Source organism: Haloactinomyces albus, from assembly GCF_031458135.1.
Taxonomy (GTDB): Bacteria; Actinomycetota; Actinomycetes; order Mycobacteriales; family Pseudonocardiaceae; genus Haloactinomyces; species Haloactinomyces albus.
Genome location: NZ_JAVDXW010000001.1, coordinates 341,810 through 572,495 on the forward strand (window position 1 = coordinate 341,810; position 230,686 = coordinate 572,495).

205 protein-coding genes, 3 rRNA genes and 1 pseudogene (2 of these 209 cut by a window edge) are annotated in these 230,686 nt (G+C 66.5%); 65 read left to right on the plus strand and 144 right to left on the minus strand.

The genetic code is table 11. The features are described 5' to 3' along the window. The 4 genes from JOF55_RS01610 to JOF55_RS01625 form a co-directional block, all read left to right on the plus strand. Window positions 1–295, plus strand: the final stretch of a protein-coding gene (locus JOF55_RS01610) for a YqjF family protein (protein WP_310268435.1). It extends 413 nt beyond the left edge of the window; 295 of the gene's 708 nt are visible here — the last part of the coding sequence; its start codon lies beyond the left edge, outside the window; the stop codon is at window positions 293–295. A 257-nt stretch (window positions 296–552) separates the two neighbouring features. Further along, on the plus strand, window positions 553–2,133 hold the full coding sequence (locus tag JOF55_RS01615; RefSeq protein WP_374727348.1) for an aldehyde dehydrogenase family protein: 1,581 nt from the start codon (window positions 553–555) through the stop codon (window positions 2,131–2,133). A gap of 34 nt (window positions 2,134–2,167) precedes the next feature. After that, window positions 2,168–3,118, plus strand: a complete 951-nt coding sequence (locus tag JOF55_RS01620) for a LysR family transcriptional regulator (protein ID WP_310268440.1) — start codon at window positions 2,168–2,170, stop codon at window positions 3,116–3,118. Further along, window positions 3,115–5,337, plus strand: a complete 2,223-nt coding sequence (locus JOF55_RS01625) for a thiamine pyrophosphate-dependent enzyme (RefSeq protein WP_310268444.1) — start codon at window positions 3,115–3,117, stop codon at window positions 5,335–5,337. The genes JOF55_RS01620 and JOF55_RS01625 overlap by 4 nt, the downstream gene beginning before the upstream one ends. Before the next feature lie 58 nt (window positions 5,338–5,395). Here JOF55_RS01625 and JOF55_RS01630 read toward each other — a convergent pair whose 3' ends face one another. The 28 genes from JOF55_RS01630 to JOF55_RS01765 all read right to left on the minus strand — a co-directional run bounded on the left by JOF55_RS01630 (window position 5,396) and on the right by JOF55_RS01765 (window position 43,522). Then, window positions 5,396–6,748: an alkaline phosphatase PhoX gene (locus tag JOF55_RS01630; protein ID WP_310268447.1), complete on the minus strand. Its 1,353-nt coding sequence runs from the start codon at window positions 6,746–6,748 to the stop codon at window positions 5,396–5,398. Window positions 6,749–7,017: 269 nt separating this feature from the next. After that, window positions 7,018–7,911 (minus strand): mycobacterial-type methylenetetrahydrofolate reductase, encoded by an 894-nt coding sequence (locus tag JOF55_RS01635; protein ID WP_374727349.1) that lies wholly within the window; start codon window positions 7,909–7,911, stop codon window positions 7,018–7,020. 478 nt (window positions 7,912–8,389) lie between these two features. Continuing rightward, window positions 8,390–9,853 (minus strand): adenosylhomocysteinase, encoded by a 1,464-nt coding sequence (gene ahcY, locus JOF55_RS01640; RefSeq protein ID WP_310268454.1) that lies wholly within the window; start codon window positions 9,851–9,853, stop codon window positions 8,390–8,392. 114 nt (window positions 9,854–9,967) lie between these two features. Next, a complete protein-coding gene (metH, locus tag JOF55_RS01645) occupies window positions 9,968–13,570 on the minus strand; it encodes a methionine synthase (RefSeq protein WP_310268457.1) in 3,603 nt (1,200 codons plus the stop codon). Window positions 13,571–13,591: 21 nt separating this feature from the next. Beyond that, the gene (locus JOF55_RS01650; protein ID WP_310268460.1) at window positions 13,592–14,566 is read right to left on the minus strand and encodes a carbohydrate kinase family protein; all 975 of its coding nucleotides are present in this window, start codon (window positions 14,564–14,566) and stop codon (window positions 13,592–13,594) included. Between the two features lie 147 nt (window positions 14,567–14,713). Continuing rightward, window positions 14,714–15,907 (minus strand): methionine adenosyltransferase, encoded by a 1,194-nt coding sequence (gene metK / locus JOF55_RS01655; protein ID WP_310278242.1) that lies wholly within the window; start codon window positions 15,905–15,907, stop codon window positions 14,714–14,716. 64 nt (window positions 15,908–15,971) lie between these two features. After that, window positions 15,972–17,657, minus strand: coding sequence for a glycine/sarcosine N-methyltransferase (locus tag JOF55_RS01660; RefSeq protein ID WP_310268463.1), 1,686 nt, complete (start codon window positions 17,655–17,657; stop codon window positions 15,972–15,974). 1,311 nt (window positions 17,658–18,968) lie between these two features. After that, window positions 18,969–20,138: an alcohol dehydrogenase catalytic domain-containing protein gene (locus JOF55_RS01665; RefSeq protein ID WP_310268466.1), complete on the minus strand. Its 1,170-nt coding sequence runs from the start codon at window positions 20,136–20,138 to the stop codon at window positions 18,969–18,971. Between the two features lie 472 nt (window positions 20,139–20,610). Beyond that, on the minus strand, window positions 20,611–21,273 hold the full coding sequence (locus tag JOF55_RS01670; RefSeq protein ID WP_310268468.1) for a LuxR C-terminal-related transcriptional regulator: 663 nt from the start codon (window positions 21,271–21,273) through the stop codon (window positions 20,611–20,613). Window positions 21,274–21,298: 25 nt separating this feature from the next. After that, window positions 21,299–21,949 (minus strand): sensor histidine kinase, encoded by a 651-nt coding sequence (locus JOF55_RS01675; RefSeq protein ID WP_310268471.1) that lies wholly within the window; start codon window positions 21,947–21,949, stop codon window positions 21,299–21,301. A 59-nt stretch (window positions 21,950–22,008) separates the two neighbouring features. Next, window positions 22,009–23,181 (minus strand): glycosyltransferase, encoded by a 1,173-nt coding sequence (locus JOF55_RS01680; protein ID WP_310268472.1) that lies wholly within the window; start codon window positions 23,179–23,181, stop codon window positions 22,009–22,011. A 3-nt stretch (window positions 23,182–23,184) separates the two neighbouring features. Beyond that, window positions 23,185–23,946 carry a LuxR C-terminal-related transcriptional regulator gene (locus tag JOF55_RS01685; RefSeq protein ID WP_310268474.1) on the minus strand — a complete coding sequence of 254 codons (762 nt, stop codon included), beginning with the start codon at window positions 23,944–23,946 and terminating at the stop codon, window positions 23,185–23,187. 26 nt (window positions 23,947–23,972) lie between these two features. Next, window positions 23,973–25,367 (minus strand): glycosyltransferase family 2 protein, encoded by a 1,395-nt coding sequence (locus JOF55_RS01690; protein ID WP_310268477.1) that lies wholly within the window; start codon window positions 25,365–25,367, stop codon window positions 23,973–23,975. A gap of 83 nt (window positions 25,368–25,450) precedes the next feature. After that, window positions 25,451–26,575 carry a glycosyl hydrolase family 18 protein gene (locus JOF55_RS01695; RefSeq protein ID WP_310268481.1) on the minus strand — a complete coding sequence of 375 codons (1,125 nt, stop codon included), beginning with the start codon at window positions 26,573–26,575 and terminating at the stop codon, window positions 25,451–25,453. 118 nt (window positions 26,576–26,693) lie between these two features. Further along, window positions 26,694–27,683, minus strand: coding sequence for an NAD-dependent epimerase/dehydratase family protein (locus JOF55_RS01700; RefSeq protein ID WP_310268483.1), 990 nt, complete (start codon window positions 27,681–27,683; stop codon window positions 26,694–26,696). Further along, complete coding sequence (locus tag JOF55_RS01705; protein ID WP_310268485.1) at window positions 27,680–28,870, minus strand: glycosyltransferase; 1,191 nt, start codon at window positions 28,868–28,870, stop codon at window positions 27,680–27,682. The genes JOF55_RS01700 and JOF55_RS01705 overlap by 4 nt, the downstream gene beginning before the upstream one ends. After that, the gene (locus JOF55_RS01710; protein WP_310268487.1) at window positions 28,867–30,321 is read right to left on the minus strand and encodes a sugar transferase; all 1,455 of its coding nucleotides are present in this window, start codon (window positions 30,319–30,321) and stop codon (window positions 28,867–28,869) included. The genes JOF55_RS01705 and JOF55_RS01710 overlap by 4 nt, the downstream gene beginning before the upstream one ends. Beyond that, window positions 30,318–31,547: an NAD(P)-binding domain-containing protein gene (locus tag JOF55_RS01715; protein ID WP_310268490.1), complete on the minus strand. Its 1,230-nt coding sequence runs from the start codon at window positions 31,545–31,547 to the stop codon at window positions 30,318–30,320. The genes JOF55_RS01710 and JOF55_RS01715 overlap by 4 nt, the downstream gene beginning before the upstream one ends. Beyond that, window positions 31,544–32,905: a carboxylate--amine ligase gene (locus tag JOF55_RS01720; RefSeq protein ID WP_310268492.1), complete on the minus strand. Its 1,362-nt coding sequence runs from the start codon at window positions 32,903–32,905 to the stop codon at window positions 31,544–31,546. Before JOF55_RS01720 ends, JOF55_RS01715 begins: the two co-directional genes overlap by 4 nt. Before the next feature lie 10 nt (window positions 32,906–32,915). Further along, entirely contained in the window at window positions 32,916–34,277 is a 1,362-nt protein-coding gene (locus JOF55_RS01725; RefSeq protein ID WP_310268495.1) for a nucleotide sugar dehydrogenase, read from the minus strand. A gap of 162 nt (window positions 34,278–34,439) precedes the next feature. Next, on the minus strand, window positions 34,440–35,180 hold the full coding sequence (locus tag JOF55_RS01730; protein WP_310268498.1) for a polysaccharide deacetylase family protein: 741 nt from the start codon (window positions 35,178–35,180) through the stop codon (window positions 34,440–34,442). A gap of 90 nt (window positions 35,181–35,270) precedes the next feature. Beyond that, window positions 35,271–36,332 (minus strand): 2-oxoacid:ferredoxin oxidoreductase subunit beta, encoded by a 1,062-nt coding sequence (locus tag JOF55_RS01735; protein ID WP_310268501.1) that lies wholly within the window; start codon window positions 36,330–36,332, stop codon window positions 35,271–35,273. Next, the gene (locus JOF55_RS01740) at window positions 36,329–38,242 is read right to left on the minus strand and encodes a 2-oxoacid:acceptor oxidoreductase subunit alpha (RefSeq protein ID WP_374727200.1); all 1,914 of its coding nucleotides are present in this window, start codon (window positions 38,240–38,242) and stop codon (window positions 36,329–36,331) included. Before JOF55_RS01740 ends, JOF55_RS01735 begins: the two co-directional genes overlap by 4 nt. 416 nt (window positions 38,243–38,658) lie before the next feature. Continuing rightward, window positions 38,659–39,477: a LamB/YcsF family protein gene (locus JOF55_RS01745; RefSeq protein WP_374727350.1), complete on the minus strand. Its 819-nt coding sequence runs from the start codon at window positions 39,475–39,477 to the stop codon at window positions 38,659–38,661. Between the two features lie 41 nt (window positions 39,478–39,518). Continuing rightward, window positions 39,519–40,016, minus strand: a complete 498-nt coding sequence (locus JOF55_RS01750) for a class I SAM-dependent methyltransferase (protein WP_374727351.1) — start codon at window positions 40,014–40,016, stop codon at window positions 39,519–39,521. A 1,250-nt stretch (window positions 40,017–41,266) separates the two neighbouring features. Continuing rightward, window positions 41,267–42,580, minus strand: coding sequence for an aspartate aminotransferase family protein (locus tag JOF55_RS01755; protein WP_374727352.1), 1,314 nt, complete (start codon window positions 42,578–42,580; stop codon window positions 41,267–41,269). A 117-nt stretch (window positions 42,581–42,697) separates the two neighbouring features. Continuing rightward, entirely contained in the window at window positions 42,698–43,084 is a 387-nt protein-coding gene (locus JOF55_RS01760; RefSeq protein WP_310268517.1) for a DUF5313 family protein, read from the minus strand. A gap of 39 nt (window positions 43,085–43,123) precedes the next feature. Continuing rightward, window positions 43,124–43,522 (minus strand): hypothetical protein, encoded by a 399-nt coding sequence (locus JOF55_RS01765; protein WP_310268520.1) that lies wholly within the window; start codon window positions 43,520–43,522, stop codon window positions 43,124–43,126. Between the two features lie 187 nt (window positions 43,523–43,709). Between JOF55_RS01765 and hisS the strand changes: the two genes are divergently transcribed. Then, the gene (gene hisS / locus JOF55_RS01770) at window positions 43,710–45,011 is read left to right on the plus strand and encodes a histidine--tRNA ligase (protein WP_310268523.1); all 1,302 of its coding nucleotides are present in this window, start codon (window positions 43,710–43,712) and stop codon (window positions 45,009–45,011) included. 101 nt (window positions 45,012–45,112) lie between these two features. Here the strand turns inward: hisS and JOF55_RS01775 are convergent, their stop codons facing one another. Further along, a complete protein-coding gene (locus tag JOF55_RS01775; RefSeq protein WP_310268526.1) occupies window positions 45,113–46,468 on the minus strand; it encodes an MFS transporter in 1,356 nt (451 codons plus the stop codon). Between the two features lie 552 nt (window positions 46,469–47,020). On the opposite strand from JOF55_RS01775, the gene JOF55_RS01780 reads away from it, so the two are divergent. The 8 genes from JOF55_RS01780 to JOF55_RS01815 all read left to right on the plus strand — a co-directional run bounded on the left by JOF55_RS01780 (window position 47,021) and on the right by JOF55_RS01815 (window position 53,756). Beyond that, window positions 47,021–48,334 carry an MFS transporter gene (locus JOF55_RS01780; protein ID WP_310268529.1) on the plus strand — a complete coding sequence of 438 codons (1,314 nt, stop codon included), beginning with the start codon at window positions 47,021–47,023 and terminating at the stop codon, window positions 48,332–48,334. Between the two features lie 50 nt (window positions 48,335–48,384). Further along, window positions 48,385–49,605, plus strand: a complete 1,221-nt coding sequence (locus JOF55_RS01785) for an aminopeptidase P family protein (protein WP_310268533.1) — start codon at window positions 48,385–48,387, stop codon at window positions 49,603–49,605. Window positions 49,606–49,700: 95 nt separating this feature from the next. Then, window positions 49,701–50,507, plus strand: coding sequence for an IclR family transcriptional regulator (locus JOF55_RS01790; RefSeq protein ID WP_310268536.1), 807 nt, complete (start codon window positions 49,701–49,703; stop codon window positions 50,505–50,507). A gap of 45 nt (window positions 50,508–50,552) precedes the next feature. Continuing rightward, window positions 50,553–50,951: a DUF5313 family protein gene (locus JOF55_RS01795; protein WP_310268539.1), complete on the plus strand. Its 399-nt coding sequence runs from the start codon at window positions 50,553–50,555 to the stop codon at window positions 50,949–50,951. A 105-nt stretch (window positions 50,952–51,056) separates the two neighbouring features. Next, window positions 51,057–52,025, plus strand: a complete 969-nt coding sequence (locus JOF55_RS01800; protein ID WP_310268542.1) for a hypothetical protein — start codon at window positions 51,057–51,059, stop codon at window positions 52,023–52,025. Window positions 52,026–52,190: 165 nt separating this feature from the next. Beyond that, a complete protein-coding gene (locus JOF55_RS01805) occupies window positions 52,191–52,370 on the plus strand; it encodes a hypothetical protein (protein ID WP_310268544.1) in 180 nt (59 codons plus the stop codon). A gap of 240 nt (window positions 52,371–52,610) precedes the next feature. Continuing rightward, a complete protein-coding gene (locus JOF55_RS01810; protein WP_310268547.1) occupies window positions 52,611–52,880 on the plus strand; it encodes a GlsB/YeaQ/YmgE family stress response membrane protein in 270 nt (89 codons plus the stop codon). Window positions 52,881–53,117: 237 nt separating this feature from the next. Then, complete coding sequence (locus tag JOF55_RS01815) at window positions 53,118–53,756, plus strand: class I SAM-dependent methyltransferase (protein ID WP_374727353.1); 639 nt, start codon at window positions 53,118–53,120, stop codon at window positions 53,754–53,756. Here the strand turns inward: JOF55_RS01815 and JOF55_RS01820 are convergent. From JOF55_RS01820 to JOF55_RS01845, 6 genes are all read right to left on the minus strand, one after another. Continuing rightward, window positions 53,712–54,803 (minus strand): prenyltransferase/squalene oxidase repeat-containing protein, encoded by a 1,092-nt coding sequence (locus JOF55_RS01820; protein WP_310268552.1) that lies wholly within the window; start codon window positions 54,801–54,803, stop codon window positions 53,712–53,714. The two genes, JOF55_RS01815 and JOF55_RS01820, sit on opposite strands and share 45 nt — an antisense overlap. Further along, entirely contained in the window at window positions 54,796–55,521 is a 726-nt protein-coding gene (locus JOF55_RS01825; RefSeq protein ID WP_374727201.1) for a class I SAM-dependent methyltransferase, read from the minus strand. Before JOF55_RS01825 ends, JOF55_RS01820 begins: the two co-directional genes overlap by 8 nt. 4 nt (window positions 55,522–55,525) lie before the next feature. Continuing rightward, window positions 55,526–56,764 carry a glycosyltransferase family 4 protein gene (locus JOF55_RS01830; RefSeq protein WP_310268555.1) on the minus strand — a complete coding sequence of 413 codons (1,239 nt, stop codon included), beginning with the start codon at window positions 56,762–56,764 and terminating at the stop codon, window positions 55,526–55,528. A gap of 249 nt (window positions 56,765–57,013) precedes the next feature. Beyond that, window positions 57,014–58,060: an MBL fold metallo-hydrolase gene (locus tag JOF55_RS01835; RefSeq protein WP_310268558.1), complete on the minus strand. Its 1,047-nt coding sequence runs from the start codon at window positions 58,058–58,060 to the stop codon at window positions 57,014–57,016. Between the two features lie 111 nt (window positions 58,061–58,171). After that, complete coding sequence (locus tag JOF55_RS01840) at window positions 58,172–58,417, minus strand: hypothetical protein (protein ID WP_310268561.1); 246 nt, start codon at window positions 58,415–58,417, stop codon at window positions 58,172–58,174. Window positions 58,418–58,752: 335 nt separating this feature from the next. Then, window positions 58,753–60,135, minus strand: coding sequence for an MFS transporter (locus JOF55_RS01845; protein WP_374727354.1), 1,383 nt, complete (start codon window positions 60,133–60,135; stop codon window positions 58,753–58,755). 246 nt (window positions 60,136–60,381) lie between these two features. Here JOF55_RS01845 and JOF55_RS01850 point away from each other — a divergent pair, with 246 nt between their 5' ends. Continuing rightward, window positions 60,382–61,233 (plus strand): sugar phosphate isomerase/epimerase family protein, encoded by an 852-nt coding sequence (locus JOF55_RS01850; protein ID WP_310268567.1) that lies wholly within the window; start codon window positions 60,382–60,384, stop codon window positions 61,231–61,233. A gap of 130 nt (window positions 61,234–61,363) precedes the next feature. Here the strand turns inward: JOF55_RS01850 and JOF55_RS01855 are convergent, their stop codons facing one another. After that, the gene (locus JOF55_RS01855) at window positions 61,364–62,371 is read right to left on the minus strand and encodes a LacI family DNA-binding transcriptional regulator (protein ID WP_310268569.1); all 1,008 of its coding nucleotides are present in this window, start codon (window positions 62,369–62,371) and stop codon (window positions 61,364–61,366) included. A gap of 163 nt (window positions 62,372–62,534) precedes the next feature. Next, on the minus strand, window positions 62,535–63,071 hold the full coding sequence (locus JOF55_RS01860) for a DUF488 domain-containing protein (RefSeq protein ID WP_310268571.1): 537 nt from the start codon (window positions 63,069–63,071) through the stop codon (window positions 62,535–62,537). Between the two features lie 164 nt (window positions 63,072–63,235). On the opposite strand from JOF55_RS01860, the gene JOF55_RS01865 reads away from it, so the two are divergent. After that, the gene (locus JOF55_RS01865; RefSeq protein WP_310268574.1) at window positions 63,236–64,078 is read left to right on the plus strand and encodes an MBL fold metallo-hydrolase; all 843 of its coding nucleotides are present in this window, start codon (window positions 63,236–63,238) and stop codon (window positions 64,076–64,078) included. Between the two features lie 119 nt (window positions 64,079–64,197). Here the strand turns inward: JOF55_RS01865 and JOF55_RS01870 are convergent, their stop codons facing one another. Next, window positions 64,198–64,491 (minus strand): PH domain-containing protein, encoded by a 294-nt coding sequence (locus JOF55_RS01870; RefSeq protein WP_310268576.1) that lies wholly within the window; start codon window positions 64,489–64,491, stop codon window positions 64,198–64,200. 112 nt (window positions 64,492–64,603) lie between these two features. On the opposite strand from JOF55_RS01870, the gene JOF55_RS01875 reads away from it, so the two are divergent. Continuing rightward, a complete protein-coding gene (locus tag JOF55_RS01875; protein ID WP_310268577.1) occupies window positions 64,604–64,804 on the plus strand; it encodes a DUF2795 domain-containing protein in 201 nt (66 codons plus the stop codon). Between the two features lie 116 nt (window positions 64,805–64,920). Here JOF55_RS01875 and JOF55_RS01880 read toward each other — a convergent pair whose 3' ends face one another. Continuing rightward, window positions 64,921–65,487: a hemerythrin domain-containing protein gene (locus JOF55_RS01880; protein WP_310268580.1), complete on the minus strand. Its 567-nt coding sequence runs from the start codon at window positions 65,485–65,487 to the stop codon at window positions 64,921–64,923. A gap of 237 nt (window positions 65,488–65,724) precedes the next feature. On the opposite strand from JOF55_RS01880, the gene JOF55_RS01885 reads away from it, so the two are divergent. Together JOF55_RS01885 and JOF55_RS01890 are read left to right on the plus strand one after the other, a co-directional pair. Then, window positions 65,725–65,892, plus strand: coding sequence for a hypothetical protein (locus JOF55_RS01885; protein ID WP_310268582.1), 168 nt, complete (start codon window positions 65,725–65,727; stop codon window positions 65,890–65,892). A gap of 94 nt (window positions 65,893–65,986) precedes the next feature. Further along, window positions 65,987–66,970 (plus strand): TIGR03557 family F420-dependent LLM class oxidoreductase, encoded by a 984-nt coding sequence (locus tag JOF55_RS01890; RefSeq protein WP_310268585.1) that lies wholly within the window; start codon window positions 65,987–65,989, stop codon window positions 66,968–66,970. Between the two features lie 484 nt (window positions 66,971–67,454). Here JOF55_RS01890 and JOF55_RS01895 read toward each other — a convergent pair whose 3' ends face one another. Further along, window positions 67,455–67,724, minus strand: coding sequence for a DUF2188 domain-containing protein (locus JOF55_RS01895; protein WP_310268588.1), 270 nt, complete (start codon window positions 67,722–67,724; stop codon window positions 67,455–67,457). A 65-nt stretch (window positions 67,725–67,789) separates the two neighbouring features. Beyond that, entirely contained in the window at window positions 67,790–68,791 is a 1,002-nt protein-coding gene (gene ligD / locus JOF55_RS01900) for a non-homologous end-joining DNA ligase (RefSeq protein ID WP_310268591.1), read from the minus strand. Between the two features lie 183 nt (window positions 68,792–68,974). Between ligD and JOF55_RS01905 the strand changes: the two genes are divergently transcribed. Then, a complete protein-coding gene (locus JOF55_RS01905) occupies window positions 68,975–69,415 on the plus strand; it encodes a hypothetical protein (protein WP_310268595.1) in 441 nt (146 codons plus the stop codon). 120 nt (window positions 69,416–69,535) lie between these two features. Continuing rightward, complete coding sequence (locus JOF55_RS01910) at window positions 69,536–69,943, plus strand: DUF6292 family protein (protein WP_310268598.1); 408 nt, start codon at window positions 69,536–69,538, stop codon at window positions 69,941–69,943. Window positions 69,944–70,071: 128 nt separating this feature from the next. On the opposite strand, the gene JOF55_RS01915 is transcribed toward JOF55_RS01910, so the two are convergent. Beyond that, window positions 70,072–70,377 carry a DUF3040 domain-containing protein gene (locus JOF55_RS01915; protein WP_310268601.1) on the minus strand — a complete coding sequence of 102 codons (306 nt, stop codon included), beginning with the start codon at window positions 70,375–70,377 and terminating at the stop codon, window positions 70,072–70,074. 99 nt (window positions 70,378–70,476) lie between these two features. Continuing rightward, on the minus strand, window positions 70,477–71,280 hold the full coding sequence (locus tag JOF55_RS01920) for an SDR family oxidoreductase (RefSeq protein WP_374727355.1): 804 nt from the start codon (window positions 71,278–71,280) through the stop codon (window positions 70,477–70,479). 473 nt (window positions 71,281–71,753) lie between these two features. Between JOF55_RS01920 and JOF55_RS01925 the strand changes: the two genes are divergently transcribed. Next, the gene (locus JOF55_RS01925) at window positions 71,754–73,280 is read left to right on the plus strand and encodes an MFS transporter (protein WP_310268607.1); all 1,527 of its coding nucleotides are present in this window, start codon (window positions 71,754–71,756) and stop codon (window positions 73,278–73,280) included. 31 nt (window positions 73,281–73,311) lie between these two features. Here the strand turns inward: JOF55_RS01925 and JOF55_RS01930 are convergent, their stop codons facing one another. From JOF55_RS01930 to JOF55_RS01950, 5 genes are all read right to left on the minus strand, one after another. Then, window positions 73,312–74,223, minus strand: coding sequence for a glycosyltransferase family 2 protein (locus tag JOF55_RS01930; RefSeq protein ID WP_310268610.1), 912 nt, complete (start codon window positions 74,221–74,223; stop codon window positions 73,312–73,314). Beyond that, window positions 74,220–74,585 (minus strand): DUF3618 domain-containing protein, encoded by a 366-nt coding sequence (locus JOF55_RS01935; protein WP_310268613.1) that lies wholly within the window; start codon window positions 74,583–74,585, stop codon window positions 74,220–74,222. The genes JOF55_RS01930 and JOF55_RS01935 overlap by 4 nt, the downstream gene beginning before the upstream one ends. Continuing rightward, a complete protein-coding gene (locus JOF55_RS01940) occupies window positions 74,582–75,007 on the minus strand; it encodes a phage holin family protein (RefSeq protein ID WP_310268616.1) in 426 nt (141 codons plus the stop codon). Before JOF55_RS01940 ends, JOF55_RS01935 begins: the two co-directional genes overlap by 4 nt. 129 nt (window positions 75,008–75,136) lie before the next feature. After that, window positions 75,137–78,250: an FAD-binding and (Fe-S)-binding domain-containing protein gene (locus JOF55_RS01945; protein ID WP_310268619.1), complete on the minus strand. Its 3,114-nt coding sequence runs from the start codon at window positions 78,248–78,250 to the stop codon at window positions 75,137–75,139. Window positions 78,251–78,320: 70 nt separating this feature from the next. After that, window positions 78,321–80,117, minus strand: coding sequence for a thiamine pyrophosphate-requiring protein (locus JOF55_RS01950; RefSeq protein WP_310268622.1), 1,797 nt, complete (start codon window positions 80,115–80,117; stop codon window positions 78,321–78,323). Window positions 80,118–80,336: 219 nt separating this feature from the next. Here JOF55_RS01950 and JOF55_RS01955 point away from each other — a divergent pair, with 219 nt between their 5' ends. From JOF55_RS01955 to JOF55_RS01965, 3 genes are all read left to right on the plus strand, one after another. Continuing rightward, the gene (locus JOF55_RS01955) at window positions 80,337–81,410 is read left to right on the plus strand and encodes an NAD-dependent epimerase/dehydratase family protein (protein WP_310268624.1); all 1,074 of its coding nucleotides are present in this window, start codon (window positions 80,337–80,339) and stop codon (window positions 81,408–81,410) included. Continuing rightward, the gene (locus tag JOF55_RS01960) at window positions 81,391–82,623 is read left to right on the plus strand and encodes a carboxylate-amine ligase (RefSeq protein WP_310268627.1); all 1,233 of its coding nucleotides are present in this window, start codon (window positions 81,391–81,393) and stop codon (window positions 82,621–82,623) included. The genes JOF55_RS01955 and JOF55_RS01960 overlap by 20 nt, the downstream gene beginning before the upstream one ends. Before the next feature lie 67 nt (window positions 82,624–82,690). Further along, window positions 82,691–83,722 carry an iron-containing redox enzyme family protein gene (locus JOF55_RS01965; protein WP_310268630.1) on the plus strand — a complete coding sequence of 344 codons (1,032 nt, stop codon included), beginning with the start codon at window positions 82,691–82,693 and terminating at the stop codon, window positions 83,720–83,722. 67 nt (window positions 83,723–83,789) lie between these two features. On the opposite strand, the gene JOF55_RS01970 is transcribed toward JOF55_RS01965, so the two are convergent. The 4 genes from JOF55_RS01970 to JOF55_RS01985 all read right to left on the minus strand — a co-directional run bounded on the left by JOF55_RS01970 (window position 83,790) and on the right by JOF55_RS01985 (window position 85,341). Then, window positions 83,790–84,089 carry a ribbon-helix-helix protein, CopG family gene (locus JOF55_RS01970; protein WP_310268633.1) on the minus strand — a complete coding sequence of 100 codons (300 nt, stop codon included), beginning with the start codon at window positions 84,087–84,089 and terminating at the stop codon, window positions 83,790–83,792. Next, complete coding sequence (locus tag JOF55_RS01975; RefSeq protein WP_310268636.1) at window positions 84,086–84,334, minus strand: hypothetical protein; 249 nt, start codon at window positions 84,332–84,334, stop codon at window positions 84,086–84,088. Before JOF55_RS01975 ends, JOF55_RS01970 begins: the two co-directional genes overlap by 4 nt. Before the next feature lie 124 nt (window positions 84,335–84,458). Beyond that, on the minus strand, window positions 84,459–84,638 hold the full coding sequence (locus JOF55_RS01980) for a CDGSH iron-sulfur domain-containing protein (protein ID WP_310268638.1): 180 nt from the start codon (window positions 84,636–84,638) through the stop codon (window positions 84,459–84,461). Between the two features lie 10 nt (window positions 84,639–84,648). Then, complete coding sequence (locus tag JOF55_RS01985; protein WP_374727202.1) at window positions 84,649–85,341, minus strand: HemK2/MTQ2 family protein methyltransferase; 693 nt, start codon at window positions 85,339–85,341, stop codon at window positions 84,649–84,651. Window positions 85,342–85,541: 200 nt separating this feature from the next. Between JOF55_RS01985 and JOF55_RS01990 the strand changes: the two genes are divergently transcribed. Beyond that, window positions 85,542–85,802, plus strand: a complete 261-nt coding sequence (locus JOF55_RS01990; RefSeq protein WP_310268645.1) for a DUF6480 family protein — start codon at window positions 85,542–85,544, stop codon at window positions 85,800–85,802. Between the two features lie 91 nt (window positions 85,803–85,893). Here JOF55_RS01990 and JOF55_RS01995 read toward each other — a convergent pair whose 3' ends face one another. The 12 genes from JOF55_RS01995 to JOF55_RS02050 form a co-directional block, all read right to left on the minus strand. Next, window positions 85,894–87,207, minus strand: a complete 1,314-nt coding sequence (locus JOF55_RS01995) for a UDP-glucose dehydrogenase family protein (RefSeq protein ID WP_374727356.1) — start codon at window positions 87,205–87,207, stop codon at window positions 85,894–85,896. A 57-nt stretch (window positions 87,208–87,264) separates the two neighbouring features. Next, window positions 87,265–88,080 (minus strand): hypothetical protein, encoded by an 816-nt coding sequence (locus tag JOF55_RS02000; RefSeq protein ID WP_310268650.1) that lies wholly within the window; start codon window positions 88,078–88,080, stop codon window positions 87,265–87,267. Then, window positions 88,077–89,054, minus strand: coding sequence for a glycosyltransferase family 9 protein (locus JOF55_RS02005; RefSeq protein ID WP_310268653.1), 978 nt, complete (start codon window positions 89,052–89,054; stop codon window positions 88,077–88,079). Before JOF55_RS02005 ends, JOF55_RS02000 begins: the two co-directional genes overlap by 4 nt. Continuing rightward, a complete protein-coding gene (locus JOF55_RS02010; protein ID WP_310268655.1) occupies window positions 89,045–89,734 on the minus strand; it encodes an SDR family oxidoreductase in 690 nt (229 codons plus the stop codon). Before JOF55_RS02010 ends, JOF55_RS02005 begins: the two co-directional genes overlap by 10 nt. A gap of 27 nt (window positions 89,735–89,761) precedes the next feature. After that, the gene (locus JOF55_RS02015) at window positions 89,762–91,177 is read right to left on the minus strand and encodes a PfkB family carbohydrate kinase (protein ID WP_310268658.1); all 1,416 of its coding nucleotides are present in this window, start codon (window positions 91,175–91,177) and stop codon (window positions 89,762–89,764) included. Continuing rightward, window positions 91,174–91,779, minus strand: coding sequence for a D-sedoheptulose-7-phosphate isomerase (locus JOF55_RS02020; protein ID WP_310268661.1), 606 nt, complete (start codon window positions 91,777–91,779; stop codon window positions 91,174–91,176). Before JOF55_RS02020 ends, JOF55_RS02015 begins: the two co-directional genes overlap by 4 nt. A 22-nt stretch (window positions 91,780–91,801) precedes the next feature. Further along, window positions 91,802–93,016, minus strand: coding sequence for a glycosyltransferase (locus JOF55_RS02025; RefSeq protein ID WP_310268664.1), 1,215 nt, complete (start codon window positions 93,014–93,016; stop codon window positions 91,802–91,804). Then, window positions 93,013–93,978, minus strand: coding sequence for a glycosyltransferase (locus JOF55_RS02030; RefSeq protein WP_310268667.1), 966 nt, complete (start codon window positions 93,976–93,978; stop codon window positions 93,013–93,015). The genes JOF55_RS02025 and JOF55_RS02030 overlap by 4 nt, the downstream gene beginning before the upstream one ends. Next, complete coding sequence (locus tag JOF55_RS02035) at window positions 93,975–94,991, minus strand: glycosyltransferase family 9 protein (RefSeq protein ID WP_310268669.1); 1,017 nt, start codon at window positions 94,989–94,991, stop codon at window positions 93,975–93,977. The genes JOF55_RS02030 and JOF55_RS02035 overlap by 4 nt, the downstream gene beginning before the upstream one ends. Further along, entirely contained in the window at window positions 94,988–96,502 is a 1,515-nt protein-coding gene (locus JOF55_RS02040; RefSeq protein WP_310268672.1) for an HAD-IIIA family hydrolase, read from the minus strand. Before JOF55_RS02040 ends, JOF55_RS02035 begins: the two co-directional genes overlap by 4 nt. Beyond that, window positions 96,499–98,133, minus strand: a complete 1,635-nt coding sequence (locus tag JOF55_RS02045) for a carbamoyltransferase family protein (RefSeq protein WP_310268676.1) — start codon at window positions 98,131–98,133, stop codon at window positions 96,499–96,501. The genes JOF55_RS02040 and JOF55_RS02045 overlap by 4 nt, the downstream gene beginning before the upstream one ends. A gap of 153 nt (window positions 98,134–98,286) precedes the next feature. Beyond that, window positions 98,287–99,252 (minus strand): UDP-glucuronic acid decarboxylase family protein, encoded by a 966-nt coding sequence (locus JOF55_RS02050; protein WP_310268679.1) that lies wholly within the window; start codon window positions 99,250–99,252, stop codon window positions 98,287–98,289. A 154-nt stretch (window positions 99,253–99,406) separates the two neighbouring features. On the opposite strand from JOF55_RS02050, the gene JOF55_RS02055 reads away from it, so the two are divergent. The 5 genes from JOF55_RS02055 to JOF55_RS02075 all read left to right on the plus strand — a co-directional run bounded on the left by JOF55_RS02055 (window position 99,407) and on the right by JOF55_RS02075 (window position 103,445). Beyond that, window positions 99,407–100,327 (plus strand): polysaccharide pyruvyl transferase family protein, encoded by a 921-nt coding sequence (locus JOF55_RS02055; protein ID WP_310268682.1) that lies wholly within the window; start codon window positions 99,407–99,409, stop codon window positions 100,325–100,327. Window positions 100,328–100,392: 65 nt separating this feature from the next. Further along, window positions 100,393–100,980 carry a GAF domain-containing protein gene (locus JOF55_RS02060; protein ID WP_310268684.1) on the plus strand — a complete coding sequence of 196 codons (588 nt, stop codon included), beginning with the start codon at window positions 100,393–100,395 and terminating at the stop codon, window positions 100,978–100,980. Window positions 100,981–101,027: 47 nt separating this feature from the next. Further along, complete coding sequence (locus JOF55_RS02065) at window positions 101,028–101,909, plus strand: glycosyltransferase family 2 protein (RefSeq protein WP_374727357.1); 882 nt, start codon at window positions 101,028–101,030, stop codon at window positions 101,907–101,909. 173 nt (window positions 101,910–102,082) lie between these two features. After that, complete coding sequence (locus tag JOF55_RS02070; protein ID WP_310268689.1) at window positions 102,083–102,556, plus strand: hypothetical protein; 474 nt, start codon at window positions 102,083–102,085, stop codon at window positions 102,554–102,556. Between the two features lie 13 nt (window positions 102,557–102,569). Continuing rightward, a complete protein-coding gene (locus tag JOF55_RS02075; protein WP_310268691.1) occupies window positions 102,570–103,445 on the plus strand; it encodes a manganese catalase in 876 nt (291 codons plus the stop codon). On the opposite strand, the gene JOF55_RS02080 is transcribed toward JOF55_RS02075, so the two are convergent. Then, complete coding sequence (locus JOF55_RS02080) at window positions 103,438–104,184, minus strand: DUF1990 family protein (protein ID WP_310268695.1); 747 nt, start codon at window positions 104,182–104,184, stop codon at window positions 103,438–103,440. The two genes, JOF55_RS02075 and JOF55_RS02080, sit on opposite strands and share 8 nt — an antisense overlap. A gap of 6 nt (window positions 104,185–104,190) precedes the next feature. Then, on the minus strand, window positions 104,191–104,400 hold the full coding sequence (locus JOF55_RS02085; protein ID WP_310268698.1) for a hypothetical protein: 210 nt from the start codon (window positions 104,398–104,400) through the stop codon (window positions 104,191–104,193). A 65-nt stretch (window positions 104,401–104,465) separates the two neighbouring features. On the opposite strand from JOF55_RS02085, the gene JOF55_RS02090 reads away from it, so the two are divergent. Next, window positions 104,466–105,218 carry a DUF1990 family protein gene (locus JOF55_RS02090; protein ID WP_310268701.1) on the plus strand — a complete coding sequence of 251 codons (753 nt, stop codon included), beginning with the start codon at window positions 104,466–104,468 and terminating at the stop codon, window positions 105,216–105,218. A 41-nt stretch (window positions 105,219–105,259) separates the two neighbouring features. Here the strand turns inward: JOF55_RS02090 and JOF55_RS02095 are convergent, their stop codons facing one another. Beyond that, window positions 105,260–106,402, minus strand: coding sequence for a glutathione-independent formaldehyde dehydrogenase (locus JOF55_RS02095; protein ID WP_310268704.1), 1,143 nt, complete (start codon window positions 106,400–106,402; stop codon window positions 105,260–105,262). A gap of 180 nt (window positions 106,403–106,582) precedes the next feature. Between JOF55_RS02095 and JOF55_RS02100 the strand changes: the two genes are divergently transcribed. Beyond that, a complete protein-coding gene (locus tag JOF55_RS02100; protein WP_310268707.1) occupies window positions 106,583–107,437 on the plus strand; it encodes an IclR family transcriptional regulator in 855 nt (284 codons plus the stop codon). 37 nt (window positions 107,438–107,474) lie between these two features. Here the strand turns inward: JOF55_RS02100 and JOF55_RS02105 are convergent, their stop codons facing one another. The 3 genes from JOF55_RS02105 to JOF55_RS02115 all read right to left on the minus strand — a co-directional run bounded on the left by JOF55_RS02105 (window position 107,475) and on the right by JOF55_RS02115 (window position 111,323). Continuing rightward, on the minus strand, window positions 107,475–108,800 hold the full coding sequence (locus JOF55_RS02105) for a formimidoylglutamate deiminase (RefSeq protein ID WP_310268711.1): 1,326 nt from the start codon (window positions 108,798–108,800) through the stop codon (window positions 107,475–107,477). A gap of 121 nt (window positions 108,801–108,921) precedes the next feature. Further along, the gene (locus tag JOF55_RS02110) at window positions 108,922–109,731 is read right to left on the minus strand and encodes an enoyl-CoA hydratase/isomerase family protein (RefSeq protein ID WP_310268714.1); all 810 of its coding nucleotides are present in this window, start codon (window positions 109,729–109,731) and stop codon (window positions 108,922–108,924) included. A 44-nt stretch (window positions 109,732–109,775) separates the two neighbouring features. After that, window positions 109,776–111,323, minus strand: coding sequence for an acyl-CoA synthetase (locus JOF55_RS02115; protein ID WP_310268717.1), 1,548 nt, complete (start codon window positions 111,321–111,323; stop codon window positions 109,776–109,778). A 115-nt stretch (window positions 111,324–111,438) separates the two neighbouring features. On the opposite strand from JOF55_RS02115, the gene JOF55_RS02120 reads away from it, so the two are divergent. Together JOF55_RS02120 and JOF55_RS02125 are read left to right on the plus strand one after the other, a co-directional pair. Continuing rightward, window positions 111,439–112,068, plus strand: coding sequence for a TetR/AcrR family transcriptional regulator (locus JOF55_RS02120; RefSeq protein ID WP_310268719.1), 630 nt, complete (start codon window positions 111,439–111,441; stop codon window positions 112,066–112,068). A 139-nt stretch (window positions 112,069–112,207) separates the two neighbouring features. Beyond that, the gene (locus tag JOF55_RS02125; RefSeq protein WP_310268723.1) at window positions 112,208–113,809 is read left to right on the plus strand and encodes a long-chain-fatty-acid--CoA ligase; all 1,602 of its coding nucleotides are present in this window, start codon (window positions 112,208–112,210) and stop codon (window positions 113,807–113,809) included. A 13-nt stretch (window positions 113,810–113,822) separates the two neighbouring features. On the opposite strand, the gene JOF55_RS02130 is transcribed toward JOF55_RS02125, so the two are convergent. Next, window positions 113,823–114,500, minus strand: coding sequence for a PaaI family thioesterase (locus tag JOF55_RS02130; protein ID WP_310268725.1), 678 nt, complete (start codon window positions 114,498–114,500; stop codon window positions 113,823–113,825). Window positions 114,501–114,687: 187 nt separating this feature from the next. Beyond that, window positions 114,688–115,449 carry a 3-hydroxyacyl-CoA dehydrogenase gene (locus tag JOF55_RS02135; RefSeq protein ID WP_310268728.1) on the minus strand — a complete coding sequence of 254 codons (762 nt, stop codon included), beginning with the start codon at window positions 115,447–115,449 and terminating at the stop codon, window positions 114,688–114,690. A 292-nt stretch (window positions 115,450–115,741) separates the two neighbouring features. On the opposite strand from JOF55_RS02135, the gene JOF55_RS02140 reads away from it, so the two are divergent. Beyond that, on the plus strand, window positions 115,742–117,766 hold the full coding sequence (locus JOF55_RS02140; RefSeq protein ID WP_310268729.1) for a CocE/NonD family hydrolase: 2,025 nt from the start codon (window positions 115,742–115,744) through the stop codon (window positions 117,764–117,766). Window positions 117,767–117,800: 34 nt separating this feature from the next. Continuing rightward, window positions 117,801–119,081: an ATP-grasp domain-containing protein gene (locus JOF55_RS02145; RefSeq protein WP_310268732.1), complete on the plus strand. Its 1,281-nt coding sequence runs from the start codon at window positions 117,801–117,803 to the stop codon at window positions 119,079–119,081. A 54-nt stretch (window positions 119,082–119,135) separates the two neighbouring features. Here JOF55_RS02145 and JOF55_RS02150 read toward each other — a convergent pair whose 3' ends face one another. From JOF55_RS02150 to JOF55_RS02160, 3 genes are all read right to left on the minus strand, one after another. Then, window positions 119,136–119,861 (minus strand): DUF2267 domain-containing protein, encoded by a 726-nt coding sequence (locus JOF55_RS02150; protein WP_310268734.1) that lies wholly within the window; start codon window positions 119,859–119,861, stop codon window positions 119,136–119,138. Between the two features lie 101 nt (window positions 119,862–119,962). Then, entirely contained in the window at window positions 119,963–120,244 is a 282-nt protein-coding gene (locus tag JOF55_RS02155; protein ID WP_310268735.1) for a hypothetical protein, read from the minus strand. Window positions 120,245–120,310: 66 nt separating this feature from the next. Further along, the gene (locus tag JOF55_RS02160; protein WP_310268741.1) at window positions 120,311–120,478 is read right to left on the minus strand and encodes a hypothetical protein; all 168 of its coding nucleotides are present in this window, start codon (window positions 120,476–120,478) and stop codon (window positions 120,311–120,313) included. 438 nt (window positions 120,479–120,916) lie between these two features. On the opposite strand from JOF55_RS02160, the gene JOF55_RS02165 reads away from it, so the two are divergent. From JOF55_RS02165 to JOF55_RS02180, 4 genes are all read left to right on the plus strand, one after another. Continuing rightward, window positions 120,917–121,666, plus strand: coding sequence for an acetate uptake transporter family protein (locus JOF55_RS02165; RefSeq protein ID WP_310268744.1), 750 nt, complete (start codon window positions 120,917–120,919; stop codon window positions 121,664–121,666). A gap of 128 nt (window positions 121,667–121,794) precedes the next feature. Beyond that, a complete protein-coding gene (locus JOF55_RS02170) occupies window positions 121,795–122,358 on the plus strand; it encodes a hemerythrin domain-containing protein (protein ID WP_310268747.1) in 564 nt (187 codons plus the stop codon). 208 nt (window positions 122,359–122,566) lie between these two features. After that, the gene (locus tag JOF55_RS02175; protein WP_310268750.1) at window positions 122,567–123,088 is read left to right on the plus strand and encodes a hypothetical protein; all 522 of its coding nucleotides are present in this window, start codon (window positions 122,567–122,569) and stop codon (window positions 123,086–123,088) included. Between the two features lie 232 nt (window positions 123,089–123,320). After that, entirely contained in the window at window positions 123,321–123,485 is a 165-nt protein-coding gene (locus JOF55_RS02180; RefSeq protein WP_310268754.1) for a hypothetical protein, read from the plus strand. Between the two features lie 101 nt (window positions 123,486–123,586). Here the strand turns inward: JOF55_RS02180 and JOF55_RS02185 are convergent, their stop codons facing one another. Then, a complete protein-coding gene (locus tag JOF55_RS02185; RefSeq protein ID WP_310268757.1) occupies window positions 123,587–124,462 on the minus strand; it encodes a polysaccharide deacetylase family protein in 876 nt (291 codons plus the stop codon). A 55-nt stretch (window positions 124,463–124,517) separates the two neighbouring features. Then, window positions 124,518–126,032 (minus strand): purine-cytosine permease family protein, encoded by a 1,515-nt coding sequence (locus tag JOF55_RS02190; RefSeq protein WP_310268759.1) that lies wholly within the window; start codon window positions 126,030–126,032, stop codon window positions 124,518–124,520. A 109-nt stretch (window positions 126,033–126,141) separates the two neighbouring features. Here JOF55_RS02190 and JOF55_RS02195 point away from each other — a divergent pair, with 109 nt between their 5' ends. Next, a complete protein-coding gene (locus JOF55_RS02195) occupies window positions 126,142–127,644 on the plus strand; it encodes a PucR family transcriptional regulator (protein ID WP_310268762.1) in 1,503 nt (500 codons plus the stop codon). Between the two features lie 29 nt (window positions 127,645–127,673). Here JOF55_RS02195 and JOF55_RS02200 read toward each other — a convergent pair whose 3' ends face one another. The 5 genes from JOF55_RS02200 to JOF55_RS02220 form a co-directional block, all read right to left on the minus strand. Further along, window positions 127,674–128,363, minus strand: coding sequence for a GAF and ANTAR domain-containing protein (locus JOF55_RS02200; RefSeq protein WP_310268765.1), 690 nt, complete (start codon window positions 128,361–128,363; stop codon window positions 127,674–127,676). A 155-nt stretch (window positions 128,364–128,518) separates the two neighbouring features. Further along, complete coding sequence (gene nrfD / locus JOF55_RS02205; protein WP_310268768.1) at window positions 128,519–129,544, minus strand: NrfD/PsrC family molybdoenzyme membrane anchor subunit; 1,026 nt, start codon at window positions 129,542–129,544, stop codon at window positions 128,519–128,521. Then, entirely contained in the window at window positions 129,541–130,422 is an 882-nt protein-coding gene (locus JOF55_RS02210) for a 4Fe-4S dicluster domain-containing protein (protein ID WP_374727358.1), read from the minus strand. Before JOF55_RS02210 ends, nrfD begins: the two co-directional genes overlap by 4 nt. Window positions 130,423–130,501: 79 nt before the next feature. Next, window positions 130,502–133,753 (minus strand): formate dehydrogenase, encoded by a 3,252-nt coding sequence (gene fdh, locus JOF55_RS02215; protein ID WP_310268775.1) that lies wholly within the window; start codon window positions 133,751–133,753, stop codon window positions 130,502–130,504. A gap of 36 nt (window positions 133,754–133,789) precedes the next feature. Next, entirely contained in the window at window positions 133,790–134,584 is a 795-nt protein-coding gene (locus JOF55_RS02220) for a hemerythrin domain-containing protein (protein WP_310268777.1), read from the minus strand. A gap of 169 nt (window positions 134,585–134,753) precedes the next feature. Between JOF55_RS02220 and JOF55_RS02225 the strand changes: the two genes are divergently transcribed. From JOF55_RS02225 to JOF55_RS02235, 3 genes are all read left to right on the plus strand, one after another. Beyond that, window positions 134,754–135,101 carry a hypothetical protein gene (locus tag JOF55_RS02225; RefSeq protein ID WP_310268780.1) on the plus strand — a complete coding sequence of 116 codons (348 nt, stop codon included), beginning with the start codon at window positions 134,754–134,756 and terminating at the stop codon, window positions 135,099–135,101. Window positions 135,102–135,227: 126 nt separating this feature from the next. Next, on the plus strand, window positions 135,228–135,791 hold the full coding sequence (locus JOF55_RS02230; protein ID WP_374727359.1) for a hypothetical protein: 564 nt from the start codon (window positions 135,228–135,230) through the stop codon (window positions 135,789–135,791). 58 nt (window positions 135,792–135,849) lie between these two features. Then, entirely contained in the window at window positions 135,850–137,217 is a 1,368-nt protein-coding gene (locus JOF55_RS02235) for a hypothetical protein (protein WP_310268785.1), read from the plus strand. 35 nt (window positions 137,218–137,252) lie between these two features. Here the strand turns inward: JOF55_RS02235 and JOF55_RS02240 are convergent, their stop codons facing one another. The 6 genes from JOF55_RS02240 to JOF55_RS02265 form a co-directional block, all read right to left on the minus strand. Further along, window positions 137,253–137,546, minus strand: coding sequence for a 4a-hydroxytetrahydrobiopterin dehydratase (locus JOF55_RS02240; RefSeq protein ID WP_310268787.1), 294 nt, complete (start codon window positions 137,544–137,546; stop codon window positions 137,253–137,255). A gap of 62 nt (window positions 137,547–137,608) precedes the next feature. Then, the gene (locus JOF55_RS02245) at window positions 137,609–137,821 is read right to left on the minus strand and encodes a DUF2795 domain-containing protein (protein WP_310268789.1); all 213 of its coding nucleotides are present in this window, start codon (window positions 137,819–137,821) and stop codon (window positions 137,609–137,611) included. A gap of 225 nt (window positions 137,822–138,046) precedes the next feature. Continuing rightward, window positions 138,047–139,648, minus strand: coding sequence for a BCCT family transporter (locus JOF55_RS02250; protein WP_310268791.1), 1,602 nt, complete (start codon window positions 139,646–139,648; stop codon window positions 138,047–138,049). Between the two features lie 229 nt (window positions 139,649–139,877). After that, entirely contained in the window at window positions 139,878–140,783 is a 906-nt protein-coding gene (locus JOF55_RS02255) for a LysR family transcriptional regulator (RefSeq protein WP_310268793.1), read from the minus strand. Window positions 140,784–140,823: 40 nt separating this feature from the next. Continuing rightward, complete coding sequence (locus tag JOF55_RS02260) at window positions 140,824–141,777, minus strand: formylglycine-generating enzyme family protein (protein WP_310268795.1); 954 nt, start codon at window positions 141,775–141,777, stop codon at window positions 140,824–140,826. Beyond that, window positions 141,770–144,115 (minus strand): arylsulfatase, encoded by a 2,346-nt coding sequence (locus tag JOF55_RS02265; RefSeq protein ID WP_374727360.1) that lies wholly within the window; start codon window positions 144,113–144,115, stop codon window positions 141,770–141,772. Before JOF55_RS02265 ends, JOF55_RS02260 begins: the two co-directional genes overlap by 8 nt. A 447-nt stretch (window positions 144,116–144,562) precedes the next feature. Between JOF55_RS02265 and cutA the strand changes: the two genes are divergently transcribed. The 4 genes from cutA (at window position 144,563) to JOF55_RS02285 (ending at window position 147,583) form a co-directional block, all read left to right on the plus strand. After that, window positions 144,563–144,880 carry a divalent-cation tolerance protein CutA gene (gene cutA / locus JOF55_RS02270; RefSeq protein ID WP_310268801.1) on the plus strand — a complete coding sequence of 106 codons (318 nt, stop codon included), beginning with the start codon at window positions 144,563–144,565 and terminating at the stop codon, window positions 144,878–144,880. Window positions 144,881–145,104: 224 nt separating this feature from the next. Next, window positions 145,105–145,584: an Asp23/Gls24 family envelope stress response protein gene (locus JOF55_RS02275; RefSeq protein ID WP_310268804.1), complete on the plus strand. Its 480-nt coding sequence runs from the start codon at window positions 145,105–145,107 to the stop codon at window positions 145,582–145,584. Window positions 145,585–145,677: 93 nt separating this feature from the next. Continuing rightward, window positions 145,678–145,998 carry a hypothetical protein gene (locus JOF55_RS02280; RefSeq protein WP_310268806.1) on the plus strand — a complete coding sequence of 107 codons (321 nt, stop codon included), beginning with the start codon at window positions 145,678–145,680 and terminating at the stop codon, window positions 145,996–145,998. 214 nt (window positions 145,999–146,212) lie between these two features. Beyond that, the gene (locus tag JOF55_RS02285; RefSeq protein WP_310268808.1) at window positions 146,213–147,583 is read left to right on the plus strand and encodes a NupC/NupG family nucleoside CNT transporter; all 1,371 of its coding nucleotides are present in this window, start codon (window positions 146,213–146,215) and stop codon (window positions 147,581–147,583) included. A gap of 70 nt (window positions 147,584–147,653) precedes the next feature. Here JOF55_RS02285 and JOF55_RS02290 read toward each other — a convergent pair whose 3' ends face one another. Then, a complete protein-coding gene (locus JOF55_RS02290; RefSeq protein ID WP_310268811.1) occupies window positions 147,654–149,789 on the minus strand; it encodes a family 43 glycosylhydrolase in 2,136 nt (711 codons plus the stop codon). A gap of 182 nt (window positions 149,790–149,971) precedes the next feature. On the opposite strand from JOF55_RS02290, the gene JOF55_RS02295 reads away from it, so the two are divergent. After that, entirely contained in the window at window positions 149,972–152,083 is a 2,112-nt protein-coding gene (locus JOF55_RS02295) for a S9 family peptidase (protein WP_374727203.1), read from the plus strand. A gap of 153 nt (window positions 152,084–152,236) precedes the next feature. On the opposite strand, the gene JOF55_RS02300 is transcribed toward JOF55_RS02295, so the two are convergent. From JOF55_RS02300 to cmk, 4 genes are all read right to left on the minus strand, one after another. Then, on the minus strand, window positions 152,237–153,070 hold the full coding sequence (locus JOF55_RS02300) for an aldo/keto reductase (protein WP_310268817.1): 834 nt from the start codon (window positions 153,068–153,070) through the stop codon (window positions 152,237–152,239). An 83-nt stretch (window positions 153,071–153,153) separates the two neighbouring features. Further along, window positions 153,154–154,608: a ribosome biogenesis GTPase Der gene (der, locus tag JOF55_RS02305; RefSeq protein WP_310268821.1), complete on the minus strand. Its 1,455-nt coding sequence runs from the start codon at window positions 154,606–154,608 to the stop codon at window positions 153,154–153,156. Beyond that, window positions 154,605–155,351 carry a lysophospholipid acyltransferase family protein gene (locus tag JOF55_RS02310; protein ID WP_310268824.1) on the minus strand — a complete coding sequence of 249 codons (747 nt, stop codon included), beginning with the start codon at window positions 155,349–155,351 and terminating at the stop codon, window positions 154,605–154,607. The genes der and JOF55_RS02310 overlap by 4 nt, the downstream gene beginning before the upstream one ends. Next, a complete protein-coding gene (gene cmk / locus JOF55_RS02315; RefSeq protein WP_310268827.1) occupies window positions 155,348–156,073 on the minus strand; it encodes a (d)CMP kinase in 726 nt (241 codons plus the stop codon). Before cmk ends, JOF55_RS02310 begins: the two co-directional genes overlap by 4 nt. Window positions 156,074–156,258: 185 nt before the next feature. On the opposite strand from cmk, the gene JOF55_RS02320 reads away from it, so the two are divergent. Both JOF55_RS02320 and JOF55_RS02325 read left to right on the plus strand, forming a co-directional pair. Further along, complete coding sequence (locus JOF55_RS02320; protein ID WP_310268830.1) at window positions 156,259–156,741, plus strand: cation:proton antiporter regulatory subunit; 483 nt, start codon at window positions 156,259–156,261, stop codon at window positions 156,739–156,741. A gap of 6 nt (window positions 156,742–156,747) precedes the next feature. After that, the gene (locus JOF55_RS02325) at window positions 156,748–157,941 is read left to right on the plus strand and encodes a cation:proton antiporter (RefSeq protein WP_310268832.1); all 1,194 of its coding nucleotides are present in this window, start codon (window positions 156,748–156,750) and stop codon (window positions 157,939–157,941) included. Window positions 157,942–158,002: 61 nt separating this feature from the next. On the opposite strand, the gene JOF55_RS02330 is transcribed toward JOF55_RS02325, so the two are convergent. The 15 genes from JOF55_RS02330 to JOF55_RS02400 all read right to left on the minus strand — a co-directional run bounded on the left by JOF55_RS02330 (window position 158,003) and on the right by JOF55_RS02400 (window position 173,369). Continuing rightward, window positions 158,003–158,767, minus strand: coding sequence for a pseudouridine synthase (locus tag JOF55_RS02330; protein WP_310268835.1), 765 nt, complete (start codon window positions 158,765–158,767; stop codon window positions 158,003–158,005). Next, window positions 158,760–159,359, minus strand: coding sequence for an SMC-Scp complex subunit ScpB (scpB, locus tag JOF55_RS02335; protein WP_374727362.1), 600 nt, complete (start codon window positions 159,357–159,359; stop codon window positions 158,760–158,762). The genes JOF55_RS02330 and scpB overlap by 8 nt, the downstream gene beginning before the upstream one ends. A gap of 74 nt (window positions 159,360–159,433) precedes the next feature. Further along, the gene (locus JOF55_RS02340) at window positions 159,434–160,243 is read right to left on the minus strand and encodes a segregation and condensation protein A (protein WP_374727363.1); all 810 of its coding nucleotides are present in this window, start codon (window positions 160,241–160,243) and stop codon (window positions 159,434–159,436) included. 115 nt (window positions 160,244–160,358) lie between these two features. Beyond that, on the minus strand, window positions 160,359–161,309 hold the full coding sequence (locus JOF55_RS02345) for a ParA family protein (RefSeq protein WP_310268841.1): 951 nt from the start codon (window positions 161,307–161,309) through the stop codon (window positions 160,359–160,361). A gap of 195 nt (window positions 161,310–161,504) precedes the next feature. Continuing rightward, window positions 161,505–162,446, minus strand: a complete 942-nt coding sequence (gene xerD, locus JOF55_RS02350) for a site-specific tyrosine recombinase XerD (protein ID WP_310268845.1) — start codon at window positions 162,444–162,446, stop codon at window positions 161,505–161,507. Between the two features lie 114 nt (window positions 162,447–162,560). Continuing rightward, a complete protein-coding gene (locus JOF55_RS02355) occupies window positions 162,561–163,232 on the minus strand; it encodes an NUDIX domain-containing protein (protein ID WP_310268850.1) in 672 nt (223 codons plus the stop codon). Between the two features lie 12 nt (window positions 163,233–163,244). Continuing rightward, on the minus strand, window positions 163,245–164,951 hold the full coding sequence (pyrG, locus tag JOF55_RS02360; protein WP_374727204.1) for a CTP synthase: 1,707 nt from the start codon (window positions 164,949–164,951) through the stop codon (window positions 163,245–163,247). 302 nt (window positions 164,952–165,253) lie between these two features. Further along, window positions 165,254–166,192 carry a copper transporter gene (locus JOF55_RS02365; RefSeq protein WP_310268856.1) on the minus strand — a complete coding sequence of 313 codons (939 nt, stop codon included), beginning with the start codon at window positions 166,190–166,192 and terminating at the stop codon, window positions 165,254–165,256. Continuing rightward, window positions 166,189–167,373: a putative cytokinetic ring protein SteA gene (gene steA, locus JOF55_RS02370; protein ID WP_310268859.1), complete on the minus strand. Its 1,185-nt coding sequence runs from the start codon at window positions 167,371–167,373 to the stop codon at window positions 166,189–166,191. The genes JOF55_RS02365 and steA overlap by 4 nt, the downstream gene beginning before the upstream one ends. Before the next feature lie 92 nt (window positions 167,374–167,465). Continuing rightward, on the minus strand, window positions 167,466–169,301 hold the full coding sequence (gene recN, locus JOF55_RS02375) for a DNA repair protein RecN (RefSeq protein ID WP_310268863.1): 1,836 nt from the start codon (window positions 169,299–169,301) through the stop codon (window positions 167,466–167,468). A 61-nt stretch (window positions 169,302–169,362) separates the two neighbouring features. Next, window positions 169,363–170,256, minus strand: a complete 894-nt coding sequence (locus JOF55_RS02380; RefSeq protein WP_310268866.1) for an NAD kinase — start codon at window positions 170,254–170,256, stop codon at window positions 169,363–169,365. Next, window positions 170,253–171,131: a TlyA family RNA methyltransferase gene (locus JOF55_RS02385; protein ID WP_310268868.1), complete on the minus strand. Its 879-nt coding sequence runs from the start codon at window positions 171,129–171,131 to the stop codon at window positions 170,253–170,255. Before JOF55_RS02385 ends, JOF55_RS02380 begins: the two co-directional genes overlap by 4 nt. 4 nt (window positions 171,132–171,135) lie before the next feature. Beyond that, a complete protein-coding gene (locus tag JOF55_RS02390; protein WP_310268871.1) occupies window positions 171,136–171,396 on the minus strand; it encodes a hypothetical protein in 261 nt (86 codons plus the stop codon). A gap of 150 nt (window positions 171,397–171,546) precedes the next feature. After that, window positions 171,547–172,554 carry an HAD-IIA family hydrolase gene (locus JOF55_RS02395; RefSeq protein ID WP_310268875.1) on the minus strand — a complete coding sequence of 336 codons (1,008 nt, stop codon included), beginning with the start codon at window positions 172,552–172,554 and terminating at the stop codon, window positions 171,547–171,549. Then, window positions 172,551–173,369, minus strand: a complete 819-nt coding sequence (locus JOF55_RS02400) for a hypothetical protein (RefSeq protein WP_310268878.1) — start codon at window positions 173,367–173,369, stop codon at window positions 172,551–172,553. The genes JOF55_RS02395 and JOF55_RS02400 overlap by 4 nt, the downstream gene beginning before the upstream one ends. A 108-nt stretch (window positions 173,370–173,477) precedes the next feature. On the opposite strand from JOF55_RS02400, the gene JOF55_RS02405 reads away from it, so the two are divergent. Further along, entirely contained in the window at window positions 173,478–173,900 is a 423-nt protein-coding gene (locus JOF55_RS02405) for a hypothetical protein (protein WP_310268881.1), read from the plus strand. A gap of 378 nt (window positions 173,901–174,278) precedes the next feature. On the opposite strand, the gene rrf is transcribed toward JOF55_RS02405, so the two are convergent. The 21 genes from rrf to infC form a co-directional block, all read right to left on the minus strand. Next, window positions 174,279–174,395 (minus strand): 5S ribosomal RNA (gene rrf, locus JOF55_RS02410). Between the two features lie 93 nt (window positions 174,396–174,488). Continuing rightward, a 23S ribosomal RNA gene (locus JOF55_RS02415) occupies window positions 174,489–177,578 on the minus strand. A 309-nt stretch (window positions 177,579–177,887) separates the two neighbouring features. Then, window positions 177,888–179,410 (minus strand): 16S ribosomal RNA (locus JOF55_RS02420). The 16S, 23S and 5S rRNA genes sit together here, the layout of an rRNA operon. A 553-nt stretch (window positions 179,411–179,963) precedes the next feature. After that, window positions 179,964–181,238 carry a tyrosine--tRNA ligase gene (gene tyrS / locus JOF55_RS02425; protein ID WP_310268884.1) on the minus strand — a complete coding sequence of 425 codons (1,275 nt, stop codon included), beginning with the start codon at window positions 181,236–181,238 and terminating at the stop codon, window positions 179,964–179,966. Window positions 181,239–181,270: 32 nt separating this feature from the next. Continuing rightward, window positions 181,271–181,936: a DNA-3-methyladenine glycosylase gene (locus JOF55_RS02430; protein WP_374727205.1), complete on the minus strand. Its 666-nt coding sequence runs from the start codon at window positions 181,934–181,936 to the stop codon at window positions 181,271–181,273. After that, window positions 181,936–183,396, minus strand: coding sequence for an argininosuccinate lyase (gene argH, locus JOF55_RS02435; protein WP_310268890.1), 1,461 nt, complete (start codon window positions 183,394–183,396; stop codon window positions 181,936–181,938). Before argH ends, JOF55_RS02430 begins: the two co-directional genes overlap by 1 nt. 89 nt (window positions 183,397–183,485) lie before the next feature. Beyond that, window positions 183,486–184,682: an argininosuccinate synthase gene (locus tag JOF55_RS02440; protein WP_310268892.1), complete on the minus strand. Its 1,197-nt coding sequence runs from the start codon at window positions 184,680–184,682 to the stop codon at window positions 183,486–183,488. Then, a complete protein-coding gene (locus JOF55_RS02445; RefSeq protein ID WP_310268895.1) occupies window positions 184,675–185,238 on the minus strand; it encodes an arginine repressor in 564 nt (187 codons plus the stop codon). Before JOF55_RS02445 ends, JOF55_RS02440 begins: the two co-directional genes overlap by 8 nt. Next, entirely contained in the window at window positions 185,235–186,158 is a 924-nt protein-coding gene (argF, locus tag JOF55_RS02450) for an ornithine carbamoyltransferase (protein WP_310268897.1), read from the minus strand. The genes JOF55_RS02445 and argF overlap by 4 nt, the downstream gene beginning before the upstream one ends. Further along, window positions 186,158–187,360, minus strand: coding sequence for an acetylornithine transaminase (locus JOF55_RS02455; RefSeq protein WP_310268901.1), 1,203 nt, complete (start codon window positions 187,358–187,360; stop codon window positions 186,158–186,160). The genes argF and JOF55_RS02455 overlap by 1 nt, the downstream gene beginning before the upstream one ends. Then, window positions 187,357–188,322, minus strand: a complete 966-nt coding sequence (gene argB / locus JOF55_RS02460) for an acetylglutamate kinase (RefSeq protein ID WP_310268905.1) — start codon at window positions 188,320–188,322, stop codon at window positions 187,357–187,359. The genes JOF55_RS02455 and argB overlap by 4 nt, the downstream gene beginning before the upstream one ends. Beyond that, the gene (argJ, locus tag JOF55_RS02465; RefSeq protein ID WP_310268907.1) at window positions 188,319–189,476 is read right to left on the minus strand and encodes a bifunctional glutamate N-acetyltransferase/amino-acid acetyltransferase ArgJ; all 1,158 of its coding nucleotides are present in this window, start codon (window positions 189,474–189,476) and stop codon (window positions 188,319–188,321) included. The genes argB and argJ overlap by 4 nt, the downstream gene beginning before the upstream one ends. Before the next feature lie 52 nt (window positions 189,477–189,528). Then, window positions 189,529–190,554: an N-acetyl-gamma-glutamyl-phosphate reductase gene (gene argC / locus JOF55_RS02470; protein WP_310268910.1), complete on the minus strand. Its 1,026-nt coding sequence runs from the start codon at window positions 190,552–190,554 to the stop codon at window positions 189,529–189,531. Window positions 190,555–190,609: 55 nt separating this feature from the next. Then, window positions 190,610–191,863 (minus strand): NAD(P)/FAD-dependent oxidoreductase, encoded by a 1,254-nt coding sequence (locus JOF55_RS02475; protein WP_310268913.1) that lies wholly within the window; start codon window positions 191,861–191,863, stop codon window positions 190,610–190,612. A gap of 117 nt (window positions 191,864–191,980) precedes the next feature. Next, entirely contained in the window at window positions 191,981–193,513 is a 1,533-nt protein-coding gene (locus JOF55_RS02480; protein ID WP_310268916.1) for a PucR family transcriptional regulator, read from the minus strand. 98 nt (window positions 193,514–193,611) lie between these two features. After that, window positions 193,612–196,101 carry a phenylalanine--tRNA ligase subunit beta gene (gene pheT, locus JOF55_RS02485; protein ID WP_310268919.1) on the minus strand — a complete coding sequence of 830 codons (2,490 nt, stop codon included), beginning with the start codon at window positions 196,099–196,101 and terminating at the stop codon, window positions 193,612–193,614. 61 nt (window positions 196,102–196,162) lie between these two features. Beyond that, window positions 196,163–197,230 carry a phenylalanine--tRNA ligase subunit alpha gene (pheS, locus tag JOF55_RS02490; RefSeq protein WP_310268921.1) on the minus strand — a complete coding sequence of 356 codons (1,068 nt, stop codon included), beginning with the start codon at window positions 197,228–197,230 and terminating at the stop codon, window positions 196,163–196,165. A gap of 178 nt (window positions 197,231–197,408) precedes the next feature. Then, window positions 197,409–198,299: a TrmH family RNA methyltransferase gene (locus JOF55_RS02495; protein WP_310278248.1), complete on the minus strand. Its 891-nt coding sequence runs from the start codon at window positions 198,297–198,299 to the stop codon at window positions 197,409–197,411. Then, window positions 198,296–198,664, minus strand: a complete 369-nt coding sequence (gene rplT, locus JOF55_RS02500) for a 50S ribosomal protein L20 (protein ID WP_310268924.1) — start codon at window positions 198,662–198,664, stop codon at window positions 198,296–198,298. The genes JOF55_RS02495 and rplT overlap by 4 nt, the downstream gene beginning before the upstream one ends. Before the next feature lie 133 nt (window positions 198,665–198,797). Further along, window positions 198,798–198,992, minus strand: a complete 195-nt coding sequence (rpmI, locus tag JOF55_RS02505) for a 50S ribosomal protein L35 (RefSeq protein WP_310268927.1) — start codon at window positions 198,990–198,992, stop codon at window positions 198,798–198,800. A gap of 128 nt (window positions 198,993–199,120) precedes the next feature. Then, on the minus strand, window positions 199,121–199,666 hold the full coding sequence (gene infC / locus JOF55_RS02510; RefSeq protein ID WP_310278251.1) for a translation initiation factor IF-3: 546 nt from the start codon (window positions 199,664–199,666) through the stop codon (window positions 199,121–199,123). 360 nt (window positions 199,667–200,026) lie between these two features. Between infC and JOF55_RS02515 the strand changes: the two genes are divergently transcribed. Next, window positions 200,027–200,356: a DUF1844 domain-containing protein gene (locus JOF55_RS02515; protein WP_374727364.1), complete on the plus strand. Its 330-nt coding sequence runs from the start codon at window positions 200,027–200,029 to the stop codon at window positions 200,354–200,356. Between the two features lie 110 nt (window positions 200,357–200,466). On the opposite strand, the gene JOF55_RS02520 is transcribed toward JOF55_RS02515, so the two are convergent. Further along, entirely contained in the window at window positions 200,467–201,627 is a 1,161-nt protein-coding gene (locus JOF55_RS02520; protein WP_310268933.1) for a J domain-containing protein, read from the minus strand. Between the two features lie 154 nt (window positions 201,628–201,781). Then, window positions 201,782–204,643, minus strand: coding sequence for an excinuclease ABC subunit UvrA (gene uvrA / locus JOF55_RS02525; protein WP_310268936.1), 2,862 nt, complete (start codon window positions 204,641–204,643; stop codon window positions 201,782–201,784). A 488-nt stretch (window positions 204,644–205,131) separates the two neighbouring features. Between uvrA and JOF55_RS02530 the strand changes: the two genes are divergently transcribed. The 4 genes and pseudogenes from JOF55_RS02530 to JOF55_RS02540 all read left to right on the plus strand — a co-directional run bounded on the left by JOF55_RS02530 (window position 205,132) and on the right by JOF55_RS02540 (window position 207,806). Beyond that, window positions 205,132–205,917, plus strand: a complete 786-nt coding sequence (locus JOF55_RS02530; protein ID WP_310268939.1) for a maleylpyruvate isomerase family mycothiol-dependent enzyme — start codon at window positions 205,132–205,134, stop codon at window positions 205,915–205,917. Window positions 205,918–205,947: 30 nt separating this feature from the next. Continuing rightward, window positions 205,948–206,625, plus strand: coding sequence for an MBL fold metallo-hydrolase (locus tag JOF55_RS02535; RefSeq protein ID WP_310268943.1), 678 nt, complete (start codon window positions 205,948–205,950; stop codon window positions 206,623–206,625). Window positions 206,626–206,709: 84 nt separating this feature from the next. Next, window positions 206,710–206,826: pseudogene (locus tag JOF55_RS24330) on the plus strand (helix-turn-helix domain-containing protein); the annotation flags it as partial. 221 nt (window positions 206,827–207,047) lie between these two features. Further along, window positions 207,048–207,806, plus strand: coding sequence for an ImmA/IrrE family metallo-endopeptidase (locus JOF55_RS02540; protein ID WP_310268946.1), 759 nt, complete (start codon window positions 207,048–207,050; stop codon window positions 207,804–207,806). A gap of 386 nt (window positions 207,807–208,192) precedes the next feature. Here the strand turns inward: JOF55_RS02540 and JOF55_RS02545 are convergent, their stop codons facing one another. The 6 genes from JOF55_RS02545 to JOF55_RS02570 all read right to left on the minus strand — a co-directional run bounded on the left by JOF55_RS02545 (window position 208,193) and on the right by JOF55_RS02570 (window position 214,505). Then, window positions 208,193–209,392 (minus strand): FAD-dependent monooxygenase, encoded by a 1,200-nt coding sequence (locus tag JOF55_RS02545; protein ID WP_310268949.1) that lies wholly within the window; start codon window positions 209,390–209,392, stop codon window positions 208,193–208,195. Beyond that, entirely contained in the window at window positions 209,389–210,000 is a 612-nt protein-coding gene (locus JOF55_RS02550; RefSeq protein WP_310268953.1) for a TetR/AcrR family transcriptional regulator, read from the minus strand. Before JOF55_RS02550 ends, JOF55_RS02545 begins: the two co-directional genes overlap by 4 nt. A 115-nt stretch (window positions 210,001–210,115) precedes the next feature. Further along, the gene (gene pip, locus JOF55_RS02555; protein WP_374727365.1) at window positions 210,116–211,078 is read right to left on the minus strand and encodes a prolyl aminopeptidase; all 963 of its coding nucleotides are present in this window, start codon (window positions 211,076–211,078) and stop codon (window positions 210,116–210,118) included. Between the two features lie 25 nt (window positions 211,079–211,103). Next, the gene (locus JOF55_RS02560) at window positions 211,104–211,955 is read right to left on the minus strand and encodes an alpha/beta fold hydrolase (protein WP_310268958.1); all 852 of its coding nucleotides are present in this window, start codon (window positions 211,953–211,955) and stop codon (window positions 211,104–211,106) included. A gap of 191 nt (window positions 211,956–212,146) precedes the next feature. Then, window positions 212,147–213,388: a S8 family peptidase gene (locus JOF55_RS02565; protein ID WP_310268960.1), complete on the minus strand. Its 1,242-nt coding sequence runs from the start codon at window positions 213,386–213,388 to the stop codon at window positions 212,147–212,149. Between the two features lie 301 nt (window positions 213,389–213,689). After that, window positions 213,690–214,505 (minus strand): pyridoxamine 5'-phosphate oxidase family protein, encoded by an 816-nt coding sequence (locus JOF55_RS02570; protein WP_310268962.1) that lies wholly within the window; start codon window positions 214,503–214,505, stop codon window positions 213,690–213,692. Between the two features lie 124 nt (window positions 214,506–214,629). Here JOF55_RS02570 and JOF55_RS02575 point away from each other — a divergent pair, with 124 nt between their 5' ends. The 3 genes from JOF55_RS02575 (at window position 214,630) to JOF55_RS02585 (ending at window position 217,667) form a co-directional block, all read left to right on the plus strand. Then, window positions 214,630–216,348, plus strand: coding sequence for a carbon starvation CstA family protein (locus JOF55_RS02575; protein WP_310268963.1), 1,719 nt, complete (start codon window positions 214,630–214,632; stop codon window positions 216,346–216,348). A gap of 90 nt (window positions 216,349–216,438) precedes the next feature. Then, a complete protein-coding gene (locus JOF55_RS02580) occupies window positions 216,439–216,723 on the plus strand; it encodes a cory-CC-star protein (RefSeq protein ID WP_310268965.1) in 285 nt (94 codons plus the stop codon). Beyond that, entirely contained in the window at window positions 216,714–217,667 is a 954-nt protein-coding gene (locus JOF55_RS02585) for an ArsA family ATPase (protein WP_374727206.1), read from the plus strand. The genes JOF55_RS02580 and JOF55_RS02585 overlap by 10 nt, the downstream gene beginning before the upstream one ends. A 36-nt stretch (window positions 217,668–217,703) precedes the next feature. On the opposite strand, the gene JOF55_RS02590 is transcribed toward JOF55_RS02585, so the two are convergent. Next, the gene (locus JOF55_RS02590) at window positions 217,704–218,117 is read right to left on the minus strand and encodes a cupin domain-containing protein (protein ID WP_310268970.1); all 414 of its coding nucleotides are present in this window, start codon (window positions 218,115–218,117) and stop codon (window positions 217,704–217,706) included. 190 nt (window positions 218,118–218,307) lie between these two features. On the opposite strand from JOF55_RS02590, the gene JOF55_RS02595 reads away from it, so the two are divergent. Next, window positions 218,308–218,982, plus strand: coding sequence for an alpha/beta hydrolase (locus JOF55_RS02595; RefSeq protein ID WP_310268973.1), 675 nt, complete (start codon window positions 218,308–218,310; stop codon window positions 218,980–218,982). Between the two features lie 98 nt (window positions 218,983–219,080). Continuing rightward, complete coding sequence (locus JOF55_RS02600; protein ID WP_310268976.1) at window positions 219,081–219,467, plus strand: TraR/DksA family transcriptional regulator; 387 nt, start codon at window positions 219,081–219,083, stop codon at window positions 219,465–219,467. Between the two features lie 138 nt (window positions 219,468–219,605). Here JOF55_RS02600 and JOF55_RS02605 read toward each other — a convergent pair whose 3' ends face one another. Beyond that, complete coding sequence (locus JOF55_RS02605) at window positions 219,606–220,400, minus strand: PIG-L family deacetylase (RefSeq protein WP_310268979.1); 795 nt, start codon at window positions 220,398–220,400, stop codon at window positions 219,606–219,608. A gap of 129 nt (window positions 220,401–220,529) precedes the next feature. After that, window positions 220,530–221,927 carry a GH25 family lysozyme gene (locus JOF55_RS02610; protein ID WP_310268982.1) on the minus strand — a complete coding sequence of 466 codons (1,398 nt, stop codon included), beginning with the start codon at window positions 221,925–221,927 and terminating at the stop codon, window positions 220,530–220,532. Between the two features lie 432 nt (window positions 221,928–222,359). Here JOF55_RS02610 and JOF55_RS02615 point away from each other — a divergent pair, with 432 nt between their 5' ends. Beyond that, on the plus strand, window positions 222,360–222,752 hold the full coding sequence (locus tag JOF55_RS02615; protein ID WP_310268985.1) for a DUF2237 family protein: 393 nt from the start codon (window positions 222,360–222,362) through the stop codon (window positions 222,750–222,752). A 114-nt stretch (window positions 222,753–222,866) separates the two neighbouring features. On the opposite strand, the gene JOF55_RS02620 is transcribed toward JOF55_RS02615, so the two are convergent. The 3 genes from JOF55_RS02620 to JOF55_RS02630 form a co-directional block, all read right to left on the minus strand. Further along, on the minus strand, window positions 222,867–223,730 hold the full coding sequence (locus tag JOF55_RS02620) for an LLM class F420-dependent oxidoreductase (RefSeq protein ID WP_310268988.1): 864 nt from the start codon (window positions 223,728–223,730) through the stop codon (window positions 222,867–222,869). Between the two features lie 207 nt (window positions 223,731–223,937). Beyond that, window positions 223,938–224,933: a coiled-coil domain-containing protein gene (locus tag JOF55_RS02625; RefSeq protein WP_310268992.1), complete on the minus strand. Its 996-nt coding sequence runs from the start codon at window positions 224,931–224,933 to the stop codon at window positions 223,938–223,940. A 273-nt stretch (window positions 224,934–225,206) separates the two neighbouring features. Next, window positions 225,207–225,809 (minus strand): TetR/AcrR family transcriptional regulator, encoded by a 603-nt coding sequence (locus tag JOF55_RS02630; protein WP_310268995.1) that lies wholly within the window; start codon window positions 225,807–225,809, stop codon window positions 225,207–225,209. Window positions 225,810–226,126: 317 nt separating this feature from the next. Here JOF55_RS02630 and JOF55_RS02635 point away from each other — a divergent pair, with 317 nt between their 5' ends. After that, the gene (locus JOF55_RS02635; protein ID WP_374727366.1) at window positions 226,127–227,644 is read left to right on the plus strand and encodes an aldehyde dehydrogenase family protein; all 1,518 of its coding nucleotides are present in this window, start codon (window positions 226,127–226,129) and stop codon (window positions 227,642–227,644) included. Window positions 227,645–227,723: 79 nt separating this feature from the next. Then, window positions 227,724–229,289 (plus strand): GMC family oxidoreductase, encoded by a 1,566-nt coding sequence (locus tag JOF55_RS02640; RefSeq protein ID WP_310269001.1) that lies wholly within the window; start codon window positions 227,724–227,726, stop codon window positions 229,287–229,289. Window positions 229,290–229,373: 84 nt separating this feature from the next. On the opposite strand, the gene JOF55_RS02645 is transcribed toward JOF55_RS02640, so the two are convergent. After that, window positions 229,374–230,686: the 3' portion of a wax ester/triacylglycerol synthase family O-acyltransferase gene (locus JOF55_RS02645; RefSeq protein ID WP_310269004.1), read on the minus strand. Its footprint extends 70 nt past the window's final position; 1,313 of the gene's 1,383 nt are visible here — the last part of the coding sequence; its start codon lies off the right edge, out of view; its stop codon occupies window positions 229,374–229,376.

Here is a 230,686-nt window from a genome sequence, read left to right on the forward strand (position 1 = left end):
ACCGGCACCACCCGGCCTCGGAACACGGATCCGAATCCGTGTCGGGCAACCCATCGACGGCAATCCCCTCGAGCACTTCCTCACCGCCCGCTGGCGGCTGCACCTGAGCGTGCTCGGCCGCACCATCACCGCCCCGCTGGTCCACGACCGCTGGCCGCTGCACACCGCCGAGCTGATCGACCTCGATGACGGACTCATCGCCGCGACCGGCCTGCCCGCCCCCACCACCGCACCGGCCAGCGTGCTCCACGCCCCGGCTGTCCACGGCCGATTCGGGCTACCGCAGCCGCTGTAGGAGTCCGAGCCCCCGTCCCCGAAATCGGCGCTGCTCACCGGCCGAACACAGGTTTCCACCGAGTGGTCGGCCCAAGCGATGCTGTGGCTCAGCACGAGCAGAAATCATGACTCCGGTTCTGCGCAAACCGGCCCTCGAACGTCTACGGTGATTCGAGAGCGCGTGTCATGCGGCACAGCGTCCGTGGTTCGTCGGCAAGCACAGCCACGAACCGGACCCGAGCGAGCAGAAAGAGGTGTGCGCCGGTGGAGTCGACGATGTGGAACTCCGTGATCGGCCGAGCGGATGCGGGGATCCCGACCGGATCCCCGGACGAGGCGGGCGAATATGTCTCGCGGAACCCCTCCCGACTCGACGACGTGGTCGCACGAATCCGCTTGGCCGGTCCGGACACCCTGGTCGCGGCGGCCGAGAACGCGAAACGCGCACAACAGGAGTGGGCCCGGGTACCCGCCCCGGTGCGCGGCCGGGTGATCGCCGGGTTCGGACGCCTGGTCGAGTCGAACAAGGAGTCGCTGGCCTCGCTGGTCACCCGTGAGATCGGCAAGCCCTACACCGAGGCTCTCGGCGAGGTGCAGGAGATCATCGACACCTGCGACTTCTTCGTCGGTGAGGGCCGCAGGCTCTACGGCCAAACAGTCCCCTCCGAGATGCCGGACAAGCAGCTGTTCACCTTCCGCACCCCTGTGGGAGTGGCGACCATCATCACGGCCGGGAACTTCCCGGTCGCAGTACCGTCCTGGTATCTGGTCCCGGCACTGCTGTGCGGCAACGCCGTGGTGTGGAAGCCCGCCGAGTACGCCGCCGGAGCGGCACGTGCGGTGGCCGAGCTGGCCTGGCGTGCCGGAGTTCCCGGAGGAGCGCTCAATCTCGTCTACGCCGACGGCGAAGCGACATTCCAAGGGTTGGAGACCGCACTGGACAAGGACCTGGTCGACAAGGTCGGCTTCACCGGTTCGAGTGCGGTCGGCATCCGGGTGGGCGAGCTGTGCGGTCGTTACCTGCAGAGTCCCTGCCTGGAACTCGGCGGCAAGAACCCGATGATCGTGGCCCCGGACGCCGACCTCGATCTCGCGGTGGAAGGTGCCCTGTTCTCCGGCTGGGGAACCGCAGGGCAGCGCTGCACCTCGCTGGGCAATCTCATCGTGCATCGCGACATCCACGACGAGTTCCTCGCGAGGCTGGACAGCGCCGTGCGCGGCGCCACCATCGGCGAACCGAACGGGGACGTCCTCTACGGGCCGATGCTCGACCAGAAGTTCGCCGACAACTTCGAGCGCATCCTCAAAGACATTCAGCCGCACCACACGGTGCTCGGTTCGGACGCGGTCGGCCGAATCACCGACGACGCCCCACGTGCCGGATTCCGGGGCGACCCTTCGGCAGGCCTGTACTACCACCCCGTGTTGCTGGACGGCCTGCACACCGACGATGCGATCTTCCGGCAGGAAACCTTCGGTCCGATCGTCGGCGTGACCACCTACGAGACACTCGAGGAGGCCATCGAACTCGGCAACGCGCCCGGCTACGGTCTGTCGGCGGCGATCTACACCACGGACCCGGCGACAGCGTTCCGGTTCCGGGAAGGCATCGGCGCGGGCATGGTCAGCGCGAACAACTCCACCTCCGGCGCGGAAGCGCACCTGCCGTTCGGCGGTAACGGCAGGTCCGGCAATGGCGGTCGCCTCTCCGGCATGTGGGTCATCGACCAGTTCACTCGCTGGCAGTCGTTGAACTGGGATTTCTCCGGCAAGCTGCAGAAGGCGCAGATGGACGTCGGCGCCGTCGAACCGGAACTGGATTACCGGCTGCCTCCGGAGTTGAGCGGCCAATCCTGAGCGAGCAGGCGATGGTGATTTTTCGGGGACACCCGTGTTGAATCCGGTTCATCTGCGCACGCTGCAGGAATGCGTCCGGACCGGCTCCTTCGCCGAAGCGGGTCGGGTACTGGGATACACGGCCTCCGCGGTTTCTCAGCAGATGCTGCTGCTGGAGCGAACCATCGGCGCCCCGCTGTTCGAACGGTACGCCCGCAGGACGAGGAGTACGGGGCTGGCACGGCGCCTGGCCGATCGCAGCAGGGAAGCGCTCGGAGCACTGGACTCCCTGGAGCGGGAGGTTCGCGCGATAGTTGCAGGCGACGAGGGAATCCTCCGGTTGGCGAGTTTCGCCACCGCCAATGCGCGTGTCCTGCCGGAGGTACTGGCTGCTGTGGTGGCCGAACGTCCGAACGCCGAGGTGCAGCTCGACGAGGGCGAACCGGACGAGGTGATCGGCGGTGTGCTCGACGGGGCGGTCGATGCCGCCGTGGTCTTCGAGTACGACCTCGATCCCCGGCAGTGGCCACCCGAGCTGTGCGTCGAGGAACTCCTTGCCGAGCCACTGCTGCTGGCCCTGCCGGGAAACCACCGACTCGCCGGTGCCACCGAGGTCGACCTGCGCGAACTCGCCGACGACGCATGGATCTGCACCCGGCAGGACACCGCAGGCGCCCGGTCGCTGGTGCGGTTGGCCGCCGCGGCCGATTTCATCCCCGGCATCGTGTTCCGCAGTAATGACTACGCGGTCATTCGCGATCTCGTCGCACGGGGACTCGGAACGGCAATCCTTCCGGGACTGGCCACCGCCGACGAGCGCGTACGGATCGTCCCCCTCACGGGCAGGCAACCGCATCGGCGGGTCAAGGTCCTCTACCGCGCGCAGAACGCCAACCCGTTGCTGCCGTTCACGCTGGATTGCCTGGCCAAGTCGTGCTCGGCACTGGCCGAGGGGTGGTACAGCGAGGATGGAACAGGCAACCGAACGAGGAATCGATGGCGATGACCAGAGCAAGTGAGCCCGATGCGGCGATCGACGACCACTTCCTGCATACGATCTCCGAGCTGGCCGCACCGTCCTCCGCGGTGCCTCCTCGACAGCCGGTCCGGCCCGGTTCCCCGGTCACGGGAACGCGCCTGCTGGAGTTGTTCGATGCGCAGGCAGGGAGCAGGCACCTCGACTTCGCCGCACGGCGACTCGGTGCGCAGGGGCTCGGTTACTACAGCATCGGTTCCGCAGGCCACGAGTCGAACGCGGCCGTGGCCGCGGCGCTCACGCCTGCGGACCCGGCCCTGCTGCACTACCGTTCCGGGGCGTTCTACCTCGAGCGCGGTCGCCAGGTGCCGGGGCAGAAACCGCTGTCCGACGTCCTGCTGGGCGTGGTCGCTTCGGCGCACGAGCCCATCTCGGCAGGTCGGCACAAGGTCTTCGGCAATGCCGCGCTGGGAGTCATCCCACAAACCTCGACCATCGCCGCACACCTGCCCCGCTCGGTCGGGTTGGCCTTCTCTCTCGGTCGCGCCGCCAAGCTGGGGCTGGAGCACCAGTGGTCACCGGAGTCGGTGGTCGTGTGCAGTTTCGGCGATGCCTCGGCCAACCATTCCACGGCCACCGGCGCCATCAACTCGGCACTGCACTGCACGCATCAGGGTCTGGCGATGCCGCTGCTGCTGGTGTGCGAGGACAACGGGATCGGTATCAGCGTCCGCACACCTCCGGGGTGGATCGAGGCAACCTATGGACAGCGGGCGGGACTGGCTTACTTCACCGCGGACGGCGACGACCCGGTGCGCTGCCTCGAGGTGGCCCGGCACGCTGCCGACTGGGTCCGCGAACACCGCGCTCCTGCCTTTCTGCATCTGCGCACCGTGCGCCTGATGGGCCACGCAGGCTCCGATGTGGAAACCGGTTACCGCAGCCGTTCCGAGATCATCTCCGACTACGAGCGCGATCCGCTGCCCGCCACCGCGAAGGCACTGGTGCATGCCGGCATTGCCGGGCCGGACGAGCTCGTCCAGCGCTACGAGGACACGCGCCGGGAGGTGGCGCGGCTCGCCGAGGATGCGGTGAGCCGCCCGAAGCTGTCCACCGCTGCCGAGGTCATGGCCTCGATCTCGGCGGACCGGCCGGATGCGGTGGCCCGGCGTGCCACCGGTTTTCCGGACCCACGGCGACGCAAGGAGGTCTTCGGCGAGCAACCACCCGAGGCCGAAGGACCGCTCACGGTGGCGCAAGCCATCAACCGCGCACTGACCGACGAGCTCGCGCGCGACGAGAGAGTGCTGGTTTTCGGCCAGGACATCGCCCGCAAGGGCGGCGTCTACGGAGTAACGCGCGGGCTGCGCAAGAAGTTCGGCGGCCTGCGGGTCTTCGACACGCTGCTCGACGAGCAGAGCATCCTCGGCACGGCGCTCGGTGCCGGCCTGGCGGGCCTGCTGCCCATTCCGGAAATCCAGTACCTGGCTTACCTGCACAACGCCGCCGATCAGGTCCGCGGTGAGGCGAGCACGCTGAGTTTCTTCTCCGACGGTCGCTACCGCAACCCGATGGTCGTGCGTATCGCGGGATATGCCTACCAGAAGGGCTTCGGCGGGCATTTTCACAATGACAACAGCGTCGCGGCACTGCGGGACGTGCCCGGCGTCGTGGTCGCTTCGCCCTCTCGGCCCGACGATGCGGCCGCGATGCTGCGTACCTGTGTGGCAGCCGCACACGAGGACGGCAGGGTGTGCGTGCTCCTCGAGCCCATCGCGCTGTATCACACGCGTGACCTGCACGATTCCGGAGACGGCAATTGGCTGGCCGACTATCCCTCCCCTTCGGCCGCTCCCGTTGAGATCGGTCGCGCACGGAACCACGGTGACGGACGGGACCTGACCCTGGTGACCTACGGCAACGGCCTGCCGATGAGCCTGCGCGTGGCGCACCGTTTGCGGGAGCGCGGCATCGGAGTCCGTGTGCTCGACCTGCGCTGGCTGGCACCACTGCCGGTGCACGATCTGCTGGAGGCGGCACGCGCCACCGGGCGGGTTCTCGTCGCCGACGAGACACGCCGCTCCGGTGGCGTGTCCGAGTCCGTGGTCACCGCCTTGATCGACGGCGGCTTCGCCGGTGCGATCCGGCGGGTGACCAGCCAGGACAGTTTCATACCTCTCGGCAGCGCCGCCCATCACGTGCTGCTGGACGAAGCCACCATCGAGAAGGCAGCGGTGGAGATGCTCTGAGTGAGCGGAACCTTCACCCCATGGACGAGAGGAAAGTTCCGCCCACGCACGTTGCCTGCTACAGGGCGCCCCTGCTCCAGGGGCCCGTGACGGCGTAGGTGATACCGGGTGTCTGCACGTTGAAGAACAGCACCTGCCCGTCGGGGCTGAACGTCGCACCGGCCAGTTCACTGGTGTTGCTGTTGTTCAGCGCAGCCAGGTCGAAGATCTCTCCCTTGGTGGTGACGCCGCGCAGCATGTCGCTTCCGCCGCCGTCCTCGCACAGCACCAGTCCACCGCTGTTCGGCGACACGCAGATGTTGTCGGGGCTTTCCAGCAGATCGGGATCGGTCGACTCGTAGACGAGGACGAGCTGCCCACCCGAGTTGCCGGTCGGTCGGTACTGCCACACCTGTCCCAGTCCGGCATCGCCGCCGCTGGTGGAGTTGATGTAGATCGAGCCGTCGCCGTACCAGGCGCCTTCGAGGCGGGCGAAGACCGCCCCACCCTGCTCCCGGCCCTGGTAGAACACCGCCAGCGAATCGTTGCTGTCCGGGTCGGGATCGGCGATGTCGACCCATTCGACCGGCAGGGGTTGACCGGCCCGCTGCCCGAGGCGGGTGTCGTAGCGGGGCTGTTCCTTGATGGCCAGCATCTGCAGCCGACCCCCGGCACCCAGGTTCTGCGGGTCGTCGGGGACGAATCGGTAGAAGCCGGCACTGCCCCGGTCCTCGGTCTCGTAGACGATGCCGGTGTCCGGGTCCACCGCCACCGCCTCGTGGGTGAACCGGCCCATCGCCTTGTAAGGGGTCGGCTCGACGGGCCCGTCGGCATCCGCGGGTACCTCGAACACATAGCCGTGCGGCGTCGGGGCGTCGAGCCCCGTGAAGCTCTCCTCGCAGGTAAGCCAGGAGCCGTGCGGGGTCGGGCCGCCCGCGCAGTTGCGAATCGTCCCCGAGAGCGTGGGGAAGGAGTCCACCAGAGCCATCCGCTCCGGATCGAACACGAGCGTTGTGGTGCCACCAGCAGCGGCAGAGTCGTAACTCGGCGAGGTGAAGGCAGCGCCCTCACTCTGCTCGTGGTTGCGCACCAGCCGGATCATCCCGTCGTCACCGGCGAAAGCGGCCATCCCGTCGTGCCTGCCGGGTGTCGGGATACCGTCCCGCATCGGGGTGCCGGTCTGCCCGAAGGCAACATAGGAAAAGCCCGCGGGAAGCAGCAACTCGCCGTTCGGCCGTGCCGGCCGCAGCGGTCCGTAACCGCCATTGTCGGCAGCCTGGATTCCGCGGTTGTTGCCGCGCCCGGGACCCGCCGCGTAAGCGGTGTTACCCATCAGCGCCTGCAGCGCACCGGCGGCACCGATCGCGCCGGTTCCCGCGAGGAAAGATCTGCGGCCGAAGCTGGAGCCGCTCGAACGAGACTCCTGAGTCATACGTTCCTCCTGTGGTCTGGTTCGGAACAAAACAACCAAATCGCATGAAGGTGACGGGCATATGACCCTCTCGCCTACGGTGCCTGACAATGGGATTTCGTCTCCGTGGATGTATGTCCGGCGGATGTATGTCCTGCCGATCGAAGCGGACGAATATCCCGCCGTGTCTCGGACGCACGAAAAACCACGGGGCCGACACGCGCATGGCGTGTCGGCCCCGTGGTGGTGTCCCAGCCGTCCTCGAACGGCAGTGGTCGGGCCTCTTCCGCTCAGGAGACGGACGGCTTCGGCTCCCAGTAGTCGAGCATCTCGGCGAAGGTCTCGAAGGCCGGCTTCGTATTGCCGTAGGGTGCCTCCAGGTGGATGCTGAGCGGGAAGCCCAGCTCGCCCACGCCATCGACAACTCGCTTGTAGAGGTCGACGAGCTGCTGCTTGCGCTGCTCATAGGTCATTTCCGCGACCTTGGCCACGAACTTCTGCTCCTGCTCGACGGCCTGATTGCCCGGGTCCTGGATGAGCCAGTCGATGAGCTTCTTCTCGGTCTCGACACCGGGAATGAAACCGAAGGACAGCAGGATCTCCGGGCGATGCGGGGTCTGCTTGGCGAACTCGGTGAGGAAGTCGACGATGGCGTCGGAGTACAGCAACTGGGTCATGCCGTAGGTGACGCCGCGCTCGCATTTGAAGTTGAACCGCCCCTGCTCACCCTCCCGGGTCGGGATCAGAATGGAGCCGCGGTTGGCGATGACGTCCTGGAACTGCGTCAGGGCATCGGTGGGGGCGAGACCGGGGCCTTCACCGTCGGCCATGGTGCGAGGCACTCCGACGAAGGCGACGCCGTCCATGCCGGCGTCCCGGAGGTTCTGCAGACGCTCGGCCAGCTCCTGTTTCTCGTGGAAGGCGGTGACCTGGGTGCACAGACCCTGCACATCGCCCACCTCCGGCCGGACCGTGTGCCAGAAATCGAGCACGTCCATCTTCGGCTTGATCTCGACGGGACGGTCGTCGTCCTCGGCGATGATGCCCGGCATCATCAGGTGTTGGATGCGGTCCGTCAGTCCGGTGGCCCGCGCATTCTCGGCCACCTTGCGACCTTCCGCGACCGCCTTCTCCACACCGCCGTCGAGGTCGGGCGGTACCAGTTCCAGTGCGATGGTGTTCATGGTGTTCATGTCGGCCTCAGGTTTTCCTTCTGTCGACGTCGATCACCGCAGAGCTCACCAACAGCTCCGGCGAGCCTGCCTTGTGAGCAGGGACGTACTGTCAAGAAATGATATAGGGAATTCGTTCTCGCGAGCAGGAATGAATGGGCTGAAATCACATTTCGAATGCCCCTTGGAATGGACCGGTGTCGTCGCGGCGCGGCTCCGTCTGCGTTCACCGCAGCGAACATCACTATCGGCGCCCGAATGGCCGTGCCGTTCCCTCCGTGCATCCGCGCACGGCTTCCATCGCGGCCAACGGCTCGGTGCTGTCGTTGAAGTTGGTATCGGCAGGACGCCAGGGGCGCGACCAGCGAACTCCGGTCCAGCTTGAGGATTCCTGACTTGCTCCGGACTGCGGTGGGGCCACCGCCCGGGCATCGATGCCCGGGCGGTGGCCGTAGCCACCGATCACACACGCGCTGTGCGCGAACCGCGATCAGTAGCGGTAGTGCTCCGGCTTGTACGGGCCCTCGACGTCCACGCCGATGTACTCGGCCTGCGCCTTGGTCATCTTGGTGAGATTGACACCCAGCGCGTCCAGGTGCAGCCGCGCCACCTTCTCGTCGAGGTGCTTGGGCAGCATGTAGACGTCCCGAGCGTACTCGTCGGTCTTGGTGAACAGCTCGATCTGGGCGATCGTCTGGTTGGTGAAGGAGTTCGACATCACGAAGCTCGGGTGGCCGGTGGCGTTACCGAGGTTGAGCAGACGCCCCTCCGAGAGCACCAGGATCGAGTGCCCGTCGGTGAAGGTGAACTCGTGAACCTGCGGCTTGATCTCCTTCTTCTTGATGCCGGGGGTCTTCTCCAGGCCGGCCATGTCGATCTCGTTGTCGAAGTGGCCGATGTTGCCCACGATCGCCTGGTGCTTCATCCGGCTCATGTGGTCGGCCGTGATGACATCGAAGTTACCGGTGGTGGTGATGAAGATGTCGGCCGTCTCGACGACCTCGTCCATCGTCCGGACCTCGTAGCCCTCCATCGCCGCCTGCAGCGCGCAGATCGGGTCGATCTCGGTGACGATGACCCGGGCGCCCTGGCCACGCAGCGACTCGGCCGAACCCTTGCCGACGTCACCGAAGCCGGCGATGACCGCGACCTTACCGCCGATGAGCACGTCGGTGGCACGGTTGATGCCGTCCACCAGCGAGTGGCGGCAGCCGTACTTGTTGTCGAACTTCGACTTGGTCACCGAGTCGTTGACGTTGATCGCCGGGAACAGCAGGTCACCGGACTTGACCAGCTCGTAGAGCTTGTGCACGCCGGTCGTGGTCTCCTCGGTGACGCCCTTGATCTCCTTGGCGGCCTTGGTGAACCGCTGCTTGTCCTGCGCCAGGCTCTCACGCAGCACCGAGAGCACGACCTTGAACTCGTCCGGGTCGTCCTCGGTCGGCTGCGGGACGGCACCGGCGGTCTCGAACTCGACGCCCTTCTGGACCAGCATGGTGGCGTCGCCGCCGTCGTCCAGGATCATGTTCGGGCCCTTGCCATCGCTGAAGCCCTGGAACAGCTGGTTGGTGCACCACCAGTACTCCTCCAGCGTCTCGCCCTTCCAGGCGAACACCGCAATGCCCTCCGGCTTGTCCGGAGTGCCGTTCGGGCCGACGAGGACCGCGGCAGCGGCCTCGTCCTGCGTGGAGAAGATGTTGCAGGACACCCAGCGGACCTCGGCGCCGAGCTCCACCAGCGTCTCGATGAGCACCGCGGTCTGCACGGTCATGTGCAGCGAGCCCGCGATCCGTGCGCCCTTGAGTGGCTTGCTCTCCGAGTACTCACGGCGAGTGGCCATCAGACCCGGCATCTCGTGCTCGGCCAGGCGGATCTGGTCACGGCCGGCCTCGGCCAGTTTCGGGTCCGCGACGGCGAACTCGATGCCGTTGGCCTTCTCCAGTTTCGGGCTCATGATTTCCTTTCCTCGTTTCCCCTTCTGAGGGCGGTTTGGCGCTCTTTTTCGCCGATGTGGCCGGACCGGGCAGGTGATCCGTCAGCCAGGGCCCGCCCGGTCCGAAACGGTTTCCTACACGTTGAAGTACTTGGCTTCCGGGTGGTGACTGACGATCGCGTCGGTCGACTGCTCCGGGTGCAGCTGGTAGCCCTCGGACAGCTCGACGCCGATGCGCTCGCTTTCGAGCAGTTCCACCAGCTTCTCCCGATCCTCGATCGTCGGGCACGCACCGTAGCCGAAGGAGTACCGGGCACCGCGGTAGCCGAGCTTGAAGAACTGCTCGACGTCGTCGGGGTCCTCCTCCGAGACCGACCCACCGGCCGGCCAGAGCAGGTCCTGGCGGACGCGGCGGTGCCAGTACTCCGCCAGTGCCTCGGTCAACTGCACACCGAGGCCGTGGATCTCCAGGTAGTCACGGTAGGAGTTCTTCGCGAACAGCTCGTTGGCGTAGTCGGCGATCGGCGTGCCCATCGTGACCAGCTGGATCGGCAGGACGTCGACCTGGCCGAGCTCCTCGGCCTTCTCCCGGGAGCGGTAGAAGTCGGACAGGCACAGGCGCCTTTCCTTCTGCTGCCGCGGGAATTGGAAGCGGTGCCGCTCCTGGGCGTCCGGCTCGTCCTTGTCGAGCACGATGAGGTCGTTGCCCTCGGACACGCACGGGAAGTAGCCGTAGACCACGGCCGCGTGCTGCAGGATGCCCTTGGTCTGCAGCTCGTCCATCCAGGCCCGCAGCCGCGGACGCCCCTCGGACTCCACCAGTTCCTCGTACGAGGGCCCCTGGCCCTTCTTCGAGCCGCGCAGGCCCCACTGGCCGAAGAACGTGGCCCGCTCGTCCAGCAGCGACAGGTAGTCGGCCACCGGGATGCCCTTGACCACCTTCGAGCCCCAGAACGGCGGCGTCGGCACGCCCGGGTTCGGGTCGACGTCCGACTTGGTGGTGTCGTCGAGACTGGGCAGCTCGCCCTGCTCGGCCTTGCGCTTCTCCGCGATGCGCTGGGACCGCTCGTGACGGGCCTTGCGCTCGGCCTTCTTGGCCTTCTCCTTCTCGTCCTCCTCGGGGTTGTCCCCCCGCTTGGCGGACATGATGCGGTCCATCAGCGTCAGACCCTCGAAGGCGTCCTTGGCGTAGCGGACGTCGCCCTCGAACGTCTCCTCGAGCTGGTTTTCCACGTAGGTCCGGGTCAGCGCCGCGCCACCGAGCATCACCGGGTACTTCTCGGCCAGCTTCCTGGAGTTCATCTCCTCCAGGTTGTCCTTCATGATCACCGTGGACTTGACCAGGAGGCCGGACATGCCGATGGCGTCGACCTGGTGGTTCTCGGCCTCTTCCAGGATGGTGTTGATCGGCTGCTTGATGCCGATGTTGACGACGTCGTAGCCGTTGTTGGACACGATGATGTCGACCAGGTTCTTGCCGATGTCGTGCACATCGCCCTTGACCGTGGCCAGCAGCAGCTTGCCCTTGCCACCGGAGTCGTCCTTTTCCATGTGCGGCTCGAGGTGGGCCACGGCGGTCTTCATGACCTCGGCGGACTGCAGCACGAACGGCAGCTGCATCTGCCCGGAGCCGAACAGGTCACCGACGACCTTCATCCCGCCCAGCAGATCCTCGTTGACGATCTGGAGCGGCTTCTTCTCCTGCATCGCCTCGTCGAGGTCGGCGTTGAGCCCGTTGAGCTCGCCGTCGATGATGCGCTGCTGCAGCCGCTCGAACAGCGGCATCGCCGCGAGCTCCTCGGCCTTGGAGGCACCGGTCGATTCGGCCGACTTGCCCTCGAACAGCGCCATGAGCTTCTGCAGCGGGTCGTAAGCGCTCTCGGTGTCGGTGGCCGCACGTCGCCGGTCGTAGACGAGGTCGAGCGCGGTCTCACGAGCCTCGTCGTCGATCTTGTTCATCGGCAGGATCTTGGAGGCGTGCACGATCGCACTGTCCAGCCCCGCCTCGCGGCACTCGTTGAGGAACACCGAGTTGAGCACCTGGCGTGCCGCCGCGTTGAGACCGAACGACACGTTCGACAGACCGAGCGTGGTCTGCACGCGGGGGTGGCGCTTCTTGAGCTCGCGGATGGCACTGATCGTCTCGATGCCGTCCTTGCGGACCTCTTCCTGACCGGTGGTGATCGGGAAAACGAGCGTGTCGATGATGATCGCGGACTCGTCCAGACCCCAGTTCTGCGTGAGGTCCTCGATCAGCCGCTCGGCCACGCGCAGTTTCCACTCCGCGGTCCGGGCCTGGCCCTCCTCGTCGATGCAGGTGCACACCACAGCCGCGCCGTGCTCGACGGCCATCTTCATGACCTGGTCGTAGCGGCCGCCCTCTTCGGTGCCGTCCTCGTAGTTGATCGAGTTGATCGCACACCGGCCGCCGAGGTGCTCCAGGCCGACCTCGATGACCTCGGCCTCGGTGGAGTCGACCATGATCGGCAGCGTGGAGGAGGTGGCCAGTCGCGAGGCCAGCTCCCGCATGTCGTACTTGCCGTCGCGGCCGACGTAGTCCACACACAGGTCGAGCATGTGGGCGCCCTCGCGGGTCTGCCCCTTGGCGATCTCGATGCAGTCGTCGTAGCGCTCCTCGAGCATCGCCTCCCGGAACGCCTTGGAACCGTTGGCGTTGGTGCGCTCACCGACGTTGAGGATCGAGGCGTCCTGCTTGAACGGGATCGCCTGGTACATCGAGGAGATCGACGGCACGATCTCGGGAGTACGCGGCGCCGGGTTGAGGCCGCTGACGGCCTCGGCGACCTGGCGCACGTGCTCGCCGGTCACACCACAGCAACCGCCGACCAGGCGGGCGCCGAAGTTGTTGGCGAAGCCGACCAGGGCCTCGGCCAGTTCGTGCGGCTGCAGCGGGTAGACCGCGCCGTTGTCGCCCAGCTCGGGCAGGCCGGCGTTGGGCATGACCGAGATCGGCACGGTCGCGTGCTCGGCCAGCACCCGCAGGTGCTCGCTCATCTCGGCGGGGCCGGTCGCGCAGTTCATGCCGATCATGTCGATGCCCAGCGGCTCCAGAGCCGTGAGGGCCGCACCGATCTCGGAGCCGACCAGCATCGTACCGGTCTGCTCGACGGTGACGTGGGCGATGATCGGCACCCACTTCTGCTTGGCGACCATGGCCCGCTTGGCTGCGACGACGGCCGCCTTGGTCTGCAGCAGATCCTGCGAGGTCTCCACCAGGACCACGTCGACGCCGCCGTCGAGCATGCCCAGCACCTGCTCGTAGTAGGCATCCCGCAGGTCGGCGTAGGGGGCGTGGCCCAGCGTGGGCAGCCTGGTTCCGGGGCCCATCGAGCCGAGCACGAAGCGCGGCTTGTCCGGCGTGGAGTACTCGTCGCAGCACTCCCTGGCCAGGGCCACGCCCTTCTCCGCCAGGTCCCGGATCCGGTCCTCGATGCCGTACTCGCCCAGGTTGGGCAGGTTACAGCCGAAGGTGTTCGACTCGATGGCATCCGAGCCGTTCTTCAGAAAGCCCGTGTAAACCGAGCGCACCACGTCGGGGCGCGTCTCGTTGAGGATCTCGTTGCAACCCTCGAGGTTGTTGAAGTCCTCGAGCGAGAGATCGTGCTCTTGCAACGCCGTGCCCATGCCGCCGTCCCCGACGAGCACGCGATCGGCGATGGCCGACAGGAAGCCGCTCGGGTCGTTGTCCTGTCGGCCCGATTTTGCTTGTTCAGTCATGACGCTGCCTTCCTGACGCTTTCAGCGAAGCACCGATTCGGCGTCGGCCGCAGCCTTATCGCCGTATGCCTCAGCGAATCGAGCCACGAAGGAGCCCTTCTCGATGCTGTACTCCTGCGGGCCGTCTGTCTCCAGCGACGTGGTCGCCAGGGTGCAACCGAGCTGGATCGAACGCTCCAGCTCGAGTCCACCGGCCAGTCCGGCCAGCAAGCCCGCACGCAAAGCGTCGCCCGCACCCGTCGGGTCACCGATCTGCTTCGGTTTCACCGGAGCGATCTCGAACGTCGGAGCCGACTTGGACTCGACACGCACGCCCTGCTCACCCAGCGAGGTGATCCACAGATCGACCTGCTCCAGCACCTCGGCATGGGACCAGCCGGTCTTCTGCAGCAGCAGGCTGTGCTCGTACTCGTTGGTGAGCAGGTACTTCGCACCCTCCACCAGCTTACGGATCTGCTCGCCGTCCATGAGGGCCAACTGCTGCCCCGGGTCGGCCAGGAACGAGTAGCCCCGGTCACGGCACTCCTGAGAGTGACGCAGCATGGCCTCGGGATCATTGGCCGAGACCACCACGAGATCCAGACCGCCCACCCGGTCGGCGATCGGCTTGAGCTCGATCTCGCGAGCCTCGGACATGGCCCCGGGATAGAACGAGGCGACCTGGTTGTTGTCCTGGTCGGTGGTGCACGTGAACCGTGCGGTGTGCGCGGTCGCCGAGGTGTGCACCGAGGCGGTATCCACACCGTGACGCTCCAGCCACGCACGGTATTCGGCGAAGTCCTCGCCGACGGCACCCACGAGCAGCGAGGTGACGCCGAGCTGGCCGAGGCCGAACGTGATGTTGCCTGCGACACCACCCCGACGGACCTCGAGCCCCTCCACGAGGAAGGACAGGGACACCTGATCGAGCTGGTCGGCGATCAGCTGCTCGGCGATCCTGCCGGAATAGGACATGAGATGGTCGGTGGCGATCGAACCGGTCACCGCGATCTGCACTGTAAAACTCCTTCACCAGGGCCGATGTCGGTGATGATCCGCCACCGGCCGGCAATTAGCTGGGATAGTCGTCTCCGAACACACCCGCCAGGCTGCGGGGCGCGGTCGCGCCCCGCAGCCTGCGCGAGAGCAAACAGGTATCGACTATCAGAGGCCTGCGGCGTTCTTGAGGTCCTGGACGCGGTTGGTGCGCTCCCAGGGCAGGTCCACGTCGGTGCGACCGAAGTGACCGTAGGCCGCCGTCGGCGCGTAGATCGGGTGCAGCAGGTCCAGGTCCCGGATGATCGCCGCCGGACGCAGGTCGAAGACCTCGTTGATCGCAGCCTGGATCTTGTCCGGATCCACGTTCTCGGTGCCGAAGGTCTCCACGAACAGACCCACCGGAGCGGCCTTGCCGATCGCGAAGGCGGTCTGGACCTCCACCCGGCTGGCCAGCCCCGCCGCGACCACGTTCTTGGCCACCCAGCGCGTGGCATACGCCGCCGAGCGGTCCACCTTCGACGGGTCCTTCCCGGAGAAGGCACCGCCACCGTGGCGGGCCATGCCGCCGTAGGTGTCGACGATGATCTTCCGGCCGGTCAGACCGCAGTCACCCATCGGACCACCGGTGACGAACCGGCCGGTCGGGTTCACCAACAGACGCAGATCGGCGGTGTCCAGGTTGACCCGCTCGATCTCGGGGTTGATGACCTTCTCGCGGATGTCGTTGGTCAGCGTCTTGTCGAGGTCGACGTCCTCGGCGTGCTGGGTGGACAGCACCGCGGTGTCCAGCCGCACCGGCTGGTCACCGGCGTACTCGACGGTGACCTGCGTCTTGCCGTCGGCGCGCAGGTACGGCACCGTGCCGTCGTTGCGCACCCGGGTCAGCCGCCGCGACATGCGGTGGGCCAGCGCGATCGGCAGCGGCATGAGCTCGTCGGTCTCGTTGGTGGCGTAGCCGAACATCAGGCCCTGGTCACCGGCGCCCTGGCTGGCAATCTCGTCGATGGCGCCCTCGACACGGGACTCGTGGGCGGTGTCCACACCCTGGCCGATGTCGGGGGACTGCTGGTCGATGGAGATGTTGATGCCGCAGGTGTTGCCGTCGAAGCCCTTGGCCGAGTTGTCGTAGCCGATCTCCAGAACCTTGTCCCGCACGATGGTCGGGAGGTCCACGTCGGCCTCGGTGGTGACCTCACCGGCAAGGTGCACCTGACCAGTGGTGATCATGGTCTCCATGGCCACGCGGCTGCGCGGGTCCTGCGCCAGCATCGCGTCCAGGATGGCATCACTGATCGAGTCGGCCATCTTGTCCGGGTGACCCTCGGTCACCGACTCACTGGTGAACAGCCGGCGGTTCATCTCAGTCACGGGTATTACTCACCTTTCCGCTGTTGGAGATTGGCGTCGTTGTCGTGGGCAGTTCTCATGCTCGGGCGTGGATGATGCCCCACGCGAGGTTTCCGGCATTGCCGCCGCTGACCCAGTTCTGCAGGCCAGTCTTCATGTTCTTGCGGTATTCCTCGCCGATCTTGTCGGCGAGCTCGTGCTCCCGGCTTTCGAGAACCTGGAGAACCCTGCCGTAGTGCATGGGCAGGTAGGAGGTCAGATCCTCGAAGTCGAACGTCTGCAGCCCCAGCCGGGCGAGCTCACGCCGGTAGAAGCCGGGCGAGCCCATGGTGTCCAGGTGGATGCGCTCCAGGATGGGCCCGAGCTGCTTCTGATCGGCAGTGTCTGCAGCCATCGGGTCGGTGAAGACGAACGAACCGCCACTCGTGAGCACGCGGGTGGTCTCTTCCAGGACCCGCTCACGGTCACCGCTGTGCAGGATCGCATCCTGCGACCACACCACGTCGAAGGCGTTGTCCTGGTACGGGATGTCCTCGAAAGAACCGTCCCTGACCTCGATCAGGTGATCGAGCCCCTCGGCCCGGTTGAACTCGATGTTGCGCCGGTTCTCCACCTCACTGAGGTTCAGGCAGGCCACCTTGCAACCATAAGTCCTGGCCAGGTAACGCGCGGCGCCACCATAGCCCGCACCGATGTCGAGGATCCGGGTCTCCGGGGTGATCTCGACCTTGCTCGCCATCCGCTCCACGGTGCGGCGCGAGGCGGCGTCGATGTCCTCGTCCGGCGTCTGGTAGAGGCCGACGTGGATGTCGTTACCGCCCCAGACGTGGTAGTAGAAGTTGTCCGCGTCTTCGGAGTTGTAGTAGTCCCGAGCGGTGTGCACCGCCGTGGAGTACAAGTCCGCGAGGTCGTCCTCTTCCCGGTAGCTCTTCTCCGCGATGTGGATGAAGAAGTCCGGCTCGGTGTCACCGTAGGTTTCCTGGAAGTCACCGTAGGTGTCGATCCGCTGGAAACCGACCTCACGCAGCAGCCGCCGCGTGTAGTTCTTCCGCAGCGGGTACATGTTCAGGTAGTACTCGGACTTGTCCGGGAAGGTGTACTTGAACCGCGCGAGACCCTCGTCGATGTGGTCCGGCTCCGCGGAGACGTCCTCACCCGCGTAGTAGTAGGTGTGCTTGCTCGAGAAGCCGTCGTCGAGAATCGAGTCGTAGTTGCGCTGGTCGATGATCAGCACGCCGTCATGCTTGAGCATCGCGTAGAACTCGGCCAGCGCCTTGCGCCGGTCGCGTTCGGAGAACAAGTGGGTAAACGAGTTCCCCAAGCAGATGATCGCGTCGTACTCACCGTGGACGTCACGATTCAGCCAACGCCAGTCGGCGTTGACCACGCGGAGGATGTGCCCACCGTAGGCGAGTCCGTTGCTGAAGGCCTGGGCCAGCATCTGCGGGCTACCGTCGGCGCTCACGGTCTCGAAGCCCTCTTCGAGCAGGCGAACCGAGTGGAAGCCGGTGCCGGTCGCGGCATCGAGGACCGACTTGACGCCCCGGGCCTTGAGTTGATCGACGAAGAACTGGCCTTCGCTCTCGTAGCGCTTCTTCCAGTCGATCAGATCATCCCACTTGTCGACGAAACCGCCGACGTACTCATGCGTGTAGTGATCAGTGTCGCGTACTTCCAACGGGTTGTCGCCGAAGGTCTGCGTCTCCCGGTGAACCGGTTCAGTCTCGTTCCCTTCGGCAAGATCGTCCACGCTCTTGGCCATACTTCACTCCCACCACTCGCGTTGGTCATGCGCCACTGCACTCGGCCGGCGGGTATGGACCCGCGCCGAGCTTTCACGGACGCGCCGGGCCGCCTCTTCTTACGGCAAAGCCGGACCGGCGTGGGCGGCCGAAACTCCGGGCCGCACGCTCTCACCGGTCATCACACTCGGTCGGCACCTTTGCCGTCCGGCTCCCAGCGCAAAATCCGTGCGCCGAGGACCCAATCTAGGGGAATAAACGCAGAAATCAACCGTACAAACCTGTGACCCTGATCATAGCAATGCGATGATCGCGTGATTCGGACGGTCACCCTGGGTGAATAAATACGCTCTTACCTGCACTAATTGGAGCAATTCGGAGCCGAGGTCACGATCAGGTAAACCAACTGCAGCGTATTTATACGTACACTGCGCGTGCGCAGCACTTACCACAACCTCGACAAACAGGGCAACCGTGTTCACCGAAGAGAATTTTCACCGGGGCATTCACCAGGGCATTCGCCGGGAACGCCGTAGTGGATTTTTATTCTCTTGTGTCCATTCCATCGGATCGGAGGGCGCGCATGTTACACTGCTGTCCCAATGGAAATCGCCGCACCGCATCATCGCACCGCAGCGCTCCACGGCAGGGTCACCAGCGCAACCTGAGGCCAGGCAGGCGCGCCCTGCGCAACCCGGCGCACACCATCCCGGCGCGCCGCCCGGCGACGCCGTTGACACGGGCCTCCTTCGAGCGTCGAGCCCTGGGCCACGAGAGGTCGACGGATCTCCGACCCGCTTGCCGCGGTGTCGGCATGCGACCCAGCGCAAAAGCGATGAACGAACTCCGAATCCAGCGCTCCATTCGTGTGCACACAGCCGACGAAATCTCGTTCATCATCGATCAAGCCACGGTAATTCCACGCATACCGTTCCGGACCACGGGCATGGTATGCGCAAAAGTCCACACTGCTGTGGCCGCGGTCACCGGTGGTACTCGTCATGCCCCCGAGGCGCACTCCTGAGATGCCGCACGACCGCAGGCGGCCGATGCGGCGATGCAACATCTTCCCTCTCAAGAATTCCTCATCGCGGAATCCCGTGGACGTTGCGGTATCCGAAACTCGATCGAGTTCGTCCTCTCTGCTGTGCAACTCGACACGCTGATCCTGCCGGAGATCGCTTTGCCGGAATTCGAGAAATTTCGGATTGTGGAGTCGTTTCGAGTGAAACGCGATACTCGCACGCGGACTTCGGGCGGACAGCACGGCGACTCGCCCCGGCACTGCCCGCCCGACTTCACGAAGGGTGTTCGTTCGTGCACCCGCGGTTTCAGGTCAGGCCTTCGAGCGCCACCTTGATCCAGCCGGGTTCACGCTGGTCGAACGCCTGGTAGGCCTGCACCGCATCGGTCACCGGCTCCTGCCGTTCCAGGATCACCGACGGGTCGAGGACACCACTGGCAACCAGATCGACCAGTCTCGGCATCAAGGGGCGGTGGTTGCAGTTGCCCATGTGCACCGTGAGGTTCTTGTTCATGGCGCTACCGATCGGCCAGGACTCGAAGGTCGGCGGATACACCCCGATGACGCCGAGGGTCCCTGCCTTCGCGACGGCCTGTACGGCCCATCGAGCGGCCTGGGAGGGCAAAGTTCCGTGGCCCCAGGCCAGTGTTCCCCCGCCGGAAGCTTGCGACTGCTCGGTTCGACTGCCTTCGTCCTGCGGGTAGGCATCCACCCCCACGGCATCGATCACCCGATCCGGTCCGATACCGCCGGTGAGCTCCCGTAGCATCGCCACCGGATCCTCACTGGTGAAGTTCACCGGTTCCGCATGCTGGCGCCGGGCGGTCTCCAACCTGCCGGCCACCGAATCCACTGCCAGGACTCGCCCGGCTCCTTGGTACCACGCCGAGGCGATCGCGAGTTGCCCGACCGGCCCACAGCCGAACACCGCCACCGTGTCCCCCGTGCCGACCTCTGCCAGGCGAGCTCCGAACCAGCCGGTCGGCAGCACGTCGGAGATCACGATCGCCTGCTCGTCGATGATGCTGTCCGGCAGCGCCACGAGGTTGGCGTTGGCGAACGGTACTCGCACGTATCCGGCCTGCATACCGGCGAAGCCTCCGGTCGGTTCCGGACCACCGAAGATCGCCGTGCCTGCCAGTGGGCCGTTCGGGTTCGCCGTGTCGCACTGCGCCGTGTAACCGGCGCGGCAGTACGAACAGGTCCCACACGCGATGGTCGAAGGCACCACAACCCGATCTCCCCGCTGGAAGGCTCGCACACCGCTGCCCACCTCCTCGACCACCCCGACACCCTCGTGACCGAGCACGGTGCCCTCCGCCATGCCGGGGAAGGTGCCACGAATCATGTGCAGGTCGGTACCGCAGATGGCACTCATCGTGAGCCGCACGATCGCATCCGTCGACTGCTGCACCCGGGGATCGGGCACCTCCTGCAGGTTCACCGTGCCCGGCGCCTGCCACACGACCGCCTTCATGTCCTCGCCTCCTTCAACGACGTTTCGTGCCGGAGAGGTACCCGGCGGATCCGGTCGGCAATCGGGCGAGCACGGTCGGCCCGGCACCGGTGGTGAGGTCTGCACGGAACGATCGCCTGCCCGGATCGGCCCGTCATCGATCTGCAGGTCGACGGGAGTGCTTTCTGCACGCTGCAAGGTCTGTGGACACAGGCAAGCGAGGAACTCGCGTGACCACTGTGGTGTGTGGCCGACCGGCGATACCGGATCCTGGGTGCCGAGCTGCAGCGAGCGGGCGTGCAGCAGCCGGGAGCGGCCGCCTCGGGAATGACCGATCTCGGTGGCCTCGGAATGGACCTCGCAGGCAGCCGGATTCGGCGTGCCGGGTGCGCGCGACCATCGGAGAGGAACTTGTCGACGCACTGCATCGCGCTCATTCCGAGCCATGCCCGCACATCATCGAAGCACTGCCGCAAAAAAACCGAAAGGGCCCTCAAGCTCGCGCGAGACTTCGTGGGATCTCGGTATCGGTGAGCAGACAATGCCGGACGGCGAAAGAAGCCGCCTCCACTCGGGAATGCACCCCCAGTTTCGTCAACAACGCCTGCACGTGGGTACGCACGGTTGCCGCGGAAACGCCGAGCTGCTTTGCCATCATACTCGTACTCGCGCCTGCGACGAGCAGTCCGAGGCACTCCCGCTCCCGCCCGGTGAGAGGCGTGGTGAGCGGTCGCGCATGGTCGGATCGCGACGGACGCCGTGCCGATGCGGTCGCGAGGTCGGCCACCACTTCCCCACTCACCACACGTCGAATGGCGGTGACGAGCGAGTCCAAACCGCACATTTTGTTCACATACCCGACAGCACCGGAGTTCAAGGCACGCCGCATTCCCGCGACATCCTGGTCGGCCGTGAGAATCATGACCTTCGTGTTGGTTTCTCCCGCCGCGATCACATCACCGATGAAATCGAGACCGTCACCGTCCGCGAAATACCGATCGAGCAAGCAGATTTCCGGCCGGTGCTGCCGAATACTCGCCACCGTGCCCCGCACGCTGTCCGCGGTGTTCAGCACGGTGATTCCTTTCTGCGGCAATACCGTGACGAGTGCATCGACAAAAACCGCGTGATCATCACCCAGGACCAAATCAACCATTGTGCCCCTTTCACGCACTCGCTGATCAGGCCTCCGGTGGCCGACCGGCATCGGGAAACACCAACCGGGCACACGTGCCTCCGTGCTCGGCCGGACATACCTGCAAGTGAGCCCCACATCGGCGCGCCAGGTCGAGAACGATGCCGAGCCCTTGCGAGGCCACACCGCCGGGTCCGTCACCGAACCCCGGTCCGTCATCGATCACCTCGACGACCACACCACATTCGTCACCGACCGCGATCTCCACCGTGCCGTCCGGCCCCGCCGCTCGAACAGCATTGTCGACGAGATTGACCACCATGCGCCACAGCAACGTCCTGTCCGTACACAGTGCCACGTCGGCACCGGGCCGCAGCACCACCGTTGCTCGGCTCGACAGGGCCGTCAACGACACCAGCTGCCCCAGCAGTTCACGCACGTCGACCGTGTCGAGTATCGGCTCGCCGACCGGTAGCGCAGCAAGATCGACCAGCCTGGACAGCTCCTGTGCCATGAGCTTCAGTCGGTACCGGGTTTCCGCGGACAGTGCGGGATCATCGTGGATCCCATCCGTGAGCAGGGACAGCGTCCCCAGACCCTGGCCGAGATCATGCAACAGTCCACGCAACTGCCCGGTGGTTTCGAGCGAGTGGGGCTCTCGCCGCGCCGTGGTCGTCAGGGTCGATACTCCGTGCACAATCGCTCCTTTCCGCACCACGAGGAGAACACGGATCCAGCGTGGAGTTCGGGTGAGAATCAATCGCCACACCGCAGGGGGACAACGCCGGTTCGCCGGCCACCGGAGTCGTAAGCCGCCGCCAGTGCCGCTGCGAGTGCCGCTTCGCTGTAGCGCTCGTCCACCCGCGCACGCGCCGCCGAGGCCATCCGTGCGGCTTCTGCGGGTGAGTCGAGCATATGTCCCACAGCCGCAGCCAGCAGGTCCGGACGCTGCGGTGGCACGAGCAGGCCCGTCTCACCGGGGACCACGACATCGGTCACCGCATTGACCGCCGTGGCCACCACGGGGATGCCACGCACCATCGCTTCCAGGACGGCCAACGGCAGACCTTCGTAACGGCTGGGAAGCACGAACACATCGAATGCCGCGAGTAGCTCCTCGACGTCGGTGCGCTCCCCGGCCAGCACCACCCTCGCCCGCGGTCGCGCTCGAGCAGCGAGCCGTTGGACCCGCTCGGCCAGTTCGCCGCCGCCCACCCACACACCCTGCACATCACGTTGCCCCAGTGCGAGCATGGCGGCCACGAAATCTTCCGGTGCCTTCTGGTACGTCAGGCGTGCCACCGTTCCCACGACGACATCATCGGTGTCCAGTCCCAGCGCACGGCGGGCACGGAGACGTACCTGCGGAGTGTGCACGGGCACGTCGCGGTCCACGACTCCTCCGATGGTCCGAACGCGTTCCGGAGGAACCAACCCACGCCGCACCGCCTCGGCTGCCACACCCGAGCCCACGCAGAGTGCGACATCGGTACTGCCGCCGAGCAGGCGTTCGATGCCGATATAGGCCTGCCTGCGCACCGCCGGCTGGAAGGCGTGGAACGGGAAACCGTGAAAAGTGTGCACGATTCGAGGCGTACCTGCCCATCGTGCGGCCATCCGCCCCACCGCACCCGCCTTCGCACAATGCGTGTGCACAACGTCGAAACGCCGCCGGGTGAACAGGCCGGCCAGCCGATGCAGGGCGAGCAGGTCGTGGTGCGGCACGATCGGAGCGCGTAGCGCGGGCTCGAGCACGGTCTCCAGTCCCGCAGAGGCGGCTTCGTCGAGCAGCCGTCCCCCGCTGCCCGTGATGAGAGTGACCCGGTATCTGTCCGGATCGAGAGCGCGGGCACCACGCAGGGCCATGACACCCGCACCGCCGTCCATGCGGGTGATCACCGTGGCGATCCGCATTCGTCCGTCGCTCATCGGTCACCGCCGAGGGGTTCGTTGCACGGGCACGATCCCGGATGTGTGCTCGGCGGCCCGGAGACCGGCGGCGCGGGCCACGCTGACCGCCTCGAGCCGGCTGTGCACTCGTAACTTGGTGAGGATGCTGCGAGTGTGGGTGCGTACGGTCTGCGCCGAGATCAGCAGTTCCGCTGCAATCTGATCGCCACGCTTGCCCTCGGTCATACCGAGCAGTACGTCGCGCTCACGGTTGCTGAGCACATCCAGCGGACCGCTCCGGTCCCTGGCTCTCCGAACATCCTCGCGGAGTTCCCGCAGAACCGTGCCGAGCACCTCGGGCGGGAACCAGGAATGCCCGCTGCACACTCCGCGCAGGATGCCGGTGAGCTCCTCGGCACCACGTTCCTTCGGGACCCATGCCGCTGCTCCGGCTCGCGCGGCATCCACCACACGTTCCCCGTGGTTCCCTGCGGTGAGCACCACGATGTTCGCCGACGACCACGCTGCCGTGAGCCGTTCCAGCAGCTCCCGGGTGGCAGTGCCTGCCGGTTCGACATCGATCACGATGACGTCGGGCCGGAGACGTGCCACGGTCTCGGTCAAGTCGGGATCATGCGTCGTCGACTGTCCGACCACCCACAGATCCGGCGTGGCGGACAGCCGGTTCGTCAGCGCCTCGGTCAACATCCGGTGATCGTCCACCATGAGCAACCGCACCATGTCCACCGGACAACTGTGCCCCGGATCCATCGGCTTGTCCTCGTGGAACGGTGGAGCTGTCACACCGCGGGAGGATGGGAACCGGCTGCTCACCCTTCCCGGGCATCGGTCGAGTCCCGGTGGGTCGTGGTGAGCTCCGGTGGATCGGTGCCCGGCACCGGTGTGGTCCCGAGCCTCCGCCTGCTCGGGCTGCGCCACCGGCCTGTCGACCTCGACAACCACGCCAGCGGCAAGGCATACAACGCGATCGCGGAATCGAGTATCCGGAGCACCAGGAAGAAGACCCCGAAAAGCAGGAAGCGAATTTTGCGGTGGCACAGCGCCACGGTGCATGTCAGAACGATGTCGGGGAGCACGACACCGAACAGCAACGCGGTGAAACCGACATGGGCGGCCACGAAACCGTGGATTTCGGCCAGTCCCGGAATGGTGAGCACGATTCCCGTCAGTTCCGGAACGACGAGCAGCAACAGGACGAACGGCAGGAGCACGATCAGGACACCGCTGGTCACCTGTTCCAGTAGCAACAGCGTGAGCATGCCGGTGAACAGATTCGCACGTGGTCGGTGGCGCCGTACGGTTTGCCACCATCCCAACGCCCACCGTTTGGTCTGGCGTACGTAGTCCCCGAGGGACCCCGGGTCCTGAGTAACGGCCACGGCAGCCGGGGTGAATCCGACCTTGCCGAGTCCTTTCTGGTACACCTCGAAGGTCATGTTGAAGTCCTCGATCACGAGGCCGGGTGGGTTCACCTCGATGTGCGGCAGGACTTCCGTGCGGTACAGGCTCGCGAAGCCGGGAATGATGTGGGTCGCGTTGGCGCGCCGCCAGGTTTGGCCGAACTTGAGCAGGAACTGGGTCAACGCATAGATCCGCTGGCGGTGGCACACCAGCAACTTCCCGAGTGGCGACAGGCTGCGGCGGCGCCAGTCACTGCGCACGTAGCCCGCCACCGCCACGACGCGTGGATCGTCGAACAACGGCAGCGCCGCTTGGAAATATCCGGAGTCGACCCGGGTGTCGGCGTCCAACAGCATCACCACCTCGAACCGTTCGACGAGCCGGAAACGTTCGATGGCTTCCTGCAGGGCACCGGCTTTACCGACATTGCTGCGTGTCCGGATCACCCGCGCCCCGGTAGCGCGTGCCAGTTCGAACGTGTCATCGGTGGAACCGTCCGAAACGACGTGCACATTCGCTTTCGGGACCACGTCCAGGACCGCACGCAGGCTGTCCGCGATGACCAAGCCCTCATTGTGCGCGGGGATCAGAACGGCGACATCCCGCACGGTCAGCGAACCCGCCCGAATCGACGACACCTCTCGCTTCGGGGGTTTTCGGAGCGCATGTGCCCCGCGGGACGCGAACCGGATGCCTCCTCGGCGCGTCGTGGGGCCGTCGAGCAGCCGCAGCAGCCCGATCGTTCCCCAGAGCGTGAAGTTGGCACCGAAGACGAAGACGGCGAGCATCCACCAAGGAATCACCGAGCCCCCCTTGCAGGAAATTGATCGACTTATGAGGCTCCGGCAGTGGGAACTGTCGGGCTCGCGGCGCCCAGGCGGCGCCTCTATGTGCCTGCCAGCAGCGTTTCGCGCACTTCGGACCACGTATCCGTGTCCGCGGGGCCGTACATCCACAGGTACACACCACTGATGCCTGCTTGCCGTGCCGCCAGGAACTTGGCCCGTGAGCTCGCGGCGTTTTCGAACCACACCTCGTGCTCGCGCCCCTGCGCATCGGTGTAGCGAAACCAGGGGGACCGACTCGCCTCGTCGAAACGCACCCGCGCTTGGTGCCTCGCCGCCAGCCGGGATGCTTCCAGCCAGCTCACGGGTGTGCCGTATCCGTCCACCCAGTCGTATCCGTACAGCGGGACCCCCAGAACCACCTTGTGCGCGGGTATTCGTGTCGTGGCATAGCCCAGCACGTCGTCGATCCAACCGATCGGCGCCACCGGCCCCGGCTCGGATGTCGGCCAGTGATAGTCATAGCCCATCAGCCGGACCTGATCGGCAACACGGCCGATTGCCGCGTAGTCCTGCGCGACGTTGCGCTGGTCGTAGCCCGCTTCGCTGGTCTTGGCGAACAGTGCCACCGACAGGAGCTTGTCGTGTTCGTGCAAGGCATCGGCGAGTTCGGTGATGAAGCCGGTGAACTCGTCGCGGTCGCTTGCCCGCAAATCCTCGTAGTCGATGTCGATGCCGGTGTAGTTCTCCCGCAGCACCAGCTCGACGATGTCGGTGATGTGCTGCTGTCTGCGTTGCGGGTCGTGCAGGAAACGCGCGACCGGTTCGTAGGCCCACCGACCGTTGGTCGTATTCGCCAGCGTCGGAATCAAGGGCAGTCCCGACGCGCGCAATGTCTGCAGATACCGGCTCACGTCGTCCGCCTGCTCCACGGGGAACTGCGGAACGATCCGGCCGTCGGCGCTGAGCCCGTACATCCACGGCGACACCTGGTTGACGGCCTGCCGGTGGTTCATCAGCGCCGATGTGCCCCTGTCCAGATGCCAGAACGGTACCGAGGCCACGACGAGATTCCAGTGCCCCGTGGACAGGGGCGTGGGTGTCGTCCGCGAGACCGACACCACGGCCAGCAGGACAACGCACAGCAGCAGGATCACCAGATACACCAACCCCTCGATGTGCCAGGACCGGTTCGTGTGTCGGGAAGGGCGAGTGCCCGAGAACATCGACGAAGGCGCCGGGGCGGGGATTCGCCGATTCCGACCGCCTCGACGGCGGCGCGCGAACGCGAGAAGGATCGGTACCGTTTCCGCCGTGTCGTGTTCCATCACGCCGCCCTCGTCGTCATGGCACGGAGGCCACGGGAACCCGGCGATTTCGGGTGTGCTCGTCGAGCACCGAACGGATGATGTCGTCCAGCGTCCGGGTGGGCCGGAACCCGATCAGTTCCCGTGCTCGTGAGCAGTCCGGCACTCGGCGCCACATGTCCTCGTATCCGCTGCCGTACACCGATTCGTACGACTGGTACACGGGTGCACTGGAGGACCCGGTCATCTCGATGACCCGGTTCGCCAGACGTCCGATCGAGACCTGTTCACTGCTACCGAGGTTGACCGCCGTACCGAATGCCTGCTCGGTACCGATGAGCCGCACCAGCGCGGGGACGACGTCCTGGACGTGGCAGAAGCAGCGCACCTGCTCTCCGGTACCGAAGACGGTCAGTGGCGAGCCCTGCAGCGCCTGGGCCACCAGCCGTGGGATGACCATGCCGTAACGGCCGCTCTGGCGCGGGCCGACCGTGTTGAACAGGCGGGCGATCACCGCACGCAGACCGCACTCCCGCGCATACGCCTCGGTGAGGCTCTCGTCGAGTGCCTTGGCCTCGGAATAGGACCACCGCGACTTCAACGGCGATCCGACCAGGCGATCGTCGTCCTCGCGGAGACCGACCTTGCCGTTCTTGCCGTACACCTCGCTAGACGAGGCGAGCAGCAACCGGGCCTCGTACCGGTGGGCGGCCCACACGACGTTTTCCGTACCGTGGATGTTGGTCAGCAGGCTTTCCAGTGTCCGGTCCCGGATGACGAACGCACCGACGGCGGCGGCCAGGTGAAAGACCACGTCCACCTCCGCGGTCAGCTCGTCGACCGCGGTGCGATCCAGGATCGTGCCCTGCACGAGCCGGAAGTCGGGGTGTTCGGCGACCGCGGACAGGTTCTCCCGCCGTCCGGTGCTCACATCGTCGAGGCCGACGACGTGATGACCTTCCGCCAACAGGTGCTCGACCAGGTGCGAACCGATGAAGCCCGCAGCGCCGGTGACCAGTGCCCTCATCGGTCACCTCCCGCCGGTTCGGCGGAGGCCACGGCATCGGCCACGAGAGGTTCCGAACGTGGTGACCGCTGCGCGCGCCGGTCCAGCAGACCATCGTAGAGATCGTCGATTCTGCCGGTCACGGCGTCGATCCCGTATCTCTCGCGGATCGCCGGGACCGTCTCGCGTGGCAGTCCCGTGGACATTCCCGGTTGGGGTGAGCCCATCCGGGCAAGCTCGGAAGCGATCTCACGGCGCATTCCCGCCACATCGCCGGGTACCGCGCGGGCGCGGTCGGTCTCGATCCCCGCCATCGCCGGGCATGTCGTGTACAGCGCGCGAATGCCGTTGGACAACGCCTCCAGCACCGACAGACCGAAGGTCTCCTGGGCCGAGGAAGCCACGAACAGATCCAGCGCGGACAACATCGCCGCGACATCGTGCCGCTCACCGGTGAAGAGCACCCGGTCGGCCACGCCGTGTTCGCGTGCCACGCCCTCGAGCCGTTCGCGATCCGGTCCCTCTCCGACGATCAACAATCCGGTCGTGGCGTCCAGCATCGGAGCCATCGCCGCGATCACCAGGTCGAAGCGCTTGTTCGGATCCAACCGGCCCAGCACGCCGACGACGCGGACCTCACGAGCGATCCCGAACTCGGCCCGGATCCGGGCACGATCGGCCTCGTCGAAGGCGACCCTGTCGAAGTCGACACCATTCGGAATCACCGTGATCTTGTCCCGCCGCACCCCCCAGCCGACCAGCCTGTCCGCGACCGTGTCCGAGACCGCGATCGTGGCGTCCGAGCACAGGTCCGTGCCCAGGTACAGCGCCTGCACGCCACGGGTCATCCTCCTGCGCTCCAGATGTGTCCGGCCGATCGAATGCTCGGTGGTCACCACGGCCGGAGTCCCTGCCAGCCGCGCGGCGACGCGACCGTAGACACAGGCCCGGTACAGATGGGTGTGGACCACGTCGTAGCGGCCCTGGCGGATCAGTTTCCACAGACGCAACACGGCTGCGATCTCGGTGTTGCCGGTCATGCCCAGATCGCGGACGCGCACTCCGTCACGCGAGAGCATCTCGGCCACCTCGCCCGGGTTGTAGAGCGTGACGACCTCTGCGTCGTGGCGAGTGTGCTGAAGCACCGAACGCAGCTGCAGCTCGGCTCCGCCGACGCCCAGCCCCGTGATCACATGCAGAACTCTCACCGAGAACCTCCCGGAGACGAGGAGCGGAATCGTCCGCTCCCGACGAGCACGGTCGCCAATGTCCGGGCCACGATCACCGCGTCCATCCACAGCGACCAGTACTCGATGTACTGGTTGTCGAATCTCGCCCGCTGCCGGATCGAGGTATCACCGTGCAATCCGTGCACCTGGGCCCAGCCGGTCATGCCGCCCGGCATACGATGTCGGTCCGCGTAGCGCGGGATCTCCCCGGCGAAGCGCCGCGCGAAGTGCGGCCGCTCCGGACGAGGTCCTACCAGGGACATGTCTCCGCGCACGACGTTGAGCAACTGCGGCAGTTCGTCGAAGTGTGTCGCGCGCAGCCAGCGACCGAGCCGGGTGCACTGCTGCTCCGAAACCGACCAGTTCTGCTGTGCCCCCGGGGCGACGGTGCGCAGCTTCACCACCGATGCCGACCTGCCCGAGCGAGTGACACGTTCCTGGTGGAAGAAGACCCGGCGGCCGCTGCTCACCCGAACCGCTGCCGTGAGCAGGATCAGCAGCGGGGCGGCCACCACACACAGCAGTGCGCCGAGAACCAGGTCCAGTGCTCGCTTGACCTTCGCCCCCGCCCCCGTGTGGGCGTGGTGCCGCAGCGGAACGAGCGGAATCCCCCACACCTCGTCGAGGCAGCCCCGGGGCACGGCCATGCCCAGCTCGTGCAGCCGGGGAACCACGCACACGTCGGCGGACAGCGGTCGGCACGCCCGCAGCAGCGAGGTCAGCTCCGCCTCGGAAATGGCCGGAGAACACACGAGGACCCGGCTGATGCCGTGTCGACGCACCACCTCACCGAGCTCTTCGAGCGGCCCCGGCATCGGTGCGCCACTCCGTCCGGAGGAGCCGCGATCAAGAAATCCTCGCGGACGCAGTCCGAGTTCGGGGTGCTCATCGAGCAGTTGGGCGATGTCGAACGCAGGCGACCCCGTTCCCACGATCAGGGTCGGTTCGTGCCACCAACCGCGCCGGTGCACCGCGCGAAGCACCAGACAGCCACCCCCGCGGAAGGAGATCAGCGTGCAGGTGGCCAGAAGCGCCGACAGTGCGGCGCCGTCGACAGGCTTCCACGGTAGAAGCAGGATCAGCGGTAGCGCCGCGGCAGCGGCGATCCGCGGTACCTGGTCGGAGACTCGCAGGCAAAAACGTGTCCGATGCTGCCCCTCGGCAGCCAGAATCGCCAGAACGGTCGGGGCATACACCGCACCGAACCACCCCATCCCGGTCACGAGAATCAGTGTCACCAGCGCGAGACCGTCGATCACGGGCATCAGGAAGAAGGGGACGAACCGGCTCGACCGAGATGTGTCCGCAGTGGAATCCACCGATACGTGCGCGCCCGGTTTCCGTGCGAGTACAGCCGGTGCCCGTGCTGCGGTCTCGACCGGTGGTTCCCGGCGCTCTCGCCGGTCGGAGGCCAGTTCGGTCACGCTCATCGGCCGGCCCTCTCGACGGTGCGCGGCGTCCGGGCGCTACCTGCCAGCCTGTTCGTCACGAGACGCACCGCGTAGTCGGAGCCGTAGACGAAGCGCATGACGGGGCCGAATGTCGGCGCGACCGCAGCTCCCATGAAAAACAGTCCCGGTACCGAGGACTGGAAGTCCGCACCCACGTGCGGGGTGTGGTCGATGGTGCGCAGCTGCGCCCGCAACTGCGGGCTCAGAAACGGCAGCCGCCGGATGTCGGGGCGGTAGCCGGTGGCGGCGATGACATGCTCGGCCGTGAGCACCGAGGACTCTCCCCCGGAACTCCGCAGACCCAGTCGTACGTGCCCGTTGTCGGGTTCGGCCCACTGCACGGATTGGTCGAGCTGCAGGGGAACCCGGTCTTCCACGCGGTCGCGCAACCACCACGCCCCGGCCGGTCCCATCGCGGTACGCGCCAGCCGCACCCGGGTGAGCGCCGGAAGGTGGCGGAACCACCGAGGTTGCCGGGAATAGAACCATGTGGACCATCCCGAGCCCAGCCCCGCCTCGGGTTCCCGCATGCGGCGCAGCAGCGGCCGGTCCAACGCGAGCGGCAGACCATTCCAGGAAATACCGGAAGTACGGGCGACGAGGCGCACTGCCGCACCGGATTCGTGGAGCAAAGCGGCGGATTCCAGAGCCGACTGCCCCGCACCGATGACCACGACCTCGCGTCCGCGGAAGGCTCCGAGATCCACATGGGCGGAACTGTGCGAACACAGCTCGGAGGGCAAGCCGGACAGGGCTCCGGGGATCCGAGCGAAGTGCTCGATGCCGGTGGCCACCACCACGGTGCGCGCCCGGGCACGGTCACCATTGGACAGCACGAGCTCGTAATTACCCTGCCTGCCGGTGATCTCGGTGACCAGCACCTCCTCGACATCCGGGGCCTGATGCTGCTGGAACCATTCCCCGTAAGCACGGAAGGTTTCCAGGGACACCGGCACGCCGCAGTCGGCATAGTCGCGTCCGGTCTCCCGGCAGAACGCCGCCAGCGTGTACCGACCGGACGGATCGGACAGGCTGGAGGCGAACCCCTGCGACTTCAGGTACATGCCCTGCGGCATCGCGGTGTGCCAGAGATTCAGCGGCAGGCCGAACTGGCGGTACCGGATACCGGCTCCACGCAGGTGCGCGGCCAGCGACAGACCGTACGGTCCGGCACCCACAATGGCCACATCGACGGTTTCCTTCATACAACTTCCTTCCCGACTACCGGATACGACGACTGCCGCCTGGGTGCGTGGGCACTCCTCGCCCGCCCCGCCGGAGCCGCGGCACGGCCGGCAGCTCCCGCGCGGCCCGGTCGGTACACGGGCCGACCGGCTCGGTGAGTCCCCGTCCCGGGGCGAGTGAACGGACGTGTCACAGCACGCCAGCCCATGCGCAGGCACATCAGTCCGAAAGGCGCCGGATCGTCCCGTGCGAACCACGCCGACTCGTCCACCCCGCGCAGCGAGGCGGCCCACGCCCTGAGATCGATCCGGTTACTGCGCCAGTAACCGAATGCCGCGATGGGGTCGTAGTTCTCCACCACGAATCGGCGGCCGACAATCGGTTCTCCCTCCGGAACCGGCTGACCGGTCAGATCGAGATAGGCCGCCACGGCCACGTCGATACCGGCCCGGTCCCGGAACAGGCGGAACTGTGCTCCGATCCGGGGGTTGAAGTCCAGCAGTTTGTACTGGCCGTCCCGCTCGTCCCAGCGCCAGTCCAGATCCACGATGCCCCGGAAGGACAGCCGGGACAGCAGTTCCGTGGCCTGCTGTCGTAGTGCCACGTTGTCGGCGCACCGCCCGAGGCTGGTCAGGCCCGCAGGCGCGGGATAGGAACGCTCCTTGACCCCGGTGAACGCAGGGCGGCAGGTCGAGGCCGCATCACAGTAGCCGTGAAAGAACCAATCGCTGCCGTGCCCGCCCGGCAGGTATTCCTGCAGCATCACCCCTGCGGTCTCGTCCCTGTCACAGGCCCGGTGGACCGCGGACAGCTCGCCACGGGTGCGCACGATCGTGGTGCTGCGCAACCCGACCGCACCGGAGGCGCGCCACGGCGTCGCGAGTTTGGCGACCAGGGGAAACCCCACCTGCCCGGCGAAGTGCGCCATCTCGCTCCACGACCCGGCCGACACGGTCAGCGGGTGGGGCAGACCCCACTGCCTGCACAGCCGGTGCAGCGAGTGTTTTCCGGTGAGAGCACGCGGCAGGTACCGGTCCGGCTCGGGCAGGCGAAACCACGGCCGCAGGGTGTCGGCATGCTCGGCCAGCAGAATCGCGCCCGCGTCGTCCGTGGGCAGCAGTACCGGCCGAGATCCGATGCGGTCGGCCAGTCGGAGGAGGCCGTCCAGCACGCGTTCGGTGTCGGCCGCCTCGGGGCGCCACAACCAGCGACCGTGCAGGTAACGCGAGTGGGCTGCCGGCGCCAGCGCATCCTCGTGGACCCCGTACACGGGGACTCCGAGACGTCCGAGGCTGCGAATCACGCCCAACCCACCGTGGTGGAACACGTTCGGGTCGAGTTTGAGGACGACCGCCGGGGCGGTGGTGTCGATGTGCACCTTGGCCTCCTCACACGACCTGGCGGTGCGGTGCGATGTCGAACCGGTAGGTCGCGTCCAGCACCTGCGCGCAGTCACGTACCCAGGAGTAGTCGATTTCCGGGTGCACCGTGTGGATCACGACCAGGTCGCATTGTTCGGCCTCGGGCGTCTGCTCGCTGCTCAACGAAGTGCCGTCCGGCAATCGGATCTGCGGCATCAGCGGATCGTGGTAGGCGACACGCACACCTCGCCGGGCGAGTCCGGACAGGATCGGCAGGGCAGGAGATTCCCGAAGATCCCGCACACCCGCCTTGTAGCTGACGCCGACGAGCAGCACCCGCGCTCCCGAAGGCTCCACCCCCGCCTCGCCCAGCATCTGCACCGCCCGGTCCACGACGCGCTCGGGACGCAGTTCGATCGACCGCATGGTCTGCTCGATCAACGGAGCGGTGTGGTCGTGCTGACGCAACTGCCACAGCAAGTAGTGCGGATCGCACGGAATGCAGTGCCCACCCACACCGGGCCCGGGAAACCCGCCGAGGAAGCCGTACGGCTTCGTTCCCGCCGCGACGGTCACTTCGATCGGATCCAGGTCGAAGTGGGCGCAGATGTCGGAGAACTCGTTGGCCAGAGCCAGTGTGACCGCCCGGAAGATGTTCTCGTACAGCTTGGTCAGCTCCGCTGCTTCCGGGGAGCCGACCAGGTACACCGAGTCGGTCATGTTCTCGATCACCGATGCCGCGCGTACGGCACAGGCCCTGGTCACTCCCCCCACGATCCGCGGCGTCCGGCTGTGCTGGTGGTCCGGGTTGCCGGGATCGATCCGTTCCGGGCTGAATGCAATGTGCACGTCGGTGCCGATGGTCAGTCCCTGCTGTTCGAGCGGTTCGATGAGCAATCGGCGGGTGGTGCCCACGAAACTCGTCGAGGTGAGGATGATCGTCTGGCCGGGACGGACGTGTGCGACCACGGTCGCGCACGCCCGGCTCAGTGCCGTCAGGTCCGGAGCGTGCTCCTCATCCACCGGAGTGGGAACACAGAGGACGACCGCATCGGACTCATCGAGGACGGAAGCGTCCTCGGTCAGCAGGAGGTTGCCGTCGGCGATCGCGGCAGCCAGTCCGGCCTGCTCGTCCTCCGGCAGGTCCACATCGCCCCGCTTGATGGCAGCCAAGCGATCCTCGCTGACGTCGAGGCCGGTGACTCGCACGTCCCCGTGGCACAGGGCGGATGCGGTGGGCAGGCCCACATAGCCCAGCCCCACGACGGCCACCGTCTCCACTTCGGACGAGTACTGGCCGGACGTGGCCGTCGACGAGTACGCCACCAGCTTGTCGTGGAACTGGTGCTCGCGGCCATTGATCGCGAGCGCGAGTGCATGCTCCGCCACTGTCTCCCCTTGCTTTCGGCACCGACATCCGCCTTGCGCAGGAGCGCAGGGAAACAGTGGCATTCGGAGTCCGCTCGGGTCCTCCGTCAGCGGGGGGAGTGTGCCTACCCAGTACGCAGGAGATGTGGGGGACGAGGTTTTCCCTGAAACGTCACCCGGTACTCAACGACGCACGCGGGAGGTCCATTCGTGCCGGAGCCGCTTGGCGTGCAGGCGCAGTGCTCGGTCCCGATCGCCCACATAGGTACGCGGCAGCGCGTACCTGCCGGACAGCGCGGAGTTCCAGATCGCGCAGCCATAGTCGTAGCCGGTGGATCGTACGGTCTCGATCACTCGTTCGCTCACGTCGCCGTACGGATAGCAGAAACCACGCACATCCTGACCGGTGATCCGCTCCAGTACCGTGCGGCTACGCCGCACCTCGTCGAGCAGGGCCGCCTCGGAGACCGAGCCCAACGGCTGGTGCAGCATCCCGTGGGAGCCGACCTCCATACCGTCGGCAGCGACCCGACGTACTTCCTCCGCGGTCATCAGCGCTTTACGCGGACCTTCGGGATCCCACGCATTGTGCCCGCCCAATCGCTCGGCGAGCACGAACACCGTCGCTGTGAAACCGTACCGACGTAGGGCGGGCAGTACCGTCTCCCCGAAATCCGCGTACCCGTCGTCGAAGGTCAGGCCGATCAGCCCACGGGAATGTCCGGTGCTTTCGGCATCCAGCAACTCACGCATCGAGGTGCCCCGCAACCCGTGCCTGCGCAGCCACCGCAACTGCTGCTCGAAACGGTCGGGGCCCACTGTCACCCGGTACGGGTCCTGTGAGCACGAGGAAACGGAATGGTACATCAGCACGAGAGGGAACGTGCCGGTGCTGCGGGTCCGGGTCGGCTGTGGCTGTGCCATGGCATGCCGTTCTCGTCGGCTACACGTCATGCCGGACGATACGCCGCCCCCGCAGGCGACAACTCCCGTTACCGGAGTACTCCCCTTACCTCAGATGGTCCAGGTGTCCTTGCCGGTGAGCAGGTTTTGCAGGTCGGGCGGGTTGCTCTCGGCGGCTTGGCGAGTCTGGGCGCGGGCCTGGTCGTCGTAGGTGGGCCGAGGCGTCGCCCGGAAGATGCCGGTGACGGTGGGGTCGAGGTCCTGACCACCGAGCCTGGACAGCGCGAAGGCGTGCGAGGTGTCGTCGGCCTCGGCGTCGTGGACGACGAGATCGGACTCGTCGACCTCACACAGCTTGGCCACCTGCAGCTGACCCTGGCTGTCGCGGACAACGCCGTAGCGCTCGTCCTCGGGACCGAAGGTGATCGGCTGACCGTGCTGCAGGGGGATGATCCGGCGCTGCTTGTCGTCGCTGTCCTTGAGCACGTCGAAAGCACCGTCGTTGAAGATGGGGCAGTTCTGGTAGATCTCCACCACGGCACTACCACGGTGCTGCGCGGCAGCCCGCAGCGTCTCGGTCAGATGCGCCCGGTCGGAGTCCAGGGTGCGGGCCACGAACGAGGCTTCGGCACCCAGCGCCAGCGAGACCGGGTTGAACGGCGTGTCCAGTGAACCCACCGGGGTGGACTTGGTGACCATGCCCTGATCACTGGTCGGCGAGTACTGGCCCTTGGTCAACCCGTAGATGCGGTTGTTGAACAGCAGGATCTTGAGGTTGACGTTGCGCCGCAGCGCGTGGATCAAGTGGTTGCCGCCGATGGACAGCGCGTCCCCGTCCCCGGTGACCACCCACACGCTCAAATCGGGTCGGCTGGTGGCCAACCCGGTGGCGATCGTCGGGGCACGGCCGTGAATGGAGTGCATCCCGTAGGTGTTCATGTAGTACGGGAACCGGCTGGAGCAGCCGATGCCCGAGACGAACACGATGTTCTCCCGCTTCAGCCCCAGCTCGGGCAGGAAACCGCGCACCGCGGCCAGCACCGCGTAGTCACCGCAGCCGGGGCACCAGCGCACTTCCTGATCACTGGTGAAGTCCTTGGCCTTCTGCTGCTCGTCGGTGGTCGGAACACTGTCCAACCCACCCAGCGCGGGCAGACCCAGATCGGTAGTCACGCGGAAACCCCCTGCACGACATCGGTGAGCACGGTTTGCAGCTCCTCTGCTTGGAAAGGCAGGCCCGCCACCTTGGTGTAGGACTGCGCATCGACCAGGTACCGGGATCGCAGCAGCATCGCCAGCTGTCCCAGGTTCATCTCCGGCACCACGACCTTGTCGTAGGCACGCAGGACCTCGCCGAGGTTGGCAGGCATCGGATTCAGGTACCGCAGGTGGGCCTGGGCCACCGCGTGGCCATCACTGCGCACCCGGCGACAGGCGGCCCCGATCGGCCCGTAGGAAGAGCCCCAGCCGATCACCAGCACCCGCGCCTGCCCAGAGGGGTCGTCGACCTCCAGGTCGCCCACGGTGACCCCGTCGACCTTGCTCTGGCGCAACCGCACCATCCGGTCGTGGTTGTCCGGGTCATAGGAGATGCTGCCCTTGCCGTCGGCCTTCTCCAGCCCGCCGACCCGGTGCTCCACACCCGGGGTTCCGGGAATCGCCCACTCGCGGGCCAACGTCTCCGGGTCCCGCAGATACGGCCAGAACTCACCGGAGCCGTCCGGAGCGTTGGGCTCGGAGGCGAACGACACCCGCAGATCCGGCAGCCGGCTCACCTCCGGGACCATCCACGGCTCGGAACCGTTGGCCACCGCCCCGTCCGACAGCAGCACCACCGGAGTGCGATAGGTCAACGCGATCCGGGCTGCCTCCAGAGCCACCTCGAAGCAGTCCGCAGGTGAGGCGGGCGCGACCACCGGCACCGGTGATTCGCCGTTGCGGCCGTACAAAGCTTGCAGCAGATCGGCCTGCTCGGTCTTGGTCGGCATCCCCGTCGACGGGCCGCCACGCTGGATATCGCAGATCAGCAGCGGTAGCTCCAGGGCCACGGCCAGCCCGATGGTCTCCGACTTCAGCGCCAGCCCCGGCCCCGAGGTGGTGGTCACTCCCAGGCTCCCGCCGAAGGCCGCACCCAGTGCCGCACCGATCCCGGCGATCTCGTCCTCGGCCTGGAAGGTGGTCACCCCGAAGTTCTTGTGCTTGGCCATCTCGTGCAGCACGTCCGAGGCCGGCGTGATCGGGTAGCTACCCAGAAACACCGGCAACTCGCTGCGCTGCCCAGCACTGACCAGGCCGTAGGCCAACGCCTGGTTACCGGTGATCTGTCGGTACGTGCCCTGCGGCAACGTCGCCGGAGCCACCTCGTAGGACACCGCGAACGACTCGGTGGTCTCCCCGTAGTTCCAGCCCGCCCGGAAGGCCAGCACGTTGGCCTCGGCCAACTGCGGTTTCTTGGCGAACTTCTCCCGCAGGAACTTCTCGGTGCCCTCCGTGGGGCGGGAGTACATCCACGACAGCAGCCCGAGGGCGAACATGTTCTTGGCCCGCTCGGCCTCCTTGCGCGACAGGCCCGTCTCGGCCAGCGCACCCTTGGTCAACTCGGCCATGGCCACCTCGTGGACCACATAGGGCTCGAGCTCATAGGTCTCCAGCGGGTTGACCTCGTAGCCGACCTTCTTCAGGTTGCGCTTGGTGAACTCGTCGGTGTTGACCACCAGAGTCCCGCCGCGTGGGAGATCGCCGATATTGGCCTTCAGCGCCGCCGGATTCATCGCCACCAGCACATCCGGGCGGTCTCCCGGCGTGAGGATGTCGTAATCGGCGAAGTGCAGCTGGAAGCTGGACACCCCGGGCAACGTCCCCGCAGGAGCCCGGATCTCCGCCGGGTAGTTCGGCAGCGTGGCCAGGTCATTGCCGAACGCCGCGGCCTCCGAGGTGAACCGGTCCCCCGTCAACTGCATGCCGTCACCGGAGTCGCCCGCGAACCGGATCACCACGCGGTTCACCTTGCGGGTGTCCTGCGCAGTACCGGCCGTGCCGGATCCCGCCTGCTCCGCGGGTTGGTGTCCGTTCGTCGTCACCACTTGACCAGTTCCCTTTCGCCATGCAGGAGGTCATCGCCCGCATCCTGTGGATCCGGGCAACCCTGCGGCTGTTCGTGCCCCGGGTGCACTCGCCGATCAGGCCACACCCACCACAAAGCCTACTACCGGTAGCAGCACGTCTTCGACCATGCGCCCATTTCCTGGGATATCGCCGGATAGCGGCCGTGCATGGCCGCACACCATTTCGGAATCAGCAATCCCGGACAATGACACATATCACATCGATTGCCCGAGACTGCTTTGTGCAGCACTTATGCATCCACCCCTGGAGGTAGGCGCCACGAACGCGAAAGCATCCCATCCGTCCCGCGTGCAGCTCCCCGAGCAAGGAATCGATCCGGCTCGCACGCACGACATGCACCCCACGGAAACAATATTTGTGACATCCGTCATAATCAATACGTGTCAGTGTGCTCCGGGTCCGACCAGGGGCGACCGGGTGACCGATTTTCGGTCACCGGAGCCGGCGCGAACGAGACAAGCTCGATTCCCTCGGTTTCGAGCCGTCCCCGGACCGCGTGGGCGATCGCGACCGCATCGGGAGTGTCCCCGTGCACACAGATCGACTCGGCGCGTACCCGGATCATCGACCCGTCGACGGCCTCGATCTCCTCGCCCCGCGCCAAGCGCGAGCACCGTTGAGCGATCCGCTCCGGATCGTGCAGCAACGCACCCGGGGCCCGGCGGGAGACCAACGTGCCGTCCGGGTTGTAAGCACGGTCGGCGAAAGCTTCCCGGTATACCGGCAGACCCGCCTGGCCTGCCAACTCCAGCCATCGCGAGCCGGGCGAACCGAGCACGGCCAACCGGGAGTCGTAGCAGCGGATCGCCTCCACCACAGCCGCCGCCTGGTCGCTGTGGCCACCGACCGCGTGATACAGGGCACCATGCGGCTTGACGTACGTGATCTCGGTTCCCGCCACACGCGCGAACCCCGCCAGGGCGCCGATCTGGTAGATCACGTCGTTGGTCAGATCCTCCGGGGCGATGTCGATGAATCGCCTACCGAAGCCCGCCAGGTCCCGATAGGCCACCTGCGCTCCCAGCGCCACACCGCCTCGAGCAGCACGCGTACACGCATCACGCAACGTATTCGGATCTCCCGCGTGGAAGCCACACGCGACGTTGGCACTGGTGACCACATCCAGCAGAGCGGCATCATCGCCGAGTTCCCAGCGACCGAACCCCTCGGCCAGGTCGGCGTTCACATCGATGCGCAAGTCGTCTCACCACGAAGCGGTCGGGCAGGCGTCCTCTATCGACGCGACGGCCGACGACAGACGTACGTGCGCGCCGGGGGGACATTGCGCCAGACGGTGCGCGTCGTGACGACCTCGTCGAACGCCCGGCCGAGGCGGCGACGGAACAACCGCGCACCGGACAGCCCCAGCGCGTGGGCGTAGGCGATGGTGGTGAACGCGGCGCCCGGCGCGAGAACCCCACCGACCTCATCGAGAATGCGGGTCTGCGACTCGCCGGAAAAAAGCGACCACGGCAGGCCACTGACCACCGCATCGACGGAGTCCACACCCGCTTCGCGCAGGAGTTTCCCCAGTTGCATCGCATCACCCTGGATGACTTCCAACCACGGCATACTGCTACGCAGATGCTCGACCATGCCCGTGTCGAGCTCAACGGCGATATGCCTGCCCGCGGCGGGCAATCGCTCGGCCACGGCCCCGCTCAGCGCACCGGTGCCCGGCCCGAGTTCGACCACGACGGGTTGCCCGGAAGTCGGTACCACCCTCGCCATTTCTCGTGCCAGCACCGGTGAGCTGGGGATGACGGCACCGATCGTGGCCGGCTCGCGCAGCGCTCGCACGACGAAGGTGCGGTACTCGTCGACCACGGAACCGGAGTTGTCACCTCGCACCGGGACTCCGGTGCCCCCAGCCGAATCACCGGGGTGGGAAGGATGCGTTTCGGTCCGCTGCTCGCCGGGCTGCTGAGGTGCGCTCACGATTGCCTTCTCGATCGGGGACTCGGTCGCCTCACCCGCGTCGAATCCACGTCGCCGTACTGCCGCTTTCGGCAGCGACCGCATCGACCCGGGCAGGAACCGTCCTGGCAGTCTCAGCCTACCGCTTGCCCGAACATGCGGGCACACCTCCACGGGCCATGGGTGACCGTCGAGCCGACGAGATGGGCCCACCCGGATCTCGGCGCTGACCCACCCTCTCGGATCACGACCGGGCCAACCGGTCGGCACGGAATCTCCGATCCGTCCGCACGCATCCGCCGAAGCGCGAAAGGACCGCGGGACCATGTCGGGTTCCCGCGTCACCGAGCACGGCAAATGAAATCGAAGCCACCGAAAAGGAAAATAATTCGCCGACAAAGAGTTCAGCAATGTCGCCGTTTCCGAAAAATGAAAAATGATGTAAATAATCCCGGTGCACCGGCATACTCCGATGCACCGGACTCACAGCTTTTCGGCACCGGGAGAGCAAACCCGTCCGCGCTTCTTCAGCCGGCCTGGTCCCCAGCCGGGGAAACCGATTGCCCCAACTCCTGCTCCTGCTCAGGGATGTCCTCCGAAGGACGTCGCACCCACGTGACCGCAGCACTCGCTACCGCCAACAGCACGACTGCCTCGCTCGTCAGAGTCATCCATACCGTTGCCACTGCCTTTTTCCTCCCTTCTGCTTACCTTACCCACCTCCGGTTCTCACGCGCGTACGCGCACGCGCGTGAGAGCAGTCGGAACACGTCCAAGGGGACGACCTTTGACAGGGCCGGAAGAGGTTGGGGCGAAACCCACTTACGGCAACGATGATAGGGGCTCGCCGCATTCCCGATGAAGGGGGCTCCGGGTGTTTTCGATCGCACCCGAGTGGCCTATCGACCTGCCGTGCTTCGCCCGGTCGGAGCCACAGCCGTACGAGAGGGCGCTGCGGACCACCGGAGGCCGGGGAATACTCTGCGGCTTCGATCGCCTTGCCAAAGGAGGCAGTCGAGTGTGGAGAGTCTCCCAGGCGGGATACTCCCACACTCGCTGCAAGGTCAGGCGTGGCGAGAGGAGGACACCTTGTTCAGGGCGTCCAGCAGCACGCGCGCGCCCTCACGTACCTCGGACTCGGTCACACTCAGCGGCGGAGCGATACGCAGCACGTTGCCGTTGAGTCCTCCCTTGCCGATCAGAACGCCCTGGCGCTTGGTCTCCTCGAGAACCTCGGCGGCCAATTCGGGCGCGGGCAGCCCGTCCGGGTCCACGAGCTCGACACCGATCATCAGTCCCTTGCCGCGCACGTCGGCCACGGCCGAAGCGCTGCCGAGAGCCCCGTCGAGCTCCGCGCGCAGGATCGCACCGGTATGTGCGGCATTGCGCTGCAGATCGTGTTCCAGCAGATAGTCGAGATTGGCCAGCGCACCGGCCGCCGTGACCGGGCTGCCACCGAAGGTGGAGATGGAGTTCGCGGCGACACTGTTCATCACCTCGGCGCGGGCGACGACCCCACCGATCGAGAGTCCGTTACCCAAGCCTTTGGCGAAGGTGACGATGTCGGGCTTGCCGCTGCCGTCGTGCGCCTGCCAGCCCCAGAAGTGCTCACCGGTGCGGCCCCATCCGGTCTGCACCTCGTCGCTGACCCACAGGATGCCGTGGCGGTCGAGCACTTCCTTGAATCGCGCGTAGAGACCGTCGGGCGGCGTGGCGAATCCGCCGACGCCCTGGATCGGCTCGGCGATCAGGCACGCGACATTGCCGTGCAGCTGATCGAGCACATCCTCCAGATCCGCCACGCACGCCTCGGTCAGCTCCGCATCGGACAGACCGGCCATCGGCGTCCCGCGGCGGCGGCTGCCGTGGACGTAGAACGTCTGCACCGGCGACAGACTCGTCGGCGACCAACTCCGGTTGCCGGTCACCGCCATCGAGGAGAACGAGCGCCCGTGGTAGCTGTTGCGCAGCGCAAGCACCTGATTCGACGCCCGGTATCCGGTGGCCAGCAGCAACGCCGTGTCGTTGGCCTCGGTGCCGCTGGTCGTGAAGAACACCCGGGGATCATCGATACCGGATACCTCGGCCACCCGCTCGGCGAGTTCGATCATCGGCCGGTTCAGGTACAGCGTGGAGGAGTGCAGGATCTTGCCCGCCTGCTCACTGACGGCGGCGGTGACCTCGGGCAGCGCGTGTCCGGTCATGGTGGTCAGGATCCCGCCGAAGAAGTCGAGATAGCGGTTCCCCTCGGCGTCCCGGACGTGCCGTCCCTCGCCGCGCTCGATGTCGATGGGCTCGGCGTACATGGTGGTCAGCCAGTCCGGCAGCACCGCCTTACGGCGCTTGGCCAGTTCGGCGTGGATGCCGGTGGTGCCCATCTCGTCGCCGGTGTCGGTCGAACCCATGTCTTCCCTTCGTGCTCGTGCTGGAGCCGGTTCGGTATCCACCGACCCCTGTTTTGTGCAACTTATGACTCGGGGCCTACTGGTGCAGGTTCACGTCCACCACCGGTGACGGCGGGCAGCGTGCTTCGTCGCCCGCCGCGCGTCCCGGTACAGGGCACGGGTCTCCCTGCCGATCCCCGGCGGATGGCCATGCTTGATGACCCGGTGTTCGGTCGTCTCGACCATCGCGCTCAGCGAGTAGAAAACGCCCACCAGCAGCCCCAGCAGCACCGACATCAGCCGGATCCACAGGGGCCCCGGCAACAGCAGTATCACGACGCACAGCGGTGCCAACTGCGTCAATGCGCGCGCCAACTGCCGCAGCACCCACGTACGGCAGGTCACATCGTGCAGCACCCACTCGGCATAGCGATCCGGCAGCTTTCCGCCATAGGCGTACCAGACCCACTGGAGCGGGTTCGGACGAGGCGTGCCCATTCCTGGCAGAGTAGCCCCGGTATCCCGGAGAATTCCTGCTCACCGGCGGTCCAACCTGTCCCGCAATCGAGTGCAGCCCCGGATCACGGCATCCATTGCGCGGACCGACACCCGAGACGCCCTCCCTGTGGTGTGCTGCCCGGGCAACGGCGCAGGCTGAGCGGGCTCGTTCCACAGCTCGCGCACCACCGCGTCGCGGCGCGCGGCTCCGACCTCGGCCGCGTGGGCGAGTTCGGCGAGCCCGCTGGTCAGTGCCTGCACGACCACGGGGACCTGAGCGACGGGCAGTCGAAAGGTAGCCATGCACTGGTTGCCGTTCCAGAGGCTGAGCACGACGATCCGATGCTCGGCATGCCAACTCATCCGCAGGACGCGTTCCGGGCCGCGATCATCGAGGAACACCTCACTGGAGCCGGCCGCCAAGCGCACAGTTCGCATACGTGCATACTGCCTGCCGCCGAGCGCGCGGGAAAGTCCTGCAGTCCGCCGGGTCGGACGGTGCCCGTTCCCGGTGCGTCGGATCTCGGAGACGGGCACCGCCGTGCTCGATGTCCGACAGCGTCACCAAGAGGCAGAGGTTACCCTACGTGCTGTTTCTTATCTCATGCGTGCGCGAAGGAGCATCGTGGCCGAATACCTGCCAACCGAGCCCTACCGAGGAACCCGAGACTTCCTCCCCGACGAGATGTCGGTGCGCACGCAGGTGTTCCATCGGCTCTACGATGTTCTCGAACGCTACGGATATCAGCGCTACGACGGCCCCCAACTCGAACCGGTCGAGATTTACGAGGCCAAGTCCTCCCAGGAAATCGTCTCCCAGCAGCTCTACACACTCACCGATCAGGGCGGGCGACGGCTGGCGCTGCGCCCGGAGATGACGCCCTCTGTGGCACGCATGATCGCGGGCAACGCGGGCAAGCTGACCTTTCCGGTGCGCTGGTACAGCCACCCGAACTGTCACCGCTACGAGCGTCCGCAGCGTGGCCGGGTTCGCGAGCACTGGCAGATCAACGTCGACCTGTTCGGCTCGGCAGGCACAGCTGTCGAGGTGGAGTTCTTCGAGCTGATTCACGACATGATGGGTGGTCTGGGAGCCACCTCCGACATGTGGCTCTTGCGGGTCAGTGACCGCGTCCTGCTGAATGCGCTGCTGACGCGGATTGTGGAAGTCCCGGAGGATCAGGTTCGCGTCACCGCCAACCTGTTGGACCGGTGGGAGAAAGTCACCGACGACGCCCTGGCTGCCGATGCCGCCGGGATCGGATTGTCGGACAAGCAGTTCGCCCGCCTGGGCGAGATCGTCCGGGACGGCACGGCAGCCGTGGCGGAGCTACCGCAGGAGCTCCGGGAGCAGTCGCGGCTGATGCAGGTGCTGAACAGTAGCGCCGCCGACCTGGTGACGTTCGACCCGTTGATCGTACGCGGGTTCGACTACTACACCTCCACGGTGTTCGAGGTCTTCGACACCAACCCCGAGAACCGGCGGTCCCTGTTCGGTGGGGGACGTTACGACAATCTGGTGGGTTTGTACTCCGCCAAGGAGATACCCGGCTTCGGGTTCGGCATGGGCGATGTGACGCTCATCGACTTCCTGAACACCCACGGGCTACTGCCCGAGCCACGCACCAACGTGGATGTCGTGGTGATTCCCACTCGGGAGACCCTGTTCGAGCCCGCCCGCCGTGCGGCTCGCTTGCTGCGTACGGCCGGTATGCGCACGACCACTCCGCTGGAGGTGCGCAAACTCGGCAAGGAGTTGTCCCGCGCCGACAAGGCCGGGGCTCGGGCCGTGGTCATCGTCGGCGACGAGGACTGGGCCACTGAACAGGTGACCGTGCGTAGCCTGATCAGTGGCGGCCAGCGGAAAGTGTCGCTGAAGGACGTGACCTCGGTGGCTCGAGCGATCCTGGATGATCATCACGTGTAATGCTCGTTGGGAGGCACGCAGAACACGTTTGGAGCTGGACCGCTCCGGTATTCCCGACTGGCGTTTGCGTTGCCGGGAGTGTTGATGAGCGAAGGTTTGTACTACTGGCCCTCACCGACACGCAGTTCCTCGTCGGCCTTCGCCCGGGGAACGGCCGAGGCCGTTTCGGGGAGCAGGAAGGCCGACAGGAACGTGGCCAGCCCCATGATCAGCAGGAAGGCCGACACCGAGGCCGAGGTTCCCGTCGCGGCCAGCAGCGCGGTCATGATGAACGGCGTACCGCCACTGATCAGGATGGCGGCCAGTTGGTAGGCCAGGGAGACTCCCGAGTAGCGCACCCTCGGCTCGAACAGCTCTCCCAGATAGGCCGCCAGGGGACCATAGGCCAGGCTCGAGCCGATACCGCCCACCGTCACGGCAGCAGCGATGAGTACCAGCGACCCCGTGTCGACGAGCCAGAAGAAGGGAAACGCCCAGACCATGATCAGCGCGGCACCGGCGAGGATGAGCGGCCTGCGGCCCACCCGGTCGGAGAGCGCACCGGCCGCGAGGATCACTCCGATGCCGAACGCCGAGGAAGCCAGGCTGATGAGCAGCAGGACATCCCGGGAAAGGCCCAGCTCCCGAGTGGCGTAGTCGAGCACGCCCGCGATGCTGACGTAGAAGATGGCGTTGGAGGCGAACAACAGCCCCGCCCCGAGCAGTATTTGTCGGCGGTGCGTCCGCATCACCTCCAGCAGCGGCGCCCGCACGACCTGGGCAGCTTCGTCCTGCTTGCGCTGCTGGATCTCCTTGAACACCGGTGTGTCCTCCACGCGGAGCTGGATGAACAGCACGACCGGGAACAGCGCAGCACTGGCCAGGAAGGGGATGCGCCATCCCCAGGCGAGGAACGCCTCCGGGGCAACGAGGGCACTGACCAGGAGAAACGCGGTGTTCCCCAGAATGACCCCGATGGGCACCCCCATCTGACCGAAGGTTCCCGCCAGACCCTTGCGGCGGGTGCCTGCGCTCTCGGTCAGCAGCAGCACGACGCCGCCCCACTGGCCGCCAACCGCGATGCCCTGCAGGAAACGCAGTGCCACGAGCGCGATCGGAGCGGCCACCCCGATCGACGAGCTGGTCGGCAGCACGCCGACGAGGAAGGTGGACAGGCCCATGAGTACCAGGCACGTCACCAGGGCCGGTTTACGACCGAGCTTGTCACCGAAGTGACCGAAAATCAGACCACCGATGGGCCGGGCGATGAAACCCGCCCAGAAGGTGCTGAAGGACAGCAGGGTGCCCATCAGCGGTGACGTTCCGGGGAAGAACAACGGCCCGAACACGAGCGCGGCCGCCGTGGCGTAGATGAAGAAGTCGTACCACTCGATGGAACTTCCGACGAGTCCCGCGATCATGAGCTTGGCGGGCGGTCGCCTGCCGGGCAAGGCGCCTTCGGTCTGCGCTGCGGTCATGAACCGATTTCCTCCTTCGACAGAGGTAGCATTCCGCTAGTACCGACCAGTCGGTCTGTGACCCGTTTAACAGTGACTGCGCAACCGAGCGAAGTCAATCCCCGCTCGGCCAGGGACTGTGCACGCAGCCGGGGCGGCACACAGAAAGCACAGAGAGCCAGCTCACGTCTCATTTTGAGCAACAAAGTTGCAAAATAATCCCACTGATGGCCACGCCAGGCCGTATTGCTCAAATCCGCAGCTCAGAACGTCTCCATTGAGAGAATACGAGCGGAGCAGCATCCGGCCATAACACAAGGAAAGTCCTGTTAAAAGGTGGCATACCGAGGAAGCACCAACTCCGGCATGAACTCTTGACTCGAAGTAACCCGCCATCTAAGTTCCGTTCAACGCAACCAAGTTGCATTTGGCTCAGTGTCGGTACAGCGCGGTGCGGCGCTGCACATGCCGTGCGACGAAGCACGGCAGCCAGATGCCTGTCCACCGCTGACGGTGGCCGGGACGTCCCGGCCTGTCGGCACAACTCCCCAATCCCCGAGGGGTGAACTTGCGATGAGCGAAACAACCCTCACGGGCCGCGAGAGCGAAGAATCGAGACCGGCGACGATGCGCCGGGTCGTCGCGGCGAGCTTCATCGGGAACTTCGTCGAGTGGTTCGACTACGCCGTGTACGGCTATCTTGCGGCTACCATTGCCCTGGTCTTTTTCCCCGAATCCTCGCCGACGGCGGGATTGCTGGCCACGTTCGGCGTGTTCGCGATCTCCTTCATCATCCGGCCGGTCGGCGGCGTGTTCTGGGGCCACTTCGGTGACAAGGTCGGGCGCCGCACCGCTCTGTCGCTGTCGATCCTGATCATGTCGGCCTCGACCTTCGTGATCGCACTGCTGCCGGGGTACGAGCAGATCGGTCTCGCTGCACCGGCTCTGCTGCTGGTGGTACGGCTCGTGCAGGGGTTCTCGGCGGCCGGGGAGTACGCCGGGGCAGCCTCGTTCCTGTTCGAGTACGCGCCGAAGAACCGCCGCGGTATCCACACCAGTGTGGTTCCCGCCAGCACCGCCACCGGTCTGCTGCTCGGCTCGGTCATGGTCACCGCCCTCACGGCGATGCTCTCCGACGCACAGATGACCTCCTGGGGCTGGCGACTGCCGTTCCTGCTGGCGGCTCCCCTGGGACTGATCGGCCGCTACATCCGTGCCAAGTTGGAGGACACGCCGGAATTTCGGGCTCTGGAGCAGGAGGAAACCGAGGCGCGGACTCCGCTGAAGGAGACCTTCCTGCACAACAAGCGTGCGGTCATCGTGGGACTGGGTGTGGCCTGCCTGAACGCGGTCGGTTTCTACACGCTGCTCACCTACATGCCGACCTACTTGTCCAGCGAACTGCACCTGGATGAGACCGCATCGTTCCTGTCGACCACGGTGGCCCTGTGCGGCTACATCGGCTCCGTGTTCCTCATGGGCCGACTGTCGGATCGTTTCGGGCGCCCGGCCATGCTCGCGGCTGCCGGAATCGTATTCGCGCTGCTGTCCGTACCGCTGTTCCTGCTTCTGGGCACCGCCGGCCTCGTCGGCATCACGCTGCTCCAATTCGGGCTGGGCGTCATGCTCACGATGAACGACGGCACCCTGCCGTCCTACTTGGCCGAACTGTTCCCCACTCGCGTCCGTTACAGCGGATTCGCATTCAGTTTCAACCTGGCCAACGCCCTGTTCGGTGGAACGGCGCCGTTCGTGGCGACCTTCCTCATCCACAGCAGCGGCAGCACGATCGCACCGGCCTGGTACCTGGCCGCGGCAGGTCTCGTGGCGGCGCTGTCCATCGGCCTCGCGCGCGGTGGAGCACGCCAGTCCCGTCCGGATCGGTGAGCCGTCGAAGACGGCGACCCGGTCAGCATCCACCACACAAGGAGATTCGAATGAACCTGGAGCGACTCAAGACCATCCACAACGGTGAGCGGGTTGTGCCGACGTTTTCGGACGCGGAGATGTCCCGGCGGGTTTCCGGGCTGCGGGCTGTGATGGCCGAGGCCGGTGTGGACGCGGTGGTGTTCACCAGCTACCACAACATCAACTACTACAGCGATTTCCTCTACACCGCCTTCGGCCGCCACTACGCACTGGTGGTCACCCACAACAGCCACGTCACCGTCTCGGCCAACATCGACGCAGGCCAACCCTGGCGCCGCAGCTTCGGCGACAACCTCGTCTACACCGACTGGCACCGCGACAACTACCAACACGCCATCGCCACCGTGCTCGCCGAAGCCGGCCTCACCCGCGGCCGCCTCGGCGTCGAAGACGACCACATCCCCCCCATGCTGCGCGCCCAACTCGCCGAGACCCTCCCGGGCTTCGAACTCACCGACATCTCGGCAGCCACCACGGCCCAGCGCATGATCAAATCCGACGAGGAGATCGCCCTCATCAAAGAAGGCGCCCGCATCGCCGACATCGGCGGCGCCGCCGTGACCGCCGCGATCGGCGAAGGCGTACCGGAATACGAAATCGCCCTGGCAGGCACCCAAGCCATGACCCGCGAGATCGCAGCCACCTTCCCCCACGCCGAACTCCGCGACACCTGGGTGTGGTTCCAATCCGGCCTCAACACCGACGGCGCCCACAACTGGCCCACCACCCGACACATCCAGCGCGGCGACCTGCTGAGCCTGAACTGCTTTCCCATGATCGCCGGCTACTACACCGCCCTGGAACGCACCCTCATCCACGGCCAACCCACCCCAGCCCAGCTACGGTACTGGACGATCAACACCGCCGTACACGAACACGGCCAGGAACTGATCAAACCCGGCGCAGTCTGCAAGGACATCGCCGCCGAACTCAACGAACACTTCAACGCCGAAGGACTCCTGGACAAACGCACCTTCGGCTACGGACACTCCTTCGGCGTCCTGTCCCACTACTACGGCCGCGAAGCCGGCCTCGAACTCCGCGAAGACATCGACACCACCCTGCAACCCGGCATGGTCGTCTCCATGGAACCCATGATCACCATCCCCGAAGGCCAACCCGGAGCAGGCGGCTACCGCGAACATGACATTCTCGTCGTCACCGACAACGGCGCCGAGAACATCACCGGCTACCCCTACGGCCCCGACCACAACATCATCACACCCTAAAACCACCCCAACCCCCGGTGCGCACAGCCCCACCACCGTGCGCACCGGGCACCACACAACCTGGGCTCATCAGCTCAGCACGGAGTAACGCCAGCATGACCGACAACGGCGATCACGAGCAGCAGGACACCAAGAACACACCCTCGGTATTGCACAACGGCATCCGGGTGCTGCGGGCTTTCTCCGTCGACGAACCCGCCTTGGGGGTCACCGAGATCGCCCGCAGGGTCGAGCTCCACAAGAGCACCGCTTCCCGGATCCTCGGCCAGCTCGAACAGATGGATCTCGTCGTTCGCGACCCGGAAAGCGGCCGGTTCCGCCTCGGTCTGGGGCTGATCGGCCTGGCAGGCCCCCTGCTGGCCAATCTCGACGTCCGGCGCATCAGCTACCCCGCGCTGGAGCGGCTCACCGAGCGCACCGGCGAAACGAGCGCTCTGGTCGTGTGGAGCGGTCACGAATCCGTCTCGGTCGAACAGGTGCCCAGTCCCAAACAGGTCAAGCACACCACGCCGATCGGTACCCGCTACTCGACATCGGCGAGTGCCTCGGTACAGGTTTTCCTGTCCGAGCTCCCCGAAGGCCGGACTCGGGAGTTGCTCGAGCACGGACTGCTGCGCCACTCCCACCACGACGAACCCACCATACGTGCCTACCTCGACCGGCTCGCGGATGTACGTACCGACGGAGTGGCCATCAATGCCGGTGAGACCAACGTGGAAGAGGTCGGCATCAGCTCCCCGGTCCGCGACCACCGCGGGCAGGTGGTCGCGGCCCTGCTCCTGTCCGCACCCAGTTTTCGGGTCTCGTACGAACTGCGCACTCAACTGGCCGAGACCGTGCGCGTGACCGCGACAGAGGTCTCCGAACGACTCGGCGCGGGTAAATCCGACATCGGAGGATAATTTGTCGAGATGTCGTCATCGCTGTCGGATTGGACATTCTCGATCATGAGCAGGAAACGCCCGAATCCACTGCAGTGGCTCTGGTACGTCTACGGTGGCAGGCTCCCCGAGCGCCACCGGGAGTGGGTGCTGCACGACATCACCTGCCGTACCTGGGCAGTACGGCACATGATCAGAGCACTCGTCCAGGTCTCACCGGGACTGCTGTTGCTGCTGCTTCCGGGGCCCCTGTGGATCAGTGCCATGTCGCTGCTCGGCGGCGTGCTCATGGCGGTGTGGTACTCCGTGTCCGCCATGGAGGAGACGTGTGAGCATCGCCTGGCCAAGCACGGCTACCCGATCGGGACCGGACGCACGAAACGTGCGGAGGCCACCGCCTCGCTGCGCGCCGAGCAAGCCGCACGCTACGCCGCCCTGTACCGCAACCAGCCGGATCACGAGTAAGGGGCCCTTGTGCCGGTGTTTCCGGTTGAGCGGGCACTTCACCAGGGCCCCGATGAGTAGTTTCGCTCTGCCTGGTTCGGTTCGGATTCTGGTGGAGTGGCGGGGATGAGCGATCACGATGGTGCCGACGATGCTTCGGAAAGACCTCGGTTCGTCTCGGGGAGGGCAGTGGGGACCGCAGCACTGCTGGGGTTCAATCTCGTGCTGGTCGCCTGGTCGCTGCGCAGGCTTCCACTGCACGTCTTGTCCGTGGTACCGAGTTCGTCGCCGCAGCACGGTGTGGGAGACACGATCTTCCTGGTCTTCCTCTACGGCACTATCGCCGCTGTAGCAGTGGGTCACCTGTGGTTCATGGCTCGCATGATGCGGTTGTGCGGGACTTTGCGACCGGTGTCGACACTCCTGGTGGGAATTGCCGTGTCGGTGGCGCTGGTCCTTTTCACGGGTGTGCTGCTGTGGCCGTTGCTGGAGCCGGACCCACGCCGGGTGGCCTACGTCTTCGCATTTCCGCTGATGGGTGCGGTGGGGTGTGCGTCGGTGGTGCGGTTCGCACCTCGCACCACCGACGTTCCGAAGATACCCCGGACCACCTCCGCGGGGGCAGCCGCAGGCGCCGGAATGCTGGGTGTCAATTTCGTGCTGGTCACCTGGTCGTCGCTGATGTTCTGGGCGCTTTCCATGCTCGGAATGGGCATGTCGCCCAGGCAGGAGCCGCTGGGCCTCGTGGTTTCCGTTTATTGCGTCATCGCCGTTGTCGTGGTGTTGCAGGTGTGGTTCCTGATCCGCATGATGCGGTTGACCGGTGTCGCCAGGCCTGTGCCGATGCTGCTGTTGGCAGTCGGTGTCTCGATCGCGTTGGCTTTCGTGGCGGGGACGGTGCTGTGGGGCCTGTGGTTGCAGTGGCAGTGGGCATTCGGTTACGCGTTGGTCGTTCCCCTACTTTCGATACTGGCTGCCGTGAGTTTCGGCCTGACGGTGCGGCTCGCACACCGCACCAGGATTCTGCTGGTACTCGCGGTCGTGGCAACGATGGTCATCTTCGGTGGAGTACTCGTCCTGGTGGTGTTCCGGTAGTGGCCTCCGATCTCTCGGAAGTGTCCTGAGGCGGACATTCCGGTAGCACACGCGGATTGTTCCACGGTCGGCGCGCTCCCCCGGTCGAGTGAAATCCACGCACTGTGCGCTCGATCAGCCCCCAATCGAGTCGCCGACCGGCCGCACTGCCCGCATCATCGGGTAATGGCGTATCCCTCTCGACACGATGACGCGGGCAGCCTGCCCACGCTGCTGGCCGAGTACGGTTACCTCGCCACCCAGCTCACTGCAGCCTCCGCCACGTATGCCGAAAGAATCCGTACACGGCTGACCGAACTCGACGCCGACATCGAACGCCACATCGCAGCGATGCCCGACGAATAGTCGGCCACTCTTCGACGGTACTCCGGAAGCGGCGGCAATGCCCTCCGATGACGAACACGGGCCGGTCGGCACACTGCGGTGGATGACGGTCACTTCCGCTGCATGAAGCGATGCTTACCGGCTCCCCGCCGCCGATGCGCGCTCGGCGTGCCGCGGAGCAACGTAGAGTTGATGACGCACTGACCCGTTCGGTTGTCCCGGGGAAGCCCCGGGAACCGTTCCGCAGCAGGAGGACCAGTCATGATCGGATTCATCGTCGCCGGCCTGGTCATCGGTGCCTTGGCTCGCCTGGTCAAGCCCGGCAAGCAGAATCTCGGCATCCTCGCCACGTTGCTGCTGGGCCTTGTTGGTTCGGTGATCGGCGGAGTGATCGCGAACCTGCTCGGAACCGGGGGCATCTTCGAGCTCAACGTCATCGGTTTCATCGTCGCCGTCATCGCGTCGGTGGCCCTGATCGGGAGCGCCGAAAGCCTCACCAGTTCACGTCACAAGCAGCGAAACGTTCGCTGAGGCTCACGGCGGCCATCGCAGAGAGTCCGGATGTGCTGCTCGGCTATGCCGGTGGTTCCGCAGGTGGTCGAACCTCTCGAACCGGCAGGACGGTTCGACTCAGTAGGCTTGCCGTGGCGGTGGCAAGCGATCATCGCCACCCACCGGAAGGAGGAACCCGTGCAACAGGGAGCAGCGGCTCCCGGGCAGCCGGATCCCACGCAGGCGGCTGATGGTGCCCAGGCCCCGGCGACAGCGATGCCCACGGAACTACTGCAGCGGGCCGAGCAGGCAGTCGGATTCATGCCCGTCGACGAGGGGTTGGCGCTGCACCGGGCAACCGTGGATTACCTCGGGCAGGGACTCGCCCTCGAGGTCGGCACCTACTGCGGCAAGTCGGCGATCTACCTCGGCGCCGCCGCACGGGCCACCGGCGGCCTGGTGGTCACGGTGGATCACCACCGAGGCTCCGAAGAGCACCAGCCCGGCTGGGAGTACCACGACCCGGAGCTGGTCGATGCCCACACCGGACGGCTGGACACCCTGGGGGAGTTCCGCCGCACGATCGCCCGGGCCGGTCTGGAGGAGCAGGTCGTCGCGCTGGTGGGGCGTTCGCCGGTCACCGCCGCCTTCTGGCGCAGCCCACTGGCTCTGCTGTTCATCGACGGCGGCCACACCGACGCTGCCGCCGTCGCCGATTACGAAGGCTGGGCACCGTGGGTGGTTCCGGGAGGAGCACTCGTGATCCACGATGTCTTCCCCGATCCGAACGACGGCGGGCAGGCCCCCTACCGGATCTACCGGCGCGCGGTGGACAGCGCAGCGTTCCGTGAAATACGGACAGCAGGCTCCCTACGGGTGCTCGAGCGTATCGGAGGAGAGGTCGGGCGACTCTAGACAGGCACAACTCTCGACCGCCAACCCGGCAGGGAGATCATCGGCACGAAAGATCCCGCTGCCCGGGGTGGTTCGCGACAGAGCATCGGCGGCCAGTACAACGGCCGCACCGGTCCAGGTGGTGCGCTCCTCGGGCCAACGTTTGCCGTCGGCGTAGACCAGGCCGGTCCAGTAGGAACCGTTGGGATCACGCAGGTGCTGTATCGCGGTGAAAAGCTCCACGGCCGGAAGCCGCTCGCCCACCGCGTCCAGACTCAGCACCAGCTCGCAGGTCTCCGCGCCGGTGACCCACGGATGGTCGTCCACACAGCGCACCCCCAAGCCGTCGACCACGAAGTCCTCCCAACGGTCGAACAGCCGCCGCTTGCCGTCCTCGCCGCGCAACGCGCCGCCGAGGATCGGGTAGTACCAATCCATCGAGTAGCGGTGCTTCGGCGTGAACACTTCCGGGTGGTGGCGCAACGCATGTCCGAGCCTGCCGAGCGCGACCTCCCAGTCCGGTTGTGGCCTGCCGACGTGTTCGGCCAGTGCCAGCGCGCAACGCAAGCTGTGGTGGATGCTGGAGCATCCCGACAGCAGCGCCTCTCCCCCCGTCCTGCCGTTCCGGTCGAGCACCCAGTCGACCTCGCCGCGCTCACTTTGCACGCCCAGCACGAAATCCACTGCCCGACGGACCACGGGCCACATCCGTTCGGCAAAACCGTCGTCGCCGGTGACAGACAGATGGTGCCAGATCCCCACGGCCGGATAGGCGCAGAAGTTCGTGTCGGCAGCGGCGTCCTCCACCCGGCCCCCGCGGATCTGTAGTGGCCAGGAACCGTCCTGCCGCTGCGTCCGGCGTAACCAGTCGTAGGCGTGCTCGGCCTTGTCGAGGAAACCGGCCGCCGACAGCGCCATCGCGGACTCGACATGATCCCACGGGTCGACGTGCCCACCGGCAAACCACGGAATGGCGCCCGAACACTCCTGCACCGCTGCGATCGATCTCGCGGTTTCGACGACCCGGGCAGCCGGCAGCACTCCCTGCACCTCGGGAACGTCAGGCAACCCCCGCCTCCGGCTTGTGCAGATAAACCACGAGGCTTTTGCCGATCACCGGATCGAGCAACTGCTCGGCCGTCCGAGTCAACCACGGTCGCCGCATGAGATCCCACACCAGCAACCGGTGATACAGCTTCGTCAGCGGATGATCCTCGCGTTCCACACCCACCGCACACTTCAGCCACCAGTACGGGGAGTGCAGCGCGTGTGCATGATGCCGGTGCACCGGGCGCAGGCCCGCCTTGCGCAACCGGGCGAGCAGTTCGGCGACCGTGTAGATCCGCACGTGACCGCCCTCGACCTGGTGGTAGACATCCGACAATGCCCAGCACACCCGCTCGGGCAGCCAACTCGGAACGGTCACGGCGACGCGGCCTCCCGGCTTGACCACACGCACGAGCTCGTGCATGGCTTTCTCGTCCTCCGGGAGGTGCTCCAGGATCTCGGAGGCGATGACGTGGTCGAAGGACTCGTCCGGAAAGGGCAGCTCCAGTGCGTCACCGGCCATCGTGGTCGCACTGGCACCGGACGGCACCTGGTTCTCGGCTTCCATGGCGGTGAACATCGTCGCCACGTTCTCCAACTCGGCGACGTCCTGGTCGAAGGCCACGACCCGCGCACCCCGCCGGTACATCTCGAATGCGTGCCGCCCGGCACCGCAGCCCAGGTCCAGTACGTGCTGCCCCGCTCGGACACCGAGCGTGGTGAAGTCCACTGTCAGCAATGCTTCACTGCCTTTCCCGCATCTCCTCGATCGCCTCCGTGTAGCAGTCCACCGTGGCCGCGGCCACGGACTCCCAGCTGTACCGGTGCAGTACCCGCCGCCGTCCGGACTCGCCCAGTCGACGCCGCCGCTGCGGGTCCTCGAACAGCTCCCCCAGTGCCCGCGCGAGGTCTTCGGCGTCACCGGGCTCGACGAGGTCCGCACTCCGCCCGTCCGGACCGACGACCTCGGGGATCGCACCCGCCCGGCTGGCCACCAGCGGGGTCGCACAGGCCATGGCCTCGACGGTGGGCAGTGAGAACCCCTCGTAGAGCGAGGGCACACAGGCGATCTCCGCGGAACCCAGCAGACCGGCGAGTTCGTCATCATCGAGGCCACCGACCGTGTGCACGGCGTCACCGATAGCGAGCTCCTCGATCAACCGTTCGGTCGGTCCTCCCGGAATCGGCTTGGCGACCAGGACGAGCTCCACCTCCCGTTCGGTGCGCAGCTTGGCGACCGCCTCCAGGAGGGTGCCGATCCCCTTCAACGGAGTGTCCGCACTGGCCATGGCGACGATGCGCCCGGGAACTCTCGGAGTGGCAGGAGGACGGAACACCGTGGGGTCCACACCGAGCGGGACCGTGGTGATCCGCTCCGGCGAAACACCGAAGTCGGTGCTGATATCCATCGCCGACGAGCGGGACACCGTCAGCAGCTTCGGGAGTTTCCTGGCCACCCGAGCCTGCATGCGCAGGAAGCCGTACCAGCGGCGCACGGTGAGCTTGCGCCACCACGTGGCCGCGGCCAGGTCGACCCGGCGATCGTGCGTGATGGGGTGGTGCACTGTCGAGACCAGCGGAATCCCGGCACGATGCAGCGAGAGCAGGCCATTGCCCAGCGACTGGTTGTCGTGGACGACGTCGAACTCGTCGGCACGAGCGTGCAGCATCTTCGCCACGCGGAGACTGAAGGTCCACGGCTCGGGGAAACCGGCTGTCCACATCGTTGCGAGTTCGGCGACATCGATCGGATCCCGGAACTCGCGCCAGTGCGGGGTCCGGAACGGATCGGACTCGCGGTACAGGTCCAGACTGGGGACCGGGGTGAGCCGCACACCGGGGTCGAGATCGGGATACGGCTGTCCGGAAAACACCTCCACGTCATGCCCGAGCGCCGTCAACCCGCGGCTGAGACGCTGCACGTAGACGCCTTGACCGCCGCAGTGCGGCTTACTCCGGTACGACAGGAGTGCTATTCGCACGGTTCACCTCACGCAGCCGCCACAGCATGGACCGAATACACGAAAACATGCTCCCAGCGGAACACGTTCGTTCAGCTTATCCCGTCGGGATGACGGCTCGATCGGCCTCCCGCGAACACCGAACGGGCGGCTCCGCGGAGACCACACCGCGACAGCGCACGGTGGCCGGCCGAGCCGAGGTGGCGCTACGCCGCCACGACCGCTCCGAGACGATCGTGGCAGCAGGGCAGGTCCTTGCCGGGAAATCCCTCACTCCGGTGCGGATGTCGATGCCGTCCGGTATTCCACGATCCCGTCCACCATCGAGGATCGCAGGGAGTCACGGGTGACGAGCACATCCAAGTGCGCAGCCGTTTCACCGACGGCGAGTATCCGGTTGAATACGTCGAGTTCGTCCAGACGCCGGTTGTGCCGCGTCCAACCGAGCTTGAGCGCTGCCTCGTAAGCTGTGCCCGCACCATCCTCGATCGCCTGCGCGGTCAGCGCCAGGCGGTCGTCGTGGTGGGCGATCAGCTCGTCGATGCGGCTGTGCACGCTGCCGGTGACCGGCCCGTGCGCAGGAAGCAGGCGCATGTCCGGGTAACCTCGCATCAGCCGCAGCGAATCGAGATAGTCCCCGAGCGGTAACTGCGCACGCGCCGGTTCCAGCCCGATGGACGGAGTGATGTGCGGCAGCACGTGGTCTCCGGAGAACAGCAGCGAGGACTCCGCATCGAGAAAGACCACGTGACCTCGGGTGTGCCCCGGTGTGGGAACGGCACGCAGCGTGCGAGTCGCCAGTTCGATCTCCGTGGTGCCCTCGATCCAGTCGTCCGGCAACTCGTAGTGATCCCGCGATTGCCCGTCCCCCTGCCTGTTGGCTTCGACCAGCTCGGTGAGTTCGGCTGCACCCCACCGCCGCAACTGGGACAGCTGACCGTCCGCACGCCCGGCGATGATGGCCTCCAGGGAGGGCTGCTCGCCGATGCCCAGACTCACGCTCGTGCCGAACGTCCTGCGCAGCGTCACGCCGAGCGTGTAGTGGTCCCGGTGCACATGCGTCACCAGGAACCTCCGCACATCCTCGAAGCCGTAGCCGATCTTGCCGAGCGCCGTTTCGAGCTGCTCGCGTGCTTCCTCCAGTGCCCATCCCGAATCGATGAGCACCAGGTCGCCACCATCCTCGATGGCGTACACATTGACCGCGCGCAGCCCGTCACTGGGCAGGGGAAGCGGAATTCGGTGTATCCCCGGAGCGACCTCGAACGCGCCCGGCTCGATCCAGGCATGCCGTTCCCGCGTGCCACCGTTCGACAAGTCAACCTCCCGGATTCGCCGTTGCCGCCCCAGACTACTTCCGGCGAGGAACGTGCCGGACCGGGTCGGGTCCGTCGACCGCAGCGAGAACGTGCACCGGATCGGAGGTGGTCACGCGAACACCTTGCGGAACCTCGTCGCGGAACCCTCCCGGACAGAACCGTGCCGGGCATCCTCGGTGTGGTCCCCGACGAAGAACGCCGAGACCAACGAACCGATACACGCCAGGGCAAGGAAACCCGCCACCAGGCCCCAACCTCCGTTGTCCGCCGTAACCAGCGCACCGATACCAGCGCCCAACGCCGCTCTTCGCGCGTGCCTTCTGTTGGCGAGGGTCGGGTTCTCGTGGGAATTCACCTGTCTCTCCGTTTACTTCAACTCGGGCCGAGCGGGCCGACTGCCCTCGGCGTGCTCGTCGCCGCCCGTGGTGGTACTGCGATGGCGGACGCGAACACACCAATTTGTTCTTCATGCGAACTTTTGTTACGAAAGCGCACCAAAAAAGGTAGGCTGGGATATCGAACGTGTCAACGAGCACACCTCGGCCCGGATTCCGGGCTCGCTCACCCCTGCCGGATGTCCGGCCTCTCCGGCGGCAGCGGGTCAGTCGAACACGGTGACGGCTCCACCGTCCCTGTCGGAGACCGACCTTGCCGCCGCCCACACCGGACTTCGCTCCTTGCCACACGCGGTCAGGTCGGCACACTCCGGACCACCTCGTCCTGGGTGCCCCGCTGAGTGTCCTGTGCGTCACCCCCGGTCTTCTTGATCCCCAAGTCCTCCAACGGGGTCTGGTAGGTCTCCCGAGCCGTGGCCGCGGCGATGGCGGAGACAACGCAGATGATGGCGGTCATCCAAGCAACCGGCGCCCAGTCGTCCGCACGGCCACCGACGAGCGCGGTGGCCACTGCCGGGGTGAACCCGGCAGTGATGAGGCCGATCTGCAGTCCGATGGCCATCCCCGTATAGCGGACACGCACGGTGAACATTTCGGTGAAAAAGGCCGGATAGATACCGTTCGGCATGCTGTACAGCACTCCGGTGAGCAGCAGTCCGACCGTGAAGATCAGGAAGAAGTTGCCGGCTGTGATCGCAGCGAAGTAGGCGAAGATGAGCACGGCGCACCCGAGGCAACCGATGACGAACACCGGCTTACGACCGAGGCGGTCGGCGACGTAGCCCGATAGCGGCTGGAAGATCAGCGCCACCACGTTGGAGAGCACGGCCACCTGGAGCATGAGAGAACGGTCCAGCCCCACCGTACCGGTGGCATATTGCAGGGCGAACACGGTGACCATCGTGTTCACCATGGTGAACAGCGAGCACAGAGCAAGACGAAGCACGTCCGACCAGTGATTCCTGATCATCTCGGCGAACGGCAGCTTGGCAGCGTGGTTGTCCTTGGCTTCTTCCTCGAAAATTTCCGGCTCATCGAGAGTGCGGCGAACGAAGTAGGCAACCACGAGCACGACGATGCTCGACCAGAACGGGATGCGCCATCCCCAGCTGTACAACTGCTCATCGGGCATGCCGGCAACCGGAATGAAAACCAAACTGGCCAGGACGATACCGGAGGAAATTCCGTTCATCGTCCAGCTGCCGTAGAAAGAGCGCTTGTCGGAAGGTGCGTGCTCGATGATCAGGGAACTGGCTCCCGCCGTTTCGCCACCAGCGGAGACGCCCTGCAGCAAACGAAGCGCCACCAGCAGCACGGGCGCCCAGATGCCGATGGCATCGTAGCTGGGCAGACAGCCGATGAGAAAGGTCCCCGACCCCATCAGCAGCAGCGTCAGGAGCAGCACTTTCTTTCGTCCGAGTTTGTCACCGAAGTGACCGAGGATGACTGCGCCGAAAGGGCGTGCCACGTAAGCCACACCGAATGTTGCCAGCGACATCAGGGTGCCCACAGCGCCCGAGCCGGGAAAGAATATGGTGTCGAACACCAACGCGGCGGCCGAGGCGTAAATAAAGAAGTCGAAATATTCGAGCATACCGCCCAGGTAGCTGGCCAAGGCAGCGCGTTTCGCCTGGTTCCGCGGTGGGGGATTCTTCGAGTTGACCGTGTTGCTCAGCACTGACACGACGAACCTTTCTGGTGTAGGTGCTCCCGGAGCAGTCCCGTGCAGCTTTGCGAGGAGAGGGGGCCTTGCCTGTGGATGACTACGTAGTCAATAATGTTGCGAAGACAGTAGAGACGCACATCACGAGCTGTCAAGAGCCGATCCGACGGCGGTAGGCCCTGTCGCCTCGCCCGCCCGCTCATCGACCACGACCGCTGCCTGCGTCCGCACACCCGAAACTCAACCAGCGAGAGAGACGACGTGAGCACCACCCCGATCGGCATCGCCCACCTGACACTGCTGCACTGCTCGCCACCGCGCCTGGTGGAGATTGCAGCCGAGACCGGCTTCGACTTCGTCGGCCTACGGATCTCACCAGCCACTCCGGGCGAGTCCCCCTACCCCATGGCGGGGCCGGACTCGATGCTCGCCGAAACCTGTACACGTCTTCGGGAGACCGGTGTGCACGTTCGCGACGTCGAGGTGTTCACCCTGGACGGGACCACCACGAAGCAGCAGTGGGAACCCGTGCTGGAGGTCGGAGCCCGACTCGGCGCCACCCATCTCAACGTCATCGCTGCCGATGAGGACCTCCCGCGCCTCACCGCGACCCTGGCGGAATTGACCGAGGAAGCGGCCGCCTACAACATCCGGCCCGCTCTGGAGCCGATCACCTACCGCACGGTGCACAGTGTTCCGGTCGCCGCCGACATCGCCACCCGCACGGGCAGCGCCATCTGCCTCGACGCACTGCACTTCCACCGTTTCGGCGGCACCGTGGAGCAGCTTCGGGCTCTCGATCCGGACCTGCTTCCCTACGTCCAACTGTGTGACGCTCCCCTGCGAGAGCCATCGAATCTGCCCCGGCCGCAGCACATGCCCCTCGGCCAGAGCACGGACGGCAGCGACTTGCAACTCGAGTCCCGCGCGGTTCGTGGACTTCCCGGCGCAGGCGAACTGCCGCTGCACGAGCTCGTGGCAGCACTTCCCGCGAACACACCGATCAGCGTCGAGGCACCGGCCGTGGACCTCGCCACCGAACTGGGAGACGAGGAGTTCGCTCGGCGGGCACGGAAAGCAGTGTCCCCATACATCGGCAATCGCCTCGCCTGACCCGGCATTGTGGACCCGGCACACCGCTGTCGGCAAGGACGGCCTCCGCCTTCGGTGGTAGCCACCGAGGGCGGAGGCTCCAGCCGGGAGTGGGGCCTGGCCGGGAGTGGGGCCTGGTCGGGAGTGGGTCCTAGTCGGGAGTGGGGCCTGCGGTACGACGTTCGACCAGTTCGACATCGAAGATCTTGCGCTGACATACATGGTCGGCGCCGTGTTCGATCCGGTCGAGCAGGGTTCGCACGGCAGCGCGCGCCATCTCGTCGAGTGGCTGGTGCACAGTGGTCAGTCCGATCATGGACCAGCCGGACATGGTGAGATCGTCGAAGCCCAGCACGGAGAGATCGTCGGGAACTCGCACCCCACGCCGATTCGCCGCGTCGAGGACGCCATAGGCGACGATGTCACTGGTACACAGCACGGCGGTGGGAGCCGGATCCCGGTCAAGCAGTTCCTCGGCTGCCGTGTACCCACGGGCATGGGACAGGTGACCACTACGAACCAGTTCCGGATCCAGCGGACAGCCGAGCCGATCCAGGGCTTGCCCGAAGAACTCGGTACGGTCCCGGCCCGCCGAGGTGTCGGGCCTTCCGGAGATCAGCGCGATCCGACGGTGACCGAGGTCGACGAGATACTGCGCCACCCTGTCGCAGGCGGCGCGGTCGTCGGCAAGCACCCTGTCCACATCCACGTGGTCGACATCGCGGTTGAGCAGGACCAGCGGCATTCCGTTGCCGAGGAACTCGGCCACTGCCGGTGAGTCCACGGTCGCGGCGGCGAACACGATCCCGTCGACGGTGTTTCCGCGCAGTGCTTCGAGATCCTGCGGTCCACTGTCGCCCAGCCCCTGACTGAACAGCATCATGCGGTAGCCCGCGGCGCTGAGTTCGGCGTGGATCGTCGCGGTCTCCTCCGGATACAACGGATGGGAGATGTCGGGAACGACCACTGCGACCGTGTTGGTGCGATTGGTGATCAGTGTGCGCGCCGCGGTGTTGGGGGTATAACCGAGGCGACGAGCCACGTCGAGAACATGCTCCCTGGTGGCGGATGCCACCAACGGATCCCCGCGCAATGTGCGGGACACCGTGGTCTGGGAAACCCCGGCCTCGCGGGCCACGTCCCACCCGTTGGGCACCATACACTCCCTACTATACCGGTTCGCCCGTTCCAGGATATCGCCCGGAGCGACGAGCCCGGCCGGGCGCTTCGAGCACTTCTTCGTTCGTGCTCGGCACACCACAACGGTCTCCCCTGCGAATGTGGCAGTCCGGACAAAGCAGGAAGCCTGCTGTCGTCCTGCTTCATTCGAGCTGCTGACCTGCGTCGTAGACCAGCAGCCCGTCCTCGCGGAGACGAGCACCCTCGAGGGGAGGATGCTCGGTCAGGCGACCGTCATGCATCAGGTGTTCGACCGTGATCCCGTGTACCAGTCGGGCGTAATCGGCGATCATGCGGCGATGACACCGCCACCACACGCTCTCGCTGCACATCACCGCACCGGGATGCCCTTCTCCTGTTCCGGCGAGCAGATCCTCGATGCCCGCACGGAACTCCGCGGTGCGCATGTGCCCCGCGTAGGCACGAAAGGCGCGATGTCGCCATACCCGATCCGGCGAGTCCTCGGCGAGTTTCCGGAAACCGCCGAGCCGCTTGTCCCACCGGTATTCGATCCCCCGTGCAGGCAGGGATCGTTCGAGCTCACTACGGGCGAACTGCGGATTCCGCCTGCTGCCCGGCGCGCTGCGCACATCGACGACAAGCGCCACACCGGCCTGCCCGAGAAGCTCGGCGAACTCCTCCAGGGAGGCGGTGCCGTGCCCCACCGTCAACAACCGCACGATGGTTCACCTCCGGTACGGGGTTACCAGATGCCAGCCGTGGCACACCGTCCTCGACCGGCACCCCACCGATGGGCAGCACGGCGCCGAACTGTGTCTCCGTGGGAGCATTGCTGGGTATTCCGGGCGGGAACGCACTGCACAGCCAGTACGAAGGAGCCGCCATGACCACGGCGATCGAGCTTACCGGGCAAAAAACCGAGGACTTCGGCGAAGGCGAAGTGTACTTCATCGGGAATGCCACGACTCTCATCCGCTACGCGGGCTTCACCATCCTGACCGATCCGACGTTTCTGCACCAAGGCGAGCACGTACACCTCGGACACGGCACGTACGCGCGTCGTGAGGTCGAACCGGCATGCCAGATCGCCGATCTCCCTCCGCTCGACCTCATCGTCCTGTCCCATCATCACGGCGACCATTTCGACGACGTGTCCGCTCGGGAACTCGACAAGAGCCTTCCGATCATCACCAATGACCACGCCGTGCGGCAGCTCACCGAGCAGGGATTCACCGGCGGACATGCCTTGGATACCTGGCAGTCCCAGGACATCGTCAAAGGCGATGCGAGCCTGCGGATCACCTCGATGCCCGGCAAGCACGCACCGGACCACGTGGCGGGCTTACTACCGCCGGTGATGGGGTCCGTGCTCGACTTCCACCACGGTGACGATCACCGCTTCCGGCTCTACATCACCGGCGACACCCTGCTGCATGACCGCCTCCACGACATTCCCCGGTGGTACCCCGGCATCGACCTGGCACTGGTGCACGCGGGAGGAACGACGCTGCTGGGCACCGTGGTGACCATGACCGGAGAGCAGGCCGTGCAGGCCGTGGAAATCGTCCAGCCCCGCGAAGCGGTTCCCATCCACTACAACGACTACTCCGTCTTCCAGTCCGGTCTCGACGATCTCCGGAGAGCAGCCGAAGTCTCCGCCGTGAGCACGGAGTTTCACTACCTCCACCACGGAGAGTCGCATCTCTTCCGGCCGTCCGTGCGCTGATAAGGCCTCCGGAGTCGAGAGCTCCCGGGCCGCTCGGAACTCGAAGGATGCCCACCCATCTCGCCGCCACCGGGTACACGAGGTGGGTGGGTCCTCCGATGCGCGATGGTGCTGCGTGTTCAACCGGGTTCACCGCGACGTTTGCGGTGCAGCACCCAGAAGAAGTCGACCAGGGCCACCGCACCGAGCACGAGAAGAATCCAGCCGAACCAGGCCAGCGGCGGAAGGTAATACAGCACCAAGATCGCGAAGACGGTGCAGAACACGAATCCGAAACCGGCCAGCCACAACCGCAGTGTCAGCGCGCTCAGTCCGGAGGGCGCACCGGTGACCCGGGCGAACAGGTCATGGTGACCGGGAAGGCCACGTTCGTATTCGGTGCGGTCCCGCTTGCCGTCGCGTTTTCCTCGCATCACGCCTCGCTACTACCCAACTTCCGGCGGCGGCCACACGCACACCCGAGGATTAGCTCACGCTGTCACGGGTAACAGCAGGGCAGGACATCGACCCGGGAGGTGGTTCAGGATGACGCAGCAACCCGACCCGCTACACGTACAGGAGTTCCTGGCAGGCATCGTCGACTACCCGGTGAGCAAAGAACAGTTGGTTCGCAATGCCGAACAGGCCGGAGCCGACGACGAGGTGCTCCGTGCCCTGCGCACTCTCCCCGACCGCACCTACGACGGGGCCGATGCCGTCAGCGCCGAGGTCGCACAAGGCACCTGATCCCGCACGCTGCCCTCGCCTCGGCGAGGGCAGCGCCGCGTTCGGGATGGGGTTGAAGTTTTTGGGAAAACCGGCAGTCCCACCAGGACAAACCGGACACGCACCAGCGCCGGGCGCTAGTGCGAACGGCCGGTGAGCGCGTCACGGGCCCTGTCGACAAGCCCGGTCCCCGGATCGAGGAGCTTGTTCATGGGCGGCTGGGTGGGCGAGGAGGGGTGCGGCCGGGTCGGCGCGGTGTCCTTGGCCTGCTGAATCTTGCCACCGAGTTCTTCGAGTCGTTCGTTGCTGCAGGACTGCCGGAGTTTCGGGAACAGGTCGTTTTCCTCGTCCTGCACGTGGTGACGAATCGACGAGATCAACTCGCCGGCGGTGGTGGTGAATTGCTCGTCGTTCGGATCGAGACCTTCGAGCTGTTTCATCGTCTGTTCGGCCTCGGCATGTTCCGCGATCTCGTGATCGGCGATCTCGTTGCCGTCGGGCAGGCTCTCCCGCGCCACCGGGTACAGGTACTGCTCCTCGGCGACGGAGTGCCGGACGAGTTCGGTGATGATGTGGTCGATGAGATTGCGCCGCTGTTCGGGCGCACCGTCACCGCTCTCGAATTCCTGGAACGCCTCTTCCACACTGCGGTGGTCGGCAATGAGCATGCCGATCATGTCGCGCTGCCGGGTTGCCTCGGACATCGGTTTTCCTCCCTGGGTCGTCGGTCCGTCTCCGCTACGAGATACCTACCCAGAGACGAGGACGTCCATACATCGCCATGGCAACCGGCACACACACGGGATTACGGAGCGCTTCTCCGGGGTAGCCGTGAGATATCTGCGAGGACACCGATATCCACAGCAGTGCAATCGCTGCCGTGGTGCGGCTCGCGTCGATCGCGCCCTCGCTCTCGCACGATGAGGAAACAGGCGATTCCGATGCACCATCCTGATCCGAAAGTCATCGCGGACACGGAGGCGGACGACGCGATTGCGGAGTCCATCGCTCCCGGTCAGCGTGGTTATCCGAGCCGTTTTCCGACCCAGGCGGAAATCGAGCCGAACGGGGACGAGCAGGACAGTTCGATCTGCCGCGGTTACGACTGAGCAGTCCGATCCTCGATTATCGGCCTCGCCCGGGGAACGGCGAACACACGCTCGTCAGCGCGCCCGTGCGCCGGGATTCTGCCAAGCTGAGGGCATGGTTCGGTTCGGATACACGCTGATGACCGAGCAGTCCGGCCCGCAGGCGCTGGTGCGGCATGCACCGCTGGCGGAACGGGCCGGTTTCGACTTCGAGGTCATGAGCGATCACCATTCGCCCTGGCTGGAATCGCAAGCCCACTCCCCGTACGCCTGGAGCGTGCTCGGGGCGGTCACGCAGGCGACCGAGCGGATCGAACTGATGACCTACGTGACCTCTCCGATCATTCGTTATCATCCTGCCGTGGTCGCGCAGAAGGCCGCCACCATCGCACTGCTCTCGGATGGTCGGTTCACGCTGGGTCTGGGCGCGGGGGAAAATCTCAATGAGCACGTGGTCGGCCGTGATTGGCCTCCGGTGAAGGTGCGTCACGAGATGCTGTCCGAAGCCCTGGACATCATCGACGCACTGTTCGGCGGCGACTACGTCGACTACATCGGCAGGCACTACCGCGTCGATTCGGCCAAGTTGTGGGACCTTCCGAACAAGCGCCCACCGGTGGCGATCGCGGTGTCCGGCTCCCGGTCGATCCGATCCTTCGCACCTCGAGCCGATGCGATGATCAGCACGGAACCGAATGCGCAACTGTGCCGGTCCTGGGATGCCGCGGGCGGTTCCGCGCGCAAGATCGGTCAGCTTCCGGTGTGCTGGGACACCGATCGGGAGGCCGCCGTCCAGCGCGCGCACGAGCAGTTTCGCTGGTTCGCCGGAGGATGGAAGGTCAACGCCGAACTCCCCGCACCATCGAGCTTCACCGCTGCCACGCAGTTCGTCCGACGCGAGGATGTGGCAGCCAACATTCCCTGCGGGGCCGAGATCGAACCCATCGTTGCGTCCGTCTCGGCTTTCCGGAAGGCCGGATACACCGATATCGCGCTCGTCCAGATCGGTGGTGACCAGTACCAAGACGGCTTCTTCGACGTCGCCGAACGCGAACTGCTGCCCGCCCTGCGCGAAGCGGCCGAGAAGGACACCCCGTAGGCGCTTACCGCACACTCCTCAACGGCGAGTCGCACAAGTACCGGAGCTGATCGTTCACCCGCGGGTTCACGGGCGCGGTGCCCGTCGCTGCCACCGTGGATGTCGCGACCGTGACCGCCTCGTCGCGGCAAGGCAGCGAGGACACAAGCGAACGTCGGTCGGCCGGTCCTCCGCGGACTCCACTGTCCATATCGCGTCGGTCCACGGCACATGCGGGAACCGTCCGAGTCGTGATCGGCTCAGCGCCAGACCACACTGGGTCTGGTTCCTACCTGCGCGCCAAGCATGCAGGTCACCCCAGGGCTCGCGGATGCCGTCGGCATCGGTGCGCCTGCTCGAGGCGGCCACCGCGAGCTTTCCCGCCGAAACCATCACTGCTCACCGCTGCAATGCGACCAGCCGTATTTCCGTGCCCTGTACCCGGTCCTGCGGTTGCGCAGGCGAACTCGCGTCCTCGTCTCCGGTGCCCTCGTCTCCCGCGGGGTCACTCCTGTTCGGTCGTCACCGAGATCGTTTCGACGATCGCGTCCTGACTGTCGTGGATCCACAGCTCACCGCCGCCTTCACCGCGCATCGCGTCCTTCGCATGAGCCACCCCCTCGGCGCGGGTTCCGAAGTAGTGGTCAACATGGGCCACACCGGGAACAGCGAGTTTCCATCCCCCTTCGTCACGGGGTTTGAGAATTCGATCACTCATCGTTTCCTCGATGTGTTCGATCCGGTCTTTTCCGCACACCTGCTGTGTTCCCGTCATTCCCGGCACCAATCCCTGCCCGGCAATCGGTGCCGCCGACCACACGTCTTCCGCGCCCTCGAACGTCAGAGCTCCCGGACCACGTCCCGTGCCGGTTTGTCCTGACGCAGCCCGATGAAACGAGGATGGCGCAGCTTGCCGTCGCGAGTCCACTCGGTGAAGGCGACCTGGGCCACCAGTTCCGGCGAGACCCAGTGTGCCCCTCGCTCCCCGACCCGTTCACCGAAAGAACGGGTATCTCGTTCCAGCTCGTCCAGCCGGTTCCTCAGGTCGCGAAGCGTGCTCTGGTCATATCCCGTGCCGACCTTGCCCGCGTACCGCAATCGACGATTCTCGTAATACCCCACCAGCAGAGCGCCGAACCCCGTTCGCGTTCCCTGCGGTTCGGTGAATCCGCCGATCACGAACTCCTGATCACTGACACACTTGAACTTCAACCACTCGCGGGAACGGCGGGACTCATAGCCACTGTCGGCACGCTTGGCCAGGATACCTTCCCAGCCCCGCTCACACGCTTGCCGATAAAATTTCTCACCTTCGGTGTTTCGATGGCCGCCGTAGTGCAATGGTCCGTGGAAGGAAAAAACCGCCTCGACGAGGCGCTTGCGAGTCCGCAATGGTACCGCCCGCAGATCCACTCCTCCCAGTGCCAGCATGTCGAACAGGTAGAGGTGAACGGCCACTCCCGTGGCCCGAGCTTCCTCGGCGGAAGCGACGTGGATCCGGCTTTGCAGCTTGGCGAAACTGGTTCGCTTTCCTTCGAAGGCCACCACTTCGCCATCGACGAGAAACCGGTCGGCGTTCTGCTCGGCCATGGCCGCCACGATCTCCGGGTAGGAGTCGTCGACACGCTTGTGATTACGGGACCACAACATCGGCACACCACCGTCGTCACGTCCCACGAGTACTCGGACACCGTCGAGCTTGGGTTCGAACAACCACCCCGGATCGGAAAACGGCGTATCGGTCGGTGTCGCCCGCATCGGCTCCACCCACTCGCCGTCATTCCATCGGCGCAAACGCGAGCGTTCCTCGGCACTCAGTACGTTCTGGGGATCACGTTCCATCGGCCATCCTGTACGGCAGCGCACCCGGAGGGTCGCCGGGGACTCCTCGATCACGTCCAATCTAGAAGTGCCTTCGGTGCCGGGCAACCCGAATTCGGCGGCATGATCGGCTCGGGAGCCGGGTTGAAACCCGCGGCAGCGGGTATTCCCGAACCGGAAAGCTCTTGCCGGAGGTGACCGGTGATGGGAAAGGGCATCCCGGACAATTCCGTACTTTCGCACGGCGATTGGGAAGATCTCGTCATCGCTGCCGAAAGCGCAGGCCGACAGAGTGCTCGCGAACTGGCACAGCGCTGTACACCATGGGAGCTGGGCCGGACCGGACAGGTCTGGGTGCGCGTGCAACCAGGCGACTCCCCCGTGGCTGCATGGCTGCACTGTACCGAACGCAGCACCTCCGCCGAACGGGGAGAGCTGGTGGCCATTACTCCCACCGCACGAGACCTTTCCCCGGTGAACTCCGCCCAATCCAAGGCCCGGTCGCTTCTGGTGCGGCGCGCCTACGCCGAATCCTACTGCACCGTGCTGGTCCAGGAGGCCGGCGTGATCGCCGAAGTGTTGACCTTGCCCGACCAATATCCCCCGCGCGAGCCGAGCAACGACACGACCGAGTTCCCGCTGTAGTACTCACCGAGTCGAGTCGTGCGATCGCAGTGATACGAGCACGTGCCCGTATCACTGCGACAGCATCGTCGAAACGACCTATGGAAATCACCAGCGGCACGATCTTCAAAGGGGAGAGCGATGAACACGGATCCGACGAACCGCGTCGCGAGCGGACTCGGCCACTATGTGGAAACAGTCGCTCGGTACCTCGGCGACGAGGTACTCACCATCGATTACGAGGCCAACGAGGATCTCGCCCTGGCGATCATCATGGTCGCCTCGCGGTTGCCGACCATAGCCGAGCGTCCGCTGCTGCTGAGCTGGGACGAGGTCAACGGTTGGGCACTGCGTCTCCAACTCGACGACAATGGCGAGACGATCGCCCTGGCTTATCTCGGTCAGGAAGTATTGCCGGGACCGGATGACGTACAGCGATTCCTCGAAAGCGCCACTCTGGGCAGCCACCCGGGAACCATTTCTCCGCCCGGTTTCCGGCACCCGAATGATCGGGACAGTCTCGAACTCCGCCTCGCACGGTTCGTCTGAGACCGTCAGCACTTCCGGTAACGTGCGAGCAGGCACACACGTGCCCCGGTGGCACCCCCACCCGGCAGCAGCCCCACCCGGCAATGGCCCCCGCCCGGCAGCGTCTTCCACCGGGCAGCGGCCAACGGTCAAGGATGTGGTCGGTTGCCACCTGTTTTCCTCTTGAGATACAGCAACCCGCTACCGATCGAAGCGGCAAGCAGCCCCGCGGCCACACCACCGAGTACGAGGCCTCCGAGGATGCACACCAGAGCCAGCCCGCCGAAAAACAGCATCATGACGAGCAGCAGCCGCCGCCCACGCCGACGGCCGAACCGGCCGATCCGTGTGTCGTCCTGGTCAAACCTGTGGAATTGCTCGGCCAACTGTGGCGCGTCCTCGGCCAAGCCGAGTTCGATGGCCGCCAGCGTTTCTCGCTCTCGCTTGCTGAGCATGTGAGCTCCTCCGGTCAACGCCTTCCGGCGTACCTTCCCGGCCCTCGGATTCCCGAACTCGCCGACGAATACGCACCCTGCGGTCCCTTGGACCCGGCCTTATCCCGGATGGGTCTCGCCACCGACCGGAGCCAGCACTTCACCGGTGTAGTAGCTGGACAGCCGTTCGGCGGCGAGGAATACGTAGGAGGGCGCGATCTCGTCCGGATGCCCCATCCGCCCCATCGGGGCCTGGCCACCGAATCCCTCGACCTTGCTTTCCGGAAGGGTCGACGGAATCAACGGGGTCCACACCGGGCCGGGCGCCACGCAATTGACCCGCACACCGGTCTGGGCAAGAGACTGGGCCAGCGACTTCGTCAGGGTGTGCACCGCACCCTTGCTGGCCGCGTAATCCATCATCGACTTGTTGCCGCGAAGGCCGTTGACCGACCCGGTGTTGATGATCGAGTTTCCTTCGTTCAGGTACGGCAGGGCGGCGCGGATCAGCCAGAACATGCTGTAGACGTTGACCTTGAAGGTACGGTCGAACTGCTCGCTGGAAAGCTGGGTGAAGTCGGATTCGACGTGTTGTGTTCCGGCGTGGTTGACGAGCACGTCAAGGCCACCCAACCCGTTCACCACGTCGTCGACGACCTGCCTGCAGTACTCCTCCGAGGCAAGATCGCCTTTGTACAGCAGGCACCGTCTGCCTTGTTCCCGAACCAGGCTTGCAGTGTGCTCGGCATCGGCGTCTTCCAGCGAGTCGAAGTACACCACTGCGAGGTCGGCACCCTCTTTTGCGAAGGCCACCGCCACCGCGCGGCCGATCCCCGAGTCGCCGCCTGTGACCAGCGCACGTGCACCGTCGAGCAAGCCACGGCCTGCATAGGAGCGCATCTCGTCGTCCGGATGGGGCTCCATCGCGCCCGTGCTTCCGGGCGGACGCTGCTGCTGCCCCGGTGCCTGCTCCCGTTCCGTCACGATCGCCCCTTCCGCACGCAGGCTTTCGACCAGCAAGGGAATTCCCGGCGGAGGGTGAACCGAAACACACTCCCTCGGCCACCGACGGTATTGGGTTTTCGGAACCGAACTCGAGTATATTAACCGAAAGTAATCAGTCCTGAACGAGAAAGCACACGACTAACTCTTTAGGGTGGGTACTTCTTGAGAGGGCAAACACATTCAGTGTCAGAATCGATATAGCACTGCCAGGGTGGTCAGTGCCGATGTGCGTACCGACACGACCACCTCGGCCCTGGCCCGACTCGGCGCCGAAAACGGCAGACGCCCGTAGTGCAAGACATGGCCGAGATCCCGCGGGCCTGTTTCCGCATGTCGATGTGCTCAGGAGGCTCGAGATCGCCCGCCCGTCTCCGGCGACCATGTTCCGTGCGTTGAAGCATCCCAACTACCGGCGCTGGGCCACCGCCGACTTCGTGTCCGTGACCGGTGCGTGGATGCAGAACCTCGCGCTGAACTGGCTCGTGCTCATGATGACCGGATCGGCGAGCCTGCTCGGCCTGTCGTTCCTGTTCCAAGCCGCCCCCAGGGTGCTGTTGGGCTCGTGGGCAGGTGCCGTCGCCGACCGCTGGCCGGTACGCCGGATCCTGTTCGTGACGCAGACGCTGCACGCGGTGCTGGCAGTGGCCCTGGCTGCTGTGGCCTGGACGGGTGCCCCACTCCCCGCCCTCTACGGCATCGCCGTGATTTCGGGGACGATCACCGTCTTCGACGGTCCGGCACTGGGTCGATTCGGTTCCCAGCTGGTCTCCCGGGAGGACCTGAGCAACGCCCTCAGCCTCGGTTCGATCATCAGCTCGGCGGGCAGGATCCTCGGGATGAGCCTGGCCGGGGCGCTGGTCGGTGTCACCGGCGAGGGATGGCTGTTCCTGCTCAACGGGCTGAGCTTCCTCGGGGTCCTGGTCGCGATCCAACGCGTCCGGCCGGAGTCGATGCACCAGCTTGCCACCAGCACGCCCGAACGAGCCGGTGCCAAGGCAGGTCTGCGCTACGTTCTCGGGCATCGACCGATGATCGCGCTGTTCGCGCTGAGTTTCGTGCTCTCCAGCCTGGGGCGCAACTACCAGTTGACGATGGCGGCGATGAGCAACGGGCCGCTGGGGACCGGTGCCGCCGGCTACAGCCTGCTGTCGGTGGTGTTCGCCGTCGGTACCGTGCTCGGCGGTCTCCTGGCCGCTTCCCGCAGCGAGCTCACCCTGCGCATCCTGCTGGGCATGGCGATGGGTACGAGCGTCCTGCAGATGCTGAGCGGGACGTCGTCGGCATTGCTGATCTTCGCCGCTGTGATCTTTCCGATCGCGGCCGGTGCGGTGGTCATCGACACGACCCTGACCACGCGAATTCAGCTCGACTCGGACGAGGAGATGCGCGGGCGCGTGCTGGCTGCCAAGGGCATCGTCACGGCCGCCGCTGGTGCCGTGGGCGGACCTGTACTCGGGTGGCTGGCCGAGCAGGCCGGCCCGGGATACGCGCTGCAGCTCGCCGGGCTGATCACCACCTTGGCGACCGCCGCGGCATGGATCCACCTCGCGCGGATGCCGGAACGGCGCGACATGCCCGCCCATCGCAAGTGGGCTCAACTGACCGTGGCGCACTCCGGCGCCCCGTCCGCCGAGCAGCCGCAGTCGGCACAGCAGGTGGAAACCGAGCAGCCACCGGAGAACCAACCCACCGATGCGGCGCCCGCTCCGGCGCGGAACCCGCGGTGGCTGATGCGGATCGACAAGCCCGCCGAGGTGAAGCCGGACACCACACATGCCGGTACGGCATCCGAGGCGAGCCGACCGCAGCGGGTGGAGAAACCGCAGCGGGAGGAGAAGGAGCCCACGCCGAAGATCTCAGTACCGAAGGCCCCAGTGCCGAAGGATGGCGTGCCGACCGTGAACTCGTCGTCGGGCTGAGGTCCGGTCCGGGGAACGCTCTCAGCCGATCTCATCCGACGTAGCGGCGGGCACGAGAATAGCGCTGCGGTTCTTCCAGCAGACGCAGGGCCTGCTCGACCCGGGCGGGCACGACCCGTCTTTCCCGGAGCACCCACGGCAGCCCGCGCGCCGCCGCGGCGACCGCCCGGAAGGTGGAGACATCCTTGGGCGCAGTGGACAACACGGAGACACTGCGCCGTAGTGCACTGCGCCACGGACGTCGCAGCCAGGTCGTCCAGAGCGTGTTGCGAATACCGATCCGGCGACGACCATGGGAATCTCTCGTCCGAGACGGGCTGTGATGCACGACGACGTCCTCGGCGAAGCACATCCACCACTCGCGGGCGGCGAGGTCGATCGAGAGCAGTTCCTCCTCCCCGCCGAACCACAGCCGCGTCGAGAAGCCACCGACCTCACGGAACGGCGCGGCACGGAACATCGTGGTTCCGGCCAGACCGCCGAGTACGGCGGGCCCCGGCAACCAGGACGGTGCCGGGATCGGCGACTCGCGCAGCTCCGGTGTCAGCGGGTCCTCGGCGAGTTCCGGCTCCACCAGGCAGCGCCCCGTCACCGCGGCGAGCTCCGGACAGCGATCGAGCAACGTGGCCGCCCGGCTCAACGCACCCGGCTGCCAGCGAACGTCGTCGTCACAGAAGGCGACGTACGGCGTGTCGACGTGTTCGACGGCCCGGTTGCGCGCCACGGCACCGAGGTTCGTCCGACTCCGCAGCAGGCACACCTCGGGGTAGTGCGTGGCGATGGCCTCGGCCGTGCCGTCCGTCGAGCCGTTGTCGACCACGATGACCCGTGCCCCGTCCGCCAGCGTGGTCATGTGCTCGAGAGTGCGCAGCACCTCGGCACGCCGGTTGTGCGTCATGATCACCACGGTCGACTTCGCATCGACCTCTCGTTCCCCCGTCATCGCCGGACGTACCCGCGGTGACCCGGCCTGCGAGCACGAGACCGTGACTTCGCAAGCACCAGCGCGGAGCCCAGCGCGACCACGGCGGCGAGCGCGGCGGGGGGCAACCAGGCCATTTCGGATGCACGGCTGTGGCGCACCGCGCGTGCCAGGGTGGTGGCGCCGTCCTGGGCCTTGACGATGTAGCCGTGTGCCGCTTGCCGGGACCGGGACGGCAAGTCCGCCTTGCGGGCCAGCGCATCGATGGTCTCGCCGAGTTCTTGCCGGGCCACGTCGCGATCCGCGTGCAGGGCGTCTTCCTCGGTGCTGGGGATGCCCTGAGCAGGATGCTCGTGTCCCCCGCCCGATTGCGCGTTCGTCATTTCTTCGTCGCCTCTTTCAGCATCCGGGCATCCCACTGGGCTCCGCTGACGGCGTCTTCCGGCATGAGAGGTGTCGACTTCTTCAACTGGGAGCGCCCCACGGCAGCGATGGCACCGGCGATCAGCAGGAGCAGGGCACCTGCGATGAGTGTCGACAGCCACGCGGGCAACACGATGGTGAGAAGCAGGATGACAGCGGCGAGGATGGTGACCGCGCCGAGTCCGCCCACCACACCGGCGGCACCGAACAGCGCGGCACCCATGCCCGCTTCCTTGCCCTTGCGCAGCAGTTCTCGTTGAGCCAGCCGCAGTTCCGTGCGGATGAGCTCGGTGAGTTGGTCACCGAGGTCGCGGACCAGTTCGGCTGTGGAGCGCTGCGATGCCGGAGTCCTGTGCGTGTCCTGGGTCTCGTCCACGGTCATTACCTTTCTCCTCACTGGCCGATCACGTGTCCTGCCTGCCGGCCGTCGCGACCGGCACACCCCTTCTCCGCCGCCCCGGCGCGCCGTTCGCTACCCGGGTGCGTACCCACTGCGGATCGGGCGCATACATCAGTCCGGCAATCGTGCGGCAGTGGAGAGCTTTCTGCGGAGCAGTCCGCCCAGTCCCACCACGGCCGATCCGGCCGCCACTGTGGTGACCGCGGTGGCGGCCTGCTCCGCGGTTCGATTCGCAGCGGGGCGATCCGCACCGCGCTCGGGATACGGCCCGCCGGTGTCACCGACAAGCCCCAGGTGCAGTGCCTCGGCCAGATGCATCGCGGTCCGCCCGGTGCCTGCCTGTTCGATCTGGGTGCGGCAGCTGAAGCCGTCGGCGATGATCAACGTCTCGGGTGTCGTCTTCCGCATGGCGGGCAGCAGCGCTTCCTCCGCGCACTGCATCGAGATGTCGTAGTGCCCCTTTTCGAAACCGAAGTTGCCCGCCACACCGCAGCAGCCGCCGCTGACGGGATGCACGTCGAGTCCGGCGCGCCGCATGATCTCGGTGTCGGGATCGAAGCCGACGGTCGCATGCTGGTGACAGTGGGTCTGTACCACGGCCTCACGGGACAGCTGTGGCGGCTGCCAGTCTTGCGGAGTCCGGTTGACCAGTAGTTCGGCGAGTGTGTGCGCCTGGTCCGCAAGCCGTGCCACGTCCTGGTCAGCGGGCATCATCTCCGGCGCGTCGGAACGGAACACCGCCGTGCAGGACGGTTCGAGCGTGACGATGGGAGTTCCTGCCTCGAGCCAGGGGCGCAGCGCCTCCGACGTTCGGCGCAGTACTCGCCGTGCGGTGGCAAGCTGACCGGTGGAGATCCACGTCAGGCCGCAACACATCGTCGCCTGCGGGACCACCACGTCGAATCCGGCCGCTTCGAGCACGTGGACCGCCGCACGCCCGATATGGGGGTGGAAGTGGTTGGTGAAGGTGTCCGGCCACACCACGACGGTGCGCGGCCCGGCCGGATCGGGTTCTTCGTCGGTCCGGCGCCGCCACCATTGCTGGACGGTTTCGTCCGTGAACAGCGGGGCCTCGCGTTCCGGGGTGATACCGGCAACACGCTTGCCGAGCCGAGCCAACCCCGGAGCGTGCAGCACCGCGTTGACGAGCTTGGGGGCCTGTTCGGAGAGCCGGGCCCACAGTGGCAACCACCCCATCGAGTAGTGGGCCGCGGGCCGCACACGTCCCCGGTAGTGGTGGGCGAGGAACTCGGCCTTGTAAGTGGCCATGTCCACGTTGACCGGGCAGTCGCTCTTACAGCCCTTGCAGGCCAGGCACAGGTCCAGCGCATCGCGGACCCGCTTGGAACGCCACCCGTCGGTGACCGGCCCGTCGCCGTGCCCGTTGAGCATCTCGTAGAGCAGCCGCGCCCGGCCACGGGTGGAGTGCTCCTCCTCGCCGGTGGCCTTGTAGGACGGGCACATCACCTGCCCCTGCTCGCTGCTGCGGCAGTTGCCGATACCGACGCACCGCATGGCGGCGCGCCCGAAGCTGCCCTCGTCGTGCGGGTAGCCGAAATACGTGTCCTGCTGCTCGGGGTGCCAGTCCGTCCCGAGCCGCAGATTCTCGTCGACGCGGTAAGACGCCACGACCTTGCCGGGATTCATCCGGTTGTCCGGGTCGAACAATGTCTTGACCCGCTCGAAAAGGCGCACGACCTCGCTACCGAACATCCGCTCGAGCAACGGTCCGCGGGCCTGGCCATCGCCGTGCTCACCGGACAGGGACCCTCCGTAATCGGCCACGAGGTCCGCGGCGGCTTGCACGAAACGGGTGAAATTCTCGAGCCCGTCGGCAGTGACCAGGTCGAAGGGGATGCGGACATGGACACAGCCCTGGCCGAAGTGCCCGTACAGGGAAGGTCTGCCGAGGTTGTACTCCCGGAAAAGCTCCCGCAGATCGCTCAGGTAGTCGCCGAGCCGTTCCGGGGCGACAGCGGAGTCCTCCCAGCCCGGCCAGGTGTCGGACATGTCCGGCGGACGGGCGGTGGCACCGAGCCCGGCCTCCCTGGCTGCCCAAATTTCCTGCTCCGTGGCCGTGTCGTCGGAGAAGTTCACTCGTGGGTGGTGGCGGCTCCTGCCCAACGCATCCAGCAAATGCTCGGCTTGCTCGTTCGCCGCCTCGCGAGTGGGCGCACCGAACTGCACCAGAAGCCAACCGGCCCCCTCGGGCAACATCTGTCGAGCTTCCTCGGAGAGCCGCTTCACCTTTTCGAAGTAGATGAGCCGGTCGTCGACACCCTCGAGAACGGTGGGTTCGCTGTTGTGCAGGATGTCCGGCACGGCGTGGGCCGCACCGACGATGTCGTCGTAGCCGAGCACCAGCATCGTCGTGTACTCCAGCACCGGCATCAGCGCCAATTCGGCATGCAGCACCGTTGCGAGGGTGCCCTCGCTGCCGACCACGAGACCGGCGAGATCGAACTCCTGCTCGGGAAGCAGTGCGTCGAGGTTGTAGCCCGAAACTCGCCGGGGAATCGTCGGAAAACGCTCCCGCACGAGGTCGCCGGCCTGCTCGGCAAGCTCCGCCAGCCCTCGGTAGAGCTCCGCCCGGCGGCCTCCCTCGGCGAGGACGCGCTCGTAGTCGTCCCGACCGGTACGCCCCACCCAGCAGCGCAGGCCGTCGTAGGTGAGCATCTCCAGACCGACAACGTTCTCGTCGGTCTTGCCCGACCATTGGGCGGTGGCTCCGCAGGAGTTGTTGCCGATCATGCCGCCGAGTGCGCAGTGACTGTGCGTGGAGGGTCGCGGCCCGAACTCCAGCCCGTACGGGGCGAGCTGGGCGTTGAGATCGTCGAGCACGATGCCGGGCTCGACCACACAGGTGCGGTTGTCCGGATCGACCGAGAGCAGGCGATGGCAGTACTTGGTCCAGTCGAGCACGATCGCCGCGTTGGTGGCCTGTCCACCCAGGCTGGTGCCACCGCCGCGGGACAGCAGGGGTGCTCCGTGTTCTCGGCACACGGCGACCGCCTCGACTCCGGCATCGACGGAGTGGGGCACCACGACGCCGATGGGGACCTGCCGGTAGTTCGACGCATCGGTCGCATACGCTCCACGACTGCCTGCATCGAAACGCACCTCGCCGTCCACGCGGGACTCCAGATCCCGCCGGAGCGCTTCGAGCTCCACCGTGTCCTCGGAACGCCGCCGAGGTGGCTGCAACTCGACGTCGACGCTGGCCATGCTCACAACCTTTCTTCCACCGCCGAGCCGACCTCGACAGTGCCGAACCGGGTCCCGTGGTGCGCGAATCTCAACTGCGGCTGGGAAGCTTCGCGTAGAATTCGGCCATCTTCTGTCGGAATCCGGTCTTGGTGATGCCTGCGGCTTCCGGATCTCCGGAGGCGATGGCCTTGGCCGTCTTCTTGGCCTGTTCCGGCTTGATGTGGGGCGGGATCGGCGGGATCTCCGGATCCACCTTGAACTCCAGGACCACGGGACGATCCGCGGCCAGAGCCTGCTGCCACGCCTCGGTGACCCCGTCCTGCCGATCGCAGTGGATCCCTTCCAATCCCAGCATCCTGGCGAACTCGGCATAGGGCACGTCGGGAATGTCCTGCGAGGCCTCGAACTTGGGGTCCCCGGCCATCGCGCGTTGCTCCCAGGTCACTTGGTTGAGGTCCTGATTGTTGAACACGCAGAAGATCAACGGAGCTCCGCGCATGCGGCTCAGGTAGCGCCGCACCGTGATCAGTTCGAGCATGCCGTTCATCTGGAAGGCGCCGTCACCGACGAAGGCGATGACCGGGCGGTCGGGATAGGCGAACCTGGCCGCGATCGCGTAGGGAGTACCGGGCCCCATACTGGCCAGCGTCCCGGCCAAGGAAGCATCCATCCCGTCGCGCAATGTCAGATGCCGTGCCCACCAGTTGGTGATGGACCCCGTGTCGCAGGTGAGAATGCACCTGTCCGGGAGCAAGGGGGACAGCTCCCGGGCCGCCAGTTCGGGATTGACCGCCTGGACTTCCTGATGCGCGCGCCGTTCGAGGACGTCCTCCCATTCGCGCACGTTGCTTTCGATCGTCTCCCGCCACGAACGGTCCTGCTTGCGCTCGAGCAGCGGCAACAGTTCCCGCAAGGTCTCCTTGGCGTCCCCGACGACATGGGCGTCCATCGGATACCGTGCGCCGACCATCGTGCCGTCGTTGTCGATCTGGACCCCGCGTGCCGACCCCTCCTCCGGCAGCCATTCGGCGTAGGGAAAGCTCGACCCGACGACGAACAGCGTGTCGCAGTTCATCACCATCTCGTCGCTGGGCGCGGAACCGAGCAGACCGATCGGGCCGGTCACATGGGGCAGGTCGTCGGGAACGACGGCGCGGCCGACGAGCCCCTTGGTGATGCCCGCCCCCAGCGTGTCGGCGACGTCGAGCACCTCCTGGGTGGCCCCCTGGACTCCCTGCCCGACCAGCATGGCGACCTTGCTGCTGCTGTTGAGGACCTCGGCCGCCTTCTCCAGCTCCGTGGGGTCCGGCAGCATCCGCGGACGGCTCCAGCCGATGCTGGTGTACGTCGAGCCGTGCATCCGCGGCGGCGAGGTGACGGCCTCTTCCTCCTGCACGTCACCGGGGAAGATCAGCGTGGCCACACCACGACGGGTCAGCGCGGTCTTGATCGCCCGATCGACCAGCATCCGCGCCTGCGCCGGTTCCATACACACCTGGACGAACTCCGAGACGTCCCTGAACAAGGTGGTCAGGTCGACCTCCTGCTGATAGTTCGACCCCAGCGAAACCCGCTTCTGCTGGCCCACCAGCGCCAGCACGGGTTTGCGGTCGAGCTTGGCGTCGTAGAGGCCATTGAGCAGGTGCACCGCGCCGCCCCCGGACGTGCCGGTACAGCATCCGATGTTTCCGGTGAACTTCGCATGGCCGGTGGCCATGAACGCCGCCATCTCCTCGTGCCGGGCCTGCAGGAACTCCGGATCGCCCTGCGCGCGGTTGAGCGCACCGAGGAGACCGTTGATGCCGTCGCCGGGATAGCCGTAAACGCTGTGAATGCCCCATTCCCGGATACGCTGCACCACGAAGTCCGCGACCTGCTGTGCCATGACCCTTGCTCCATCTCTCGGCTGTTGCCTCGTCACGAGCCGACTACCCGGTCCGTGCTCCGATCACACGCACGGAGATCGATTCATTCGGCAGGACTCCTCGGCAGGACTCCTCGGCAGGGCTCTCTCGGGCTCCGGTCCCGGGTGCCGAGGTTTGCCGTGGCGGTGACGGGGCATCCACGAAGCAGCCTTCGCCGACACGTTCCCGACGGAGCACTGATGACCGAGCACACACAGTCCACCGGCGCACACGTCGTTGTCGCAGGCGCTACCGGCAATGTCGGCACCAGTGTCGTCGATGCCCTGAGCCGGGATCCGCACATCGCGCAGGTCACGGCTCTCTCCCGCAGGCAGGCCACGTGGTCCGCACCAAAGGTGCGCTGGGAGCACACCGATGTCCGCACCGACGATCTGGTTTCGCGCTTTCGCGGAGCCGACGCGGTCATCCACCTGGAGTGGGTGTTCCAGCCCACGCACGACCCGGTCTCGACCTGGCACAACAACGTGCACGGAAGCATGCGCGTCTTCGACGCAGCCGCCGAAGCGGGCGTGCGAAGCCTCATCTACGCCTCCTCGGTCGGGGCCTATTCGCCGGGACCGAAGACACGTGCGGTCGACGAGCAGTGGCCGACGCACGGATGGCCCGGTGCGGCCTACACCCGGGAGAAGGCCTACCTCGAGCGGTATCTCGACGCGTTCGAGCAGCGACACGCCGACCTGCGTGTCGTCCGTATCAGGCCGGGCTTCCTGTTCAAGCAGCAGGCGGCATCCCAGCAGCGGCGCCTGTTCGCGGGTCCGTTCCTGCCGCAACGCCTGGCCCACCCGGAACTGCTGCCCATCATCCCCGACCTGCCGGGACTGCGATTTCAGACCCTGCACACGGCGGATGCCGCGGAAGCCTACCGGCTGGCCGTACACACGCCGGTACACGGCGCGTTCAACATCGCGGCCGATCCGGTCGTCGACGCGGCACAACTCGCCGAGCTCTTCGGCGCCCGCACCGTACGCATGCCCAGCGGGCCGGTGCGCACCGCCCTGAGCATGGCGTGGACGTCGCATCTCGTACCGGCGTCACCGCACCTGTTCGACGCGGTGCTGCGCCTTCCGATCATGGACACGACCCGAGCACGCACGGAGCTGGGCTGGGCGCCGCACCACAGTTCCCTCGACGCTCTTTCCGCGTTCGTCGAGGGGCTACGCCACCACGAAGGTGCCGACACACCGCCGCTGGCACCGGAAATACCCGGAGGTCGAGCACAGGAAATCAGAACCGGTGTCGGCCAGCATCAGTAAGGGCCTCCTTTCGTTGGAGACCGCCACCGCCACGGGTCTGACGTGCGGCGTGGAAGAGGAGTTCCTCCTGGTCGATGCCACCTCCGGCCGGACCGTTCCCTACGCCTCGGCGGTGTTGGCGCGGGCGGCCCGCCACCCTGCGCGCCCCTCCGGTGCGGCGCTGTACCCGGAACTGATGGGCACCCAGGTCGAAACCGCCACCGGAATCTGCACCACACTCGGCGAGCTGCGTGGGCAACTGCACGAGACACGGCGTCTGCTCGGTGCCGCGGCCGAGTCCGAGCGGGCACGGTTGATCTCCTCGGGGACCCCCCTGGTCGCCGGTGATCCGCCCCCGGTCTCGGCCGGCCACCATTTCGATCGCCTCGCACGGACGTACGGGGGATTGCTCACCGACTACCAGGCCTGCGGCTGCCATGTCCATATCGGCGTTCCGGACCGAGACACCGCCGTGGCCGTGATCAACCATCTACGCCCCTGGATACCGACCTTGCTGGCGCTGTCCGGTAACTCCCCGTTCCACGCCGGGAGCGATACCGGCTATACGAGCTGGCGCATGGTGCAGCAATCCCGGTTCCCCGGATCCGGACTGCCACCGCGATTCACCTCGGCGGCCGATTACGACGCTCGGGTGTCGACGATGATCGACTGTGGAGTGCTGATGGACACCGACACGTCCTTCTGGCTGGCTCGTCCGTCACCACGACTGCCGACCGTGGAGCTGCGGGTGGCCGATACGGCGATCACCGTCGAGGAGGCGGTGCTGCAAGCCGCGTTGAGCCGCGCTCTGGTCCGCACCGCGCTCGGCGAGCTCGCCGCGGGTGTCGCGGCTCCCGCGGTGGATCCCCAGGTCGCGGCGGCTGCCGTCTGGTCGGCAGCGCGGTACGGGCTGCGCGGCCACGGCGTGCACCCGGTGAGCGAGCATCGGGTGCCCGCCGTCGAACTCGTACGGGAACTCCTCGAACACGTCTCACCCGCGCTCGAGGAGCTCGGGGATGTCGATGCCGTGCACGGCGCGCTGACCACCCTCCTCCGGCGAGGAACCGGCGCCGAACGGCAGCGCGACGCTGCGCGGGGCGGGCCCGAGGCGGTGATCCGCATGCTCGCCGAGCAGACCCTGCCCGATTCCGCAGCCGAATTCTCGGGCTCCTCCTTCCCGGAATCCTCGAACAGGAGTCGCCGAACAAGCGCCACCCGCGCGGACCGCGGATGAGAAAACCTTTCGCCGGGTACTCCATCGCCAGCACCACCAGGAACTCCCCAGCGCTCTCGGAGGTTCCATGAGCACCACCGTCGGTACCACCCGAGCCGGGGCACCCGCCGGTACACCCGCACTGCCCGAACCGCGCGGGCCGCTGTCCGAGGCCGTCGTGACCGTGCTCGCACACGGCCGGGACCCCGCTTCGGTACCGCAGGCGGAAGCGGAACGGGCCGACCCCTACGGCGACGATCTGGCCCTGGCCATGCACATCTGCTATGAGCTGCACTATCACGGTTTCCGATCCGTCTCGCCGGAATGGGAGTGGGATCCCGACCTGTTGCGTGTGCGGGCCGCACTCGAACGGACCTTCCTGCACGCACTGCGCTGCGACGTCGATGGCGGTACCGATGTCGAAGCCGTCCTCGACGCGTTGCTCACCGAACCGGTACCGGGCACCGGCATCGCACACCACCTCCGCGATACCGCGCCGTGGTGGCAGATGCGGGAGTACTTCGCACATCGGTCGATCTACCACCTCAAGGAGGCCGATCCGCATGCCTGGGTGATTCCCCGCCTGCAAGGCCAGGCGAAAGCCTCCCTCGTCGCGGTCGAATTCGACGAGTTCGGAGGCGGGCGGGGCGAGCACATCCATGCCCGGCTCTTCGCCGACCTGATGGAGGCGGCAGGACTGGATTCCGCCTACCTGCATTATCTCGACGACGTACCCGCGCCGGCGATCGGCATCGTCAACCTCATGTCGATGCTGGGATTGCACCGGGGATTGCGCGGCGCCCTCGTCGGTCACTTCACCGCCGCGGAGATCAGTACCGCACCCAGCGCGCAGCGCATCACCCGTGGTCTGGAACGGCTCGGTGCAGGCCCGGAGTGCACGCTGTTTTTCACCGAACACATCGAAGCCGATGCCGTACACGAGCAGATCATGCGCCGCGACGTCATCGGTGACCTGCTCGACAGGGAGCCGGAGCTGCTCACCGATGTCGTCTTCGGCATCCAGGCGACCGAACTGCTGGAGGGCAAACTGGCCCAGTACCTGTTCGGCGCCTGGCACGAGGAAAGAACATCACTGCGACGGCCGCTGCCCATGGAGTGAGCGTCAACTTTCGTCCCGCCTTTGTGAACGAAAGTTGACGCTCACTCCAACGGCCGACGGGAAAAGCTCAGTGGCGGGCGAGATATTCCTCCAGTGCTTCTCGCCCCACGTCGGAGAGAGGGCGACCTTCGCGATGAGCGAGCTCGCGCACCCGCCGAGCCAATTCCGGGGGCAACCGGAACCGGAGCTGCGGCGAATGCTCACCAGGTGCGGCATCGGCGGACAGCGACGGGCGTCCCGGCCGGACCCGGGTCGGATCGTAGTCAGCGGCTTCTTCGGCATACTGCTCGGTGATGCGGCGACCGTGTGAGTCGTAGACCTCTTCGGAATCGAGATCGATGTCGCCGCCATCGGTGTAGCGAGTCATGATTGTGGCCTCCTCCTGTAGGCGTAGGGCATCACGTGAATGACCAGCAGCATGTCGTCACACTCGATGCCAATCACCTCCAGCTCCACTCCCCGGTCATCGGGGCCGATCCACAACAGCCGCTCGTCGTGCTCGGTGTCGGCAGGGATGATCTGCGGAGTTCCCGCGTTGCCCATTGCCTCGAGAGCATGTGCCTTGCCGATCCGGTGCTTGCGTGCGGAGCGGCTGAATCGAACAGGGAGCACACCTATTTTGTACCACACAACTGTGGTCGGTAGTGAGCACCGAGATTGCGCGGCACTCGCGTCGGCCGGAGCAAGCGGGGTGAACGTCAACTTTCGTCCCGCCTTTGTGAACGAAAGTTGGCGCTCACTCCAACGGAGTGCGCACGCGCTTCCGATGGCTGGTGTCGCAGAACGGATAGCGGCGGCTGCGGCGGCAGGCACACACCGCCACCACGAAGCGGTCCGATTCGACCGCCGTGCCGTCGGCGAGCACCAGTTCCACCGGCCCTTCGATCAGGATCGGCCCGTCCGGTGTCACGGTCACGCGGCGCCTGTCACGTCCCGTCGCCGCAGGCTTCGGGTCCCTCCAGTGGCTCGGGTCGGTCACCGCGGATCACCACCAACTGTTCGTGTCGCTGCCCGGGCTCGATGATGCCGCGGGCTTCCAGCAAGCCGGCCCGGGCACGCAGCACCGGCCCGAACCTTTCCGCCCGCCGAGCCACGACCGAAGCTTTCAGACCCGACCGACGCAGCCGCGTCAGAGTTCGCTCCACCCCGCACAGCGCGGAGTGCACGATCAGCAGTGTTCCCCGCGGCGCGAGCAGTCGAGCACTCCTGACGCACAGCGGATCCAGCACCGCACGGCCGTCACTGCCCGCATCCCAGGATCGAGCGCCACCGCGTTCCGGCGGACGAGGTTGCTCCGAAGGCACGTACGGCGGGTTCGACAGGATCACGTCGAATTGCCGGGTTTCCGAGGGATCCTGCACATCGCCGCGTTCGACCCGGACGGGCAGTCGACGCATCCGGGTGTTCAGGTAGGCGGTCAGCACGGCGCGTCGGGACACGTCGACGGCGGTCACTTCCGCGGCGCCCGACCGCGCCGCTGCGACCGCGAGGACGCCGGTCCCCGTCCCCACGTCGAGCACGTGTGCTCCCCTGGGCAGAGCGGCCTCCCGAATGGCCTCGACGAGAAGTCGGGTGTCCGCCCGAGGCCGGTATACCCCCGGTGCTCTGAGCAACCACACACCATGGGGATATACCTTCCCGACCAGGGGCCAAACATTCGGCTTGAGCATCGAGGCCGGACACACCGAGGGTCGGCACGGAGAACCGGCGGATCCACGGCGATTCCGATCCGGAAACCGAGCCGAGTCGGCAACCGGGCCGAACCGGCAGGCGGGTACGGCCAGGTTTCGGGGCCCGGCGAGTGGGTTAGTCCGCGAGCATGTCAGCCCGCGACCCGCACGACCCGGACAATTCGGAACCGGAAGACCCGCAGCCGGAACGCACTCCCGGCCTGGAACCCGGTGGGTCGGTGCCGCCGGGCGAGACTCCCCCGGCATCGCCCTCGGGAACCGACAGCGTCTCCCATCCGCAACGCGCCGAAGCCCGCCCGATGAAATGGCTGTGGCTGACGGGCATCGTCCTGATCACGCTGCTGGTGGCGCTCTTCTTCGTCATGCTGGCGATCGGCATCATCGCCTGACTCGTTATTGCCCACCCCATCGGCTGAGCAGCCGTCCATCCCCTCGCTCGGCCGAAAGGACGGAAACACCGACCCGAACGACCGCACGCGCTCAGGCCCGGATCGGCGGGTGGCCCACGCCGTGCCAGGAGACTCCGGCCCGGCGCACTACCTCGGGATCGAGCTGGTTGCGCGTGTCGACGACCACCGGCCCGTCCAGGACGGCCGCCAGCCTCGGCCAGTCGAGCGTGCGAAATTCCTGCCAGTCGGTCAGCAGCACCAACCCGGCCGCGCTCTTCGCCGCCTGGTACGCATCGTCCACCAGCGTCACGATCCCCTCCAAGTGGGGATCATCGGCCCGCAGTCCGGGGTCGTAGGCGACCAGTTCCGCGCCGCGCTCGACGAGCAGGCGCGCCACCGCCAGAGCCGGCGAGTCGCGCAGGTCATCGGTCCCCGCCTTGAACGTCAGGCCGAGCACGCCGATCCGGACCCCCGCCAGCGAGTTCGCCCGGCCGTTTCCGCACGCCTCGGCGATCTTGTCCACCATCCGCTCACGTTGGCGGACATTCGACGAGATCGCGGCTCGCAACAGCGCGAAGTCGAACCCGACCGCCTCCGAGATCCGCATCAGTGCGTGGGTGTCCTTCGGCAGACACGAGCCGCCCCACCCCGGGCCGGGCCGCAGGAACGACCGCCCGACCCGCCGGTCATGGCCCATACCCGCGGTGACGTCGGCGATGTTCGCACCCGAGCGCTCGCACAGTTCCGCCAGTGCGTTGACATACGACAACTTCGTCGCCAGGAAACAGTTCGCCGCATACTTGACCATCTCCGCGCTCGCGGCATCGACGAGCACCGTCGGCGCACCCAGCCGCGCGTACAGCGCCGCGACCCGCTCCGCCGCGTCCTGGCCGGCGGAGCCGACCACGATGCGGTCCGGCCGCAGAAAGTCCCGCACCGCCGAGCCCTCGCGCAGGAACTCCGGATTGCTGACCACCGCCACATCCGAGCGCCGTACCAGCTCCGCGATTCGTGCCGACGTACCGACCGGCACCGTCGACTTCATCACCAGCACGCACCCGTGCGGCAGCTGATCGCGGATCTCGCGGGTCACCGACTCCACGGCGGCCAGGTCGGCACCTCCGTCCGCACCCATCGGCGTGGGTACGCACAAAAACACCATCTCCGCCTCGGCGACCACGCTTGCCGAGGCGACCACGAACGTCAGACGCCCGGAATCCAACCCGTCCCGGACCAGCTCCTCCAAACCGGGTTCGAGGATGTCCACGCTCGCCCGGGACAGACGCCGTATCTTTGCGGCATCGACATCGCTGCACACCACGCGATGTCCCAGGGATGCCAGACATGCCCCCGTGGTCAGTCCCACGTATCCGGTCCCCACGACCACGATCCGCCGGGTGAACACGCGCATCACCCCTCTCCTCGGGTCAGCCGCCCTGTCCGGTCGAGCGCGCTGCTGTCCTCACCCGTGCGTGGCCGGACCGCCCGGGTAGCGGCCGAGAGCAGCCGCACTGTGCAGCAACTCCTGTTCCGGTCCGGTCCCTTGCGACAGCAGCTCCAAGCTGTGCCGGAGTTCCGCCGACAACGGCGCGGGCGTCAGGGCGTAACCACCGATGCGAGCGTCATAGGCCAGTGCTTCGGCCACGCTGGCGATGTCGGCCCCGACTGCCGTGCAGAGCTCCGCGAGTGCATTGATGTAGCACTGTTTGACGGCGAAGTAGCCGTTGACCGCGTGTCGGACGAGATCGGCGCTGTGCACGTCGGTACGCACGATCTCGGCTCGGAGCGACCGGTACAGCGAGGCCACGTGCTCGGTCGCCGCGCAGGCATCGGCGCCGATGACGATGCGGTCGGGTTCGAGGAAGTCCTGCACCATGCTGCCCGCACGCAGAAACAGGGGGTTGCTGACCAGGGACACATCGGGCCGTGTCCACCTGCGGAGACCCTCGGTGGAGTCCCCCGACGAGACCGAGGCGTTGATGAGGACACCGCCCTGCGGCATCGCACGAGCCGGCTGCTCGGATGCCCGGCAGACGGAGCACACGACCATCGTGCCCGATTCCGCCACCGCATCGGTGACCTCACGGACGAAGCGGAGTCTGCCGGTCGACACGCTGTGCCGCACCAGCTCGGACAGCCGGGGTTCTTGCGCGTGCCGATCGGACATCGCCGCCGAGCACAGCACGACCCGGTGTCCGAGCGAGGCAAGCCCTGCTCCCACGGTCAGAGCGGTCGGCCCGTTCCCCACGACGGTGATGGTGCGCTCATGCGTTGTCATCGAGCGCCTCCACTGCCCAAAGTGTCCGGTTCCCCCGCATGTGCGAGTACTCGCTCCGCCGCCTCGAGCACGTCCTCGGCCGAGATCCGGAGCAAGCCCGGATCCGGCCGGTCGGCGAACGTGTCCCCCACCGTGCCCGCCCACAGCGCGGCATGGTGCGGATCCTCGGGAGGACCCCAGTGCCGGGGCGAGACCGGTCCGAACAGGACCACGGAAGGCGTGGTGAGGGCGGTGGCCAGATGGGCGAGTCCGGTATCGGCACAAACCGCCAGGCTCGCTTCCGCAACCAGCGCGGCGAGTCGGCACAAGTCGGTGTGCCCCGCCAGCACCGCCGCTGGGGGCAGTTGCGCGCGGGCGGCGATGCGCTCGGCGAGTGGCCGCTCCTGCCCGGTACCCGTGATCACCACGTCGTGTCCGCGGTCGGCGAGCCCGCGTGCGACGCGGGCGAAACGTTCCTCCGGCCACTGCCGGGCGCGGTGGCTCGCGCCCGGGTGCACGATGGCCGCGCCGGGTCGGTCACTCGCCTGCTCCGGGCGATCCAGCTCCAGGTGACGCCTGTCGGCCTCGATACCGAAGTGATCCAGCAGGCGGCACCACCGCTGCACCTCGTGCTGGTCCTGAATCCACTGCGGACCATCGAGGTCCGGAAATGCCGGATGTGCATGCGTCATGATGCGCCGCGCACCGCAGGATCGCAGGTCCTCGATGCTCTCCGGCCCGCTGCCATGCAGGTTCACCGCGACTTCCGGAACGGGGTCCGGCAGGCGAACTCCCCCCAGCCCCGCCGTCGGCCACAGCGAGTCCACGGCTCGTGTCAACGGCACCAGATCGGCGAGCGGGCCGGGTGCGGCGAGCACGATCCGGCTGTCCGGAAAGGCACGTCGCAGGCCCCGCAAAGCCGGCACGGCGGTCAGCAGGTCACCGAGGCCCAGTGCTCGCAGGACCAGTACGGTGTGCCGCTTCGTCACGGCCACGATGACTCCTCGGAGGAGCACACGACCATCTCGCGCACCTCACAGCCCGGTGGTTGCCGCAGGGCGAACAGGACGGTTTCGGCGACATCCTCCGGGCGGTTGAGTTTCGCATCAGCCGGTGGCTTGTACTGCTCGTCGCGCCCGTCGAAAAACGCCGTGTGCATCCCGCCGGGCACGAGAGTGCTCACCCCGATGCGTCCGGCGGTTTCGGCCGCGAGGGAACGGGAGAATCCCAGCACGCCCGCTTTCGATGCGCAGTAGGCCGTGGCATCCGGGACCGCCTTGAGGCCCAGGGTCGACGAGCACGTGACCACGGTGCCCTCGCTGCTGGTGAGATACGGCAGCGCGGCACGGACCACCGCCACGGTGCCCAGCAGATTCACCTGGATCACGCGTTCCCACTCCTGCGCGGCGACCGTCTCCAGGGCGCCGCAGGAGTCGATTCCCGCGGCGGTGAACACCCCGTCGATGCGGTCCCCGGCCGAGCGGGCCAGTTCCTGCACCGCACTCTCGGTCGCCGCACGATCGGCAAGGTCTGCTTCGACGTGCTCGACCTTGGCCGTGGGCGGGTTGCGATCGATCACCAAGGGGGTACCCCCCTGGTCCAGGACGGCCTGCACGGTCGCGGCTCCGAGCCCCGAGGCGCCACCGGTGATGAGAATGTTTCCCAGGGATTTCATCTGCCTCCTTCCAGAGGTCGTATCGCTTCAGCCCACCGCTCGCAGCGAGGTGAGCAATCTGCTCGTCGAGTACCCGTCTTCGAGCGGGACGATCTCCGTGCACCCGCCGTAGCGGCGGACGACGTCGCTTTCCGGCAAAGCCACGCCGCCGTAGTCACCGCCCTTGACCCACACGTCGGGGCGCAGCTCGTCGAGCAGTGCCGTCGGCGAGCTCTCGTCGAACACGGCCACGGCATCGACCGGTTCGAGAGCCAGCAGCAGGCGCATCCGGTCCTGCTCACACACCACCGGACGCCCCGAGCCCTTGAGGCGCCGTACGGAGTCATCGGAGTTCAGACAGACGACGAGAGCATCTCCCAGGGCGCGAGCACGTTCGAGCAGACGGATGTGCCCGGGATGCAACAGGTCGAAACATCCGCCCGTGGCCACCAGCCTCCCCCGTTCGTGCCGGACGCGTGCGGTGACGTCGAAAGCGGTGGCCCGCCCGAAGCGCGACACGGGCTGTTCCCGTTCCGAGTCCGCCGTCGAAAGCCGGACCGAGAGCTGGTTCGCCCCTCCCCGCGAGACGAACCGGCCTGCCGCCTCCACCGCTGCGGTCACCGCTTCCGCACAACTCGCTCCGCGTGACATCGCCAGTACCGCGGTGGTGGCGAAACTGTCGCCCGCTCCGCAGGTATCCACCTCCACCGACTCCGGACTCACCGGTGGTGCGGTGATGTCCTCCGTTCCGTCGCCGGAGACCAGGACAGCACCGTCGGCGCCCAGTGTCACCGCGACCGCCCCGCACTCCCAGTGCTTCAGCAGCGCCCTCGCCGCGACCGACGGCGTGCCCGATTGCGCCGAGCACACATCGAATCCGGCCGCTTCCGACCTGTTCGGCACCACCAGGTCCGTACGGGACACCGGCTCGGCGCCCTTGGGGTGTGGATCCCACACCAGCGGAGTTCCCCGAGGGAGCTCACCGAGAGCGCGCCGCAGCGAGGCATTGTGCGTGGTCCCCCGGCCATAGTCGGCCACCAGCACGGCACCGGCGTTTCTCAGGGCGGCGAGAGCGTCTTCGTCGAGCGGCTCATCGGGCACGGCTCCCGCACCGGAGTCCAGACGCACCAGGGATTGGCCCGCCGCACGCACCCGCGTCTTGCACACCGTCGTTCCCCGGAAGGGAAGGGGCACCAGGTCCATCCGGTCCTCGATCATTCCGATCAGTGACCGGCCCTGCTCGTCGGTGCCGATCCCGGCAAGCAGGGTGACCTGCGCTCCCTCCTGCGCGGCCAGCAACGCCGCCAACCCCGCACCGCCCGGTCGGCTCCTGCGCCCGAGTACGTCGACCACCGGAACCGGAGCGTCCGGGCACAGCCGTTCGGCCCGGCCATCGACATCGACGTCGAGTAACACGTCCCCGACGACCACCAGTGGCCCGTGCCGACTCGCCGTGCTCCTCACCGAACAGCCTCCTCCTGTGCGGTCCTGTCCGCTGCGGATATTCCGGTGGCTCCGGTCACATCGTCGAATGCGGCGCACAGGGCATGGATCAGTGCCAAGTGGACTTCCTGGACCGTCGCGGTGTTGGGGGCGTCCACGGCGACGGCGTCGACGCACACCGCGGCCAGGGTGTTCGGCGCCGGACCGGTGAAAGCCCACGTCGTCATTCCGATCTCGTGGGCGGTCTTGGCCGCGGCGATGACGTTCTGACTCCGCCCGCTGGTCGACAAGGCGACGAGCACGTCACCCGCACGACCGTGCGCGCGCACACCGCGCGCGAAGACGTCCTGTTCGCCGTAGTCGTTGAGGATCGCGGTGAACGCGGAGGTGTCGGCGTGCAGCGGGATCGCCGCATAGGGTTTGCGGTCCTGCAGGAAGCGGCCGGTGAACTCACCGGTGAGGTGCTGTGCCTCGGCGGCGCTGCCACCATTGCCGCACACGAGCAACCGGCCACCGTTCTCCAGCACCGCAGCCAGGTGCACAGCCCACGCATGCAGTACCGGCGCCGCCATCCGGGCTCTGCCTGCTGCCCGTTCCAACGCTGTGAAGTGTTCTTCGATCACGGCCTGCCTCCCGTCGATGCGGTCACCGGCTGCCTGCCACCGGCAAGGGCTCACTGTGGTCGAGGGCTCGCCGGTAGACCGATTCCGTCTCGCGGACGAGTCGATCCCACCCGTATCGCGCCCGGACGTGCTCGGCTCCGGTACTGCCCAGTTCACAGCGCCAGCGGGGCCGGGCCAGCAGCGCCCGGAGCCTGCTTGCGAGAGCGTGGCTGTCCCGGGGCGGGACCAACAGCCCCGTCTCACCGTCGATCACGGTGTCGAGGTGACCACCCACAGCGGTCACCACCGGGACCACTCCGCATGCCATGGCTTCCAACGGAACCGTGCCGAACGGCTCATACCAGGGAGCGCTAACCACCACGTCGGCCGATCGATACAGCGCAGGCGCATCGGCATGGGTGACCTGGCCGCGGAAATCGACCCGGTCCGCCACCCCGGCACGCTCGGCAACGGAGCGCAGCCGGGCGATCTCCGGGTCGGAGTCCCAGGTCGACCGTTCGGGGCCGCCCGCGATGACCAGTTCCGCGTCGGGCACGCCCGCGAGCGCGGTGATGACGGTATCGACACCCTTGCGCTCGACGAGACGTCCGATGCTGAGAATGCGGGGTCGATCGGTCCGGGCAGTGCTGGGACCTGCGGGAACGAACTTGGTGAGGTCGATTCCACACGGCACCACGGCGGTGCGTTCTTCCGGCACTCCCAGTTCGGTGAGCTCGGAGACCTCGTCCGAGCACGTGGCCACGACGAGGTCGGCGGTGCGGGCCAATTCGGCCTCGATACGTTCGCGCTGAGGCGGGCTCGGGTCCTTGGCCCCCTGGTGTCTGCGTTTGACCCGGCCCAGCGCGTGGAAGGTCTGCAGCACCGGCACGTCGATCCCGGTGAGACCGCGCCGTGCGGCCACACCACTCATCCAGAAGTGTGCGTGCACCACATCCGGCTGCTGCAGTCCCCATCGCACGGACAGGTGATCGCCGAACTCCGCCATGTACGGCAGGAGCTCGTCTTTGGGGATCGGGCGCGGTGGCCCCGCGGGCACGTGCTCGACCGTGACCCCCGGCGCGGCCTGCACGGTAGCCGGGAGCTCCGTGGAGTCCCGCCGGGTATGCACGACCACCTGGTGGCCTCTGCGAGCGAGCCCGTTGGCCAGTTCGGCGACGTGGACGTTCTGCCCACCCGCGTCAACTCCCCCGAGCGCCGCGAGCGGACTCGCGTGTTCGGAGACCATGTCGATTCTCATCGGGACACCTCCTGCAACAGTCCGTCCCACGCGGCGAGGAATCGCTCCAGCGAGTACTTCCTGCGTGCCGCAGCACGAGCGGCCCGTCCCGCCTGCTCGGCACGTTCGGCATCACCCAGGAACTCCCGGATGGCCCGGGTCAGCACATCCAGCCGGGTGGAGACGACGCCTGCCTCGGACGGCACCGCCTCGACCGCTTCGGTCGCGGCGAGGGCGACCACCGGCATGCCGAGATGCATCGCCTCCACCAGGGACAGGCCCAATGACGTCCACCGGAACGGGTGCAGGTAGACCCGCCGGGCGGCCAGTGCGGCATGCATCCGTGGCTGTGGCAGGTCCTCGTGAACCGCGATCCGGTCCCGGCCGATGCCGAACCGTGCGGGCACGCCCTCCACGCGCATTCCGTAGAGGTCCATCGGGGCGGTCGATGCGAATGAGGGCAGCAGGTCGGCGCCCGTGATACGGGCACGGCGCACCGGCTCGTTGATCACCACGCCGACGCGCTCGAGTTCTCCGGTGTAGCGATGCCCCGGATCGACGATGCCGTGCTCGATCACCGTGGTCGGTGCCCGCCCGCAGTCCCAGAACATCTCGTTGAAGTGCGTGACGTGGACGAGGGGGATGTCGCTGCGCTCGGCCAGCGGATGTCGCGTACCCGCCACCTCACCGCGCGGGGTGTCGTGTTCGACGAACACCGCGGGCACGTCGATGCCGGGACGGCGACCGAGCCACTTCTCGGTCAGTTCCACTTCGTGCGGCCGTTGCAGCACGACGACGTCGACGTCCTCGTCGCGCAGCTGATCCGGGGTGACCTCGACGGCATTGCTCGGCCAGGTATACGTCAACGCGCGACCGCGCCCGTCGGCGTCCCGATTCGGTGTCACCGGCACCAGGTACGTGTGGTCACCTCGCACGAAGGCGGTACTCCACGCACCGTGCACGTGCCAGGCCAGAATCCTCATGCCACCGCCTCCATCATCGCCTCGACCGCCTCGACGACGTCGCAGGCACCGACCTCGGACAGGCAGGGATGGCCGGGTACGGGACACACCCTGGCCCGGGTGTCGCGGCACGGCGCGTCCTGATCACCGAGCAGCGTCGTCGCCACGCCGTAGGGCGCCCAGCGCGCAGCCCGCACCACGGGAGCGAACAGCGACACGACCGGGGTCCCCACCGCCGCGGCGAGATGGGCCGGGCCCGTATTCGGTGCCACGACCACACGGGCCCGGTCGAGCACCGCCGCCAGCTCGGCCATTCCGGTACGCCCTCCGAGATCGGTCGCCACGTCACCGGCCACCCGCGCCGTCAGTGCACACTCGCCCGGAGTTCCGGTGACCACGACGCGGTGCCCCTGCGACACCAGCGAGCGCACCGCGGTGGCACACCGATCGGGTGGCCACTCCCGAGCGGGCACGGAAGCGCCGGGGTGCACCACGACATAACCGGGACCCCCGACCTTGTCCGTGACGTCCGGCAGGGGGCGACGGATCGCCAGCCGCCCCGAATCTCCGGGCGGAAGCGCGAAACCCGCCGCCCGAGCCAGTGACAGCGCGCGTTCGGGCTCCGGCGGGTCACCGTCGACCCTGTGTCGCAGATCCAGCAGCGATCCCGGATAGTCCTCGCTGATCGCCCCGATCCAGTCGATGCCTGCCATGCGCAGTAGCAACGCCAGCGGCAACGCGGACTGGTGAAACGACGTGAGCACCAGGGCACGGCTCGGACCCACCGCGCGGATGCGGTCGACGAACTCGAGCATCTCGGCCCGCTCCACGGGAGCGGGTTCCGGATCGATCCACGGCGCGGACCACTCGATGACACTGTCCACACCGGGCAGCAGCTCGGCCGCCGCACGTCCACGGGGGCCTGCCAGCATCACCACCGAATCGGCCTCGGCAGCCACCGCACGCACCGCCGGACCCGCCAGCAACACGTCGCCGACATTGTCCAGTCGGGCCACCAGAACCGTGTCGTTCATCGCGCACCCCCCTCCAGGAGCCGCCCGACCGCGTGCGCGACCGTCCGTGCGACCTCGGCCACCTGCCACGCATCGCGGACCTCCTCGGCCAACGTGCGTGCGGTCGGTACGAGAATCGCTCGAGCGCCCGCCGCGGCAGCGGCCTGCACATCCGCTCCGGTGTCGCCGATGACCGCACAGGAAGCGACGGGCACACCGAGAGCACGGGCAGCCCGCTCGATCAGGTCGGGAGCGGGTTTGCGGCAGGCGCACCCGTCGTCCTCACCGTGCACGCACACCTGCCAGGTGCCGAACGGCCCCAGGTGACGCTCGACCTCGTCGTTGACGGTGCGTACCTGGTCCTCGTCGAGCAGCCCACGGGCCACTCCGGACTGATTGCTGACCACACCGACCGCGATCCCACGCCTGCGCAGGTTGTCCAGTGCTTCGCGCACTCCCGCGATGGGGTGGACACGCTGCGGATCACCGTTGTAGGGCACGTCGTGGATCAGGGTGTCGTCCCGATCGAACAGCACCGCTGCCGGAATCTCGCGCCGTGCACGCCTTCTCCCCAGGCGACTGCGCAGCTCACCACGGGTCCGGTGCCAACACGCCACAGGTGGAATGAGGACACTGGTGACGAGCATCCTGGCGACCTCCGCCGGTGTACGCGGGCCCGGTGCGATACGCCGCCACGCGAATTCGGCGGTCAACGCGCACCACACTGCCGCACCCGCCATCGCCACCGGTCGCCTTGTTGCTCGCCCCGCGCCGAGCGCGGTCACGAGCGCAGCGGTCGTCGCGGCCAGGTGCCTGCCGATTCGACCGGGTCCCTCCCCCACGCGTCGGCGCCAGTTCCTGCCGTACTTGCGCCGCAGCACGGCGTTGTCGGCGTTGCCCGCCTGTGCACGCACGCTGGCAAAGAACCCGTCTGCCCGTACCGGGTGGGCGGTTCGCCGCGACCCGGCCACCAACCGGTAGCCCATCAGGCACACGCGGAGCGCGAGATCGGCATCCTCCCGGTAGGCACGGGGGAATTCCTCGTCGAAGCCGCCCACTCGGGCCAGAACTTCCCGCCGGTAGGCCATGTCCGCGGTGATCCACCAGGCACCGGCCAGTCCCGCGGTGCCGCGTTCGAGATCGGTCGGCGCGCGATCCCGGGGAAGGGGAACGACGATCCTTCCCTGGCATCCGGCGACGTCTTCATCGGCCGTCCCGAGGTCATGCTGCAATGCCCGGGCCCATCCCGGTTCGGGGACGACATCGTCATCGAGAAAGACCACCCACGGCGTCTCGGCCGACTGCCTGCCGACATTGCGTGCACCCGCCGGTCCCCGCCCCCCGGAACGCACGACTCGGGTCGCGACCGTGCCGGTCGGCAGCAGCAAGGCACCGTCCGCCTCGGGGCGATCGTCGACCACGATGATCTCCTCCGGTGCCGGTGCTGCCTCCAGCGCCGCCAGGAGTGCACCGAGACTGGCGCGGCCCGTGGTGGGCACCACGACCGTGTACTGCACCGCGTCCGCGCTCATGCCGTACTCCTCGGCCTGCGAACGACGAAGGGCCCGAGCACGAGAACGTCGATGGGAGAGGCCCCGAAGCATTCGAGCGCATCGACCGGATCGTCGACCATGGGTCTGCCCGCGGTGTTGAAGCTCGTGTTGATCACGGCCGGGATTCCCGTTCTGGCGGCGAATGCGTCGAGCAACCGTGCCGTCAGGGGTTCCTCCGCCCGCTCCACGGTCTGGATCCGAGCGGTGCCGTCCACATGCACGACCGCGGGGATGCGCTCCTGCCACTGCGGGTCCACATCGTGCACGAACAGCATGTACGGGCTGGGCAGTGGTCCTCGGCTGAAGATCTCCGAAGCCCGTTCGGACAACACCATCGGAGCCACGGGCCGAAACTGTTCGCGCCCCTTGACGTCATTGAGGCGTTCGACATTGTCGGCATGTCCGGGATGCGCCAGCAGCGAACGGTGTCCGAGGGCGCGGGGGCCGAACTCGCTGCGTCCCTGAAACCAGCCCACCGTCTCATTGCGCGCGACCGCTTCCGCGGCCTCCTGCGCCACGTCAGCCGGTCTCTCGTAGGGGATGCGCGCGGCGTCGAGCCGCGCGGCGATCTCGGCGTCGTCGAAACCACGTCCGAGATCCGCCCCCGGCATGGGCCGAACCCTCTCCCCGGATTCGGCGGCCAGATGCAGTGCACCGCCCAGGGCCGTGCCCGCATCGCCTGCCGCGGGCTGGACCCATACCTCGTCGAACGGTCCCTCCTCGGCAAGGCGGGTGTTGGCCACGCAGTTCAACGCGATTCCCCCCGCCAGCGTCAGCCGCCGGCGACCGGTCTGGCGATGCAACCATCCCGCCAGTTCGAGCAGCACTTCCTCCAGTCTTGCCTGGACACTGGAGGCCAGTTCGGCGTGCTCGTCGCCGAGCTCCTCTCCGGGAGCTCGGCGCGGCGCCCATCGGGACCAGTCGATCGGCGCGATGTCGAAACCACCCACGTCACTGCGCACCAGCTCGGCGAAATCCGGCAGGAAACGCGGCTTCGCGTAGGAGGCCAGCGCCATCACCTTGTACTCGTCGCTGGAGCGGCGGAAACCGAGATGCTCGGTCAGCTCCTCGTACATCAGTCCGAGGGAGTGCGGCAGCCGCTGGCTTGCCAGCACGTGCAGGCGGCCGTCGCGGTACTCCCCCGCCAGCGCCGACGTGCACTCGCCGCGCCCGTCCGCGGTGAGCACGGCCGAATCGCCGAACGGAGCGGCGAGGCCCGCCGAAGCGGCATGGGCGACGTGATGCGGGACGAACCGCACGTTGTCCGTGGCCAGCCCCGGCAGTGCGGTCGCCAGGAATTGCGGGGCTCGGGTGGCGTATGTGGTGCGCAGTTCCTCCCACCCGGGGTCGAGTCCCGCCAGCTCGTGCTCGACGAGCTGCGGATCGTAGGAGTAGGCGACCGCGTCCAGGTCCGCAGGTCGTATCCCGGCCCGACGCAGACACCAGTGGGCGGCTTGCTCGGGCAGTTCCCATGCCGAGAAGGGCACCGGGCTCTTGCCGTGCTTGCGCCGGGTGAACCGTTCCTCTTCGGCCGCGGCGACCACCTCGCCGTCGACGACGAGAGCGGCGGCCGGATCGTGGAAGATCGCGTTGATACCGAGGATATGCACGAGACGCCTCCCGAGTGGGGCCGATGCTGCCCTTCGACGAAGCAATGGCAGATCACGGGCCGCTCACTTCGTCACGGAACTGCTTCCATACCGCTACCCTGCGAAGCGACTCTCTCAAACACACGGGCCGAACGTGGGTGGAAACCGGGGTTTTCAGGACCCGGCCGTGGGCAGTCGAACACGGTCCGAAGCGGTGTCGGCACCCAGCTGCCCGGCGAACCAGTGGATGGTGCGCAGCAGGCCCTCGCGCAGCCCGATCTCCGGTTGCCAGCCGAGCTGTTCGCCGGCCACGGTGATGTCCGGGCAGCGCCGCTGGGGATCGTCGACGGCTCCGACCGTGGAGTCGATCGGAGAGTCACTGCCCACCAGCTCCCGGATCATCTCCGCGAGTTGCCGTACCGAATGCTCGTGCGGGTTGCCGATGTTGACCGGTCCCTCGGACTCGGAATCGGCGAGTGCCAGCAGTCCGCGCACCGTGTCGGAGACGTAGCACACCGACCGGGTCTGCTCGCCCGAACCGGCCACCGTCAGCGGCTCCGCGCGGAGAGCTTCGCAGACGAACGTGGGCACCATACGGCCGTCATCCGGATGCATCCGGGGGCCGTAGGAGTTGAAGATGCGGGCGATGCCGGTGCGCGTTCCCCGTTCGCGGCGATAGGCGCAGGTCAGCGCTTCGGCATAGCGTTTCGCCTCGTCGTAGACCGCGCGGGGACCGACCGGATTGACATTGCCCCAGTAGCTCTCCCGCTGCGGATGTTCCAGCGGGTCACCGTAGACCTCACTGGTGGAGGCGAGGACGAAGCGGGCGCCCTTGTCGGCGGCCAGCTCCAGCGCATGCAGGCACCCCTGGCCGCCGACCAGCATCGTCTCGATCGGGAGTCGCTGGTAGTCCTTCGGGGAGGCCGGTGAAGCCAGATGCAGCACGAGATCCACCTCGCCCGCTACCGACAACGGTCGAGTGACATCGCATTCCACCAGCCGAAACAGGGGATTCCTGGCACACTCTTCGACATTGCGGCGGCTGCCGGTGATGAGGTTGTCCAAGCAGACGACCTCGGTTCCCCGGGACAGGAGCTGCTCGCAGAGATGCGAACCCAGAAAGCCGGCCCCTCCTGTCACGACGGCACGCTGAAAACCGGTGTGCACTCTCGGATTCCTCTCGCCGATGAGAATTACCGCGCCCGGTTACCCATGCGGGTCGAACGCCAACCACAGGCGTCGAAGAATCAGGAACCGGGTACCCCGAAACGGACCCCAGGACAGGAGGTGAGCGGTGCGGGTGCTGATCACCGGCTGGCCGAGTTTCCTCCACGGCGAGGCGACGGCGGGCGATGTCGCTGCGATGGAACGGGTCACCGCCGAGGTGGCCGCAGCGGGCATACCGTGCGAGAGCGCATGGAGTCCGGGTTTCGCGCCGGACGCGCTGAGTCTGGACGAGGCGTCCTGTACGGACTACACCGATGTGGTCTTCGTCTGCGGTCCCGCGCACGGTCGGCAAGTACGAGAACTCCATCGGTGCTACGCACGGTGTCGGCGCCTGGCGATCGGTGTTTCGATCGTGGATCACCACGATCCCGCCGTCACCGGCTTTCACGCCGTGCTCGCACGGGACGGCCCGGGCACGGAACCCACTCGGGATATCGCCCTCGGCAGGGGAGCACCCCGTGCGCCGGTGGCCGGGGTGGTGCTGGCTCCCGGACAGCCGGAGTATTCGGGGAGACGCCTGCACGACAGCGTGCACGAGTGCCTCGGTAGCTGGCTCGCACGGCTGGACTGCGCCCCACTTCCGCTGGATACCCGGCTGGACAGCCGGGACTGGCGGCTGTGCTCCACTCCCGAGCAGTTCACCTCCCTGATCGCACGGGCCGATGTGGTGGTGACCTCCCGGCTGCACGGGCTGGTTTTCGCTCTGCAGCAGGGGGTTCCCGCCCTCGCGGTCGACCCGGTCTCCGAAGGGGGCAAGGTCACCGCTCAGGCGGCGGCATGGGACTGGCCCGCAGTCGTTTCGGCCGAGAACCTGGTCAACGGCGAGGAAAGCACCTCGGCCCTGCTGGATCGATGGTGGTCCTGGTGTCTTTCCCCCGAAGCCCGTGCCCTCGCAGGCAGGAGAGCCGAAACCGGGGCGGATCCCAGTGCGACCTCGTTGTCGAAACTGGTGGAGCTACTGCGTCGCGCGCCGATTACCTCCCCCTGAAGCGGGTATCTCCGAAGAGAGCCGAGGCTGTGGGCAGACACGAGCGAACCATGCCGAGGAGCAGGATGCGGAAGCCATGCCCGGAACGAAAAACGCGATTCCGGAGACGGAACGCACCGGCCGACGACGACATCGCGAGCCTGCTGCACACCCTGGCGGACGCCCTGCTCACCGACGACGGATCCGAAAGGACCGTGCACGAGGCGCTCGTGTTCCTCGTCTCCTCCTTGGCGGACGCCGACATGGCCAGTGTGACCACGGTGGAGACCGATGGGCGTGCGGAACCGACCGCCTACACCGACGAACGAGCGCACGCGATCGACCTCGCGCAATACCGGACCCAGGGCGGCCCCTGGGTGGAGGTGCTCCGCGCGGGCACCGTGGCGCAGGCCGTGCTCACCGAAGTACGCACCCACTGGCCGGAGTTCGTCCGCTGTGCCCGCGAAGCGCAGGTTCGCAGTTTCCTCTCGGCACCGCTGGTCCACCGAGAACGTGTTCGGGCAACGCTCAACCTGTACTCGTACTCGCGGATGCTGGGGGATTTCGACGCCGAGCGTATCCGGCCGTTCATCGCGGTACCGCGGGCTCGGGGACACCCCTGTGGAGGAGCACCGCGCGGCCAACGCCGAAGAACCGATCAGGAGGAACGATGAGCCACGGGGCGCAGCAGCAACAGCAGCACGCCCCCGCCCAATCCGCGATGCGGGAATCGGCGGCACGCACCACCGTCGTGATCGCCACCCGCAACCGGGTGGCGCAGCTGGTGACCACACTGCGACAGCACCGGAAGTGCACGCCGGATTCGCCGATCATCGTGGTGGACAATGCCTCCACCGACGGCACCGCCCACACCGTCCGGCACGAGTTTCCCCACGTGCGGCTGCTTCGTACGCCACGCAACATGGGCGCTGCGGCGAGAAACCTCGGCGTGTTGTGCGCACGGACTCCGTATATCGCGTTCAGCGACGACGATTCATGGTGGGAAGCGGACTCACTGCAGCGCACCGAGCAAGCACTGGATGCCCACCCCCGACTCGGTTTGATCGCCGCGCGCACCCTGGTCGGTCCCGACAACAGGCCGGACCCGATCACGGAGGCAATGGCCCACAGTCCGTTGCACAGTGACCGTGCCCTCCCCGGGCCACCGATATTGGGTTTTCTGGCGTGTGCGGCCGCCGTCAGACGTGCTGCGTTCCTCGAGGTCGGCGGCTTCAGCTCGCTGCTGTTTTTCGTCGCGGAGGAAAGACTGCTGTCCTATGACCTGGCTGCCGCCGGCTGGTCCCTGGCCTATCTGGACACCGTGGTCACCCACCATCACCCCGCCGCGGATCGCCCCGACAACCAACAACGCCACAGCACCGAACGGCGCAACCGCGCCCTGATCGCTTGGATGCGGCGACCGCGGCGCGAGGCCATCGCCGCGACGCGAGCACTGCTTCGCGAATCCCCGAACAGCACCACGGCACTCACGGCACTCGGGGGACTCCTGCGGCGCCTGCCCCGAGCGCTCGCACAGCGCCACACATTGCCTGCCGAGGTCGAGCAGCAGATCGCTGCACTGCGCACAGCTCGCCCGGAGTGATCCACGAACGAATCCGGCCCCACCACCCACTGTGTACATTCGAGCTCCGCGAGTTTGGCCGGAGCATCGCGGGGGAAGGCAGGAATCAGGAACATCCTGGCACGACCCCGTACACGTCACTGTCACCGGTGCTCGGGCAGCACTTCCCGAGCTTTCAAAGGGGATGACCACAGATGAGACATCCTTTGCTGCACGGCATGGCAGCCGGAGCCGCCGGAACGACCGCGCTCAACACCGCGACCTACCTCGACATGGCGCTGCGTGGCCGTCCGGCAAGCACAACACCGGAACAGACGGTCCGGCGAGTGGAGGATCTCGTCGGCGCATCCCTGGCCGCTTCCGGAGCGGACACGGAACCAGCGGGCAATCGGCGGTCCGGGCTGGGAGCACTCCTCGGCGTCACCACCGGTATCGGGGCGGGCATGTTCTACGGGTCCGTGCGTGCGCGGTGCCCGAAAGCACCGCTGACACTGATGTCCTTGCTGGCCGGTGCCGCCGCGAACGTCGGCAGCGTCGCCCCGATGAGCGCACTCGGGGTGAGCGATCCTCGGCAATGGCCGGCGAGTTCCTGGGTGATGGATCTTCTGCCGCACCTCGCCTACGGATTGGCCACGGCTGCCGTCTACGACCGACTCGCCCCTCGATAACAAGGGAGTACACGTGTTCTACCACACCAAGCGCCTGCAGTTCGAGGCCAAGCCCGAGCAACCGGATCCCGTTTACGCGCACAAGCTGCAGGAGCTCATCGGCGGCGCGTGGGGTGAGATGACGGTGACCATGCGGTACCTGTTCCAAGGCTGGAACTGCCGCATGGAAGGCAAGTACAAAGACATGCTCATGGACATCGCCACCGAGGAGATGGGCCATGTCGAAATGCTCGCGACCATGGTCGCACGGCTACTCGAAGGTGCTCCCTCGGACAAGACCACCGCAGCGGCGGAGAACGACCCGGTCATGGGCGCGATCATCGGCGGGATGGATCCGCAGCAGGCGATCGTCGGTGGAGGTGGAGCCACACCCAGCGACTCCAACGGTTACCCGTGGAACGGCCGGTACGTCATCGCCAGCGGCAATCTGCTCGCGGATTTCCGCTCCAATGTCACCGCCGAATCGCAGGGACGGCTGCAAACCGCGCGTCTGTACCACATGACCGATGACCCGGGTGTGAAGAACATGCTCAAGTTCAACCTCGCCCGCGACACCATGCACCAGAACCAGTGGCTGGCCGCCATCGAAGAGCTCAAGGCCGACGGAGTCGAGGATACCGTGGTGCCCAACGAGCTGTTCGACGAGGAATACCGCGAGCACGCAAGCACCCTGTGGCATCTCTCCGACGGGGACTCCTCGCAGGAAGGGCGCTGGGCAAGCGGCACCGCGCCCGACGGTGACCACGAATTCAGCTTCGTGTCCAACCCCGAGCCGCTGGGCGGCCCCGCCAGTGCTCCGAAGCCACCCGAACATCTCTACGGGACGACCTGGAGCGAGGAGACCATGCTCCGCAAGGCCAAGAACACCGTCAAGGACAAGCTCACCTGAACGGTGGCGGATGATGCCGCGGCCGGCCGGGTTCGTGCCGCCGCACGGTGAGGCGTTCGAGCACACTCGGCCGGGCGTCCGACGGGGCCAGGACCAGATCTCCGCGCCGCACGTTTTCCGCTCCTCGGGCGGGGAAGGACGCGGCACGCAGCAGCCGGTGCAGCCGCCTGCCGCAGCGAGCGTAGAAGCGCAGCTGCGTTCGACGGCCGAACAGCAACCAGCCGACCCGCATGATCGGACCCAGTGTCGGTGACGCTTGTGAACAGCCGTTGATCACGAACTCCACGACTCCGGTTTCGGGATGCTTGACGACCTCGTAGGTCATCTTTCCGCGTTCGAGATGTCCTTCCAGCGTTTCGTAGGACCAACCCCACACCCGGTCGCCGTTCGGCCGTGTCTCATCGATGACCTCGGTCACGCGCACACCCATGAAAAACCGCAGGCCGTAGAACCGGCCCTCGAGCAGCATGTCCCGCCCGAGCAACGCGGCACGCCTGCGGTAGACGGCACGGATGCGCTGCGGAACCGAGAACTCGTAGTCCCGGACCAGCGCGCAGGCGGTTTCCCACGCTCCTCCGGACTCGGGCGGTCCCGTCGCCTCCCGGGCCACCGCACGCCGGTGGGTGTCGAAGCTCCACTCCGGCGCACGGACCTCTCCGTGATCATAGTTGACGCCGCGCTCGGCGAGTGCGCGGAGTGCTGCGGCATGGTCGAGAGTGTCGAGCAGTCGGCTTCGCATGCGTGCTTACTCGAGTTCGCTCAGCGAGTCCCCGATCACCCACAAGGTCGGCGGCCACAATCCGACGAACAGCGCACGGCGTTCCGCGTTGCCCCGCTCCTCCTGATCCACGGTTTTGGCTCGGATCCACAGCCCCACACACAGTGCGACGGCCCCGAGCGACATCAGGTGCACGTGAGTACTGCGCACACCCAGGCTGTGCAGTATTTCGCGCATGCTCGTCACCTTCCATGCGTGTCGTGCCATGCGTGTCGTGGCAGCGGGCGGGGAATACCTCCAGCATGCCCTCATTGGTCCGAACTCGCCCGGGGAATGCCGCAGTTCCGCATCGGCTCGCCAATACCAGCCGCGCGGCCATCGTGCTGTACTGGCCGCTGGGAATGGCCCTCGTGTCCTGGAGATACCTGTGGCAGACCACGCCACTGCACCGGACCGAGGAATCCGGTGACTCCGGCGATCTGCCACCTGAGCCGCCCGCGGAACTGGTCGACGAGCGCAGCCAGCTTGCCGAGTCCGGCAGCGGCCCGCTGTTCCACCGCCGGTTCATCGTGGACATCCACGGCGGCCACGTCGACCCACCTCGGTTGCTGAACACGCTGACGGCCGACCTGAACCAGGCGGTTCCTTCGGAGGTCACCGCGGTGCACGACCTGGGCCGCACCCGGCCCGGGCTGCAGCCCGGTGACGAGTTCGTCGTGCGCATGCCGGGACCGTGGGACGGCCCGGTCCGGGTGATCCACCGCGATGACACCGCACTGCGGTTGATGACCCTGGCCGGGCATCTCGAAGCCGGCCAGATCGAGTTCCGGGCCGAACGAACCGGCGCCTGTCTGCGGTTCGTGATCGAAGCGTGGGCACGCCCGAGCAACTCGCTGGTCCGGCTGCTGTACGCACGACTACGCCTGGCCAAGGAAATACAGTGCAACATGTGGGTGCGCTTCTGCCGCAGCACCGCTTCCCTCGCAGGCGGTCGCGCTCGCGGCGGCATCACCATCCACACCAGGAAGGTGCCACACACTCCCGAGGGCGTCTGACGCCTCTGCGGCAGTTTTGCCGGAAACTGCCGCAGCGCCGCTCAGGCTGCCCTGCCGGGCTGCAGCAGAACCTTGGAGTACCCCGGCTCCCGGTTGTCGAACTTGGCATAGGCATCGGGCGCGTCGCTGAGCGGCAACTGCTTGGAAACCACGAAACTCGGGGCAGCGCGACCGGCGATGATCAAGTCCCGAAGTCGGTGGGCGTAGGCCTTCGCGTCGGCCTGCCCGGTACCCATGCGCAGGCCTCGCTCGAAGAACTTCCCGATGTCGACCAGCAACATCCCTTGAGCGGCGTTCTCGTTCGGGGCTCCCGGATCGGACGGAAGGTACAGGCCGACGGTGCCGATGGAGCCGGTGGGCCGGACGGTGTGAACCAGCTGGTTGAGCACGATGGCAGGCTGCTCCGCACCTTCGGCGGCGGTGGCCTGGTAACCGACAGCATCCACGCCGCGGTCCACGCCGTCCTCGGACAGCGCGTCCTTGATCTGTTCCACCGGGTCACCCGCGGTGAAGTCGATGGGCTCGGCCCCGATCCGCTCGGCCAGTCGCAGGCGGTCGCCGACCTTGTCGACCACGAACACCCGGGAAGCCCCCTTGAGCAACGCGGAATAGGCGGCCATCAGTCCGACCGGGCCCCCGCCGTACACGGCAACCGTTTCTCCGGGCCGCACACCGGCAAGCTCGGTGGCGTGGTAACCGGTCGGGAAGATATCGGCCAGCAGCGCGAAGTCCTCCTCGTGCTCGGTCCCGCCCGGCAACTGCACACAGTTGAAGTCGGCGAACGGTACCCGCAGGTATTCAGCCTGGCCACCGCGGTAGGGCCCCATCGACACGTAGCCGTATGCGCCACCGGCGAAACCGGGGTTCACCGTCAGGCAGAAGGCCGTCTTCCCGGCCCGGCAGTTCCTGCAGTAGCCACAGGCGACGTTGAACGGCAGCACGACCCGGTCACCGCGCCGGGTACTCGTCACGCCGGAACCGATCTCCTCGACGATGCCCATGTTCTCGTGGCCGAACACGAGACCGGACTCGGCATCCGTGCGACCCTCGTACATGTGCAGGTCGGAGCCGCAGATCGCGGTGGTGGTGATCCGCACCAGGGCATCGGTGGGGGCCTCGATGCGAGGATCGTCCACCTCCTCCACCGCAACGTCGTAGGGCCCGCGATAGACGAGAGCACGCATGTCGAAGCCTCCTGGGACCGATCGCTGGTTTCTTGCCGTCCGTACCGATACCCATTTCCCCGTCGCGCAAACCGACCTCACTCGAACAGGAGAAGCGGCCGGACGCGCCCCGCGACATCGGGGACGGCTCAACAGCGCTACCGTCTGCGGACAGCAGACACAAGGAGACGGTCGGCAGCCATGACAGCGGAGGCCCAGCGGGGGGATGCCCATCGGGGCGAGTCTCGCGGCACGAGCAGCAAGATGCCCGCAGTGCGCCATGCGGTCGGCGTACTGCGTCGCCTCGCGGCCAGTCCCGACCCGCTTCCGGCCGCGGCACTGGCCCGCTCCCTGGAGGTGCCGCGCAGCACCATGTACCACCTGCTGTCCGTGCTGGTGGACGAAGGACTGGTGGTACACCTTCCCGAACAACATCGCTACGGACTGGGCCTGGGCGTGTTCGAACTGGGATCGGCCTACTTGCGCCACGACCCTCTGGAACATCTGGCCCGCCCCCTGTTGGCACGCCTCGTCCAGGACGTGGGCGACACCGCCCACCTGGCCATCCTGCACGGCGCGGAGCTGCTCTACCTGCTGAAGGTCCAGCCCGAACATCCCACCACACTGGTCACCGATGTCGGAGTGCGCATGCCCGCCCACCTGACCGCATCCGGGCGGGCACTGCTGGCACACCTGCCCGCCGAACAGGTGCGTGCCCTGTTCCCCTCGCAGGAGTCCTTTCTGGACCGTACCGGCTCCGGCCCCCGTAATCTGCCCGAACTGCGCTCGATGCTGGCCACCGAGCGGCGGCGGGGCTGGTCGGAGGAAGACGGCCTCATCACCCCCGAGGTGGCCAGCGTGGCGGCACCCTCGTTCGACCACAACGGTCACCCGGTGGCCTCCGTGGCGGTACCGTTCCGTCGCCAGGCACGAGCTCCGGAGTCCTGGCCGCAACTGGCACGGCACGTGCTGCGAGCCGCCGATGCGCTGACTCACCGACTGGGCGGAACACCGCCGCAGCGCACGGCATCATCCACTGTCGACACCGAATCCTGAAGCTCCTCCGGAGAAATCGTGCTCGCGTGCGGGCTGCTCAGCCGTCGTGGTCACGCAGCGCGGCAATCGCTTCCGCGAGCAGCGGCCCGATCTCGCCCAGTCGCTCGTGCACCCCGTCGCGTGCCACCACATGACCGCTCACCACCGCGGTGGACACATCGGCTGCGGTCGCCACCAGCGGCACCTGCTTCGGTAGGCATCCCGCGGTGTTGGGTGTATCGGTGCGCACCGCCACCAGGTCGGCCGGGGCACCGACTTCGATCCGCCCGGCCCGTGGCCAGCCGAGGGAGGCATGGCCGCGCTCACCGAGCGAAGCCACGAGCTCGGCGGGGGAGAACCGTCCGCGCTGCCCGGTGCGTAGTCGCTCACCGGCCTCCAAACCACGCGCTTCCAGCAACGGATCGACGACCGCGTGCTGATCGCTGCCCAAGCAGATCGACGAGCCGGCATCGGCCAACTCGCGAGCGGGGCCGATGCCATCGGCCAGATCCGCCTCGGTGGTTGGGCAGAAGCAGGTCGCCGCACGCGAGGAGCCGAGCAGCGTGATGTCCTCCGGGGTCAGATGGGTGGCATGCACGGCGGTGGTCCGCGGCGTCAACGCCCCGACCTCGTGCAGGATCTCGGCCGGAGTCCGCCCATACGCCTGCACACACGCCTCGTTCTCGGCGGGCTGCTCGGACAGGTGTACGTGCAGCGGGCGCTCCGGACCGGCCCCGGCTACCACGGCGGGCAGCTGCGCGCGGGGAACCGCCCGCACCGAGTGCACCGCAGCGCCGATCCGAGTATCGTCGTCGTCTTTCAAGCCGTCCAGACGCTGCGCCCATCCTTCGGCGCTGCCGTCGCCGAAGCGTAACTGCGGTCGGTTCAGCGGTTGCCCGATTCCGCCGGTCAGATAGCACGTGTCCAGCACGGTGAGCCGGACACCGGCCTGCCGGGCGGCCTCCCGCAAGGCCTCCCCCATGATGTTGGGATCGGCATAGTGGCCGCCTCCCGGGGCATGGTGCACGTAGTGGAACTCGCCCACGCAGGACACTCCGGTCACTGCCATCTCGGCGTAGACCGCGCGGGCCAACGCCAGGTAGTTGTCCGGGTCCAGCCGCTCGGCCAGGGCATACATCTCGGTACGCCAGGTCCAGAAGGTGCCGCCCCCGTCATGGGTGCGACCGCGCAGAGCACGATGAAAGGCATGCGAGTGCACATTGGCGATGCCGGGCAACACCACGCCCGGCAGCCGCTCGACACCCGCCGGAGCCAGCACTCCCGTGCGCAACTCGGTGATGTTGCCGTCGGTATCCACACCGACGAGTACGGATTCGGTCATTCCGGTGGGTAACCAGGCCCGCTCGCACCAGAACCGCTCCATCGTCACCCGCCTTCGGAGTTCGGCACGTCCATCACCTGCCCATCCCAACCCATCCGGCGGTACCGGCGCTGCCTCGATACGCATGAAGCGTCTGAAATGACAGATACGGAGCAGTGGGTGTTCACCGCACCGCCCACCGGCCGGTGAATTCCGGATCGGTCTTGGCCCGAAACGCTTCGAGCGCTGTGGCCGTGTCCTCGGTCGCGAAGTTGACCGCCTGCGCGCGGGCCTCGCCTGCCAACGCCTGCCGAAACGTCTGGTCCATTCCTTCATGGAGCAACGCCTTCGACTGAGCCAACGCCACCGGCGGTCCCTCCGCCAGCCGCTGCGCCAGCTCGGCCACGAAACCGTCGATCTCCTCGAGATTTTTCACCCAGGTCACCAGCCCCAGCGAGCGAGCTTCCTCGGCCCCGATGAAGTCACCCAGCAAGGCCAGCCGCTTGGCCTGCTGCAGCCCGACGATGCGCGGCAGTAGCCACGAACCACCGAAATCCGGCGAAAGTCCTCTGCGCGCGAAAATCTGGGAAAACCGAGCCTCCGGAGAAGCCACCACCACGTCGCAGCCCAGCGCGAGATTCCACCCGGCACCGACCGCCACTCCCGAGACCTTCGCAATGACCGGCTTACGCAACTCGTGCAGAGCCATGGCAATGTCGTTGATCCGGTGCATCCGGTTCAGCGGATGCTGTTCGTCGCGCTCTCCACCGAGATCGGCACCCGCGGAGAAATCCCCACCCGCCCCCGTGATCACCACGGTTCGCACGTCGTCGTTGTCCCGAGCAACGCACAATGCCTCGTGCAAGGAGATCCACATCCGTGAATCGATCGCATTCTTACGATGCGGCCGGTTCAGCGTCACCGTCAGAATCGAGCCACCACGATCCAGCAGTACCGACTCTTCCACCGGGCCGTGGTCCGGCTGCAGTGTCATGGTTCCATTCCCTCCATCCGGCACCGGCCGGCCGCCGATGTCACTCAGGACTTGCTCGCGGTTGCCGTGTAGCGCGCCTTGAGCTTGCCCTTGACCAGTTTCCCCGTCGGAGTACGCGGCAACTCCTCGACGAAGTCGACACTGCGCGGCGCCTTGTAGTGCGCGATCCGCTCCCGCACGGATTCGAGCAGCCTTCGTTCCAATTCCGGGCCGGGCTGCTCACCGGGCGCGGGCTGCACGACGGCCTTGACCGACTCTCCCATCTCCGCATCCGGAACACCGATCACGGCGACATCCACAATGGAGGGATGCAGGGCGAGTGCGTCCTCGACCTCCTGGGGGTAGATGTTCACTCCGCCGGAAATGATCATGAAGGCCTTGCGGTCGGTGAGGAAGAGGTCACCGTCGTCATCGAGGTAACCGACGTCGCCCACGGTGGCACAGTGCGGGCGCTGGGGATGCATCGCGGTTTTCGTCTTCTCCGGGGCACCCAGGTACTCGAATTCCAAATCCGCACGTTCGAAGTAGACCGTGCCGACCTGTCCGGCAGGCAACTCGCGGCCTTCGTCGTCGCAGATCCGCAGTGTCCCCAAGGCGGCCCGTCCCACCGAACCCGGCTTGTCCAGCCACTGCCGGGAATCGATGAACGTCATGCCGAGGTTCTCGGTCGAGGCGTAGTACTCGTACAGAATCGGACCCCACCAGTCGATCATCGCGCGCTTGACGTCCACGGGACACGGGGCAGCGGCATGCACGGCGACACGGTGACCGGACAGGTCGTAGCGAGCACGCACCTGCTCCGGCAGCTTGAGCATCCGGACGAACATCGTGGGCACCCACTGGCTGTGCGTGACCCGGTAGCGCTCGATGGCTCGCAGCGCGCCTTCGGGGTCGAAGCGCTCCATCATCACGACCGTGCCACCCAGCGCGTGGGTCGACGCACCGTACCGTAACGGTGCGGCATGATAGACCGGTGCAGGAGACAGATACACGGTCTCCGGCCCGAAACCGTACATCGCCTCGAGTACCTGAACGAGCCGATCACCGGGTTCGTCGACCTGGCGATCCGGAAGCGCGGGCTTGATCCCCTTGGGACGTCCCGTGGTGCCCGAGGAGTACAGCAAATCGCTGCCCCGCGGTTGGTCCACGGATGACTCGGCCGAGGCATCCGCCAAGGCCGACTCGTAGACCTCGTAGCCCTCGACCGGCCCGCCATACGCCAGCCGCGTGCGCACTCCGGGGATCTCGGTACGCAACTCCTGCGCCATACCGGACAGAGCCGCCGAGACCACCAGAACCGCGGCGCCGGAATCGTTGACGATGTAGGCGATCTCGGCAGGAGTGAGGTGATTGTTCACCGCAGTGAGGTACATGCCCGAGCGCACTGCCGCCCAGTACACCTCGTAGGCGTGAATCGAGTTGTCGGTCAGCAGCGCGACCACGTCACCGCTGCCCAGACCGGCCTCGCGCAGCACGTTGGCCAGTCGGACGGAGCGGTCCTCGAGTTCACCATAGGTCAGGCGCGCTCCGGACTCCGCCATGATCACAGCGTCGCGGTGGGGGTCGATCGCAGCGTGGGCACCTGGATACATGCGGGCCTCCTCGAACCTGCTCGACGGTTTCGTAGCCTCGCACCACGCACACAAAACGGTCAACGCCGACTGCTCACCTCGCCGCGAAAAAACACCACGCGGGTACGCTGGTCGGGTGGTCCGGTCCGAAACGATTTCGCCGCGCAGCCGCCGGGAGCGCACTGCCGACAGCCGTGCTCTGATCCTCGACGCGGCTGTGGACTGCCTGATCGAACACGGCTACGCGGGTACCTCCACTGTGGTCATTCAGGCCAAGGCGGGGATTTCGCGCGGGCGCTTGCTGCACCACTTCCCGTCCCGGGACGAACTCCTGGTCGCCGCAGCACAGCACCTGGCGGGCACCCGGCTCGCGCAACTCGAGGAACGGGTGACACGGCTGCTGGCCAACGAGCCCGAAGGACGCCGGCGCGTCGACCGGTGCATCGAACTGCTCTGGGCGACGTTCCAGGAACCCCATTTCTGGGCGGCCATGGAACTGTGGAATGCCGCCCGGACGAATCCCGCGCTGAGTGCCGTGCTGCGCCCGGAAGAGCGGGAACTGCGTACCGCGATCCGTTCGGTGACCGACCGAATCTGGGGTCCGGTGGTGACGGCACATCCGCGCTACCACGAGCTGCGCGAACTCCTGTTCACCAGCATGCGCGGAGCCGCCATGCCGTACGCCTTCGAGGACCGGCCCGCCGCCACCGACCCGCACCTGGAGCTCTGGAAAACCACGGCCCATCGACTGCTCTTCGACGAGTGACATTCGACTGCCTCGACGAATGACGTCCGAGCGAAATCAGCACAGCCGATCTTGACCGGACGCGCCATCGCCCTCAGTATGAGGTGAGTCACATTCACCCTTTGATGCGTTCGCGCCACCTCACCCGTCGAGGAAGCCCATGCACTCCACCGAGCACGCCATGACCGGGTCCGGGATGACCACGAGCGACCAACTCGGCCGACACGCGCGCAAGATTCCCGAAGAGGTGGCGCTGCGCTTCGAAGGCAGCAGTCGCACCTACCGGGAACTCGACGAACGGGTCACGCGGCTGGCCAACGCGCTGCGGCAGCGCGGTGTCGAACCCGGGCTGCGCGTTGCCGTCATGGGCCTCAACAGCATGGAAGTCGTGGAAGCCTACCTCGCCTCCGCACGACTCGGAGCGATCTGCGTCCCGGTCAATTTCCGGTTCGTCGCCGACGAGGTCGCCTACGTGCTTTCCGACAGCGGCGCGACAGCCGCCGTGGTCGGCGCTCCGATGGTCGGGACCATGGCCAAAGCCCGCAGCCAGGCCCCCTCCGTGAGCACCTGCCTCGTCGTCGACGACGACCCGCACGATGCGGGGCAGGAAGCGGAGAGGTACGAGGACGTGCTGCGCAACGCTTCGGCCGAGCGCATCGAGCGCGCTGTCGACGAGCGTGCGCCCGCGTTCATCATGTACACCTCCGGCACCACCGGAAGACCCAAGGGTGCCGTGCTGACCCATCACAACCTGCTGATGCATGCCTTCAGCTCGATGGCACACCTCGGTGCACCCGGTGACGACCGAGTATGGCTCGCGGCGGCGCCGCTGTTCCACATCGCCGGCCTGTCGGGGTTGCTTCCCACGCTGCTGGTCGGCGGCCGCACGGTGATCATGCCCTCCGGCCGGTTCGACCCGACCGAAACCGTCGACCTCCTCGAACGCGAACGCGTCTCCTCGGTCTTCCTCGTTCCTGCGCAGTGGCAGGCGATCTGCAACGTCGCCGACATCGCCGAGCGCGACCTCTCGGCGCTGCGTCGGATCTCCTGGGGCGCCGCCCCGGCGCCGACAGCGCTGCTGCGCACCATGATCGACACCTTTCCGCGGGCAGAGGTGATCACCTCGTTCGGGCAGACCGAGTGCAGCCCGGTGACGACCACATTGCGCGGCGAGGACGCGCTCCGCAAGATCGGGTCCATCGGCACTCCCATGCTCAACGTCGAGGTGCGGGTGGTCGATGACGACATGAACGACGTACCCCGGGGCGAGGTCGGCGAAATCGTCTACCGCGGCCCCACGGTGATGCGGGAGTACTGGAACAAACCTCGGGAGACCGCCGAGGTCTTCCGGGGCGGCTGGTTCCACTCCGGCGACCTGGTACGCGAGGACGCCGACGGCTACCTCTACGTCGTCGACCGCAAGAAGGACATGATCATCTCGGGCGGGGAGAACATCTACTGCGCCGAGGTGGAGGATGTGCTCGCCGGACATCCCAAGGTCGGCGAGGTGGCTCTGATCGGCGTGCCGAACCACAGATGGGGAGAGACCCCGCTGGCGGTCATCGCCCCGCGGGAGTCCTCCGACCCTCCCACCGCAGCCGACATCGATGTCTGGTGCAGGCAGCACCTGGCCGGCTACAAGCGCCCGCGCGAGGTGGCGATCGTCTCCGAACTACCGCGCAATCCCAGCGGGAAGGTCCTCAAGACCGAGCTTCGCTCCCAACAGTCGGCCGGAAAGCTGGTGGCCGAGCAGACGAGCTGAGAGAAAGGCCGCGTCAGTCGCGCGCCATGCCCCGTGCTTCGGTCCACTGCGACGACTCTCCGAACAGGCGCCGGAGCTGTTCGTCACTGGGCACCAAGAACGTTCCTTCGGCTTCGACCAGCACGGTCTTCGGGTCCTCGGCGGTGGCGATGGTGGCCACCGGGCTGGACCGCCGGGCACTGGTCTCGGTCTGCTGGTGCCATCCGGCGATGCGCAACGGTGTCCGCAACGGCACCGGTCGCCGGTACCGCACCGACAGGTCCACCGTCATGCCCGGGCGGCCGCGAGTGCTGTGCGCATAGCCCAGGATCTGGTCGAGCAGCAGCGCACTGACGCCTCCGTGGGCATAACTGTGCGGGCCTTCGTGGATCAGCCCGAGTGTGCAGGTCCCGATCGCGACACCGTCGACGAGCTCGACACTCATCGGCGCGGCGAACGGGTTACCGGGCCCCATGGCCGGGTTGTACATCCGCCGACCCTCGCGCAAGCTGTCGATCGACGGGACCTGCTGTCGCGATCGGCTTGCCTTCTCCAGCGGTGGGATCAGTTCGCGGGCCTGCCGAGCAACCTCCAGCAGGGTCTCCGCGTCGACTTCGGTGGATACCGCGGCCTCATTCAGCTCGCGCAACACCGACCCCAGCTCGCGGGCGGCTTGCCGCCGTTCGTGGACGTCGGCCACGCTGTCACTCACGCGATGTTCTCCTCCACAGCTCGCCCGGCGGCCCGGATCCGCGACGCCTCAGTCTCACCTGCGTGCCCATAACAGTCAAGATGGACTGTCATATCGCAGTCGGTGTGCCGGGGCTTCCGGGACGGCCACATCTCCGCCGCTGCCTGCCTCGGACCACCGGCCCCGGGGCAGGCAGCGGCGAACCCCCTTACCGGGGGGCCATGCGGATGGCGCCATCGAGGCGGATGGTTTCGCCGTTGAGCATGGGGTTTTCGATGATGTGGGCGGCGAGATTGCCGTATTCGCCGGGATCGCCCAGGCGCTGTGGGTGGGGGACCTGCTCGCCCAGGGACCGGGTGGCCTCGTCGCCGAGGCCGGCGAACAGCGGGGTGTGGAACAGTCCCGGGGCGATGGTGTTGACCCGGATGTGGCGCTCGGCCAGATCCCGGGCGATGGGCAGGGTCATGCCCACGATGCCGCCCTTGGACGCCGAGTAGGCGGCCTGGCCGATCTGCCCCTCGTAGGCGGCCACCGAGGCGGTGTTGATGATCACGCCGCGTTCCTCGCCGATCGGGTCCGTGGCGCTGATGCGCTCGGCGGCCAGCCGGATCACGTTGAACGTGCCGACCAGGTTGATCTGCACGACCTTGGTGAACTCCGCCAGCGGGAAAGCACCCTTCTTGCCGACGGTTTTGATGGCGTTGCCGATGCCGGCACAGTTGACCGCCACCCGCGGCGTGCCCAACTGCTCGGCGGCATCCAGCGCGGCAGCCACCTGGTCCTCATCGGTGACATCGGCACCGACGAACACCGCCTGCTCGCCCAGGCTCTCGGCCACGGACTTGCCCTCCGAGGACGGCAGATCCACCAGCACCACCCGGCCACCATCGGCCAGCAACCGCTTCGCCGTGGCCAACCCCAGCCCCGAGGCACCTCCGGTCACCACCGCAACACTGCCCTCAACCTGCATGCGTCATCCTTCCCACGTATCGGTCGGAGTCGTTGTCCGACACGGGCATGGGTCCATGCCCGTTCCCGTACATGTCTACAGTTCTCGGCTCGTCGACTCCACACCGCACGATCGTGAAGATTCCTCGCCCCACCCGAGCAGCTTCCCCGATCGGTGCCTTGCGCAGGCGTTCGAAGCGGAATCGCGCCGGGGAGGTGTACCGCAGCTCGCAGGCGGGTATCTCGCGTCATGTGCGCCGGCGAGACATCGGCGCGATGGCCCTGCAGCCGGAGCCGACCAGAGGAGCAGGCGAATGCGGACCGTCACGTCCTTTCCGCACCCGGTCAAGGAGGAGGAGCACCGCTGGATACCGCTGCCGGACGGAACTCGCCTGGCCGCACGCATCTGGCGACCGGTGTCCTCGGACGACGATCCGGTACCGGCCATTCTGGAATTCATCCCCTACCGCAAACGTGATCTCACCGCACGCCGCGATTCCATCCACCACCCCTACATGGCCGGATACGGCTACGCATGCCTCCGCGTGGACCTGCGCGGCACCGGTGATTCGGAAGGCGTGCTCACCGACGAATATCGGGAGCAGGAATTCGTCGACGCCGAAAACGTCCTGGCCTGGATCGCCGATCAGCCCTGGTGCAGCGGGCGCACGGGCATGATGGGCATCTCCTGGGGTGGCTTCAACGCACTGCAGGTTGCCGCACGACGCCCTCCCGGACTCGGAGCGATTGTCACGGCATCCTCCAGCGACGATCGCTACGCCGACGACGTCCACTACATGGGCGGTTGCCTGCTCAGCGACAACCTGTCCTGGGCCTCCACGATGTTCGCGTACAACTCCTCCCCACCGGATCCCGCACTGGTCGGCGAGCGGTGGCGGGAGATGTGGCACCAGCGTCTGGAACAAAGCGGCCTGTGGATCGAGGAGTGGTTGCGGCACCAGCGGCGGGATGCCTACTGGGAACACGGCTCGGTCTGCGAGAACTTCTCCGACATCGAATGCGCCGTCATGGCGGTCAGCGGCTGGGCGGACGGATACTCGAACTCGGTGTTCCGCCTCATGGCGAATCTCCATTCCCCCCGCAAGGGCCTCATCGGCCCCTGGTCGCACAAGTACCCGCACCTCGGCCAGCCCGGCCCGGCCATCGGTTTCCTGCAGGAGCTCGTGCGCTGGTGGGACCACTGGCTCAAGGACATCGACAACGACGTCATGGAAGGGCCGATGCTCTACACCTGGATGCAGGAGAGCATGCCGCCCTCCACCGCCTACCACGAGCGGCCCGGCCGGTGGGTCGGAGAGCCGGAATGGCCCTCACCGCACGTTCAACGCATCGACTACCCGCTGGCACCCAACCGCATTCAGCGCCCCGGCGAGGAGCTGGAGAGCCGGGAACTGCGTCTCGAGTCCCCGCTGTCGGTCGGCCAGTTCGCGGGCAAGTGGTGCTCGTACAACGCACCGCCGGACCTGCCCTACGACCAGCGCGAGGAGGACGGAGGGTCGCTGGTCTTCGACAGCGACATCCTCACCGAACGGTGCGAGATCCTCGGTGGCCCCGTGCTGAACCTGGAATTCGCGGCGAGCCGGCCGGTGGCGATGGTCGCGGTACGCCTGTCCGACGTCGACCCCGATGGCCGGGCCACACGCGTCACCTACGGCCTGCTGAACCTGACCCACCTCCACGGCCACGACACCCCCGAAGAACTCATCCCCGACAAGCGCTACCACGTGCACGTGCAGCTCAACGGAGCGGCGCAGGCATTCCCGCCCGGCCATCGCATCCGGGTGTCACTGTCCACATCATACTGGCCGTTGGCGTGGCCGCCGCCGGAGCCGACACAGCTGACCGTGTTCACCGGGGCGAGCTCGCTGCAGCTACCGATCCGCCCGGTCGGGGAAGCCGACGAGCTGCCCACTCCGGCCTTCGGCGAAGCCGAGGGAGCGGAGCCACTGCACACCAGCCAGATACGTCCGGGGGAGCAGCGCTGGACCGTCTCGCGGGATCTCGTCGAATACGAGTCGGCGCTGGAGGTCGTCAAGGACCTCGGGGTGGTGCACTTCCCCGACATCGATCTCGAGGTCACCCGGCGCGCCTACGAGCGGTATCGCTGGGTCGGCGACGACTTCCAGTCCGTGCGCGGCGAGATCGAGTGGGAGATGGGGTTCGCCCGCGACGGCTGGCGGACCCAGACGATCACACGCACGGTGCTGGACTCGACCACGACCGAATTCCGTCTGCACGCCCAACTCGACGCCTACGAGAACGGGCAACGAGTCTCCTCGCAGAACTGGCTTCGGGAGATCCCACGCGACCACGTCTGACCGGCATGTCCGACAAGGTGGAGGAACAACCACGATGCCCAAGAACATCTTCGTCCTGGGGCTCGATGACGAGAATCGACGCACGTTCGAAGACCTGCCCGACGCCGAGCAGCTCCGCTTCCACCCGCTGCTCAGCGTCGACGAGTTGCTCCGCGGCGAGATCCGGCTCGCCGAGCTGCTCGACCAGGCCGAAGAGCAGCTGGACTCCTTCGACGGCACCGTGGATGCCATCGTCGGCTACTGGGACTTTCCGGTCAGCTCGATGGTGCCCATTCTGTGCCGTCACCGAGGGCTCCCGAGCGCGAGTCTGGAGGCCGTACTGAAATGCGAGCACAAATACTGGAGCCGGCTGGAGCAACGGAAATCGATCGAGGAGCATCCGAGGTTCGCGCTGGTGCATCTCGACGACGAGGCGGCACCGGATAATCTCCGCTACCCGATGTGGATCAAGCCGGTCAAGGCGTTCTCCTCGGAACTGGCATTTCTGGTCGAGGACGAACAGCAGTTCCGGAACGCGCTCGGGGAGATCCGCGCGGGGATCGGTCGTGTGGGCTCGCCGTTCGACTTCGCACTCTCGCACATCGAGCTGCCACCGGAGATCGCCGAGGTCGGCGGCCAGGCGTGTTTGGCCGAGGAATCCGTGTCCGGGCACCAGGTGACCGTCGAAGGGTACCACGACGGCGAGACCATCCACGTCTACGGAGTGATCGACTCCTACAACTACGAAGAAAGCCCCTCCTTCCAGCGCTACCAATACCCGTCGAAACTGCCGGAATCCGTCATCGAGCGTCTCATCGGCGTGTCGAAACGCATCATCGGCCACATCGGGCTGCACTCGGTGTTCAACATCGAGTACTTCTGGAATGACGATGACGACACCATCCACCTCCTCGAGATCAATCCACGGCATTCCCAGTCACATGCGATGCTGTTCGAGCAGGTCGACGGCGTACCGAATCACCACTGCATGGTGGAGCTCGCGCTGGGACACACACCGCACATGCCCCATCGACAAGGGCCTTACGCGGTCGGCGCCAAATGGTTCCACCGGCGCTTCTCCCGGGACGCGACAGTGCGCCGCAGCCCCACTTCCGAGGAAGTGGCGGCCATCGAACGCGATATCCCCGGCGTGCACGTGGAGATCGCGGTGAACCGCGGGGATCGGCTGTCCGATCTGTCCGGGCAGGACAGCTACAGCTACAATCTCGCGGTCATCCACGTCGGCGCGCACACCGAGGAGGAGCTGACGGACAAGTACGAACGCTGCGTCCAAGCACTGGCATTCGAGTTCGACGACCACGGGGTCGACGAGTAAAGGTGCTTGCGGACTGCTGCGCGACTGCTTCCCGGTCGACGACCCGGCCGCACATCAGCCCCCGGAACCCACTTCACTGACGGCGGCGTCGATCCGCTGCGCCAGCTGCAGGTCGAGCTCCGTGACGGCGCCCAAGGAGCGAGTGCGCAGCGAGAACACCACGACTCCGTCGGAGCGCTCCTCGACCGAGGCGTGATGGCTGAGCTCCTGTTGCGCAGCGTTCACCCGGCGATGCACCGGATCCCACCGTTCCGGTGGAAGGACCACCTCGCGGCTGATGCGCTCGGTGTCACCGGCCCAGCCCACGAGCTGCTCCAGAGCTCGCTCCAGCTCCCCTGCATCCAACGGCCGCGGCCGATCATCGGCGCTGGCCGCTCTCCAGTCGGGCGGTGGTCCCCCTCCGGGAGCTGCGAACAGCGCGGAGAACTCATCCGGCAGGCGATGTTCCAGTGTGTCGGCCAGGGCTCGGTCCTGGGCGGTCAACTCGGACAGCACGCCCTGCGCCAGATAACGAGCCCGTTCCGGAGTGCGCTCGGTCCGCTGGGCGACATCCTGCAGGAACTCCTCGAGACTGTGCGCGGAGGCATTCTCGAGTCCCCAGCGCACCGAGCTACGAATCGTCTCCGGCAAGGCCGTTGCCAGCTGCTGCTGATCCACACCGTCCAAGTGCCGAGCCACGGCCTCGACGACGTGCACCGCAGCCTGCCGTGCCTCATCGGTTTCCGACAGCCCGGCGTGGTTCTTCACGCCGTCGATGAACTCCTGATATTGAGCGACCATGGCTGCTCCTGGTGACACGGGTTTTGACTCGCAGTTTGAGCGTTGCCCGCGGGGACCGCTGCCAAACCGCGATCACGTAGCGAATCATGCATGTCCTGGCTTCACCCGGTCATCCGCGCTCGCATTTCCGGCAGGAACTCCAGATCCTCACTCTGGATCCCTTCCAGGTCGATATCGTGCGGAAGCGCCGTGATCGGAGTCCGCTGCAGCAAGTACTTCACGGATTCGGCGACGAAGCGCTGCTCATCCGGTTCGGGCATGTCCAGCGCGTCGAGCAGGTCCTGCGTGAGCAACACCCGATGCTCCGTGGTCTGGTTGCTCTCGTGGACTTCCGCAGCGTACTCCCGCTCTCCCAGCTGAAGAACCTTCACACTCTCGGCCATCGCGTACTCCTTTCGCGTTCTTCGGTGCACCCTCGGCGCGTGCCCGGCAGGCACGGGCACGGTGGATCACCGTGACTCGGTACCCTCCTCCGATTCGGGAGGAACCGTCGGTTCGTCACCGTCCACGTCGATCGTTTCCAGTTCCGGGCTCTGTCCCAGTCCGTCATCAGGCAGTTGCCGTGGGTCCTCGGGGGCATCCGCGGTGTGCTCGTCCGGTTCGGGTCGTTCACTCATCGTCATTCCCGCCATTCCCCGCTGTCTTCACGAGTGCGAGCGGATCGCCACCGCTTACGTCGTCGGCCCACAAGAAGGGTTGTCACGAATGCCTGGTCCTTAATCCTCCCGACAACGCCGATCCGTTCGGCGACAACAGCGCGAACACGGGACACGTGAGGGACCGTGCTCGCCGTACCGGCCGAAGCCGGACCTGCTTTCGGACACGAGAGTCACCTCTCGGCGATGCGTGCCGGTGAGAGTTTGACTGCGTCACAGCCGGGTAAGCCGTGCATGAATCCGAGTCACCGGAAAGGCACCGGAAGCGGTGGTGAAACCACCAACTGTGGCAGGAAGGATGATCGCTCTCCACATTTCCGCATGGTCGGCAGCCGACACTCCATACAACCGACCGGTCCGAACCGGTCGTTCCATTCACAGCGAAAGAGGAGCTTCGTCATGACCAATGCCGCCGACGCGCGATCCCAGAGTGGTGACTCCTCGGACTTCACCTTCTGGAAGGACCATTCGCAGATCTCCCTGTCGCCGGTGGCCGCACCGTCGATCCTGGGGCTGTACGGCTTCGCCGCTGCGACCTTCATGGTCTCCGCGAACCTGGCCGGATGGTATGGCAACCCGGTGACTACACCGCTGATCCTGTTCCCCTTCGCGATGGCCATCGGGGGAATAGCCCAGTTCCTCGCAGGCATGTGGTCCTACCGTGCCCGCGATGCGGTCGCGACCGCAGCCCACGGCGCCTGGGGTTCCTTCTGGATCGCGTACGGGATTTACCACATCTTCATCGCAGTGGGGATACTGCCCGGCCCCGCCACCAGCACGGTAGCGGCCGTGGCGTTCGGGTACTGGTTCATCACGCTGGCTGCCATCACCTGGGCGGCAGCCTTCGCCGCGATGGCGGAGAACTTCACCATCGCCGCTGTGCTACTCACCCTGGCGGCGGGCGCGACGATTCTCGCGATCGGACTGCTCACCCAGGTCTCGGCCATCGAGACCGCAGGCGCCATCGTCCTGGTCGCGTCGGCCTGCATAGCCTGGTACGCCGCCACCTCCATGATGCTGCAGGCCACCTACGGCCGGGTGATCCTGCCGATGGGCAAGCCCAGCAAGGAAACCAACGTTCCGGGCCAGATCCCACAGCAACGTATCCAGTACGAATCCGGCGAGCCGGGTGTGAAGGTCGGCCAGTAACGAACGACCCACTCGCCGTACCGGCGGTCCGGGAGCACCTGTCCCGGGCCGCCGGTCCATGCTCGCGGCAGTGACCCCGCGGCAGTGACCCCGCGGCAGTGACCCCGCGGCAGTGACAAGGAGTAACGATGACCACCACGCCGGGGCAGAACCTGGTCGATGTCATCATCGCCGACCATCGAGCCGTGGAGGAGGTATTCGGCCAGTTGGAGGCGGGTACCGGCTCCACCGAGCACCGCAGGCAACTCGTGGAGCACATGATCACCGAATTGGTGCGGCATGCCGTGGCCGAAGAACAGTACCTATACCCCGCCGCACGGGAGAAGCTTCCCGGCGGTGACCGGATCGCCGACCACGACCTCCAGGAACACACCGAGGCCGAACAGCTCATGAAGCAGCTCGAAACCCTCGAGACCGCCGACCCCGAGTTCGATCCTGTGCTCAGGAGATTGATCGCCGTCATCCGGCACCACGTCGAGGACGAGGAGAACGACCTGCTGCCACGGCTGTCCGAGGCGTGCACGGCCGAAGAACTCGACGACCTGGGGAAGAAAGTCGTCATGGCCAAGGGATCGGCACCGACGCGGCCACACCCCTCCGCGCCGAACAAGCCGCCCGCGAACATGATTCTCGATTCCGGCGCCGGTATGATCGACCGACTCCGCGACACGCTTTCCGGTCGCAACCGGTGACTCCGGCTGTTCGCCCCTACCGGTAAAGGACCGGCCGCGGATCCGATGCCACCGCGGAGTGGCCGGATACCTCCTCCTTCGTGCCATGCACCAGAGCCGTGCCGTCGGGTCCACACCCCGACGGAGGCTTCACTCACCCACTTGGCAAGATACAACTTTCGGGTGATACTCGCTGCTCGCACCGGCCGTGCACGGAGGAAGGATCCAGGTGACCACCGAGACCGCACAGTTCGACGAACTTCAACTCGTCGCACTGCCCAGCGCCCTGAACTGCTCCGAGCTCTTCGCACGCTTCACCCTCACCGAATGGTTCCTGCGCTCGCTGGCCGAGGAAGCCGCGCACGCGGCCAGACAATTGGTCGCGGCTGTGGTCGACAACGCCGATCCGCGGTCGCCGGGCATCCTGTCGGTGCGGCTGCGGCTGCATGGCGGCTACCTGGTGATCGAGGTCGAAAACGATCAACCGGAACATGCATCAGCCGTACCTCCCACGTTGGCGAGCGGTAAGACCGGCGTCAGCCCCCTGGAAAACCAGGGCACGCTCGTGTGGTGTGAACTGCCACTTCCGGCCGGTACCACGGCCTCGGAGGTGCCGCTGCCCCGGCGTGAGCCGAGGAGCTCGGAGGCCGCCGCCCGGATGAGCGACGACACCACCGAAGTGGATCCCCAGGTCATCCAACGGCTCCTGACCGGGCTGAGCCAGCCGCCTCCCGGCGGACCGACGGAGTGACGTCGTGCATTCGCACGGCCGACGAAGGGCCGTTGCCGCCATTCCGGGGTGAACAACTCTGTCACCCCGGAGCCGCCGCTATGAGCTCCGTCACTTACCCACGTTGCTCGGCGTGCATCAATCATCACGCATCGTACTCTGAATCTCGTACCGGGCGGAAAATTCGATCTCCCCGGTAGGAACGCGGTCCGCCACTTGCGTACAGCGACAACACGAGCGAGGAGTGCACGCCATGCACGAGGATGAACGCCGAAACGTGGCACTCAGCAACTACGAGCGGTTGGCCGCCACCTTGGAGCAGACCACCGATCCGGCTCAAGTGATCGTACTCGAGTCCTGCCTGGACGAACTCAGGACGGAAATCGGCGAGGCAGCGGAAGTGACCGGAACTTTCTAGCCCGGTGTGTACGGAGTCTTCGGACTCCGTACACACCGGGCCACCGCACGGCAACGGTCGGGAATTCAGTCACCACTGCGTTTCAGGGCGAATACGTCCCGTCACACGGATACGCTCGAGAGCCGCTCATGCACATGCGCGGGGCCACACACGCTCTCGGCATGTGCGGTGATCTCCCGGAGTGGCACCACCCACATGCCCTCCAGCGCCTTGACCTGCTCGATCAATCGCTCCAGAGCATGGGCCTTGGCAGGCCGACCGGACAGGAACGGATGATTGGTCAGTACGAAGCAGCCGCCCTCGGCATGCCGGGCACGAGCTTCGAGGAGCCACATCTGCAGGGCCTTTTCCGGATCCTCGATGATGCCGCTGCCGGTCCATCCGGGATAGAAGGCGTACTGCTCCCAGTCGTCCAGCGCCCAGTCCACCGGGATCTCGATGAGCGAGGCCGAGTCCGGCCCCGAAGTCGCGAGGCGATAGGGCACGTCGTCGTCGAGCAAACTGGTGTCGTAGCGGAATCCGCGTTCGGCCAACAGGCGTGGCGTATGCCAGTTCATCTCCCACCAGGGCGCCCGATAACCGATGGGGTGTACACCCACCCGCGCCAACGCTTCGAGGCCACGATCCAGGTAGTCGGCCTCCGTGCTCTCGTCGACCCCCTGCATCGGCTCGTGCAGGTAACCGTGATGAGCGATTTCGTGCCCACCGTCGGCGATGGCGCGGACGGTGTCCGGGTAGCACTCGGCCGTGTAGCCCGGAACGAAGAAGGTAGCGCGGATGTCCTGGCGCTCCAGCAGCCGCAGCAGCCGCGGAGTACCGACGCGGGGCCCATAGGCCTGATGCCCCATGAGCGACATGCGGCCCGTCGCGCCGGGGTCGTGAGCCAGCACGCAGGATTCGGCGTCCACGTCGAAGGTGAACGAGGCGGCCGCGCGGAAGTTCTGCGGCCAGGGGAAGGAACCGTCGGGAAACGTCACGGTCACGCTCCAAACCGGATTGCACGGGGATGGTCGGCCGGGGAAGCAGGCATCGTCAGGGTCCTTCGGTCATCGCGGTGGCCGATGCCGCGTGACCATCCGTGAGCGCCCCGCTCGCCGGGGAGCTCACGGCCTGTTGTGCTTGGTAGCGCCGGTGAATGCCGGGACCCAGGAGGGCATAGACCGTCGCCGACACGAGACCCCCGGCCAGCCAGGAAAGGTCGATCCCGCCCATGGCCGTGGCGATGGGCCCCTGAAAGACATCCAGAGCGCCGTACATGAACAGCCACGTGGAGACCACGCCTGCGACGAAGGCGGACATGGCAGCCCAGTTGATGTTCGGCAGCCGATCGGTGCCGACAGGCTCGAACAGCCGGTGGATCCGGTGCGAATCGCGCTCGATCCAGTAGAAGTGGACCAGCATGACGCCGCCCCACGAGGCGATCCATGCCACCAGCGAGACGAGCCAGGAGTCCAGCACGGCGGCGAACTCACCCCGGAAGATGAAAAACACCACGCACAGCATCGCGAAGAGGCCCACGAACACGCTCAAGGTCCGGCGGGACACCTTCAGGTCCAGCGCCTGTGCGGCCACGCCGAAGGTGTAGATGTTGAGGATGTTCGTCGCGATCGGCCCGTGGACGACGAGGAACAGTACCGGCACGGCCAGGGAGCCGTAATTGTCGACGATCAACTGCCCGGGGTCGACCTGGCCGTTCTTGGTGGCCAGCGAGGCACCCAGCACACCCAGCCACACAACGGGCAGGAACTGCCCCAGTGTGCTGGCGAGGTAGAGCCTTCGGCGTGGCACCGTGGTGCTGACGAAGCGCGAATAGTCCGCTGCATAGGTGAACCACGTGATCCCCCAGCCGATGCCGATGGCGGTCATGACGGCGGTCATCGCGGCGATGCGCTCCGAGCCCGCGAGCACCTCTCCGGACGGGCCGGCGTAGCTCCAGTCGATGTCCAGTTGCGTCCACGCGACGACCGACATCAACACCAGCACCACGATCGTCGGGGGCACCGTCCATCTCTCGAAGCCGGCAATGGCCCGGTACCCGATCCAGGAGATCACCACCTGGATGGCCATGATCACCGCGGCGACCGCGATCTTGGCGGCATGGTTCGGCGCCTCGGGGTCCACCAGGCCGAGCTCGCCGAACAGGGCCATGACCAGATCCAGGATGATCCAGGTGTTGACGGCGCACCAACCGATCGCCAGCACCCCTTGGATGAGCGCGGGTACATAGGCACCCCGCCGGCCGAAAGCCGCACGCGAGAGCACCATTCCCGTGGCCCCGGTCCGCTGGCCGAGCAGCACGAACAAGCCGAACAGGGCCATTCCGACGAGGTTCCCCGCGATCAGCACGATCAGCGTGTCGGCCAGCCCCAGCCCCAGGTGGATACCCAACGCACCGAGTACCCAGTTGATCGGCGCGATGTTGGCCCCGGCCCAGATCCAGAACTGCCCCGACACCCGGGATGTACGAGCCTGTTCGGGAATCGGCTGCAGGACCTCTTCCAGGGCCTCCTGCTCGCTGTCGTCACCACGTACAGCGTTGGTTGTCATGTATTGCCTCCGCACGGCTTTCGTTGACTCCGCCATGCTTCTGGTCCGGACGGCTGTGAACAAGGTACGTTTCGTCACTCAGAATTCATGCTCGAATGGACGAAATGTCATGTCGATATCTCTGCGTGCAGCGCTGGAACATCCCAGCCTGTCGCTCGCCGAACCGGTGCTGCTGACCGGGCAGGAGCACACGGCACGCCCGGTGCGCTGGGTGCACTCCAGCGAGGTACTGGATATCGCCCCTCTTCTGCGAGGTGGAGAACTGCTGCTCACCGGTGGGCTCGTGCTGTCCGAGGCACCCCCCGAACGCCAACGCCGCTACATTCGCGAACTGGCCTCCCGGGGAGTCACCGGCGTAGCGGTGGAAACGACCGAGGACAACACGGAGCTTCCCGATGCCCTGGTCGACGAGGCGTACCAGCAGGAGTTCGCGTTGATCCGACTCGGTCGGACCGTGCCGTTCGTGGAGGTCACCGAGAGCATCAACGCCTTGCTGATCAACGATTCGGTGCACCGGCTGCGGATCGCCGACTCGTTGTCCGACGAACTCTCGGCCCAGCTGACTTCCGGAAGTGACCTGCAAGGGCTGGTCGAGACTCTCGCGACAAGCACCGATGCGGAGATCACGGTATGCGACGAGTCCGGCGAACCACTCGCCGCCGCCCCCGCTTCCCCACGCACTCCGGAGGAACGCGCCAAAGCTTTCGAGGCACCGATCACCGTCCACGGGATGGTCGCGGCAATGCTCACGCTGCACCCGGGGCCCGATGCCGACCCCACCGTGGTCGAGGCGGCTCTCGACCGTGCTCCGCAATCGCTCGGACTCGCCTTGCTGCGCACGCGACCACCCGCGCCGAGCAACCGGGCCACCCGTGCCCTCTTCCGCGCACTCCGGCAGCCCGACCAGGTCACAACCGAGTTCCTCCCACTGGTCGAAGCCTCGGAACTGACCTCGGTCGGCACCTTCGTCGCCGCCGTCTCCGCGGACTCGGACAGAGGACATCCGGGGGCGGCAGAACAGGCCATGCGGCGACGCGGCAGGCAAGTCCTCAGTCATCTTGACGAGGGCGAGCTCCTGGCCATCGTCGCCCTGCCGTCCGAGAATCCCGACCATGCCCGACGGGCACTCATCGACGACATACGCCAGACCTACGACCCCGGTTCCCGGTTCCCCGTCATCGCCGTGGGCCCCCTTGCCCGCAGTGCCGAACGTCTCCCCCACACCGTCACCGAAGCACGCCGCTGCCTGGAACCGAACCTGCTGGACGCAGCGGCGCACGGAGTGATAGATGCGGGAAGCTGCTCCATCCGGAGACTCACGCACCGACTGGGCGCCAACACGATCCTGCAGGACTTCATCGAGGAACAACTCGGCGGGATCCTGGAACAACCACCACAGAGCAGGGACAGGCTGCTGCACACTCTCGAGGTGTTCTTCGACTGCGCGGCCAACAAGACGGAAGCGGCACATCGTCTTCACCTGCGGCGGCAGACGCTGTACCAGCGGATCGCCAAACTCTCCCACTGCATCGGGCGGGATATCACCGAGTCCGAGTCGTTGGCGGGGTTGCAAGTCGCGGTACGACTGTGGCGCGGCCTCGGCCGGGGGTGATCGCCTGCGGAATCCCCGGACGAACAGTGTCAGTCCCTTCTGGGAAGTTCACCTGTTCTGGTGACGATCCGCGCCGCCTCGCGCACCGTGATGGCGTAGTCCTGCGCGCTTTTCTGCAGCAGCCCGAAAGCGTCCTCGTGGGTGGTCCGGTACTGCTCCGTCACGATGCCCATTGCTTCGCCGATGTCCCGCCGTGTTTCGACGGTCGTCTCCAGTTGCTCGCCCATGCGAGCAGTGGACAACGCCATGGCAGCGTGTGAAGCGAAGATCCAGCCCACCTGCCGGGAACGTTCGGTGAACGCGTTCGCGCGGTTGCTGTACAGGTTCAACGCACCGAGAGTGTCCTCGCTGGTGAACAGCTGAAAGCCCATCATGCTGGCGATACCGAGCTCGCGGGCCCGCGGTGCATACCGTGGCCAACGATCCTCCGCGGCCATGTCGTCGACGCGATAGGTGGTGCCTTCGCGTGCGGCATCGAAACAAGGTCCCTCACCGAGCTCCGCTTGTGCCTGGTCGGACTTTCGCACGCGGTCACTGGTCTGCGCCGGGCTCTCCACGCCCCCGGCGCGCATCAGGAGAAGGCCGCAGTCGTCGCACCCGTCGATCAGTTCGACCGTGTGCTCCACGATCTTGTTCAGAGTCGCCTGTGCCGACGATTGAGCCAACAAGTCCCGGGATACGTGGGCGAGCGAGCTGGCGAGTGTGTCGACATCGTCCATATACACCGCTATCCCCTCCCGCCGGGCTCTCCCCATTCGTTCCCGCATTCCCGCACGCCCACACGTTTTCTCCCCATCGACCCCACGAAGACGGACTCTGCCGCGGCATCGTGGAGCACGACCACGGACCGGTGGGTTCCTCTGCGACCTCGGTCTCACACGTGGTCGGCACCCTCGGAACGAACCGGCTCGCCGCGGCGCAACCGTGCCCGCTGGGGAACAACGGTGTACTTGGGATCGTCGGCCGAAGCCGTGCCCGCGTGGAAAACGCCCCACCGGGTGGCAGCGGAAGCGGCGAGCAAGGTGGCACCGGACAGGGCATTGGCGATTCGGCTACCCCGACCCAGCAACGCACCGGCAAAGCCGACCACGGACAGCACCTTGCCTGCCCGCATGTACCGCCCCGAGCGTCCGGACGAATACGGCTCGGCCACCATGCCGAGACGCCGCTCCATCCACTGCGCGGACACCAACTCGACCGCCACGCCGAACGCTGCCATGTTGCGGGCAGGCGCGGCCTGTGCTGCCGGGGCGGCCAGCAGGCCGAGACCACCGGCGGCGGTGGCACCGGAGCCGACGAACATGAACGGCATCTCCCGGTAGCCATCGTGCCAGGCCGGTACCGCGGTATCGCTGACCAGTGCGGCGGTGTAGGCGGCAACGGCGGGGCCGAGCGCGGCCGCGCCCGCGGTGGCGGCTGCTCCGCAGCGGGGTACCCGACCGGTCCATGCCGATGCCGTGGCGATCCCCGCCAAGGGGGTGAATCCGGCGAGCAGCCAGGAGCCGACACTCATCGGCGAAGTCACCTTGAACACGCGCAGCATGTTCAGAAACCGACCGGGTTTGCCGAGGTCGTGCACCAGTGCGGCGAGCGAGAGTGCGGCTCCTCCGAACGCACCGGCCTTGGCCACCCGCGCCAACGCGGGCCGACCAGTGAGATCCGCACCGGGCGCCAGCAGGGACGCGGCGCCTGCCAGGCCTCCGAGGAACAGGTAGCCGGGAATGTCGGGGGACTCCCAGACCGGGCCGTTGATGACGGGGCGACCGTAGTACGAGGTGAACTCGGTGTCGCCTTCCGGAGGTTGCTCACCCTGCTTCCGCCCTGCGGCGACGCCGATCAGCGCTTCCCGGTCGGGCCGGGCTCCTCGTCGCCCCTGCTTGGTAACCTCCGATTCGCTCATGACCGCCTTCCGAATAGCGCATCGGCGAACGAGGCCGCCGCTGCGGCAGCGAGGGTGAGTGCGGCGGCGCCGACGCAGCGCCACATTGCGGGCAGGTCCCGGGTGGTGACCACCGGATCCGGCGGTAGGCCGTAGACCTCCGGTTCGTCCATCAACAGGAAGAACGCGCCGTCGCCGCCGACCCCGTCGTGGGGATCCTCGCCGTAGAGCCGGGCCCCGGTCTCGCCCGCGGAAACCAGCTGCTCGACCCGTCCCCGGGCACGCTCGCGCAGTTCGTCCAGCGGCCCGAACTGGATGGAGTCGGTGGGGCACGCCTTGGCGCAGGCCGGCTCCATCCCGTCGCTGAGCCGGTCGTAGCACAGGGTGCATTTCCAGGCCCGACCGTCGCCCTTGCGCTGGTCGATGACCCCGTACGGGCAGGCGGGGATGCAGTAGCCACACCCGTTGCAGATGTCCTCCTGCACGACGACGGTGCCGAACTCGGTACGAAACAGCGATCCGGTGGGGCACACGTCCAGGCAAGCCGCGTGGGTGCAGTGCTTGCAGACGTCCGAGGACATCAGCCAGCGCATCTGTCCGGGTTCTCCGGGAGTGGTCGGGGTGATACTCGCCTGCTCGGGGGGAGTACCCGATCCCTGTGCCGCCAGCGACAGCACATCGACATCCTCGTGCTGCACGCCGGGATCCTGCACGGCCAGCGGCTTGCGCTGTTCGATGAAGGCCACGTGCCGCCAGGTGTCGGCTCCCAGTCCCTCGCTGTTGTCGTAGGACATCCCGGTGAACACGAGACCGTCCTCCGGGATGGCGTTCCACTCCTTGCACGCCACCTCGCAGGCCTTGCATCCGATACACACCGAGGTGTCGGTGAAAAAGCCCATGCGTGGCGGAGGATCATCGTAGCCGCCCAGTGTGGCCGGGTCGGCCTCCCCGAACAGCGCCCGCGAGTTCGTGGCCACCTCACACCTCCGTTCCGGTTTGCTCGGTGATGCCCGCCTGCTCCTGGTACTCACGCACGAGGTCGGCGCGGGCCGCCCCCACCGGTCGACGCCCAGGCCGGATGTCGCAGGCCAACGCCTTCACCTCCTGAATGTGGGAGTTGGGGTCCAGCGAGATCGAGGACAGATCATTGAACGAGTCCCCGGTGCTGTAGCCGTTGGGGCCCCAGTGGTAGGGAATTCCGACGTGGTGCACCCGGCGGCCCCGGATCGTCATCGGCGTCATGCGCTCGGTGACCAGCAAGCGCGCCTCGACGGCACCTCGTGCGGTAACCACGGTGGCCCAGCCCAGGTGCTCCAGCCCGCGCTCGGCTGCCAACTCCGGCGACACCTCGCAGAAGAACTCCGGCTGCAACTCCGAGAGGTAGGGCAGCCAGCGGGACATGCCGCCCGCCGTGTGGTGCTCGGTGAGGCGGTAGGAGGTCAACACGTACGGATACACCTCCGTCCCCGGATCGTGACCGCTGGGCTGGTAGCGGTTGTTGGGATGCGGCCGGACCTGGCGGACCGGATTACGCTGCTGGGTGTAGAGCAGGTTGCTCACCGGCGAGTCCTGCGGCTCGTAGTGCGCAGGCAGTGGACCATCGGTCAGCCCGGCGGGCACGAACAGCCATGCCTTGCCGTCGGCCTGCATGATGAACGGATCGATGCCGGACAGTGCCTCGGCTCCTCTCGCACCGTCGGGTGGGCGGTAGTGCGGTGACTTGGACTTGTCGTAGTCCGGGATGTCGTGCCCGGTCCATGCCGCCTTCTCCGCATCCCACCAGATCAGGGCCTTGCGCTCGCTCCACGGGTTGCCGTCGGGATCGGCCGAGGCACGGTTGTAGAGGATGCGCCGATTGGCAGGCCACGCCCAGCCCCACTCGTTGGCGACCCAGTTCTGCTGTACCTGCGGCTTGCGCCGGGATGCCTGGTTGATGCCGTCGGTGTAGACGCCGCAGTAGATCCAGCAGCCACACACGGTCGAACCGTCGGCGTTGAGCTGTTCGTAGTTGGTCAGCGGGTTTCCGTCGGCTCCCCAACCGTTGATCTCGGCGAGCACCGACTCGGCCTCGGGCTCGTCGATCTCTCCCTTGGTGGGATAGTCCCAGGTCAGATCGAGTACCGGACGGTCCCTCTCGTCGACGCTGCCCGCGAGCTTGCGCTGGATGCGCCTGCCGAGGTGGTAGGTGAACCACAAGTCGCTGCGCGCATCGCCTGCGGGCTCGACGGCCTGGTGGTGCCACTGCAGCAACCGCTGCGTGTTGGTGAAGCTGCCGTCCTTCTCGGTGTGCGCGGCGGCGGGCAGGAAGAACACCTCGGTGCCGATGTCCTCGGTGTGCAGTTCCCCGGTTTCGATCTCCGGGCCGTCCTTCCACCAGGTCGCGCTTTCGATCAACGAGAAGTCGCGGACCACCAGCCAGTCCAGGTTGGCCATGCCCAGCCGCTGCATCTTCGCGTTGGCCGATCCGACGGCGGGGTTCTCCCCCATCAGAAAGTAGCCCTTGCACTCCCCCGCCAGTTGGGACCGGACCGTCTCGTAAGTGCTGTGGCTGCCGGTCAGCCGGGGCAGATAGTCGAAGCAGAAGTCGCTGTCCGGAGTCGCCGCCGGACCCCACCAGGCCTTGAGCAGGCTGACCATGTAGGCCCGCATCTCGGCCCAGTATCCCTTGCGGGTGGATTCCGCGGTGATGAACGCGTCGAGGTCCTCGTTGGAGTGCGCGTGCGGCATCGGGATGTAGCCGGGCAGCAGGTTGAACAGGGTCGGAATGTCGGTCGAGCCCTGGATCGAGGCGTGTCCCCGCAACGCCATCACTCCACCACCGGGGCGGCCGATGTTGCCCAGCAGACTCTGCAGGATGGAGGCCGACCGGATGTACTGCACGCCCACCGTGTGCTGCGTCCAGCCGACCGAGTAGACGAACGAACTCGTCCGGTCACGTCCGGAGTTGTCGGTGAGCAACTCGCACACCCGGTGGAACGTCTCCTGCGGCACGCCGCAGATCTGCTCCACCACCTCCGGGGTGTACCGGGCGTAGTGCCGCTTGAGCACCTGGAACACGCAGCGCGGATGCTCCAGCGTCTCGTCGTTGGTGATCTGGGCGGTGACCTCGGCCCCGCCCGAGCCGTGCGCCTCACCGCGGCCCGCCTGGCGCAAGCCGAAGCTGCCCTGCACTCGGTCGGCGTACTCCTTGTCGCGCTTCCCGGAAGCGGCCTGCACCTCGACGCCCTCGTACTGCCACGTGTGGAAGTCGTAGATCCGCGACTCCGGATCCAGCCCCGAGAAAACACCGTCGAGATCCTCGGTGTCGACGTAGTCCTCGGTGAGCACCGTCGGAGCGTTGGTGTAGGCGACCAGATACTCCCGGAAGTACTTCTCCCGGGTCAGAACATAGTTGATGATCCCGCCGATGAAGGCGATGTCGGTGCCCGCCCGCAACGGCACGTGGATATCGGCCAGCGCACTGGTCCGAGTGAATCGAGGATCGACGTGGATCAGGGTCGCGCCGCGTGCTTTCGCCTCCATCACCCACTGGAACCCGACCGGGTGGCACTCGGCCATGTTCGAACCCTCGATGACGATGCAATCGGAGTTCTGCAGGTCCTGCTGGAAGGTGGTGGCCCCTCCCCGGCCGAACGAGGTTCCCAAACTGGGAACCGTGGAGGAGTGTCAAACACGCGCCTGGTTCTCGATCTGAACGGCCCCGAGCGCGGTGAACAGTTTCTTGATGAGGTAATTCTCCTCGTTGTCCAAAGTGGCCCCGCCGAGGCTGGCGATCCCCATCGTGCGGCGCGTGCGCACACCGCTCTGCTCCCACTGCCAACCCTGCTGCCGGCTTTCGATCACGCGGTCGGCGATCATGTCCATCGCCGTGTCGAGATCGAGGGACTCCCATTCGGTGCCGTGCGGACGCCGGTAGAGCACCTGGTGTTCGCGAGCCGATCCGGTGGTCAGCTGCAGGCTCGCCGCGCCCTTCGGGCACAACCGCCCCCGGCTGACCGGCGAGTCCGGGTCACCCTCCACCTGGGTGACCTTGCCCTCGGCGACGTAGACGTTCTGGCCGCAACCCACCGCGCAGTAGGGGCAGACCGACTTGACGACCTTCTGCGCGGTCCGCGTTCGCGGGGCGAGATGCTCGCTGGCCGAGCTTTTGGCCGCAGCACCGCGCCCGTAGGGATCACCGGCACCGATTTGCCGGAGGACCGGCCACCCGAGCCAGTCACGCACACCCATCGAATGCCTCCCGTGTGTCCTCTCTCCGGCACCGGATCACCGGCTACTGTCCTGATTGGTCACCTGGCGTAATACCTCTCCCAGCGACTCCAGCTCCTCGGCCGACATCACCCGGCGCAGTTCGAGAAACAGGTGGTCCTGGTAGGCCGCATGCTGGTGCGACTGCGAAATCAACCGCCCCACCAGTTGGTCGAACTCCTCGCTGTCGGCGGCGTGCTCGCCGAGTGCGCTCAGCGTTTCCTGCTCCTGCTGTTGCCGCTGCGCAGCACCATCGGCCCAGCGATCACCATCGGGCAATGCCCGCCGCACGGCGGGCCAGAAGTGTTCGTTCTCGATCGTTTCGTGCCTGTTCAGCATGGCGGTGATCGAGCCGACGAGCTCCCCGCGCTGGGCGATCTGCTCCGCCGACCCACCGGTGCTGTGGCCGGGCAGTGTCTTGAGTTCCTTGATCATCGCCGCGATCCGGTTGTGCTCGCGGGTGAGCACCACAGTGGCGCCGCCCTCGTCCGGTTCCCGGAACCGCTCCGACTTTTCCTCGCGCCGGGCGGTGGCCTCCCGCAACTGCGGGTCGGCCCGGACTCGAGAGCGGATCCACCGGCGCACCCTCTCCTTGGAGGTCGGGTTCTCCGCCGGCGGATTGGCCAGAGCCTGACCGGCCGGCTGGGCTCCGCTGCGCTGCCTGTCACCGGTGGGCAACGTGTCACCGCCGTCGGCGGGCACGCCGGTGGCGATCAGATGTGCCTGCCCCGCCGGAATGCCCAGGCGCTCGCCGATGCTCCGATAATCCAGGCCCTGGTCGAGAAGTTCCCGCACCTGCTGCCTGCTGGGCATCGGTCACCTCCGCACTCTGCCCGGATCACCCGCCCTACCGTGCACCCGAGCGCAGCGGCACGCCACTCGAGGCCGCGCAGCACACAAGCGAGAGCACGTTGCCCTGGCATTTTCGGCACCAAAGTCCCTCGCAGGCTTGAAATCGGATCCTTCGGGGTATGCGTAGGCCATGAACGAGACCGAGCCGAGCGGTCATCGCGGCGACGGTTCCTGGCAGCAGCTCAGCCAGGCGCTGACCGGTGTGGCCGCAGTGTGGCGAATAGCGGGATCCTCCCAAGCACAGTCCGGCCCCGAAAGCGTTCCCGCTACTCACCAACTCGGACAGACCGAGGCGAACGAACTCGCCCGATCCGGGTATGAGGCGATCGAAGCGCTGGCGGGAATCGCCACGGTGCTGTCCGGACAGGAAGGAGCGGTACAGGCATGGGAGTCGGCCCGGGAAGCTCAGCAGGAGGCCTGGCGGCACTGGCGCGTCGCCATGGACGCTCAGGTTCCCGATGAGGACACGCCCCCCTGACGCCCACCCGGCGTGCCCTTCCACGCACCCGAGCGGAACTTCCGGGGAAACCATGCGTTCGAATCGTCTCCGGCCGGGTACCCGAAGATCATGGACAACAAGGGAAATCACCATCGTTCGGCACGGATGCGTGCACGGGCGATGAGCGTGTTTCGGCGCGGTGCTGTACACGGATGTGCTGCGGGCACTGTCGGGGTCGCGGTGATGACGCTGGGGGAGGAACTGGAGCAGCGCTGGACGGGGCGGCCGAACTCGCACGTGCCGGGCCGCACTCTGGCACGGTTGCTCGGGTCTCCCCTGCCACCGAGCAGAATGAACCTGCTGATGCATCTGGGCCAGGGAGCGCTGCTGGGCATGCTCCGGGGCGTGATGGCGGACTCGGGGCTGCGGGGACCGTGGTCCTCGGCGATGTTCGCCGTGGTGCGCCTGACCAACGACCAGACCCTGGAAAACGCCAGCGGTGTCGGTGCGCCGCCGTGGACGTGGCCGCGCACCGAACTCGTCGTCGACCTGGCGCACAAGGCCGTGTATGCCCTGGTGACAGGGCTCGTGGCCGACAGGCTGGCCGCCCGGATCGGCCCGGGGCCGGGCCTGCAGCACGCGCGGCTGCGCCACGGTCGTCATCCCGATATCGGCCCGGTGGAGCCCGTGCCGACACCGACCCCCGAGCAGGGCAACGAACGGCGATAACCGCCGCGCGTCCGACCTCGGACCCGAAAAGCCACCGGCACATCGTAACTTGACAAGCGTGCGCACGAAGCCGAGTCAAGCAGCACCCCCGCAATCACCACGGCCCCGGTGGCAGCGAGCCCGCCCCCTGCTTGCCGACCTGGCCGTTGTACTCGCCGGGGCATGGCTGGTGTGGCGTGCCGGTGTCGTCGGGCAGCGGCTGCTCGATCAGGGTGTGAACCTGTTCCTCGACTTTCCCCCGCTCTTCGCGAGCTGGGCGCCACACACCGGTCCCGGCACGGTCCCGGCGATCCTGATCGCGCTCACCGTCGTTCTCGGCGGTCCGATACTGGCCACACGCCTGCGTTGGGGACCGCTCCTGGCGGTCACCTACCTGGCCACACTGGCGTGGACGATCAGCATGACCCTCATCGACGGCTGGCGGCACGGCGTCCTGGACAAGCTGACCAGTAGCAAGAACTTCCTGGCCGAAGTTCCGCGCGTCGACAGCATCCCCGCGATGCTGCGGGAGTTCACCGACCACATCGTGGCGGGCCCCGGCTCGTGGGCGACCCACGTGGCCGGCCACCCGCCGGGCGCACTCATGATTTTCGTCGGGATGGACCGGATCGGGCTGGGCGGCGGTGTGGCCGGTGCCGCCCTGTGCGTGCTCGTCGGTGCCACGGTCGGTGTCGGCATCGGGGCAACCCTGCGTGCACTCGGTGAAGAGCACGTGGCCCGTAAGCTGCTGCCCTTCACGGTCCTGATGCCCGGCGTCGTCTGGGTGGGCGTTTCCACCGACGGCCTGTTCGCCGGCGTCCTGACCGGTGGCGTGGCACTACTGGCGATCGGTACGAGCCGAGAAGGACTTGCCGGGGATCTCACGGCGCTGTGTGGTGGTCTCCTGCTGGGCTACACGCTGTATCTGTCGTACGGTCTCGTCCTCGCCGGGCTGCTGCCTCTCGTGGTACTCGCATTGACCCGCCGGTTGCGACCGAGTCTGGCCGCCGTACTCGGGGTGGCCGTGGTGGTGGGCCTGTTCACCGCCGGGGGCTTCTGGTGGTGGGAAGGCTACGAACTGGTCGAGGTGCGCTACTACCAGGGAATAGCCGCCACTCGGCCCTACAGCTACTTCATCTGGGCCAATCTCGCCTGCCTCGTGCTGGCCACCGGCCCCGCCGTGCTCGCCGGGGTGCGACGACTCGCCGCCGCACCCCGGAGCCTGGCGATCGGGGCTCGCCTACTGACATCGGCCACGCTGCTTGCCGTGGCCATCGCCGACCTGTCCGGGATGAGCAAGGCCGAGGTGGAGCGGATCTGGCTGCCGTTTTCGCTGTGGCTCGTCCTCCCCTGCGCCCTGCTCCCCCAGCGCCAGGTCAAATGGTGGTTGGCCGCCCAGGCCATGCTGGCTCTGCTGATCAACCACCTACTGCGTACCCGCTGGTGAGCCGGTGCGCCCGGAGGTCGACGGGCAGCACCGGTTCAGCCGGTCTGCCGGAGAGCCTCGATGCGATCGGCCAGCCCCAGATCGTTCTCGGTCACCCCGCCCTCCGAGTGTGTGGTGATCCGCACCGTGAGGCGGTTGTAGTCGTGCACGCTCAGATCCGGATGGTGATTGGCCTCGTTGGCCAGGTGCGCGATCGCATTCGCGAAGGTCATCGTCGCCAGGAAACCCTTCAACTGCCACGTCTTGCGCACCGTGCCATCGCTGTACTCCCACTCGGGAAGTTCGGCCAGCCGGTTGTCGATCGTGGTTCGGTCCAGCAGTTCGGGCACGAGGTTCTCCATTCTTGTCGCGGCAGTCCGAAACGGCCAGGATGGTGCACTCGCCGATCGGCTCAGCCCGAGAGTTCCTCGTCGGGCCGCTGCGGCACAGCTTGCTCGACTTCCTCGCTGCTGCCGTAGCTGCCGTCCGGAAGCGATTCCAGCGCCCGCAGGGTCTTCTCCGCGGCCCCACGGTCTTCGGCATAGGCCACCAGGTCCGACTTCTCGGCAGGGAACTCCAGTCCCTGCAGTGCTTTCGTGACGCGTCGTTCGTCCGAATCGGTCACCGTTGTTCTCCTCGACGTGATCATCGTAGCGCTCGTGCCTGCCCGGTGGTCCGCCCTTGTCGGCGGACACGCCGGGTCCTTCCTCCGGAGTACCCACGCAGCCGCCGTTCACACGTGAGGCAGCCGAGCGCGGAGAGGACATCAGCAAGCCGTCGGCGAACATCCCGATCAGCGCAGCAGGTAGCCGTGAGTTATCTGCGGTGGCCACCGACGGAACAAGCGCACTCATCGTTCCAATGCTTCTCGCACCCGGTCTTCGGATTCGGTGGGGCGGCTGCACGAGTGCTCCTCCGAAAGGGACAAGGACTCCTCCCGGTGGGGGCCGTTCTCCTTCGAGAGGGTCTTGTAGAAGGCCACGCAGATGCCGACCAGGATGACCACGAACGGTGTCCCGATGAGCACCGAGGCTTTCTGAAGCGCGCCGAGTCCGCCGGAAACCAGCAGGACCGCCGCGACGCCGGCCAGCAGGATTCCCCAGAGGAGCCGGACCCAGGTCTTGGGATTCGTAGAGCCACCGGTGGACAGCTCGCCCAGCACAACGGTACCGGCGTCCGCACCGGCGACGAAGAACACCCACAGCACCACCAGCGTGATAATCGACAAGAGGATGGGCAGCGGGTACTCCTGAATGAAGACGAACATCCCCGCAGCCGGGCTTTGCTCCACGGTCTCGGCGATATCGGAGGCCTGTCCGCCGCGGGCCAGTTGCAGCGCCGCTCCGCCGAACACAGCGATCCAGATCATGCTGACCACACTGGGGACGAGAACGGTGGCCACGACGAACTCGCGAATGCTGCGTCCACGGGAGATGCGGGCCATGAACATTCCCACGTACGGGGCCCAGGCGATCCACCAGGACCAGTAGAACACGGTCCAACTCCCCAACCACTCCGTGTTCGGACTGAACGCGTCCAGCCGGAAACTCATCGGGATGATGTTGCTCAGGTAGTTACCGATTCCCTCGGTGAAGACGTTGAGCTGTGTGATGGTCGGTCCGACGACGAAGTAGAAGACGAGCAGCAGCGGGGCGATGAGCATGCTGATGTTGGCGAGCCACTTGATGCCGTGCTCGATCCGCGTCGTCGCCGAGACCATGAACGCCGCCGTGGTGAGTCCGAGGACCACGAGCTGCACCAGTACCACCGTGGGAAGCCCGAACGTCTGACCGAGTCCGGCCGTGATCTGCAGTCCGGCCTGCCCCAGGGCCACGGCGATGCCGAACACCACCGCAAGCACCGCCAGGATGTCGATCGTCTTTCCCACGGGGCCGTCGACGCGATCGCCGATCAGGGGGCGGAAAATGGTGCTGAGCAGTGCCTTTTCACCCTTGCGGTGGGTGAAGTAGGCCACGGCCAGACCGGCGGTGGCGTAGATCGCCCAGGGGTGCAGCGCCCAGTGGAAAAAGGAGTACTGAACGGCCACCCCGGCGGCCTCTTCGGAGCCGGGCCTGGCGAGGCCGAACGGCACGTTGACGTAGTGCGACAACGGCTCGGCCAGGCCCCAGAAGATGATGGAGGGCCCCATGCCCGCCTGAAACATCATGGCGAACCAGGACAGGCGGCCGAACTCGGGCCTGTCGGTTTTCTTCCCGAGTTTGATCCTGCCGTACCTGCTCACCCCCAGGTAGATGACGAAGATCAGGAACAGGTTCGCCGCGAGCAGGAAGAACCAACTCAGGTGCGATACGACGTAGTCGAACAGTCGAGTGGTGACGACGCTGAAGTTCGTCGGCGCGACCCCACCCCAGAGGACGATCAGTGCCGAGACCACGACGGAGACGACGAAAACGGCTCCGATCGTGGTCTGTTTACTTTTTGATGTTCGCATAGAAACCACTATCTTTTAAGGTTGGAGACGTGCGGACAAAGCGGACGCTGTCGACGATCCGGGGTCACGATGACTCGATATACACTACCGCGAAATCATCAGCGGCCCGAACAAAATAAAATTATGACCAAGAACACGATGACATTCCGGAACTCGGATGGTCAACACATCGGCACGAATCCGCGCAGATCAATTCCGAATCGGATTAATTGAGGGCAGCCGGGCCGATTCACGTTTCCGGTTCCGGCCCGTCGGACTCGAATGCGAACCGACGCGCCAGCGCGACGAATTCCGCCGCCGCGGGCGAGAGCGGCCCGGAGCGCCAGAACAGGACCCCGCGTCGCAGGACGCGGGGCCGCAGGGGCAGCACGACCGCTCCCTGCTGGGCGGCATCCCGGGCCATCGACCTCGGCAACAGGGTCGCACCCGCACCGGTGAGCACAAGCGGAACGACCATGGCCTGGTGCGCCGTCTCGACGGCGATTCGGGGGCGCACGCCGAGCGTGCCCACCACGTCATCGATGACCTCACGGGTCGCCGTCGACTCCGGGGTGGTCACGAAGTCCAGGGTGGCCAACTCGGCGATGCTCAGCCGAGCACGCTCGAACGAGGACCAGTCGGGGGGAAGCACGGCGTGGATCTCGCGTCCCCGCAGCATGATGCTGTCCATCTCACGAACGGGAGCCGGGGAGTCGGCCATGCCGAGCTCACACTCACCTGCCCGCACCGCGCTGGTCACATCCGAGCCGGCTTCCGGATCGGATATTCGGATCGATACCTTCGGATACTCCCGCAGGAACTCCCCGACCAGCGCGGCCAGCGGGTCCACCGCCAGTGTCGTCTGCGAGACGATGTCCAGCTGGCCTCCGCTGATCCCCAGGACCTCGCGTACCGAGTCGGCCGCCGTGCTCAGATCACGCAGCACCTGACGCGCGGGCTCCCGCAACACCTCACCCGCCGGCGTGAGGACCACACCGTGCGCCAGCCGATGAAAGACGCGCCCGCCCAGCTTCTGCTCGAGCGTGGCGATCGCATGCGACAGGGACGGCTGTGCCACTCGAAGTGCCTGGGCCGCGGCGGTGAAGCTGCCGTGCTCGGCGATGGCCAAGAAATACTCCAGCTCCCGGCGTTCCATATCGCCCTGCCCCTCTCCTGGTCGGGCCGTCCACGTGGGCCTATGCGTTGCGGGCGCAGCGGAAGCCGGTGTTGCCGATCGAGGTATCCGGTGTGATTCCCTGACGCGCGCTGACGCGGTAACGCCGACAGTACGACTCGTGGCACAGATACGAACCGCCACGGGCGATGCGGCGGGTCCCGTGGGCGGGCCCGCGTGGATTCGTCCGGGGCTTCCGCGAGGGGACAGTGTCGTCGAACCAGTCGTGGCACCATTCCCAGATGTTGCCGGTCATGTTGTACAGCCCGTAGGCGTTGGCCGGGAACTGTGCGACCGGGCACGTGCCGTACCAGCCGTCGGCGCGGGTGTTGTGCTGTGGGAACGTGCCCTGCCAGACGTTCATCCGATGCCGACCGTCGGGTTCCAGTTCGTCGCCCCAGGGGAAGGCGCACCCCTGCAGTCCCGCTCGGGCGGCGTATTCCCACTCCGCCTCGGTGGGCAGGCGCAGCCCTGCCCACTCGCAGTAGGCCTTGGCGTCGGCCCAGGTCACATGTACCACGGGATGGTCCTGGCGGGTTCGTACATCCGACTGCCCCCCTTCCGGGTGGGCCCAGTCGGATCCCTCCACGACCCGCCACCACGGCGCCGCAGCGACGCCTTGCGTGGGCGGGAAGTCGTCCGGCAGGAGCCCGCCGAAAACGAAGGACCAGCCGAACCGTTCGGCCTCGGTGCGGTAGCCGGTCGACCCCACGAACGCCGCGAAGTCCGCATTGGACACCGCGGTGGCACTGATCCAGAACGGGTCGAGGGTGACCGGGCGGACCGGCCCCTCCCCGTCATCGGGATAGGCACGCGAGTCCTCGCTGCCCATCAGGAAGTCGCCACCGTCCAGCAGCACCATTCCCTCGGTGCTTCCGGAGTCGCCGGTATTCGGGTGTGTCGTGGCGGATGCCTGCCCGCTCCCTCGTACGATCGAGGGAGCGCAGCAGCCACCGCCCGTGGGTGCCTCACTCATGTGCTGTCCGGAAATGCTCACGTCCCTCGGCAGCCTCGCGGTCACTGTGCATCTCGCCACTCAGGTCGATGCGCACCGACTCCAGCCGCCCACTGAACCGGTTGTCCACCGGCGCGTAGTCCTCGGTGACCGGTGAGGCCCGGTCCATGCCGATGTCGAAGGTCTCGTCGAAGGCGAAGTAGTATGGGATCGTCCCCTCGACACGACCCTTGTCCACCTGCTCGCCGCCGACGTGCAGCGTGGCATCGCCGCCCTTGCCGACGCCGCCACCGTCGTAGTCGAAGTCCAGCCTTATCTCGTGCCGCCCGGCGGGCAGCACGTCACCTCGGACCTTGTAGACCTCCAGGCCGAAGTAGTTGTAGGCATAGACCGGGCGCCCCTCGTGCAGGTACAGCGACCAGCCACCGAAACGCCCGCCCTGGGCCACCAGGACACCGTCGGCGCCGCTGTCGGGCACCTCGAACGCGGCGGTGACCGAATGCGAGCGGTTCTTGACGTTGGGCGCGGTCTCCTCGGTCAGGCGCGCGGCACCGGGGTGGAAGGTCACCGACCGGCGATCACCCATCAAATCCAGCCGCCCCGCCTCCTTCGGGTTCTCCCGCTCGGTCATCCGGTCGTCAAGCGGGAACACCTGGTGCTTGGCGGCCTCGATGAGAAACAGCTGCTGCAGTTCGCGCAGCTTACCGGGATGCTCGGCCGAGATGTCGCGGGCCTGCGTCCAGTCGGTGTTGGTGTCGTAGAGCTCCCAGCGATCGTCGTCGAAGTAACGCCGTCGCCCTTCCTGGACCATCTCCCACGGCGTGCCGTGGCGGGTCACCGCCATCCACCCGTCGAGATAGATGCCCCGGTTGCCCACCATCTCGAAGTACTGCAGGCGGTGCCGATCGGCGGCGGCGGCCTCGTTGAAGCTGTAGAGCATGCTGGTGCCCTCGACAGCCTGCTGGGACACCCCGTTGACGGTCGAGGGGTGCGGTAGTCCGGCCGCTTCCAGCACCGTCGGCAACACGTCGATGACATGGTGGAACTGGTTGCGGATCCCGCCGCGCTCGGCGATGCCTCGTGGCCAGTGCACGACCATCCCGTCGCGGGTACCACCGAAGTGGGAGGCGACCTGCTTGGTCCACTGGTACGGCGTGTTCATCGCCAGCGCCCAGCCGACCGGGTAGTGCGCGTGCGTCGTCGCATCGCCCAGCGACTCCCGGTGCTCGTTGATGAACTCGGCGCTGTCCTCGATACCGCTGGCGATGCGGTGCTCGTTGAGGGTGCCGCCGAGCCCGCCCTCGGCCGAGGCCCCGTTGTCTCCGAGGATGTAGACGAACAACGTGTTGTCCAGCTCACCGATCTCCTCCAACGCGTCGACGAACCGGCCGATCTGCACGTCGGTGTGCTCGGCAAAGCCCGCGTAGAGCTCCATCAGTGAAGCCGCCGAACGCTGTTCGGCCTCGGAGAGCTCGTCCCAATGCGGCACGCCCTCGGCCCACGGCGCAAGCTCCGCGTCCTGCGGGACCACACCCAGCTCCTTCTGACGCTGCAGCGTGATCTCACGCTGGCGGTCCCATCCGTGATCGAAGCATCCCCGGTACTTGTCCCGATACTCCTGGGGCACGTGGTACGGCGCATGCGTGGCACCGAACGAAAGATAGGTGAAAAAGGGGTTGTCCGGTTTGAGCGAGTGCTGGTTACGCACCCAGTCGATGGCCTGGTCCACCTGGTCTGCGGACAAGTGGTATCCCTCCTCGGGCGTCCGGGAGGGTTCCACCGGCGTCGTACCGTCGAACAACACCGGATACCAATGATTCATCTCGGCGCAGAGGAAACCGTAGAACTTCTCGAATCCCTCTCCCGTGGGCCACCGATCGAACGGCCCCGCGGCACTGACATCACGGGCGGGGGTCTGGTGCCACTTGCCGAACGCCGCCGTGTTGTAGCCGTTACCCTGCAGCACCTGACCGATCGTGGCCGCACTCAACGGACGCACACCGCTATACCCCGGAGCAGCACTGGCCATTTCCGTCGTCGCTCCCATCCCGACCGAGTGGTGATTGCGGCCGGTCAGCAGGGACTGCCGGGTCGGCGAGCACACAGCGGTCACGTGGAATCGGGTGTAGCGCAGCCCGTCCTGGGCGAGCCTGTCCGCGGTGGGCATCTCACACGGCCCACCGAACGCACTCGGCGCGCCGAACCCCATGTCGTCGAGCAGAACCACCACCACATTCGGGGCACCTTCCGGTGCCCGCAACGGCTGCGGCGGCTCATAGGCCGGGTCCTGATCACGCACGTCCAGCGAGGTGGGGGACGGCTGGGCGGTATCGGGAATCGGAAGCTGTTCGCGGTTCATCGCAGCCTCGGCCACGCTCGACCTCCTGTCGTACATCACATTCATGCATCCGCACCGGAATACCGAGGTCCGGCGCCATTCGGCGAACACGCGTCAGAACTCTTTGTTGATGCGCATTCTGCTGCGGCCGGATGCTAGTGGCACGTAACCGGCGCGCAAACCCCCGCCACGTCCACAGGCGATCTCTCCTTGAGTTGCAGAACACACCGGCGTGTGTTCACCGCCTGCGCAGACCGCTTTTCGGACAATTACAGACCATTTTTGAATACGAGCCATAGAAACCATCTATAAAATCTTCCCGAATGCGGTCGTCACCTCGTTCGGCCGCAGCTACACCGGCGGTCCGGGGAGAATCCGGCGGTCTCCGGTGCCGGTATCGACCCCGGCGTCCGCCGGTGATGCGCCATGGTGGTGACCAGCAGGCTCGCAAGCCGATACGGTGGCGGCATGGCGGACTACGTGCAGGTCGTGACGACAACGGATTCGGAACAGGCTGCGGCGACGCTGGCCCGCAGCATCGTCGAGGCCCATGGCGGGGCATGCGTTCAGGTGATGCCGATCCGCAGTTTCTATCGCTGGGAGGGCACCGTTCAGGACGACCCGGAATGGCAACTGCAGATCAAGACGTCGGCAGCACGGCTGGATCACCTGATCGAGCACATCACCACGCAGCACCCCTATGACGTTCCGGAAATCATCGCCACGCCGATCACCGGCGGACACGACGCCTACCTGTCGTGGGTGGACGAGGAAACCGGGTCCTGACTTCCCGGTACCGACTCCCGGTACAGCAACGCGCTCGGCGAGTGACGCGCTGCGGGGACGCTCGGGTGTCCATCGACCCGGCTGCGAACGGCCATGCGCGGTAAGGTGTGTCCTGCACCATAGTCCGACACGCGTCCGGACCGTGCAGCACAGTCGATCACGGTGTTGTCGAAAGAAGCGCCACGGTGGTGCGGATCGGCACGGGCGAAAGGAGCCCCTGAGCGATGTCCGAGAACCCGCAGCAGGAGGAAACTCGCTCCCACCAGCCGGCATCGACCCAACCGGCAGCAACGAGTTCTTCCGCGGAAAAGCCCCGCGGAGGGACTGCCATCGCGCCGCAAGTGGTACAGAAGATCACCGGCCTCGCCGCTCGTGAGGTCTCCGGTATTCACGCGATGGGCGGTGGAGCCTCCCGCGCTTTCGGGGCAGTGCGCGAGCGTGTCCCCGGGGCAGGCACCGCACAGACCGCCGGTGTCCGGGTCGAGGTCGGCGAGAAGCAGGCCGCGATCGACCTGGATGTGATTGCCGAGTACGGTGCGCCCATCGTCGATCTGACCCGTACGGTGCGACGTAACGTGATCTCCGCAGTGCAGCAGATGGCCGGGCTGGAAGTCATCGAGGTCAACATCGCGGTCAACGATGTGCACGTACCGTCCGAGGGCAACGGTGAGCAGCAGTCGGCGGCACCGTCTCGCGTCGAATGACGGGTGTACCGGCTTCAGCGCGGATGTCCGCCCGCGTTCGAACATCGGCGAGCTCGTCTGTACCGGACACAGCGAGGTGAGGACACGTCGCGGATGAAGGGGCAACCGCTGAGTAACCGCAACGACGTCCGCGTGGCAGGAGCGGTGATCCTGCTCGGAACGAGCGTGTGGATCTTCACCATCGAGTGGCGCTGGTTCGTCACCGGCATACTCGCCGCGGCCGCTGCCGTGGCCGGGGTACGGGCACAACGTCGCTGGAACGACTGGACCACCGTGGCAAGTGCCGTCGCGATCGCGGCCGGTCTGGCCATATGGCTGTGGACCGGTGACGGTCGATGGGCGATCCTCGGTCTCTTCCCGCTCCTGTTCGTCCTCATTCGACGCCTCGCCACTGCTCTCGAGACTCGGAGATAGAGCCAGCAACGAGAGCGCCACACCCCTGCACGCAACCCCACCTTCCGCTCAACGGAAATATCGTCGTTCGGCGGTAGCGAAATTCCTCGGCTGTCTGTCCAACGATCCCATCCGAGTGCGAGCATTCCCGATCAAGCAAACAGCGGCGTTTGCGGTTGCGCTCGGCCACCGAGCCGATCCTGCGCCCGTCGACTCTGTGGAAGGGACGGTATTCGTGCAGGTGCTATGGGGAATCGGCGGCATGCTCGTGCTGTTGCTGATCGCGTTCGCATTGTCGATCAGTCCCCGCTCCGTCAGACCGCGAACAGTGATCGGGGCGCTGCTCATCCAGGTCCTCTTCGCGATCCTCGTGCTGCAGTGGCCGGTCGGCAGACAAGTCCTGCAGGCGGTCGCCGACGGCGTGGGCAAGGTGATCAATTCGGCCAACGAGGGCATCGAGTTCATGGTCGGCCCGATCCTGCCCGAAGAGGGCACGCTGTTCGCTTTCCAAGTACTGCCACTGATCGTGTTCGTGGCCTCGCTGGCCGCCGTGCTCTACCACTGGAACATCCTGCAGTGGATCGTGCGCATCATCGGCGGCGGCCTGCAGAAGGTACTGGGCACCACCAGAGCCGAATCCCTCAATGCGACCGCGAACATCTTCGTCGGCCAAACCGAGGCACCACTGGTCATCCGCCCCTACCTGGCCAAGATGACGCGCTCGGAGTTCTTCGCCGTCATGGCCGGTGGTCTCTCGACCGTCGCCGGTACGGTCCTGGTCGGCTACTCACTCCTGGGCGCGCGACTGGAGTACCTGATCGCGGCGAGCTTCATGGCCGCGCCTGCAGGGCTGCTCATGGCGAAGATCATCGTTCCGGAAACGGAGCGCACGAAAAGCGACAGGGCGGTGACCAGCTCGGCGCCCCTCCGTAGCACGGAGGCGAGCGCCGACCATGCCGACGCGACCGCGCGTGACAGTTCGGAAAACGGCAGCACCCCGGAGTCGGCGAGCTCGAACATCGACGAGACGGCGGAGGACGGCAAGCGTTCGGACCAGTCCCCCGCCGAGGAGGGCATGACCTCGGAGAAACCGCGCAACGTCATCGATGCGGCTGCCACCGGGGCTTCGGACGGTCTCAAACTGGCGCTGAACGTCGGTGCCATGCTGTTCGCGTTCATTTCGCTGATCGCACTGCTCAACCTGATCATCGGCGGACTCGGGGGTCTGGTCGGCTTGGAGGACCTCACCTTCCAGAAGATCCTCGGCTACATCTTCTCCCCGGTCATGGTCGCCATCGGTGTTCCGTTCAACGAGGCCATCGAAGCAGGTAGCTTCCTCGGCCAGAAACTGGCACTCAACGAGTTCGTCGCGTTCGCCGATTTCGGGCCGGTCGCCGATGAGTTCACCCCCAAGACAGCAACGATCATCACCTTCGCACTCACCGGATTCGCCAACTTCAGCTCCCTGGGAATCCTGCTCGGCGGGCTCGGCGGACTCGTGCCGGATCGCCGCCCGATGATCGCGAAATATGCCATCCGGGCAGTCCTCGCGGGCACGTTGGCCAATCTCATGAGCGCCACCATCGCCGGCATGCTCATCGGCTGAGGTGATGCCGCGCTTCTCCGCCGATGCGCAAGGCCCGCGAGAGAGCCATCGGACGAGCACGATCCTTCGATCACCGCACGCGCGAAACCGCCAGCGTTTCGCACTGTCCCGATGCCGGACCCCGCACGGAGTTGAGTCCCCTGTCCCCTGCGGGGCCCGGAACATTCCCGGTACACCCCAGCGCACCATCGATCGCGTTATCCGTCACGACAATCGAGCGCGTACCCACGTTGCCGTGCACGGACACCGGACCGTGCACGATCGAACGGGCGATCGTGACTTTCCCGGTCGAACCGGTCACCGAAACCCGCCCCGAGACCCTCGCGCCTTCCAGACGCACGATGCCGGTCGCACGCTCGACCCGCACGGGCCCGGAAACCGTTCCGCCGGATATCCACACCGCATCGGGTCGGTGTGCCTCGACCGGTCCGGCGATCGCCGAGCGCACGGCCACGAGCGATGCCGCCGGGCCCACTCGCACCGGACCCGTCACGACGGCATCACGCAGGCACGTCACTCCTCCATCGGACACTCGCAGCGGTCCGTGGTGTGTTCCCGTGATGGTGGCGGTGCACCCGGCCACCGCCACCATGGCCGCCACGGGCTCACGGCTTTCCCGATTGTCGTCTCCGACCGTGGTGTTGCTGATGTCGACATAGGCGCCGCGGTACCGGCGCCGCTGGTACTGCAGGCGCAATGCGGCGACACCGGTCTGGTGCCCGGTCAGCACCGCTCGATCGTCGTAGGCTGCCACCGTGACCGGACTGGTGGGATTCAGCGTGGCCCGGACGCGGTTCAAGGGCCGGGACAGGTCCATCGCCGCCCCGGATGCGCTGGTCACGGCCCAGCGTAGTTCGCCCGCTTGCTGCCCGCTCATGTCGATGAGTCGGGCGTTGGTGGTCAGCGAATACGGTGCCACTCCGGACGGGACGGGTTCGTCACTCACCGACTGTTCGATCACCAGGGACGGGCTGCCGCCCACATCGGGGTCGCCGGCTGAAAAACGCATTCGTTCGGTGTACAAGCGCCGGTCGACCGTGGGTGAAGGGCGTGCTTGATGGAGGTAGTAAAGTTGCGATCCGTCCGGTGAGGACACCACGCTTCCGTGCCCGGGGGAGTACATGCCCATGCTCGCATCCCGAGCCAGGACGGGGTTGTTCTCGCTTCTTCGCCACGGCCCCAGTGGACTGTCCGACACGGCATAGCCGACCCCGTAGGTGTCCCTCGTGCCGTGCTCGGCGGAATAGAGCAGGTAGTAGACGGGAACACGCCGACCGCTCTCGAACCGGTGATGCTCGACCACCGTGGGGCCTTCCATCCGATGTCGGTCTCGGGGCACTGCACCCGACCCGGCATCATCGACGTGGGCGTTTTCCCCCTCCGGTGTGTCCGGTCCGTCCGGCCGCTGGTCGAGGACGGAGGTGAACCCGTCCTTGCGCACGCCGGGTGGATCCCCGGGAGCCTTGTTCGCATTGACGTAGCGGGGACGGATTCGGGGCATCGTCCGGCCGGTCGGATCATGCCACCAGCCCGTGGTCAACTCGACGGCGTGGACGGCCGAGGGCTGTGCGTACGCGCCGCGCGCGGAATCCCGATCCCTCCGGAAAGCACCACGGGCGAAGTACAGGTAGATGCGCCCGTGGTCGAACAGGATGTGCGGATCGGTCACCGCGATGTAGCTGCCCGGACTCCCCGGAGCGTAGGGGACGTAGTCGAGTGGTTTGCCGGTGATGTCGCGGAACGGTCCTCGTGGTGATTCCGCGACCGCCACTCCCAGCTTGCCGGATCGCTCGGCGACGTTGTCGCGCTTGCGCGCGGAGTAGAACAGGTAGTACAGGTCCGTTTCGGTGTTGTGATAGACCTCCGGCGCCCGGAACCGATCATGCCCCCACCGGTTCCCGTCGTCCACGTCCAGCGCACCGCCCGGGAGCCGTTCCCAGGTCGCCAGGTCCGGCGAACGGTGAATGGCGAACCGGTATCCGGTGTCCGCAGTGGTGGTGGAGTACGCGTAGTAATAGCCGCTGTCCCGGTCGTAGAGGACATACGGGTCGCTGCCGAGCGTCGCGGCATTGTTGTAGTAGGTGGCATTGGTCGTCTCTCCACGTACCGCACCATCCTGCTCGGCACGGCTGCCGCCCGGTCCCATCGCGAGCACCAACGGGAGGATGATCAGTGCACTCAGGATGCGCAGGCGACACACGGTCATCCCCTCCCCTCTGTCACGGCCGCGGCACACCGGCGAGGGCAGTTACCGGCTACCGGCGATGAGCACGGCTTCTCACGGGCAGCGAAGAAACGATGTCCCATTGTAGAGCGGAATCGCCTGCGGCACCGGAGCAACGCACACCACCCGGCCCGGATCGCCACCCGATTTGGCAGGCTGCGTGCATGTCCTCACCCGACACGTCGCCAGAGCAATCCTTTCCTCGGCACAGCGCCCTGACGCAGGGATTCACTCTCGGTGCTCCTCGAAACGTCACCGTTGTTCCCGGCGGGAGGACCGTGCTCTTCCTCCGTTCCTCCAGCGGCACCGACCGCAGCAACGCGCTGTGGGCATTGGATACCCGTTCCGGTACGGAACGGTGCATCGCCGATCCGATCGCATTGCAGGGCGAGGAAGCCATCTCCGCAGCGGAACAGGCTCGTCGGGAACGCGCGCGAGAGCGCGCCGCGGGAATCACCGCGTACTCCACCGATCGGGAGGTCGGCCAAGTCTCGTTCACTCTTTCGGGGCGACTCTTCCTGGCCGACCTCACCACCGGGACCGTGCGGGAACTTCCGGCACAGTCTCCCGTGGCCGATCCGAGACCGGATCCCGACGGTCGGCACATCGCCTACACCTCCCGCGGGCAACTCCGAGTGATCAACGTGGACGGCTCCGCTGACCGGGCACTCGCCGAACCCGAACACGAGCAGGTCCGATGGGGTGTCGCCGAATTCATCGCGGCCGAGGAAATGGGACGCAGCCGCGGCTACTGGTGGTCACCCGACGGCACGGTGCTGCTGACCGCGCGCGTGGACGAAACTCCCGTGCAGCTGTGGTACCTCGCCGATCCCACGCATCCGGCGGAGCAACCGACCACCATGCCCTATCCGGCTGCCGGAACCGCCAACGCCGAGGTCACGCTGGCGCTGATCGGGCTCGATGCTCGCCACATCGACGTTTCGTGGGACCGGGAGGTCTTTCCCTACCTGGTGGCCGCCCACTGGTCGCCGTACGGACCTCCGCTGCTCACCGTGCAAACCCGGGATCAGCGTACCCAGCTCGTCCTCGCGCTCGATCCCGAGACCGGACGAACACGAGAACTGCACCGGGAAACGGACCCGCATTGGGTGGAGATCAAATCGGGGTGGCCCTCCTGGACACCGGACGGGCAACTCGTGCGAATCAGTGCCCACGAGGGTGCCTATCGGCTCATGGTCGGCGGCCAGGACCGGACCGGCAACGACATACAGGTCCGCGCGGTCCTGGACATCGACGACGAGGACATCCTGCTGTCTGCATCGGAACGGGATCCGGCACAGATCCACGTGTATCGAGCCGGTCCGCAGGGAATCGAGCGCCTGTCCAGCGGCGTCGGAGTACACACCGCCACCCGCTCCGGTGCGACCATGGTGCTGTCCTCCTCCGGCCTCGACGAACCGGGCACCCGAATGATCGTTGTCGAGGGCACACGCCGAATCACCGAGATCGGCTCCCGTGCCGACACGCCCACGATCGAACCCAAGGTCGAACTGCTGTGGGCCGGAGAACGCGAGCTGCGCAGTGCACTGCTGCTGCCCGACGGCTACCGGCCCGAACACGGCCCGCTTCCCGTGCTGCTCGACCCGTACGGCGGTCCCCAGGCACAGCGGGTCCTGGCTCGGCAGTACGGCTATCTCACTTCCCAGTGGTTCGCCGACCAGGGATTCGCCGTGGTGGTCACCGATGGACGAGGCATGGCCGGGCGCACACCGGAGTGGGACCGCGCGGTCGCGGGCGACCTGGCCGGGCCACCGCTGGATGACCAGATCGACGCGCTGCACGCGATCGCCGCCGAGCACCCGGAACTGGACCTCGACCGGGTCGCCGTCCGCGGCTGGTCGTTCGGAGGTTACCTGGCTGCCCTGGCCGTACTACAGCGGCCGGATATCTTTCACGCGGCGATCGCCGGTGCCGCCGTGTGCGACTGGCGGCTCTACGACACCCACTACACCGAGCGCTACCTCGGCGATCCGGGCAGCGCACCCGAGGTGTACGAGTCGAACTCCCTGATCGGTGCGGCAGCACAGCTGAGACGCCCGATGCTGATCGTGCACGGCACTGTCGACGACAATGTCGTGCCCGCCCATTCACTGCGCCTGTCGGCCGCACTCACGGCGGCGGCCCGACCGCACACGCTGCTGCCACTGCCCGGCGTGAGCCACGTTCCCACGACGGAGACCACGACGGAGAACCTGCTGCGGCTCCAGCTCGATTTCCTGCAACGGGCGCTCGGTGGCGAGCCCGGGCCCGCATGAACCGACCTCGGTGGCCACCGGATCCGGTGGCCACCGAGACGAGTGGTTTCCGAAAGACCGCTCGGACGGTCGCCGAACCGCCGCCTCAGGCGGCGGTTCGCTTCGTTGAAGGCCGTTCAGGGAGCCACCACGGTGTCCGGTCGACCGAGCAGGTCACAGAATCTCCAGCGGGGTGGGCCGCTGCGGTGCCGGGAACTCGGCATCGAGCCGGGAAAGGTCCTCCGCCGAGAGGGACACCTCCAGTGCGGCATGGTTCTGCTCGACGTGCTCGATGGTCGCGGCCTTCGGGATGGCGCACACACCGTCCTGGTGCAGCACCCACGCGACGGCCACCTGAGCCGGTGACACGCCGTGCTCCCCGGCGATATCGCGCAGAACCGTGTTGCCGAGCAGCCTGCCCTGTTCGATCGGCGAGTACGCCATGACCGGCATGTTCCGCTCACGGCACCACGGCAACAGCTCGAACTCGACACCGCGCCGGGTCAGGTTGTACAGCACCTGATTGGTCTGTACCTCACGGCCTGCCTCGGCGGAGAACACCTCGCGCATGTCATCGGGATCGAAGTTGCTCACGCCGAAATAGCGGATCTTGCCATCGGCTTGCAGCTCCCGAAATGCCTCCAGCGTCTCCTCCAGCGGTGTGCCACCCCGCCAGTGCAGCAGGTAGAGATCCACCCGATCGGTGTTCAGGCGCCGCAAACTGCGTTCGCATGCCTCGACGGCTCCGCGCCTGCTCGCGTTGTGCGGGAACACCTTGCTGACCAGAAACGCTTCGTCCCGCCGACCGGAGATCGCCTCCCCGACGACTTCCTCCGCACCGCCGCTGCCGTACATCTCGGCGGTATCCAGCAGACCGATCCCGAGGTCGAGACCGTGTCGCAACGCCGCCACCTCGGCGGCGCGGTCCGCTCCTCGTTCACCCATGCCCCAGGTGCCCTGCCCCAGCACGGGCAGGCTCGCACCGGAGGGTAGCTGTAGGTGCCGCATCGTTTCGCACACTTTCGTTTCTCGAAGAAGAGCAACAGGTCGTGCCGGGCGTGCACACAGCCTACGAGATCGAGGAACCCTGCCTACCGCCGGGAACTCTTCGGGTCCTTGCGCTCGCGGACCCGCACCGAAATGCGTACCGGACTCCCCACGAATCCGAACGTCTCCCGGAATTTACGCTCCAGGAATCGGCGGTAGCCCGCCTCCAAAAAGCCCGTGGTGAACAGCACCAGTGTCGGCGGCCGCGGATGCGCCTGGGTGGCGAACATGATCTTCGGCTGTTTCCCGCCACGCACGGGCGGAGGATGTGCCGCGACCACGTCGGAAATCCAGGAGTTGATCTTCCCGGTGGAGACCCGCTGGTCCCACGAGTCCAAGGCGGCACGAAGCGAAGGCGCCAATTTCGCCACCGCACGCCCCGTCTCCGCCGAAATGTTGACGCGTTCCGCCCAGCGCGCGCGCACCAACTGCCGGTCGATCTCCTTGTTCAGCTTCTGTCTGCGCTCGTCGTCGACCAGGTCCCATTTGTTGTAGGCGATGACCAGAGCACGCCCGGCCTCGATCACCATGCTGATGACTCGCAGGTCCTGCTCGCTCAGTGGTTCGGAGGCATCGACCAGCACGATGGCGACTTCGGCCGCCTCGATCGCCGCCTTGGTGCGCAGCGAAGCGTAGTACTCGGTGCCCTGGGCGGTCTTGACCCGCTTGCGCAACCCCGCGGTATCGACGAAGCGCCACACCTCGCCATCGAGTTCGACCAGCGAGTCGACAGGATCGACCGTGGTGCCCGCCGCCTCGTCGACCACGGCGCGCTGTTCACCGACGAGGCGGTTGAGCAGGCTGGACTTGCCGACATTGGGCTTGCCGAGCAGAGCGACCCTACGTGGACCGCCCGTGGCGGCGAATTCCTCGCGCGGGGTGGTCGGGAACGCTTCCAGGACCTTGTCGAGCAGGTCGCCGGAGCCACGGCCGTGGGTGGCACTCACCGGCTGCGGCTCGCCCAGCCCCAGCGACCACAGTGCCGCCGCCTCGGCCAGGGTACGCTGATCATCGACCTTGTTCGCCGCCAGCAAGACCGGACGCTTGGAACGGCGCAGCACCTTCGCGACCGCTTCTTCGGCCTCGGTGGCACCGACCTGGACATCCACGACCAGAAGTACGACGTCGGCGGCGGACATCGCCCTCTCCGCCTGTGCCGTTATCGACGCCTGCATGCCCTTCGCATCGGGTTCCCAGCCTCCGGTGTCCACGACCGTGAAGCGCCGACCGCTCCACAGCGCGTCGTAAGCCACTCGGTCCCTGGTTACCCCAGGAGTGTCCTGCACGACGGCCTCGCGGCGCCCCAGCAGTCGATTCACCAACGTCGACTTGCCCACGTTGGGACGGCCGACCACCGCCAGTACCGGCTGCGGTGCTCCGGCACCGTCCGGCTCGTCCGAGTACTCGGCATCATCGAACGCCATCCATTCGGACTCGTCGAACCAGCTCCCGTCCAGTTCGCTACCGTCGCTCGCATCCGCCAGCGGATCTTCGGTCACGCTTGGTTCCCTCTCGCATCGTCATCGCAGTCGTCGCAGTCGTCGCGTTCGTCGCCGGTCAGCCGGTCCAGCTCCCCGAGCAGCTCCACCAGTTCGCTACGAACCCGCTCCGTGGCGGCGGTCAGGCCGGCCCGCCCCTTCGCCTCCGGCAACGTCACCGGCTCGCCGAACAACACGTCCACCCTGGGCAGGAATCTCCGCTTCCGCCCTTCCGGCCGCCGCGTACCCCGGCAGACGACCGGCAGTACGCGCGCCCCGGAGGAGCGTGCCAGCCAGGCCGCGCCGTGCTGGGCATTGCTCACGACTCCGTCTCCGCGCGTTCCCTCCGGAAACACACCGACCAGGCCACCGGCACGCAATACCCGCATCGCCGCCATCAATGGCGCGCGGTCCGCCTCACCCCGGCGCACCGGAAGTTGGCCGATCCTGCGCAGAAACCATCCCAGCGGCCCGCGAAACATCTCGTATTTGACCAGGAACACGGCACTGCGCCGCACCATGCCGAACAGCAGCGGCCCATCCACCATCGAGCTGTGATTGGCCACCAGCACGATGGCACCCGACTTCGGTATTCGTTCGCCATGGTGGATGGTCACGCGGTAGGGCAGCCGAACGAAAGTAGCCCCGATCCACCGCCCCAGGCGATGCCATGCCGACGAGGCGCCCTCCGGAAGCATACCGTCCGCGGCAGCCGGTGTCCCCGCGGCTGCCGACTTCCGGCTGCGACTGTTCTCGGCGGTCATCGAATCGTTCGTTCCTCCCCGGCCAGAAGACCACGCTGCTCGACGAGTTTGTGCAACTGCGTCAACGCACCGGCCACATCCAGCTCCGTCGTGTCCAACTCGACGGAATCATCGGCCATCCGCAGCGGCGAGACCGCACGGCCGGAATCCAGATCGTCCCGTCTGCGCACGTCCGCGTGGGTCCGTTCCAGGTCGGTGCCACGGCCTGCTGCGGCATCCTGCGCGGTACGCCGCTGTGCTCGCGCATGGGCCGAGGCAGTGAGATAGACCTTCAGTCCTGCCTCCGGTGCGACGACGGTGCCGATGTCGCGGCCTTCCACGACGATCCCTCCGGACTGCTTCACCGCCTGCCGGATCAATCGCCGCTGCTCGTCCACCAGCAGTTCCCGCACGGCGGGGATGGCCGATACCGCCGAGACGGAACCGGTCACGGCCGGACCACGTATATCGTGCTCCACCCCCTCCCCCGCCAAGGTTACCGTCGGATGCACCGGGTCCGTCCCCATCACCAGCTCCGCCGAACGCGCGGCATGCGCAACGGCCTCGGCATCGGAGACCGCCGCTCGCACACGAAGCGCGGCGAGCGTGATCGCCCGATACATCGCGCCGGTGTCCAGGTAGGCAGCCCCCAGGGCGGACGCCAACCGACGAGCCACCGTGGATTTCCCGGTCCCCGATGGACCATCGAGCGCCACGACGCCGCGGAGCGCGGACTGTGCCACCTCGGGTGCCCTCCTTCATCGCAAACGACCGGCGGCAATGCCGGGCCGACCTTCCATTCTGCCTGCCTGGGAGACACCAGCCGCACTCGCACCCCATGGGAGCGACATACCGTGAAGAAGCCACCGCGGATACTCCGTGAACCGTGTTCGACCATGACTTCCCAGGAGGGATTAGGGTCGTGGGCGTGGACGTCACAGTGACACCGCTGCCCGGACTCGGTACGCAGCAGGACTTCACCACCCGATCCGGCCACCGGGTCGGTGTGATCACCTACCGGGACGGCCGACTCGAGCTGATCGTCTCCGATCCGCAGGATCCGGACAAGGTCGCTGCCTCGGTGGATCTCAACACCGAGGAGACGAGTGCGCTGGCCAACCTGCTCGGCGCCCCGCAACTCGTCGCCCAGCTCACCGAGCAGCAGCGCGAAGTCACCGGGATCACCACCTGGCAGCTACCCATCACCCCGGGCTCACCATACGAGGGACACGCCCTCGGTGACACGGAGATGCGCACCCGCACCTCGGTATCCATCGTCGCCGTGGTACGCGGCGGTACCGCCCACCCATCGCCGCGGCCCGACTTCGAGTTCAACGGCGGGGATCTTCTCGTCGTGGTCGGCACCGTGGATGGTCTGCGGTCGGCCAGCGAAATTCTCGAAAAGGGCTAACACAGGGTGCACAACACGGCAATCGCCCTCATCGAGCTGGGTGCGGTTTTCTTCGGTCTGGGCATACTCGGCCGGGTCTCCTGGAAGATCGGCATTTCGCCCATCCCGCTCTACCTGCTCGGTGGTCTCGCCTTCGGCCGTGGTGGTCTGCTCCCGCTGACGGGCATCGAGCCGTTCACCCAGGTCGCCTCGGAGATCGGCGTCGTACTGCTGCTGTTCCTGCTCGGCCTGGAATACTCCGCCGGTGAACTGGTCACCGGTCTACGCCGCTCCTGGCCCGCAGGCCTGGTCGACATCGTGCTCAACGCCACACCCGGTGCGCTGGTGGCGTGGTTACTGGGTTGGGGACCGGTCGGAGCGCTGGCGATGGCAGGCGTTACCTACATCTCCTCCTCGGGAATCGTCGCGAAGGTGCTGGGTGACCTGGGACGGCTCGGAAACCGGGAAACACCGGTGGTGCTGTCGATGCTGGTTTTCGAGGACCTCGCGATGGCCGTCTACCTACCGATCCTGACCGCACTGCTGGCCGGAGTGAGTTTCCTCGGCGGTCTCAGCGCCGTCGGAATCTCCCTTCTCGCCGTCACCCTGGTACTGATCATCGCGTTACGCTTCGGCAGATACGTCTCGGCGCTGGTGGACAGCCCCGATCCCGAGGTGTTCCTGCTGCGGTTGCTCGGGGCCGCTCTGCTCGTCGCCGGAATTGCCTCGCAACTGCAGGTATCCGCTGCCGTTGGTGCGTTCCTGCTGGGAATTGCGATCTCCGGATCGACGGCGACGAACGCGACCCGCATGCTCGAACCGCTACGCGATCTGTTCGCGGCGATCTTCTTCGTGGTCTTCGGCCTCAACACCGATCCGGCGGCCATTCCGCCGGTGCTGCTGTTCGCGCTGTTGCTCGCACTGGCCACCACCGTGACCAAGGTCGCCACCGGCTGGTTCGCGGCACGAAGGCAGGGCGTGCGCAGGATGGGTCGTGCCCGTGCAGGTGCGGCCCTGGTCGCGCGAGGCGAGTTCTCCATCGTCATCGCCGGGCTGGCGGTCTCCTCCGGCACCATCGCCGGGAAACTCGCCGCACTGTCCACGGCCTACGTGCTGCTCATGGCCATCATCGGGCCGGTTGCCGCACGAGTGGTCGAACCGGTGGCCCGAAAGATGGTTCAGCATCGCGAACCGCCCCGGAGCCAGGCGGCGTCGAGTTGATCCTGCCCGGGTGGGGTCGGTGAATTTCTCGAGAAATTCACCGACCCCGCCGCGCATCACTTCACAGACCGACGGCGCGGTACAAACTGCCCAGTTCCTTATGGTCCAGAGGACGGATCGCCCCCTGCCGCTCATTGGTCAATCGCACCTCACCGACGGCGGTCCGCACGAGCCGTTGCACCGGATGTCCCGCCTCCTGCAGCAACCGACGCACGATGCGCTTGCGTCCTTCGTGCAAAACCACCTCGATCAGCGCACGGTTCCCATTGACATCGACCAGTTGGAAGCTGTCGATCCTGGCCAGGCCGTCGTCCAGCTCGATCCCCGCCTTGAGCCTGCGCCCCAGGTCCTTCGGGATGGGTCCCAGCACTTCCGCCAGATACGTCTTGGGAACACCGTACGAAGGGTGCATCAGCCGATTGGCGAGCTCGCCGTCATTGGTGATCAGCAGCAGTCCCTCGGTGTTGACGTCGAGCCTGCCGACATGGAACAAGCGCCCCTGACGCTCGCGCAGATAATCGCCGATGCACGGCCGATCCTGGTCGTCGGACATCGAGCACAGGATGCCCCTGGGCTTGTTCAGCAGCAGGTGGGTCGCCTCCCGGTTGGTCACCACCCGGGTCCCGTCCACGTGAATCACGGCGGTCTCCGGATCGACCCGCTTGCCCATCCCGGTGACCATGTCACCGTCAACTTCGACCCGTCCCTCGGAGATCATCTGCTCAGCCGCACGCCGCGAGGCCACCCCTGCCTGGGACAGCAACTTCTGCAGGCGCACCCCCTCCGCCTTGGCAGGCGAGCCGGTCGGGTCACGGTATTCAGACATCGTCGATCGCATCCACTTCGGGCAACAGGGGAGCCAATGGCGGCAGGTCCTGCAGCGAGGACAGCCCGAGCCGTTCCAGGAACAGCTCGGTCGTGCTGTACAGGATGCCGCCGGTTTCCGGGTCGGTTCCGGCCTCTTCGACGAGGCCGCGTGCCAACAGGGTACGGATAACGCCATCGACGTTGACACCGCGTACCGCCGCAACCCTGGACCGGGTCACCGGTTGCCGGTAGGCGATCACCGCGAGCGTCTCCAATGCCGCCCGGGTCAGTTTGGCACGCTGCCCATCGAGCAGGTAGCGCTCCACATAGGGTGCGTACGTCTCGCGGGTGTAGAAGCGCCAACCCTCCCCGACCTTCCGCAGATCGATTCCTCGCTCGTCCTCGGTATACCTGTCGGCCAGCCGCTGCAGAGCTGCCCCGACCCGCTCGACCGGCTGCTCCAGGGCCTCCGCGAGAAGCTTTTCACCAGCGGGAACGTCGACCACCAGCAGCAATGCCTCCAGCGCCGCATCCAGTGCCGCCTCCGCGGTGAGGTCCGGGGGCGCCTGCCCGGACACCGGTGCGGCCCGGCCGGAGTCGTCCCTCCCGATATCGGGGTCCGGGCCCTCGCCGGTTGCTTCCGAAGTCTGCGGGGTGACTTCCCCATCGGTCGCACCGTACTCGCTCACCCGTACTCCTCTTCCACATCACTGGCCCGGGCCGCCTCGGCGTCGGCACGTGCCTGCTGCAGATCACCGCCGACCCAGTGCACGACCAACTCGCCCAACGGATCCTCCTGTTCGAACAGCACCGCGGTTTCCCGATACAACTCCAGGAGAGCCAGGAACCTCGCCACGACCTCGAGAGAGTGTTCGCAGTCGCCGACCAACTCGGCGAAGTCTGCGACGCCCTTCTCCGCGAGAAGCACACGCAGCACCGCCGCATGCTCGCGAACCGAGATCCGATGCTGGTGCAGGTGCTCCAGCGAGACCGTCGCAGGCGGCTTCGGCCGAAACACGGCAGCGGCGACTTCGGCGAATCCCATCGGATCCACTCCCAGCACGACCTCCGGCAGCAATCCGGCGAAGCGGTCCTCCGGGGACACCGCCCGGGGATACCGGCGCAATGCTCCGGCTTCCAACTCGCGAAACAGCGCCGCCACCTGCTTGTAGGCACGGTACTGCAGCAACCGCGCGAACAGCAGATCCCGCGCCTCCAGCAGCGCGAGGTCCTCCTCGTCCTCCACCTCGGCGGCGGGCAGCAGCCGCGCTGCCTTGAGATCGAGCAATGTCGCCGCCACCACGAGAAACTCGGTGATCTCATCCAGTTCCGAGCTCTCGCCCAGTTCCTTGGTGTAGGCGATGAACTCGTCGGTGACCCGGTGTAGCGCCACTTCGGTCACATCGAGCCGGTGCTGCGAGATGAGCTGCAACAGCAGGTCGAAGGGACCTTCGAAATTGTCCAGCCGTACCGTGAAGCGACCCGAGGACGACAATTCCCGATCGGCGGGGGCCGGATCGGACGCCCCGTCCGGCGCAGGCGTCACCTCCGCGGCTTCCGCCTCCCTCACGTCATCTCTCCTGCAATTCAGGTCGATCCGTATGGATCGGTCATCGGGCGAGCACTTCACGGGCGAGCGTGCGATACGCCCGTGAACCGGCTGATCGCGGGGCCCAGCGCGTGATGGGCTCCCCGGCGACAGTGGTTTCCGGGAAACGCACGGTCCGGTTGATCACACTGTCGAACACGATGTCACCGAACGCCTCGACCACCCTGGCCATGACTTCTCTGGAATGCAGTGTACGCGGATCGAACATGGTCGCGAGAATCCCGCTGATCTCCAGTTTCGGGTTCAGACGCTCACGAACCTTCTCGATGGTGTCGATCAGCAGTGCCACGCCACGCAGACTGAAGAACTCGCACTCCAGCGGGATGATCACGCTGTCAGCCGCCGCGAGGGCGTTGACCGTGAGCAATCCCAGCGAGGGTTGGCAGTCCACCAGGACGTAGTCGTACTCCTTCATCGCCGGATGCAGCACGCGCCCCAGTGTCTGCTCCCGGCCGACCTCCGCGACGAGCTGCACCTCGGCGGCGGAGAGATCGATGTTGCTCGGCAACAGGTCCATTCCCTCGACCGTGGTCCGGCGCACCACGTCATCGAGGGTGACCGATCTCTCCATGATGACGTTGTAAATCGTTTGCTCGAGCTGGTGCGGCTGTACCCCGAGGCCGACCGAGAGTGCACCCTGCGGATCGAAATCCACCAGCAGCACCCGTCGGCCGTACTCCGCCAGTGCGGCACCGAGGTTGATCGTCGAGGTGGTCTTCCCGACACCGCCCTTCTGGTTGCACATGGCCAGCACTGCTGCGGGCCCGTGCTTGTCCAATATCGGCGGCTCGGGAATGCGCCGACGTGGCCTGCCAGTGGGGCCGACATCGTCGTACGAGGAGTCCGGGGATGTGTCGACGTCCTCGTCCGGCGCGCCGGGTTTGTCCGGGGCGATACTCAGGTCGACCGCGCCCCGGGACCGCCCGTCGGCGGAGGGCTGCGGTGTCGACATGACGATCCGACTCCTTGTCTACGGGTGGCGATAGGGCCTGGGACAGTCGCGCGCAGCCTAAGTGGCAGGCAATACCAGCGGCAACGCGCCTCGCCGACGTGTCGGAAATGTGCTGCCGGTGGTTCTTGCCACGATCCGCCCTCGACGGCAACGCTCGGAGGCAAGCGCCGCACGGACACCACCACCGCCCGGCGGTCACCCGTGCGCGCGCGGATGCGCCGTCGCGTACACCTCGCGCAACGTGTTCACCGTGACCAAGGTATACACCTGCGTCGTGGCCACCGACGCATGGCCGAGAAGCTCCTGCACGACCCGAACGTCGGCGCCGCCCTCCAGCAGGTGCGTGGCAAAGGAGTGACGCAGTACGTGCGGCGAGACCTCCGCCGTGATACCCGCCCGCTGTGCGGCGGATTTCAGCGCGTTCCAGGCGCTCTGCCGGGACAGCCGCGTCCCCCGGGAGTTCAGAAAGACGGCCGGGCTACCACGTCCACGTATCGCCAGGGTCGGTCGCGCCCGCACCAGGTAGGCGTCCAGGGCGTGCAGTGCGGGCTGGCCCACGGGCACCAGGCGTTGCCGTCCCCCTTTGCCATCCAACGAGACCGTGCGCTCCTCGGTGTTCACATCGTCGAGATCGAGCCCCACGGCTTCGGAGATTCGCGCACCGGATGAGTACAGCAGTTCCAGCAGCGCCCGTTCCCGGAGGTCGCGAACTCCCGCACCGCCACAGCTGTCCAGCAGGCGAAGCACCTGCTCCACCGGAAGAGCTTTGGGTAATCGCCGGGGCGGACTGGGCGGAGACACCTCGCGCGCAACATCGGAGTCGGTCAGCCCTTCGAGGTAGGCGAACCGGTGGAGCCCGCGTGCGGCCACCAGTGCCCGGGCTGCCGAAGACTGCGCCATCGGAGGGCGCCCTCTGCTGCCCTGCCGGAGTTCCGCCAGAAACGAGGCGACATGCTCCGCACTGACCTCCCGCAACGCGGAAATGCCCCCGCCAAGCAGGTAGTCGGCATAGCGGCGCAGGTCACGCGCATAGGAATCCAGGGTGCTGCGGGCTGTACCACGCTCGACCGCCAGGTGATCGAGGTAGCCGGTGATCACGACTCGCAACCCGTCGGGCAGGTTTTCGAATCCTTGCACCACTGGCCTCCTTCGACGCTCTTCGGCACGGCAGCATGCGCTTGCAGCCTAAAGATTCACGCACGGTCGCCGAAGCGGTGTCCGGACTCGCGAGACGGTCACCGCAGTGGATCGTCACACCTGTTTCCGACGCGCGGGAAAGCGCTGTGGCCGGTCGTACCACTGTGCCCGTGGTGCTCGGGATTGCGCACGCCCCTCGCCGACCGCCTGGGCAGCCAGCAGGCCGGACACGGTGGGAGCGTTGACGATCTCACCGTCGAACACCAGCCGCACGGCCGTACTCAGCGGCAGCCGTTCGAACACGAGATCGGCTTCCTCGTCCCCCGTCGCCAGGGGTCTGCCGACATCGGAGAGGCCCCGGGCCAGGAACACTCGCACGGCCTCATCGGTGAATCCCGGCGAGGAAGCGATATCGACCAGCACCGACCACTGCTCAGCGGCGAAACCGACCTCCTCGGCCAATTCACGTTGCGCGGTGTCCAACGGGTCCTCGTCCGCCACGTCCAACAGGCCCGCCGGAAGCTCCCACAGCCTGCGCCCGAGGGGGTAGCGGTACTGGTGGACCAGTACCACGCGACCCGCATCGTCGAGCGCAACGACGGCCACCGCCCCAGGGTGCTCCACGACCTCTCTACTCGAGGTGGTGCCGCCGGGCATCCGGACCTCGTCCGCGCGTAGCGCGAAGATCCTGCCCACGTGGATATCAGCGCTGGATACGGTCGTGAACTCGTGTTGACCGTGGGTCCGGGTCACCCTGTCGTCATCGGCGTTTCCGCTCGCATGCACAGCCCCATTCGATCACACACTCCCGGCCGGGGCATGCATGTTCGACGGAAGCTCGACAGGAAGTCGTTCGGCCGCGCGGTAATCCAGCGCCGCCCGGACGAACGCCGCGAACAGCGGATGCGGCCGGGTCGGCCTACTGGTCAGCTCCGGATGCGCCTGGGTTCCGACGAAGAACGGGTGATCCTCGCGGGCCAGTTCGAGGAACTCGACCAGGCGGTCATCGGGCGAGGTCCCGGAGAACACGAGCCCCGCCTTGGCCAGGCGGTCCCGGTATTCGTTGTTCACCTCATAGCGGTGGCGATGACGTTCGGCTGTCTCCGAGGTCCCGTACGCCTCTGCCACGATCGAACCATCCTGCAGGCTGGCCGGGTACGAGCCCAGCCGCATGGTGCCCCCCATGTCGCGGTGACCGGAGACAACGTCGTGCTGGTCGGCCATGGTGCTGATCACCGGATGTTGGCAGGGCTCCTCGAACTCGGTGGAGTTCGCCCGCTCCAGACCCGCCAGGTTGCGCGCTGCTTCGATCACCATGCATTGCAGCCCCAGGCACAACCCCAGCAGCGGGATACCGTGTGTCCGGGCGTAGTGGGTGGCCCCCACCTTGCCCTCGATACCTCGAACCCCGAAGCCACCGGGGATCAGAACACCGTCCATCCCGGCAAGCGCGTGTGCCGCACCCGCCGCGGTCTCACACGTGTCCGAAGGCACCCACTGAAGCTCCACCTTCGCATAGTGGGCGAATCCTCCGGCGCGAAGAGCCTCGGTCACCGACAGGTAGGCGTCGGGCAGATCGACGTACTTGCCGACCAGCGCGATCCGCACTCGCTCGGTGGGCTGGTGCACCCGCTCGAGCAGGTCTCCCCAGACCGACCAGTCCACGTCGCGGAACGGCAGACCGAGCCGGCGCACGAGGTAGGCGTCGAGTCCCTCCGCGTGCAGCACGCGCGGGATGTCGTAGATCGACGGTGCGTCCGGGCACGCGACCACACCATCGGAGTCGACATCGCACATCAACGCGATCTTGCTCTTGAGGTCCTCGGGAAGCTCCCGGTCGGCGCGACACACCAGAGCATCCGGTTGGATACCGATGTTGCGCAGCTCCTTGACCGAGTGCTGGGTCGGCTTCGTCTTCAGCTCTCCCGAGGGGGCCAGGAAGGGCACCAGGGACACGTGCAGGAAGAAGCAGTTGTCCCGCCCGACATCGTGCCGGACCTGCCTGCACGCTTCCAGGAACGGCAGTGACTCGATATCACCGATGGTGCCGCCGATTTCGGTGATCACCACGTCCGGCGTTTGCCCGTCCTCGTCCGGTTCCCCCATTGCCCGGATCCGGGCCTTGATCTGATCGGTGATGTGCGGAATCACCTGAACGGTATCGCCGAGATACTCGCCCCGGCGCTCCTTGGCGATCACCGTGGAGTAAACCTGACCGGTGGTGATATTGGCATTGCGGGTCAGGGCGCGATCCAGGAACCGCTCGTAGTGACCGATATCCAGATCGGTTTCGGCGCCGTCCTCGGTGACGAACACCTCACCGTGCTGGAACGGATTCATCGTCCCCGGATCCACATTGAGATAGGGGTCGAGCTTCTGCATCGTCACCCGCAGGCCGCGGGAGGTCAGGAGCTCGCCCAGGCTGGAGGCCGTGAGTCCCTTGCCGAGTGAAGAGGCCACGCCCCCAGTGACGAACACGTGTTTGATCGTGCGTGCTTGCGGCACCAAAAAGGCTCCCCGTGGTTCAACGCCGTCGCCGGGCTGTTGGTTGTGCGTTGGCAGGACGGCTACCGCACTCCCACGACGCCGTCGCTCCCACGGGATTCCAGCCTATCGCACAGTCCTGCATGAACGCAGTTGCCCCGCCTGCCGAAGGAAGCTCGTCCGACCGCGAGTCAACCGCTGTTCGGGTGCCTTTCTCGACTCACTTGGCATTCGCTTTTGCAGGCGGTGCATCTCCCGCAGTACCGCCCGTGGTCCGGGACCTTCCTGGCTGGGACCACAGAGCCAATGCCACTACGGCGGTATCACCCACGGGGTTGCGGGAGGGGCCCCTGGGCATTTCCGGCGGACCCGTAGTGACCGGCACGATCATCGAGCTGCTCGCGCAGTGCCAGTACGGTGGCCACGCGTCCTGCGGCAATATCGACGTTATCCACCGTCGACACCACCGAGGAGATCGCCGGATCCGCCCGAACCGCTCCCACCGCGCTGTTCCCCGCGCCGGATCCGGTCCGCCCGACGAGTACGGCACCCGCTCCTGCCCGATCCACCTGGGCGGCGAATCGTGCCATCATCGCTGTCGAAGAATTCCCGTTCTCGCTTCGTGCCCGACCGCCGGTCAGTACCACCGCAAGCTCGGCGGGCCGCAGGTCTCCGGATACGCGTACGAAACCCCCGTCGCTCAATCCGCCGAGCGCCGCCGCCCGCTCCTGCGGAGAAATCTGAGGGCGACCCGTCCGCGGATCCAGCAGTGCCACAGGCCCGAGGAAACCGCCCGCCAGTGTTCCCGGAGCCGAAGCGACCGGAAGCTGCACGCCGGCGGGCAGCAGACGCGTGAGTACATCCTGCAACTGCCCGGCTCGTTCGGGATTCGTGAAACGCTCGGTGAGCCGCACCGTCCCGGTGACATCGGCCCCTGCCGAGGCGAGCATCCTGGCCATGGCCTCCCGGTCCTGTGCGTGCACATCCGGGGTTGTCATGAGCACGACACTGTGCTGATCGAGTTGTCCGCGCACCGCCAGTGGCCCGATCGCTTTGCCGAATCGCTGCGCATCGACGACCTTGCCCTTCAGGGTGTCGCGCTCGGCACGCAGTTGATCCACCTGGTGACGCAGCGAATCCTGCTTGTTGCCGAGGTGGGACAGCAGGCTCTCACTCACCGAGGTCGAACCGAGGAGCACACCCGTGGCCAGCGCCAGAAACACCGCCGCGATCGACACAGTGTGGTAACGCAACGAAATCACGGCAAAAGCCCCCTGAGGTATTCGAGGACGGTGCGGCCCGCCTCGGCGACCACACCGAAATACGACGCTCCCAAACCGGACACCGCGAGGGCGACGAAGACCACCGTCACCACCGCCGCGATCAAGGAGACCACCGCACCGGTGGGAACAGTGCTGCGCTGCAAGGCCATCACGGCGCTGCCGTCGACGAGCTTGCCACCGAGGCGAAGCCTGGTCAGGAAAGTCGACGGATTCGAGCCCGAGCGCCCTCGATCGAGGAACTCGCGCAACGTGGCCTGGAAACCGACCGTGACGATCAGGTTCGCCTCGTGGGAGTCCGCGAGCAGTAACGCGAGATCCTCCGGATTTCCGGAGGCGGGGAACGTGACCGCGCCGATACCCAGATCCTGGATCCGTTCCAAGCCGGGCGCGTGGCCGTCCACATGTGCCGGGATGACCACTTCCGTTCCGCTCTTGAGGGCCTCGGGATCGATCCCCTCCGGGTCGCCGACGATCACGTCGGGGCTGTACCCGGCCTTGAACACCGAGTCCGCCCCGGTGTCCACTCCGATCAGGAGCGGGCGATACTCCCGGATGTAGCGTTTGAGCCGCTTGAGATCGTCGGTGTGCCCGTACCCCGCTGCCACGACGAGGACGTGCCTGTCCTTCATCGGCACCGTCAGTTCGGGCACGCCGATACCGTCGAGCATCAGCATGCGCTCACGGCGCAGGAATTCGATCGTGTTCGCCGAGAACGCCTCCAGCTGCGCCGACATGCCTGCCTTCGCCTCGATCATCAGGTCGGCCACCGAATCCGCATCCTGCTCGGTCCCACCGGCGAGTTCCCGGTCACCGACGAACACGCTGCCCTCGTACAGGCGGAGCTTGGCACCGTCCCTGATCTCGTGCAGTGTCTGTGCCCCCACCCCGTCTATCAAGGTGATCCCGGCGGAAAGCAGGACTTCGGGCCCCAGATTCGGAAACCGACCCGAGATCGAGGGCGCGGCATTGACGACCCCGACCACCTCGGCTGCGACGAGGGCTTCCGCGGTCCGGCGGTCCAGGTCGGCCTGGTCGAGCACGGCGATGTCACCGGCACCGACTCGATGCAGCAGGTCACCGGAACGCCGCTGGACCCTGGCAACGCCGACCACACCGGGCGGACTCGCTTCCTGGCTGCCAAGCAGGCCACTGAGCTTCATACACCGATGGTGACAAACCGATCACCAAATGTTGCTCCGCCACGCCGGGCGCGTTGCTCCAACGGCACCATCGCACCGACGCGCGTCGCACCTCAGGACTGCTTCCGCGTGCCCGACTTCCTGTCACCGGAACCTTTGCCGCCGCCACCGCTTCGGCCCGCACTGCCCGAGACGTGCCGGTCGGCCTTGTGCGCAATGGCCGTATCGAGCAGTTCCTCCGCATGAGCCCGCCCGGTCTCGGTGGATTCGAGTCCGGCCAGCATCCGGGCCAATTCCGCCACCCGTTGCTCGTCGGCGACCGTGCGCACATCACTGCGGGTCAGTCCGCCTTCACCGGATCCCTTGTCGACCACCAGATGACGATCGGCGTAGGCGGCCACCTGCGGAAGGTGCGTCACGACGATCACCTGGTGGGTGCGGGCCAACCGCGCGAGGCGCCTGCCGATCTCCACCGCGGCTCGGCCGCCGACTCCGGCATCCACCTCGTCGAAAACCAGGGTCGGCACCGTATCCGCGTCGGTGAGCACCACTTCCAGACCGAGCATCACCCGCGACAGCTCACCCCCCGAAGCACCTTTGTGGATCGGTAGGGGCGGAGCACCGGAATGCGCGATCAACCGCAACTCGACGTCGTCCACACCGTCGGGGCCTGCATGCAGAGTCCGTCCCTGCACGGTCAGCGCAGCAGGATCGGAGTCATCCGCCACCTTGGGGCGGACCAGAACTTCGAGTTCGGCCTGCGCCATGGCCAACCCGGTGAGTTCCTCGGTGACCGCTGCCCCCAGTCCGGTCGCGGCCTCCCCGCGAGCGTCCGATACGGCCTGGGCATGCCGTGCGAGCTCGGCCGCCAACTCGTCGCGCCGCGTGGCCAGAGCAGCCAACGCCTCCTCCGAAGTGTCCATCCCGGACAGTTGCGACTCGGCGTCGGAGGCCCAGGCCAGCACGCCGTCGATGTCGGCCGCATACTTCTTCGTGAGCTGCTTCAACTCGGCCTGCCTGGCCAGCACCTGCTCCAGGCGTGCCGGATCGGCATCCAAGCGATCCAAGTACCCGGCCAGCTCGGCACCGACATCAGCGAGTACGGCAGCCGACTCCGCCAGTCGCGACTCGAGGTCACGCAGTACCGGATCTTCGGCTGCGCCGAGACGGCGGCGTGCCTCACCGACCAGTCCGAGCGCACTGACCGATTCGGGGTCCGCCTCGGCAGCACCACTCACGGCAGCCTGGGCTCCCGAGGCGACGTCGCGGAGCTGGTCGACATCGGCCAGCCGCCTGGCCTCCTCGACCAGAGCGGTGTCCTCACCCTGCTCGGGCGCGACTGCTTCGATCTCGGACAATCCGTGTCGAAGTAGATCGGCTTGCCTGGCCAGCTCTCGGGAGCGCTCCGTTCGTTCGGTCAGCTCCCGGACCGTCTCCGCCCATTCCGCACGAACCCGCTGATATTCCGCCAACGGGCCGGTGACCTCGGTTCCGGCGAAGCGATCCAGCACCGCCCGCTGCTCGGCGGAACGCAGTAATCGCAACTGGTCATTCTGACCGTGGACAGCCAGCACCTGATCCGCCAGCTCGGACAGCACCGCGTTCGGAACCGAGCGCCCGCCCAGATGGGCACGCGAGCGGCCTTCCGCATTGACGCTGCGCACGGCAATCAGGCCGCCGTCCTCGTCCAGCTCGGCTCCCGCGTCCGTGGCGACCCTGGCCGCAGGCGAGTCCGCCGCGGTCTCGAATCGGCCCTCGACCACCGCACGCGTCGCGCCGGCACGGACACGGGAGCTGTCCGCTCGGCCACCACCGAGCAGGTGAAGCCCTGTGACCACCATCGTCTTTCCGGCGCCGGTTTCACCGGTCACCACGGTCAGGCCGGGGTGCAGATCGAGCGTGGCGTCGTCGATCACGCCCAACCCCTGGATGTGCATCTCCGCCAACACAGTCCGCACCCTAGCGGCCGGGTCCGATCAACGAATCCCCACCGGGCCGGTGCGGAACGCCTCAGTCGGCGACCGGCCCCCTCCATCCCTGCACCGGCAGTTCGAACTTGCGTACCAACCGATCGGTGAACGCGGTGTCGTGCAGCCGAACGAGCCGTAGCGGGCTCGTCCCCGCTACGGCTTCCACCCTGGCGCCCGGAGGGAGGTTGAAGTGTCGTTGTCCATCACAGCACAGGACCGCCTCGTGCCCGTTCTGATCGACCTCCAGGGCCAGCAGGGAATCCTGTGCGATCACCAGAGGCCGAGCGAACAACGCGTGCGCGTTGCTCGGAACAACCAGCAGGGCCTGCACCTGCGGCCAGATCACCGGACCTCCGGCGGAAAACGCGTACGCGGTGGAACCAGTGGGAGTGGAGCACAAAACTCCATCACAACCGAACGCCGAAACCGGGTGACCGTCGACCTCGACGACCACATCCAGAATCCGTTCCCGGCTGCTTTTCTCCACACTCGCTTCGTTGAGCGCCCACGTGGTGGCCAGCACTTCGTTGTCCAACCGGGCGGTCACGTCGATGGTCATGCGTTCCTCGACGTGATACCGGCTCTCGATCACCGCATCGACCGCATCGTCGAGCGCCTCGAAGTCCGCCCCTGCCAGGAAGCCCACCCGGCCGAGGTTCACTCCGAACACCGGTACCCCGGCCATTCGAGCCAGTTCCGCGGCGCGCAGCAGAGTTCCGTCGCCCCCCAGGACGAGGACGAGTTCGGTCCCCTCCGCGGCCAGGGGGCCCGGCGCCACCACCTGCGTGTAGCACTCGGGGCTGAGTTCGGGTGCTTCCTCTGCCAACACCCGGACCCGCATTCCGGCCCCGATGAGCTGCCCGGCGACCTTCTCCGCCGTGCCCAGGTTGTACTGCCTGCCCGTGTGTATCACCAGCAGTACTTCTCGGGTCACCTGGCACCCCCTTGGCGTTGTTGCCTGCCGGCACCGTGTTCCGCATCGCGCCCGGCCGGGCTCTGCGGACCCGTACGGACGGCCTCTGTGACCATTGCCTCGGAATCCCGCAGGTCACCGCGCTCGTCACCATGCAGCCACACGAAGTACTCGACGTTGCCGGACGGCCCCGGCAACGGACTGGCGACCACCCCGTGCACTCCGAGTCCGCTCCCGGCTGCGGAGTTCACCACGTCGAGCACGGCTTCCGCGCGCAGCTGCGGGTCACGGACGACACCACCGGAGCCGAGCCGCTGCTTGCCGACCTCGAACTGTGGCTTGACCATGACGACGAGGTCGGCATTGCCGTTCATGCACGCCTGCAATGCGGGCAGGACGAGCCGCAAGGAGATGAAGGACAGGTCGGCCACGACGAGATCGACAGGACCGCCGATCTCCTCGACCGAGAGGGAACGCACATTGGTGCGGTCCTGGATCCGCACCCGATCATCGGTTTGCAGTTTCCAGTCGAGCTGGCCGTAGCCGACGTCCACGGCCACGACCTCCCGAGCCCCGCGCTGCAGCAACACGTCGGTGAAACCGCCGGTGGAAGCACCCGCGTCGAGACATCGACGGCCGGCGACGGTAAGCCCGTCGGGCTCGAACACGTCGAACGCTCCCAGCAGCTTGTAGGCACCGCGGGACACCCAGCCGGGACCTTCGGCATCCTCGGACACCACGACCGCCACATCGGTTTCCACCGCGGTCGCAGGCTTGGCGGCGATCATGCCGCGCACACTCACCCGGCCTGCGGCGATCAGCTCCGATGCCTGTTCCCGCGAGCGTGCGAGCCCCCGTCGAACGAGTTCCGCGTCCAGACGCACCCTTCGTGGCACCGCGTCAACTCCCGTTACCACTCGAACCGGACAACAGGTTCTCGGCCTTGCCGAGCGCCTCAGTGAGCGCGGTGTGCACGGCGTCGAACCGCTCGACGTGCTCGGATACCGGAAGCTCGGCCAGATTCCCAAGCCGGGCCAGCGCCTCCTCGATGGCCCGCTCGGTCGACCGCCCCTCGTCCGAACCATTCGTTTCGACAGGCGCCTCGGCAGGCACCGCCGAATGCGATGCCGGTGCATTACTGTGCTGACCGGACGAGGTCATGTTCGCTCACTTCCATCGGCCACACCGCCCCAGCGGTGCGCGACGATACTGCCCACGCTATCGGACGTGCCACACAACCGCGTGGATACCACTATCACACCATGACTCGAGGTCATGCACATGGACGGGACGAGAGGATCCGAGTACGTCTCATGCCAAACCCAGGCCGTTCAGTGCCATTTCGGCCTGCTCGTCGTCTCCCCTGACCCGTACCGGCCCCGAACCGATTCGCCACCACACCGCACATAACGCCCGCAGCGCGGGCAGCGGTTCGGCGATCCCTTCGGAGAGAGCCGTCAATACCAGAGCTGATTCCTCCACCCGGACCGTGAACGAGGACTGATCGGTGATCAACGACTCTTCCGGGGGGCGATGCAGCGCCGCCAGATCCGCCGAGACGTAATCGGGGCGGGATTCGGCGGGAGCACCCAGCACCTCTGCCGGAGTACCGACCCCGGACAGCACCATCAGCGATGGCATACCCGCCTGCACACCACCGGCGATGTCGGTTTCCAGTCGGTCACCGACCATCAGTGGGCGGCTCGCCCGAGCGGAATCGGCCGCGCGACGCAGCAGCGGCGGTTGCGGTTTGCCCGCCACCCGCGGCATCCGGTCGGTCGCCAGCTGCAACGCAGCCACCATCGCGCCGTTTCCGGGCAATTCGCCCCGCTCGGTAGGCAATGTCGCATCGCTGTTGCAGGCCACCCAGGCGGCACCGCCGTTGATCGCCAAGCATGCTTCACCGAGGTCCATCCATCCCGTATCCGGCGAATGCCCCTGAACCACCGCAACCGGACCGTCCGCGTGACGTCGAACCGGGCTCAGACCGACCCCTTCGATCTCGCCCGCCAGAGCTTCCGTCCCGATCACCAGCACGCGCGCCCCGGCGGGCAGGAATTCGGCCAGTACCGCAGCCGCTGCCTGGGCACTCGTGCTGACCTCGGCGGTCTCCGTGCACAGTCCGAGATGCCCGAGATGTTCGACGACAGCCCGGGGCGGTTTGGAGGCATTGTTGGTCACATAACGAAGCGCGACTCTTCGCCGATGAACTTCATCGATCGCCTCCTTGGCTCCCCTGACCAACTCATCGCCACGATAGACCGTGCCATCCAAATCCAGGAGCACGGCATCATGCTGCTCGACCAACGGAGCCGTCACAGTGCCCCGGAACCTCCTTCGAGATCACCGCCGTGCTCCTCGGCAGAAGCGGTATCCCCCTCGGCCGTGCCGGTGGGCGTTTCCTGGGCTCCCTCGCCATCGGTTCCACCCGTGTCCCCGGGCAACCGGGACTCGACCTCCGCGACGAGTTCCTCGGCCGCATCGGCCCCGCCGAGCCGTACAACCAGTTCATCGAGTCTTTCCGGGGCGTCGGTCTCGCCTTCGTCATCCGCGTGTGCCGCGTGGACGAACCACGTGAACGCCTCCTGCACTCTGTCCGCCGCCAGCAGATTGTCGGCATAGGCGTAGAACAGCCGGGCGCTCCACGGCTCCTGCCGTTGCGGGTCGAGGTCCGAAGTCTGCAGGCTGACCACGGAAGCATCGATCTGTCCAAGATCGCGGCGCGCACCGGCAGCGACAATGCGCAACTCGACCGCCTGCTGCCCCTCGAGTTCGGCAGCTTCGGGACTGCGACTGAGCTCCAGGGCTCGCTGCGAACGGCCAAGTGCGCGCTCACAATCGGCCATGATCGCCAACTGCCCGGCACCGCCTGCCATACGGCGGGCGGCACGCAGTTCGGTCAGAGCCTCGCTCCACTCCCCGACCTGGTAAGCCGTGAGCCCGTTGGCCTCCCGCACGGCTGCCACACGAGCAGCACTACGACGCGCGAAGCGTGCATGAGTCAGCGCTCGCTCCGGTTCCGTGTCCATCAGTTTGCCTGCGGCAACCAGGTGGGCTGCCACCTTGTCCGCCAGCCCCTTGGGCAGCCCGCGCAATTCCCGGCGGACCTCTCCATGCAGCTCAGAGGCCTGCACATCCTCGGGGAGATCCGGTTCTCGGGGCTTCGGCGGCGTGTTGGCGGGTCTCTTCCCGCCTGCTTCGCTGTTCTCTCCCGCCGGCCGGTTTCGTCCTCCCGAACGTTCATGACCACGGTATCGGCTCTTGTTCGTGTCGGTAGCCGATCGTTTGTGATCCGCACGATCGGCTCGTCCCTGCGAGCGGTCGAAGCCTCGGCGTTCGGGTCGGTCCGAAGGCTTGCCACCGGACGAGCGATCATCTCGACGGGGACGATCGTGGCGTCCCTTTCCTCCACCGGAGTGGTCACGCCGGTCGCCACGCTGCTCTGGCCGCTCACCACGCGGCCCCTGTCCCTCGGCGCGTGCACCATTGCGATCGGAACGGCGACGATCGTTCCATTGACCACCGGCGCCACGTCCTGGCTGGGAGCGGTCGGCGCGATTTCCGTCTTTTCCGCGGCTGCTTACTCGGTCATCGCGCCTGCCACCACCACGAGCATCCTGACCATGCCGCGCGGAAGAGCCCCGACGCGGATCATCGCCCCGTGAATCGTCAAACCGCTTCTGGCCGCCCTGTCGGTTCGGGTAGCGATCTCCCGAGCGCCGGTCGTCACCGTGTCCACGCCCCGTGCTGTGCCCATCACCGCTGCGGTTACCGGAACCACGTCCTCTCGGGTCACCTCGGCCACCGCCGGGACCACGGCCACCGCTGGGCCCGCGGCGGTCGCCGCCGTGCTTGTCCTCGGAATCGGACACCGGACCTCCTGCAACATTCGAAAAGCCGACCACCCCAGCTTAGTCCGCAAGGCTCCGTCGGTACTGCCGAGCCAATTCGGCCGACGGGACTGTGCTGGTAAGTGAACCGGCGGGCATGAAAGGAGGGGGAGGGACGTGCGATGGGGCACGTCCCTCCCCCTCCGAAGTGGGGGTCGGCGGTGTCCTACTCTCCCACACCCGTGGGGGTGCAGTACCATCGGCGCTGGCGGGCTTAGCTTCCGGGTTCGGGATGGGACCGGGCGTGTCCCCGCCGCTATGACCACCGACTCGTTCTGGCCACACAGTCTAGCCCATGGCCAGTGTGTGGAGTTTATGGGGGTGGTTGTTGTTTCAGATCCGTATAGTGGATGCGCACCCTGGGTGGGTAAGTCACTCGGCCGATTAGTACCGGTCGGCTGCACCTGTTGCCAGGCTTTCACCTCCGGCCTATCAACCCACTCGTCTGGTGGGGGCCTTACCCGATCCAGGTCGGGGGGAGACCTCATCTGGAGGACGGCTTCCCGCTTAGATGCTTTCAGCGGTTATCCGTGCCGAACGTAGCCAACCAGCCGTGCTCCTGGCGGAACAACTGGCACACCAGAGGTTCGTCCGTCCCGGTCCTCTCGTACTGGGGACAGCATCTCGCAAGTCTCCGAACGCGCGCGGCGGATAGGGACCGAACTGTCTCACGACGTTCTAAACCCAGCTCGCGTGCCGCTTTAATGGGCGAACAGCCCAACCCTTGGGACCGACTACAGCCCCAGGATGCGACGAGCCGACATCGAGGTGCCAAACCATGCCGTCGATATGGACTCTTGGGCAGGATCAGCCTGTTATCCCCGGGGTACCTTTTATCCGTTGAGCGACACCGCTTCCACCAGCCAGTGCCGGATCACTAGGCCCTGCTTTCGCACCTGCTCGACCCGTCGGTCTCACAGTCAAGCCCCCTTGTGCCCTTGCACTCGCCACCTGGTTTCCAACCAGGCTGAGGGGACCGTTGGGCGCCTCCGTTACCCTTTGGGAGGCAACCGCCCCAGTTAAACTGCCCACCAGGCACTGTCCCTGATCCGGATCACGGATCGAGGTTAGACGCCCGCAACGACCAGAGTGGTATTTCAACAGCGACTCCACCCACACTGGCGTGTGAGCTTCCCAGTCTCCCACCTATCCTACACAAGCCGAACCAGACACCAATACCAAGCTACAGTAAAGGTCCCGGGGTCTTTCCGTCCTGCCGCGCGTAACGAGCATCTTTACTCGTATTGCAATTTCGTCGAGTCCGTGGTCGAGACAGCGCCCAAGTCGTTACGCCATTCGTGCAGGTCGGAACTTACCCGACAAGGAATTTCGCTACCTTAGGATGGTTATAGTTACCACCGCCGTTTACCGGCGCTTCCATTCTCCGCTTCGCGGGCGCACCCACTAACGAGTCCTGTTAACGTTCCGGCACCGGGCAGGCGTCAGTCCGTATACCTCGTCTTACGACTTCGCACGGACCTGTGTTTTTAGTAAACAGTCGCTCGGGCCCACTCTCTGCGGCCACCACCAGCTTCGGAGGCAACGCTCCTACACCGGCCATGGCTCCCCTTCTCCCGAAGTTACGGGGACATTTTGCCGAGTTCCTTGACCACGGTTCGCTCGCTCGCCTCGGTATGCTCTACCTGACCACCTGTGTTGGTTTGGGGTACGGACCACCCACGCACTCGCTAGAGGCTTTTCTCGGCAGTACGGGATCACCCACTTCGCCACACGGGCTCGGCCTCCGGTCTCAGGCACCGGTGCACGGATTTGCCTGTGCACCGCCCTACACCGTTACCCCGGGACTACCATCGCCCGGGATGGGCTACCCTGCTGCGTCACCCCATCACTGACCGGACCGCCGGGCCTCGCCACCATGAGCACCGGACACCGTCCCGCACAGCGGAACAGGCCGGCACCGATAGCACCGAGAACACCGACACCGGTATGGGACGCGCGTCGGCGGGTACGGGAATATCAACCCGTTATCCATCGGCTACGCCTGTCGGCCTCGCCTTAGGCTCCGACTCACCCTGGGCGGATCAGCCTTGCCCAGGAACCCTTGGTCATCCGGCGGCAGAGATTCTCACTCTGCTTGCACTACTCATGCCCGCATTCTCTCTCGCATGGTCTCCACGACTGGCTTACGCCGCCGCTTCACCGTCCACACGATGCTCCCCTACCCACCATGACACACAGTCACGGCGACACGGCTTCGGCGGTGTGCTTGAGCCCCGCTACATTTTCGGCGCAGGACCACTCGACCAGTGAGCTATTACGCACTCTTTCAAGGATGGCTGCTTCTAAGCCAACCTCCTGGTTGTCCGGGCAGTCCCACATCCTTCCCCACTAAGCACACACTTGGGGGCCTTAGCCGGTGTTCTGGGCTGTTTCCCTCTCGACGACGGAGCTTTTCCCCCGCCGACTCACTGCCGCGCTATCCACGCCATGCCATTCGGAGTTTGGTTGACGTCAGTACCCCACACAGGGCCCTCCACCATCCAGTAGCTCTACCTGCACGACGAAACACACGACGCTGCACCTCAATGCATTTCGGGGAGAACCAGCTATCTCCGAGTTTGATTGGCCTTTCACCCCTACCCACAGCTCATCCCCCAGGTTTTCAACCCTGGTGGGTTCGGGCCTCCACCCGGTATTACCCGGGCTTCACCCTGGCCATGGGTAGATCACTCGGTTTCGGGTCTAGAGCACGCGACTACCCCGCCCTGTTCGGACTCGCTTTCGCTCCGGCTTCCCCACCACGGGTTAACCTCGCCACGCACCACTAACTCGCAGGCTCATTCTTCAAAAGGCACGCCATCACCGCGAACGGCTCTGACGGATTATAGGCACACGGTTTCAGGGACTCTTTCACTCCCCTCTCGGGGTACTTTTCACCATTCCCTCACGGTACTCTCCGCTATCGGTCACCAGGAGTATTCAGGCTTACCAGGTGGTCCTGGCCGATTCACACGGGAATCCACGGACCCCGTGCTACTCGGGATCACACCCGGGAGCACGCACCACTTTCACCGACGGGGGTCTCACCCACTACGCCTGCGCATTCCAACGCATTCAGCTGGCCATGCATACACTCCCCGCTGAGGCGGCAGCCCCAACCAGATGCTCCCAACAACCCCGAGCACGCAACGCCTGCCGGCTTGCCACGCACCCGGTTTAGCCACACATCCCGTTTCGCTCGCCACTACTCGGGGAATCGCTATTGCTTTCTCTTCCTGCGGGTACTGAGATGTTTCACTTTCCCGCGTTCCCTCCCACTGCCCTATACATTCAGACAGCGGTGACCGGACATCACTCCGGCCGGGTTTCCCCATTCGGACACCCTCGGATCACAGCTCGGTTGACAGCTCCCCGAGGCTTATCGCAGCCTCCCACGTCCTTCATCGGCTCCTGATGCCGAGGCATCCACCGTGCGCCCTTACACACTTACACACCAAGTATCAAGATGCTCGCATCCACTATACAGTTCTCAAACAACAACCACCACGGCAACACACCCACCACCACCCCAACCAGGGGCAGCACCAGCGGCATGTTCCCTCAGAACCCAACAGTGCACCGACACCGAGACCACCCAGGCCCCAGCAGCATTCCATGTTCGACGTTTCCACACTCTCGGACAGCACCACCCGGTGCGCACCACATCCGGGCACACCCACCAGGCAGCACCCACACCCGGCCACCACCCTGCCCACACCGGGACAGGACACGCCGGCATGTGCGAGTACCAGTGCTCCTTAGAAAGGAGGTGATCCAGCCGCACCTTCCGGTACGGCTACCTTGTTACGACTTCGTCCCAATCGCCGGTCCCACCTTCGACCACTCCCCCCGGCAAACCGGTTGGGCCATGAGCTTCGGGCGTTACCGACTTTCGTGACGTGACGGGCGGTGTGTACAAGGCCCGGGAACGTATTCACCGCAGCACTGCTGATCTGCGATTACTAGCGACTCCGACTTCACAGGGTCGAGTTGCAGACCCCGATCCGAACTGAGACCGGCTTTAAGAGATTCGCTGCCCCTCACGGGTTGGCCACCCTCTGTACCGGCCATTGTAGCATGTGTGAAGCCCTGGGCATAAGGGGCATGATGACTTGACGTCATCCCCACCTTCCTCCGAGTTGACCCCGGCAGTCTCCCGCGAGTCCCCAACCGCATTGCTGGCAACACAGGACAAGGGTTGCGCTCGTTGCGGGACTTAACCCAACATCTCACGACACGAGCTGACGACAGCCATGCACCACCTGTGCACCGGCCCCAAAAAGGGAAACCCTGTCTCCAGAGCGATCCAGGCATGTCAAACCCAGGTAAGGTTCTTCGCGTTGCATCGAATTAATCCACATGCTCCGCCGCTTGTGCGGGCCCCCGTCAATTCCTTTGAGTTTTAGCCTTGCGGCCGTACTCCCCAGGCGGGGCGCTTAATGCGTTAGCTACGGCACGGACACCGTGGAAACAGTCCCCACACCTAGCGCCCAACGTTTACGGCGTGGACTACCAGGGTATCTAATCCTGTTCGCTCCCCACGCTTTCGCTCCTCAGCGTCAGTATCGGCCCAGAGACCCGCCTTCGCCACCGGTGTTCCTCCTGATATCTGCGCATTTCACCGCTACACCAGGAATTCCAGTCTCCCCTACCGAACTCAAGTCTGCCCGTATCGACCGCACGCCTGCCGTTAAGCAACAGGTTTTCACGGCCGACGCGACAAACCGCCTACGAGCTCTTTACGCCCAATAAATCCGGACAACGCTTGCGCCCTACGTATTACCGCGGCTGCTGGCACGTAGTTAGCCGGCGCTTCTTCTGCCCCTACCGTCACCTTCGTCGGGACCGAAAGAGGTTTACAACCCGAAGGCCGTCCTCCCCCACGCGGCGTTGCTGCGTCAGGCTTTCGCCCATTGCGCAAGATTCCCCACTGCAGCCTCCCGTAGGAGTCTGGGCCGTATCTCAGTCCCAGTGTGGCCGGTCACCCTCTCAGGCCGGCTACCCGTCGTCGCCATGGTACGCCGTTACCGCACCATCCAGCTGATAGGCCGCGGGCTCATCCCGTACCGCCGGAGCTTTCCACACACCACCATGCGATGACATGTCCTATCCGGTATTAGACCCCGTTTCCAAGGCTTATCCCCAAGTACAGGGCAGATTGCCCACGTGTTACTCACCCGTCCGCCACTCATCCACCCCTGCGAACAAGAGCTTCAGCGTTCGACTTGCATGTGTTAAGCACGCCGCCAGCGTTCGTCCTGAGCCAGGATCAAACTCTCCAACAAAGGATCATTCAACAACCCCAGCAGAAACACACCCCACAACAGGGCATGCCCCAAAAAAACAAAACCGAAAAAACGGTCCGCATCAAACACAAAACCATCGGCACACTGTTGAGTTCTCAAAGAACACACCCACCACACGGCAGGCCCGCAATAACCGCTTGCTGCACCGAAAACCCTAGCAAACCCACCAGCAACCCACCCAAAGGGGGGTCACCCGAACCGGCCCACCGAGCTCTCACCACGCCACATTCCCACACCGGAAACCCAGCACCGCAACAACACGCTCACCGCATATTAACCTTGCTCCGCTGAAACAGCCCAACCAAACCGGAAACCAATCCCGCCGGACCGCCATTCACCGTAACAAACACCCGAAACCACCCAAAAACCCAGGAAGCAACCGGCCACCAACACCCGACCCGACTCACACCGGCTCGTTCCGTGCTGACAAGAAATAATTTACGCGCCGACGCACACGGAGTCAAATCGACCCGTACCACCAGCGGAAAAACGGAACCCGCAGGTCAGACGCCTTTCCGAAGCTGCTCCGAGTTTAATGGAACACCCGAACACCCGCAGTGTGGCGTTTGCCACGACGAACAACGAGCCAGCGGCCGTGCAACAGGTCCTCTTTGGAGGGCGACCAGGTGTCATCAGTGATTTTACCGTTGTTGACGTAGGCTCCGCCCTCACTGACCGTGCGACGTGCCGCTGCCCTGCCGGTGACAAGACCGGTTGCCACCAGCAGATCCACGATCGTCGGCTCGTCGGCGAGTCGAACCTCACCGGTCGGTGCCTCGGCCATGGCGGCGTCCAGTGTTGCCTCGTCGAGCTCGCGGAGCTCTCCGCGCCCGAACAGTGCCTGACTCGCGGCAACCACCTGCCGTGTCGCATGGGCACCATGCACCATCGTCGTGAGTTCCTCCGCCAGTTTGCGCTGTCCCGCGCGCAACTGAGGGCGTTCGGCAGTCGTGCTCTCCAACTCCTCGATCTCGTCACGTCCGAGGAAGGTGAACAGGCGCAGGTACTTGCCGACATCGGCGTCATTGGCATTGACGAAGTACTGGTACCAGGCATACGGCGAGGTCATCTGGGGATCGAGCCAGATGTTGCCGCCCCCGGTTGACTTGCCGAACTTGCGTCCCTCGGAATCGGTGACCAACGGCAAGGTCAACGCGTGGCCGGTAACCCCCTCCTGCCTGCGCAGCAAGTCGACACCGGCGACGATGTTGCCCCACTGGTCCGACCCTCCGAGCTGCAGCCGGGTGCCGTGGCGCCGGTGGAGCTGAACGAAGTCGTTGGCCTGCAGCAACATGTAACTGAACTCGGTGTAGGACATGCCGTCGCTTTCCAGACGCCGCTTGACGGTGTCCCTGGCCAACATCGTGTTCAGCGAGAAATGCTTGCCGACATCCCGGAGGAACGCGGTCACCGACAGGTTCGCTGTCCAGTCCGTGTTGTTCTCCAGCACGGCCCCGGTCGGCGAATCGTCGAAGTCGACGAACCGTTCGAGCTGCCCCCGAATACCCTCGGTCCACTCCCGCACCGTGGCCTCGTCATGCAGGTTGCGCTCACCGACATCGCGGGGATCACCGATCAGTCCGGTCGCCCCACCGGCGAGCACGACCGGACGATGCCCTGCGAGCTGGAACCGTCGCAGGGTCAGCAGGGGAACCAGATGTCCTGCATGCAGACTCGGCGCGGTCGGATCGAAACCCGCATAGAGAGTGAGCGGCCCGGCATCCAGATCACGACGCAGTGCGTCGGCATCGGTGGACTGCGCGATCAGGCCGCGCCAGGACAGCTCGTCAAGGATGTGCTCGCTCACGCACTCAGTTTCGCGCACGGCCACAGCCGCCGTTACGCCCGGTCCCGGGTACGGCGGCGCCCTCCCCTGCGATAAGTGCTCACCGCGGGTGAACCGTCCACCCAGGAACGCCAGGGAAGGTCCTCGGCACTGGCAACACCCACACGGGGACCGGTACGTACATCGTCCTCGTCGACGGGCGTTCCGGTGAATAACCGCACCGGTGAGTCCGGGGCGGTGAGATCGATCCCGTTGTGCTCCCTGGTGATCCCCAGCACACTCGTCAGCCGAGCCGGGCCGGTGGCCAGGTGAGTGTCCTTGCGCACAGCGGGGCGACGCTGCCGTGCCAGTTCCCCACCGGAGAGAACCTCGCCCGCGCGCAACAGCACCGCGCCGGGTACGCCATCGGTCAGACACACGACGTTGATGCAGAAGTGCATGCCGTAGATGAAGTACACGTAGAGATGCCCCGCGGGACCGAACATGACGGCGTTGCGTGCTGTGCGACCGCGATAGCAGTGCGAGGCCGGATCGTCGCCACCGCGATACGCTTCCACCTCGACGATCCGGATTCCCACGTCACCGTGGGGTCCACTCGACCACAGCTCGCTTCCGAGCAGGTACCGGGCCACCCGCAACGGGTCCTGAGCGAGTTCCTCGCGAGCAACCTGTGTCACGGGCGACACCGTACTTGTTGTACTCGTTTCGGGATGTTGCATCACCGCTCCGCGAGCCATTGGCGATGTTCGGCCACCATCGTCGTGACGCGCCGGCTCTGTTCGGCGACACGATCGGGTGCGGTGCCACCGTGAGCGTCACGCGAGGCGATCGAGCCCGACACGGTCAGTACTTCACGGACCTGGGGGGTGAGTGCGGGGTGCACGGAGGCGAGTTCCTCGTCGGTGAGCTCCTCCAAACCAACCCCTCGCACCTCGGCCACGCGGACACACTCCCCCGAAGCCTCGTGCGCAACGCGGAAGGCAACGCCTTGCCGAACCAACCACTCTGCGATGTCGGTGGCCAGTGTGAACCCGGCAGGGGCGAGCTGCGCCATTCGCTCGGTGTCGAAGGTGAGCGTGCCCAGCATCCCGGCCATCGCGGGCAGCAGCAGCTCCAATTGCTGCACCGAGTCGAAGACCGGTTCCTTGTCCTCCTGCAGGTCCCGGTTGTAGGCGAGAGGTTGTGCCTTGAGAGTGGTCAGGAGTCCGGTCAGGTTGCCGAGCAGCCGACCGGACTTGCCGCGGGCCAGTTCGGCCACGTCCGGATTCTTCTTCTGCGGCATGATCGAACTGCCCGTGGCCCATGCGTCGTCCAGCGTGATGTAGCCGAACTCGGCGGTGTTCCAGATGATCACCTCTTCGGCGACCCGGGACAGGTTCATCGCCAGCATCGCCAGGTCGAACGCGGACTCGGCGGCGAAATCCCGCGAGGAGGTGCCGTCGATGGAGTTGTCCACGGCGCCGTCGAAACCGAGTTCGGCCGCGACCGCCTGCGGATCGAGACCGAGCGAGGATCCCGCCAGAGCACCCGATCCATAGGGTGAGAATGCCGTGCGCGCATCCCAGTCACGGAAACGCTGCACATCACGGAGCAGAGCCTGGCAGTGGGCGAGCAGGTGATGCGCCAACAACACCGGCTGCGCGTGCTGCAGATGGGTACGGCCGGGTAGGACTGCCTCGGGATGGGCCTGTGCCTGTGCGTTCAGGGCATCGACGATGTCGAGTACCCCCGCGACGACGCGACGCGTGGCATCGCGCAGCCACATCCGGAACTGCGTGGCGACCTGATCGTTGCGGGACCTGCCCGCTCGAAGCTTGCCCCCGAGTTCCTGGCCGACGCGCTCCAGCAGACCTCGTTCGAGCGCAGTGTGCACGTCCTCGTCGTCGACCACGGGGCGGAACCGCCCGGTCTCGACATCGGCGGCCAGCTCGTCGAGCCCGGCGAGCATGTGTTCGAGTTCGGTTTCGGTGAGCAGTCCCGCCCCGTGGAGCACGCGGGCGTGCGCGCGTGAGCCTGCGATGTCGTAAGGCGCCAGGCACCAGTCGAAGTGCGTGGACAGGCTCAGCGCCGCCATCGCCTCCGCCGGTCCGGAGGCGAACCGGCCCCCCCAGAGCTTGGTGGGTTCGGCCGGGTTTCCGGGAACTCCCCGTTCGGATGGCTCACTGCCTTGCTGCGTCACGGTGCTTCCTCGGTCGTGTCGGTCAGTGCACTGCGTGCCGTGGGTGGGGTTGGTCAATTTCTCGAGAAATTGACCAACCCCACCCGAGCTCAGCCCTGCTGATTGCGCTTCGCGGCGATCTTGCTGGGCAGGCCCCACAGCTGGACGAAGCCCTTGGCCATCCCCTGATCGAAGGTGTCCCCCTCGTCGTAGGTGGCCAGGTTGAAGTCGTACAGCGACTCCTGGCTGCTCCGCCCGGTGACCACGGCCCTGCCGCCGTGCAGCTTCATGCGGATATCGCCGGTGACGTGCTGCTGGGTCTCGGCGACGAACGAGTCCAGTGCGTCCTTCAGCGGCGAGAACCACAGGCCGTCGTAGACCAGCTCGCCCCAGCGCTGGGAGACGGTGCGCTTGAACCGCGCGGCGTCCCGCTCGAGGGTGACATCCTCCAGCTCCTGGTGCGCGGTGATCAGCGCCATCGCGCCCGGAGCCTCGTAGATCTCGCGACTCTTGATCCCGACCAGGCGATCCTCGACCATGTCCAACCGGCCGACTCCCTGGGCACCCGCACGCCGGTTGAGCTCTTCGACGGCCTGCAGCACGGTCACGGCCTTACCGTCGATGGCCACGGGCACGCCCTTGTCGAAGGTGAGCACCAGCTCGTCGGCTTCCCGGGGCACGCTCGGGTCGGCGGTGTAGGAGTAGACGTCCTCGATCGGCGCGTTCCAGATGTCCTCCAGGAACCCGGTCTCCACGGCACGGCCCCAGACGTTCTGGTCGATCGAGTACGGCGACTTCTTGTTCACGTCGATCGGCAGATCACGGCCCTCGGCCCAGGCGATGGCCTTCTCCCGGGTCCAGGCGAAGTCCCGTACCGGTGCCATGACATTCAGGTCCGGGGCCAACGCACCGATACCGACCTCGAAGCGCACTTGGTCGTTGCCCTTGCCGGTACAACCGTGAGCCACTGTCGTCGCACCGTGCTTCTTCGCCGCATCGGTCAGATGCTTGGCGATCAACGGCCGGGACAGCGCGGAAACCAGCGGATACCGGTCCATGTACAGCGCGTTGGCCTGCAGCGCGGGCAGGCAGTACTGATCGGCGTACTCGTCACGAGCGTCGGCGACGACGGCTTCGACCGCGCCGCAGGCCAGTGCCCGCTTGCGCACGGTCTCCAGGTCCTCACCGCCCTGGCCCACGTCCACCGCGACGGCGACGACCTCGGCTCCGGTCTCCTCGGCGATCCATCCGATGGCCACGGACGTGTCCAAGCCACCGGAGTAGGCCAGTACAACCCGCTCAGTCATTGTCGTTCTCCTCGTGCTCCGTGTCGTGCAAGTTTCGGTTGTCGTGATCGTTCGGGCCGGAGATGTGCGGCTCCTGCTGTTCACCGGCCGCCATCGCGGTGAAGCGCTGCGCGAGCCCTTGACCGGTGAGGGGCTCGCGGGCCACGACCATCACGGTGTCGTCGCCCGCGATCGTGCCGACCACCTCCAGCAGCGCTGAGCGGTCGATGGCACTGGCGAGGAACTGCGCCGCCCCCGGAGGGGTACGGAGCACGGTCAGGTTCCCCGAACCGTCCGCGCTGACGAGCAGCTCGCCGAGCAGTCTGCTCAGCCGGGAGGTACCGCCCTGTACCCCCGGCACGGGGTTGCCGTCCTCGGGAATGACATAGACGGCCGCTCCGCCGTCGGGGCCTCGGAGCTTCACCGCACCCAGTTCGTCGAGGTCCCGGGACAGGGTCGCCTGGGTGACCTCGATGTCGTCGCCTGCCAGCAGTTTCGCCAGTTCGGTCTGGCTGCGGATACCCATCGAGGAGACGAGCTCGACGATACGTGCTTGGCGCGCGACCCTGGTCGTCATCGTCGTTGCACCATCCATGCCAGCAGCGCTTTCTGCGCGTGCAGGCGGTTTTCCGCCTCGTCGAAGACCGCACTGGCGGGCCCGTCCAGGACCTCGTCGGTGATTTCCCATCCCCGATGCGCGGGCAGGCAGTGCAGCACGCTGGTACCGGGCTTGCCGGTGGCGGCCAGCAGATCGGTGTTGAGTTGGAACGGCCGGAACGGGCTGATGCGGTCCTTGCCGTCGTTCTCCTGTCCCATCGAGGTCCACGAGTCGGTGACCAGCACGTCGGCACCTTCGACAGCGGCACGCGGCCGGCTGAGCACCGACACCGAACCGCCGGTTTCGGCGGCCCGTTTCGTGGCTGCTTCCATCACCCACTCGGCGGGAGCGAACCCTTCCGGTGCACCGACCCGCACGTGCATGCCCGCGGTGGCGCCCCCCACCAGCAGGGAGTGCGCCATGTTGTTGGCCCCGTCACCGAGGTAGGTGAGCGTGAGCCCGGCGAGGCTGCCGTGGCGTTCCCGGATGGTCTGCAGGTCGGCGAGCACCTGGCAGGGGTGGAACTCATCGGTGAGGGCATTGACGACCGGCACGGTCGAAGCAGCGGCCATCGCATCGATCCGCTCCTGGGCGAAAGTTCGCCACACGACGAGGTCCACGTAGCGCGACAACACCCGAGAGGTGTCCTCGATGGTCTCTTCACGGTCGAGCTGGGTCAACCGACTGTCCATGATGACCGGATGACCTCCGAGCTGGCTGATTCCGGCCTCGAAGGACAGTCTGGTACGGGTGGAATTCTTCTCGAAGATCACGGCGACGGATCTCGGCCCGGACAGTACTTGCCGACCGTAGGGCTCCCGCTTGAACTCGTCGGCCAGGTCGAGCACCTCGAGCTGCTCGGCGGGGTCGAGATCATCATCGCGCAGCAAGTGGCGCATCAGGCATTCCCCTCATGTGTGGACAGCAAGGCGGGCAGGTCGGACAGGAATCGCTGTGCCTGATCCGGCTCCAGCACCAGGGGCGGCGCGAGTCGCAGCACATCCGGTTGTACGGGGTTGAGCAGATAACCGCTGCCCTGCGCGGCAGCGGCCACCTGTGGTGCCACCGCCGCGTTCAGCGCGATGCCGATCAGCAGCCCTGCACCGCGTACCTCGGAAACCAGCGGATGGTTCATCCGCTGAACGCGGGCCGTGATGTCCTTGCCGAGACGATCGGCGTGTTCCAGCAGGCTGTCGGAGGCGATGGTCCGCAGGACCGCGAGCGCCGCAGCACAGGCGACCGGGTTTCCTCCGAAGGTGGTGCCGTGCTGGCCGGGACGCAACAACGTCCCGGTGTCGCCGATTCCGATGCAGGCGCCCATCGGCAGACCACCACCGAGTCCTTTGGCCAGCGTGATGACGTCGGGCACGATCCCGCTGCGCTGGAAGGCGAACCAGTGTCCGGTGCGCCCGATGCCGGTCTGCACCTCGTCGATCACGAGAAGTGCGCCGTACCGGGTCGCGATGTCGCGAGCAGCCTGCAGGTATCCGTCCGGCGGCACGACCACACCGTTTTCACCCTGGATCGGTTCGAGGAAAACGGCAGCCGTAGATTCGTCCACTTCGGACTCGAGTGCTGCCGTGTCCCCGTAGGGGACATGCACCACACCCGTCGGAAGCGGCTCGAACGGTTCCTGCTTGCCGGGTTGGCCCGTCAAGGCCAAGGCCCCCATCGTGCGGCCGTGAAAGCCCCCTGTGGTGGCCACCACCTTCGTCCGACCCGTCAGCCGGGAGATCTTGAGCGCGGTTTCGTTGGCCTCGGCTCCCGAGTTGCAGAACAGCACCCGGCCATTGCCCGCGGATCCGGCCAGATCCAGCAGTTCCTCGGCCAGGCGCAGACCCGGCTCGTGCGCGTAGAAGTTCGATACGTGCCCGAGCCGGGAGATCTGCTCGGTGACAGCGGTGACCACGGCCGAGTGCGCATGGCCGAGGGCGTTCACCGCGACTCCCCCGAACAGGTCGAGGTAGGTCGTTCCCTCGGCGTCGGTGACCTCGCAGCCCGATCCGCTGACCAGAGTCAGCTTCGGCGCACCGTAGTTGTCCATCATGGACGTCTGCCAGCGCTGCGCCCCGGCGGCGTTGGTTCCGTCGTGCGGCATCATCCGTCCTCCCCTTCCGCGGCCCGGAGACCGGCCTGTTCATCGGGCGGAACGACCATCGTGCCGACGCCCTGGCTGGTGAACACTTCCAGCAGCACCGAGTGCGCGAGCCTGCCGTCGATCACGTGCGCGCGCGGCACTCCGCCACGCACCGCGCGCAGGCACGCCTCCATCTTCGGGACCATCCCGGAGGCCAGGTCGGGCAGCATCCGCTCCAGTCTGTCGGCATCCAACCGCGACACCAGCGAGGAACGATCCGGCCAGTCGGTGTACAGACCTTCGACATCGGTCAACACCACGAGCTTCTCGGCACCCAGTGCGACGGCGAGCGCACCGGCCGCCGTGTCGGCGTTGACGTTGTGCACCACGCCGTCGGCGTCGGGGGCCACGGTCGAGACCACCGGAATCCGTCCGGCATGGATCAGGTCCCATACCGCTTCCGGGTTCACCGAGACCACATCACCGACCAGCCCCACATCCACCGGCTCACCGTCGACGAGTGCGCTACGCCGCCGGGCGGTGAACAGGTGCGCGTCCTCACCGGACATGCCCACCGCATGTGGGCCGTGCTGGTTGATCAGTCCGACGAGTTCGCGCCCGACCTGACCGACGAGCACCATTCGCACGACGTCCATGGTCTCGGGCGTGGTCACGCGCAAGCCCCCGCGGAACTCACCCTCCATGCCCAGACGATCCAGCATGGTGGTGATCTGTGGACCCCCACCGTGCACGATGACCGGATGCAGTCCCGCAAGCCGGAGGAACACCATGTCCTCGGCGAAGGCTCGCTTGAGGCCATCATCGGTCATGGCGTTGCCGCCGTACTTGATGACCACCGTGGCACCGTGGAAGCGCTCCAACCACGGCAGTGCCTCGGTCAGTACCCCGGCTTTCGCACCCGCGGTGGCCAGCCGGTCGTCGGCCCTGCCCACACGGTCGTCACTGTTCGCAGTACGGGAAGTCATGAGGAGTAGGCGCTGTTCTCTTCGACGTAGCCGTGGGACAGATCGGTGGTCAGGATGGTCGCCGCGTGCTCACCGAGATGCAGATCGATGACGATCTCGATGTCGCGGCCGGACAGATCCGCCGCACTGCGGTCCTGCGCGCGGGTTCCCCCGGCGTAGAGCGTGACGCCGTTCGTGATGATTTCGACCTTGTCGACGTCGATCTCGGCCTGCGCTCGGCCCAGCGCCATCGCGATCCGTCCCCAGTTCGGATCCGAGCCGAACAGTGCCGTGGAGACCAGGTTGTCCTCGGCCACCACCCGGCCGATGCGCACGGCGTCGTCCTCGCTGACCGCACCTCGAACGGTGATGTCGATCGCCTTGGTCGCCCCTTCCGCACCGTGCTGCATCTGCCGCACGAGATCGGCGCTGATCGTGGTGAGCTGCTCGACGAACTCCGAACTCGAAGGGCGGACACCGGAGGCACCGGAGGCAAGCACGAGCACGGTGTCGTTGGTGGAGGTACCGCCGTCCACGTCGATCCGGTCGAAGGTGGTCCGGGAGGCTGCACGCAACGCGGCGTCGAGTTCCGTGCCGTCGACCACGGCGTCGGTGGTCAGGACGCTGAGCATGGTCGCCAGATTCGGTGCCAGCATCCCGGCTCCCTTGGCGAACCCCCCTATCGACCAGCCGTCGGGATGCGAGACATACGCCTGCTTGGGGCCACCGTCGGTGGTCAGAACCGCCGTCGCCACGTCCGTGGCCGCCTGCTCCGAGGCATCCAGCGACTTGGCTGCGGTATCCACACCGGACAGAAGCGCCTCCATCGGCAGCCGCTGGCCGATCAGTCCGGTCGAGCACACTGCGACACCGATCGCGCCCGTGCCCAGAACCTCGGCCACCTTCTCGGCGGTGGTGTGGGTGTCCTGGAACCCTTCCGGGCCCGTACAGGCGTTGGCCCCACCGGAATTGAGCACCACCGCGCGCAGCCGCCGTTCCTGCAGCACCTGTTGCGACCACAACACCGGCGCGGCTTTGACCTTGTTCGTGGTGAACACGCCCGCCGCGGCATCCTGCGGTCCGTCATTGACGACCAATGCCAAGTCGGGCCCTCCGGCCTTGATCCCCGCGGCCACCCCGGCCGCCCGAAAACCGGCAGGTCCGGTCACGCTCATGTTCGCTCCTGACTGTGGGTCGGGGTGGTGGCGCTACCGAAGACGGCGCTGTTCACGGCGCGACACCCGTGGTCGGCAGGCCGGTGACCTCCGGAAGGCCGAGGGCGAGGTTCATACACTGCACCGCGCCGCCTGCGGTGCCCTTGGTCAGGTTGTCCTCGGCACCGACCGCCACCAGACGTCCGGCATCGGCATCGACGGTCACCTGCAGGTGCACGGTGTTCGCGCCGAGCGTGGCCGAGGTCTGGGGCCAGACACCGTCGGGCAGGACGTGGACGAAGGGTTCGTCGTCGTACGCGTCGAGGTAAGTCCTGCGTGCGGCGCCGACATCGAGATCACCACGCAGCGGAGCGCTGCAGGTCGCCAGGATGCCGCGCGCCATCGGAGCGAGCACCGGCGTGAACGAAACCTGCACCGGTCCGCCTGCCGCAGCCGAGAGATTCTGGATCATCTCCGGCGTGTGCCGATGTGCACCGCCCACGCCGTACACGCTGGCCGAGCCCATGACCTCGGCCGAGAGCAGGTGCGGCTTGAGTGCCCGACCGGCGCCCGAGGTACCGGTCATGGCGACGACCACGGCCTCGGGCTCGACGAGGCCCGCGGCCAGCGCCGGAATCATTGCCAGGGACGACACGGTCGGAAAGCAACCCGGTACCGCGATGCGGCTCGCTCCGCGCAACCGCTCCCGCCCCCCCGGCAGTTCGGGGATGCCGTAGGGCCAGGTTCCGGAGTGTTCGCCGCCGTACCAGCGATGCCAGTCGGCGGCGTCGTTGAGGCGGTGGTCGGCCCCGCAGTCGATCACGACGGTGTCGCCGAGTTCGGCGGCGATCTCGGCGGAATGTCCGTGCGGCAGGGCCAGGAAGACGACATCGTGCCCGGCGAGTTCGGCCACCGAGGTATCGGCCAGGGTCCGATCGGCCAGCGGCAGCAGGTTCGGGTGATGCTCACCCAACTTGCTGCCCGCATTGCCGCCCGCGGTCAGCGCACCGATTTCCACCTCGGGGTGCGACAGCAGCAGTCGGAGTAACTCTCCGCCCGCGTAACCGCTCGCACCGGCCACCGCCACCCGAATCGCCATACGGATAATTATGCACCTTGATGCAACATCAATCAAAGTGGGGTGCGGTACGTCATCAGCGCAACGGATCGAACGGGCGCAGGACATCGGGCTGCTTTCCGGAACCGATCTGCTCGGCCAGCAATCGACCGGTCAACGGACCGAGAGTCACTCCCCACATCCCGTGCCCACCGGCGATGAACACACCGGGCATGCTCGATGCGCCGATCAGCGGTAGCCCGTCCGGCGTCACCGGACGCGGACCGACCCACTCGTCGTGGCGGTCCTGCCAGGACACGCCGTCCAACAACGGGCGAGCCGAGCGCACGACCGCCTCGATGCGGTTGCGGTCCAGCGCTGCATCCGCCGACCGGAACTCCATGGTTCCCGCGACCCGCAGCCCGCCCTGATACGGCGTGCAGGCCACGCGCGCCGCAGGCAGGTAGATCGGCCCCGGCACGGGTTGTTCGGTCGGGACCGTGAAGGAGTAGCCGCGCCCGGCCCGCACCGGCGTACGGACACCGAGCGGCTTGGCAAGTTGCTCCAGCCATGCGCCGTTCGCCAGGACGGCAGTCTCGGCGGAGACACGCTTGCCCGCCGACGACCGGACGATCACCCGCCCCGCACTTCGATCGATCCCTTCGGCCGTGAAGCCGGTGCGGATCTCACCGCCGCGCGCTTCGACCGAACGAGCGAGTGCTCGCACGAACTCCCCGGGATCGATGTAGCGCTGACCTTCCAGCCGCAGCACCGTGGTGATCCGCGAGGACAACTGCGGAATGCCGGTCTCCGCCGGAGTGACGTCCGTGACCTCGAGTTCCTGGCCTGCCCGGCGGATGAGCTCGGCCTCGTGCCGCAGGCCGGAGGACTGCTCGGGCTTCTCGAACGCCGCGGTGATCGGCGCCTTCGTCGTCGAGGCCTGCACACCACCCGCCGCGAGCGCGTCGAAGGCCTCGAGACCCTCCGAGTTCACCGGGACGTAGGACCGCATCGAACGTTGCCAGGAACGCATGGTGCAGTGCCGGGCGAACTTCGCCAGGAACGACCACAGCCCCGGATCGGCCGTGGCCGGCACGTACAGCGGTGCATCGCGATCCAGCAGCGAGCGCAAGCCGTATCGCAGCACACCGGGTTCGGGCAGGGGAACCGACAAGGCCGGCGAAAGATACCCCGCATTGCCCCACGAGGCGCCCGCCGCGACGCCCGAGCGATCCAGCACCGTTACCTCGACACCGTGCTCCTGCAGGAACCAGGCGGTCGACAATCCGACGACCCCGGCTCCGACCACCACGGCACTGCCCGGCACTCCGTCGGTCCCGTCCGCACGCATACTCGCCTCCGCTGTGTTCGCTTGCTCCCGCCCCCAGCATGGCGCCGTTCACTCCGGCAGCGTCTGTCGAATTCGCACAAACACCACCCGGTGGATTGGACCGGATCCACATCGAAGCTAAGCCGAGGGCTCCTCCACGGCCAGCATGATGATCATCGCAAGTCGCTTGTCCGGATCCTCCAAGTCCAGCGGTGTCACCTCGGCCATCTTCCGCAGCCGGTACCGGACCGTGTTCGGATGCACCGCGAGTCGGGAAGCGGACGCCCCCAGATCACCCTGGCACTCCAACCACGCCCGCAGTGTCTCGACGTATCGGGTACCGCGCTCGGCGTCGTGCCGCCGGAGTTCGGCGACAGGGCCACGCGCCGGAACACGGCCGGTCGAGGCCGCATTGCGCAGGCGGCGCAACAGGATCTCGTGCCACGAATCGTCGTAGACCACCGCGGATGACCGTCCTGGACCACCGACATGGACCGCCAGACTCTCGTCGGCCTCCTGACGGCTCGCAGCCAGCTGCAAGGGTTCCGCCGTGCCACCGATGCCTGCGAAGACGACCACATCGGCGGGTAACTCCCGGATCAATGCGCGAACCCACTCGCGCGCACTCGTGGCATCGTCATCGTCCGGCAGGATGGTGTATACGGCATTGGCGAACAGCGCGCTCCGTCCCGGACGCGCCCAGCCGAAACCGGTGGTGGCTCGCTCGAACGCGAGCAGCGTGGCGGCACCGTGCTCCCCACCCGTGTGTGCCTGCACAGCCACCACCCGAAATCGGCCGCCGCGCAAACCGAGTCGGCTGATGACCGCAGGCGCGTCCGCACTGCCCTCCAGCAGCCGGAGCACCGAATCCGACTCGACCTGCCGCTCCAGATCCGCACTCGCACGGGTCCTGAGCAGGTGCAGTGCCACGGTGCGCGCCCCGTCGACGAGGGCTGCCTCATGCCGGGAATCGAGCGGATGCGGTGTCTCGACCCAGATCGAGCCCAACAGTTCTCGGCCCGCTCGTACGGCGATGACCACACGACCGTCGACCTCCGAGCCGGCCAGCGGGCCGACGAACAGCGGCTCGTCCGAGGAGGCGAGATGCAGGAACACCTCTCGATCGGCCAGTTCGCGCCGGATTTCCTCCGGAACCCGCCGACCGAGGATCGTCTCCAACCGCGCTCGGTCCGCACTCTCCTGCCTGCGCGAGTAGGCCAGCACACCGGACCGGTGGTCTTCGATCGTCACCGGACCACCGACCGACTCCGCCAGCGAGTCGGCCAGGGCGAACAGGTCCGTCGGACCACGACCAGCCTCGGTTTCACGGCCCTCCAGCACCAAGCCGTACACGACACCGGCGAGCTGACCCCAGGACACGGCCGGGTCCACGAGCATCACGGCCACACCATGCTCCTCCGCAAGCGTGCGAGCGTGCTCGGTGAGCGTGGCGGTGCGGAACACCACCACGGTGGCCCGGGTATCACCCAGCAGCTGCGGTGCCGCATCCGAACCGACCCCGACAGCGAGGAGAACGTCCTCCGCCCCGGGCTCCGATTCCGTGGGGTCGTGCAACGCAACGCTGCGCAGCTCCGCTTCACGTCGGGGAGCACAGCACAACCATGCTCCGTATCCGCCGAGAACATTGACCAGTCGGTCGAGCTTGACCATGAATGCCACATTCCGCGAATCCGCTGCGGAGGCGCCCTGCTCCCCTGCGCCCTGTTCTCGCCCCCGCGCCCTGCCACCAGCAGGACTCGCGTCACACGCTACGCCCGCAAGGCGGCGTCGAAGTGCTTCTTGGCGGCATCAACGGCAGCGTCCCTGGCCTCGATGGCCTCTTCCTGCTTCAGAGTCCGATCCCCGGCGCGGAAGCGCAGGGCGAATGCGAGCGATTTCTTGCCTTCACCGACCCGATCACCGGTGTAGACGTCGAACAGCCGGACATCCTCCAGCAGGGCACCGCCTCCGGAGCGCACGACCTCGGCGAGTTCCGAGGCGGGCACAGCCGAGTCCACCACCAGCGCCACATCCAGCAGGACCGGCGGATAGGCCGACACCTGGGGCGCCGGACGTTCGTCGGTCAGCGGCAGGGCGTCGAAGTCGAGCTCCATCGCGCAGGTGCGCTTGGGCAGTTCCAGGGCATCGACGACCTTGGGGTGCAATTCCCCCGCGTGCCCGACGACGGTCTCGCCGACTTGGAACCGCGCGCACCGCCCCGGATGCCACGGCGCGAGGTCATCGGCGGTGACCGTGAGCTCGACACCCGCCGCCTCGGCAACGACATGCGCCGCCCGGATGGCGTCGGCCCAGCCGGCGTCTCGGCCCTGCCCCCACCAACCGGTGTTCTCCCGACGCCCGGCCAACACCGCTGCCACATGCGTCGGCTGGGCGGGCAGCGCTGCGTGCAACGCGGCGATCTGCTCCTCGGAGGGAGGCTCGGTGACACCGACGTCGGGGGCCTCGGCCTGCTTCTCGCCGGGAAGCACCACCTGCCCGATGTGGAACAAGGCCAGATCGCGCTGCCCGCGTGAAACGTTGCGCTGCAGCGAGTCCAGCAGACCCGGCAACAGAGTCGTGGCCAGCACCGACCGCTCGGCTTCCAGTCCGTTGAGCACGCTCAACGTCCGGCGCCGCGGATCGCCGGCGGCCAGGCCGAACTTGTCGAGAACATCCTCACCGGTGAAGGGGAACGGCAGGACCTCGACATAGCCGTCGTGGGCCAACGCCCGCGAAACGGCGCGGCGGCGACGCTGGGACTCCTCCAACCCTCGCCCGGCAGGCGCGGAAGGCAGGACCGAAGGGATCGTGTGATACCCCTCCAGACGCAGCACTTCCTCCACCAGGTCGGCGGGCTGTGCCAGGTCCGGGCGCCAGCTCGGTGGTGTCGCGGTCACCAGTCCGACCCCCTCGTCGGAAGTACTGACCTCGATACGGCAACCGATCTGGCTCAGGCGCCGGGCGGTCACCCCGCGCTCGTAGTAAATGCCCGCAACCTTGTCCGGCAGCGCCAGCGGCATCGTCACCGGGGCGGGTGCGGAGGGTGCACCGACGTCGGTCCGCCCCGCGTCGATGATGCCCTCACCGTGGCGAACCAGCAGGTCCGCAGCCATTTCCGTGGCCGCGGGGGCCACCGCCGGATCCACACCGCGTTCGAAGCGCTTGCCCGCCTCGCTGGGCAGCTTGTGTCGGCGGATCATGCGGGCGATGCTCGCCGGATCCCAGTTCGCCGCTTCCAGCAACACATCATGGGAGTCCACACCGATCTCGGTGGTGGCGCCGCCCATCACCCCGGCCAGCGACACCGGTCCCGAATCGTCACAGATCACGATGTCATCCGGATCGAGAACCCGTTCGACGCCGTCCAGCGTGGTCAGTTCCTCGCCGTCGTTCGCGCGACGCACCACCACATCACCGGCCAGTTTCGTGGCGTCCCAGGCGTGCAGCGGCTGCCCCAGCTCGAGCATCACGTAGTTCGTGACATCGACCGCCAGGGAGATCGACCGGATACCCGCGAGCGCGAGACGGCGCCGCATCCACCACGGTGTCGGTGCGGCCGGGTCCACCCCGGTCACCCGACGAAACACGAATCTGCTGCACGCGCTCGTGTCCTGGATGCTCACCGCACGCGACGGCCCGTCCGCCTCCGGCACCGACCTGACCGCGGGATCACCGTAGGGCACCTCCAGCGCGTTCGACAGCTCCCGTGCCAGCCCGCGCACCGAGAAGCAGTAGCCCCGGTCCGGTGTGACCGCCAGTTCGATCACCGCGTCGTCGAGCCCCACGATCTCGGAGGCATCGTCGCCGGGTTCGGCCGAACCGGCAGGCAGGACGAGAATGCCCTCGTGGTCCTCGCCGAGGCCCAGTTCCCGCATCGAACAGATCATGCCCTCGCTGCGGCGACCATAGGTCTTGCGAGAGGTGATCTCGAACCCACCCGGCAGCACGGTACCGGGCAACGCGACGACGACCAGCGCACCTTCCCGGAAGTTCGTGGCACCGCAGATGATGTTCTGCGACTGCTGCTCGCCCGCGGCGTCGCCGACCTCCACCCGGCAGTACCGGATGGGCTTTTTGAACTCGGTCAGTTCCTCGATCTCGGCGACACGCCCCACGACCAGCGGACCTTGGACCGAGGACAGGTGGGTGACCTCCTCGACCTCCAACCCGATCCGCACGAATGCCTCGGCCAGCGTCTCCGCGCTCGTGTCTTCGGCAATATCAAGGTGCTCGGTCAGCCAGGAAACCGGGATCCGCACTGGGTCGCCGCCCTTCTCTCGATCATGGTGGGTCAGGGAGGTGTCTTCGGGGAACGCCGCGTCAGGCGCCGATGCCGAACGCCTGAGTGAACCGGACGTCCCCCTCGACCATGTCCCGCATGTCCGGGATTCCGTTGCGGAACTGCAGGGTGCGCTCCAGGCCCATGCCGAAGGCGAAACCCGAGTAGACCTCGGGATCGACACCGCAGGCCCGCAGCACGTTGGGATGGACCATGCCGCAGCCACCCCACTCGACCCAGCCCGCGCCGCCCCGCTTCTCCGGGAACCAGACGTCGAGCTCTGCGGACGGCTCGGTGAACGGGAAGAACGAGGGACGCAGCCGGGTGGTGGAGTCCGCACCGAACATGGCACGGGCGAAGGCGTCCAGCGTGCCCTTCAGGTGCGCCATCGTCAGGCCCTTGTCCACGGCCAGGCCCTCGACCTGGTGGAACACCGGCGTGTGCGTGGAGTCGAGTTCGTCGGTGCGGAACGTGCGACCGGGGCACACCACATACACCGGCAACTCGCGCTGCAGCAGCGAGCGGACCTGCACCGGCGAGGTATGCGTGCGCAGCACCAACCCCGAGTTCTCCGGAGCCACGTGGAACGTGTCCTGCATCGTGCGCGCCGGGTGGTCCTTGCCGAAGTTCAGCGCGTCGAAATTGAACCACTCGGTTTCCAGCTCGGGACCTTCGGCAACCTCCCAGCCGATCCCGACGAACACGTCGGAGACCCGCTCGATGAGCTGCGTCATGGGGTGCCGGGCACCGGTGGGGACTCGATCCCAGGGAAGGGTGACGTCGACTGCTTCCTCGCGCAGCACCCGCTCGTCCCGCTCGACCTGAAGCGTTGCCCGGCGCTCGTCGAACGCGCCCTGAATGGACTCACGCGCCTCGTTCACGCGCTTGCCCGCCTCCGAGCGCGCCTTGGGCGGCAGTGCCCCGATCTCCCGGCGTGCCGTCAACAGCGGTGAGCGCTCGCCGAGGTGGGCCGGCTTCACCGTGGCCAGCTCGTCGAGGTCGGCAGCCGCCGCGAAGGCTGTGCGGGCATCGTCGACCGCGCGCTCCAACGTCTCCGGCGCGAGCGCGACGACCTCCTTCGGGTCGTACGGGTCGTTGGCTCCAGACATGGTTCGTGCGTAACTCCCGTGGTCCGACGGTCCGCCGCGGCGGACCTCGTCATGAACATGCGGACTCGCACCGCACTGGTTGAGAACGAGTCTATGTGATGGCGCCACGTGCTTTTGCAGCGCAATACCCCACGCGCCCTGCTATGGCAATGCCCCGCATGCCACTCGGGTGTGCCGCTCAGGCGCGTTGGCCGACTCCGGCACGGCGCTGTGCTCGCGCGGAGGCATACAGACAAACCGCGGCCGCCGTCGCCAGATTCAGGCTTTCCGCCCGCCCGTACAGGGGCACGCGGAGTGTGCTGTCCAGCTGTGCCACCCGCTGTGCCAATCCATGCGCCTCACTGCCGAACACCCAGGCCGTGGGCCCGGCCAGGTCACCGCGCACCTCGGCGGTGTCCAGATCATCGGCAGCATGCCCATCGGCCCCCACCGACAGCAGCCCCGCACGGCGGCAGGCCGCGAACACCGCCTCGGCATCGCGCTCCCGCGCGAGCGGAAGATGGAACACACTGCCCGTGGAGGCGCGCACGGCCTTGCCGTTGTACGGATCGACCGTATCCCCGGCGAACACCACGGCCGAACAGCCCGCGGCATCCGCGACGCGCACGACGGTACCCGCGTTGCCCGGATCGGCCACATCGACCAGCACGGCGACCAGGAGGGGAGAGCCGGTCAGCACATCGTCGACGGTCCGTCCCGACGGGTGGGCAGGCAGATCACACACCGCCACCAGTCCCTGCGGCGTCACCGTCTCCGACAGCGAGGCCGCCGCTCGGTCCGTGACGTCGTGAACCCGGATATCGGCCGCCAGGGCCGCCTCGTACAACTCGGGATATCGCGCCGCTGCTTCCTCGGTCGCAAAGAGATCGCGCACATGAGCAGTGCCTGCTGACTGCGCCGACAGCGATTCCCGCACCGCCTGTGCACCCTCGGCGAGGAAGGCGCCCGCGCGCTCACGTCCGGCACGCCGGGTGAGTTTGCGAGCACCGGCGACCCGGGACGAGCGCTCCGTCAGCGGAGCAGCCCCAGCCCCGGATCGCCGGGTCGATCTCGGGCCCCCGCGGCTCAGGCCGAGCCTTCCGGCAGGTTCTTGCGCGCGGTGTCGACCAGCGCGGTAAAGGCCTGCGGGTCGTTGACGGCCAACTCGGCGAGCATCTTGCGGTCCACCTCGACCTCGGCAGCCTTCAGCCCCTGCATGAACCGGTTGTAGGGCATCCCGTTCTGCCGCGTGGCGGCGTTGATGCGGGTGATCCACAGCTTCCGGAAGTCACCCTTGCGGGCGCGCCGGTCGCGATAGGCATAGGTCTGCGAGTGGAGCATCTGCTCCTTGGCCTTGCGGTACAGCCGAGAGCGCTGTCCGCGGTACCCCTTGGTCGATTCGAGAATCGTCCGGCGCTTCTTCTGGGCGTTCACTGCCCGCTTGACGCGTGCCACGGGTCCGTCCTGTCGATCTCATTGGGGGCGGTCGAGCCGCCCGGGCTGATGGGCTGGAACTCACTGGTGCGGCGCTCTGCGGTCGGGCCGGAGGAAAACTTCCGAGTCACCCACCGAAATGGAGCGCCCAACCTCAGCGACCCAGCAGCTTGTTGACCTTCTTGACGTCGTTGGCGGCCACGTCCGTGCTGCCTTCCAAGCGACGCTTGAGCTTGCTCGACTTCTTCTCGAGAATGTGCCGATGCCCCGCACGTTCGCGGCGCAGCTTGCCCTTGCCGGTCGTCTTGAACCGCTTGGCCGTACCGCTGTGCGTCTTGTTCTTCGGCATGTTGAAGTCCTCGTCTCGTACGAATGCCGGGCAGGTTCACCTGAGTGTCGTACCTACCCGGCCTCTTCATCCGGGCGAACCCGTGGAGGTGTGCCGGAGCTCACCACCGATCCACCACGCAAGTGGTGTTACGAGGCGTTCGCCTTGTTCTTACTGCCCTTACTGGTCTTGTGCGGCGCCAGCACCATGATCATGTTGCGGCCGTCCTGCTTTGGCTTGGCCTCGATGAAACCCAGTTCGGAAACATCCTCGGCCAACCGCTCCAACAAGCGAAAGCCCAGCTCGGGGCGCGATTGCTCTCGACCGCGGAACATGATCGTCACCTTGACCTTGTGCCCCTGACCGAGGAAGCGGGACACGTGCCCCTTCTTCGTCTCGTAGTCATGGGGATCGATCTTCGGCCGGAGCTTCTGCTCCTTGATGACGGTCTGCTGCTGGTTGCGGCGCGATTCACGGGCCTTCTGCGCACTCTCGTACTTGTACTTGCCGTAGTCCATGAGTTTGCAGACCGGCGGCCGCGCCTGGGGGGCGACCTCGACCAGGTCGAGGTCGGACTCCTCCGCGAGTCGGAGCGCGTCCTCGATGCGGACGATACCGACCTGTTCACCGTTCGGTCCGACCAACCGGACCTCGGGCACACGGATGCGGTCGTTGATGCGCGTCTCGGAGCTGATGGGGCCTCCTCGGTTCGATGGTGTTCATGCTGCACCGCGGCGCGTGAAGCTCGCCCCTGGAGGTGCAGCGATCTCGCCGAATCCTGTCCGGACCGCGAGACCCTGCTCCGACCGATCGAACCGGTATTGCCATACCGCCTCATACCACCGGAGGGACTTGCCCCCGGCGGGACCGGGACCCGGAAGCCTGTGAGTCGGCCACACGGGTGGGAGCGGGGCTCCACTTTGCCGCCCCCGACTGCGCGGGAGCTGGTCACTCATGTGAGAGTAACAGGTGTGAGCGAGCCGCAACCAACCGAGTCCTCCGAGCAGGCCACCAGTTCGATCGCCGACCGGGTCGGCGACCTCAGCGACGCGGACATGCAGCACAACGTTCGCGAGCTCGCCGATGTTCCCAGTGTCGAGGTGATCAGCAGAGCAGCCGTGATGCTCATGTCCTCTGCAGCCGAGAAGCTGGGCCTGTCCGAGCAGGATCCGGACAACGCCGAGAACCGCGATCTCGATGAAGCACGGCGCCTGATCACCGCACTGGCGGGGCTGGTCATCTCGTCCGTCGAGTATCTCGGCCCCCATGCCGGTGCGATCCGCGACGGCCTGCAAACGCTCCAGCGCGCGTTCCGCGAGGCCTCGGCCGAGCCGGACCCGCCCGGGCAGGGGCCCGGGGAAAAGTACACCGGCCCGGTTTACTGAGGCCTGGCAGTTTTCGGCGAAACTGCGCCTCCTGTGCCTGGGGAGAAGGGGGAAGTTTTCGGGAAAACTTCACCCCCGCCGTCAGTCGCCCCTTCGGAACACGTCCGGTCTCACACGACTCGCTCGAGCACAGCGCGGAACGCTTCCCTGTCGATGGTGGCGGGTTCGGCCGACAGCCACCGGCCGATCTCCCGGACGAACTGCTCGGGCCCCATCGGCAGGATCGGCCGGACCGGCACCTCGGCGACGTCCCCGGTGGTGGTCTCGCCCGCACGGCTGGGATAGAGCACCAGCGCGCCGCGTACCTCGATTTCGGGCAACAGTTCTCGGTAGGAGGCAATGCCTTCCGGCAGTCGCGTCCCACCGCCCCGGAATTGCCGACCGTTGCGCCGGAACGTGCCACCGTCGTCGACCGTGTAATGCCCCGGTAACCACATCTTCGACTCGACCAGCACCAGCCGCCGTCCGCACAGCACCGCGTGATCCACATCGGCGAAAACGGAACCGGGCCACGACAGACCGTGGAAGATCCGCACACCCGGAAGCCGGGCCAGATACTCCGACATCAACTCCGCGGTGAGTCGCTCCGCAGGCTCACCGCGGACCGCGCCTGGTTGTCCGAACACTCTGCTGTTCCCGAACTCCGCGGAAAAGGCGCGATCGGCCCGTCCGGCGGGCAACCGATGCGGCACCAGACCCAGGAGCCCGGTGGCCGCCACCACCGGCACCAGCCACATGGTCAGCACCAGTAACGAGGGGGCGATCGTGAGCATGCCCGGGAGGAACAGCAACCATCCCCCGATGGCGGCCAGCACGGGCGCGTGCCCGTGCTCGGTCACGGGCAGGTAATGGAGTCGTTCGCCGGGGTCGACCGTCTTCCACCAGGGAAGATTGCTCGGATCCGGCCGTGTCTCGGGGGGAACGAAGTCCGGATCGCCACCGAAGTGGCGCGTGCGGCTCTGCCGGTTGGGGTCGCCGCTCCGCCGCTCGCGGTCCTTCTCCCGGGATCGGCCATCCCGCCGGGCCCGTGTGCCGGTACCGAACCATGGCATCGGTCTGGCGGTCCCACCTGCGGTGGCCTTGTCGTAGCCGGAGCGTCGCACCGGATCGCTCAGCGTTTCGTAGGCCTCCTGCAGCATCCGAAACGTGCCGGAGGTTCCTCCCGCGTCGGGATGCATCACCCGAGCCAAGGAGCGATACGCCGACTTGATCTCGGCTTCCGAGGCATTCCGGCTCACCCCGAGCAACTCGTAGTAGTCGACCCCGTCCACGCTTTACGTCCCACCTTCCGTCGCCGCACGGCAACGATATGGGGCCGATCAGTGCGGCAGCCGGGCCGGTTCGCACCAGAGGAGCACCGGGAGTTGTAGTGCGTGAACGGGCCGTCGGTGCGCTCTACCGGAGCAGCCGGGCCGGTTCACTCCGCTACTGCTGTCCCAGCACCGGCGCGAGGAACTGTCCGGTGTAGCTGCCCTCGACCTCGACGACCTGCTCGGGAGTTCCCTCCGCGACGAGCAGACCGCCGCCGTTACCGCCTTCGGGGCCGAGATCGAGAATCCAGTCGGACATCTTGATGACGTCGAGGTTGTGCTCGATGACGATCACCGTGTTGCCCTTGTCCACCAGACCGTTGACCACCCCGAGCAGCTTGCGGATGTCCTCGAAGTGCAACCCGGTGGTGGGCTCGTCGAGAATGTAGACGGTCTGCCCCGTCGAGCGCTTCTGCAACTCGCTGGCCAGCTTCACCCGCTGCGCCTCACCGCCGGACAGCGTGGGCGCGGGCTGACCGAGCCGCACATAGCCCAGGCCGACATCCACCAGCGTCTTCAAATGCCGGTGAATCGCGGTGATCGGCTCGAAGAACTCGGCGGCCTCCTCGATCGGCAGATCCAGGACCTCCGCGATGGTCCTGCCCTTGTAGTGCACCTCCAGGGTTTCCCGGTTGTACCGGGCCCCCTTGCACACCTCGCACGGCACGTACACGTCCGGCAGGAAGTTCATCTCGATCTTGAGGGTGCCGTCACCCGCGCAAGCCTCGCAGCGCCCCCCTTTGACGTTGAAGGAGAATCGGCCGGGCTGGTAGCCGCGCACCTTCGCTTCGGTCGTCTCGGCGAACAACTTGCGGATCCGGTCGAACACCCCGGTGTAGGTGGCCGGGTTGGAGCGCGGGGTGCGCCCGATCGGTGACTGGTCGACCTGCACCAGCTTGTCGACGTGCTCCAAGCCCTTGACCCGCTTGTGCCTACCGGGAACGGTCCGTGCTCCGTTGAGCTTGTTCGCCAGTGTCGAGGCCAGCACATCGTTGACCAGCGTCGACTTACCAGACCCCGACACGCCCGTCACTCCGATCAGGCAGCCGAGAGGAAACGAGACGTCGATCTCGTTCAGGTTGTGCTCGCGGGCCCCCACCACCGTCAGCTGCCGCTTGGCGTCCTTCGGGCGGCGCTTGTCCGGCAGCGGAATCCGCTTGCGCCGCGCGAGGTAGTCGCCGGTCAGGGAGTCCTCGTTGTCCAGCAGCTCCTTGAACGGCCCGCTGTGCACGACGCGGCCTCCGTGCTCACCGGCACCCGGGCCGATGTCGACCACCCAGTCCGAACTACGCACCGTGTCCTCGTCATGTTCGACCACGATCAGCGTGTTGCCCAGGTCACGCAGGCGGCTCAGAGTTTCCAGCAGGCGATGGTTGTCCCGCTGGTGCAACCCGATCGAGGGCTCGTCCAGCACGTAGAGCACCCCGACCAGGCCCGAACCGATCTGGGTGGCCAGGCGGATGCGCTGTGCCTCCCCGCCGGAGAGTGTGCCCGCGGCCCGGTCCAGGGACAGGTAGTCGAGCCCCACGTCCAGCAGGAAACCCAGCCTGGCCTGCACCTCCTTGAGGACGCGACCTGCGATCATCTCCTCACGTTGGCCCAGGACGAGATCGTTCAGGAAGGCCGCGCAGTCCCGTACGCTCAGCGCGCTGACCTCGGCGATGGACATGTCGCCGTGCTCGGCGTTTTCCATCGTCACCGCCAGGATCTCCGGCTTGAGCCGGGTGCCGTCACACGCCGGGCACGGCACGTCCCGCATGTAGCCCTCGTACTTTTCGCGGGCGTAGTCGGACTCGGTCTGCTCCAGCTTGCGTTCCAGGAACGGAATGACGCCCTCGTAGTTCGCGTAGTACGAGCGCTGCCTGCCGTAGCGGTTGCGGTAGCGCACGTGCACCTGATCGGTGGTGCCGTGCAGCACCGCCTTGCGGACCTTGGTCGGCAGCCGTCTCCAGGGGGTGTCCATCCGAAAACCGATGGCCTCGGACAGCGAGGTCAACAGCCTGGTGAAGTACTCCGCGGTGTGCCCGCCCGCCCACGGGGCGATGGCGCCCTCACCCAGCGGGAGGTCCTCATCGGGGACCACCAGTTCCGGGTCGACCTCCTTGCGGATGCCGAGCCCGGCACATTCGGGACAGGCGCCGTAGGGCGAGTTGAACGAGAACGAGCGCGGCTCCAGCTCCTCCACACCGAAGGGGTGGCCGTTGGGGCATGCCAGGTTCTCGGAGAACTTGCGTTCCCGCTGCGCGTCGTGCTCGTCGACGTCGACGAACTCCAGCGCGACCAGGCCGTCGGCCAGCCGCAGCGCGGTTTCCACCGAGTCGGTGAGTCGCTGCTTGGCACTGGCCTTGACCGTGAGCCGGTCCACGACCACGGCGATGTCGTGCTTCTCCTGCTTCTTCAGCGCCGGAGGGCTCTCCAGCGGATACACGGTGCCGTCGACGCGCGCACGAGCGAAGCCCTGTGTCTGCAGCTGCTCGAACAGGTCCACATACTCGCCCTTGCGCCCTCGCACGACGGGCGCGAGCACTTGGAAACGGGTGCGTTCGGGCATCGCCAACACCTGGTCGACGATCTGCTGTGGGGTCTGCTTGCTGATGAGCTCACCGCAGACGGGGCAGTGCGGCTTGCCCGCGCGGGCATAGAGCAACCGCAGGTAGTCATGGACCTCGGTAATGGTTCCCACCGTGGAGCGGGGGTTGCGGCTGGTCGACTTCTGGTCGATGGACACGGCCGGGGAAAGGCCCTCGATGAACTCCACGTCCGGCTTGTCCATCTGCCCCAGGAACTGCCGGGCATAGGCCGAGAGCGACTCGACGTAGCGGCGCTGCCCCTCGGCGAAGATGGTGTCGAAGGCGAGGCTCGACTTGCCGGATCCGGACAACCCGGTGAATGCGATGAGGCTGTTTCGCGGCAGGTCGAGGTCGATCCCACGCAGGTTGTGCTCACGGGCACCGCGGACGACAAGGCGGTCAGCCACTGTGATCCCTTCGAGAGTGCTGGTCGATGCGGGGTGAGGCGCACGGCCGTGCGACCCGAGCGAGTGCCGCGGGCATTGCGCGGGGCGGTGCCGCTGCCGGGTCCGGCGACCTTGCGCATCCATGCTATTCCCGGGCACCGACGGTCCCGGAAAGCACGCCCGCCGCCCCCACCATGCCAGCAGGTCCGCACGGCCCGACGGCAGGTACCTGTCCCCGCTACCGACAAGACACCTGCCGCGGCACGAGAACACGTCGACCGCCGTTCGGCATTCCCCGACGCCGAATCCCGTCCCTCACTCGTCCGAGTGAAACTACTCGGAAGCACGGACATTCTTGTGGGTGAGGCTTCCCACCTGCACAAAATATGCGCGCAGACTCTATCGAAGGCGCGTTCGTGCCGCTTACCCTCGAAGCTTCACCGCCGTGCGCCGACCCGGCGTGACGGGTCTCTCCGCACTCGGGTCTCTCCGCACTCGGGGAGAACTTCATGACCGATTTCGAACTCGCCCGCCGGTACCGGAGCGACAGCATGAGCACTCCCACCGGAAGCCCCCGGACCGCGGCACTGCTCGCCTCGATCGAGCACGCGACCGGACACGTGCTGGATGCCGTGCACACCATGGACGAGGTCTCGGTCCACCGGCCGAGCCTGCTGCCGAACTGGACACGAGCGCACGTCATCTCTCATCTCGCCCGGAGCGCGGACGGCTGTGTCAACCTGCTCACCTGGGCCAGGACCGGCGTCGAACACCCCATGTACGCCAGCAGGGAAGACCGGGACGCCGATATCCGCGAAGGCAGCGTGCGCAGTCACCGGATTCTGGTCGAGGACCTGCGAGCCTCGTCCGCCCGACTGGTCGAAGCAGCGCGCGCACTGCCCCCGCATGCCTGGTCCGCCGAGGTCGTGGGGGCACCGGGCAAACCGATCCCGGCTTACGAGGTGCTGCGCTCACGGTTGCTCGAACTGTGGATCCACCTGGTCGATCTCGACCACGGATTCGGGCTGGACGACATTCCCGCCGACGACGCCGAACAACTCCTCGCCGACACGGTCCGGCAGCTCGCGGGACGCCCGGACGTACCGGCGCTCACCGTGGTGGCCGAGTTCGCGGACGGCACGGTCCGTTCCTGGGACCTCGGAGTACCGCTCCAGCGGCCCCAGCAGGGCAAACGGATACACGGCCGTCCGGGTGCGCTGCTCGGCTGGCTGCTCGGCCGGGCGGGCAGTGGCGATCTCCGCGGCGATGTCCCCGATCTGCCACCGTGGCTGTGACACACCCGGCAACGGGTTAGGCTCTCGGGCGTGGAGATTCACGATCAGTACACGGGACACGTCGAGCCGGGTGGCGCGGCGACACGGCGCCAACTCGACGCACTGACCATCACGAAGCTCTCTGTCGGGCCGATGGACAACAACGCCTACCTGCTGACCTGCCGCCGCACCGGCGATGCGCTGCTGGTGGACGCCGCCAACGACCCGGAGCGCCTGACCGACCTGCTCGGTCACGATGACGAGCGCCCCCGCCTGCGCACCATCGTCACCACGCACAAGCACGGGGATCACTGGCAGGCACTGGGATCGATCGCGGGCCAGACCGGCTCCTACACCGTGGCGCATCCCGAGGATGCCGACGAGTTGCCGGTACCGCCGGATCGCCTGGTCGAGCACGGCGAGACCGTCCAGGTCGGCGAGTCCGCCGTCGAGGTCATCCACCTGCGGGGCCACACTCCCGGCTCGATCGCGCTGCTCTACCGCGACCCGACCGGCCACCCACACCTGTTCACCGGCGATTCCCTGTTCCCCGGCGGGGTCGGCAAAACCACCTCACCGGAGGCCTTCCGGTCACTGGTCGACGACGTGGAAAACCGCGTGTTCGCCGAACTCCCGGACACCACCTGGTTCTACCCGGGCCACGGCGACGACTCCACGCTGGGCACCGAACGCCCCAAGGTCCCGGAGTGGCGCGAACGCGGCTGGTGAGCGCCCGGTACGCAAAGCGATTGCCTCGGGACAGGATGCCCAGGATGTTCTAGAAACGCACACGTGGGGATAGACGCAGAGAAGATGGGTCGGCGAGTCGCCGGGGCTCGCCTCAGGGCAGAATTGCCCCAGGACCAACTGGCCACCGAGGTCCAACTCGATCGCTCGGCGCTGGCGAAGATCGAAGCCGGTCACCGCCGTGTGTCGGCGATCGAGTTGGCACGACTGGGTAGCGCTCTGGACGTGCGGATCGAGTGGTTCGTTCAGGACCTACCGGCTGCGATCGTCTCACGGCGCAACGCACGTGACCCCGGTGCGCCCAGCCCTCGCATCGACACCATGGTCGAACGGATCGCACGAGAGGCGGAATTCGTCGCCGAGCAGGACGAGCGGCTCGCTTTCCCGCTGTATCAGCACTGGCGATGCCCGAGACCACTACTCAGGCGGAGGAACTTGCCACAACCGCACGAGCTTTGCTCGGAGTGGACAGCGACGTCCCCTGCGCACACCTCGCCGACAAAGCGGCCACTCTCGGATTGCTGGTGTTCTCCCTCGGCTTGGGCGTCGAATCCGCTGACGCCGCGACGGTCCTTCTCCGCCATGGCGGTATCTCCCTCATCAACGGTGGGCTGCGTGTGGGTCGCCGACGTCTTGCACTGGCTCACGAACTCGGTCATTACCTGGTAGCGGATGATTACACTGTGGACTGGAGAGTCGCTGAGCACCAGGGCGACGAGCATCGAGAGAAAATGTTCGACAGGTTCGCGCGTGCTCTGCTTCTCCCGGAGACAGCCCTGCGGACCATCTGGACTCGCTACGCATCCGATGACGACAATGGTATGCGCACCGCCGCTGTCCGTACCGCGAGTTCGTATCGGGTCGACATGGCAACCCTCGCCCGCCGTCTCACCGAACTCGGCCTCGTTGATCGCGGAGACGCCGATTCGATCCGGTCGATTCGGACCACTCGCGCCGACATCGTGGAGCTGGACCTGGTGGTCGGCGAGGAATTGGTCCCTCCTGCCCTGCCACGCGAGTACGAGCGTGCCGTTCTCCGTCTATTCCGTAGCGAGTCGATCTCGACAGTGCGCGCTCTCGACCTGCTACTCGACACATGGACCGAAGAAATGTTGCCGGAACTGCCCAAGCGCACCGAAGACCAGATCTGGCAGTACGTCTGACCATGCCCCGATTCACGGACCAACTCCACCGCATGGCTGCGATACTCGATCGCATATTTCCGACGTGAGGCTGCCATAACCCGCCTCTTTCACAGAAAGTCGATCACTATCTCGGCTGTCCGCGCAAGCGGGAACGGTCTACGACGCAATCGCAGTCGTCGATGACGGACCTGCACGCAAGATCGCTCATGCGAACAGCGTGCCTTACCAGGGCACCTTCGGACTCCTGTGCGAGGCACTCCACGGGGATCTTGTTTCGGTCGATCCGATATCGACGGTCGCCGACCATCTACTGGAAAGTGAGTACCGGTTACCCTTCACGACAGGTGGTTTCAGGAAATGGGCACATGACCAAGGTTTGATACCGCCCATCGAATGAGCAACATTCAGTCTCGGCGAACCGAACGGAGCCCGCCGCTGAGCTGCTCGACGGTGGCGGTGGACTTGCCGACCAGGGCGGTGGCGAAGTAGCGGTCCAGCACCGGAAGGTTCGCCAGTTTCAGCGCGCTCCTGCGCAACCACAGCCGCAGCCGCGACGATGGCAGGAACCACTCGGCCCCACGCCGCCCGACCCGCTGCTTCTCGACGACGACCGGTTGCCACAACCGCCGATAACGGGTAAGCGCGGTATCGATGGAATCCGCACTCGCCAACTGCCCGCCGAGCACGTAGGCACCGGCGATGGCCAGCGAGGCACCCTGGCCGGCCAGCAGCGAGACCGCCTGGCATGCATCGCCCAGCAGGACCACTCGCCCGTGGCTCCACTGTGGAACCTCTATCTGGGCGACCTGGTCGTAGTACACTTCGGACGATTCCGGGCACTGTTCCAGGGCGCGCGGAACCACCCATCCCAGGTCCGAATAAGCCCGGCGCACGGCCGACCGCGCATCGTCCGGCAGCGTGGGGTCCGTGGTGCGGTGCACCGTAAAGGTGGCCACTCTGCCGTCGCGCAGGCCGTAGAATCCCATCTGCCGCCCCACCGTGTCGGTCAGGCAGAAACGATCCCGGACCCGCTGGTGGATCGACGGCTCGTCGAAGGTGTAGGCGGCGGTGTGAAACCCGAGGTAGCGGAAGTACCGCTCTTCCGGGCCGAACACCATCCGTCGCACGGTCGAATGAACGCCGTCCGCGCCGACGAGCAGGTCCGCGCCGAGGACCGACCCGTCATCAAGAGTGACGCGAACACCATCGGCGAAATTCTCGATCTCGGCGATGCCGCTGCCGAACCGCAGTTCCGCCTCGCCGATCACCCGTTCCCGAAGCGCCAGCTCCAGATCGGGACGCATGATGCTGAGCAGGCGGCCGTTGATCGCCTGCTCGAAGCGCGCGTAGTTCAGGCCCGCGCGCCGGTGACCGGAGTGGTCGACATAGCTCACCTTGGTGACCCGGTAGCCGAGTTCCTGCATCCGAGGCAGCACCCCCATCGCCTCGGCAGCCTCGTAACCGGGCCCGAAGAAGTCGATCATGTATCCCTGGCTGCGCGGACCGGGCGACTTCTCAACCAGGACGACGTCCCATCCGAGCGTCGTCAGGCGCTGAGCGAGAGACAAGCCGGCGATACCGGCTCCGCTGATCACTGCCTTCATCTGGAGCCTGCTTTCCGTGATCCATCACTGCCGTCGGATTCGGCGGGCGTGAAGAGCTTGCACAGCACCGGCGCGACTGCTGCCGAAGTCAACTCCGGATTCAGCGCCCGATGCAGCAGCACACCGTCGATGGCGGCGGCCAGCACGGAGGCGGTTTCCTCGGGTCTGTCCCGACCTCGTTCGCCGAGCCACCGGGCAAGGTCGCGCCGGAAGTCCGCGACCAGAGCGGTGAGTTCGCCCCGCAGGTTCTCGTCGCGGGTCGCAGCGAGGTATGCCTCGATGAACACCAACGAGGTGGAGTCGTTTCCCGTATAGCCGTCGAGGATTCCGAGGATCATGTCCATACCGGCCTCGACCGTCTCGGCGCTGTCGAGCGCGGGCCCGGCAGTGGACATCACCCGCCGCATCACCCCCACTGCCGACTCGCCGAGCAGTGCCTGCAGTGACGGGAAGTGATAGTGGACGAGCCCGGCAGCGACGCCCGCACGCTCGGCCAGAACCCGGGTAGTCACCGCGTTCCAGCCCAGTTCCGGGATGAGCTCGGCTGCGGCGGCCAGGAGCTTCTGCCGTACTTCCCGTCCTCGTTCCGCCGCTGTCCGTCCCGGCATGCCCGTTGCCCTTCCTGCTCCGCTGCGCACATCCCTGCTGACTGGTCATCTGTCTTGGGCAATTGCCCAATAATAGCACGATGGCCGCAGTGGGTTCTGCTGCGGCGCCGGAGGGCTAGGAACGCGTGGCGAAGCGATCGGTGGCCGTGACGAGGGCCTCGATCGTGCCGACCTCGCCCGCGCCGTGTCCCGCATCATCGATCAGCACGAGTTCGGAGTCCGGCCACGCCCGGGCAAGCTCCCAGGCGATATCCGGCGGGCTGCTCACGTCGAGACGGCCGTGCACCAGGACGCCGGGAATGCCCGAGAGCTTGCCCGCCTCCCGCAGGAGCACCCCGTCCTCGAGCCACGCGGCGTGCCTCCAGTAGTGGGTGACCAACCGCGCGAAACACAGGCGAAACACCGGATCCGCGTACCGCGGATCCGGCCGGTGATCGGAACGCACGGCAACGTGCGTGTCCTCCCAGGCGCACCAGTCCTGCGCAGCCTGCTCCCGCACGGCTGGATCGGGATCGTGCAGCAGCCTGCTGTAGGCCTCCACCAGATTGCCGTCGCGTTCGGCCACGGGGACGCCCTCGCGGAATCGCGCCCAGCGCTCGGGGAAAAACCGGCGCATCTCGCGGGTTATCCACTCCACTTCCCGATGCGTGGTGGTCACGACGCTGACCAACACGATCTCCGAGACGCGCTCGGGGTGCTTCTCGGCATAGGCCAATCCGAGCGTCGAACCCCAGGATCCGCCGAGCACCAACCATTTCTCGATGCCGAGATGCCTGCGCAGAAGCTCGATGTCGGCGAGCAGGTGATGGGTCGTGTTGGTGACCAGATCGACAGTAGGATCGCTCGCGTGCGGTGTGCTCCGGCCGCAGCCACGCTGGTCGAACAGCACGATCCGGTACGCGGCCGGATCGAAGTATCGCCGCCACCCCGGAGTGCACCCTGATCCCGGCCCGCCGTGCAGGACGACGACCGGCTTGCCGTCGGGATTGCCGCATGTCTCCCAGTGGACGAGATTACCGTCGCCCACATCGAGCATGCCCTGGTCGTACGGCTCGATCTCCGGATAGAGCCTCACCACGGTGACATCCGAGTCCCAGCCACGGTCATGGCTCCTCGGGTCCGGATAGGTCGCAAGCAAGAAACCGCCGGATCCTGTCGGCGACCGCAGGATAGTCGCTGCCGAACCAGAGGAAATGGCTCTCGGAGTCACTTTCGACCAGTTCGGCACGTCGAATTCCGGAAACAAGCGATTCGGCATGGGCGAAAGGGACGGAACCGTCCTTGCGACTGGCGATGACCAAGGTGGGCCGAGTGATCTCGGAGGTCACATCCGGTGCGCTGCGCAGGTCATTGAGAAAACCGCGTCCGGAGCGCAGTCGGGAGAACAATGCTATCAGCCTCGCCCGCTCCTCGTCGTCAAGAGCGGAGAGAACATCACCGACCGACTCGGTGGACAGGTCACGCAGCAACAATCGCAAACCGACCGCCGGGGTGAAACGCATCAGGGCGCGCACGGCGGCCCAGGTCGCTTTCTCGGTGACGGCGTTGAACGCGAGATGCGCAGCCAAGCGCGTGCGGCGGTCGGGATAGGGCAGGAAACCCGGAGCGTTTTCCAGGATGAGCCGTTGCACGAACTCCGGATATCGCGCGGCCATCGTGATCGCGGTCCGTCCCCCGGCCGAGATGCCCAGGACAGCCGCGACATGGTCGATGCCGAGGTGATCGCAGAGTTCACGGGTCACATCCGCGAAGCCGCTCGGCGACGTTCCGGTCCGTAGCGGAGTCCGGCCGTAGCCGGGGCGGGAGGGCACCAGCACTGTGTGGTCGGGATCGGTGAATACGTCCTCGCCGAGTGCGATACCGGCACGCATGTGTCCACCATGGAACACGATCACGGCGCTACCACTGCATCGTTCCAACCGGTATTCGACAGGGCCGGTGCTCAGACGAGCCATGTCCGTGCACCGCTCCGGAACAGTCACCGACTTTCCCACCCCATCTCCACTCCGTTCTCGGCAGGCATCCTCGGTAAGCCGAGGAACCAGGTTAGCCGCACCGATCACCGGGGAGGAAGCGGTAGCCGCGATCAATACGAGGGGGCCCGCTCCCAGAGCGGGCCCCCTCATCTCCTGGCTGACGGGAGAACTCAGAAACCGCTGACGTCCAGCAGCTTCTCCTGCGTGCCGTCCTGGTCCTCGGAGGGCCAGGTCCAGTCGAGCGTGCCCGCGTTCTGCAGCGCGCTCTTGACCTGTTGCGGTGTGGCATTCGGATGGTTCGCCGTGTAGAGGGCAGCACCACCGGCCACATGCGGACTGGCCATGGACGTCCCCGAAATCGTGTCGTACCCGCCGTTCATCCACGTCGAGCGGATGCAGGTACCGGGTGCGATGAGGTCGACGTCGGAGCCGAAGTTGGAGAAGTCGGCGAAGGTGTCGTCGACATCCGCACGGCAGGTCGACGCCGCGCCGCCGCCGGGCCTGCCGTTGAAGTCCGCGAGTGCGCTCACGGTGATCACTTCGTCATAGGCCGCCGGAGCGAAAGTACCGGCGTCCTTCGAGGAGTTCCCGGCCGCGACGACGAATGTCACGCCCTTGGAAACCGCATTGCAGATCGCCTGGTGCTGGGCATCGCCGTTGGTGTTGCCGCAGTTGCCGTCGTCGGCACCGGAGCCGCCCAGACTCATGTTGGCGACCTCGATCCGATCGGCATGGGCGGCCACGTAGTCGATACCGCAGATCACGTCCGACGTGGTACCGCTGCCCAGTGCGTTGAGCACCTTCACCGGCCAGATACGCGCACCGGGTGCCATACCGACGACCCCGGTGCCGTTGTCCAACGCCCCGATGGTGCCCGCGACATGGGTACCGTGGCCGTTGTTGTCATTGGCGCTCAGACCGAGCAGTGAGCAACTCTTGGCACCCTCCTCGTAGACGTTGAGATCCGGATGGTCCAAGTCGACGCCGGTGTCGATGACCGCCACGTCGACATTGGTCCGTTGGTCGGTGCCGTCGATATCAGCCGTGGGGCTCTCGTCGGCCCCGGCCCGGTTGATGCCCGTCGGAGTCGCTTGAGCCGTGGTGTGCACCTCCCGGTCCGGTTGGACGTAGGCCACACCCGGGGCATCGGCAATGAGGTTCTTGACTGCTTCGGGCATCACTGCGGAGTAGCCCTGCAGCGCGGAGCGGTAGACGCTGCCGAGGTCGATGCCGAGCTTCTGGACGTGCTCTTGGATCAGGCTCTGGGCGTCCACATTGTCTTCGAACACGACAATATATTCGCCGACGAGTCCGCTATCGGACGAGTTGTCCGATTCAGCATAGGCAGGAAGCGCAGTGGCATAGGCAAGGGCACACGCCGCCGCCAATGCGATTCCGGATTTTTTTCTCATCAGACCTCCCGTACAGGCCCCGAAGGGCGATGCAGACGCGCACATCCCATTCGCGTCTTGCCCTGCGGGAAGTAACACACCGGAAGATCCTCGAGAAAGAGTCTGCGGGATCAGATCGCAGACATCGCGGAAATCCGCCGAAGAGCCGGCCCGTTCAGACCACTCGAATGACTCCATTCGGCCTATCGACAACAGAACTCTTCTGTGCTGAGTGGGACAACTCTCCGAAATCGGGCAACCGAGCAGATTCCACATCGGATACCGGGGTGCCGCCCCGCCCGCACCCCGCTCGACGAAAGCATCATCCGAAGGCGCGTTCGACTGCCGCGATTTGCCCGCGGCAGGCTTTCTCCATCCGGCGCCGACGACGGATCCGCTCCCACAGGCTCAGCGGTCGTGGTGGGATCGGCCGCGCACCATGGCTTTCCTCGACGACAAGCTCGTTTCCCCGGAGCCGTCCGCGCAGGCTCCAGGGCTCCCAGCGTTCGAAATCCTCGGCGGTGTAGTCGTGACCGAGAGCGAGAGCCGGACCGGTGTCTCCCCGCAGCGTGTCCCCGGTCGAAGACACCAACTCGAAGCGATTCTCGTCGCCGCCGGCGATCGTGACGGTATCGACTCGCAGACCGAGGTCATCCCGGATGAGCAGCGCCTGCTCGGTCGGATCCGTGCGAGCAGGCACTGCGCGGGTACGGGTCACCCGGTCGAGCCGGACGAGCAGGCGCGGCAACCACCACCAGTTCTCCCGGCGCAGCAGCAGACTGTCCGCAAGGGTTCGTGACGGTGGATATTTGGCCAGTTCCTGTTCGAGGAGCTTGTCGAGGAACACCGAACCGTCGAGATCGTCGACGACGCCGACAGCCCCGAAGGCGGCCACACCGAGGGCGGCGCTGGGCAGCGAGCGCGCGTCGGTGACGGTGAAGGCGACCTCGGAAGCGGTGCGCAGGGCGACGGCCCGGTTCCGCTGTGCGTACGGCAGCGCCAGGCACGGCACGTCGTCGAGGAGAAGCGGGGTGACCGGCATGCTCTCCGGGCGGCCGTCACGATCGAGCCAGCAGACCTCGGCGACCAGAGCACCACGCCAAATCCGGTCCAGCCAGTCCGGAGTCGTACTGTGCAAGCGTTGCGCCTTTCCGTCTCGTGTCCCGGGTATTCGTGCGTGACCGGGGCCACTGGTCTTATGATCACTCGATGGTGTAAACCTCACGAGGTTAACCCAGTAGCCGCTTCGTAGGAGTGACAGCATGCCCGCGATCGTGCCGGTCCTGGTCGTTCTCGGAATCTTCTTTCTGGGGTATCGCTACTACTCGTCCTACCTCGCTCGCCGTGTCTACGGGTTGGATCCGGATTTCGTCACGCCTGCGCACGGGATGCGGGACGGCGTCGACTTCGTGCCCACGAACAAACACGTGCTGTTCGGCCATCACTTCACCTCGGTCGCAGGTGCCGCCCCGATCGTGGGACCTGCCGTCGCGGTGTTCTGGGGATGGGGCCCGGCACTGCTCTGGATCACTCTGGGCACGGTCTTCGCCGCGGGAGTCCACGACTTCGGCTCGCTCGTGGTTTCGGTACGGCACAAGGCGCAGAGCATCGGCACGCTGGCCCGCGACGTCATCACTCCCCGGTCCCGAACCCTGTTCCTGCTGATCATCTTCTTCCTGCTGACCCTCGTGAACGCCGTGTTCGCGGTGGTCATCGGGAGTCTCCTGGTAGCCAATCCGGCGGCGGTCATCCCGATCTTCCTGCAGATTCCCCTCGCGATCGGCATCGGGCAGTACATCTACCGCACGCGCAGCTCGGCACTGCTCCCGGCGATTCTCGGCGTGCTCGTGCTGTACCTGACGATTCTGCTCGGGATGGCGTTCCCCATTTCCCTCGAGCCGCTCGCCGGTGCGCTCGGTATCGGCGAACGTGCACTGTGGGTCGTCATCCTGTTCGTCTACACGTTCATCGCCTCGCAACTGCCGGTCTGGGTACTGCTGCAGCCCCGGGACTACATCAACTCCCATCAGCTGTTCATCGCACTCGGCGTGATCCTGCTCGGCATCATCGTCGGGTTCGACACGATCGTCGCGCCGGTCGTCAACGACGTGCCCGCACAAGCACCGAGTTGGTTCCCCCTGCTGTTCATCACCATCGCCTGCGGTGCCGTGTCCGGTTTCCACAGCCTCGTGGCCTCCGGGACCTCGTCCAAGCAGCTCGCCAAGGACACCGACGCGCGCTATGTCGGCTACATGGGCGCACTCGGTGAGGGCTCACTCGCCCTGGCCTCGGTCCTCGCGGTCACCGCGGGTGCGGTCGCCTCGACCGCCGAGTGGAACCGGTTGTACTCCAGCTTCGCGACCGCCTCCGACGGCGCCACACAGAACTTCGTCGAGGGCGTGGCCGGCTTCGCGAACAATCTCGGCCTGCCGATCGGCTTCGGCACCATCTTCGCGGCGGTCGTGGTCATCAGCTTCGCCGCCACCACCATGGACACCGGCGTGCGGCTGCAGCGCTACGTCGTGCAGGAGATCGGCGAGATCGTGCGCGTTCGCCCACTCGCGCGCAACATCACGCTGGCCACGGCCGTGGCGGTCCTCATCCCGCTGGCCATGGCACTGCTGCCCGGTGGCGGCGAGCAGGGCTACACCTTCGGCGTGCTCTGGCAACTGTTCGGCACCACCAACCAGCTCACCGCCGGGCTCGCACTCGCCGTCATCGCGGTGTGGGTGACCAAGAAGCGGCGCAATCCCCTCGCGGTACTCATACCATTGGTGTTCCTGCTGGTCATGACCACGTGGGCACTCATGATCAACATGCTCGAGTTCATCGAGAACGGTCAGTGGGTACTGGCGCCGCTGGACATCATCATCTTCGTCCTGGCGATCTGGCTCATCGTCGAGGCCGCTCTGGCGCTGGTGCGAACCTGGAACAGCCGGGAGGCCGACACCGAGCGGGAGGCGCAGCTGGATGAATCCTGACGCGGCTTTCGAAGGCCGGGAGAGGCTCGTGGCTGCCGAGCTTCTCCCGGTGGTGTCCCGGCAGCTCCCGACGGACAGCAGCGACGGTCCATGGTGAACGCACGGAGTCTGTGGGCGCACATCGTCGTCGCCTGGCGGCGCATCGACGCCTTTCACGACGAACTGTTCGTCGCACCATGGCGCCAGGCACTGGAACGGGAGGCGCGGCGCCAGGACGACACCTTCCGGGCACTGGTCATGCTGGATGCTCTGGGGGTGGAAAATCCCGTCGCCTACGAGACGTTGGAGTTGATCCCCTACCTCGTCGGTGATCTGCACGATTGGCACCAGCGCATGGGCCAGGACACTTTCGGCGATCCGGGAATGTGCTGTTGACCGATCCCCCTTCCACGCAACGCACCGTGTCCTTCTTCGGCGGGAAGGGCGGAGTCGGCAAGACCACGCTCGCGGCGTCCTACGCACTACTGCTCGCCGGCCGCGGGCACCGCACCCTGGTGGTTTCCACCGATCCCGCACACTCCCTCGGTGATGTTCTCGCGGTCCCGCTGGGTGACGAACCAGCGGAGCTGTCCGGGGGGCTGTGGGCCTGCGAGATCGACGGCGAGAGTGTGGCCCGCCGCCGAGTCGAGCAGGTGAGCCGGGAAGCGCAGGAGGCCGTGCCGCGTGAGGTCCTGCCTGCCGTCGAGCAGCATCTTCAGCGCGCCGCCGCCAGTCCCGGCACGGTCGAGTCGGCGCTGGTGGACCGGCTGACCGATCTTCTCGACGAGGTACCCGCCCGATGGGACCGCATCGTGGTCGACAGCGCACCGACCGGGCACATGCTGCGGCTGCTGAGCCTTCCCACGCTGCTGACACCGTGGATCGAGGGCCTGGTCCGGCAGCGCGAGCAGGTCCGGGGCACCGAACGGATGCTGTCCGGGCTACTCGGCCGCGCCGACACCGGACAGGACCCGCTCCTGCAGCGATTGCACGGCCGGCGCTCCCGGCTGGAACGTACCCGTCGGCGGCTGCTGGACGAGTCGGCGGTGCACCTCGTGCTCGTGCCCGAACGCCTTCCCCTCGCCGAAACCGAACGTGCCGCGCAAGCACTCGCCGACGGCGGACTCACCCTCGGCTCCGTCGCGGTCAACCGCGTCGCACCTTCGGATGCCACCGGACTGCTGGCCGACCGCGCACGCCGGGAGGCCGAGGTGCGCGCGACCATCCGGCAACGTTTCGGCGACCACGGCGTCGTCGAGGTACCGCTGCTGCGCGGTGAACTCACCGCCCGCTCCGAACTGGCCGAGGTCGCCGAACACCTGGCGAGCGCGGGCTGGTGATGCCGCGCATGGCAGGCCGAAGCGCCTCAGCCGCAATCACCCATCCGCCCGAGCGGTTGCTTCCCGGGCAGCTTTCGCGGTTCCGTAGGAGGACCAGTCCGTAGGTGCGGGCCGTCCCCAGATCACCACGAGCTTCAGTGTGGACTCACCCGAGTTGCGCACGTCGTGCTCCGCCCCCACCGGGGCCAGTACGGCATCTCCCGGCTGCATCTCGAATGTCCGCTCGTCGACCCGCATCACCGCCGATCCGTCGACGACCAGATACAGCTCCTCGAGCGGGTCCTCCTCCGGGTGTGCGTGCATGCCCTCCGCACCGCCGGGTGGCAGCTCCCAGGTCTGAACCGCGACCGGCAATCGCGAACGACCGAAGAAGTGCCACTGGATCCTGGTGAGATCGGTTCCGCCGTGCAGGTCGTAGTCGAAAGCGGCTGTTCCCGAACGCTCGATCATCGCACACCTCCCTGTTGATTCCTTCCCTCGACGTCGACCGTCATCCTCGCGAGCCCGCAGGCAAGGAGCCGTCGGTACCAACTCGGGCACTCCTGCGAACGACCGCCGTACCGGGCTCGATGGAGATCGGGGATCATGTCGACTGTTCCCGAGGCTATCGGGATCCTTGCCGAGAACAGGAGTGAATGCGGTGACCGGCGTGGTACTGGTACACGGGTTGTGGCACGATCCACAGCATTTCGATCTCGTCGTTCGCGAGTTGCACGCCCACGGCGTCGAGGTCGCCGTTCCGGAGCTGCACCGCGGATCGTTGCAGGCCGACACCGAGGTGGTACAGGCCGCCGTGGACGAGATGGCGCAACCACCCCTCGTACTCGGCCATTCCTACGGGGGCTCGGTGATCACCGGGCTGACCGGTGTCGACCGATTCGTGTATCTGGCGGCTTTCGTCCTCGCCGGGAGCGAGCACGTGGCCGGTCTCCGGGCCACGACCCGCACACTCGATTCGACGGTCACGCGCCGGGAGGACGGCGCGACCCGACTCGACCCCACGAAGGCCGCGGACGCGCTGTACAACGACTGCTCCGCGGACCTGGCCGCATGGGCCATCGCACGGCTACGCCCCCAGCGCCCCGAGGTCACCAAGGGCGTCCCCCGGCGACATGCCTGGCGGGAGACCCCCGCCACCTATGTGGTCTGCACGGAGGATCGCGCCATCGACCCCGACCGACAGCGGGAAATGGCCGAGCGCTGCGGCGAGGTCAGGACCTGGCCGACGGGGCACTCGCCGTTTCTCAGCCGCCCCGACCTGGTCGTGGAGCTGATCACGGAGTCACTCGACGGAGCGGCACACAACCGCTCCTGAGCAGTGCCCCATCACGGCCGAGGACACGGCCGGGGTGGCGGCGAAACCACTCCACCGGGCCTCGGAATGCGGAGTGCGGGAACGGCGTTGACGGGCCCATGGCCGAGGGAAAACCCGGATCCGAACGACCTGCGGAGGAGCGTCCCCCGGCGGACGTGCTGACGGAGCAGCAAGCCGTCACGAGGCAGCGCGTAGCGGCGTTGACCCGTCAACTCGAGTCCTTCATCGAGTCCTCCGCGGACACGACCCATGACGACGAGCACGATCCGGAAGGGGCCACCATTGCTTTCGAACGGGCACAGCTGCAGGGACGGCTCGATCAAGCTCGCGACGACCTGACCGAACTGGAGCGGGCAGCCGAGCGCCTTCGAGCCGGTACCTACGGCATCTGCGAACGTTGTGGCACGGGAATCACCGCACAACGGCTGGAGGCACTTCCGGCAGCGCGAACGTGCATCGACTGCGCGAGCACCACCCGGCGGTAATGTCCGGTCGGTACCGCGGCGCGAGCAGGGCTGTGTCGGTTTTCGGCGAAACTGCGCCTCCCCGTTCCCGGGGAAGAGGATCAGTTTCAGGGAAAACTTCGCCCCCACCAGGACCAACCCGGCCCCGCACCCCCACGTTCAGAGTCCCGCAAGCAGGTCGGCCTCGGTGATTCCGGGTCCTTGACCGGCGCGGATGAACCACTCGGTACCGAACGCATACCGGAAGGCGTCCTCCGGTAGACGCAGAAAGAACGAGTCCTCGCTGATCTGGCTGGCGTGTGCCCGCATCGCACTGCGCTTGTGCTCGGCATACGCCGAGACGTCGACGGCGGCCGTGATGGCCGATTCGGGCTTGCCGAAATCCGGATCGTTTTCGATGTCGGGCAGTTCGACGCCCGCCGCGGCTGCCTGCTCGGCGAATTCCCGGATGCCGTGCCGGAACCGGTCACGATTGATCGTGTTCTGATACACGCGCGGAGTGCCCGCCAGTTCGGCCGCGCGCATTCCCACTCGGTGTACCTGGATGTGGTCGGGGTGACCGTACCCGCCGTTGTCGTCGTAGCAGGTCAGCACGTCGACCCGCTCCTGACGCAGGATGTCGGCCAGCTCCGCGGCGGCCTGTTCGACCGGAGCCTTCCAGAACGACCCTGGAAGATCGTTGGTCTGCGTGCCCATCATCCCGGAGTCCGCGTACCCGAGGAACTCCGTACGCTGCACACCGAGAAGCTCTGCCGCGGCATACGTCTCGGTCACGCGACGCTGCCAGAGTTGTTCCCCGTCGGCCAGGAACCCCTCGGCGACCTCTCCCTGCTCGCCACGAGTGGCCACGACGAGCACGACGCGGTGACCTTCCTCGAATGCCTTGCGCATCACTCCGCCACATGCGATGGACTCGTCGTCGGGATGAGCGTGAAACGACACCATCGTGACCATGTCGTGAAGGTACGTGATGGCCGTTCGGTCCCCTGGAAGGGGGCACTGTACAGCGCCTGGCACGACAAAACGCGGGACCGCCCTGCTGCAGACGGTCCCGCGTTCCCGCTTTCCGGAAAACGGGCAGGATCAGTCGGCGAGTTCCAGAAGGTCCTCACCGCTACCCCGGAACTCGTTGATGTCGGTGTATCCATTGATACCCGGGACATGGCCCTTGCTGGTGAACTGCCAGAAGGTGTACTCGTTCCAGCCGCCGGGGACGCTCGGGCTGTCCACACCGTAGGCAGCCACCCACAGCGGGTAGTCGGAGAAGGCGTCGGAACCATTCATGCACTGGCTCCAGAAGGACGGGTTGGCGTAGACGATGCCCTTCTCACCCGTGCGGTCCTTGACCTGGTCCAGGAAGGTCTGCATCCATCCCTGCATCTCACCCGCGGTCTTGCCGTAGCATCCGCCACCGCTCGGAGAGACCTCCATGTCCAGCACCGGCGGCAGGGTCTTGGCGTCGTCCGTGGTGCCCATCGTGTTCACCAGTCGGTCGGCCTGGGCGACGGCAGAACCGGTGGGCCGGGCGAAGTGGTAGGCACCGACGAGCATGTCCGCTTCCTTGGCCCCGTCGAACTGCTGCTGGAACAGCGGGTTCGTAAAGCTCTGACCATCGGTGGCCAGTACGAACGCGAACTCCTTGCCCGAGTCGGCGACCTTGTCCCAGTTGATACTGCCGTTGTGGTTGGAGACATCGATACCGGAGGGATCCGGCCCGATTGGGATCTCGGCCTGTCCCGAATCGTCATCGGAACTCTCTTCCTGCCCCTCGGCCGGCGCCTCCTTCGGCTGGGCGGCCGGAGCCTCCGCAGTCGGTGCCGGGATGCCATCGGCCTGTACCGCAGGATCGACCGCACGGGATTCGGAGCCTACATTGCCGACCACGATGGCAAGGATGCCGAACGCGACGGCAGCGGCACCGATCTGCACCGACCGCACCCGGGAGGGAACGCGGTGGTGACGGCTCGCACGAGTCGGCAGCTTGGCGCGAACGGCTGCCACGTGCGGCGCCACCTTGGCCCGGACGCGCTGTACGTACGGTGCGGCCCAGCGCTGAACCCGCTGCAGGTAGGGCGCCGCCCGCTCCTGGATGCGCTGTACATGCGGTGCGGCCCAGCGCTGAACCCGCTGCACGTACGGCGCCGCCCAGCGCTGGACACGCCGGGCCAGCAAGGCCGCCTGCCGACCGAAGCGCTGCAGGAGCGGCCACAGCCACAGCCACAGCTTCCGGATCAGCAGCATTGCTCGGCGACCGAAGTGCTGCGCCGCGGGTTGCACGCGCTGCGTCACCGAACGCGCAGCATGCTCGGCCTTCAGTGCCGCGGACCGCCACCGGTTGTCACCGGATGCCTTCGGGAAATCCTTCTTCGGGGAGTCTGCTTCCTTGCGTTGATCCATTGAGTTCGAGTTGGCCGGGTTCGGGGTACCGGCCTGGTTTCGGGGGTTTTCTTCGGGGGTGTCGTACTGGTCGGGGGGAGTCACGGGTCCCCAGACTCCCGACACAGCGTGTATGCGCGCATGGCGGAAAGTACGTACACGACTACCCAGATTGCCCCGAATGAACTATCACGGGAGGCCACTTGGTCACAGCATGTAGCCAATACGAGGCCATGCTCCCGTGTAACGGGCTTCTACCGAGAACCAGGCTGCTGTGCGAGCGGATGAACGAAGAGGACCGTAACCGATCGCCTCCACGGCACTGTCATCCGCATCATGCACACCATCCCGGCCGGATCTTGTTAGGAGGAAGGAGGCGTGGCGGAGCCACATCGACTCCACGACAACGCCGCGAGCCGCCACCTGGGCGCCGTGAGCCCGACAGCTCCCACTGCCGGAGCCTCTCAATGTGGATTTCCCGTTCGAAAGACAATCTCGCTCTCGGCCCGTGCAGGGGGTGGATGCCATCCTGAAAGCATGACGACCGATCGCAACGTTCTCGGCGAAAAGCTGGAGTCCTGCGGCACCGACCCGCTGACCGGTTTCTACCGGGACGGGTGCTGCAGCACCGGACCGGAGGACCTCGAAAACCACACCGTCTGCGCAGTGGTCTCCACCGAGTTCCTCACACATCAGGCATCGGTCGGCAACGACCTGACCACTCCCCGCCCCGAATTCGGCTTCTCGGGGCTGCAGCCCGGGGACCGGTGGTGCGTGTGTGCCTCCCGCTGGAAAGAAGCCTACGACGCGGGCGTGGCTCCACCGGTCGTCTTGGCCGCCACCCATGAGCGTGCCGTGGAGGCCGTACCGCTCGAGGCGCTCCAGAAGCACGCGGTGGACGTGCCCGCCGACCCGAGCGCTCTGACCTGACGCTGTCGGGACCATCGCCGTCCCCGCGGTCGAAGCACGTCCGTGGCAGTTCGCCGCGTGCGCGCAAAGCGGGACGCGCCACACGGAAGAAAGTGCGCGTCCGGCCATCTTCGCTTACGCGAGTGCCCCGGAGAGGCGGCGCCACTGCTCGCGGGGCAGGCCTGCCTCCCCGGTCAGCACCTGAAGGCTGACGTGGTCGGCTCCGGCCTCGTGGTGCTCCCGGATCCGGGACACCACCGTCTCCAGGTCTCCCCAGGCCACCACGGCATCGATGAGGCGATCGCTGCCCCCCTCGGCGAAGTCGGCGTCGGTGAAACCGAGTCGCCGCAGGTTGTTCAGATAGTTCGGCAGCGTGAGATACGGCGCCACGCCCTCTCTGGCCACCGAGCGTGCCCGATCGGCGTTGGCGGCCAGAACGACCTTCTGCTCCGGCGCCAGAAGCGGCCCGGCACCGAGGATTTCCCGCGCATTGGCGGTGTGTTCCGGAGTGGTCAGGTAGGGATGTGCACCACGGGCGCGTTCCCCCGCCAGTGCCAGTGTCCGCGGGCCGAGAGCGGCGAGTACACGAGATTCGGGGAGTAGGGCGGGCTCAGCAGCGTCGAGTTCGTCGAGGAAGGAGACGAGCTTGCTGTAAGGCTTGGAGTAACTGTGGCCTGCCGCTTCCACCGCCGGAGCGTGACTGGTGCCCACACCGATCAGCAACCGGTCGAGGTGGGCCGTCGACAGCCTGTCGTGGACGGCCGCCAGCTCGGCCGCATCGTGCGTCCAGATATTGACGATGCCGGTGGCCACGACGATGCGCTCGCTGGCGTCGAGCAGTCCGGAGACCAAGGCGAGGTCACCGCCGGCCGCACCGAGCCACAGCGCCCCGTATCCGAGCGTGTCCAGCTCGGCGATGGCCTCGCGATGCTCACTGCTGTCGGGATTCCAATCCCACGAAGGTGTCCACAGTCCCACGCTGCCGATATCGACCGCCATGCAAAGCCTCCGTCCCTGCGCCGCACTGCTGACGTCGGCCATCGCCATGCCCACGGCACTGTCACCGCGACATGACCCGCCGCTCTCACCTCTACCGGATTCCGGTGGTTCTCGCAGTGCATGTCTTTCCGCAGGAGCGCAGAGGCCTGCGCGGACTCCGGGTGCGCCCGCGCAGGTACCACTGCGGTCGAACTTCCGGGAACCGGCTCAGGCGCTGATCGCCGTGTCCCGGTCGAGAGCTTCGCTGCCCTCCTCCGAGTTCACCGACTCGTCGGCGGGATCGGACTCGCGTTGCTTGGGCACCGCGAGCTGTCGATCCGCATCGGCGGACCGATTCCTTCCCCTGTGGACATGTGCGGCCACGTACTCATCGGCTTCTTCGGCCTCGATTCCCGCGACCGAAGCGGCCAGCAACGGTTCCGCCTCACTCAGCGCGTGTTGGGCCGACCGCACCTGCTCGGCCACATCCCGGCGCACCTCGCGCATGGCTTCGACCTGTTCGGTGGCTCGCCGGGTACGGCGCTCGGCTTCCGCGGCTGCCTCACGGACCCGACGCTCGGCCTCCTCCCGGCTGGACCGGTCACGCTCGGCGAGGGTCCGCATCGCCTCCGTGCGCCGGGCAGCCATCGAGGTCTCGAAGTCCTGCTCGATCTGATTGCGTCGCTGCTCGGCCTCGAGGTCGAGTTTGCGGCGTCGCTGCTCGGCCTCGCGCGACATCCGCTCGATTTCCTGGCGCGTCTGCTCCAGCGACTCCCTACGCTGCGACTCGCTCTGCTGTCGCCATTCGTCGGCCTCGGAGACCAGGCGCTCGTAACGACTCCGCAGGTCCGAGGCCGCCTGTTCCGAGCGGGACCATTCGTGTTCGGCGGTCGCACGAGCGGAGGAGATGAGCTCCTCGGCCTCGTCGTTGGCCAGCCGGACCATTCGCCGCAGCCTGTCCGACAGCGCTGCCTCGTCGATCGGTGTCCGGCACACATCGTCAAGCTGCTTGCGCAGGGAGGCGACCTCCTCCCTGGCCTGCTCCAGTTCGGCGTTGAGGTTGGCAACCTGGCTCAATGCCGAGTCGCGGTCCTCGGTGAGGACGCGGAGTTCATTGTCCGTCTGCTGGATGTAGAACTGAACCTGCGATCGCCGGAATCCACGCCAAACGACGTCGAAATCCGACTTCAACGGCACGAGTTCCCTGTCTTCGTTGTGCCCCACGGTCTCACCCCACTCATGTTGATCATGTTCGAACTGTTGGGAGCGAGCCACGCCCCGACGCGGCAATTTCCGTTGTACACCCTGAAAAGCGCCCTGCGATGTGCTCCACCGGACTGAACCTGTCCTGGCTGCACGGTCACGAGCAAGTGGCGTTTGGCGGATCGCTGGCGGTTATTGTCGCCCACACCACACGACAGATCAACGGCCCGGCAGCAAAAGAATCAGCGGCGATCGAGTATCCACGAAGGAACACCGATACCGCCATGAAATGACTCAGCTTTGACCGGAATGTCCTAATGCGCGACGGAAAATCGTTTCGATCTCATCTCGTTCCGGCAGCGGATCACGAACGACACCTTGCAGCAGCAGTCCGCAGAAGACCGCGGAAAGCATCCGGCCGGTGACCGGATCGGTATAGGAGGTGAACAGGTCCCGCAGGGCCTCGTCCCACTCGGTGCTGGCGTGCTGCAGGGCCGGACGATGCAGCGCCGCCACGTACAGCTCGTGTTCCACCACGGTGCGTTCCCGCTCGGGGCCGAGGAACTCCAGGACCAGATCAGTCAGCGCGGTCGCCAGGTCCTGCTCGTCGGGCAACTTCTCCGCCCACTCGCGCAACTGGGCCACGTTCTCCTGCGCAGCCTGTTCCAGGGCGACCGCAAGCAGATCGTCGAGCGTGGCGAAGTGGTAGGTCGTCGACCCCAGCGGGACGCTCGCGGCGGCGGCCACGGCGCGGTGCGTCACCTTGTCGACACCGCGTTCGGCAACGACGGTAATGGCCGCACGGGCTATGCGTTCACGTCGCTGTGGATCCTTGCGCAAGGACGAGGCGTACTTGCGGCGAACCGCATGTTGCGCGTCCGAATCCGTGGTCGTCATCGCGTGTCGTGAACCTCCCGCCGAACCTACGGTACCCACGCTCGCCCGGTTGAGACGGATAGCAGCACGGGAACCTCTCACAGATTGCCACGAAACTCCCACCCGATGGTGTGTTCCAGTTCATTCTTGAGGCATTTAACCTGGTCACAGCGACAAAAAGACTCGTGATGTGCAGTACCGACCCCTTTGATGTACATTTGTACATCGCAGGTGCTTCGGTTTTCGAGGGACCGAGCGCATCAGGGCTCGCACCTCGATACCGACACCACACGTCGGGAAACACCATCACCGAGGAAGCCACCATGCCGCATACTGAAATGCCTTCGGACGGCGCCGAGCACAGGAGTCCGGCCTCGTCGGAGGCGGGGAACACCCTGTTCATCGACGGCGCGTGGGGACCGGCCGAGTCCGGCAACACCCGCACGATCCGCTGCCCCGCCGACGGAAACGCCGTGGCCACGGTCGCCGAGGGCGGACGCACCGACACCGAGCGCGCCATCGCGGCCGCACGCCGCGTCTTCGACGAGGGCACATGGGCGAGCGGTTCGCCCTGGGAGCGCGGTGACCTGCTGCTGCGCGTCAGCGACATCCTCGTCCGCGACAGAGCGAAGTTCGCCAGAGCGGAGTCACTGGACACCGGCAAGCGGCTGGTCGAAAGCGGCTACGACATGGACGACATCGCCGCATGCTTCCGGTACTTCGGCAAGATCGCCGGTACCGATCCCGGCCATGTCGTCGACACCGGCTCGCCGGACACGATCAGCCGAGTCAGTTACGAGCCGGTCGGCGTGTGCGGACTCATCACACCGTGGAACTTCCCGCTGCTGCAGGTGGCCTGGAAGGTCGCCCCGGCCATCGCCGCGGGCAACACCTTCGTACTCAAACCCAGCGAACTCACGCCGAGCACGGCCGTCCTGCTGATGGAGGCACTCACCGAGGCCGGCCTGCCCGCAGGCGTGGGCAATCTCGTACTCGGCCCCGGCAAGGAAACCGGCGCCGTCCTCGCCGAGCATCCCGACGTCGATCTCGTGTCGTTCACCGGTGGCCTGCACACTGGACGTACCATCGCCGCCGCCGCCGCGGGAACGGTCAAGAAGGTGGCCTTGGAACTCGGCGGGAAGAACCCGAACGTCGTCTTCGCCGACGCCGACTTCGACACCGCCGTCGACTACGCACTGACCGCGATCTTCCTGCACTCCGGTCAGGTCTGCTCCGCAGGGGCGCGCCTGGTCGTGCAGGACGAACTGCACGACGCACTGGTCGACGAGATCGTCCGCCGCGTCGAGCTGATCCGACTGGGAGGCCCCTTCGAGGAGGAGGCCGAGACGGGGCCGCTGATCTCGGCCGAACACCGCAGCAAGATCGAGGCCTATGTCGCCAAGGCCATCGACGAGGGAGCCGTCCTGCGCACCGGTGGCCGCCGCCCCGAAAGCGAGCAGTTCTCGAACGGCTACTACTACCTTCCGACCGTTCTCGACGAGGTCCGGCAAGGGTCCTACGCCGTGGACGAGGAGTCCTTCGGCCCCGTACTCACCGTGGAGCGCTTCACCGACGAGGACGACGCGGTGCGCATCGCCAACGACACGCACTACGGCCTTTCCGCCGGGGTCTTCACCTCCGACGCGGGCAAGGCACAGCGCGTCGCGGGCAGGTTGCGCCACGGCACGGTGTGGATCAACGACTTCCACCCCTACCTGCCGCAGGCGGAATGGGGCGGTTTCAAGCAATCCGGTATCGGACGGGAACTGGGCCCCGGCGGTCTCGGCGAGTACCAGGAGGCCAAACACATCTATCAGAACCTCCGGCCGGGGCCTCAGTACTGGTTCTCCGAGTAAACGGCCGCGATCCGACGCCTGCGGTTGTCGAAAAACCCGCCAGTCTGCTTTTTCCTTTCCGCGATCAGGAGAGACCACCATGACCGACGAGCTCGACTCCGCCCACTTCGACTATGTCGTGGTGGGCGGGGGTAGTGCAGGAGCCGCCCTGGCGGCACGGCTGTCCGAAGACCCCGGCACCACCGTCTGCCTGCTGGAAGCGGGACCGTCCGACAAGGACAAGGACGCGGTGCTGGAACTGAACCGCTGGATGAGTCTGCTGGAATCCGGATACGACTGGGACTACCTCGTGGAGCCGCAGAAGTACGGCAACTCCTACCTGCGGCACGCTCGAGCCCGGGTCCTCGGTGGCTGTTCGTCCCACAACTCCTGCATCGCGTTCTGGGCTCCGGCCGAGGACCTCGACGAGTGGGAGTCGATGGGTCTGCCGGGGTGGGGCTCCCGCGATATTTTCCCGCTGTACCAGCGGCTGGAGACCAACGACGGCCCCGGCGAGCACCACGGCCGTAGTGGCCCGGTCACCCTGCGCAGTGTTCCGCCGAAGGATCCTTCCGGTGTCGCGCTGCTGCAGGCCTGCGAGCAGGCGGGCATCCCGATCACCGAGTTCAACTCGGGCAGAACCGTCACCCACGGTGCGAACTGGTTCCAGATCAACGCACGTGCGGACGGCACCCGTTCCTCGTCGTCGGTGTCCTATCTGCACCCCGTCATGGGCAAGCGGCCGAACCTGGAGGTGCGCACCGACGCGCGTGCCAAGAAGGTACTCTTCGACGGCAAGCGGGCGACCGGTGTGGAGTACCTGGATCCCGACGGACTGCACAGCAAACGGATCGGTGCCCGCCGCGAGGTCGTGCTCAGTACCGGCGCCATCGACACTCCGAAACTGCTGATGCTGTCCGGTATCGGTCCGGCCGAGCACCTCCGCGAGGTCGGTGTCGACGTGCGTGTGGACTCTCCCGGCGTCGGTTCGAACCTGCAGGACCATCCCGAAGGGGTCATCGGATGGGACGCCGCCAAGCCGATGGTCCAGGAGTCCACGCAGTGGTGGGAGATCGGCATTTTCACCACCACCGAGAAGGGGCTCGACCGTCCCGACCTGATGTTCCACTACGGTTCGGTGCCGTTCGACATGAACACGGCGCGCCACGGATTCCCCACGACGGAGAACGGGTTCTGCCTGACTCCGAACGTCACCCGCAGCCGGTCGGTCGGCACGGTGCGGTTGCGCACCCGTGACTATCGGGACAAGCCTGCCGTCGACCCCCGTTACTTCACCGACCCGCACGACATCCGGGTCATGACCTACGGCATCAAGCTCGCCCGCGAGATCGTGGACCAGGACGCCATGCGGGACTGGAAGGGCGCCGAGCTGCACCCCGGTCCGGATGTGCGCAGCGACGACGAAATCGCCGATTACCTGCGCAAAACCCACAACACGGTGTATCACCCTGCGGCGTCGGTACCGATGGGAGCCGACGACGACACCGACGCACCACTGGATGCGCGCCTACGTGTGAAGGGTGTCGAGGGCCTGCGGGTGGCCGATGCCTCCGCGATGCCTTTCCTGGTGGCCGTGAATCCGAACATCACCACGATGGCCATCGGCGAAAAGTGCTCCGACATGCTCCTCGAGGACGCCCGCTGACGCGCGATCCGTCCCCGGCGACGAGGTCCCTTCCCCGTAGTGGGAGGGACCTCGTCGCTTCCGTGCGGTCGATGCGGTTCGAGCTCAGGCCTCCGAGCCGTCGAGCTCGGCCAGAGCATGCGGTAGTGCTTCGTTGAACTTCTCGATGTCGGGCAGCGCCGCCCTGTTGGCCTGCAGTCCGACATGGACGCGATCGCGGTACTGGGACGCAGCGATGGACAGGGCGTGTCCTGCGGCCAGCGGCACGAGCGGGTACAGCTCGCGAAGCCCGGCGCCGTCCAGCGACACCGACATGTCGGGCAATGGCACGTTGGTGATGACGGTGTCGAACAGCAGCGGGGCACCGCGGACCGCGGTCCGGGTGGCCAGCCGGTGCAGCGCCGGGGGCACCCGATCGGCCAGCACCGGGAGAGCACCGGGCCCGCGAAGCGGTCCCGCACTCTTGTTGTCCCGCATCGAGGACCGCAATGTCTCCAGTCGCAGGCGCGGATCGGGCTCGTTCACCGGTAGATCGCACAGGTAGCCGGAAAGCCGATTGTTCCCCGCGGGCTGCCGATCGCGGCAGCGGTGGCTGACCGGGACGAGAGCGCGCAACCGTAGCGTGTCGACGGGGTATCCGCGCGTGGTGAGCCACCGACGCAGCGCTCCGGTCACGATGGCCAGCACGATGTCGTTCGTCGTGCCGCCGTGGCGCTTGCGCACCCGGCGGATGTCGCCCATCTCCAGTGCGAACAGTTCGATCCGTTTGCTCGCCGAACGCGGTGCCAGCAAGGGCGAGGCCGACAGCGGCACGTGGACGTTGCGGAGCACGGACCAACCGATGTTCAGTGCCTCACCGGCCTGCTGCACGGTTCGGCGGAGTTCGTCGGCGGCGGTGAGGGTGTTGCGCACCAGCCGGTCGGGCCGGGAGATCGATGTCAGCATCGAGCGGGCGAACCCCAACACACCCCGGTCGGTGCCCGTCGGATCGTACTCGTGTGTGTCGGCCACAGGTCCGAAACCATCGAGCAGGCCGAGACCGATCTCGACCGCTCCGGCTCCGTCGGCGAGGGCGTGGTGCAGTTTCACCAGGATGGCGAATCGCCCGCCGTGCAGGCCGGTGAGCACGTGCAGCTCCCACAGCGGGCGGGTCAGATCAAGGGGTTCGGCCACCAGCTCGGAAACCAGGGTGGCCAGCTCGTCCGGGCCGCCGGGCCAGGGAACGCCGTGATTGTGAATGTGTTCCTCGGCTCGGAAGTCGGGATCCTCCTCCCATTGTGCGGCCCCGGCGGGAAGCCAGGAGTCACCGACATGCCTGCGCATGCGCGGCATGCGACCGATGCGTTCGGCCAGCAGGCTCTTCAACCGCCCGGGGTCGGCCTCCTCTCGGGGATCGAAGACCGCGACAGCGCCGATGT

Bases quoted from the DNA above. Each gene is read 5' to 3' on its own strand.
- JOF55_RS01615 (WP_374727348.1), top strand. From the start codon at position 553: ATGTGGAACTCCGTGATCGGCCGAGCGGATGCGGGGATCCCGACCGGA.
- JOF55_RS01625 (WP_310268444.1), top strand. From the start codon at position 3,115: ATGACCAGAGCAAGTGAGCCCGATGCGGCGATCGACGACCACTTCCTG.
- JOF55_RS01630 (WP_310268447.1), bottom strand. From the start codon at position 6,748: ATGACTCAGGAGTCTCGTTCGAGCGGCTCCAGCTTCGGCCGCAGATCT.
- JOF55_RS01635 (WP_374727349.1), bottom strand. From the start codon at position 7,911: ATGAACACCATCGCACTGGAACTGGTACCGCCCGACCTCGACGGCGGT.
- ahcY (WP_310268454.1), bottom strand. From the start codon at position 9,853: ATGAGCCCGAAACTGGAGAAGGCCAACGGCATCGAGTTCGCCGTCGCG.
- metH (WP_310268457.1), bottom strand. From the start codon at position 13,570: ATGACTGAACAAGCAAAATCGGGCCGACAGGACAACGACCCGAGCGGC.
- metK (WP_310278242.1), bottom strand. From the start codon at position 15,907: ATGAACCGCCGGCTGTTCACCAGTGAGTCGGTGACCGAGGGTCACCCG.
- JOF55_RS01660 (WP_310268463.1), bottom strand. From the start codon at position 17,657: ATGGCCAAGAGCGTGGACGATCTTGCCGAAGGGAACGAGACTGAACCG.
- JOF55_RS01665 (WP_310268466.1), bottom strand. From the start codon at position 20,138: ATGAAGGCGGTCGTGTGGCAGGCGCCGGGCACGGTGAACCTGCAGGAG.
- JOF55_RS01670 (WP_310268468.1), bottom strand. From the start codon at position 21,273: ATGGTTGATTTGGTCCTGGGTGATGATCACGCGGTTTTTGTCGATGCA.
- JOF55_RS01680 (WP_310268472.1), bottom strand. From the start codon at position 23,181: ATGAGCGACGGACGAATGCGGATCGCCACGGTGATCACCCGCATGGAC.
- JOF55_RS01695 (WP_310268481.1), bottom strand. From the start codon at position 26,575: ATGTTCTCGGGCACTCGCCCTTCCCGACACACGAACCGGTCCTGGCAC.
- JOF55_RS01700 (WP_310268483.1), bottom strand. From the start codon at position 27,683: ATGAGGGCACTGGTCACCGGCGCTGCGGGCTTCATCGGTTCGCACCTG.
- JOF55_RS01710 (WP_310268487.1), bottom strand. From the start codon at position 30,321: ATGAGCGTGACCGAACTGGCCTCCGACCGGCGAGAGCGCCGGGAACCA.
- JOF55_RS01715 (WP_310268490.1), bottom strand. From the start codon at position 31,547: ATGAAGGAAACCGTCGATGTGGCCATTGTGGGTGCCGGACCGTACGGT.
- JOF55_RS01730 (WP_310268498.1), bottom strand. From the start codon at position 35,180: ATGGCACAGCCACAGCCGACCCGGACCCGCAGCACCGGCACGTTCCCT.
- JOF55_RS01750 (WP_374727351.1), bottom strand. From the start codon at position 40,016: ATGGCGAGGGTGGTACCGACTTCCGGGCAACCCGTCGTGGTCGAACTC.
- JOF55_RS01755 (WP_374727352.1), bottom strand. From the start codon at position 42,580: ATGGGCACCACCGGCATCCACGCCGAACTGGCCAAGCGCCGTAAGGCG.
- JOF55_RS01760 (WP_310268517.1), bottom strand. From the start codon at position 43,084: ATGGGCACGCCTCGTCCGAACCCGCTCCAGTGGGTCTGGTACGCCTAT.
- JOF55_RS01765 (WP_310268520.1), bottom strand. From the start codon at position 43,522: ATGCGAACTGTGCGCTTGGCGGCCGGCTCCAGTGAGGTGTTCCTCGAT.
- JOF55_RS01775 (WP_310268526.1), bottom strand. From the start codon at position 46,468: ATGACCGCAGCGCAGACCGAAGGCGCCTTGCCCGGCAGGCGACCGCCC.
- JOF55_RS01780 (WP_310268529.1), top strand. From the start codon at position 47,021: ATGAGCGAAACAACCCTCACGGGCCGCGAGAGCGAAGAATCGAGACCG.
- JOF55_RS01785 (WP_310268533.1), top strand. From the start codon at position 48,385: ATGAACCTGGAGCGACTCAAGACCATCCACAACGGTGAGCGGGTTGTG.
- JOF55_RS01790 (WP_310268536.1), top strand. From the start codon at position 49,701: ATGACCGACAACGGCGATCACGAGCAGCAGGACACCAAGAACACACCC.
- JOF55_RS01795 (WP_310268539.1), top strand. From the start codon at position 50,553: ATGAGCAGGAAACGCCCGAATCCACTGCAGTGGCTCTGGTACGTCTAC.
- JOF55_RS01800 (WP_310268542.1), top strand. From the start codon at position 51,057: ATGAGCGATCACGATGGTGCCGACGATGCTTCGGAAAGACCTCGGTTC.
- JOF55_RS01805 (WP_310268544.1), top strand. From the start codon at position 52,191: ATGGCGTATCCCTCTCGACACGATGACGCGGGCAGCCTGCCCACGCTG.
- JOF55_RS01810 (WP_310268547.1), top strand. From the start codon at position 52,611: ATGATCGGATTCATCGTCGCCGGCCTGGTCATCGGTGCCTTGGCTCGC.
- JOF55_RS01815 (WP_374727353.1), top strand. From the start codon at position 53,118: ATGCCCACGGAACTACTGCAGCGGGCCGAGCAGGCAGTCGGATTCATG.
- JOF55_RS01855 (WP_310268569.1), bottom strand. From the start codon at position 62,371: ATGGTGCCCAACGGGTGGGACGTGGCCCGCGAGGCCGGGGTTTCCCAG.
- JOF55_RS01865 (WP_310268574.1), top strand. From the start codon at position 63,236: ATGACCACGGCGATCGAGCTTACCGGGCAAAAAACCGAGGACTTCGGC.
- JOF55_RS01870 (WP_310268576.1), bottom strand. From the start codon at position 64,491: ATGCGAGGAAAACGCGACGGCAAGCGGGACCGCACCGAATACGAACGT.
- JOF55_RS01875 (WP_310268577.1), top strand. From the start codon at position 64,604: ATGACGCAGCAACCCGACCCGCTACACGTACAGGAGTTCCTGGCAGGC.
- JOF55_RS01880 (WP_310268580.1), bottom strand. From the start codon at position 65,487: ATGTCCGAGGCAACCCGGCAGCGCGACATGATCGGCATGCTCATTGCC.
- JOF55_RS01885 (WP_310268582.1), top strand. From the start codon at position 65,725: ATGCACCATCCTGATCCGAAAGTCATCGCGGACACGGAGGCGGACGAC.
- JOF55_RS01890 (WP_310268585.1), top strand. From the start codon at position 65,987: ATGGTTCGGTTCGGATACACGCTGATGACCGAGCAGTCCGGCCCGCAG.
- JOF55_RS01895 (WP_310268588.1), bottom strand. From the start codon at position 67,724: ATGACGGGAACACAGCAGGTGTGCGGAAAAGACCGGATCGAACACATC.
- ligD (WP_310268591.1), bottom strand. From the start codon at position 68,791: ATGGAACGTGATCCCCAGAACGTACTGAGTGCCGAGGAACGCTCGCGT.
- JOF55_RS01905 (WP_310268595.1), top strand. From the start codon at position 68,975: ATGGGAAAGGGCATCCCGGACAATTCCGTACTTTCGCACGGCGATTGG.
- JOF55_RS01910 (WP_310268598.1), top strand. From the start codon at position 69,536: ATGAACACGGATCCGACGAACCGCGTCGCGAGCGGACTCGGCCACTAT.
- JOF55_RS01915 (WP_310268601.1), bottom strand. From the start codon at position 70,377: ATGCTCAGCAAGCGAGAGCGAGAAACGCTGGCGGCCATCGAACTCGGC.
- JOF55_RS01920 (WP_374727355.1), bottom strand. From the start codon at position 71,280: ATGGAGCCCCATCCGGACGACGAGATGCGCTCCTATGCAGGCCGTGGC.
- JOF55_RS01930 (WP_310268610.1), bottom strand. From the start codon at position 74,223: ATGACGGGGGAACGAGAGGTCGATGCGAAGTCGACCGTGGTGATCATG.
- JOF55_RS01935 (WP_310268613.1), bottom strand. From the start codon at position 74,585: ATGACGAACGCGCAATCGGGCGGGGGACACGAGCATCCTGCTCAGGGC.
- JOF55_RS01940 (WP_310268616.1), bottom strand. From the start codon at position 75,007: ATGACCGTGGACGAGACCCAGGACACGCACAGGACTCCGGCATCGCAG.
- JOF55_RS01945 (WP_310268619.1), bottom strand. From the start codon at position 78,250: ATGGCCAGCGTCGACGTCGAGTTGCAGCCACCTCGGCGGCGTTCCGAG.
- JOF55_RS01950 (WP_310268622.1), bottom strand. From the start codon at position 80,117: ATGGCACAGCAGGTCGCGGACTTCGTGGTGCAGCGTATCCGGGAATGG.
- JOF55_RS01955 (WP_310268624.1), top strand. From the start codon at position 80,337: ATGACCGAGCACACACAGTCCACCGGCGCACACGTCGTTGTCGCAGGC.
- JOF55_RS01965 (WP_310268630.1), top strand. From the start codon at position 82,691: ATGAGCACCACCGTCGGTACCACCCGAGCCGGGGCACCCGCCGGTACA.
- JOF55_RS01970 (WP_310268633.1), bottom strand. From the start codon at position 84,089: ATGACTCGCTACACCGATGGCGGCGACATCGATCTCGATTCCGAAGAG.
- JOF55_RS01990 (WP_310268645.1), top strand. From the start codon at position 85,542: ATGTCAGCCCGCGACCCGCACGACCCGGACAATTCGGAACCGGAAGAC.
- JOF55_RS02000 (WP_310268650.1), bottom strand. From the start codon at position 88,080: ATGACAACGCATGAGCGCACCATCACCGTCGTGGGGAACGGGCCGACC.
- JOF55_RS02010 (WP_310268655.1), bottom strand. From the start codon at position 89,734: ATGAAATCCCTGGGAAACATTCTCATCACCGGTGGCGCCTCGGGGCTC.
- JOF55_RS02025 (WP_310268664.1), bottom strand. From the start codon at position 93,016: ATGAGAATCGACATGGTCTCCGAACACGCGAGTCCGCTCGCGGCGCTC.
- JOF55_RS02030 (WP_310268667.1), bottom strand. From the start codon at position 93,978: ATGAGGATTCTGGCCTGGCACGTGCACGGTGCGTGGAGTACCGCCTTC.
- JOF55_RS02035 (WP_310268669.1), bottom strand. From the start codon at position 94,991: ATGAACGACACGGTTCTGGTGGCCCGACTGGACAATGTCGGCGACGTG.
- JOF55_RS02040 (WP_310268672.1), bottom strand. From the start codon at position 96,502: ATGAGCGCGGACGCGGTGCAGTACACGGTCGTGGTGCCCACCACGGGC.
- JOF55_RS02060 (WP_310268684.1), top strand. From the start codon at position 100,393: ATGCGGAAGCCATGCCCGGAACGAAAAACGCGATTCCGGAGACGGAAC.
- JOF55_RS02065 (WP_374727357.1), top strand. From the start codon at position 101,028: ATGCGGGAATCGGCGGCACGCACCACCGTCGTGATCGCCACCCGCAAC.
- JOF55_RS02070 (WP_310268689.1), top strand. From the start codon at position 102,083: ATGAGACATCCTTTGCTGCACGGCATGGCAGCCGGAGCCGCCGGAACG.
- JOF55_RS02080 (WP_310268695.1), bottom strand. From the start codon at position 104,184: ATGCGAAGCCGACTGCTCGACACTCTCGACCATGCCGCAGCACTCCGC.
- JOF55_RS02085 (WP_310268698.1), bottom strand. From the start codon at position 104,400: ATGCGCGAAATACTGCACAGCCTGGGTGTGCGCAGTACTCACGTGCAC.
- JOF55_RS02090 (WP_310268701.1), top strand. From the start codon at position 104,466: ATGCCCTCATTGGTCCGAACTCGCCCGGGGAATGCCGCAGTTCCGCAT.
- JOF55_RS02095 (WP_310268704.1), bottom strand. From the start codon at position 106,402: ATGCGTGCTCTCGTCTATCGCGGGCCCTACGACGTTGCGGTGGAGGAG.
- JOF55_RS02100 (WP_310268707.1), top strand. From the start codon at position 106,583: ATGACAGCGGAGGCCCAGCGGGGGGATGCCCATCGGGGCGAGTCTCGC.
- JOF55_RS02105 (WP_310268711.1), bottom strand. From the start codon at position 108,800: ATGGAGCGGTTCTGGTGCGAGCGGGCCTGGTTACCCACCGGAATGACC.
- JOF55_RS02110 (WP_310268714.1), bottom strand. From the start codon at position 109,731: ATGACACTGCAGCCGGACCACGGCCCGGTGGAAGAGTCGGTACTGCTG.
- JOF55_RS02115 (WP_310268717.1), bottom strand. From the start codon at position 111,323: ATGTATCCAGGTGCCCACGCTGCGATCGACCCCCACCGCGACGCTGTG.
- JOF55_RS02125 (WP_310268723.1), top strand. From the start codon at position 112,208: ATGCACTCCACCGAGCACGCCATGACCGGGTCCGGGATGACCACGAGC.
- JOF55_RS02135 (WP_310268728.1), bottom strand. From the start codon at position 115,449: ATGCAGGTTGAGGGCAGTGTTGCGGTGGTGACCGGAGGTGCCTCGGGG.
- JOF55_RS02140 (WP_310268729.1), top strand. From the start codon at position 115,742: ATGCGGACCGTCACGTCCTTTCCGCACCCGGTCAAGGAGGAGGAGCAC.
- JOF55_RS02145 (WP_310268732.1), top strand. From the start codon at position 117,801: ATGCCCAAGAACATCTTCGTCCTGGGGCTCGATGACGAGAATCGACGC.
- JOF55_RS02150 (WP_310268734.1), bottom strand. From the start codon at position 119,861: ATGGTCGCTCAATATCAGGAGTTCATCGACGGCGTGAAGAACCACGCC.
- JOF55_RS02155 (WP_310268735.1), bottom strand. From the start codon at position 120,244: ATGGCCGAGAGTGTGAAGGTTCTTCAGCTGGGAGAGCGGGAGTACGCT.
- JOF55_RS02160 (WP_310268741.1), bottom strand. From the start codon at position 120,478: ATGAGTGAACGACCCGAACCGGACGAGCACACCGCGGATGCCCCCGAG.
- JOF55_RS02165 (WP_310268744.1), top strand. From the start codon at position 120,917: ATGACCAATGCCGCCGACGCGCGATCCCAGAGTGGTGACTCCTCGGAC.
- JOF55_RS02170 (WP_310268747.1), top strand. From the start codon at position 121,795: ATGACCACCACGCCGGGGCAGAACCTGGTCGATGTCATCATCGCCGAC.
- JOF55_RS02180 (WP_310268754.1), top strand. From the start codon at position 123,321: ATGCACGAGGATGAACGCCGAAACGTGGCACTCAGCAACTACGAGCGG.
- JOF55_RS02190 (WP_310268759.1), bottom strand. From the start codon at position 126,032: ATGACAACCAACGCTGTACGTGGTGACGACAGCGAGCAGGAGGCCCTG.
- JOF55_RS02195 (WP_310268762.1), top strand. From the start codon at position 126,142: ATGTCGATATCTCTGCGTGCAGCGCTGGAACATCCCAGCCTGTCGCTC.
- JOF55_RS02200 (WP_310268765.1), bottom strand. From the start codon at position 128,363: ATGGACGATGTCGACACACTCGCCAGCTCGCTCGCCCACGTATCCCGG.
- nrfD (WP_310268768.1), bottom strand. From the start codon at position 129,544: ATGAGCGAATCGGAGGTTACCAAGCAGGGGCGACGAGGAGCCCGGCCC.
- JOF55_RS02210 (WP_374727358.1), bottom strand. From the start codon at position 130,422: ATGGGCTTTTTCACCGACACCTCGGTGTGTATCGGATGCAAGGCCTGC.
- JOF55_RS02220 (WP_310268777.1), bottom strand. From the start codon at position 134,584: ATGCCCAGCAGGCAGCAGGTGCGGGAACTTCTCGACCAGGGCCTGGAT.
- JOF55_RS02225 (WP_310268780.1), top strand. From the start codon at position 134,754: ATGAACGAGACCGAGCCGAGCGGTCATCGCGGCGACGGTTCCTGGCAG.
- JOF55_RS02230 (WP_374727359.1), top strand. From the start codon at position 135,228: ATGCGTGCACGGGCGATGAGCGTGTTTCGGCGCGGTGCTGTACACGGA.
- JOF55_RS02250 (WP_310268791.1), bottom strand. From the start codon at position 139,648: ATGCGAACATCAAAAAGTAAACAGACCACGATCGGAGCCGTTTTCGTC.
- JOF55_RS02255 (WP_310268793.1), bottom strand. From the start codon at position 140,783: ATGGAACGCCGGGAGCTGGAGTATTTCTTGGCCATCGCCGAGCACGGC.
- JOF55_RS02260 (WP_310268795.1), bottom strand. From the start codon at position 141,777: ATGAGTGAGGCACCCACGGGCGGTGGCTGCTGCGCTCCCTCGATCGTA.
- JOF55_RS02265 (WP_374727360.1), bottom strand. From the start codon at position 144,115: ATGAACCGCGAACAGCTTCCGATTCCCGATACCGCCCAGCCGTCCCCC.
- cutA (WP_310268801.1), top strand. From the start codon at position 144,563: ATGGCGGACTACGTGCAGGTCGTGACGACAACGGATTCGGAACAGGCT.
- JOF55_RS02275 (WP_310268804.1), top strand. From the start codon at position 145,105: ATGTCCGAGAACCCGCAGCAGGAGGAAACTCGCTCCCACCAGCCGGCA.
- JOF55_RS02280 (WP_310268806.1), top strand. From the start codon at position 145,678: ATGAAGGGGCAACCGCTGAGTAACCGCAACGACGTCCGCGTGGCAGGA.
- JOF55_RS02290 (WP_310268811.1), bottom strand. From the start codon at position 149,789: ATGACCGTGTGTCGCCTGCGCATCCTGAGTGCACTGATCATCCTCCCG.
- JOF55_RS02295 (WP_374727203.1), top strand. From the start codon at position 149,972: ATGTCCTCACCCGACACGTCGCCAGAGCAATCCTTTCCTCGGCACAGC.
- JOF55_RS02300 (WP_310268817.1), bottom strand. From the start codon at position 153,070: ATGCGGCACCTACAGCTACCCTCCGGTGCGAGCCTGCCCGTGCTGGGG.
- JOF55_RS02310 (WP_310268824.1), bottom strand. From the start codon at position 155,351: ATGACCGCCGAGAACAGTCGCAGCCGGAAGTCGGCAGCCGCGGGGACA.
- JOF55_RS02330 (WP_310268835.1), bottom strand. From the start codon at position 158,767: ATGTCTGAATACCGTGACCCGACCGGCTCGCCTGCCAAGGCGGAGGGG.
- JOF55_RS02345 (WP_310268841.1), bottom strand. From the start codon at position 161,309: ATGTCGACACCGCAGCCCTCCGCCGACGGGCGGTCCCGGGGCGCGGTC.
- steA (WP_310268859.1), bottom strand. From the start codon at position 167,373: ATGAAGCTCAGTGGCCTGCTTGGCAGCCAGGAAGCGAGTCCGCCCGGT.
- JOF55_RS02390 (WP_310268871.1), bottom strand. From the start codon at position 171,396: ATGACCTCGTCCGGTCAGCACAGTAATGCACCGGCATCGCATTCGGCG.
- JOF55_RS02405 (WP_310268881.1), top strand. From the start codon at position 173,478: ATGACCACGGTATCGGCTCTTGTTCGTGTCGGTAGCCGATCGTTTGTG.
- JOF55_RS02430 (WP_374727205.1), bottom strand. From the start codon at position 181,936: ATGCAACATCCCGAAACGAGTACAACAAGTACGGTGTCGCCCGTGACA.
- JOF55_RS02440 (WP_310268892.1), bottom strand. From the start codon at position 184,682: ATGACTGAGCGGGTTGTACTGGCCTACTCCGGTGGCTTGGACACGTCC.
- JOF55_RS02445 (WP_310268895.1), bottom strand. From the start codon at position 185,238: ATGACGACCAGGGTCGCGCGCCAAGCACGTATCGTCGAGCTCGTCTCC.
- argF (WP_310268897.1), bottom strand. From the start codon at position 186,158: ATGCGCCACTTGCTGCGCGATGATGATCTCGACCCCGCCGAGCAGCTC.
- JOF55_RS02455 (WP_310268901.1), bottom strand. From the start codon at position 187,360: ATGATGCCGCACGACGGAACCAACGCCGCCGGGGCGCAGCGCTGGCAG.
- argB (WP_310268905.1), bottom strand. From the start codon at position 188,322: ATGACTTCCCGTACTGCGAACAGTGACGACCGTGTGGGCAGGGCCGAC.
- argJ (WP_310268907.1), bottom strand. From the start codon at position 189,476: ATGAGCGTGACCGGACCTGCCGGTTTTCGGGCGGCCGGGGTGGCCGCG.
- argC (WP_310268910.1), bottom strand. From the start codon at position 190,554: ATGGCGATTCGGGTGGCGGTGGCCGGTGCGAGCGGTTACGCGGGCGGA.
- JOF55_RS02475 (WP_310268913.1), bottom strand. From the start codon at position 191,863: ATGCGTGCGGACGGGACCGACGGAGTGCCGGGCAGTGCCGTGGTGGTC.
- JOF55_RS02480 (WP_310268916.1), bottom strand. From the start codon at position 193,513: ATGGTCAAGCTCGACCGACTGGTCAATGTTCTCGGCGGATACGGAGCA.
- pheS (WP_310268921.1), bottom strand. From the start codon at position 197,230: ATGTCTGGAGCCAACGACCCGTACGACCCGAAGGAGGTCGTCGCGCTC.
- rpmI (WP_310268927.1), bottom strand. From the start codon at position 198,992: ATGCCGAAGAACAAGACGCACAGCGGTACGGCCAAGCGGTTCAAGACG.
- JOF55_RS02515 (WP_374727364.1), top strand. From the start codon at position 200,027: ATGCAGCACAACGTTCGCGAGCTCGCCGATGTTCCCAGTGTCGAGGTG.
- JOF55_RS02530 (WP_310268939.1), top strand. From the start codon at position 205,132: ATGACCGATTTCGAACTCGCCCGCCGGTACCGGAGCGACAGCATGAGC.
- JOF55_RS02540 (WP_310268946.1), top strand. From the start codon at position 207,048: ATGCCCGAGACCACTACTCAGGCGGAGGAACTTGCCACAACCGCACGA.
- JOF55_RS02545 (WP_310268949.1), bottom strand. From the start codon at position 209,392: ATGAAGGCAGTGATCAGCGGAGCCGGTATCGCCGGCTTGTCTCTCGCT.
- JOF55_RS02550 (WP_310268953.1), bottom strand. From the start codon at position 210,000: ATGCCGGGACGGACAGCGGCGGAACGAGGACGGGAAGTACGGCAGAAG.
- JOF55_RS02560 (WP_310268958.1), bottom strand. From the start codon at position 211,955: ATGGCTCGTCTGAGCACCGGCCCTGTCGAATACCGGTTGGAACGATGC.
- JOF55_RS02565 (WP_310268960.1), bottom strand. From the start codon at position 213,388: ATGAGAAAAAAATCCGGAATCGCATTGGCGGCGGCGTGTGCCCTTGCC.
- JOF55_RS02575 (WP_310268963.1), top strand. From the start codon at position 214,630: ATGCCCGCGATCGTGCCGGTCCTGGTCGTTCTCGGAATCTTCTTTCTG.
- JOF55_RS02580 (WP_310268965.1), top strand. From the start codon at position 216,439: ATGGTGAACGCACGGAGTCTGTGGGCGCACATCGTCGTCGCCTGGCGG.
- JOF55_RS02590 (WP_310268970.1), bottom strand. From the start codon at position 218,117: ATGATCGAGCGTTCGGGAACAGCCGCTTTCGACTACGACCTGCACGGC.
- JOF55_RS02600 (WP_310268976.1), top strand. From the start codon at position 219,081: ATGGCCGAGGGAAAACCCGGATCCGAACGACCTGCGGAGGAGCGTCCC.
- JOF55_RS02605 (WP_310268979.1), bottom strand. From the start codon at position 220,400: ATGGTCACGATGGTGTCGTTTCACGCTCATCCCGACGACGAGTCCATC.
- JOF55_RS02615 (WP_310268985.1), top strand. From the start codon at position 222,360: ATGACGACCGATCGCAACGTTCTCGGCGAAAAGCTGGAGTCCTGCGGC.
- JOF55_RS02620 (WP_310268988.1), bottom strand. From the start codon at position 223,730: ATGGCGGTCGATATCGGCAGCGTGGGACTGTGGACACCTTCGTGGGAT.
- JOF55_RS02630 (WP_310268995.1), bottom strand. From the start codon at position 225,809: ATGACGACCACGGATTCGGACGCGCAACATGCGGTTCGCCGCAAGTAC.
- JOF55_RS02635 (WP_374727366.1), top strand. From the start codon at position 226,127: ATGCCTTCGGACGGCGCCGAGCACAGGAGTCCGGCCTCGTCGGAGGCG.
- JOF55_RS02640 (WP_310269001.1), top strand. From the start codon at position 227,724: ATGACCGACGAGCTCGACTCCGCCCACTTCGACTATGTCGTGGTGGGC.